This window comes from Reichenbachiella faecimaris (assembly GCF_900176375.1).
Taxonomy (GTDB): domain Bacteria; phylum Bacteroidota; class Bacteroidia; order Cytophagales; family Cyclobacteriaceae; genus Reichenbachiella; species Reichenbachiella faecimaris.
On record NZ_FWYF01000005.1, the window covers coordinates 114,672 to 299,094 of the forward strand.

General features: G+C 39.1%; 158 protein-coding genes, 1 tRNA gene and 1 other RNA gene (1 of these 160 running past the window's edge). 84 read left to right on the plus strand and 76 right to left on the minus strand.

Annotated elements, in window-relative coordinates; all coding sequences use genetic code 11:
* The 3 genes from B9A58_RS19350 to B9A58_RS19360 all read right to left on the minus strand — a co-directional run.
* Window positions 1-888 carry the 5' portion of a polyprenyl-phosphate transporter gene (locus tag B9A58_RS19350; RefSeq protein ID WP_084374537.1) on the minus strand. It extends 66 nt beyond the left edge of the window, so 888 of the gene's 954 nt are visible here — the first part of the coding sequence; its start codon is at window positions 886-888; its stop codon lies off the left edge, out of view.
* 17 nt (window positions 889-905) lie between these two features.
* Entirely contained in the window at window positions 906-1,679 is a 774-nt protein-coding gene (locus B9A58_RS19355) for a phosphosulfolactate synthase (protein WP_084374538.1), read from the minus strand.
* A gap of 116 nt (window positions 1,680-1,795) precedes the next feature.
* Window positions 1,796-3,190: a tetratricopeptide repeat protein gene (locus B9A58_RS19360; protein WP_084374539.1), complete on the minus strand. Its 1,395-nt coding sequence runs from the start codon at window positions 3,188-3,190 to the stop codon at window positions 1,796-1,798.
* Window positions 3,191-3,498: 308 nt separating this feature from the next.
* Here B9A58_RS19360 and B9A58_RS19365 point away from each other — a divergent pair, with 308 nt between their 5' ends.
* The gene (locus tag B9A58_RS19365; RefSeq protein ID WP_084374540.1) at window positions 3,499-4,392 is read left to right on the plus strand and encodes a sterol desaturase family protein; all 894 of its coding nucleotides are present in this window, start codon (window positions 3,499-3,501) and stop codon (window positions 4,390-4,392) included.
* Window positions 4,393-4,431: 39 nt separating this feature from the next.
* On the opposite strand, the gene B9A58_RS19370 is transcribed toward B9A58_RS19365, so the two are convergent.
* The 6 genes from B9A58_RS19370 to secG form a co-directional block, all read right to left on the minus strand.
* Window positions 4,432-4,827 carry a DUF3127 domain-containing protein gene (locus B9A58_RS19370; protein WP_084374541.1) on the minus strand — a complete coding sequence of 132 codons (396 nt, stop codon included), beginning with the start codon at window positions 4,825-4,827 and terminating at the stop codon, window positions 4,432-4,434.
* Window positions 4,828-4,919: 92 nt separating this feature from the next.
* Window positions 4,920-5,456 carry a hypothetical protein gene (locus B9A58_RS19375; RefSeq protein ID WP_084374542.1) on the minus strand — a complete coding sequence of 179 codons (537 nt, stop codon included), beginning with the start codon at window positions 5,454-5,456 and terminating at the stop codon, window positions 4,920-4,922.
* 158 nt (window positions 5,457-5,614) lie between these two features.
* Window positions 5,615-6,958: a WD40 repeat domain-containing protein gene (locus B9A58_RS19380; protein WP_084374543.1), complete on the minus strand. Its 1,344-nt coding sequence runs from the start codon at window positions 6,956-6,958 to the stop codon at window positions 5,615-5,617.
* A 130-nt stretch (window positions 6,959-7,088) separates the two neighbouring features.
* Window positions 7,089-8,720: a chaperonin GroEL gene (gene groL, locus B9A58_RS19385; RefSeq protein WP_084374544.1), complete on the minus strand. Its 1,632-nt coding sequence runs from the start codon at window positions 8,718-8,720 to the stop codon at window positions 7,089-7,091.
* A 45-nt stretch (window positions 8,721-8,765) separates the two neighbouring features.
* Complete coding sequence (locus tag B9A58_RS19390; protein WP_084374545.1) at window positions 8,766-9,044, minus strand: co-chaperone GroES; 279 nt, start codon at window positions 9,042-9,044, stop codon at window positions 8,766-8,768.
* 229 nt (window positions 9,045-9,273) lie between these two features.
* Window positions 9,274-9,657, minus strand: coding sequence for a preprotein translocase subunit SecG (gene secG / locus B9A58_RS19395; protein ID WP_084374546.1), 384 nt, complete (start codon window positions 9,655-9,657; stop codon window positions 9,274-9,276).
* 386 nt (window positions 9,658-10,043) lie between these two features.
* Here secG and B9A58_RS19400 point away from each other — a divergent pair, with 386 nt between their 5' ends.
* From B9A58_RS19400 to B9A58_RS19410, 3 genes are read left to right on the plus strand one after another with little or no spacing between them, the layout of a single operon-like run.
* Window positions 10,044-10,412 (plus strand): hypothetical protein, encoded by a 369-nt coding sequence (locus B9A58_RS19400; RefSeq protein ID WP_084374547.1) that lies wholly within the window; start codon window positions 10,044-10,046, stop codon window positions 10,410-10,412.
* Complete coding sequence (locus B9A58_RS19405; RefSeq protein ID WP_084374548.1) at window positions 10,405-11,541, plus strand: PP2C family protein-serine/threonine phosphatase; 1,137 nt, start codon at window positions 10,405-10,407, stop codon at window positions 11,539-11,541. Before B9A58_RS19400 ends, B9A58_RS19405 begins: the two co-directional genes overlap by 8 nt.
* A 46-nt stretch (window positions 11,542-11,587) precedes the next feature.
* Window positions 11,588-11,953: a hypothetical protein gene (locus B9A58_RS19410; RefSeq protein ID WP_084374549.1), complete on the plus strand. Its 366-nt coding sequence runs from the start codon at window positions 11,588-11,590 to the stop codon at window positions 11,951-11,953.
* Between the two features lie 69 nt (window positions 11,954-12,022).
* Here B9A58_RS19410 and B9A58_RS19415 read toward each other — a convergent pair whose 3' ends face one another.
* The 4 genes from B9A58_RS19415 to miaB are packed head-to-tail and all read right to left on the minus strand — an operon-like array spanning window position 12,023 to window position 17,633.
* Window positions 12,023-14,332 carry an MICOS complex subunit MIC60 gene (locus B9A58_RS19415; RefSeq protein ID WP_139793989.1) on the minus strand — a complete coding sequence of 770 codons (2,310 nt, stop codon included), beginning with the start codon at window positions 14,330-14,332 and terminating at the stop codon, window positions 12,023-12,025.
* Window positions 14,333-14,374: 42 nt separating this feature from the next.
* On the minus strand, window positions 14,375-14,902 hold the full coding sequence (gene lptE, locus B9A58_RS19420) for an LPS assembly lipoprotein LptE (protein WP_084374551.1): 528 nt from the start codon (window positions 14,900-14,902) through the stop codon (window positions 14,375-14,377).
* On the minus strand, window positions 14,886-16,163 hold the full coding sequence (locus B9A58_RS19425; RefSeq protein WP_084374552.1) for a sigma-54-dependent transcriptional regulator: 1,278 nt from the start codon (window positions 16,161-16,163) through the stop codon (window positions 14,886-14,888). The genes lptE and B9A58_RS19425 overlap by 17 nt, the downstream gene beginning before the upstream one ends.
* A 12-nt stretch (window positions 16,164-16,175) precedes the next feature.
* Window positions 16,176-17,633 carry a tRNA (N6-isopentenyl adenosine(37)-C2)-methylthiotransferase MiaB gene (gene miaB / locus B9A58_RS19430; RefSeq protein WP_084374553.1) on the minus strand — a complete coding sequence of 486 codons (1,458 nt, stop codon included), beginning with the start codon at window positions 17,631-17,633 and terminating at the stop codon, window positions 16,176-16,178.
* Between the two features lie 181 nt (window positions 17,634-17,814).
* Here miaB and B9A58_RS19435 point away from each other — a divergent pair, with 181 nt between their 5' ends.
* Both B9A58_RS19435 and B9A58_RS19440 read left to right on the plus strand, forming a co-directional pair.
* A complete protein-coding gene (locus B9A58_RS19435; RefSeq protein ID WP_084374554.1) occupies window positions 17,815-18,300 on the plus strand; it encodes a hypothetical protein in 486 nt (161 codons plus the stop codon).
* Window positions 18,301-18,418: 118 nt separating this feature from the next.
* Entirely contained in the window at window positions 18,419-20,854 is a 2,436-nt protein-coding gene (locus B9A58_RS19440) for an ABC transporter permease (RefSeq protein ID WP_084374555.1), read from the plus strand.
* Between the two features lie 51 nt (window positions 20,855-20,905).
* Here the strand turns inward: B9A58_RS19440 and B9A58_RS19445 are convergent, their stop codons facing one another.
* From B9A58_RS19445 to B9A58_RS19455, 3 genes are read right to left on the minus strand one after another with little or no spacing between them, the layout of a single operon-like run.
* On the minus strand, window positions 20,906-21,859 hold the full coding sequence (locus B9A58_RS19445; RefSeq protein WP_084374556.1) for a succinylglutamate desuccinylase/aspartoacylase family protein: 954 nt from the start codon (window positions 21,857-21,859) through the stop codon (window positions 20,906-20,908).
* 3 nt (window positions 21,860-21,862) lie between these two features.
* Complete coding sequence (gene rimK / locus B9A58_RS19450) at window positions 21,863-22,762, minus strand: 30S ribosomal protein S6--L-glutamate ligase (protein WP_084374557.1); 900 nt, start codon at window positions 22,760-22,762, stop codon at window positions 21,863-21,865.
* The gene (locus B9A58_RS19455) at window positions 22,759-23,196 is read right to left on the minus strand and encodes an ATP-dependent zinc protease family protein (RefSeq protein ID WP_084374559.1); all 438 of its coding nucleotides are present in this window, start codon (window positions 23,194-23,196) and stop codon (window positions 22,759-22,761) included. The genes rimK and B9A58_RS19455 overlap by 4 nt, the downstream gene beginning before the upstream one ends.
* Window positions 23,197-23,427: 231 nt before the next feature.
* On the opposite strand from B9A58_RS19455, the gene B9A58_RS19460 reads away from it, so the two are divergent.
* The 5 genes from B9A58_RS19460 (at window position 23,428) to B9A58_RS19480 (ending at window position 29,779) form a co-directional block, all read left to right on the plus strand.
* Window positions 23,428-24,636, plus strand: coding sequence for a cation:proton antiporter domain-containing protein (locus tag B9A58_RS19460; protein ID WP_084374561.1), 1,209 nt, complete (start codon window positions 23,428-23,430; stop codon window positions 24,634-24,636).
* 37 nt (window positions 24,637-24,673) lie between these two features.
* Window positions 24,674-25,729 carry a formylglycine-generating enzyme family protein gene (locus B9A58_RS19465; RefSeq protein ID WP_221407886.1) on the plus strand — a complete coding sequence of 352 codons (1,056 nt, stop codon included), beginning with the start codon at window positions 24,674-24,676 and terminating at the stop codon, window positions 25,727-25,729.
* Window positions 25,730-25,935: 206 nt separating this feature from the next.
* Complete coding sequence (locus B9A58_RS19470) at window positions 25,936-26,544, plus strand: fumarylacetoacetate hydrolase family protein (protein WP_084374564.1); 609 nt, start codon at window positions 25,936-25,938, stop codon at window positions 26,542-26,544.
* The gene (locus B9A58_RS19475) at window positions 26,531-28,414 is read left to right on the plus strand and encodes a M23 family metallopeptidase (RefSeq protein WP_084374566.1); all 1,884 of its coding nucleotides are present in this window, start codon (window positions 26,531-26,533) and stop codon (window positions 28,412-28,414) included. Before B9A58_RS19470 ends, B9A58_RS19475 begins: the two co-directional genes overlap by 14 nt.
* Before the next feature lie 195 nt (window positions 28,415-28,609).
* On the plus strand, window positions 28,610-29,779 hold the full coding sequence (locus B9A58_RS19480) for an aspartyl protease family protein (RefSeq protein WP_084374567.1): 1,170 nt from the start codon (window positions 28,610-28,612) through the stop codon (window positions 29,777-29,779).
* A 9-nt stretch (window positions 29,780-29,788) separates the two neighbouring features.
* On the opposite strand, the gene B9A58_RS19485 is transcribed toward B9A58_RS19480, so the two are convergent.
* The 3 genes from B9A58_RS19485 to B9A58_RS19495 all read right to left on the minus strand — a co-directional run bounded on the left by B9A58_RS19485 (window position 29,789) and on the right by B9A58_RS19495 (window position 32,862).
* Complete coding sequence (locus B9A58_RS19485; RefSeq protein WP_084374568.1) at window positions 29,789-30,973, minus strand: aspartate aminotransferase family protein; 1,185 nt, start codon at window positions 30,971-30,973, stop codon at window positions 29,789-29,791.
* A gap of 64 nt (window positions 30,974-31,037) precedes the next feature.
* A complete protein-coding gene (locus tag B9A58_RS19490) occupies window positions 31,038-31,997 on the minus strand; it encodes a transketolase family protein (RefSeq protein ID WP_084374569.1) in 960 nt (319 codons plus the stop codon).
* A gap of 13 nt (window positions 31,998-32,010) precedes the next feature.
* Window positions 32,011-32,862: a transketolase gene (locus B9A58_RS19495; protein WP_084374571.1), complete on the minus strand. Its 852-nt coding sequence runs from the start codon at window positions 32,860-32,862 to the stop codon at window positions 32,011-32,013.
* A gap of 200 nt (window positions 32,863-33,062) precedes the next feature.
* On the opposite strand from B9A58_RS19495, the gene B9A58_RS19500 reads away from it, so the two are divergent.
* The 7 genes from B9A58_RS19500 to B9A58_RS19530 all read left to right on the plus strand — a co-directional run bounded on the left by B9A58_RS19500 (window position 33,063) and on the right by B9A58_RS19530 (window position 42,876).
* On the plus strand, window positions 33,063-35,105 hold the full coding sequence (locus B9A58_RS19500) for a carboxy terminal-processing peptidase (protein WP_245827121.1): 2,043 nt from the start codon (window positions 33,063-33,065) through the stop codon (window positions 35,103-35,105).
* An 11-nt stretch (window positions 35,106-35,116) separates the two neighbouring features.
* On the plus strand, window positions 35,117-35,920 hold the full coding sequence (locus B9A58_RS19505; protein ID WP_176214853.1) for an alpha/beta hydrolase: 804 nt from the start codon (window positions 35,117-35,119) through the stop codon (window positions 35,918-35,920).
* Between the two features lie 31 nt (window positions 35,921-35,951).
* Complete coding sequence (locus B9A58_RS19510) at window positions 35,952-36,401, plus strand: DUF302 domain-containing protein (RefSeq protein WP_084374573.1); 450 nt, start codon at window positions 35,952-35,954, stop codon at window positions 36,399-36,401.
* A gap of 110 nt (window positions 36,402-36,511) precedes the next feature.
* Window positions 36,512-37,534, plus strand: a complete 1,023-nt coding sequence (gene holA / locus B9A58_RS19515) for a DNA polymerase III subunit delta (RefSeq protein WP_084374574.1) — start codon at window positions 36,512-36,514, stop codon at window positions 37,532-37,534.
* Window positions 37,535-37,616: 82 nt separating this feature from the next.
* On the plus strand, window positions 37,617-40,589 hold the full coding sequence (locus tag B9A58_RS19520) for a tetratricopeptide repeat protein (protein WP_139793990.1): 2,973 nt from the start codon (window positions 37,617-37,619) through the stop codon (window positions 40,587-40,589).
* Complete coding sequence (locus tag B9A58_RS19525; protein ID WP_084374577.1) at window positions 40,582-42,252, plus strand: TonB-dependent receptor; 1,671 nt, start codon at window positions 40,582-40,584, stop codon at window positions 42,250-42,252. The genes B9A58_RS19520 and B9A58_RS19525 overlap by 8 nt, the downstream gene beginning before the upstream one ends.
* A gap of 84 nt (window positions 42,253-42,336) precedes the next feature.
* A complete protein-coding gene (locus tag B9A58_RS19530) occupies window positions 42,337-42,876 on the plus strand; it encodes a hypothetical protein (protein WP_084374578.1) in 540 nt (179 codons plus the stop codon).
* Between the two features lies 1 nt (window position 42,877).
* Here the strand turns inward: B9A58_RS19530 and B9A58_RS19535 are convergent, their stop codons facing one another.
* From B9A58_RS19535 to B9A58_RS19555, 5 genes are all read right to left on the minus strand, one after another.
* The gene (locus B9A58_RS19535; RefSeq protein WP_084374579.1) at window positions 42,878-44,614 is read right to left on the minus strand and encodes an ABC transporter ATP-binding protein; all 1,737 of its coding nucleotides are present in this window, start codon (window positions 44,612-44,614) and stop codon (window positions 42,878-42,880) included.
* A gap of 191 nt (window positions 44,615-44,805) precedes the next feature.
* Entirely contained in the window at window positions 44,806-45,678 is an 873-nt protein-coding gene (locus B9A58_RS19540; RefSeq protein ID WP_084374580.1) for a TolB-like translocation protein, read from the minus strand.
* A 36-nt stretch (window positions 45,679-45,714) separates the two neighbouring features.
* The gene (locus tag B9A58_RS19545) at window positions 45,715-46,623 is read right to left on the minus strand and encodes a DMT family transporter (protein ID WP_084374582.1); all 909 of its coding nucleotides are present in this window, start codon (window positions 46,621-46,623) and stop codon (window positions 45,715-45,717) included.
* Window positions 46,624-46,650: 27 nt separating this feature from the next.
* Window positions 46,651-47,601 carry a bifunctional helix-turn-helix transcriptional regulator/GNAT family N-acetyltransferase gene (locus B9A58_RS19550; protein WP_084374583.1) on the minus strand — a complete coding sequence of 317 codons (951 nt, stop codon included), beginning with the start codon at window positions 47,599-47,601 and terminating at the stop codon, window positions 46,651-46,653.
* Between the two features lie 80 nt (window positions 47,602-47,681).
* Window positions 47,682-48,191 carry a GNAT family N-acetyltransferase gene (locus B9A58_RS19555; RefSeq protein ID WP_084374585.1) on the minus strand — a complete coding sequence of 170 codons (510 nt, stop codon included), beginning with the start codon at window positions 48,189-48,191 and terminating at the stop codon, window positions 47,682-47,684.
* Window positions 48,192-48,230: 39 nt separating this feature from the next.
* Here B9A58_RS19555 and B9A58_RS19560 point away from each other — a divergent pair, with 39 nt between their 5' ends.
* Window positions 48,231-48,611 (plus strand): rhodanese-like domain-containing protein, encoded by a 381-nt coding sequence (locus tag B9A58_RS19560; RefSeq protein ID WP_084374587.1) that lies wholly within the window; start codon window positions 48,231-48,233, stop codon window positions 48,609-48,611.
* A gap of 8 nt (window positions 48,612-48,619) precedes the next feature.
* Here B9A58_RS19560 and B9A58_RS19565 read toward each other — a convergent pair whose 3' ends face one another.
* Window positions 48,620-49,795, minus strand: coding sequence for an exo-beta-N-acetylmuramidase NamZ family protein (locus tag B9A58_RS19565; RefSeq protein ID WP_139793991.1), 1,176 nt, complete (start codon window positions 49,793-49,795; stop codon window positions 48,620-48,622).
* Between the two features lie 67 nt (window positions 49,796-49,862).
* Here B9A58_RS19565 and B9A58_RS19570 point away from each other — a divergent pair, with 67 nt between their 5' ends.
* The 4 genes from B9A58_RS19570 to B9A58_RS19580 all read left to right on the plus strand — a co-directional run bounded on the left by B9A58_RS19570 (window position 49,863) and on the right by B9A58_RS19580 (window position 52,939).
* Window positions 49,863-51,080, plus strand: coding sequence for an ABC transporter permease (locus B9A58_RS19570; protein ID WP_084374589.1), 1,218 nt, complete (start codon window positions 49,863-49,865; stop codon window positions 51,078-51,080).
* Between the two features lie 101 nt (window positions 51,081-51,181).
* A complete protein-coding gene (locus B9A58_RS19575) occupies window positions 51,182-51,703 on the plus strand; it encodes a flavodoxin family protein (protein ID WP_084374591.1) in 522 nt (173 codons plus the stop codon).
* Between the two features lie 69 nt (window positions 51,704-51,772).
* Complete coding sequence (locus tag B9A58_RS20835) at window positions 51,773-51,901, plus strand: CHAT domain-containing protein (RefSeq protein ID WP_139794003.1); 129 nt, start codon at window positions 51,773-51,775, stop codon at window positions 51,899-51,901.
* 123 nt (window positions 51,902-52,024) lie between these two features.
* The gene (locus tag B9A58_RS19580) at window positions 52,025-52,939 is read left to right on the plus strand and encodes a glutaminase (RefSeq protein WP_084374592.1); all 915 of its coding nucleotides are present in this window, start codon (window positions 52,025-52,027) and stop codon (window positions 52,937-52,939) included.
* A 457-nt stretch (window positions 52,940-53,396) separates the two neighbouring features.
* Here B9A58_RS19580 and B9A58_RS19585 read toward each other — a convergent pair whose 3' ends face one another.
* The 6 genes from B9A58_RS19585 to B9A58_RS19610 all read right to left on the minus strand — a co-directional run bounded on the left by B9A58_RS19585 (window position 53,397) and on the right by B9A58_RS19610 (window position 58,483).
* Window positions 53,397-54,518 carry a C1 family peptidase gene (locus B9A58_RS19585; RefSeq protein WP_084374594.1) on the minus strand — a complete coding sequence of 374 codons (1,122 nt, stop codon included), beginning with the start codon at window positions 54,516-54,518 and terminating at the stop codon, window positions 53,397-53,399.
* Between the two features lie 102 nt (window positions 54,519-54,620).
* Entirely contained in the window at window positions 54,621-55,286 is a 666-nt protein-coding gene (locus B9A58_RS19590; protein ID WP_084374596.1) for a uracil-DNA glycosylase family protein, read from the minus strand.
* A gap of 30 nt (window positions 55,287-55,316) precedes the next feature.
* Entirely contained in the window at window positions 55,317-55,916 is a 600-nt protein-coding gene (locus B9A58_RS19595; protein WP_084374597.1) for a bifunctional nuclease family protein, read from the minus strand.
* A gap of 7 nt (window positions 55,917-55,923) precedes the next feature.
* Window positions 55,924-56,880 carry an electron transfer flavoprotein subunit alpha/FixB family protein gene (locus B9A58_RS19600; RefSeq protein WP_084374599.1) on the minus strand — a complete coding sequence of 319 codons (957 nt, stop codon included), beginning with the start codon at window positions 56,878-56,880 and terminating at the stop codon, window positions 55,924-55,926.
* Between the two features lie 25 nt (window positions 56,881-56,905).
* Window positions 56,906-57,643, minus strand: coding sequence for an electron transfer flavoprotein subunit beta/FixA family protein (locus tag B9A58_RS19605; RefSeq protein WP_084374600.1), 738 nt, complete (start codon window positions 57,641-57,643; stop codon window positions 56,906-56,908).
* A 306-nt stretch (window positions 57,644-57,949) separates the two neighbouring features.
* A complete protein-coding gene (locus B9A58_RS19610; RefSeq protein ID WP_084374602.1) occupies window positions 57,950-58,483 on the minus strand; it encodes a DUF3347 domain-containing protein in 534 nt (177 codons plus the stop codon).
* Between the two features lie 165 nt (window positions 58,484-58,648).
* Here B9A58_RS19610 and B9A58_RS19615 point away from each other — a divergent pair, with 165 nt between their 5' ends.
* The 3 genes from B9A58_RS19615 (at window position 58,649) to B9A58_RS19625 (ending at window position 59,825) form a co-directional block, all read left to right on the plus strand.
* The gene (locus tag B9A58_RS19615) at window positions 58,649-58,885 is read left to right on the plus strand and encodes a hypothetical protein (RefSeq protein ID WP_084374603.1); all 237 of its coding nucleotides are present in this window, start codon (window positions 58,649-58,651) and stop codon (window positions 58,883-58,885) included.
* 361 nt (window positions 58,886-59,246) lie between these two features.
* The gene (locus B9A58_RS19620) at window positions 59,247-59,438 is read left to right on the plus strand and encodes a type II toxin-antitoxin system HicA family toxin (protein ID WP_084374605.1); all 192 of its coding nucleotides are present in this window, start codon (window positions 59,247-59,249) and stop codon (window positions 59,436-59,438) included.
* 3 nt (window positions 59,439-59,441) lie between these two features.
* Entirely contained in the window at window positions 59,442-59,825 is a 384-nt protein-coding gene (locus B9A58_RS19625) for a helix-turn-helix domain-containing protein (protein ID WP_084374606.1), read from the plus strand.
* A gap of 89 nt (window positions 59,826-59,914) precedes the next feature.
* Here B9A58_RS19625 and B9A58_RS19630 read toward each other — a convergent pair whose 3' ends face one another.
* The 8 genes from B9A58_RS19630 to miaE form a co-directional block, all read right to left on the minus strand.
* Window positions 59,915-60,574 carry a hypothetical protein gene (locus B9A58_RS19630; protein ID WP_139793992.1) on the minus strand — a complete coding sequence of 220 codons (660 nt, stop codon included), beginning with the start codon at window positions 60,572-60,574 and terminating at the stop codon, window positions 59,915-59,917.
* A 63-nt stretch (window positions 60,575-60,637) separates the two neighbouring features.
* Window positions 60,638-61,360: a DUF3307 domain-containing protein gene (locus B9A58_RS19635; protein WP_084374610.1), complete on the minus strand. Its 723-nt coding sequence runs from the start codon at window positions 61,358-61,360 to the stop codon at window positions 60,638-60,640.
* Window positions 61,357-61,959, minus strand: coding sequence for a transcriptional regulator (locus tag B9A58_RS19640; RefSeq protein ID WP_084374815.1), 603 nt, complete (start codon window positions 61,957-61,959; stop codon window positions 61,357-61,359). The genes B9A58_RS19635 and B9A58_RS19640 overlap by 4 nt, the downstream gene beginning before the upstream one ends.
* 93 nt (window positions 61,960-62,052) lie before the next feature.
* On the minus strand, window positions 62,053-64,218 hold the full coding sequence (recQ, locus tag B9A58_RS19645; RefSeq protein ID WP_084374611.1) for a DNA helicase RecQ: 2,166 nt from the start codon (window positions 64,216-64,218) through the stop codon (window positions 62,053-62,055).
* A gap of 59 nt (window positions 64,219-64,277) precedes the next feature.
* Window positions 64,278-64,351: transfer RNA gene (locus B9A58_RS19650), tRNA-Thr, on the minus strand.
* Window positions 64,352-64,560: 209 nt separating this feature from the next.
* On the minus strand, window positions 64,561-66,738 hold the full coding sequence (locus tag B9A58_RS19655) for a DUF349 domain-containing protein (protein WP_084374613.1): 2,178 nt from the start codon (window positions 66,736-66,738) through the stop codon (window positions 64,561-64,563).
* A gap of 43 nt (window positions 66,739-66,781) precedes the next feature.
* Window positions 66,782-67,360, minus strand: coding sequence for a YqgE/AlgH family protein (locus tag B9A58_RS19660; protein ID WP_084374614.1), 579 nt, complete (start codon window positions 67,358-67,360; stop codon window positions 66,782-66,784).
* Window positions 67,361-67,370: 10 nt separating this feature from the next.
* Entirely contained in the window at window positions 67,371-67,955 is a 585-nt protein-coding gene (gene miaE / locus B9A58_RS19665) for a MiaE family protein (protein WP_084374616.1), read from the minus strand.
* Window positions 67,956-68,083: 128 nt separating this feature from the next.
* Between miaE and pdxH the strand changes: the two genes are divergently transcribed.
* Together pdxH and B9A58_RS19675 are read left to right on the plus strand one after the other, a co-directional pair.
* The gene (gene pdxH, locus B9A58_RS19670) at window positions 68,084-68,731 is read left to right on the plus strand and encodes a pyridoxamine 5'-phosphate oxidase (protein ID WP_084374618.1); all 648 of its coding nucleotides are present in this window, start codon (window positions 68,084-68,086) and stop codon (window positions 68,729-68,731) included.
* Between the two features lie 3 nt (window positions 68,732-68,734).
* Window positions 68,735-69,979: a glycosyltransferase family 2 protein gene (locus B9A58_RS19675; protein WP_084374621.1), complete on the plus strand. Its 1,245-nt coding sequence runs from the start codon at window positions 68,735-68,737 to the stop codon at window positions 69,977-69,979.
* 109 nt (window positions 69,980-70,088) lie between these two features.
* Here B9A58_RS19675 and B9A58_RS19680 read toward each other — a convergent pair whose 3' ends face one another.
* Entirely contained in the window at window positions 70,089-71,744 is a 1,656-nt protein-coding gene (locus B9A58_RS19680; RefSeq protein ID WP_084374623.1) for a M1 family metallopeptidase, read from the minus strand.
* 219 nt (window positions 71,745-71,963) lie between these two features.
* Between B9A58_RS19680 and B9A58_RS19685 the strand changes: the two genes are divergently transcribed.
* Window positions 71,964-72,758: an alpha/beta fold hydrolase gene (locus B9A58_RS19685; RefSeq protein WP_084374625.1), complete on the plus strand. Its 795-nt coding sequence runs from the start codon at window positions 71,964-71,966 to the stop codon at window positions 72,756-72,758.
* A gap of 115 nt (window positions 72,759-72,873) precedes the next feature.
* Here the strand turns inward: B9A58_RS19685 and B9A58_RS19690 are convergent, their stop codons facing one another.
* Window positions 72,874-73,458 carry a hypothetical protein gene (locus B9A58_RS19690; RefSeq protein ID WP_084374627.1) on the minus strand — a complete coding sequence of 195 codons (585 nt, stop codon included), beginning with the start codon at window positions 73,456-73,458 and terminating at the stop codon, window positions 72,874-72,876.
* A gap of 111 nt (window positions 73,459-73,569) precedes the next feature.
* On the opposite strand from B9A58_RS19690, the gene B9A58_RS19695 reads away from it, so the two are divergent.
* Window positions 73,570-73,761, plus strand: a complete 192-nt coding sequence (locus tag B9A58_RS19695) for a cold-shock protein (RefSeq protein ID WP_084374630.1) — start codon at window positions 73,570-73,572, stop codon at window positions 73,759-73,761.
* A gap of 76 nt (window positions 73,762-73,837) precedes the next feature.
* Here B9A58_RS19695 and B9A58_RS19700 read toward each other — a convergent pair whose 3' ends face one another.
* Window positions 73,838-74,599 (minus strand): ferritin-like domain-containing protein, encoded by a 762-nt coding sequence (locus tag B9A58_RS19700; RefSeq protein ID WP_176214854.1) that lies wholly within the window; start codon window positions 74,597-74,599, stop codon window positions 73,838-73,840.
* Window positions 74,600-74,970: 371 nt separating this feature from the next.
* Here B9A58_RS19700 and B9A58_RS19705 point away from each other — a divergent pair, with 371 nt between their 5' ends.
* From B9A58_RS19705 to B9A58_RS19720, 5 genes are all read left to right on the plus strand, one after another.
* Window positions 74,971-76,110, plus strand: coding sequence for a saccharopine dehydrogenase family protein (locus B9A58_RS19705; RefSeq protein ID WP_084374633.1), 1,140 nt, complete (start codon window positions 74,971-74,973; stop codon window positions 76,108-76,110).
* An 87-nt stretch (window positions 76,111-76,197) separates the two neighbouring features.
* Entirely contained in the window at window positions 76,198-77,931 is a 1,734-nt protein-coding gene (locus tag B9A58_RS19710) for a DEAD/DEAH box helicase (protein WP_176214855.1), read from the plus strand.
* 206 nt (window positions 77,932-78,137) lie between these two features.
* On the plus strand, window positions 78,138-79,946 hold the full coding sequence (locus B9A58_RS19715; RefSeq protein WP_084374639.1) for a tetratricopeptide repeat-containing sensor histidine kinase: 1,809 nt from the start codon (window positions 78,138-78,140) through the stop codon (window positions 79,944-79,946).
* A 43-nt stretch (window positions 79,947-79,989) separates the two neighbouring features.
* A complete protein-coding gene (locus B9A58_RS20445) occupies window positions 79,990-80,163 on the plus strand; it encodes a hypothetical protein (protein WP_176214856.1) in 174 nt (57 codons plus the stop codon).
* Window positions 80,164-80,202: 39 nt separating this feature from the next.
* Window positions 80,203-82,452 (plus strand): ATP-binding protein, encoded by a 2,250-nt coding sequence (locus B9A58_RS19720; protein WP_084374641.1) that lies wholly within the window; start codon window positions 80,203-80,205, stop codon window positions 82,450-82,452.
* 4 nt (window positions 82,453-82,456) lie between these two features.
* On the opposite strand, the gene B9A58_RS19725 is transcribed toward B9A58_RS19720, so the two are convergent.
* The 4 genes from B9A58_RS19725 to B9A58_RS19740 form a co-directional block, all read right to left on the minus strand.
* The gene (locus B9A58_RS19725; RefSeq protein WP_084374643.1) at window positions 82,457-83,290 is read right to left on the minus strand and encodes a hypothetical protein; all 834 of its coding nucleotides are present in this window, start codon (window positions 83,288-83,290) and stop codon (window positions 82,457-82,459) included.
* A 61-nt stretch (window positions 83,291-83,351) separates the two neighbouring features.
* Window positions 83,352-84,209 carry a hypothetical protein gene (locus B9A58_RS19730; protein WP_084374646.1) on the minus strand — a complete coding sequence of 286 codons (858 nt, stop codon included), beginning with the start codon at window positions 84,207-84,209 and terminating at the stop codon, window positions 83,352-83,354.
* Between the two features lie 301 nt (window positions 84,210-84,510).
* Window positions 84,511-86,748: a DUF5916 domain-containing protein gene (locus B9A58_RS19735; protein ID WP_221407887.1), complete on the minus strand. Its 2,238-nt coding sequence runs from the start codon at window positions 86,746-86,748 to the stop codon at window positions 84,511-84,513.
* Between the two features lie 113 nt (window positions 86,749-86,861).
* Complete coding sequence (locus B9A58_RS19740; RefSeq protein ID WP_084374648.1) at window positions 86,862-88,457, minus strand: ABC-F family ATP-binding cassette domain-containing protein; 1,596 nt, start codon at window positions 88,455-88,457, stop codon at window positions 86,862-86,864.
* Between the two features lie 100 nt (window positions 88,458-88,557).
* Here B9A58_RS19740 and B9A58_RS19745 point away from each other — a divergent pair, with 100 nt between their 5' ends.
* Window positions 88,558-89,775 (plus strand): BaiN/RdsA family NAD(P)/FAD-dependent oxidoreductase, encoded by a 1,218-nt coding sequence (locus tag B9A58_RS19745; RefSeq protein WP_084374651.1) that lies wholly within the window; start codon window positions 88,558-88,560, stop codon window positions 89,773-89,775.
* On the opposite strand, the gene B9A58_RS19750 is transcribed toward B9A58_RS19745, so the two are convergent.
* A complete protein-coding gene (locus tag B9A58_RS19750) occupies window positions 89,740-90,519 on the minus strand; it encodes a pseudouridine synthase (RefSeq protein WP_084374653.1) in 780 nt (259 codons plus the stop codon). The two genes, B9A58_RS19745 and B9A58_RS19750, sit on opposite strands and share 36 nt — an antisense overlap.
* 249 nt (window positions 90,520-90,768) lie before the next feature.
* On the opposite strand from B9A58_RS19750, the gene B9A58_RS19755 reads away from it, so the two are divergent.
* Both B9A58_RS19755 and bglX read left to right on the plus strand, forming a co-directional pair.
* Window positions 90,769-91,458 (plus strand): head GIN domain-containing protein, encoded by a 690-nt coding sequence (locus B9A58_RS19755; protein ID WP_084374656.1) that lies wholly within the window; start codon window positions 90,769-90,771, stop codon window positions 91,456-91,458.
* 122 nt (window positions 91,459-91,580) lie between these two features.
* A complete protein-coding gene (bglX, locus tag B9A58_RS19760) occupies window positions 91,581-93,824 on the plus strand; it encodes a beta-glucosidase BglX (RefSeq protein ID WP_139793993.1) in 2,244 nt (747 codons plus the stop codon).
* Between the two features lie 28 nt (window positions 93,825-93,852).
* Here bglX and B9A58_RS19765 read toward each other — a convergent pair whose 3' ends face one another.
* A complete protein-coding gene (locus tag B9A58_RS19765; RefSeq protein ID WP_084374659.1) occupies window positions 93,853-94,212 on the minus strand; it encodes a LytR/AlgR family response regulator transcription factor in 360 nt (119 codons plus the stop codon).
* Window positions 94,213-94,456: 244 nt separating this feature from the next.
* Here B9A58_RS19765 and B9A58_RS19770 point away from each other — a divergent pair, with 244 nt between their 5' ends.
* Window positions 94,457-97,222, plus strand: coding sequence for a phosphoenolpyruvate carboxylase (locus tag B9A58_RS19770; protein ID WP_084374662.1), 2,766 nt, complete (start codon window positions 94,457-94,459; stop codon window positions 97,220-97,222).
* A 164-nt stretch (window positions 97,223-97,386) separates the two neighbouring features.
* On the opposite strand, the gene B9A58_RS20450 is transcribed toward B9A58_RS19770, so the two are convergent.
* Window positions 97,387-97,545 (minus strand): hypothetical protein, encoded by a 159-nt coding sequence (locus B9A58_RS20450; protein WP_176214857.1) that lies wholly within the window; start codon window positions 97,543-97,545, stop codon window positions 97,387-97,389.
* A 461-nt stretch (window positions 97,546-98,006) separates the two neighbouring features.
* Window positions 98,007-98,810, minus strand: coding sequence for a hypothetical protein (locus B9A58_RS19775; RefSeq protein ID WP_139793994.1), 804 nt, complete (start codon window positions 98,808-98,810; stop codon window positions 98,007-98,009).
* Between the two features lie 469 nt (window positions 98,811-99,279).
* On the opposite strand from B9A58_RS19775, the gene B9A58_RS19780 reads away from it, so the two are divergent.
* The 4 genes from B9A58_RS19780 (at window position 99,280) to B9A58_RS19795 (ending at window position 104,401) form a co-directional block, all read left to right on the plus strand.
* Window positions 99,280-99,741 (plus strand): MarR family winged helix-turn-helix transcriptional regulator, encoded by a 462-nt coding sequence (locus B9A58_RS19780; RefSeq protein ID WP_084374668.1) that lies wholly within the window; start codon window positions 99,280-99,282, stop codon window positions 99,739-99,741.
* Between the two features lie 134 nt (window positions 99,742-99,875).
* Window positions 99,876-102,272 carry an efflux RND transporter permease subunit gene (locus B9A58_RS19785; protein WP_084374671.1) on the plus strand — a complete coding sequence of 799 codons (2,397 nt, stop codon included), beginning with the start codon at window positions 99,876-99,878 and terminating at the stop codon, window positions 102,270-102,272.
* Window positions 102,273-102,386: 114 nt separating this feature from the next.
* Window positions 102,387-103,172, plus strand: a complete 786-nt coding sequence (locus B9A58_RS19790; RefSeq protein ID WP_084374674.1) for an outer membrane lipoprotein-sorting protein — start codon at window positions 102,387-102,389, stop codon at window positions 103,170-103,172.
* Between the two features lie 2 nt (window positions 103,173-103,174).
* The gene (locus B9A58_RS19795; RefSeq protein WP_084374677.1) at window positions 103,175-104,401 is read left to right on the plus strand and encodes a hypothetical protein; all 1,227 of its coding nucleotides are present in this window, start codon (window positions 103,175-103,177) and stop codon (window positions 104,399-104,401) included.
* 51 nt (window positions 104,402-104,452) lie between these two features.
* Here the strand turns inward: B9A58_RS19795 and B9A58_RS19800 are convergent, their stop codons facing one another.
* Window positions 104,453-105,157 (minus strand): tetratricopeptide repeat protein, encoded by a 705-nt coding sequence (locus tag B9A58_RS19800; protein WP_084374679.1) that lies wholly within the window; start codon window positions 105,155-105,157, stop codon window positions 104,453-104,455.
* Window positions 105,158-105,195: 38 nt separating this feature from the next.
* A complete protein-coding gene (locus B9A58_RS19805) occupies window positions 105,196-106,605 on the minus strand; it encodes a CCA tRNA nucleotidyltransferase (RefSeq protein ID WP_084374682.1) in 1,410 nt (469 codons plus the stop codon).
* A 113-nt stretch (window positions 106,606-106,718) separates the two neighbouring features.
* Between B9A58_RS19805 and pafA the strand changes: the two genes are divergently transcribed.
* Window positions 106,719-108,353 carry an alkaline phosphatase PafA gene (pafA, locus tag B9A58_RS19810; RefSeq protein WP_084374685.1) on the plus strand — a complete coding sequence of 545 codons (1,635 nt, stop codon included), beginning with the start codon at window positions 106,719-106,721 and terminating at the stop codon, window positions 108,351-108,353.
* 30 nt (window positions 108,354-108,383) lie between these two features.
* Here the strand turns inward: pafA and idi are convergent, their stop codons facing one another.
* A complete protein-coding gene (idi, locus tag B9A58_RS19815) occupies window positions 108,384-108,896 on the minus strand; it encodes an isopentenyl-diphosphate Delta-isomerase (protein ID WP_084374687.1) in 513 nt (170 codons plus the stop codon).
* A 164-nt stretch (window positions 108,897-109,060) separates the two neighbouring features.
* Between idi and B9A58_RS19820 the strand changes: the two genes are divergently transcribed.
* Window positions 109,061-111,484, plus strand: coding sequence for a penicillin acylase family protein (locus B9A58_RS19820; RefSeq protein WP_084374689.1), 2,424 nt, complete (start codon window positions 109,061-109,063; stop codon window positions 111,482-111,484).
* On the plus strand, window positions 111,484-111,855 hold the full coding sequence (locus tag B9A58_RS19825) for a hypothetical protein (protein ID WP_084374691.1): 372 nt from the start codon (window positions 111,484-111,486) through the stop codon (window positions 111,853-111,855). The genes B9A58_RS19820 and B9A58_RS19825 overlap by 1 nt, the downstream gene beginning before the upstream one ends.
* 2 nt (window positions 111,856-111,857) lie before the next feature.
* Here the strand turns inward: B9A58_RS19825 and B9A58_RS19830 are convergent, their stop codons facing one another.
* Window positions 111,858-112,382 (minus strand): hypothetical protein, encoded by a 525-nt coding sequence (locus B9A58_RS19830; protein WP_139793995.1) that lies wholly within the window; start codon window positions 112,380-112,382, stop codon window positions 111,858-111,860.
* 404 nt (window positions 112,383-112,786) lie between these two features.
* On the opposite strand from B9A58_RS19830, the gene B9A58_RS19835 reads away from it, so the two are divergent.
* The 11 genes from B9A58_RS19835 (at window position 112,787) to moeB (ending at window position 123,939) form a co-directional block, all read left to right on the plus strand.
* Window positions 112,787-115,486, plus strand: coding sequence for an ATP-binding protein (locus tag B9A58_RS19835; RefSeq protein ID WP_084374695.1), 2,700 nt, complete (start codon window positions 112,787-112,789; stop codon window positions 115,484-115,486).
* A gap of 1 nt (window position 115,487) precedes the next feature.
* Entirely contained in the window at window positions 115,488-116,624 is a 1,137-nt protein-coding gene (locus B9A58_RS19840) for a response regulator (RefSeq protein ID WP_084374697.1), read from the plus strand.
* 163 nt (window positions 116,625-116,787) lie between these two features.
* Window positions 116,788-117,582 carry a BAR domain-containing protein gene (locus B9A58_RS19845; protein ID WP_084374699.1) on the plus strand — a complete coding sequence of 265 codons (795 nt, stop codon included), beginning with the start codon at window positions 116,788-116,790 and terminating at the stop codon, window positions 117,580-117,582.
* 45 nt (window positions 117,583-117,627) lie between these two features.
* Window positions 117,628-118,308 carry an Ig-like domain-containing protein gene (locus tag B9A58_RS19850; RefSeq protein WP_084374700.1) on the plus strand — a complete coding sequence of 227 codons (681 nt, stop codon included), beginning with the start codon at window positions 117,628-117,630 and terminating at the stop codon, window positions 118,306-118,308.
* Between the two features lie 7 nt (window positions 118,309-118,315).
* Complete coding sequence (locus B9A58_RS19855; protein ID WP_084374702.1) at window positions 118,316-119,191, plus strand: hypothetical protein; 876 nt, start codon at window positions 118,316-118,318, stop codon at window positions 119,189-119,191.
* 2 nt (window positions 119,192-119,193) lie between these two features.
* Window positions 119,194-119,577, plus strand: coding sequence for a peptide-methionine (R)-S-oxide reductase MsrB (gene msrB, locus B9A58_RS19860; RefSeq protein ID WP_084374704.1), 384 nt, complete (start codon window positions 119,194-119,196; stop codon window positions 119,575-119,577).
* 59 nt (window positions 119,578-119,636) lie between these two features.
* Entirely contained in the window at window positions 119,637-120,830 is a 1,194-nt protein-coding gene (lhgO, locus tag B9A58_RS19865) for an L-2-hydroxyglutarate oxidase (RefSeq protein ID WP_084374706.1), read from the plus strand.
* Window positions 120,831-121,145: 315 nt separating this feature from the next.
* On the plus strand, window positions 121,146-122,075 hold the full coding sequence (locus B9A58_RS19870; protein WP_084374707.1) for a PLP-dependent cysteine synthase family protein: 930 nt from the start codon (window positions 121,146-121,148) through the stop codon (window positions 122,073-122,075).
* A gap of 1 nt (window position 122,076) precedes the next feature.
* Entirely contained in the window at window positions 122,077-122,502 is a 426-nt protein-coding gene (locus tag B9A58_RS19875; protein ID WP_084374709.1) for a M67 family metallopeptidase, read from the plus strand.
* A gap of 7 nt (window positions 122,503-122,509) precedes the next feature.
* Complete coding sequence (locus tag B9A58_RS19880; RefSeq protein ID WP_084374711.1) at window positions 122,510-122,788, plus strand: MoaD/ThiS family protein; 279 nt, start codon at window positions 122,510-122,512, stop codon at window positions 122,786-122,788.
* 11 nt (window positions 122,789-122,799) lie between these two features.
* Window positions 122,800-123,939 carry a molybdopterin-synthase adenylyltransferase MoeB gene (gene moeB, locus B9A58_RS19885; protein ID WP_084374712.1) on the plus strand — a complete coding sequence of 380 codons (1,140 nt, stop codon included), beginning with the start codon at window positions 122,800-122,802 and terminating at the stop codon, window positions 123,937-123,939.
* 43 nt (window positions 123,940-123,982) lie between these two features.
* Here moeB and hrpB read toward each other — a convergent pair whose 3' ends face one another.
* Window positions 123,983-126,481, minus strand: a complete 2,499-nt coding sequence (hrpB, locus tag B9A58_RS19890) for an ATP-dependent helicase HrpB (RefSeq protein WP_084374714.1) — start codon at window positions 126,479-126,481, stop codon at window positions 123,983-123,985.
* A gap of 261 nt (window positions 126,482-126,742) precedes the next feature.
* Between hrpB and B9A58_RS19895 the strand changes: the two genes are divergently transcribed.
* The 5 genes from B9A58_RS19895 (at window position 126,743) to B9A58_RS19915 (ending at window position 131,148) form a co-directional block, all read left to right on the plus strand.
* Window positions 126,743-128,167 (plus strand): histidine kinase, encoded by a 1,425-nt coding sequence (locus B9A58_RS19895; protein WP_139793996.1) that lies wholly within the window; start codon window positions 126,743-126,745, stop codon window positions 128,165-128,167.
* A gap of 2 nt (window positions 128,168-128,169) precedes the next feature.
* Window positions 128,170-128,811 carry a response regulator gene (locus tag B9A58_RS19900; protein ID WP_084374718.1) on the plus strand — a complete coding sequence of 214 codons (642 nt, stop codon included), beginning with the start codon at window positions 128,170-128,172 and terminating at the stop codon, window positions 128,809-128,811.
* Window positions 128,812-128,959: 148 nt separating this feature from the next.
* Complete coding sequence (locus tag B9A58_RS19905; protein ID WP_084374720.1) at window positions 128,960-129,424, plus strand: DUF1987 domain-containing protein; 465 nt, start codon at window positions 128,960-128,962, stop codon at window positions 129,422-129,424.
* A gap of 190 nt (window positions 129,425-129,614) precedes the next feature.
* The gene (locus B9A58_RS20455) at window positions 129,615-129,773 is read left to right on the plus strand and encodes a hypothetical protein (protein ID WP_176214858.1); all 159 of its coding nucleotides are present in this window, start codon (window positions 129,615-129,617) and stop codon (window positions 129,771-129,773) included.
* A 64-nt stretch (window positions 129,774-129,837) separates the two neighbouring features.
* Entirely contained in the window at window positions 129,838-131,148 is a 1,311-nt protein-coding gene (locus B9A58_RS19915) for a tetratricopeptide repeat protein (protein ID WP_176214859.1), read from the plus strand.
* Between the two features lie 9 nt (window positions 131,149-131,157).
* Here B9A58_RS19915 and B9A58_RS19920 read toward each other — a convergent pair whose 3' ends face one another.
* From B9A58_RS19920 to B9A58_RS19930, 3 genes are all read right to left on the minus strand, one after another.
* Complete coding sequence (locus B9A58_RS19920) at window positions 131,158-131,544, minus strand: hypothetical protein (protein ID WP_084374726.1); 387 nt, start codon at window positions 131,542-131,544, stop codon at window positions 131,158-131,160.
* A gap of 358 nt (window positions 131,545-131,902) precedes the next feature.
* On the minus strand, window positions 131,903-133,975 hold the full coding sequence (locus B9A58_RS19925; protein ID WP_084374727.1) for a ComEA family DNA-binding protein: 2,073 nt from the start codon (window positions 133,973-133,975) through the stop codon (window positions 131,903-131,905).
* Window positions 133,972-134,787 (minus strand): PorV/PorQ family protein, encoded by an 816-nt coding sequence (locus B9A58_RS19930; RefSeq protein WP_084374728.1) that lies wholly within the window; start codon window positions 134,785-134,787, stop codon window positions 133,972-133,974. The genes B9A58_RS19925 and B9A58_RS19930 overlap by 4 nt, the downstream gene beginning before the upstream one ends.
* 77 nt (window positions 134,788-134,864) lie before the next feature.
* Between B9A58_RS19930 and B9A58_RS19935 the strand changes: the two genes are divergently transcribed.
* The 15 genes from B9A58_RS19935 (at window position 134,865) to B9A58_RS20010 (ending at window position 154,949) form a co-directional block, all read left to right on the plus strand.
* Entirely contained in the window at window positions 134,865-135,065 is a 201-nt protein-coding gene (locus B9A58_RS19935; protein ID WP_084374730.1) for a hypothetical protein, read from the plus strand.
* A gap of 87 nt (window positions 135,066-135,152) precedes the next feature.
* Window positions 135,153-136,145 carry an SMP-30/gluconolactonase/LRE family protein gene (locus B9A58_RS19940; protein ID WP_084374732.1) on the plus strand — a complete coding sequence of 331 codons (993 nt, stop codon included), beginning with the start codon at window positions 135,153-135,155 and terminating at the stop codon, window positions 136,143-136,145.
* Between the two features lie 142 nt (window positions 136,146-136,287).
* Window positions 136,288-137,082 carry a thymidylate synthase gene (locus tag B9A58_RS19945; protein WP_084374734.1) on the plus strand — a complete coding sequence of 265 codons (795 nt, stop codon included), beginning with the start codon at window positions 136,288-136,290 and terminating at the stop codon, window positions 137,080-137,082.
* 168 nt (window positions 137,083-137,250) lie between these two features.
* The gene (gene sdaAB / locus B9A58_RS19950) at window positions 137,251-137,925 is read left to right on the plus strand and encodes an L-serine ammonia-lyase, iron-sulfur-dependent subunit beta (protein ID WP_084374736.1); all 675 of its coding nucleotides are present in this window, start codon (window positions 137,251-137,253) and stop codon (window positions 137,923-137,925) included.
* Window positions 137,926-137,932: 7 nt separating this feature from the next.
* Window positions 137,933-139,381, plus strand: a complete 1,449-nt coding sequence (locus B9A58_RS19955; protein ID WP_084374737.1) for a TolC family protein — start codon at window positions 137,933-137,935, stop codon at window positions 139,379-139,381.
* Window positions 139,382-139,385: 4 nt separating this feature from the next.
* Window positions 139,386-140,726 carry an efflux RND transporter periplasmic adaptor subunit gene (locus B9A58_RS19960; protein WP_084374739.1) on the plus strand — a complete coding sequence of 447 codons (1,341 nt, stop codon included), beginning with the start codon at window positions 139,386-139,388 and terminating at the stop codon, window positions 140,724-140,726.
* Between the two features lie 566 nt (window positions 140,727-141,292).
* Window positions 141,293-143,143, plus strand: a complete 1,851-nt coding sequence (locus B9A58_RS19965) for a tetratricopeptide repeat protein (RefSeq protein WP_084374741.1) — start codon at window positions 141,293-141,295, stop codon at window positions 143,141-143,143.
* A 271-nt stretch (window positions 143,144-143,414) separates the two neighbouring features.
* Complete coding sequence (locus B9A58_RS19970) at window positions 143,415-143,849, plus strand: globin domain-containing protein (RefSeq protein WP_084374743.1); 435 nt, start codon at window positions 143,415-143,417, stop codon at window positions 143,847-143,849.
* 39 nt (window positions 143,850-143,888) lie between these two features.
* Window positions 143,889-144,335: a globin family protein gene (locus B9A58_RS19975; protein WP_084374745.1), complete on the plus strand. Its 447-nt coding sequence runs from the start codon at window positions 143,889-143,891 to the stop codon at window positions 144,333-144,335.
* 711 nt (window positions 144,336-145,046) lie between these two features.
* The gene (locus B9A58_RS19985) at window positions 145,047-145,469 is read left to right on the plus strand and encodes a hypothetical protein (RefSeq protein ID WP_084374749.1); all 423 of its coding nucleotides are present in this window, start codon (window positions 145,047-145,049) and stop codon (window positions 145,467-145,469) included.
* A gap of 14 nt (window positions 145,470-145,483) precedes the next feature.
* Entirely contained in the window at window positions 145,484-147,271 is a 1,788-nt protein-coding gene (locus B9A58_RS19990) for an ATP-binding protein (protein WP_084374751.1), read from the plus strand.
* 113 nt (window positions 147,272-147,384) lie between these two features.
* Window positions 147,385-150,486, plus strand: a complete 3,102-nt coding sequence (locus B9A58_RS19995) for a UvrD-helicase domain-containing protein (RefSeq protein ID WP_262502059.1) — start codon at window positions 147,385-147,387, stop codon at window positions 150,484-150,486.
* 16 nt (window positions 150,487-150,502) lie between these two features.
* Window positions 150,503-151,480, plus strand: a complete 978-nt coding sequence (locus tag B9A58_RS20000; protein ID WP_317042082.1) for an NADPH:quinone oxidoreductase family protein — start codon at window positions 150,503-150,505, stop codon at window positions 151,478-151,480.
* A 416-nt stretch (window positions 151,481-151,896) separates the two neighbouring features.
* Window positions 151,897-153,495 (plus strand): hypothetical protein, encoded by a 1,599-nt coding sequence (locus B9A58_RS20005; protein WP_139793997.1) that lies wholly within the window; start codon window positions 151,897-151,899, stop codon window positions 153,493-153,495.
* Entirely contained in the window at window positions 153,492-154,949 is a 1,458-nt protein-coding gene (locus B9A58_RS20010) for a DUF5723 family protein (protein ID WP_084374757.1), read from the plus strand. Before B9A58_RS20005 ends, B9A58_RS20010 begins: the two co-directional genes overlap by 4 nt.
* On the opposite strand, the gene B9A58_RS20015 is transcribed toward B9A58_RS20010, so the two are convergent.
* The 5 genes from B9A58_RS20015 to hisS are packed head-to-tail and all read right to left on the minus strand — an operon-like array spanning window position 154,946 to window position 160,634.
* On the minus strand, window positions 154,946-155,959 hold the full coding sequence (locus tag B9A58_RS20015) for a metallophosphoesterase family protein (RefSeq protein ID WP_176214860.1): 1,014 nt from the start codon (window positions 155,957-155,959) through the stop codon (window positions 154,946-154,948). The two genes, B9A58_RS20010 and B9A58_RS20015, sit on opposite strands and share 4 nt — an antisense overlap.
* Before the next feature lie 5 nt (window positions 155,960-155,964).
* Window positions 155,965-156,975 (minus strand): glycosyltransferase family 2 protein, encoded by a 1,011-nt coding sequence (locus B9A58_RS20020; protein ID WP_084374760.1) that lies wholly within the window; start codon window positions 156,973-156,975, stop codon window positions 155,965-155,967.
* Window positions 156,968-157,306: a YbaB/EbfC family nucleoid-associated protein gene (locus B9A58_RS20025; RefSeq protein ID WP_084374762.1), complete on the minus strand. Its 339-nt coding sequence runs from the start codon at window positions 157,304-157,306 to the stop codon at window positions 156,968-156,970. The genes B9A58_RS20020 and B9A58_RS20025 overlap by 8 nt, the downstream gene beginning before the upstream one ends.
* Window positions 157,307-157,310: 4 nt before the next feature.
* Window positions 157,311-159,206 (minus strand): T9SS type B sorting domain-containing protein, encoded by a 1,896-nt coding sequence (locus B9A58_RS20030; protein WP_139793998.1) that lies wholly within the window; start codon window positions 159,204-159,206, stop codon window positions 157,311-157,313.
* Between the two features lie 51 nt (window positions 159,207-159,257).
* Window positions 159,258-160,634, minus strand: coding sequence for a histidine--tRNA ligase (hisS, locus tag B9A58_RS20035; protein ID WP_084374823.1), 1,377 nt, complete (start codon window positions 160,632-160,634; stop codon window positions 159,258-159,260).
* Between the two features lie 222 nt (window positions 160,635-160,856).
* Between hisS and B9A58_RS20040 the strand changes: the two genes are divergently transcribed.
* Window positions 160,857-161,942 (plus strand): C40 family peptidase, encoded by a 1,086-nt coding sequence (locus B9A58_RS20040; RefSeq protein WP_139793999.1) that lies wholly within the window; start codon window positions 160,857-160,859, stop codon window positions 161,940-161,942.
* Here the strand turns inward: B9A58_RS20040 and B9A58_RS20045 are convergent.
* From B9A58_RS20045 to B9A58_RS20065, 5 genes are read right to left on the minus strand one after another with little or no spacing between them, the layout of a single operon-like run.
* A complete protein-coding gene (locus tag B9A58_RS20045; protein ID WP_084374768.1) occupies window positions 161,926-162,465 on the minus strand; it encodes a DUF4136 domain-containing protein in 540 nt (179 codons plus the stop codon). The genes B9A58_RS20040 and B9A58_RS20045 overlap by 17 nt on opposite strands.
* Before the next feature lie 3 nt (window positions 162,466-162,468).
* Window positions 162,469-163,293 (minus strand): 1,4-dihydroxy-2-naphthoyl-CoA synthase, encoded by an 825-nt coding sequence (gene menB / locus B9A58_RS20050; protein ID WP_084374770.1) that lies wholly within the window; start codon window positions 163,291-163,293, stop codon window positions 162,469-162,471.
* 39 nt (window positions 163,294-163,332) lie between these two features.
* Window positions 163,333-165,006, minus strand: coding sequence for a 2-succinyl-5-enolpyruvyl-6-hydroxy-3-cyclohexene-1-carboxylic-acid synthase (menD, locus tag B9A58_RS20055; RefSeq protein WP_084374772.1), 1,674 nt, complete (start codon window positions 165,004-165,006; stop codon window positions 163,333-163,335).
* Window positions 165,007-166,227, minus strand: coding sequence for a chorismate-binding protein (locus B9A58_RS20060; protein WP_084374774.1), 1,221 nt, complete (start codon window positions 166,225-166,227; stop codon window positions 165,007-165,009).
* Window positions 166,227-166,592 carry a hotdog fold thioesterase gene (locus B9A58_RS20065; RefSeq protein ID WP_245827122.1) on the minus strand — a complete coding sequence of 122 codons (366 nt, stop codon included), beginning with the start codon at window positions 166,590-166,592 and terminating at the stop codon, window positions 166,227-166,229. The genes B9A58_RS20060 and B9A58_RS20065 overlap by 1 nt, the downstream gene beginning before the upstream one ends.
* Window positions 166,593-166,702: 110 nt before the next feature.
* On the opposite strand from B9A58_RS20065, the gene B9A58_RS20070 reads away from it, so the two are divergent.
* A complete protein-coding gene (locus B9A58_RS20070) occupies window positions 166,703-167,320 on the plus strand; it encodes a histidine phosphatase family protein (RefSeq protein ID WP_084374778.1) in 618 nt (205 codons plus the stop codon).
* A 206-nt stretch (window positions 167,321-167,526) separates the two neighbouring features.
* Here the strand turns inward: B9A58_RS20070 and B9A58_RS20075 are convergent, their stop codons facing one another.
* Entirely contained in the window at window positions 167,527-169,728 is a 2,202-nt protein-coding gene (locus tag B9A58_RS20075) for a B12-binding domain-containing radical SAM protein (RefSeq protein ID WP_084374780.1), read from the minus strand.
* Between the two features lie 103 nt (window positions 169,729-169,831).
* Entirely contained in the window at window positions 169,832-170,281 is a 450-nt protein-coding gene (locus B9A58_RS20080) for a hypothetical protein (RefSeq protein ID WP_084374782.1), read from the minus strand.
* 317 nt (window positions 170,282-170,598) lie between these two features.
* On the opposite strand from B9A58_RS20080, the gene B9A58_RS20085 reads away from it, so the two are divergent.
* The 3 genes from B9A58_RS20085 (at window position 170,599) to B9A58_RS20095 (ending at window position 174,676) form a co-directional block, all read left to right on the plus strand.
* Window positions 170,599-171,591, plus strand: coding sequence for an SDR family oxidoreductase (locus B9A58_RS20085; protein WP_084374784.1), 993 nt, complete (start codon window positions 170,599-170,601; stop codon window positions 171,589-171,591).
* 76 nt (window positions 171,592-171,667) lie between these two features.
* A complete protein-coding gene (locus tag B9A58_RS20090; RefSeq protein WP_084374785.1) occupies window positions 171,668-172,741 on the plus strand; it encodes a hypothetical protein in 1,074 nt (357 codons plus the stop codon).
* Window positions 172,742-172,879: 138 nt separating this feature from the next.
* A complete protein-coding gene (locus B9A58_RS20095; protein ID WP_084374787.1) occupies window positions 172,880-174,676 on the plus strand; it encodes a M2 family metallopeptidase in 1,797 nt (598 codons plus the stop codon).
* Between the two features lie 48 nt (window positions 174,677-174,724).
* Here the strand turns inward: B9A58_RS20095 and ssrA are convergent.
* Window positions 174,725-175,120: a transfer-messenger RNA gene (gene ssrA / locus B9A58_RS20100) on the minus strand.
* Between the two features lie 167 nt (window positions 175,121-175,287).
* Here ssrA and B9A58_RS20105 point away from each other — a divergent pair.
* On the plus strand, window positions 175,288-175,875 hold the full coding sequence (locus B9A58_RS20105) for an RNA polymerase sigma factor (RefSeq protein ID WP_084374789.1): 588 nt from the start codon (window positions 175,288-175,290) through the stop codon (window positions 175,873-175,875).
* Window positions 175,859-176,230 carry a DUF6768 family protein gene (locus B9A58_RS20110; RefSeq protein ID WP_084374791.1) on the plus strand — a complete coding sequence of 124 codons (372 nt, stop codon included), beginning with the start codon at window positions 175,859-175,861 and terminating at the stop codon, window positions 176,228-176,230. The genes B9A58_RS20105 and B9A58_RS20110 overlap by 17 nt, the downstream gene beginning before the upstream one ends.
* 1 nt (window position 176,231) lies before the next feature.
* Here the strand turns inward: B9A58_RS20110 and B9A58_RS20115 are convergent, their stop codons facing one another.
* The 5 genes from B9A58_RS20115 to B9A58_RS20135 form a co-directional block, all read right to left on the minus strand.
* The gene (locus B9A58_RS20115; protein WP_084374793.1) at window positions 176,232-177,302 is read right to left on the minus strand and encodes an SO2930 family diheme c-type cytochrome; all 1,071 of its coding nucleotides are present in this window, start codon (window positions 177,300-177,302) and stop codon (window positions 176,232-176,234) included.
* Window position 177,303: 1 nt separating this feature from the next.
* Entirely contained in the window at window positions 177,304-178,551 is a 1,248-nt protein-coding gene (locus tag B9A58_RS20120) for a parallel beta-helix domain-containing protein (RefSeq protein ID WP_084374795.1), read from the minus strand.
* A gap of 127 nt (window positions 178,552-178,678) precedes the next feature.
* Window positions 178,679-179,935 carry a M24 family metallopeptidase gene (locus B9A58_RS20125; RefSeq protein WP_245827123.1) on the minus strand — a complete coding sequence of 419 codons (1,257 nt, stop codon included), beginning with the start codon at window positions 179,933-179,935 and terminating at the stop codon, window positions 178,679-178,681.
* 113 nt (window positions 179,936-180,048) lie between these two features.
* The gene (locus tag B9A58_RS20130) at window positions 180,049-180,978 is read right to left on the minus strand and encodes a PorP/SprF family type IX secretion system membrane protein (RefSeq protein WP_084374797.1); all 930 of its coding nucleotides are present in this window, start codon (window positions 180,976-180,978) and stop codon (window positions 180,049-180,051) included.
* Window positions 180,979-180,984: 6 nt separating this feature from the next.
* The coding region (locus tag B9A58_RS20135) for a T9SS type B sorting domain-containing protein (RefSeq protein WP_139794000.1) at window positions 180,985-184,423 on the minus strand (3,439 nt) is incomplete at its 5' end.

The window sequence follows — 184,423 nt, forward strand, 5'->3', positions numbered from 1 at the left end:
CATAAAGCCGAGCGCCATGAAAAGAATGGCCTGAATGATCATAGGAGATTGACCAGTTTCAGTCATATAATCTGTTGGGAGCAGGTTTCTTTCAAAGATCGGGACTTGCTCGCCTTGTGAGTTGAACCGGAAAAGCTCAGCTTTTTTCCAAGGCCATATTTTATTGAGAGAACCAATCATAAACCCAGCCAATAAGGCAATGGCATAATTGTGGAATTTTTTTAGAAACCAGGCAATCAACCTGGAAAAGGTGAAAAGCCCAATCACGCAGCCTGTGCCAAAAACAGCAATAGGTAGGATCTCAAAATTCTTTAAAATTGACATCACATAGGCATATTTCCCTAAAATCAGCAAAATAAAACTTCCTGATATGCCTGGTAATATCATAGCGCAGATGGCTATGGCACCACAGATAAATACAAACCAAAGTTCATTTGGAGTGGTAGATGGAGTTACTATCGTAATTACGTAGGCTATGGCCACTCCAAAAAGACATGACAATACCGTGTAGATATTCCACTTAGAGATCTCTTTCGCTACTGAAATGGATGATATAATTATCAATCCAAAGAAAAAGGACCAAATCTGAATGGGGTGTTTGTCTAGCAGAAATGTAATGATCTTAGCCAGGGTGAGTGCGCTGAGCAAAATCCCAGTAACAAGCGGAAATAGGAATGCTCCGTTGATTTTGGACCAAAACTCCTTGATCTTAAATGAAAACAATAGCTTGAAAGCTTCTGCATCAAAGGAATTGATCGAATTCAGTAGCTCTTCATAAATTCCAGTAATAAAGGCAATGGTTCCTCCGGAAACTCCAGGCACCACATCAGCACTTCCCATGCCCATGCCTTTGAGAAACAGTAGGAAATAATCTTTAAATGTGCGCATAAGGTGGTTTGGGTCGCTTATAGTTTCGCGTCACCGTTTAGAAAGTAGTCAAAAGTGTCACCTCTCAAGCCAAGTCTAAGTGTTTCTAGAGGGATTACTTCTGCAGGAGCTATATTTCCCAGGTTCACATTTGAACCCAGTAGCTTGATAAAGTACACCTGTTGGGATTTTTGTGGTGCTTCCCAGATGACTTTTTCCATTGGGATTTTGGTCAAAATTTCCTGAACAAGGCCAGATCTTACTTCACCATCAGATCTAAACAAACCAACGTTCCCACCTTCGCGAGCTTCTCCAATTACTTTCCATGCACCAGCATCAAGCTCTTTTTGCATAAGTTCAATCCACTGATAGGGCGGAATGATTTCAGCTGCATCCTTTGATCCTACTTCGGAAAGAACAGTAACTTCCTTGGCCAATGTGCTAATGTATTCGCATTTTTTGGAATGGTCGAGTGTGATAGAACCATCTGATACTTCTGCGTGTTGAATGTCATATTTTTCAAGCACTCTTCTATAGTCGTCAAATTGATCCCTAATGATAAAGGCTTCAAAAAGAGTGCCTCCTAAATAAACAGGAATCCCAACAGATTTATAAAAGTCTAATTTTTTTTGCAGGTTGTTAGTGGCATAGGAAGTAGCCCAACCCAACTTTATGATGTCTATATAATCTCCACAGGTCTCAACCAAGTCTTCTGCCTGACGGACACTTAATCCTTTGTCCATCACCATCGTGAATCCTTTGTCACGTGGTTTTACCGTTCTTTCAGGTATATTCTTAAGGGTATAATTCATTCTAAGTATTCAATACGAAAATCTAGCTGGTCGATTTTTTCAACCTGCAAATAAATTGATAATAGCCCTATTTGCAAAGGGTTTTGATGATTGATTTGGGGTAAGTGACGAATGTCTTATTTGTACTGCTGAATGATTTTGTACAGGGCCTTTTGAGTTTCCAATTTAGGAAAATGATCATATAGGATGGTGTGTCCATCATAGTTTAGAAACAACCCTTTTTCTAAATAGGTAAAAGCCAATTTGTAGTGGCCTTTTTCTATCAAATAAATAACGGCTTGGTAAAATAGTTCGGCTTCGTCTGGCAATTCCTCTAGGCCGTCATGAATGATATTCATTGCTTGTTCATGATCACCTTGCTCATGATAAATGAAAGACCACTTTTTCCAAACATCCACATTTCCAGGATCCAATTGGCTTACTTCGTCGTAGGCATCTACACTTGATATCACATTACCTACTTTGTATTCTGCCTCTGCCAAGGCCATCCAGTATTCGGCATTTTCTACACTCAATTTGAGTGCTTTATTAAAGAAATGAACCGCTTCATACCATTTGTTTTGATGTCCGAGACACACGCCTGTGCAGTACCAGGCCTCATCATAAAACTGATCGAGTTTAGTGGATTTTCTGTAGTATCTAATGGCTAAATCATATTGCTCCATTTGTTCATACACAGATCCAATGCTGAAATAGATTTCTGGCGTAGGGCCTTCAAGTTCTAAAGTGGTTTTGAATGCGTTCAAACCTTGCTCATACTTCTTTAGCATCATGAGTGAATTGCCCATGTTGAAGTAGGCTGAACTATACTTTTCATCTATGGCTAGACAGTACTCGTACGCATTGATTGAGTCTTCGTATTTTTCTAGTTTGTTGTAGACGATACCCAAGTTGAACCAGGCGTATTCAGAGTAGGGGTCTTTATCTATAAATTCTTTGTAATAAGAAATGCTGGTTTCCAATTCACCAGTTACGTCCAAGCAATAAGCCAGCTCATAGAGGGCATTTTCATTGTTTAGATTTTCTTCCAATGATTTTTTGAAGAAAGTAATGGCTTCTTTGTAATCCCCTCTGTTCTGATAGGCCAATCCAATACTATAAAAAATTTCATCTTTGTCTTCAGATGATTCCAAAGCTTTTTCAAAACTGGTTAAAGCTTCATCAATGTCACCGTTCAGGATTTGAATATTACCCTTAATGAGAAATATATCTGAGTCTCCAGGGTGTAAATTGCCTGCCTTTTCCAGTATGTTTATGGCTATGCCATATTCTTGCAAATTAGAATAGGTTTGAGCCTTGAGTACCATAAATTCAACCGCAAAAGGATACTGCTCGATGGCCGAGTTGATAGCTTTAAGTGCTTTACGGTGTTTGTTTTGGTCTATGTAATTTTGGATGATAGATTCATATTCATCCGACGTAAAATAAAAGGCCTCTTTATTTTCCCGAAACGACTCATACTTTTTTAAAAGCTCCTTCTCCTCGTTTCGTTTCTTAAAATTCTCCTCCATTGTCCAATAGCATTTGGTTGTAAAGATACTGAATGCTTCATCTGTCACACCAATATCATTAATGAAATATACTAATTATGATTTAACTAAAGAGTCGTTAAGTTTGATTTTTGTTTGGCCAATGTAAGCTATAAGGCTAGGGAATTATTAATATAATAGAATTTATAGATTTGATTATCAGTTAGATATCTAATAGTAGATGCATTTATTAATCAATGTATATTTTTCTTGTGGCTATCGACTGATTTGAATATTGAGTATTTAAACCTGATATTATTTATTAAAACTTAGCAAGTGAAGAAGCACTTATGACTGATTATTTTGAATTGTTTTGGCAGGCCACTACGGGCTATTTCAACTGGTTTGTGGGGCAGATCACTTTTAGTACTAGTGACGGACTCTGGGGTAATTACTTTTATTTTTTGATGATAATCTCACTCACTTTTTTTGGATTGGAGCTCATCAACCCATGGAGAAAGGAGCAGCCGAAATTCAGACAAGACTTTTGGCTGGATGCTTTCTATATGTTTTTCAATTTCTTCCTTTTTTCTATTGTTGCATTTGCAGGGCTGTCACATTTGGCCGTAGAGATGCTGAATGATTTTTTGGCGTTGATTGGTATCGCCAACCTGATGGCTATTCAGGTGGGGAACCTTCCAGCATGGGTTCAGCTTTTATTACTTTTTGTAGTTAAGGATTTTATCGAGTGGACGATTCATAGGCTACTGCACTGGTCACCTTGGTTGTGGGAGTTTCATAAGGTACATCATAGTGTAAAGCAAATGGGATTTGCAGCTCACTTGAGGTATCATTGGATGGAAAATGTGGTGTATAAGTCTCTCGAATATATCCCGCTGGCATTGATTGGTTTCAGTCTTTCTGATTTCTTTTTGGTTCATGCTGTTGCCATCGCAATTGGGCACTGGAACCATGCCAATTTCAACGTCAATATTGGCCCGCTCAAATACATTTTCAACAATCCAGCCATGCACATTTGGCACCATGCCAAGGACTTGCCAGGTGATAGAAAATTTGGAGTCAATTTTGGATTGTCCCTAAGTGTCTGGGACTACCTATTCGGAACCAATTACATCCCTAAAGACGGGAAGGATATTGAGTTGGGATTTCCGAATGATGAGAATTTCCCGTCTGATTTTGTTCGCCAAAATTTGAAAGGCTTTGGTATAAAAAAAGAGAACTGATCAATCAATTCTCTTCTGCGCCTTTTTTTTTAAAATTTTTTAAAACGGTAAGTCATCCGCTTCGCCACTATTATCAGCATTGAGCCATTCAGGTTCTGTAAGATTCGAGCTGGATTCGTCAGATTGACCTGGCGCAGGAGCTACACTTACATCATTAGCTGCACTGATTCTCCATGCTTGCAAGGAATTAAAATAAACAACCTCCCCCTTTGGGTTAGTCCATTTCCGGCCCTTAAGGTTAAAAGCAACATTTAATTCTTGGCCAATATTGAAGCCATCTAGTTGCTCACATTTATCTTGGATCAATTCGAACTTGATGAACTCTGGATACTGCGGATTTTCAGCATATTCGACAACAAATTCTCTTTTTTTAAAGCCACTGGCACCGAAGGATGCAGTCTCATATTTTTCTAGCAATTTTGCTTTGATTTCCATGGTGTATATTTTCTAAATGAACGGGGCACAAAGATGTGAATTCAAAAGGGAAACTTCAATGATGTACTGAAAATTTTGAAGTCAAGATTGGATCAATCATAAGACATTCTCTCATTTTCAGCTGTTCGTTTTACTACTTGCTGAAAAATCATTTCCTCATCAAAAACATATACTGAATCTTTAGAAATGGCTCGATAGCTTGTAGGGGAGTCAGTGGGAACATATTTGGACAAATAATCCAATTCAATGTCCTTTGTTTTTTCTTGAAGAGCCATAATCAAATCCAATGGCGCTGATGCCAAAATTTCTTCCGCATAATATTTGTATCTCTTTTCTATCACCTGGCCATCTTTGAAAAAGATAATAGTTTCTAATCCTTCTAAAGCTGTAATGTCTACACCCTGTCTTAGAAAGGTAATAGCGAATTGTTCTTGCATATTTACCTTGTAAAAATTGAATCTGAATTCTTGCAAGCTCATCTTTTCGATTTCATCGCCCAACGAGACCTTTACTGGATCAGGCAGACTCTCGTAGTTGATTTGAGTCATACCATCTGTTTCTTGTGCAAACGAACTGTTGAGTATAGAAACGAATAATAAGAGTAAGAAAAGGGACACCTTGATTTTCATTGTATTGTATTTGAATCTGATTAATAATAGAACCAGTAGGTTGACTTAAATACAGGTGGGATAGGATAGGTGTGGAATTCTGATCCTAAGATATCATACAATATTGAAATTACAATTCATTAGGCATCCAAAGATCAAATAAATAGACAGAGGTATGTCTAACGATTGGGTTTAAGTGGACTGGGACAGGTTTCTTCGTATGGGAAATTGTGGCCCACGTAATCCTGCCATTCCTCTGGAGTCATATTTCGGGTGATATATTTACATAGTCTGTCAGCCATCCACTCAAAATCTAAATTGAAAATTCTAATGGTTTTGTCTTTCGAACCAGTAATAATTTTTTCACCAGATTGATCAAAGCAAGCAGTCATTACCCAGTCGTTGTGATCATCAAGGACTATGGGGAATTTCTTGGAATCAAATATGTCCCAAACTCTAACTGTTCCGTCTCGACTGGCTGTCAGTATTCTTTCGTTATCAGGACTGAAGTCAATGGCTGTAATGGCAGACTGATGACCTGAAATGATTCGTACGATTCTTTTTTCTTCTAGGTGCCAAATGATGGCGTCTCCCTTTTCTCTACCAATGGCTAGCAGTTTGTGATCTGCACTCACGGCGAGCACGTTGACGGCGAAAGTCTCAGGTATGTCTAAATATGAATTTTCAAACCTTTCGTTCCATACCTGAACCACCCCTTTGATTGTGCCAGCATAGATTTCGCTTTTTTCAACATCTACAGCAAGTGCTCTGACCTCATATTCTGTTTTTCCTTTGACAGAGTCCAGTTCATAGCCTTTAATTTTGATATGGCCTTGTTTGTTTACCGTCAGGTAATTCAGCTCATTAGGTAGAAAAATGGCAGCTTGAGCATTTTCTGTGTCTTGACTCACGTGTGAGAATTTGACTTCATTTTTGTTTAGATTTTGGTCTTGCGTACTGATGATTAGGACTCCATTTTCTTTGGTCAATGCCAGGAGCCATTGTCCGTCTGAACTTAGGTCAATTGAGCGATAGAGGTATCGATCTCTAAACAACAGTATGGGCTGCTGGTCAATTTTAGTTTCATCCCACTTTAAAATTTTACCATCAGAAGAGGCAGAGTAAAAAATATTTGATTCGGTACCATATACAATGGAGGTGACCATTTCATCGTGCTCAAGAATGTGATTGTAGAAGGTATTTTCAGCACTATCATATTCGTAATACTTGTTGGCATCGTACAATGCTGAATAAACATTGAGGTGGGAGATGAATTTACTGGCACTATTTTTTATCCAGAAATTATAGGCTTGTCTGGCGGTCAAAGATTTTCGATCCTTGAAATACAGTGGCGTAAGAATCGAGCGCTGAGACATGGACTGAATGAGTTCAGTGGTCTCAAGAGAAACAACCAATTCGTTTAGAGAATCGATTTTTAGCTGCAATTGCCTCTCGTTATCAGGTTGTGCAATGGCTACTAAAAAAATGAATTGAGTCAAGAGTAAGGTTAAAGTAAATTTCATAGTTAAAGATATGAAATTAATAACGTGATTCAGTTTGATTTATTCCAGGTCTGGGTAATAAAAAAGCCATTCCAATTTATCGGAATGGCTTTCATATAGGCTAAATAATCTTTCGATTATGGTTTCATGATTACATCATGCCACCCATGCCGCCACCCATTGGAGGCATAGCAGGAGCGCCTTCTGGCTCTGGCTGGTCTACTACGGCAGCATCACTAGTCAATAGCAATGAAGCAATAGAAGCAGCATTTTCGAGTGCCAGTCTAGTCACTTTAGTAGGATCAATGATCCCTGCTTTGAACATAGACTCGTATGTGTCATTCGCCGCGTTGTATCCGAAGTCACCTTTGCCGTCTTTCACAGCATTGACGACTACAGACCCTTCACCACCAGCGTTAGCTACGATAGTTCTCAAAGGAGATTCAATGGCCATTCTTACGATGTTCACACCAGTGTTTTGATCTTCGTTTTCTAGAGTCAAATTGTCTAATGAGGCAATTGCTCTAATCAAGGCAACACCACCACCAGCTACGATACCTTCTTGTACAGCAGCTCTAGTTGCGTGCAACGCATCATCTACTCTGTCTTTCTTCTCTTTCATTTCTACCTCAGTAGCTGCTCCAATATAAAGGATAGCCACCCCACCAGACAATTTTGCTAATCTCTCTTGTAGCTTCTCTTTGTCATAGTCAGAAGTAGTATTTTCTACTTGCTGCTTGATTTGGTTTACTCTGGCATCAATGTCTTCTTTTTTGCCAGCACCGTTTACAATAATTGTATTGTCTTTGTCTATGTTAACTTTCTCAGCAGTACCTAAGTACTCCAAAGTAGCGTTCTCTAGTTTGTATCCTCTTTCTTCAGAGATCACAGTTCCGCCAGTTAAGATCGCGATGTCTTCCAGCATAGCTTTTCTTCTGTCGCCAAAGCCTGGAGCTTTCACAGCAGCGATTTTCAAAGAGCCTCTGATCTTGTTTACTACCAAAGTAGCTAATGCCTCGCCATCTACATCTTCTGAGATGATGACCAATGGCTTGCCAGTCTGAGCAGTTGCTTCCAAAACTGGAAGTAATTCCTTCATGGTAGAGATCTTCTTGTCGTAGATCAAGATGTAAGGATTTTCCATCTCAGCTTCCATTTTGTCTGTGTTGGTCACGAAGTATGGAGAAAGGTAACCTCTATCGAACTGCATACCTTCTACAGTTTTTACTTCGGTTTCAGTACCCTTGGCTTCTTCTACAGTGATTACACCGTCTTTGCCCACTTTGTCCATCGCGTCAGCAATCATTTTGCCGATTTCTGCGTCATTGTTGGCAGATACTGTAGCTACCTGAGCCACTTCACTGTTGTCTTTGATCTCCTTTGATTGCTTCTTCAAGTCAGCTACTACAGTAGCTACTGCTTTATCAATACCTCTTTTGAGATCCATTGGGTTGGCACCTGCAGCTACGTTTTTGAAACCGTTTCCGAATAATGCTTGAGTCAGTACAGTGGCAGTAGTTGTACCGTCACCAGCATCATCAGCAGTTTTAGAAGCAACTTCTTTCACCAACTGAGCACCCATGTTTTCCAGGGCATCACTCAATTCAATTTCTTTAGCTACAGAAACACCATCTTTGGTTACGGTAGGAGCACCGAATTTTTTGTCCAAGATTACGTTTCTACCTTTTGGTCCTAAGGTAACTTTTACTGCGTCAGCAAGCATGTCAACGCCTCTTTTAAGGCCGTCTCTTGCGTCTGAATTAAAAAATATGTCTTTAGCCATTTTAAATGATCTTTAATATTCTAAATGAAAATTGTTTATTGAAAATTAGAGCGTTCCGAATACGTCAGAGTTGCGCATGATAAGGTACTCAGTACCATCTAAAGACAACTCAGTACCAGAGTATTTGCCGTAAAGCACTTTGTCTCCAACCTTTACAGTCACTGGCTTATCAGTAGTGCCTTCGCCAACAGCAACAACTACTCCTTCTTGAGGTTTTTCTTTGGCAGTGTCAGGAATGATAATACCGGAAGCTGTTTTTTCTTCTGCAGCAGCAGGTTCAACCAAAATTCTATCTTCGTTTGGTTTAAAGCTTACTTTTGACATGTTCTTATATATTTTATTTGATTCTATAAATAAAGAAATTTCTGTCTGCCTATTAGCATTTCTTATGCCAATCCAAAGACCTGTCAAAAAGTCGGTCAAACTTGCAGGAAAGATGACAGGAGTAAGGTAGAGGGTAAGTTTTTCTGACAGGATTGCACTTGCTGTAGCCCATAAAAAAAGTCCTGAACATTTCTGATCAGGACTTCAATATTTTTAAAGTAATTCGAGATTACTCTTCGTTGTCAGTATCTGCTGCCTCAACTTCTAGCACTTCATCAAGCACCTCGGCATCGCCTTCCTCTGCACCTAAATCAAGGTTAGGAGCGATTGTTTTATCCTGAGCGCTTTCGATGTTAGGACTTGCAAATTCATCTCCGGCTCTAGACTGGGTGATTAAAAATTTAGTAGAAAGCGTCAAGCCGATCAAAGCAATAGCCAATCCCCAAGTCAATTTTTCTAGCAAGTCACCAGTTTTTTTAACACCCATAAGCTGAGAAGTACCTGATCCACCAAACTGGCTAGTCAATCCACCACCCTTTGAGTTTTGAGCCAATACGACCAATACAAGCACTACAGCTACAAAAACAATTAATACAACAATCGTAGTAAACATCTATTTCTTATTTAATTTTTCAATTTGAGACGCAAAGTAAAGCTATTTTTCAGAATATTAAAAACTAATAAAAGACGTCATGCTAGATATGATAAATCATTCGACGAATATTTTGAATATGTAATCGAGAAAACTGCCATTTTCATCCAACAAACTTCGTAAAATTGGACAATTAGTTTAAATTGATTGCTAAAGAGAAGCAAAATAGAACACGTTCTTAGCAGTATTAGTGTTCATGAGATAAATTAATGAAGCAAACCCATGTCTGTTCAGAGTTCAATTCTGAGCATTACGGAGTCTATACTCATAGGTAGGCTTGCGCATAATTCGTTTCAAATAACCTTCTTGCAAGTATTGTAAATGCATTTAAGCAATAGGTAGTGACTATGGATAAAATCGAACTTCAAAACGGACTCAAGGAATTTGAACGAGATAATAAGAGTTCAGGTATTTGTTACGTTAACACCAAGTCTGGTCGTGTAGAAATGAAATTTGGTTCATCTCAGATCATGAAAAAAATGGAGAAGGTGATACTGAGGAACCAAGGTTATAAAAATATTAATTCGCAATTCAATTCTCTGTTCTATAAGAGAGAAATTCCAGAGCTAATCCATGTAAAGACTAGGAGTGAAAGTAGATTCATAAAATTCATGGATTCCCATCATATAATTTTGGCAATAAGTGAAGCAGAGGAAATTAATTATGCTAAAATAAAAATTCAGTTATCTCAAATCTTATTTAACAAGGATGATTGAATCGTTAGTCAAAATATCTCAAATCGGACCATATTTAGCAAGCTCATTTGAACGAATTGGTTTTGTGTCTGCCTATTCTAGCGGGAAGAGAGTTGCTGTGTATGAGAATAAAATCAATGAAGAACTAAACCTAAAAGCTTTTGAAATCTATTGCATCAATTCGTTAGGGGAAGAAAGTATAGAAAAGGAAGATATAATCGTCGATTACGGCAGTAAGGGTTTTTTATCTTTTCATCAGATTAGCCCAGAGAATTGGCTAATAATTGTAGCAGATAAACAGCTATTCCCCACAGTGAAATCAGTAGTCAAAAAAATAAATAAAGAAAAAATTTTATTCGACTTGGAAGACGCTGAAATACAAACACCGCCTGAAACAAAGGTGGAAAGGATAGTAGAGTCTAAGGAGGGTATAGAAGAGAAGCTAATGTCAACGCAGCGACTACAGCAGAGTATTTTACCAGACTTGTCAGTACTGGGAGTTTATTTTAATAAGTACTTTTCATATTACAGCCCTGAGGATGTATTGAGTGGTGATATTTATTGGTTGAAGGAAACTGAAGAATCCATATTTGTTGTAGTAGCGGATTGCAAAGGAAATAGTATGGAAGGTGCGTTGGCTACAATGACTGTCCATCTCATTTTGGATCAAATTACTGTTGCCGATCCAGTATCTTCTTTGAGATCTATATATGAGGATCTAGCAAAATCAAATAGTTTAAATGATGCTAGTTATTCGGTGAGTGTTGAAATGGCTATGTGCAAGTTTGATAAAAAAACTGGAAGGATCGAGATTGCTACATCTGGCGTACCTGTGTTGTATATTGAAGGAGATGACAATTCCAATCTGTTGAAAATTAAAGGAGCTCAAAATACTGATGCATCTAATGCCAAGCTAGAAAGTATAAAACTATATGCCAACAAAGGGGATAAGTTGATTTTGTACACAGATGGATTAACCAATCAATCTGACAAAGAAGGCAAAAGTAAACTTGGTAATACAGGAATTAGAAAAATGTTTATGTCCATGAATGGGAGTTTTTCTGGGACATTGTTTGAGAATAAGTTTTCCGAATGGAAAGGAAACACAAAACAGAGAGGTGATATTACTGTATTAGCTCTCGAAATTTAATCAGCCTAGCAGAGAATTATTATTAATTAATTTAAAGAAGAATGTAATGGCAAAAAACAATGCAGTAAATGATTTTATCGAGTCAGTGAAATCAGGAACAGACGGATTAGTGGCAGTTTCTGTGGTAGAAGTTGCTTCGGGTATGACTTTAGGAGCATACTCTGATGGGTCGTTGGATCCTGATGTAGCAAGTGCTTACAATGTAGAGGTGGTTAAGGCTAAGCTCAAGGCAATAAAAGCACTTGGGCTCAAGGAATCAATTGATGATATTTTGATTACGCTTTCTAGTCAGTATCATTTGATCAATTTAAACGAAGATGGATCATATATGATTTACCTTGCAGCACATAAAGATAAGGCTAATTTGGCCATATTGAGAAATACCTTGAAGCAAGGGATGTCTACATTGTAGTACGACGACGGTCGTTTGTATTATATTGAGAGTACATATTAATAACAAAAAAATGGACACTGTAAGTGTCTATTTTTTTGTTATTTTCTTTATTTGGGCGGTATAATCAGCTTTTTTTGCTGGAACGATTAATATAAGCCTCTCAAGTATAGATATAGCTTTTTCATTGTTGCTGAGATATAGGTGGATATTAGCCATACTCTCCGTAATTAACTCATCAGCCATAGTGCTGACATCCTTGCTAAACTCTTCAACAACTTCAACTAACTCTTTCCAATTGGATACAAGAATCGTAGGGTTTTCTTCTATGAAATCTGAAAGTAAAGCATTTTGCTTGTCATTGTCCTCTTGTTTTTCATTACTTTTTTGAGACTTGATTCTATCGATTTCTTTCTGAAACTCTTTTTCTTTCTCAGGGTGTTTTAAAATAAGTTTATCGTAGACAGAGATGGCCAAATCAAATTTTCCCTGTTTTTCTAATATGTGAGTTAAATTTTCAGTAGCTGTATTACCTGGGAAGGTGTCAGATTCAGATGAGAGATCTGTCTCAGGGTCAGTATTTTTTTTGTTTACATTAATAGTTGGGTTTTCTTTTAAGAAAGTGTCAATAATTTTTGATTGACTTGATTTGCTTTTACTCTCAGATGCTGATTTTTCAGGGGCATCTAAATCTTTTGTTTTCTTTTTGGTTTTAGCACCTAATGTAGCTGACATCCTAAACTTAGGAGATGCCTTTTTGGCCGGTTCTTTTTTGGTGGATTCCTTTTTTGCTTTTGGATCTGCTTTAGTTCCAGTGGCCTTCTTAGTTGTTTTTGAAGTTGCAGACTTGGCTGTGGTTTTCTTTTCTGAATCAGTTGTTTTTGAAGGAGTGGCCTTTTTTGCAGCAGTAGATTTTTTAGCTGGAGTCTCCTTTTTAGTAGTGGTGACTTTGGTCTCTTTGGTACTGGTTTTTTTGCTGGTAGTCTCCTTTTTAGCTTCTGTCTTGGTGGGTGTTTCTTTTTTAACTGACTTCTTGGTGGCCGTTTTTTCTGTAGACTCAGCAGTAGGTTCTTCTTTTTTCTTGGCAGCTATTTTTTTAGTAGAGAGGCCTTTAGTAGATTTTTTTACTTTTTCTTTAGTGAATTTTGTACCTCTTTTTAATACGCCAAGTCTGAATTTCTTGCCTGTTGCAGAGCTTCCTGGTGTCAGTTTGAGCTCTTGTATTTCTTTGCCTATTTGGTCAAGTTCTTGCTCTGTCTCTTCAGTTGATTTGTCAGATGATGTGTCAATAGAAATAGCAAGGTCTATATCTACTTCCTGAGTTTCTTTATCTGCAGATTTTTCACTTACTTCTGCTTCTTTAGATTTTTCTTCCTGCTCACTGTTAGTTTCAACAGCCTCTGGTTCCTGAACTATTTCTTCTGCTTCATCAGCAACTTCCTGTATCTCATCCTTTGATACTATTGCCGACTCTGTAGTACTGGTCTCTGTTGTTATGGATTCTTCAATGTCTTCTACAGCGCTGTTGTCGTCACTAGTAGATTCATCATCTTCCATTGACGATTCGGCATCCACAATCGCCGTTAATTCATCAGATGAAATTCCAGAAGTGTCAGATTTAGGTTTTACTTTAAGGTCTTCTTCTTTGTTCTCTTCAATTTTTGGCTTTTCCTCTGTTTTCTTTTCGGCAATTTCAGAAAGAGCCTTTGAAATCGTTTTTTCTTCCGCCTCGATTTCTTCCGCTACTTGATTTTTTAATTTCTGTACTTCATCTATTTCGCTTTGCTCATCTGAAGATTCAGCTTCTTTCACTTTAGTTTCTTCCGATACTTCTGGATCAGAAACTACATTTGCTTCTGGCGGCTTTTCAGAAGATATTTTTGGTGCTTCTTCAGTTGTGGTAGGTACTTCTTTGGACGCATGAGGGTCTTCTATTACAATCTCCTCAGGATGCTTTTTGTCATAATCCAGGTAATGCTCTCTGCTGGCTTTCCATTTTTCAAGATTCTCATAAATCTCTTTTACCAAAGCACTTTGTTCTTCATCTGTATTGTGAGATGGTGCTTTTCTGGGCGCACTGACTGGTGAGGGAGTGGTTTTCGGTTTTTCAACTGTTTTAGGAACAACTTCCTTTGTCGCAGATACTGATTGGGTTTTTGTGAACTTGACCTGTCCCAGAATATATTGTTTGAAGATGTTCCTATTTGTGGAATAGATGGCAGCTGTGCTCATTTTCTTTGACGAAGATGGCTTTTTTAATCCTCTGCTGGCATGGGCTAAAATGCAATGCCCGTTTTGGAAATAAGGATTTGCTTTGACTAGGGTCTCCAGTTCTACAAAATCTGCCTCTGAAATCTTTTCAGGGGCCTTCATCAACTCTAGAAATGTTTGCTTATTCAAGGATGGCTCTTAGTTTTGCGTAAGCGTTAAAGATAACAAAATTTACCAATTGGCAACAGAAGAGTTGAAAATATCAAGAATGATTTGGTCGAAGATTTCATTTACAAATTCCTCTTCATTTGCGGATAAATCCTCTCTGTTTTGGTCAAAATCTTTGAAGAACGAGAACCTTTGATCAAAATCAAATTGATCGTCTTCTAGATTGGTATATGTGGCAGAAACGTAAATGGTAATGCGAGTTAAGCTAGTAAGGTCAACTTGGCTTGCGCTTTCTGATGCCGAAACAGCCACTGGCGTTAAGGTATAGTTGTCTATACTTCCTTCTAATTGGAGGTCACCTTCTCCATCTACCAAAGTTAAACTTGTGTTTCTCAAGTAATAATCTTTGATCTTTTCAGTGAAAAGAGGGCTCATATTGGATGGTCCTAAAGGAGAGTTGTTGTAGAAGGTCTGAATAGAAATAGTCTCAATATTAGGTGAAATGGACGCTCCAGTAAAGGAATACACTCCACATGATGTATTCATTAGGGCAAAAGACATCAATACTAAAAGGCTAGTCTTCCAATTCATAGTGCTTAATTTTTCTATACAATGTTCGTTCAGAAATGCCTAAATCCTGTGCCGCGTACTTTCTTTTATTTCTGTTTTTTCTCAATGCTCGGATTATCAGCTCTTTTTCTTTTTTCTCGATTGATAAAGAATCGTCTTGTTCGGTCTCATGGGCTATATCCTCAACCTTATCTGCGTCAAAATCCTGATAATCATCCTGACTCAGAATTACGGGTGAGTTGATAGGATCCTCACTGAATTCTGCAAATTGCTCATCTTTCAATTCCATATTGCTGAACAATTTTTTATGTTCTTTCATAATTTCAGCTCGATCCGAACTGTCACCTGCGTTTTGAAGAACTAATTTTTTGAGATCATTCATATCCTGCTTCATGTCGAAAAGGATTTTGTAGAGAATATCTCTTTCTGTAAACCCATCATTTGAGTTGCCTCCCTGAGCTTTTTTGTCTAGGAGGGCAGGTAGGTTGCTGGTGTTTTGGGGGAGATATTTTTTGAGCGTCTCTTCATCCAGTGTCCTGTTCATTTCCAGAACAGAAATTTGCTCTGCCAGATTTTTTAGCTGTCGAATGTTTCCAGGGAAACGGAACCTCATCAACGACTCTTTTGCCCCATCAGTCAGTTTGATTGGATCTACATGGTATTGCTCACCAAAATCGTATGCAAATTTCCTAAAGAGGAGTTCAACATCAGCCCCTCTTTCTCTAAGCGCAGGCACGTAGATAGGTACAGTGTTTAGCCTATAGTATAAGTCTTCTCTAAACTTATTGTTTTCAACTGCTGTGATGAGGTTGACATTAGTTGCAGCCAATACGCGAACATTAGTCTTTTGAGTCTTGGAAGAACCTACTTTAATAAATTCTCCATTCTCAAGTACTCTTAGAAGTCTAGCTTGCGTGCTCATTGGCATCTCACCAATTTCATCCAAGAAGATGGTGCCACCATCAGTGACCTCGAAGTATCCTTTTCGAGCCTCGTGTGCCCCTGTAAAGGAGCCTTTTTCATGTCCAAATAATTCGGAATCTATGGTGCCTTCAGGAATTGCCCCACAGTTGATTGCAATGAATTGCCCATGTTTTCTCTTACTGAGTGAATGGATTATTTTGGAAAAGGACTCTTTACCACTACCACTTTCACCAGTAATAAGAACGCTCATATCAGTAGGGGCAACTTGTGCGGCTACATTGATGGCCTGATTTAGCAATTGTGAATTGCCAATAATACCAAAGCGTTGTTTGATGGTTTGAATTTCCGATTCTTTCACTAGGGATTAGGTTTAGTTATCAACTGCAGATGCTAGCAAGGTTCCAGTTGTCACGTCATTCACTACCACATTTACATATTCACCTTTTTTGTGGTTGCCTGCATCAAATACTGCTACACGGTTGCAAGTGGTTCTGCCCTGTAGTTGGCTTTTTGATCTTTTCGAGAATCCTTCAATCAAGACTTTGTATGTCTTACCTATTGTCCTTTGGTTTCTTGCTATAGAAAGTTCTCTTTGAAGATTAATGACTTCAGTCAATCTTCTTTTTTTGACCTCCATTGGGATATCATCTTCATATTTCTTTTCTGCCAAAGTCCCTGGGCGTTCAGAATAAAAGAACATGTATGAATAGTCGTACTTTACATACTCCATCAAAGACAAGGTATCTTTATGCTCTTCCTCTGTTTCGCCGCAGAAACCCGAGATCATATCACTAGAGATTGCGCATTCGTCACCCAAAATTTCCTTGATACGATCAATCTTGCTGATGTACCATTCTCTGTCATAGGTGCGGTTCATTCTTTCCAATATTCTGGAATTGCCACTCTGGGCAGGGAAGTGGATGTATTTGCAGAGGTTGTCGTATTTTTTCATGGTGTACAGTACATCATCCGTAATGTCTTTGGGATGTGAAGTAGCAAAACGAACTCTCAACAATGGGCTTACTTTGGCCACCATTTCTAATAGATTGGCAAAGTTGACAATCTCAGTTGATTCAATTTTTTCTAATCGCGCCTTGTTGTTTTGTTCGGCAGACCATTTGTAGGAGTCTACATTTTGCCCCAAAAGCGTAACTTCCCTATAACCTTTGTCAAAAAGATCTTGTGCTTCTTTTACTACAGAAAATGGGTCTCTACTTCTTTCACGACCACGCGTAAATGGTACCACACAGAAAGAACACATATTATCACACCCCCTCATAATAGAGATAAATGCTGTCACACCATTGGAGTTCAACCTTACTGGAGTAATGTCGTCATAGGTTTCTTCTCTAGAAAGAAAGGTGTTGACTGCCTTTTGCCCAGTACTTACCTCATCCAGCATGTTGGGTAATTCTCTGTAAGCATCAGGGCCTACGACCAGGTCAACAATTTTTTCTTCTTCCAGCAGTTTAGATTTTAGTCTTTCTGCCATGCAGCCTAGCACGCCTATTACCAACTCAGGATTCTTCTTTTTGTATTGATTGATTTCGCTTAGACGATTTCTTACTGTGGTTTCTGCTTTTTCACGAATGGAGCAGGTATTGAGAAAAGTTACATCTGCTTCTTCTATAGAAGAGGTAGTGGTATATCCTTCTTTCTTCAAAATAGAAGACACAATTTCACTGTCTGAAAAATTCATTTGACAGCCGTAACTTTCAATGTACAGTTTCTTCTGACCAATGTTGTTTTCCTCTTTTGTAATATTTACAACCTCACAACTTTCTTGTGTGTTGTCAATAATATCAATGTCGCCAATAATCTCTTTCACCTGTAGTACTTTTTTAAAGATTGCAAAGATAGAATAAACGCGACAAAATGTCAGGTCTTATTAATTCATAAATCAAATTTCTTTTGTGACAACCATTTTGGCTCAAGAGACATTGATAATGAGGATCATTCCAACCTAATGAGAAAATTCAGGGTCTTAGAAAAGAATAAAAACATATATCATGAAACATCTTCAAATTATCTTACTTACCCTCGTTGTTTTATCCACTTCTTGTGACGAATCAGACACTGCTAAAGTCGTAGATGAGGAAGTTGGCCACCATGTAGTGACTGTGGATCAGGTTAGTTTTGATCAGGCTTGGGCGCAGCTGCAAACCGATAATCCTTATTCTGACATGTTTCAGCTAAATGGACTAAGTAATGATAGTACCACGCTGATTATAGATGTAGCCTACAGTGGAGGCTGTGAGGAACATACTTTCGAGTTGATCTGGCCAGAGGTGATGACTATGATATATCCTCCTAGATATACGGTAATCTTAAATCATGATGCCAATGACGATACATGTGAGGCATATCTGTCGACAACCTTGTATTTTGACTTAAGTCAATATGATTTAGGACTAACACCTGAATTAATGGATGTGGTTGACTTAACCATTATCAATGGAAGTAATGGAGAAGAATTATTGAAGTTGAATAATTAGTGTAAATGTTGTAACAGCTTGGGGTGTGGCGTAGTCTTATGAAAAATAATTAACTGGATGCAACCCTTTTTCAGGGAATTGCATCTTGGGAGTATTGTGAACTCAAAACTCAAAGACTATGCTTAAAAATTTTATCAACATTGCATTTAGAAACTTATTGAAACATAAGTTTTATTCCTTTCTCAACATCCTAGGTTTATCCATTGGCTTGTCCTGTTTTATGGTTATTTCACTTTTTGTGACAGATGAACTTTCATTTGATGCGTTTCATAAGGATTCTGAGAATATTTATCGAGTGGATTTTGCGGCAAAGTTAAATGGCTCGGATCATATTGCTGGTAAAGTAGGTGCTCCTGCGGCTCAAGCCTTATTGAATGATTATCCCATTGTAAAAGATGCTATTCGAGTTTCTGCCACTGGCAATTGGTTCATAAAAGAAAAAGGCTTTGAAAAAACCTTTAAAGAAGAGCATGTACTCATGGCAGACTCTAATTTCTTTTCATTTTTCACAGTGCCAATGATTCATGGTAATCCAGAAACTGTTCTAGTAAGACCTAATACACTTGTAATGGATCAGACTACTGCAAGGAAAATGTTTGGCCAGGACAATCCAGTAGGAAAAACATTGGTACTGGACAATACCACTGATTATGAGGTTACTGGCGTATATGAGGACTTGCCTAAAAATTCTCATTTTCGACAGAACATCATTCTTTCAGTGGCTAGTTTTCCTAGAAGGGCTAAAAGTACGAATTGGGTCAATACCAGTTTTAACACTTATATAAAATTTCAAGATGGAATTGATTCGAAACAGTTAGAGGAAAATTTCCCTGAATTGATTGAAAAATATATTGGCCCATTGATTCAAAAATTTTTCGGCCAGTCCTTGGCTGAATTCAAAGAAGCTGGAAATAATGTAGGTTTTTCATTATTTCCTATGGAAATGATTCACCTTCATTCTGATAAAGATGGCGAATTGGCTCCAAATAGTGACATCAGCTATATCTATATTTTTTCCGCGGTTGCTATATTTATTCTGCTACTGGCTTGCATCAATTTTATGAATCTGGCTACAGCAAGATCCGCAAGTAGAGCTAAAGAAGTGGGTGTAAGAAAGGTGATGGGCGCACTCAAAAATCAGCTGATTTATCAGTTTATTTCTGAAGCTCTGGTCATTAGTTTTTTCTCTTTTTTGATCGCTTATTTATTAACTATAGTTTTCTTGCCGTCCTTCAATGAACTGGCGTCCAAGGAGCTTACAGTTGCTCAACTATTCAATGGTACCTATGTATTACTCATGGTTGTGATCATGCTCGTGGTGGGATTGTTTGCAGGGAGTTATCCCGCATTTTATCTGTCCAGATTTCAGCCTGCTGAAGTACTGAAAGGAAAAGTGAAATTGGGAATGAAAAGCGGAGCCTTGAGAAGTCTGCTTGTGATATTTCAGTTTAGCATTTCTATCGTGCTGATGATCGGAACAGCAGTAGTATTTGATCAACTCTCATTTATTCAGAACAAAAAACTGGGTTTTAATAAGGATCAAATTCTAATGGTGGAGGATGCTTGGATATTGGATAAAAAAGTAGAAACATTCAAGACCGAAGTTAAGAGAAATATAAATGTAGAAAATGCGACTGTAGCTAGTTTCACTCCTGTTGGTGGAAATAATAACAGCGATCTCTTTTTCAAAAGTCCATCAGGGGAGGCTGATCAAAGTATGGTGATTGATCTAGCAGAAGTAGATCATGACTTTATAGAAACACTCGGCATTGAGATGGCCAAAGGGAGATTTTTCTCTAAGGAATTTTTATCTGATAGTAATTCCGTGGTGATCAACAAAGCTGCAGTTAAAATGTTTGGCTATGAAAATCCTATTGGTGATAAAATATATACTTATGGTGGAAGTCAGGAGGAACCAGAGGTTTTAGACTTTAAAATTATAGGAGTGATGGAGGACTTTCATTTCAAATCATTGCGAGATAATATTACCCCGTTGGTTTTCTTTCTTGGTAAGAGCACAGGCTTTGCAATGTTTAAAATCAATACTGGAAATATTCAACAGACCATTGCTGACATAGAGCAAACATGGGCAGATATTGCACCAGGTCAACCATTTACCTATAGCTTCATGGATCAGAAGTTTGATAGCATGTATGAAGCAGAACAGAAAATTGGAAAGATTTTCACTGTTTTTGCTATTCTGGGAATTTTGATCGCATGTCTTGGGTTGTTTGGATTGGCTTCATTTACGGCTGAACAGAAAACCAAAGAAATTGGTATTAGAAAGGCACTGGGAGCATCCAGCTCTGGCATTGTTTTTATGCTCTCCAAAAATTTCATCAAGCTAGTGGCAGTTGCTTTCGTTTTGGCGGTTCCGGCAGCCTATTTTGCCATGGGATATTGGTTAGAAGATTTTGCCTATAGAACAGAGATTAAACCAGTAACATTTATAGGAATAGGAATTTTGGCTTTTGCTATAGCCTGGTTGACAATGGGATTCCAATCATGGAAAGCTGCAAGGTTAAATCCAGTTCAATCCTTGAGAGAAGAATAAGCATTGATTTCAAGTTGAGTTTAGGCCGTGCCCTCAGGCACGGCTTTCTTTTTAGTTTGTTACGCCTATATGTATCAACGCGTCGCCTCTGTTGATCACTGGATTGTTGTTGATAGCAATGGCATAGCCAGAAATGGGTGCTTTCATTTTATGTTCGAAATCTCCATAAGGCCCAGTGATTAGGCCAACTACTGTTCCTTTTTCAACAAATTCCCCTGTCCTAAAAAATGAGTGGTAAATTCCCGCTGATTTCGCTCTAACCCATGATGATTTTTTAATAAAAAAAGAATCTTCTTTGGAATCAGGTGCTTCATTTCTCATTTTCAGATGTTTCATCACGCGTAGCAATCCATCAACACCCACATCAATCGCATGTTTTCTCAGACGGAGTGATTCCCCACCTTCAAAAACCAAGATTGATTTACCAGATTTGGCGGCTTCCTTTCTGAACGATTTTTCCCTAAAGGGTGAATGAATCATAAACTTGGGTGAAAAAGCTTTTGCTAATTCTAAGTTTTTTGGGTCATCAAGCTGCGCTCTGATTTGAGGGTAGTTATTGATTCGTGCACCTCCTGTGTGAAAATCTATACCATAATCTATTAGGGGCAATATGTCTTGAGTCAGACGATGGGCGAGCTGGCTGGCCAATGAGCCATTCCTTGTGCCAGGAAAGCTCCTATTCATGTCTTTGCCACCATCAGCAGTTTGTCTGGAAAATTGTATAAATCCATAAACATTAAGGATAGGAATACAAATCATACTGCCAATGAGTGGCCTATGATATTTTTTGGCAATTATTCTACGTACGATTTCAATGCCATTGATTTCGTCACCATGCATACCGCCAGTGATGAGCAGGGTAGGGCCTGGTTTTTTGGAGCGACTGACAATGATTGGGATATCAATGGGGGTTCGGCTAGGCAATTTGGCAATTTGAGCATCAATTTGCTTCTCCTCACCAGGTGCTATTGTAATACCTGCGATATTTATGTCCTGTAGCTCCATTAATCAGGCATCTACTTTTTTTCTTTTTTTCGACATTCCATTTTCAATATACTCAACTATTTTGCTGGCAATGTCAACCCCTGTGGCCTTCTCTATGCCTTCCAATCCTGGAGAAGAATTGACCTCAAGGATTAATGGCCCCCTTTTGGACTGTAGCATGTCTACGCCAGCTATTTTTAGTCCCATGGCTTCTGCAGCTTTCAATGCAGCAGTTTTCTCCGCTCTTTTGAGTTTGATTATATTGGCACTGCCGCCTCTGTGAAGATTAGACCGGAATTCACCTTCTTTTCCTTGTCTCTTCATAGCGCCCACAACCTCGCCATTTACAATAAAGGCTCGAATATCAGCTCCACCAGACTCTTCAATAAATTCCTGAAGTATTACTCTGGCTTTTAAACCTTCAAAGGCTTCTACTACAGATTTGGCCGCCTTTTTGGATTCTGCGAGTACTACACCCAATCCTTGTGTCCCTTCTAATAGTTTAATGACCAAAGGTGCGTTACCCACATGATCTATGGTATTGTTTTCTTCTTTGGAAAAATTGGTGAATGCTGTCTTGGGCATACCTATGCCAGATCTGGATAGTATCTGAAGACTTCTCAATTTGTCTCTCGATCTTGTAATGGCCAGGGAACTGACAGCAGAGAATACTTTCATCATTTCAAATTGTCTCACTACAGCAGTCCCATAGAATGTGACTGATGCGCCTATCCTAGGAATGATGGCATCCACATCCTCCAGTTTTTTACCTTGATAGTAAATGGACGGACCACTTTCTTCGACAATGATGTCGCATTTGAGGTGATCAATGATTACACCTTCATGACCTCTATTTGTTATAGCTTCAAGTAATCTGCGAGTAGAGTATAGCTTAGGATTTCTTGATAGAATGCCTATTTTCATTTTTGTGTGTTTTTTAATTTGAATGATAAATCTTTTAGTTGAACATCTACTTTAAAGTGTCCGACAAGTAATTTTCTGCCTAATAGAATGGGGTACTTCATTTCAGTCCGATCTGTTAGGGAAAAAGTTGTTTTGAAGCGTTTGTTGAAAAGTACCACGGTCGTTTTTATAATATAGCGTTCTTCTACGTGACCTGACGAGCTTTTAATTTTTTTCTTGAAAAAATCGGCACTGTGGAATGAGTTTTCTTCGCCACTTCCATCCAAAGGGATACTAAAAACAATGCTGTCTACCCCTTCAAAATCTTTGTGCTCTATTTTAGAACAATGGATGGAAGATCTATTGGCTCCTGTATCGATTTTAGCCTCTATGTTTTCTAATCCAAATTCTGGTAAATCAATTTTATCTATTCGTCCAATTGTAATTTTCTCCATGGTCAAAAGCCAAGTTTAATAATCAACGTTCAGTTCTTTTTTTTTGGGACAAGTTAGTTTGCCTAAACGATTTGCAGCTCATACCCAAGGTTTTATTTTGATGAAATATTTAGTCGCAAAAAGTCGTCTTAAGGAAGAGTTTTAATTATTCGTCAATGGAAATAAAAATGCTATTTTGCATAAAACGATTGCGCACTAAAATAAGGAACCAACACGTCTAAGCATAAAAAAATGACCACAGCCATTATAATCACATTTTGTTCTCTATTGTTAATTGCCTACTTGTTTAACCTGACCTCAGCTCGTACTAAAATTCCGTCTGTGATTTTATTACTGGCACTGGGCTGGGCTCTTAAGCAAGGGACTGAATTTTTGGAGGTAAAAGTGCCTAATCTATCAGCTATTTTACCAGTACTTGCCACAGCTGGCTTGATTTTGATCGTTTTGGAAGGGTCGTTGGAATTGAGGTTGAACAAATCAAAGTTGCCATTGATAAAGCAGTCATTTTTAGGTGCCTTGCTTTCTATGGTGATCTTGTCTGTGATTCTGGCTTATGCATTTTCATTGTTGGGTGACTACTCTTTTTTGAGGTGTTTGACTAATGCAATTCCACTGTGTATCATCAGCAGTGCCATTGCTGTACCAAGTGTCTCCAACCTTTCCGAATTTGACCGTGAGTTTGTGATTTATGAAAGTAGCCTTTCGGACATTTTGGGGGTTTTGTTTTTCAATTTTGTGCTGTTGTACGAAAGTATAGGTGTTTCCTCGTTTGGTCATTTTAGTATTCAATTGGTAGCCATTATCGTTATTTCCTTTGTTGCTACTATAGGCCTTTCTATGCTCATTAGCCGCATTGATCATCATATCAAATTCATACCTATCATTTTGTTGGTTATTTTGATTTATACAGTACTAAAGATTTATCACCTGCCTGCACTTATATTTATTCTGATTTTTGGCCTATTTATAGGGAATATTGATAGGCTCAGATGGTTTGCCTGGATAGATAAATTCAAACTCGAAGTATTGGAAGTGGAAAGTGAAAAATTTAAAGATCTAACCATAGAACTGGCTTTTTTAGTTCGAGCACTGTTTTTCATTCTTTTTGGTTTCCTTTTAGAAACTTCAGATATCTTGAATTTACAAACACTGATTTGGTCCATTGGAATAGTTGCTTTTTTCGTTCTCGCACGAAGTTTGCAGTTGCGCATATCCAGACTAGCCTTTAAACCTTTGTTGTTTGTGGCTCCGCGAGGTTTGATTACTATTCTTCTTTTTTTGAGTATTGAGCCTGCTCAGCAAATTCCATTTGTAAACAATTCATTGATTATTCAAATCATATTATTAACGGCTGTGGTAATGGCAATTGGAATTATGATTACCTCTACAGAAGAGGTGAGTGAAATCGAAGCAGTTGATGGGCAAGAATGGGATAAATAGTATAATTTAGAAATTTGAAATGCAGTCAAAAAACGGAATGAAAAATTTCAATAGCATAGTAGTCATGTTGCTAAGTCTATGGGCTTGTACTTCAAAGCAATCAGCAACTGATCATCAGGCGAAAGCAAGTACTAAACAACCACCGCCTCCTGAAGGAATGGTTTATATTCCTGAAGGGGCTTTTGTGATGGGCAATGAAGGAGAGGAGGCCAGTACGGTAGAAGGACCTGAATTTGCAGTGGAGCTTTCTGGGTTTTATATGGACGTGACTGAGGTGACAAATGCGCAGTTTAGAGATTTTGTAAATGCTACTGGATACCAAACTATTGCAGAACGTCCTGTAGACTGGGAAGAACTGAAAAAACAACTACCTGAAGGAGTGGAGAGGCCTGCGGACTCACTTTTGATGCCAGGTTCTCTCATATTTGCTCCAATGCCTGAAGTAGCCAATTTGTATGATATTTCTCAATGGTGGGCTTGGCAGACCGGGTCAGACTGGTTGCATCCTTATGGTTCTCAGAGCAATATAGAAGGGAAAGAGAATCATCCAGTGGTTCATATTGCTTATGAGGATGCTGAAGCCTATGCTAAGTGGGCTGGTAAAAGATTGCCAACGGAAGCAGAGTGGGAATATGCGGCACGTGGTGGTTCTCAACAGTCCTTTGCTTGGGGGGAAGAGCTGACGCCTGATGGACAGTATTTAGCCAATTTTTTCCAAGGGATCTTCCCAGGTGGTAACACCGTTCTGGATGGATTCGATAAAACAGCTCCAGTGAAAAGTTATCCTCCTAATGGCTATGGTCTCTATGATATGATTGGTAATGTATGGGAGTGGACAGCTAATTGGTATCGACCAGACAGTCATCTGTTAACTAAAAATAAGTCCATAACAGTTTGCCGCAATCCAACAGGTCCAGAATCCAGCTTTGATCCTCAAGAGCCACAAGTCCCTAAACGAGTAATCAAGGGAGGATCATTTTTATGCAGTGATCAATATTGTAGTAACTATAGACCCAGTGCCAGAATGGCCACAGCCATAGATTCAGGGCAAGAGCATCTTGGATTTAGATGTGTACGGGATGTGATTAATTGAGCCTTTGGGGTATTGGTTTTCAGTTATTAACTCTATCAATTATTGGTAGAATTTATGATAACCTAGTTCAAGACAAGACATTGATTAGAATAGTCAAGTCTCTGGTCTTCAGGGATTTTTTTTGACTCGCCTATTAGTTTATGATTGGCAATATTTTATCTTCACGATTTAATAATTGATTAAAATTAAAGTTTAGCCACAATAAAATGAAGATACTCGCCATAGGAAGAAATTATGCAAAGCATATAGAGGAGCTAAACAATGAAAGACCAGACGAGCCACTAGTTTTTAGCAAGCCAGAGACTGCCATATTGAAAAATAATGCGGCGTTCTATTATCCGGATTTTTCTAAGGACATCCACCATGAAGTAGAGATTTTAGTCAAAATTTGCAAAGTAGGAAAAAACATTGATGAGAAATTTGCTCATAAGTATTACGAAGAGATTGGTATAGGAGTAGATTTTACAGCAAGAGACTTGCAAGCCAAGGCTAAGGCCAAAGGATTGCCCTGGGATTTGGCCAAAGGGTTTAACGGATCGGCTCCAATTTCTGAGTTTGTACCAAAATCTAAATTTGATTTATCCAATCTGAACTTCAGTCTAAAAAAGGAGGGTGAAAATGTGCAAGTAGGCAATACTTTCATGATGCTATTCAGTATAGATTATATCATTTCTTATGTGTCTAAATTTTTTATGTTGAAGAAAGGAGACATCATTTTCACAGGTACTCCAGAAGGGGTAGGGCCTGTGAAAATAGGACAAAGGCTAGAAGCATTTATTGAGGACGAAAAGATGATGGATTTTGAAATTAAGTAAAATCCTTTTCCTTTTAATTATTTTAAGCTTTGAGGCTTTCACTCAAGTGGCTCCTCAGCGTGGTGATTTTATGTTTCCGGTTCGGCCGAAGCAAGAAAACTATCTGGCAGGTACCATGTCAGAACTTCGTTCCTCACATTTTCATAGTGGTTTGGATATTAAAACAAGTGGGATCACAGGCCTACCTATCTATGCTGCAGCAGATGGTTATATCCAGAGAATCAGAGTGGCTACAGGAGGGTATGGCAATGCCCTCTATTTGGTTCATCCACAAAATGGTACCGTCACGGTATACGCTCATCTTAAATCATTCAATAATGACATAGCTGACTATGTGAGAACTCAGCAGTATGCTGAAGAATCTTTTCAAGTTGATCTCTATCCAACTAAAAATCAATTTGTGTTCGAAAAGGGAGATCTAATTGCTCTTTCGGGTAATTCAGGATCTTCTTCAGGCCCTCATCTTCATTTTGAAGTAAGAAATCTTAGGCACCGTGCGTTGGATCCATTGGACTATGGATTTGACGAAATTGTTGACAGAACCCCACCAGTATTGGCATCAGTTGCCTTTATAACTATGGATGAACATGCTCGAGTAAACGGCATGTGGGGACGGGTTGAGTTTGACGTAGTAACTGATGAAAGTGGAAATGCTTCTATCGAGGAGGGTGTCTCCTTGTTTGGCAATATTGGAGTTGAGATTTATGCCTATGATAAATTTGATGGTGCCAGAAATCGTAATGGTATACGATACCAAACAATGCTGTTTGACGGTAAGCCAACTTTTACCCAAAAAATTGATCAGTTGAACTTCAGTACTCAAAGAAATATTCTGGTGCATACCAATTACAAACGATCGAGAGAAGGGGGTAGAAGGTTTAATAAGCTATATCTGGATGATGGCAACAAACTCAAATTCTACGCTACCAATGATCGTTCAGGAATACTACGAATATTTGATCCCATGGAGCATCAGATTGATATCAGACTTGAAGATGCATATGGTAATATTAATCAGGTAAATATCAAGATTAATGACAATGGCTTTGAAAGGAGCCGTGAAGCCAAACATACGTATGGTTTGGATACAAAAGGATTTGATGTTTGGGGCAATTGGCTTGAAATCGAAAGTAAAGAAGGGTACTGTGATGCAGTTTTCTATGTTTCTGGAAAACCGAAAAAGGTAGATATGGCCTACTACACAAACACAACTCATCACTTCTTATGGGATCTCCGTCACGGACTACCTGACTCAGCACAACTCTGTGAGGCAGCTTATAAATTCAATCTGGCAGGTATGGTTCCTTCTGATCAAAAGATAAAATGGGAAGGAGAGGATATTCGAGTTTCATTCCCTACTTATGCATTGTTTGATACGGCTTATATTCACTATCAAAGGCTACAAAAGCCAAATGGTCTTGAAGTATTTGAACTGGATAACCCAACGACTCCTTTGCGTCAGTTTGTCACCGTTTACCTTAAGCCCCAAGGCGTTTATGATTTTGTACAATCGGGCGTGTATGCAATAAATGGTAGAGACGAACTGAGTTATGTAGGAGGTGAGTGGGAAGGTGATGAAATGGTATTCAAAACAAGGGATTTAGTTCCTTTTACTATTGCAACTGATTCCGTTCCACCAGTCATTGTTGAAAAGTCTTCTCGTATGGGCAGAGTCAAGTTCAAGATTGAGGATGAAATGTCGGGCATTCACTCTGTACGTGCTACGCTGAACGGCCGCTGGTTGTTAATGAATCATGATGCCAAAAGTGGCTATGTTTGGTCAGACGAGACGGTTGTGGTTAAGGGGCAGTTTTCTTTAGCTGTCAAGGATAATGCGAATAATATCACACGATTTGAAGTCACCTATTAAATTTTTGGCATAATCTCTGATATGTAAGCGTGAATCATAGCTAATTAAATTGTTGAGCGTGTTTTGATATTCGATGAATAGAGATTAATTTCATGCACTTATGACAAATCATAGGTTGATGAAAAATTCTCGATTCTATTCGGGAATAGAAAACATCAAAATTTTGATTTGATCACTTCTAAAAACTATTAAATAATGAAAAGAAAAATTGGAATAGCAATAGCGGCAGTACTATATACTGGTGTAGCATTGGCCCAAAAGCCAGTGGCAAGTTTTCCTTTTGAACAATATGGCGATCATTCGTTCATAAAGGTGAAAGTCAATAATTCAGAAGAATTGGATTTTATTTTTGATACAGGAGATGGACTGACTGTTTTGAATATTGATAGAGCAAAAGAGTTAGGAATGACTTCTGGTTCGAATGCGACCACTACCAGTGCTGAAGGTACAATTAGTGGTAAGTTGGTCAAGCACAATGAACTGACAGTAGGAGGTGCTCCAGTACACAATATCAAGGTGTACGAAACATCTTTGAGTCATTTGGAGATCAGTATAGGAAGAAACATAGACGGAATTATCGGATACGATATTTTGAATAACTATGTGGTTTCCATGAACTTCGATACCAAAACAATTGAACTCTACAATCCGAAAAATTACAAATACAAAGGAACAGGGAAGTTGATGAGTATCAACCTCACTTCCTTTATTCCTCATATTGCTGGTCAGGTTACTTTGAGTAACGGAGAACAAGTGAAAGGGGAGTTTTTCATTGATACAGGAGCAAAAGCCACTGTTGATTTTAACACACCTTTTGTAGAAACTAATGGACTGGCATCAAAGGTAGGTGATAGCTACATCTATTTGGTAGCAGGTCTTGGTGATACCGAATATGAGCATCACAGAGGTAGAGTAAAATCATTTCAGTTTGAAGGGTTTTCATTTGACAATATGCCAGTTGGATTGAGTCATGCCAAACATGGAATTCAGAATCACAAGAAGATATCTGGCATCATTGGTGGCGGTTTATTGAGCAAATTCAACATTGTTTATAACTATGGTGAAAAGAAAATGTACTGGGAAGCAGCTAAGTCTTATGATGAACCGTTTCCTGTAAACGCTTCAGGTGTGGAGTTACAGCTAAGTAAGGATAAGTCTAAGGTTTTAGTGCATAAGGTATTTGATAACAGTCCTGCCTATGAGGCTGGCATCGAGGTTGACGCAAACATTGAGGCTGTAGATGGAGAAGATGCTGTAGGCCTTGGGTTAGCCAAATTGAGAGAGATATTTTCTCAAGACGGCGAAACAGTAATTGTCACTATAGACGGAGAAGAAATAGAAATGGAATTGAAAGCAATGCTATAAGTAATCGATTCAATCCAAGTGATCAATGGCTTGTAATATTTTATTACAAGCCATTTTTATTTCTTCAAATGTAATCGTAAGAGGTGGAGCAATTCGCATAGAGTTGTCACAAAATAAAAACCAATCTGTCAGTATGCCCTCTTTTAGTAATTTGTGAATAAGCTGATCCAGATATTCAAATGACTCGAATTCGACAGCCATCATCAGTCCCATACTTCGAACCTCTTTTATCTTTTTATGTTTTAAAAGTGTCAGAAAGAGTTTTTCTTTTTCTTCTACAGTCTCTATAAGCTTTTCTTCTAGAAGTACTTTCACAGTAGCTAAAGATGCGGCAGCACTTACTGGATGACCTCCAAACGTAGTAATATGTCCTAAAACAGGATCGTGCGTTAAATCATGCATGATAGACTTGGAGGAGACGAAACCACCAATGGGCATACCACCTCCCATGCCTTTGGCACAAAGTAATATGTCAGGAGATACTCCATAATGCTCGAAAGCCCAGAATTTACCTGTTCGACCAAAACCACATTGAATTTCGTCCATGATCAACAAGGCTCCTGTTTCCGTACATTTAGCTCTTAAGGACTCAAAATACTCAGAACTAGCGTGCCTGACGCCAGCTTCTCCTTGCACGGTCTCAATAATAACTGCAGCTGTATCCCTGTCAATGCAATCAATATCACTGGATTCACCAAATCGAATTTGGTGAATATCAGGCAATAGTGGTCGGAAGGGCTCCTTTAGTTTTTCGTCGCCAGCAATAGATAAAGCACCAGAAGTAGAACCATGATAGGCATTTTCAAATGAAACGATTTTACTCCTACCAGTATGTCTTTTGGCAAGTTTTAAGGCACCTTCAGTAGCCTCACTTCCTGAATTGACCAAGAAGATATTGTCAAGATGGTCAGGTAGCGTCTCAGATATGGCGTGTGCCAATTGTACCTGGGATGCGGTAACAAACTCCCCATAGACCATCACGTGCAGATGCTTGTCTAGTTGCTCCTTGATTGCTTCAATAACCTTAGGATGTCTATGGCCAATTGAGCTTACGCCAATGCCTGAAATGAGGTCGAGATAGGCCTTGTTGTCTTTATCGTACATGTACAATCCTTCCGCCTTTTCAATTTCTAGCGAAAGTGGGAATTCTGACGTTTGACCAAGGTGTTTGAGGAATAGTTGTCTGTTGTTCATAAATAAAAAAGCTGCCTAAATTTAGTATAATTCAGGCAGCTCAGCGATGTTGTTATTGTTTGTCTTATGCGTTCTTTCTTGCGATGGCTTTTTTAGCAGAGTCTACAATATTTTCTACACTTAAACCATATTTCGCCAAAAGTTCTACAGGCTTACCACTTTCACCAAATGAATCATTGACGCCAACAATCTCTAATGGTTTAGGATTAGTTCTGGCAAGGAGGGAAGCAATGCTTTCTCCAAGTCCACCTGCAATTTGGTGTTCTTCAGCTGAGACCGCACAACCCGTTTTTTCAACTGATTTTAGTATTGCCTCAGCATCTAAAGGTTTGATTGTGTGGATATTGATGATTTCTGCAGAAATGCCCTGTTCAGCCAATACTTCTTCAGCTTCTATCGCTAACCACAGCATGTGACCTGTCGCGAATATGGATACATCTGAACCTTCTACAAAATTGATGGCTTTACCAATCTCAAATTTCTGTTTGGGATCAGTGAAGATTGGCCATGCCGGACGTCCAAATCTCAAGTAGGCGGGGCCTACATGATCGACAAGCGCCAAGGTAGCAGCTTTAGTTTGATTGTAATCACATGGGTTGATTACCGTCATGTTGGGCAACATTTTCATCATGCCAATGTCTTCTAGCACCTGATGGGTAGCGCCATCTTCTCCAAGAGTTAGCCCAGCATGAGATGCACATATTTTCACATTCTTTTCAGAATAAGCAATGGATTGTCTGATCTGGTCATAAACTCTACTGGTAGAGAAGTTGGCGAATGTTCCTGTAAATGGAATTTTACCACCAATGGTCATGCCGGCAGCAATGCCCATCATATTAGCTTCTGCAATCCCTACCTGGACAAATCTTTCTGGAAATTCCTTAATGAAATCACCCATTTTCAATGAACCAATCAAGTCTGCACAAAGCGCGACTACATTTGGATTGTTTTTTCCTGCTTCTACTAGTCCAGCACCAAATCCTGATCTTGTGTCTTTTTTTTCTGTGTATGTATATTTAGTCATCTTCAGTCAAGATTTAGTAATCACCCAAGGTTTCTTCCAATTGTCCCAAGGCATTTTGTAAGTCTTCGTCATTAGGAGCAATACCGTGCCATTTATGCGTGCCTTCCATAAAGTCTACACCAGCGCCCATTTCTGTTTTCATAAGGATCAGAATGGGCTTCTCTTTTTTAGAAAGTGACTTGGCTAATTTTAGGTTAGAAACAATGTCTTCCATTTCGTTGCCATTGGCCTCGATTACTGTCCATCCAAACGCTTCCCATTTGGCTTTCAAATCACCCATGTCATTTACTTCCGAAGTAGGGCCGTCGATCTGCTGACCATTAAAGTCCACTGCAGCTATTAGGTTGTCCACCTTATTACTTGCAGCAAACATGGCTGCTTCCCAGATTTGACCCTCTTGCAATTCACCATCTCCCATGAGTGTGAATACTGTGGATTTATCTCCGTTGATTTTCTTGGTCAGTGCAGCGCCAATAGATACAGATAAGCCTTGTCCCAAAGACCCAGAAGCGATTCTGATTCCTGGAAGACCTTCTTCTGTTGCAGGATGTCCTTGAAGGCGAGCGTTAAGCTTTCTGAATGTTGCCAATTCTTTTACATCAAAGTATCCACTACGTGCCAATACACTGTAAAATACAGGTGATATATGGCCATTCGACAAGAAGAACAAATCTTCATCTTGAGCATCTGGATTGAACCCTTTGTCATGATTCATGATGTGAAAATACAAGGCGACCAGATAATCAGTACAGCCTAAAGAACCACCCGGATGACCGGATTGTGCGCCATGGACCATACGTACGATATCACGTCGGACTTGGCTTGCGATTGATTTTAATTTTTCTATGTCTGGATACTTATCCATGAGGAAAGAGATTTTTGACGCGAAGATATAATAGAAAGCAGTGACATGCCAGATGAAATGAAAAGATATCCCTAAGTTTCTGATAATCTTGACTGACCGCCTAAATAAAATGATGACAAAACACACCTCTATGTCAGTTTATATCGTTGATATAGCCCATATTTACCTTCTATTGGAGGTTAAGAAAAATTGAATTTAATATGAATTTGAAGGAATTGAAGAAGTTAGTTATTGTTGGTTTGTTGGGACTGGTTGCCTTTTCGTCGCAGGCATTTATACTCAAGGATTCAGTCACTGTATTGCAACCCGCTCAAAAGCACGCGATGGAAATTGGGTTGACCATGGATATTTTGAATAGATATCATTATCTCAAAATCGACATGAACGATTCCTTGTCGGCTGTCATTTTTGAGAATTTCTTGGCTTCCCTAGATGATAATAAAGCTTACTTTACCAAAGCTGATATAGACTATTTCACTAAATATAAATATCAGTTGGACGATGATCTTAAGGCTCGAAATGTAGATGTTGCTTTTCAGATTTTTAGAATATTTAGAGAAAGAGCTGATGCACGAATCACATACATTCAAACCTTGATAGACGAAGGTTTCGACTTTACAAAAGAAGAGTCTATAGCACTTGATAATGAAAATTTGGCCTGGGCCACATCAGATACAGAAATCAACGAACGATGGAGAAAGATCATAAAAAGCCAGGCACTGAGTTTGAAGTTGTCAGGAAAGGATGATGATGGAGTCAAAGAAACTTTAACCAAAAGGTATCAACGCTATCAAAAAGGCATCAATCAATACAATTCTGATGATGTATTTCAATTTTTCATGAATGCAGTTGCGGAGACTTATGATCCGCATACCAATTATTTTTCGCCCATTTCATCAGAAAACTTTAATATCAATATGAACCTTTCTTTAGAAGGAATAGGCGCGCGATTGACACAAAGTATGGATTATACAGTAATCAATGAAGTGATTGCAGGTGGGCCAGCTTACAAATCCAAGCAATTACAAAAGGATGATAAAATTATAGGCGTAGCCCAGGGCGATGAAGATTATGTAGATGTGATAGGGTGGAGACTTCAAGACGTCGTTCAGCTTATTCGTGGACCCAAAGGAAGTACAGTAAGGCTCCAATACTTAAAAAGAGGAGAGGAAGCTTTGATCAATGAAGTGATCTTGATTAGAGAAAAGATTAATCTGGAAGACGAATCTGCCAAAGCTGAGATGATTCCAATATCTAAAGGAAATAGAGTGTACAACTTGGGTGTGATCACCATTCCTAATTTTTATATGAACTTTGAAGATGCAAGAAATGGCGTGCCCGATTATCGTAGTGTATCTCGTGATGTGGAAAAATTGATCAAAGACCTGCAATCCCAAAATGTAGATGGTATCATGATTGATCTCAGATATAATGGTGGAGGGGCATTGCCTGAAGCTATAAATCTAACGGGTTTGTTTATCGACCAGGGCCCTGTAGTACAGGTAAAACATAGCAACAATCAAATTGAAGTTCAAAAGAACAGCAATGGTGGTGTTGTTTATGATGGCCCTTTGGCGGTATTGGTTAATCGTTTCTCAGCATCTGCTTCAGAGATTTTCAGTGCTGCTATTCAGGATTATGAACGAGGTGTGATTATTGGCGAAACTACCTTTGGTAAGGGGACTGTGCAGCAGATGGCTGGGTTCAACAGGTATTACCCGAATTACCCGGAAAAAATGGGCAACCTGAAATTCACTTTATCAAAGTACTACAGAGTATCTGGTAGCAGTACGCAAAATATAGGTGTAACCCCTGATATAGAATTTCCTTCGGCATTTGATGCTGAGGAGTTTGGCGAGAGCTCAAGACCCAATGCCTTGAAATGGGATCAGATTCCAACTTCGTACTACAAACCGACTCATTCGATTTCAGCACAAATCATTGACAATCTCAGGACGCTATACAATGAGGATTTGAAGACAGATATAGATTTGAAAAACCTGACAGAGGATATTGCTAAAATGAAAGCTAATCAAGAACGAAATGAACTTTCTTTAAATCTAGATGAGAGACAAAACGAGCAAAATAAAAACGAGGAGGAAAGCGACATACAGAAAAAACTTTCTGAGTCTGCGGGTAAAATCTATCAGGAATACTCCACATCTGAGGAGGATCAAAAGAAGCTTCGTGAAGACCCCTATCTGAAAGAAGGTCTTCGTTTGTTAGCAGAGTTGATTAAATAATATCTAAATCAGTGAGTTCTACGTCTCTTTGGATTGGATTGGCCGCTTTGCTTGGCCTGTATTTATTGTACAATATCTTCTTCGTCCTCCTACATGAAAAAATACTTTTTCAAAGTGACGAGGTGTCGGATGATTACGAGTTTTCCTTTACTTTTCAGCATGAAGAAATTTTATTAAGCCCAAGTGAAAACGTTCGCCTTCATGGTCTGCTTCTGAAAAGTGATTCGTCTAATGGCTTGGTACTTTATTTTCATGGCAACAGAGGCCATTTGGGAAGATGGGGACGAATTGCTGATGAAATCAGAACACGTCATGGATATGACGTGCTGGCCATGGACTATCGTGGATATGGTAAAAGTAGAGGAGAACGAAGTGAACCACTACTATATCAGGATGCTGAATTGGTCTATGACTATGCTCAAGAACTTGGTTACGACCATATAATAATCTATGGAAGATCCCTAGGAACAGCTATTGCTACTCACTTGGCTGCAAAACGTAAGGCCTCTCACTTGATTTTGGAAACACCAATGACGACTCTTCGAGAAGTAATACCAACGCTAAATTTCCTTTTGTTATACAAATCAGGGCTGAAGTATGAATTCAATTCACTCTCACGAATAGATCGAATTTCTTGTCCAATAACCATATTTCATGGCATGGAGGATGCCGTGGTGCCTTACGAATTGGGACATAAGCTATATGTCGAAGCGAGTCATTCAGATAAAAAAATAATCACCATAAAAGAAGGTAAACACAATAATTTGGATACTTTTGACATTTATCAGCAAGCTATGGAACGAATTTTGAATTAATGCCAAAAGGTTTCATTGGCTCTTGCTTAGAATGAATATACGAATAGTAGTGCTTCTTTTTTTGATGACAGTGAGCTTTAGACTAAAAGCTCAGGATGTTACAGTTTACAACAGCCCACACAATTTAGACAATACCATTTCAAAACTTTATTTCAGTATTGATAAGAACGGGTTCTCCTATGTCAATACCCAAGAATACAAATCCAATCCCAGAGGTTTGGAAGATGGATTTAAAGGTCGAATTCAGGTCATCAGCTTTGAGACAGATGATGTGGTGAGGTTAGCTGCTTGCGAACCCGCAGCACTGCTTGATGTTCCATTCAAAATTTTAGTTTGGGAAGAGGGAGATGATACCTTTATCGCCTTTACAAATGCAATGAACCTGAAACACAGGTATGTGATTCGCAATTGTGACGAGGTGATTCATGAGATCAACAAGGCACTCATTCGAATTGTGAATGATGCGATTCGCACACATTGATCAACCCTTTGTGTTTCCCAATCTATTTTCTCAAACTGAAGTCGAAATGCTGCACATTGTCTGATTAATTTCATTTATTTGCCAAGTCAGTATTTAATCAAAAAAGAAGCGTGGCCGTTACCTATCAGGACATCCTCAATAATCTCAAGAACAACCAATATGCTCCTGTTTACTTTTTGCAGGGTGAGGAGTCTTTTTTTATAGATGAGGTGATCAAACATATCGAAAAACACGCCATGGAAGAGAGCTTACGTAGCTTTAATCAGGTAGTCGTGTATGGTAAAGATGCAGATATTCCAAACATACTAAATCATGCCAAAGGCTTCCCAATGATGGCCGAAAGAAAGGTTGTGATTGTGAAGGAAGCTCAAGAGATCGCCGGGTTTAGTAAAGAGGAGAATGAAAAGATGCTGCTCCACTATATGGAAAACCCTCAGCCTTCTACTGTATTGGTATTTGGCTACAAGTACAAAACACTTGATAAGAGAAAAAAACTAGGCAAGACCATAGATCAGAAAGCAGTTTTAATGACCGCTACTAAGTTCTATGATAATCAAATTCCTTCCTGGGTAGAATCATTTGTCAAATCCAGAAACAGACAGATCGACCAGAAGGCACTACAGCTTATCGTAGAGCATATTGGTAACAACTTGACTAGAATTGCCAATGAAATAGACAAAATGTTGATCAACATTGGGGAAGAGCCAAAAATTATGGCTGAGCATGTCTATAAAAACATTGGCATCAGCAAAGAGTACAATGTTTTTGAATTACAAAAAGCATTGTCATTCAGAAATGTAATGAAGGCTAATGAGATCATTACTTACTTCAAGTCTGACCCAAAGTCAAATCCTATCATTCCGATAGTCGCCAATTTGTTTTCCTTTTTCAATAAATTATTGTTGCTGCATCATGCGAAAGACAAGTCTGAAAAGCATTTGGCGTCGTTGTTGGGAGTGCATCCTTTTTTTGTCAAAGAATATATAATGGCAGCCAAGAATTACCCGTTAGCTAAAGTAGTTTCTAATGTAAGACATCTGAAAATTGCTGATATGAAATCTAAAGGGATTGATTATCCAAGTCAGCCTGAAGGAGAGATCCTGAAGGAATTGATTTTTAATCTGATCCATTGAAGACATTGAATTAATTTTAATACTTCCATCTTTTAGACGTTATACCTAAATCCACCTGTTAAAAGAACTAAAAAATTCCATTTTGAATTCATCTAATCTTCAGCGACTCCATTTCGGTTTTTTCTTCGCATGTACAATATTTTTGTTAGGGGCAGTTGAATCAGTAGCTCAGCCCGTTTTGAATCTACAGGCTCGATTTAATCACGCCAGAGACCTCTATGAAAGAGGTGCTTACAAGGCCGCCAGAGCTGAATTTTCAAATACATTAGAGGATCCCTACTTGGCTGAGTCCAATTATTTCATGGCATCTTGTGCTATTCGTGCCGAACAGACGGATGGTGAGCAGTTGATGACCCAATTTGTGGATGCTTATCCTTATCATGTTTATGCACAAAGTGCCTATCTGGATATGGCTGATTTCTATTTTGGCAAAGGAAGATATAAGGAAGCACTTGATAACTATAATAAATCTGATGGCTACCTGAGTCCAGCAATCATTTTCAACAAGGGCTATTGCCAGTTTCATTTGGATCAAAATGAAAAAGCGCTGGAGACTTTTAAAAAACTGGATGGGAGTTTTTCCCCTTATCAAAATGATGCGGCCTACTTCAGGGGATATATCTACCATAGTCGTGAGGATTTCGAGACTTCATATACTTATTTGAAAGAGGCATTTGAATCTGAAAGGTATCGCAAACCTGCTATGGAACTGTTTGTCAGCACACTTTATCAAAATGGTGAATATCAGGAGGTGATCAACTTAGTTGAGACCGAATTGACTCCAGTAGACAATGGAGTGGTGTTGAATTTTTTGGCTGATTCACAGTATGCATTAGAAAAGTATAGATCTGCTGCTAGTAGCTACAAGGATTTATTCAAATCGTATGGTAAGCACAGGAATGAAAGAAATTATTTTAGAGCAGGCTATAGCAGTTTCAAAATTGAAAACAAGGATGATGCGATTGAGTATCTGAAAAGGTCTGCTGTAGCTGACGATAGCGTGGGGGCCTATGCCTCGTATTACCTAGGGGTGATTTACACTGAGCATAAGAATTGGCCATTTGCCATTACATCATTTGAGAATACGGCCAAGTATCCTACAGTCATTAGAGAAGATGCTTTATATCATCAGGCTCGTAGCCAAATGGAAGTGCCTAATTATCAGCGATCGATCGAAATATTGAATGAATACATGACGAGTTATAAAGCAGGTAGATTTTATACTGAAGTAAAGGAAATGTTGGGTGCCGCTTATGCACAGACCAACAACTATGATTTAGCGATCAGACATATAGAAGAGCTTGATCGATTGACTCCTCAGCTGAAGGAAACCTATCAAAGAGTGTCCTTTCTCAAAGGAGTGGCCTTGTTTAATGATAAGAAGTTCAATTTGGCGTCGGAGGTTTTTCAAAAGTCATTGATTCATGACGTAGATGCCGGAATCACTCAACAAACATATTATTGGGTTGGAGAAGCCAAATCATTGCTTGACCAGCATGATGAAGCCCTATTTTATTACAAAAGTGTAAACCGTGTGCCTAGCATTGAGGTTTATCTAAAAGCTATTTATGGTAAAGCCTATGCACAGTACAATCTCAAAGATTACGTGAATGCAGCACAGTCTTTCAAGCAATTTGAATCCCAGTATTCGTCTGATTTGAATAAAAAGTACCTGGCGGATGCTTTGCTAAGAATGGGAGATTGCCAGTTTGCATTGAAAGAATACCAGAAAGGAATTGATTATTATGCGAAAGCAGAAAAAGCAGGGAATAAAAACAAAGACCACATCTACTTTCAAATAGGCTTGCTCAACAGATATTTGGATAAGGATGCCATGGCTAAGCAATATTTCAATCGATTGATCAAAGAATTGCCAGAATCACAAAAGGCGGATCACGCTTATTTTCAAATCGCTCAAATCGATTTTGAAGAAGGAAAAAGCAAGCAGTCAATGGAGGCTTATCGAATGTTTATAATCAAATACCCATCTAGTAGCTTCATTCCATTTGCTTTGCTGAATCAGGCAGTTGCCTTTGACAATGAGGGGCAATCTGAGTCAAGCATTTCAAACTACAAGGAAATTTTAGATCGATTCCCAAGACATCAAACGGCCAATAGCGCACTGTTGGGTCTGCAGGATAAGAATGCGAATGGACAATTTGATGAGTTTGACGAATACTTGCGTAAATACAAGCAAGCCAATCCGAATAGTGAAGCATTGGAAAATATAGAATTCGAATCTGCAAGAGCAAATTATTATAGCCAAAAGTATGAATTGGCCATTCGCGCCTTGGAAGATTTTGTTCTGTCCTATCCTAAGAGTAGTTTGATCCAGGAATCTCAGTATTTAATAGCAGATGCCTATTTTAGGCAAGGTCATTTAGATAAATCATTGCAGTATTTTAGAAAAGTAGAAAATGATCAGGATTTTTCGAAGTACTCGAAAGTTCTGTATCGACTGGCTGATATAGAGAGTATGGAAGGTAATCTGGAGAAAAGTAATGCTTATTACTATCAACTGGCTCAGGTGTCACGTTCATCCAGAAATGTGATCAATGTCCATACAGGACTAATGGAAAATTACTTTAAGGACGCTCAATACGACTCTGCCATTCATCATGGTAATGCATTGTTGGATAACCCTCGGACAGGTGTACTGGCAAGTGCTCAGGCCAATTTGATTATAGGCAAATCGCTATACGAAAACGATAAGTTGGAATCTGCACTACAGAACTTACTGCCATTGGTGAGTAACTCACCAGATGAAAGAGGAGCAGAGGCTTATTATTACATCAGTAAAATTTATTATGATCAGGCCAAATATGACCGTGCGCTAGAAAGTCTTTTTGTGTTGACAAATAATTTTCAGAATTATGACCTTTGGTTGAATCAGGCATATCTACTCATGGCGGATATTTATATAGAAACCAACGAGTTGTTTCAGGCCAAGGCAACACTCAACTCACTGATTGATAATTCTTCTTTGGATGAAGTAGTGGCAGTGGCCAAAATGAAACTGAAGCAAATAGAAGAGACCGTTGACTCAAATGAATAAGAAAAGAAAAATGAAAATTGGACTTCGAAATGTGGTAGTTGTTTGGGGAATGCTTTTGCTTGGTTTTTCAGCACTGGCACAAACAGACTATAATGTAGACGGTGAGGTACAAGACGCTGAGATTATTATCGAAAAGGAACGAAAGATAGAACTCAATAAAGAGTACAAATTGTATGAGTTTATAAAATGGAAACCAGAACGAACCACACCAGCAAGCAAGCCCAGTGAGTTTAAGTGGTATGTTTATGATGTCGCCAATGAACCCATGCAATTCGAGCCTGCAAAAGCCACAATTAAGCAAAAGGACAGGAGCTATCAGCACTATGGGAAGGCTGGGTTCGGTAATTATGCTTCACCCATCTTAGACGTGAGTTTGACATCAGTTGATGATCCCAATCAAATGGTAGGGATAAACATCAAGCATGAATCATTTGAGACAGGAGCTGTGGATGATGATAATAGTGGAGCAGCTGCTACAGAAGTGAATTTATATGGTGTCCTGCTACGTGAAACAATCAAACTAGAGTCAGCTCTGAACTATAGTTTGGAGAAGAATTATTATTACGGTTATCCTGCTGGCACTGCTGTGAATAAAGGAGACATCAAGCATAGTGGGAATTTTTTGAATTTCAATCTTGAAGGTTCTGACAGTAGGCTTGATGATGTATGGGGAGTCAAAGCAGGCTTCAATTTCCGTCATTACAGTGATAACTTTAATGCCAATGAAAATACTTTCTCTTTTGATATAAGCGGAAGCTATACCGAAAACATTTTTTTGGAAACAGAAGTAAGACTCTCGCAATACAAGGATACAGGAATTGACGAGTCCAGATCTTACTTCAGACTCAATCCATACTATAGATTGCGCATTGATGAGTTGAAGTTAGATGTCGGGTTGTCTTTTAGTATTCAGAATGATGACTTGCCTGATCTAAGCTCTAACAAAATATTCCCTTACGCAAGAGCAAGTTATCCACTCACGCCAGATTATACAGTTTTTGCCCAGCTGGACGGAGGGTATACTTTCAATTCGCTGTATGACTTTGCTTCAGAAGTTGGTGTGCTGAATCAATCTGTAGGTGTGGCTAATTCAGAACGGTTATTTGATCTGTCAGGAGGAATTGCTGGTAATCCAATGGAAAAACTCAGTTTAGAAGCTTGTGTTAGTTTTCAGTCCGTAAAATATTTGCCAATTATGGTGAATAGCATTGCAGATCTATCAAGAATAGACATGTCATTTGAGCAGGAAGTATCTAATATTCTCACATTTGGTGCAACTGGCCAGTATGAAATCAATGAATCTCACGAGGTTTCTGTAGGATTAAATCTATACAGTTATCATTCTAAGGGATATGATCAAATATATCATCGTCCAACATCAGTAATCCAGATTTCGGGTGATCATCAATTTGTCCCAAAACTAAACGTAAATTGGAATTTTACTTTTATGCGTGGAATTGTAGGATTGGATCAAAATTTGACTGATTTTGATGTGAAATTGGATGCTATTTCAAAATTAGATGTATCACTGCATTATCAACTGAAGGAAGCTTGGGGGATATTCTTATCTGGTGAGAATCTGATCAACAAAAACTATTCGAGATATCTCTACTATCCTCAGCGTGGGATTCAGATCAAAGCAGGGGTAACTTTCAGACTCTGATTTTTAGCAGGTTCTTAGCTGCTCTTTTGCTTGACTTTTGCTAGCTTTTTTAGTTAATTGTGTCATCAGCAATTAGGGAAAGTTATGAAAAAAGGGTTATTCACTATAGTGAACTGTTTCATTGGGCTTGTACTTTTTGCCCAAGACTTCACTGATAACGGTAAAAATCTTAGTACCGTTTGTCCTGCAGAATCTTGTATTCACATTTCATTTAATTCTACTATCTATTTTCCTTTTGAAGAAGACAGAGTATGGGAAATCAGGAATATGGAAGTAGCCACTAAATTCAATGGGAATTTCTTGGCTACAGGTGATTTGTATGTTTATGGTAAAGATACAGCTGCTATTCTTAGTTTAGATTTAGTTTTCTATGCTGATGACGATTCAGAAGTGTATCGCATGTCCAAATCGGATTTTGAATTTTATAATGAACCCGCATCTGCAGAGCCCATCATTTTTGTTGGCAAGATGAGCCAAGAAGAGGCAGAGCTCGTAAGGTATGTAGATTTGGAAATCAAGGATAGTAAAAGATTGCCATATTATGAGATAGATTCAGATTGCTACCATGCCTGTAAGGAGCATAAACTGAAAGAAGCCATTAAGGATTTTAAAAAATCTAAATAAGTTAGATTCTAGCCTGATAGGTATAGAGATCATAGTATCTGCCTTCTTTTGCAATCAATTTATCATGGGTTCCAGATTCGGCAATCTGACCTTGCTCTATTACTAAGATTTGATCTGCTTGTTTGATCGTACTCAATCTGTGAGCGATTACAAATGTGGTTCTTCCTTTCATTAATGTTTTTAAACTTTCTTGAATGAAGGACTCGCTTTCAGTATCCAAATTGGAAGTGGCTTCATCCAGTATCAATACCCTTGGGTCAGCAAGTACTGCTCTGGCTATCGCAATTCTTTGACGCTGACCACCTGATAACTTGACTCCGCGCTCACCAATCAAAGTATCTAACCCATCTTCAAATCGATCAGTAAATTCCTGTACATGTGCGGCTTTGACGGCTTGTAGCAATTGTTCTTCTGTGGCGTCAGGGCGAGGGAATAATATATTCTGACGAATGGTTCCTTCAAACAAAAAATCATCTTGAAGTACAACACCGAGTTGGTTTCTATAGCTGTTGAGTGTGACTGTAGATAAGTCTACATCATCGACCAGGATTTTTCCAGACTGTGGACTGATGAAGGAGGCCACTAGCCCGGCAATAGTCGATTTTCCAGACCCAGATGTGCCAACTAGCGCTGTCACCGAGCCTGGCTCAGCTTTGAAGGATATTTCTTTGATTACATTTTTTTCTTCATCATAAGCGAAACTTACTTGGTCAAAAGTAACAGAACCATTAATTCTTTCCATTTCACTCACGCGATTTGGGTTTTCGGATTCAGTCGCCATGGACATGATTTCCTCTGTACGGTCTAGTCCGGCAAATGCCTCTGTCATTTGACTGCCTATGTTACTCATCTGCACAATTGGAGCGATCATAAATCCCAGGTATAGAGTGAAAGATAAAAATTCTCCAAAAGTCAAATCATCATTGATAATCATGTATCCACCAATACCCATAATACCCGCAGTTGCCAATCCTAAAAGGAAGGTGGCCGAACTTGTCACTAAGGCAGTAGATGTCAAGCTCTTTTTTACATTTTCGTATAAACGAAGCGCACCTGATTCAAAGGTCTCTATTTCCTGCTCTTCTGCATTGAAGCCTTTGATGACTCTAATACCGTTCAGTGTCTCAGTGAGACGGCCTGTTACTTCAGCATTGATTTTACCTCGGTTTCTGAATATGGGTCGGATATAGCCAAACGCCTTCAGGGAGATCACACCAAAAATGATCACAGGTACTAAAACATAGAGTGTCATCAATGGACTAATTCTTATTAATAGTATTAAAGACAAAATAGCTGCCAGAGAGCCACCAAACAATTGTACCAGACCAGTACCAACCAAATTCCGAACACCTTCCACATCACTCATGATTCGAGAGACCAGCGATCCGCTCTTGTTTTCATCAAAGAAGTTGATCGGAAGCTGAATGATTTGTTTTTGGACCTTTACCCGTAATTGAGCAATCAAGTGCTGAGCTTCTACACTGAGAAGTCTGGTCAAAGCAAAACTGGTAGTAGCTTGTATGACAATGGCTCCAACAACTACGGCGAGCAAGGTTTTGAGCATTTCAAAATCCTTGTTGCTGATGACATCATCTATAAGAATCTGACTGGCCCAAGGTAATACCAAACTAGCCAGTCTGCTTACAATGATTAATACCAGACCAATTAGTAATAAATTTTTCCTTGGAAGAACAATGGTTTTGAAAACGTGGCCTAAAGAGGCTTTAGATTTACTCATAAGATGGGGCAATAAAAATATTCTAATCTATTACGGCAATTTGCCAAAATAGATTAGAATATCTGAGTAAGTCTGTTAGAAAATTTAATTCATGAGCATGAGTCCAACTGAAGCATTGATCGTTTGACTGATAAGTTTTCGCCTCATAAAATTAGTCATGGATACTAGTAGGAGGTAAGTATCAGTGTTCTTTATTCTTCTATGACCACAGCCATCCATTTTGAGTCTGGACTGATGGAAAGGCGCGAAGCTTCCGATAAGTTGAACGAATCCATGTTTGCAACTAGTTTCCAGCTTTGATCTGTCGTAGGGTTGAACTTGTAGATTTTTTGTTTGTTGCTTATAAATGCAGTACCATCTGGTGACCAGGTCATATCTTCAGCTTCCTTTATGCATTCAGTAATGTAGGTCACTTTGTCCGTAGAGGGATCGTAGCTGTTTACATACCAAATGTCATCTGACTCCTTATGGATAAAACTGATCGTTTTTTGGTTTGGTATTCGACTGAGTGATCTGCCTGGGTTCATCATGATGATTTTAAACTGAGCATTTCGTGTATTCCATTCCTGTAGGGAAGGGGGTGAGCCTAAAACGAATGAGAACACGGTTTTCTTATCATACCAGCAGTAGTAGCCAATTTTTTGTTTAGAAGGGATGATTTTGGGTTCGCCACCTTTTAGTGGGTATTTAGCTAATACCTGACTTCCATCTTTAGCCAGAATTATAGCGGAAATATACTTGCCATCTGGTGTTGGTTTTGGAGAGAATTCACTGCCTGGAGTATTAGTTAGTCTTACTTTTTCTTTGGTAACAAAATTGAACTTCACTATATCTGTTTGATTGTCAAACGTAGCGGCATACACCATCTCTTCACTATTTAGAAATGCAGGTTGATTGTCATAGCCTGGATTACTGGATATATTCGTTGGATTGGCTAGTTTGTATAAGCCATTTTCTTGTGAGAGTTCAAACAAATAGACCTCAGATGCTGACTGTGCTGATCCAGCTGAAAATTTGGCTAAAAGCATGATTACCAATAGTCTGGTGGCAATAATTCTACTCATAGATTAAAAGTACAAATATTATTTTGTTTTCAAATGCTATTTGGATTTAACTGCTAAAATTGCGCCCGTTAGGACAGCAAATGCGCTTATAAATCCAGGGATAGAAAGCACATCCGCCGCTATCCAGCCAACCTCCAAATAGGCTAATGCAGTCATTACAAAAATTGTAATCAGAGGATTCAACGTAATTATAATTCCCACTTTGTTTGCATCAGCATACTTAAATGCCTCACCCAAAAAGCTATAGGCTAAGAGCGTATTCAGACCTAAAAACAACATCAGACACCACATCCCTATACTCATTTGAAAAATACTTTGGTAATCAACCAAAGGAGCCAAAGCAAATGCGGAAAAAAGGAAAAGAATAAAATTAATTGCTCTCACAGGATACGAGCGAACAAGTACTTTTTGGCAGACCGCATAAACTACCCAGCAAAGTGCAGCAAGCAAGACGTAGAACGAACCGCTGTTATACATAGATTTCCCACTGGCAGAAGTATGGTCTAATTGATTGAGATAGAAAAAATAAAAACCAATAAGTGCGACGACAATACCGACCAGCTGGCGTTTGGTAATCTTTTCTTTAAAAAACACAATACCAATAATCCCTAATAGAAGGGGAGCCGACTGAATGATGATCTGAGCATTGTTAGGTCCAGTGAGTTGGATGCCAGTGATATAGCCAATGTAATTGAGAGAGAGACCAGTTGCAGCTACTAGAGCCAGCCAGGGAAACTTTTTGAGCGTGGAAAATTCCTCTGGTTTTTTCATTTTGATGAAACCAAATATTATGATACTGGCGAACGAAAATCTAAACCAAGATACTGTGATAGGATCGATTTGGGTAACTGCTACCTTGAGAGCTATGGCCAAAAAACCCCACAACAAGGCTGTAAGGCAGGCGAAAATAAGTCCCCTTTTCTGATTATTGGATGAATCTGACATGTAAATAATTGATTGGGCAAGATACGATTATATCATGATTTCCATTTCTATATCACATCTTTCATAAACAGATTTTTCGCCAAAATGTTGACCAGATTTAAAACCCAGACTTTTATACAAATTGATAGCTGGCGATAGTTTTTTATTGGACTCCAAAATAACCTTTGCAGCACCCAGTTCTTTTGCTTTTTCTAAAACCGAAAGGCCTAATTTTTTCCCGATTTGTAATCCTTGACATTTCTCTGTGACAGCCATTTTGACCAATTCATACACCTCTTCGCTAATTTTCATCAATGCACTTGTGCCAACAATTTCGTCTTTGTATTTCGCTAATTTGATGGCTCCACCCGATTTTATAATATACTTATCTGGGTCTTCTAGTGTTCTTCTGTCTTCATCTTCCAGCTTAAAGTATTTTTCAATCCACTCCACATTAAGCCTAAGAAAATCTTTGGCGTACTTGGGCTCATAATCTATGATTTCAATCTGACTCATCAGTCGTGCCTTGCGATGTGCTTGTACTCTTTCAAGCATAGGTGTTTGTTCAAAATCATCCTCGCACTGTTCTAGTGCGCAGAGGATGTTGTGAGTGTGTTGGTTGATCATTTCGTTTAATGCATTGGATATATCAGACCAAATAGATTCTATTCCAGGAAGCAAATTCCTACCTTTTTTTGAAAGTTTTAGATTTCTTTTCCGAGCATCCTTGGTGCTGGCGATACTTTCTATCAAACCATTCTTTTCAAGCTCTTTCACCAGTTGACTTACTGATGGGTGTTTGAATCCAATGGCGTCAGCTATGTCCGTGACTGTGATCGAGGTGGCTTGAGAGATGGTGTAGTACACTGGAAACCACTTGGGTTCGAAATCTATTTTGTTGGCGGCATATATCTTTTTGCCATCCTTCATGATTTCATCACTGAGCCTTTTCAGACGACTGCCTAGGGCTAATTCTCCAAGTTGCTTAACTGTATCCATAATTAAAAGTAAATAAAAACGTAGTTAACTACGTAAAATAAAATATTTAAGTTTTAAAACGAGGGATTTTTAAAAGGACTTTAGAAATTTAATTCAAAATAATCGACGTCTGTATTATAGTAAAAGGCTTGATTTAGGAATTTGAACCCACTTTTAAGTAAAACTTTTTTTGAGGCTTCGTTTTCTAAATCAGTCACAGCAACTAATTGTTGAATACCAAGTTTTTCGCGAGCGTAACTAACGACTGCTTTAGTAATTTCCGTTGCAAGTCCCATTCCCCAATAGGGTTTGTCAAAGCGGTAACCCACTTCGATTTTTGAAGTTTCGTCTAGAAATTTAAGTCCTGCCCAGCCAATGAATTCATCACTTTCTTTAAGGTAAACTGGCATCAGGCCAAATCCGTTCTTTTTATACTCAACACGTCTCTTTGTTATCCATTCTTCAGATTCTTGAGCAGACCGCGGTTTCCCTTTTGTAATGTATCGCATGATTTCTGGATCGGAGTCCAACTTCCTTATTTGATGAAATTCAAGCGTATCAGGCGTACTTAGATAAGTTCTTTCAGTTGTAATTATTGAGTTATGAATCATAATGAGATATAATTATCTTAGTCGGAAAAATAGACCAAAATGAGAAACGTTTTTATGCTTTCGTTGTTACTTTTTCTTAGTGTGTCCTGTACAGCGCAGCGTGTGGATCAATTGACTCCTGAGCAGTTTAAAGCTCAAATAAACAATGAAACCAGCCCTTTCAAAATACTTGATTTAAGAACAGATGATGAAGTGGCTCAAGGCAAAATCCCAGGCGCTGAACCGCTCGATTTTTATGGAGAGAAATTTGAAGAGAAATTAGGAGAACTTAATAAGGAGACGACCTATTATATCTACTGTAGATCTGGTGGAAGGAGCGGGAAAACACTTGCTAAAATGAAAGCACTCAATTTCGAGCGAATATATGAAATGGATGGGGGTATGAATGCCTGGAAAGCAGCTGGGTTAGAAATAGAATAAGTGCCTATTTATTCATAAATCAGATATTGCTGTCTTTTTTCTTTAAAATGATTCAAGTCATCCTGCCAGGAAGTTCTAATCTCCTCTTCTGACCATCCTTCCTCTATTTGTTTTCTAAGTTTTTTGGTGCCTGATAGGTTTGTAAAAAAGGCATTGAAATAATTCGCTTTGTTTTTTGATAATTGATAGTATTTGATCAAATAGGAAAGATCTATTCGATTGGGTGGATTCACTGTTCTGAGGTCATCACCATAGCAAGTTTTGTTTTTGTGTGGAGGGTACTTAGATACGCCTTCAATTCGCCTAGGGGTGAATTGAAATTCGCCGAAGACTGAATCAGGATATCCGACCGCCTGAAAAGGAAAATCAGTGCCTCTGCCCATACTAATGTCAGTGCCTTCAAAGAGGCACAGAGATGGATAGAGTGCAATGGATTGGCGGTTAGGGAGGTTTGGAGAAGGGGAAATGGGTAGCTCGTAAGTGCTGGTATGTGTCCAATTCTTTAATTCTACTATGGTCAAATCAAGAGCTTCTGATTCATTGATCCAACTTTCTCCTTTGACCATTTGGGCCAATTCGCCAGTAGTCATGCCGTAGACGATTGGGATAGGGTGAACCCCAACAAAGGAAGCATGAGCCTTTTCAAGTACAGGACCGTCTATATAATGTGCATTGGGATTGGGACGATCTAACAGCATAAAAGTAATGCCATTTTTAGCACAGGCCTCCATCATGTGATGCATGGAACTGATATAAGTGTAGAATCTGGCACCTACATCCTGAATATCATAAATCACCACATCTATTCCGTTGAGCTGCTCTGATGATGGTTTTTTGTTTTTACCATATAAAGACACCAAGGGCAATCCAGTCTTTTGATCACGATCATCGTGCACCTGCTCACCATTTGCCAAGTTGCCCCTAAAGCCGTGCTCTGGAGCAAATATCTTGACTACATCAACGCCACTTGAGAGCAGGGTGTCCAATAAATGTACACCACCAATTAGGGATGTGTGGTTAACAAGTAGTGCCACAGATTTACCCTCTAGTTTTGGTATGTATAGATTTACTTGTTCGGCTCCTGTTAATATGACTGGGTCTTCAGCTTTGTCCGCCTGGCAACTGAACACCACAAAGCAAATCAAAACCGATAAAACGAGATTAAAGTATTTGACTAGGATCAAAAGAATTGTTCTGATTTAATTATTTTACACCCCATTTTGGAGTCCACAACGAATGTAATTGTAAAATTTGAATTTTCCTTATTTCATATCTAAACGTATTACGACCGAAGCCAATTCGTCCTTTTCATCTATCATTTCTAAATTGGCTATTATTAGCATCAGTGTAGGGTTGGCAGCTATGATTTTGGCTTTTTTTATTTTGGGTGGCTTTCAGCAGACCATCAAGGAAAAGATATACAATTTCAAAGGACATCTGGAAATCACAAAGTATAACATGGGTAACGCCCTGGATGAAAAATCCATCAGTTTTGATTCAGATTTTTATAAGCAAAAAAATCAATTTGATTTTATTGATCATGTGCAAGCATTTGCTTTCAAGCCAGGACTAATCAAAACAAAAGAAGAGGTAGAAGGTGTGGTATTCAAAGGGGTGGACAAGCAATTTGATTCAATCCGTTTTGATGTAAATATGGTAGAAGGCCATTTTATTCAATATCCTGAAGAGGGTTATTCTAATGAAGTGGTGCTTAGTAAGCACATCACGAATAAACTAAGAATGCAGTTAGGTGATCAGTTTATGATCCATTTTGTACAAAACCCACCTCGATTTAGGCTTTTGAAATTAGTAGGTATCTACGAGACAGGATTAGAAGAATTTGACAAAAGTGTGATTATTGGTGATTTAGGAATGATCCAGAGACTCAATGAATGGAATGAAGATCAGGTGGGTGGGTTTGAGGTTTTTGTCAAGGATAAATCTCAGATAGATGAGGCTGAGAATGTGTTGTTCCATGCCATAGATGCAGATTTGTATGTCGACAAGGTAAGTGATAAGTACAATCAGATTTTTGACTGGTTGGGACTGTTGAATCAAAACGTCACTGTTTTTCTAGGTTTGATTTTGATAGTTGCTTGCTTCAATATGATCTCCATTTTACTGATACTCATTTTGGAACGCACCTATATGATTGGCGTGTTACAGGCCCTGGGCGCGAGCAAAGGACAAGTCAAACGAATCTTTCTTTTCAAAGGCATGTTATTGGTTTCAAAGGGATTGATTTATGGGAATTTGATAGCATTAGTTATCGCCTTTTTGCAAGACCAATTTCAAATCGTACCTCTTGATGCTGCTAATTACTACATGTACTACGTGCCCATTTCCTGGGACTATGAATCCCTGATAGGGCTCAATCTTTTAACTTTTTTAGTGGTGTCTCTGGCGCTTGGCATACCCATGACTGTAGTGTCCCGAATCAAACCTATAGCGGCCATTCGCTTCAATTAACCTTATCATTACTATCGATTTCAAGATCGAATCTTCCTATCATTTGCGTTGTAGGTAAGTGCATATTTCCCGTTTCTTGCCATATATAAAACCTAAGTCAAATGGCAATAAAAGAAATGCGCATACTATCCTTGATTGGTAGCTCACATCAGAATGGAAATACAAGTCTAGTAACCAAACGGTTTGCCGAAATTTCAGGTAGTCACGTAGTAGATCTTGGTCAGAAGGATATTTCATATTATGATTATGGGCATAAAAACTTTGAGGACGACTTTCTGCCTTTGATCAAAGATTTTCTACAAAACTATGACACCCTTGTGCTGGTGACACCCATCTACTGGTATACCATGAGCGCTGAAGTGAAGACTTTTTTGGATAGAATTTCTGATTTGCTAACTATCGAAAAGGATTTGGGTAGGCAATTAAGGGGCAAGTCTATGGCTTTGATTAGTCAGACTGAAGGGGATTTTTATCACGAGTGGTTTGCTGAACCCATTCGATTGACTGCAAAGTATTTAGGGATGGAATTCAAGGGACATGTTCATGTCTCGATCGAGAAGAAGGGGATAAGCAAAAGTTATAAAAAGAAATTGGAAGCGTTCGCTAAACTATTAGCTCTATAGGACTTGTCAGTTTGAAGTAAGAGGTTTAGAAGATGTTTTTTCCTTGATATAGGTGGAGCTTAGCATCTACTGACGGGTTTATGGAAGGTAGATGACCGGACAACTACAAAACTGATGCGTAATTTTTATAAGAATGGGTTGGTTGGAGAGGAAATCAAAACTGTCTTCAATCAGGTTCAAAAAGCTGTTAAACAATAATATGAAGACTCTTATTATTGGGCTATATTCCTAATGGTCAGTAATGAATGAAATCTTATAATATAATGGCAAAAAAACCATGCTGTAATTTCATGGAGTCAATTAATCCTGACAATTTTGACTATGGATTATCAGAAAATACTTCAAGAAATAGAGGTAGAAATTAATGCTTTGCCTGACGATGGTACAGTGGCCAACTACATTCCTGAATTGGCTAAGGTTAGCCCTGATCGTTTTGGTATGCATCTTACAACTGTAAGGAACGAACATTATGCTGTAGGAGATAGTGAGGTGAAGTTTTCCATTCAAAGTATCTCTAAAGTTTTTAGTTTGGCTATGGCCTTTTCTCTGTTGGGCGAAAAGCTTTGGAAACGTGTAGGTGTGGAGCCATCAGGAAATCCATTCAACTCCATTGTTCAACTGGAATACGAAAATGGTATTCCAAGAAACCCTTTTGTGAATGCTGGAGCCCTCGTAGTGGTTGATGTTCTGCTTTCTGAACTGAAAGATCCAGAAGCAGACCTATTTGCATTTGTTCGATCTTCGACGGGATCAAATGATGTATCATACAATTCAGTAGTCGCGCAGTCTGAAAAGGAAACTGGCCATCTCAACACTGCTTTTGTTCATATGATGAAGGCAAAGGGTAATATCGTAAATGAAGCAGATGAAATTTTGGATTTCTATTATAAGCAGTGTTCTATAGAAATGACTTGTAGAGAGTTGGCAGAGGCTTTTCTGCACTTTGGAGATAATGGTCTAGCTTATAATCATGCTGGCTTTAGCTTAACTACCAGTCAGGTCAAACGTTTGAATGCTTTAATGCTTTCTTGCGGGTTTTACGACGAATCAGGTCAGTTTGCGTTCAAGGTAGGGCTGGCAGGAAAGAGTGGAGTAGGGGGCGGGATAGCTGCTGTCTATCCAGAAGAATTTGCAGTGGCAGTTTGGAGCCCTAAATTAAATGAGAAGGGCAATTCGGTTCGTGGTTTTCATAGCCTCGAATTATTGACGACCAAAACTGAGTCGTCAATATTCTGACTATCTCTCTCTATAGCTAATAAAAAAGACCTTGCGGTCTTCAATTTCTTATGCTCAAACTAGGATCAAGTACAACGCTAGTGGAATCGCTTTCATCAAGAGTGTACCTACAATAATTGATCTTCTGACTAAGTTCATGACTGTTCTTATTTAAGTATCTGTTACAAATATGGGATATTAGTTGCATAATAGTAATTCGTATATTTACCTAAATAATTTATTAGGTAAAATTCCTAATTTGTATTATACTAAGAAATGGTTGTGATAAATGATATTAAATTGTATAATACTAATATAAATTTTCAGAATCAGTCCGTAATGTGTTGTAGAATTTAGTGGTTTAAATTGTACTATAACAAGTTTGGGTATAATGTCAATAAGCAATTGCACTATATTTATAATTGCTAATTTTATTAAATACTTAATATGCAAAAACGCCAAGAATTATTTTATAGACTTATTTCAATCCTAGTTTTTTAGCAATGTCTTTTGGGATAGCATCCTTATGTACTGTGATGCTTATAGTTTTCAATCTCATATAGGATTCACTCATATTGATGAATCCATCATTGCCAATTCTATCTGAATTATTGCCCCAGCTGTTTTTTACTTTGTAATATTTGTTGCCCTTCTGATCATTAACCAATCCCATAATGTGCATCAGGTGATCATCAGTGGTAGTGAAATTTTCAAACTCATCCTGACGAAATTGTTGGCTTACAGCTAGTTCAGGATATAGCCCCTCCAAAGCTACTTTGTTGTTTTGAGCATCTTCTGGGATTATCGCCAATCCATGTTTAGCTGAAAAAGTAGGTTCGCTCACATCACAGTCGAACTCCACAGAGTAGCCATTCTCCAAAGAGTTGTCTAGCGTTCTGATAAACTCATCAAGTGGGAGGTTGTAAAAACTGCCATTGCTAAAGTTGTCAGGGATATTCAGGATAAATGATGAATAAAAATCAGCGTGATTAAATGAAGTGATTGAGACGTAATCATCTGGGTTGATTTGTGTCATTTTCAAAAAGGACTGGGGTGTGTAGGTCTTTCCTTCGTAAGCAAATGTTTCTGGCGCTTTACCTAGATATACATCCAAAACAGCACTTACAGCTGGCCTCCATTTCTTACTCAATTTTTCACCTGGATTGTCTGCGTAGGTTTTGACCATAGACTCCAATACAGCTACCATTTCTGCGTGATTGTGATAATTGCTTCCTTCGTCCAATCCATTATAGGCTTCGTTAGGTACTAATCCATTGGCCTTGATGGAATTGAGTACATCATGTGCCAAACCACCTTCGCTAAAGTTGGCTAACCCCTGACGCATGACGTAATTTTCTGCTTTGTCCATATAGGTCTGGCGCACCGTGTACATTTCTGAGAGGTTAATCATTTTACCTGTAAGACGAATGATCTCAGATTCAATAAATGACGAAGCCGAAAAACTCCAGCATGTACCTGTTCTGCCTTGGCTGATGATAGGAGTGGCTTCTAAGTCAATGACGGTAGTAAATTGATAAGAGTCCTGTGCATGTAAGGACAGGGTTGTCAATAATGCGACCAGAGTAGCTAATTTTCTCATGTTGGAGTGAATTTATGAATTGCTGATTATTTCAAATTCGAAGATATAAAATTTAAGAAAGATCAAATCTGAAATTGACGCGAGTTTGATAAGCGGCAAATATTAGCTAAGCTTCAGTAAATATTCGTCTATAAATTCCTGTTTTCTTTTGAGACGATATTGCATGACCCAACGAGGGTGAGGTACAGGGATAATTTCTTCGAAGAAATCATATTTGTCATTTAATTGCTTCAGGAATTTCAGGTTTTGGCCTTGTCCAATACTATAAGCAATTGAAGTATCAATGTTAAACGTTAATTGTTCTTTGATCCAATTGATCATATCCTTCTCAAAGATCTTTTTCCAATCTTTTAGATCGTAATAGTTCAGATTCTTCCCATCCATGACAAATCCCAAAGGCGACATTCCAGTAATGTAGAATTTACTATAAAAAGCCTTTGGCCCTCCATAGTTTTCTATCATTTCATATATAAACCTAGAACTCAGTTCTGCTCTTTTGTTGAAAGTGTTCTTGATCTCACAAACTTCTTCTAGAAGCAAAGGGTCTGTAAAAGGAACGCCTGTGATACCACCACCAAACCTTCCAGGGTTGATGCCAAAAAGCATTCTTCGCGAGTTGTTGTCTGCGTAATACTTCTGGTAGAATTGTGCAGTAGCCTCCCAGCCAGCATCAGACTGATAGGGATTAAGTGTTTCTACTTTTTTAGGAAGTTTGCTAGGAGGTGTTAGTGATTGATAAAACTCTAGAATACGATCTGATACCAGCATTTAATGCCAATTTTAAACTTTTTGCTCTAGTTAATTTCTGCGATTCAACTCATCACGCAGTTGAGCTGCCTTCTCATAATCTTCTTCTGCCAATGCTTTGTCCAATAGACGATTGAGTTCTTCAACCGAGTGCTTTTTTATGCCTTTGCTCTTTTTAGACTCTTCTTTTGATTCTTCTTCAGGCGATGAAAGCGTATCCAGTTCCTCTTCAAACTCATCTGTAACCACAATCCCAGCTTCTTCCATCACGGCGGGGTTGGTGTAGATTTCAGCATCGAATCGAATACCAATAGCTATGGCATCTGAAGGACGTGCATCAATCTCCACTTTTTTGCCATTGCTGTCCACACATACGATTTTGGCAAAGAAAACACCTTCCTTGAGGTCGGAAATAATGATTTCTTTGATGTCAATCTCGAAATGGCCAGCAAATGATTTGAACAAATCATGAGTCATAGGCCGGTTAGGCGTAATCTTCTCAATCTCTATGGCAATGGCTTGCGCCTCGAACATGCCAATGATAATAGGTAGCCTTCGACCACCTTCCGATTCGCCTAACACAAGCGCAAATGAGCCCGACTGTGCATGACTGGAGGATAATCCTATAATGTCTAGTTTTATTTTCTCCAACTGTCTATTAATTGTTTAGTGCCTTGATAGCTTCTGTTAATTTTGGAACTACTTCAAATGCGTCGCCTACGATCCCGTAATCTGCCGCTTTGAAAAAAGGTGCTTCCGGATCTTTGTTGATGACGACGATAAATTTGGAAGAGTTGACCCCAGCCAAATGCTGAATGGCACCAGAGATACCTACAGCAATATAAAGCGTAGGGGCTACTTTAATTCCAGTTTGTCCTACGTGTTCATGATGGGGTCTCCAATCCATGTCAGATACTGGCTTACTACATCCTGTTGCGGCTCCAAGTGCCTTGGCCAAATCCTCAATCATTCCCCAGTTTTCAGGTCCTTTCAAGCCTCTTCCTCCAGATACTACCAAATCAGCTTCTGGAAGTAAAATCTCACCAGTCGCTTTCTCCTGAGAAGTAACCGTTACTTTGAAATCCGCATCGTCTGCGCTTACGCTAAATGCTTCTACAGCTGCGTCACCTCCATCTTCTTTGATGATTGCTGCATTCTTTTTGATACCTATGATTCTTTTGCCTTCTGTCAGATCAACATTGGCGAAAGCCTTACCTGTGTAGATACTTCTCTTTACAGTGAATCCGTTCGAAGTGTCAGGCAACTCAGTCACGTTAGTGGCTAAGGAAGCGCCTATCTTGATTGCCAATCTTGCAGAAACAGGGTCGCCTAAAGATGATTTGGCTAATACCACAGTTTCAGCACCTGTGCTTTCTACAGCTGCAGCCAAGGCTGAAGCGTACGCTTGAATATTTCCTTGTTTGTATTTCTCGTCTGCTATATGCAGTACTTTGGTTGCGCCAGCTTTTCCAGCAGATGCTAGCGCTTCATTGCTGGCTTCGCCAAAGGCAATGGCAGTGACATCACCTCCTATGCCAGCTGCATAGCTTACTGCTTCCAATGACGATTTTTTGATCTCGCCTTCTGATATTTCTATGAATACTAATATGGATATTTCTATAATTTTTTGGGCTTGATAATTAGAGTACTTTGGCTTCGTTTTTCAACAAATCAACCAATTCAGATACGTTGTCCGCATCAATCATTTTTACTGCTCCTTTAGCAGGAGGCATTTCGTAAGTACTCAGTTGAGTTCTCACCGTGTCATCTGCAGGTTCTACTACATTCAAAGGTTTGGTTCTTGCTGTCATGATGCCTCTCATGTTTGGAATTTTCCATTCAGCAATTGGCTCCTGACAACCCAATACCAATGGTAAGTCAGCCTCTAAGTACTCTTTGCCGCCTTCAATCTCTCTGGTCATTTTGGCTTTGTTGCCCTCAATATCCAAAGTCATCACTGGTGAAAGGGAAGGCATGCCTAGCAATTCGCCCACCATACTGTGTACTACGCCGCTATTAAAGTCAATAGATTCTCTACCCATCAAGATCAGGTCATATCCGCCTTCTTTGGCTGCATTAGCTATTTGATTGGCCACAAAAAACGAATCCTTAGGGAATGCATTCACTCGTATGGCGTCATCTGCGCCAATGGCTAGTGCTTTTCTCAAAGTGGGTTCAGTTTCGGCTTCTCCTACGTTCAATACAGTGATACTTCCACCAGATTGCTCCTTCAGCTCTACGGCTCTAGCCAAAGCATAATCATCATAGGGGCCAATGATATATTGAACACCCGTCTGATCAAACTTGGTATTGCCGTCAGTAAAGGCAATTTTGGAAGTCGTGTCTGGAACATGCGTAATACAAACAAGAATCTTCATGTGCTTATTTATTAATTAATGTTGCTATTTAATCTATTAAATTTTGAACCCAATTGCGAATTATTAGCTGACTAAAATCCAAGGCTCAACGAGCCACGAATATAGCAAAAACAGGTTCAAGATCACGGTAGACCCGAAATATTAATTGAGGAATTGAAAAGGAGGGGAGAATTTACAGAAGGTTAATGTCGAATTGATAAAAACAAAACGTCATTCCCCTATTTATTCGGGGAAACTGTATGGGATACAGTCTGTACCTTTCGAACAGAGGCCCTGGAAGCCGCCGGGGCATGACGTTCAATAATATTACTTTATCGTCTTTTTCACCACACCACATTTCAGCATCTTATCGCCAAAGTACGGGTTTTTGATTTCCTTGGTGGTGCTAAACCAGGAAGCGCCTTCATTGTCAAGAGCCATTGGACAGAAGCATTTGTTGATTTCACCTGATTCTATAGCTCCTTCAAATACACTTTCCATGGAGTTGTTTAATTCTGAGAACACGGCACGGGCAGTTTCGATTTCTCCAGCATTCATGATGCCATCCGCCATGCTGGCTTGCTGCCAGGTGCTTTCGTCTGCTTTTAGAGCTTCACTTAAGTCTTTGGCAAACGTTTTGGCTGTTTCGTAGTCTGTGGCTACCAAAGCATCTCTTAGTTTCTCATAGGCACTGTAGATGGTTTGGATGCCTTTGCTTTTGAACTTGACACCTTCCATAGAGTCAGCTGTTTCGACAATGGCTTCTTCAGTTGGTTCTGAAGTGGCCTCTGGCGCAGACTTAGGATTGCTGTTGCAGGCAGATATAAATAGACCTGCTATGATTAGATAAGAATATTTCATTTGTGCTGATTTAGTTATGGTCTTAATGTGAAGCTAAAATTAGATCATATCCATTCAATTTTATAATCAGAAATAAATAATTTGCGAGTTGCAAGAAAGGACGACAATAACGCGTCCCAGTCAGAGTTACTCAAAGGGAACTCTGAGGACTACTTATGAGATTTCATGTTTGGATTATTCAAAAAGAAGAAAAAAGAAAAGCAAGCCCCACAGCTATTGGATATCAATGGTGAACTCCTGACAGAAGGAGACAAGGTGGAAGCGCTCAGGTATGATCTAGGAGAGTGTAGACTTACCCTAGAAGGTTTGCACTATTATTATGAATCAGCTTCTGGCAAAAAAGTCAGCTACGCCAAGATGATTGATGCCAGCACGGAGCAGCAGAAGGTGAGGAAGGTTTGATAAATAGCATGTTTCAATAAGTTTAATGTTTCAGTTTTTTTTATCAGGTGAGTAAATAATTATTGACAAAAGCCTTGTTAAAAAGTAAATAATAATTTACCTTTGAGCTGGCTTTGTAATTTTCTGAATCTATAAAATAAATCATAAGCCTATGTCTAACATTTAAAGGACTAAGTGTTAGGTTTAATTTAGATAATTCAAGAAAGACTCGAACCTTTTTTGAACTATCGCTGGGAATAAATATTAGGATTGGAACTTTTCCAGAACATTTACTGTGATTCTACTCTGAGCACTTTTTGCTTAATATTTTAATTGACACAATTTAATGTTCCATTCCTTTGGTTGATTAAAATTTAATAAAATGGCAAAATGTAGCGAAATCCTTAGGGTGTTAGAAAAGGCAGGATGGTATGTTAAATCTCAAAAAGGTTCTCATAAAAAAATGATTCACAAAGACTTTGGTTATTCAATTATTTTTCCAGATCATGGGTCAAAAGAAATGGCGACAGGAACAATGAATAATATACTAAAGGCTGCAGGATTGAAGAAGTAAAAGATGAAAAAGAAGTTTACTGCTAATGTTGAGAAAACCGACACTGGATTTTCTGCTTATGTTGATGGATTGAATGTGTTTTCAACTGGGTCAACTATGACTGAATTGGCTATGAATTTAGTCGAAGCCTTAGAGTTGAATTTTGATGACTCTAAGGATGTAATTAATGAAAACGATATTGATCTCGTTATTGACCTTCAGCAATTTTTTAAATATTATCGTGTTTTGAATGCAAAATATTTAGCAGATAGAATCGGTATGAATCCTACATTGCTTTCACAATATGTTCAAGGAAAAAAGAAAGTCTCTAGGAAACAAACAGATAAAATATTGACTGGAGTTCAGGAGATTGGTAAAGAATTGGCTGAATTAAATTTCACTTCATAGTTTACCTCTACTAGCGCGGAAGTTACTTCCGTGTGTTTGCAGTTCCATAGCCTATCACGAAACTAAGTTTCGCGCCAGCTATTTTACTATTACTTCTCCAAAATCACCTGATCTTCAAACAAGGCATTCACTACTACGAGGGCGTAATTGTCGATTTCCATGGCTTCTTTGATTTTGAGTTCGAGGTCGTATTTGAAGTGAGAGATCCAGACCAGGCCACTGCCGTCATATTCATTGTAGTCTTGCAGATAATAAAAGTTGGCTTCCAGTACAGAGTACTTGTGATGACTGTGATCAATGTCAGTTTGCAGATGATCATATCGGGCTTCAAAGTATTGCCCAAACTTGTACAAACCTTCAGCGTGGTCGGCCAGTTCTTTATCAGAAATGTCTTCGTCATCTTTAGAGATATTTTCTATCGTAGAGGCTGTCAGTACACCATCAAACCCTTGAGCAAACAATTCTTGTTTGATGTCTGATCTATTGACTTGGTCAGCATCAGGCTCGTGCTCGTATAGGGTGTAACCAGCTACAGCAGGAACTCCTTTGCTCTTGAGGTATTTCACAGCATCGTTTTCAAATTCCTTTTTTTCTTTGAAATTTTTGGTCAGCCCAAATACAGCTACTTTTTTATAAGTCCGAGGTTCGTAGGTGGTGTTTTCCCAGGCTGCATCCAGCATCAAAGGATGGGTGGCAGCACAGGCTGAAAGTATGAATAGTAGAAGAATAAAAAAAGAAGGTTGACGCATAGGTAAAATGGTTTTTTGTATAGCTAAACTAATCAAATTCAGGTAAGAGAATGCCTTTGTCATTTAATGATCAATGACTTGTTTGAAATGGCTGTATCCTAATCCATACAGGATGGCAAAACCAAAACTTAACAAAGTGCCAATCAGGATATATTCTGTCAGCTTTCTGTCTTTGGCTTTTGATAAATCACCAAATCTGAAAACGGATTTTGCTGCGAGTAGAAACCCAATGGCTTGCCATTGATCAAGGACGATAAATCCAAAAACAAAAAGACGCTCTAGCATGCCAATGTATTTGCCAGCGTGCTCCAGTGAAGCACTGTTGATGTCTTCTTCCAGTTCCCACTTGGTGATGATCACTTTCATGAAAATAGAAGAGACAACAGTTGTGGTGAGTAGAGCTATGACAAACAATAGTATTTGATTGTCCATCAGATTTGAAAAGGCAAGGGTGTAGGGTTCATATAAGTACACTACCCATGCGATCACAAGGAGATGAGCCAATTGATCTGCAAAAAAGAGGAGCCGTTTGTTTAATCTATGTTGTAGATTGATTTTGACCAGATCAATAATAAAGTGAGAGACCATAATAACAAGCACACCCTTCCAATAACTCAGGTCAAATTGTAAAAGCAGGAGAGTAGCTAGTGCATGAATAAGCAGATGAGCCCACAGATACTTTGATTTATGTTTCTTCTCTTCTTTGTCTTTGATCCAGTGGTCGGGTTGGATCAGAAAGTCTCCAATGAGGTGTGCCAAAAGAAGTTGTAGTGTCAGAGTAATCATAGGTTGGCTATTAATTCACGGTATCTTTTTTCGAGTCGCATGATGTCGTCAAACCCCGCGCGGTTGAGGCTTTGACTGATCGTGCCCTGGCTTTTGCCGAGATGGTTGGCTAACTGTTGCTGCTTCCAGTCTATGTGTTCCAGGGAAGCCTGAATGTACTGAGAAGCATTTACTGGCCAGTTGTTCATCGTGAGCAGTGCGAGATCCAGTGCCAGTTCCATTTGCTCATTGATGCTGGCCCAGGGAGTAACAAGCGCTATGGTTCTTTTATTGTTCAGTTGGTCGAAGGCCTGACCAGAATTGACAAAGGCTTCTCCGTTAGCCTCGGTAATTTTAGATGTGGCCTGATCTTTATTGCCAATACCAATTCCCAATCGAATATCCAATAATGACATTTGTTTGATGGTCGCTTTGAGATGGATGACAGCTTTTAGAGCGTGTGCTGGTTCTACCTCCAGCTGAAAACTGTCTCCGCGATAGATCTCCCAAACTTTGGGGGTGGTGCCGTATGTCTTGAGCGTACCTTTGAGTATGGGAAGCCAAATCTTGCTGTCTACTTGTCTTGAATTGATAATATCGCCTGTGATGATGCTTGTCATGATTGTGTAAATATCGGCTTTATTGCCAATAATTGCAAATATTGGCTTTATTACCAATAATCATTCATATTGATATCATTGCCAATATGAATATCACTTCGTTTCAATTTTTGTTTGCCTTTTATACACAGCCATGGCGAGCCTGAGTTGATCGTATGGAATTTGCTCCTCGAAAAACTCAAACAGTGGCTTGAGTTGCTCGGTTTGTCCTATTTGTCTGATGCCTGTGATGATCTTTTTCAAACTCTCATCAGTAATGAATTGAGACAGATCAACATCTCGCCCTTGCTCATAGAGTGTGGCCAAATGTGAAAAAATGGTGACCTTATTGAGATTACGCTTGGTAGCAATTTCTTCAGGGGTTAGCCCCTCCTTCAGCAGCTCGTAGGTCACTAGATGAGTAGCACCTTTTATTTTCTCTCCTTCCATTGTTTTTTCTTTGATGAAAGTCACAATTTCATGAATGAATTCACGGCCATACTGATCAGCTTTGCGCTGACCAATTCCAGAAATGTTAAGCAGCTCATCATCTGTGGTAGGTCTGTGCATGGACAACTCTTGAAGTGTAGAGTCACTAAATACGACGTATGCGGGTACACCTTGCGATTCAGCTATTTGCTTTCTTAATACTCTTAGACGTTCGAATAGTGCATTGGTCTGCTGCACTTTTTTGGTGGGTTGTGGAGGAGTCAGTCTTTGTTTTCTTTCTTCCTGCGATTCGGGTTTGCTGATTTTGACTTCTATTTCGCTATAAAGCGCCTTTTTACCTAGTTCTGTGATCCTTAATGCATTATGCTGATCAAAGGCTATTTCTAGTAAACCTAGGTTAAGAAACTGTCCGATATAATGTTGCCAATCCACATAGCTATGATCTTTGCCTACGCCATAGGTTTTAATATTTTGATAGCCTAACTGGAACAGGTCGTTTCTCCCAGATCCACGAAGTACATCTATGAGCATCCGTGTACCAATTTTTTGTTGTGTGCGTGCTACTGCTGATAGTGCCATTTGGGCCAGTTTGAGGCCATCCATAAATGCTGGTGGATTGCGACAGATGTCACAGTTGCCACAATCCTTTTCTAGTTGCTCACCAAAATAACTGAGTAGAAGTTTGCGGCGGCAAGAAGTAGCTTCAGCAAATTGTTGCATGCGCTGAAGTTTTGCTTCCAACAGCTCTTTTTGTTCTCCTGTCTCAATGAACTGTTTGAGTTGCATCACATCACTATAACTATAGAAAAGCAAAGTTTTGGAGGCTAGGCCATCGCGCCCAGCACGGCCGATCTCCTGATAGTAGCTTTCCAGATTTTTAGGCAGATTATGATGAATCACCCAGCGGACATTGGATTTGTCTATACCCATGCCAAAGGCGATCGTGGCGCAAACGATTTTTAAATCATCTCTGATGAACCTTTCTTGTACCTTGTCCTTAACCTGAGGATCCATGCCCGCATGATAAAAATCAGCGTCTATTCCCTGTTTTTGTAATTTTATGGCTAGAGTTTCTGTGCTTTTTCTGGATAAGCAATAGATGATACCTGATTCCTCAGGTTGATTTTTGACCCAATCAATAATGGCTTCCACTCTTTTTTGGGCTGGCCTTACTGCCAAGCTGAGATTGGGACGGTCGAATGAGGAAAGAAAGGTTTTGGCTTGAGTTATATTCAGTTGACTCAAAATGTCATTTCTCGTGGCCTTGTCTGCAGTAGCAGTCAGCGCCATAATAGGCGTAGAGGGAAATTGCTCTTTGAGAAATTTCAGCTTGGTATATTCTGGTCTGAAGTCATGTCCCCACTGAGAGATGCAGTGAGCTTCATCCACTGCAATCAAGTTCAGGGTGCTAGCTTTCATGACATTGAAAAAGTCACGTGTCATAAGTTTCTCAGGAGAGACATAAAGCAGTTTGATCTGTCCTGCCATGAAATCTTCCTCCACTTGTTGCTGCTGTACAGCAGTAATGGAGCTATTCAAAAACGCGGCAGAAACCCCATTTTGTTTTAATGCCTCCACTTGGTCCTTCATCAAAGAGATCAGTGGGGAGATGACCAAACAAGCACCACCTTGGACAAGTGCTGGAATTTGAAAACACAGGGACTTTCCACCTCCCGTGGGCATGATCACCAAGGCATCCTTACCATCCAGAGCAGAAGATATGACCTGCTCTTGCTGAAGTCTGAACTGGTCGTAGCCAAAGGTGTTTTTTAACGTGGAATAGGCTTCTGCAAAGGGGGAGGGGGTGTTGGAGGTTGGGTTTGTCATCATTTTCAAAAAAAATAAAACATAAAAAAAGCAGCAACTTTTTCAAGTGCTGCTTCACTAAGAGCCCCCAGTCGGATTCGAACCAACGACCTACTGATTACAAGTCAGTTGCTCTGGCCAACTGAGCTATGGAGGCAAAATATTTTGCGGCCACTCTTCTTTAGAAGAGATTCCAAATCAGTTGCTCTGGTCGAATCGTCGAACCGCAACTAAGCGATGGAAGGCAATAATTTCTAAAATTTGCTGACCCTTTTGGTCATTTGCGTGTGCAAAAGTAAGGTAGAATTTTTCTTCTGCAAGCTTCTCTATAATTTAATTTTAAAGTTTTTTTTAAGACACTGATTATCAATGTTCCGCATAGGTAATCAGCTTTAACTCCTCCTTAAGCTCCTCCAATTCTGCTTCTGCTTTTTTGATTTTCTCTTCAAAATCTTTTAGCATTTCATTGGCAGTTTTTGAATTGGCAAAGAAGCTCAAATTGTTTTTCCATGTGGATACATCCTTCTCTAGCGTTTGAATTTTTCTTTTGATAGAATGCTCCTTGCGTTGCAACTTATGATCGCCATGAGGGCCAGACTTGATTTTATTGATTCTTACCAAAGATTTTAATTCTGTAAGTTCTTCCTCGTCAAAATCTTTTGCTTGTGCAATGATTTTGTTCAACGCCTCTTGATATCTGTTTTGTATGGCTTTGATCGTTTTCTTAGGTACGAATCCGATGGCATTGAAGGCATCTTGCAATTCATAGACTTGTTCTGGATGTAAATCTTCTGCTCCTGCCAGTGCTTCCAAAGACGAACAGATATCTTCCTTCTTTTTCAGATTGTCGTCGTAGGAAGATTCCATTTCTTTATTGTGACCGCGCTTTTTATTAAAAAATTCGTCACAAGCGGCTTTAAATTTTTTGTAAATCTTCTCACGTTCTTTGCCAGGTACAGGGCCTACTTCTTTCCATTCTCGCTGCAATGCTTTGTAGGTATTGGCCGTTTCTTCCCAGTCTTCATTGGCTTGCAAGGAGATGGCTTTGTCAACTAATTCTTGCTTTTTCTTTAGGTTTTCTTCGCGCTGGGAATCGAGCGTTTTGAAAAAGGCCGATTTGTTGTGGAAGAAGGACTTGAAGTCTCCCCAGAATTTTTTGTTAACGGCCTTCGCCTGATCCTTTGGCATGGCACCAATGGCCTCCCATTCTTTTTGGATGGCTAAGAGTTCTTTGGTTTTGGTATTCCATTCTCCAATGTTGTCAGAGGTGAATTTGGCATATTCCGAGATTTTTTCCGCTACTTTAATCTTCTTTTCATAGTTTTCTCCTAATTCTTCTTTGAGGTGAGAAACGTAGTCCTTGCGCTTCGCATAGACCAAATCGGAGGCAGCTTTAAATCTTTGCCAGGTCTCTTCTTGTACTTCTTTTGGGATAGGGCCAATGTGCTTATATTCTTCATGAAGCTCATTCAATCTTTTGATGGCTTCATTCAGATTTTCTAAGGCATCTAATGCTTCAGCTTGTTTACACAAGTCCAGCTTAGCTTCTAGGTTTTTCTTTCTGTCTAATTCCTTTAGCTCAAAGTAAATACTTCTATGATCGTAATAACGATCCATGAGTGCATTGTAATTGGCCCAAAGGGTTCTGTTGTGCTGATGATGAACAGGGCCAATGGCTTTCCATTCTTCCTGCATTTTTTTCAAAGCATTTATACTGGAAGTATTTTCATCATCATCAACAAAAATTCTAAGTCTTTCTAATAAAGCATTCTTTAGCTCAAGATTTTTCTCCTTTTGCTTTTCCTGCTCCTTGGCATTTTTTGATTTCTTCTCTCTGAGAATTTTATGGTAGGCTTCAAACTTGATAGAAAATTCGTCCAGTTTGTATTGGAAGTCATCCTTAGATCCACCTTCAGCTTCAAATTTTTCTAATGCTTCACTTCTTTCGCCTTGAAAGATAACGTCGTATGCCTTTTTGATATGGCTAATCTTTTTGCCTTTTTTGAACCCATCTTCTTGGTTGGACAAGTCAGCCAGTGCAGTAGTCAACTCTTCCTTACTAAAGGCAGTATAGTCAATTTCTTCTTCTACCTCTTCTTCGTCTTCATCCTTGTTTGCGTCCTTAGGTTCACTGTCACTAGACTTCTCTGCATCAGCCTCCACTGTAGGTGCGGTTTCCTCAGTTATTGATTCCTCTTTTTGAGGAGTGGCTTCTGTAGTATCCTTACTATCAGGGGTGGCCTCTTGAGCTTCTTCCGCAGATGTCTCTACTACAGGAGAAGTCTCTTGCACTTTGGGTAGTTCTTTTTGAGGCGTCTCAGCAATTGGTGCCTGCTCTACTGCTACTTCCTCTGACGGCTCTTCATTTGTTTGTAGCCCCTCAGTCTCAGTAGTTATTTCTTGTGGTACTTCACTTTCAGTAGAATCGGAGGTGGAATTCGTAGTATTGTCATTCTCGTTTGTTAATTCAGGGTTTTCCTGAACAGCCCCCGGATTCTTTGATTTGTCATCAGTTGATCCAGTCATTTCATTCTCGTTAATCATAATTCTTTTTCTCTACCATGCAATTTATGTAATTTTTATGGCATTAGTTCATATTGGGATCAGCAGGGTAGTTGGCAAACATTTTGAACTTTCCACCCAGACTCTCCAGTATGTCTTTCCACAATAAGCTTTCGTCCACATCAAAAACACGACTGGCAGAGATGCCTTTGCAGACAATCCAGGATTTGGCTTCTAATTCTTCTTCCAACTGTCCAGCCGCCCAGCCAGAATAGCCAAGTATAAATCTATAATTGCTAGGATTGATTTGTTTGAGGTCGATCATGGATAACAGCTGATCATAGTCGCCACCCCAGTAAATGCCGCCGCCCACTGGTTTGCCAGTAGGCATAGACTCAGGATCGCGATGGATAAAGTGCAGCGTGTCTTGCTGCACTGGCCCACCAATGAACAACTTTTCTTTAAAATCTGAGATTTGTTCAACCACCTCTTCAACTAGCGCATTGGATGGTTTATTCAAAACATAGCCAAAAGTCCCATTTTCGTCGTGCTCGCATATAAGCACAACGGTACGTTCAAAATTCGGGTCTGGCAGATAAGGTTCGGAGATCAGTACATCTCCTTTTTCAGGGTTGAATTTCTGTTTTGAATGAAAGTAATCCATAGGCTCATTTTTAATGTAATCGTGGAGACAGTGGCATGGCTTCCATAATTTTGCCCTCTATCTCGTTCATTTCTTTTACTCTTTTATATACATCATCTTCGTCAAAATAGATCAAGGCCATTTTCACAAACACCTCGCCATGCTTGGCTTCAGAAGCCCATAGGTCTTGATAAAATTCTTTGAGCTTACCTGATGGTAAATTTTCATATACCAATCGAAAACGCTCAGCTCCTCTGTTTTCCACAATGGAAGCCAGGAGCAAACGATCCATAAACCTTTCTTCACGCCCACTTCTACACGACTGAATTAATTGCTTGACGTATTTGTCTTCGCGGATTTCGTGATTCAGTTTGATGCCTTTTTCTTGCATAATTTGATAGACTGAGCGAAAATGCTCCAGTTCTTCCACTGCTGTATCAATGAGTTCAGGGATAATCTCCAAACGGTCAGGAAATTTGGCAACAAAGCTCATGGCCATAGAAGAGGCTTTGCGTTCGCAGTCGGCATGGTCTTGCAAAAAAGAATCGAAATCGTTCATCACAGTTTCAACCCATTCGGGTGAACTGTCGTAGCAAAGGGGAACTCGTAGCTGCATATTTTAAGTTAATGAATTAAGTTTAAAGTCGAAAGTTTCAAGTTTAACATCTAAAGTCTAAAATCTATCATCTAAAGTCGAACATTTAGTCATATTTGTAACACATACGATAAATATTAACTGTAAGAATGGCGAAAGAATTTTTACCCGGGATGAGAAAGGATTATGGAAAGGACTCTTTGACGAAGGAGAGTGTGCACCCAGACCCCATGATGCAATTTGAAGAGTGGTTTAAAGCTGCGATGAAGTCTGATGGTGACGAAGCCAATGTGCTGACACTATCCACCTTAGGTGAAGACCAAATCCCGGAAGGACGAATTGTTTTGCTCAAATTCTATGCTGAGGATGGCTTTACTTTCTATACCAATTATAGTAGCAACAAAGCCAGGCAACTCGAAAGACACCCTTATGCTTCAATGACCTTTCATTGGAAATCGCAAGAGCGCCAGGTCAGAATCAAAGGCAGTATTTCTAAAGTACCTACAGAAATATCTGACGCCTATTTCAACGAAAGACCACTTGGTAGCCGAATAGGTGCTTGGGCGTCACCCCAAAGTCAGGAAATCCCAGATCGTGAATTTTTGGATGATCGGGTAGAAGAGATTCAGGAGAAGTTTGAAAACCAAAATAACATTCCTCGCCCAGATTTTTGGGGAGGCTATTTACTCACACCTGTGAAAATAGAATTTTGGCAAGGGCGCCCCAGCCGCTTGCATGATCGAATTGTGTATGATTTGGTGGATGGTCAATGGGCGACTAAAAGATTGGCACCTTAAGTTTTGTCCAATATTTACCTTGAACGATACGCTTATCAACAGACCTATGTCAATCCTGTTGAGTATGGTCAGCCAGACGTGATTGTAGTACTGCCGTGCCACAATGAGCCAGATTTGCTAACTTCGCTAAACGCTCTTGAAACTTGTGATTCACCAAATGGACGAGTATCCATATTGGTGGTGATCAATGCCTCAGCCGTTAGCCTGACAGAGATCAAAGCCCATAATCAACAGACGCTAAAAGACTGCCAAACCTGGTTGTCCAAATCCCCTAAGAAATACAACTATCATTTCATATTACAAAACGAACTGCCTAAGAAACACGCAGGAGTAGGGCTGGCGCGTAAGATCGGAATGGACGAAGCGGTTCGAATGTTTGAAGTGCAGCAGAAGGATGGAGTGATTCTATGTTTTGATGCCGACAGTATATGTGAGCCTAATCTATTGGTGGAAGTAGAAAAGCTTTTCAACAATCACCCCAAAGCCCCTGGCTGCTCCATCCATTTTGAGCATCCATTGGAAGGTGATCTGACACCAGAGGTCTATGAAGGCATACTCAATTACGAACTGCATCTTCGTTACTATGTCGACGGACTGAAATATGCTGGTTTTCCCCATGCCTTCCAAACTATTGGCTCAAGCATGGCCGTGCGATCATCCGCTTATCAGAAACAAGGCGGAATGAATCGCAGGAAAGCAGGAGAGGACTTTTACTTCTTGCATAAGATTATCCCTTTGGGAAACTTCAAAGAACTGAACACAACCAAAGTCATCCCGTCCCCACGACGATCAGATCGCGTGCCATTCGGTACAGGACGCGCTATAGGTACTTGGCTGGATGAATCCAAATCTGAGTTACTGAGCTACGATTCACGGATCTTCGAGGAACTCAAAGTATTTTTTTCAGGAGTAGATCAGTTATATCAAACGACAGCGCCAGAAATCCAATGGAGTAATTTTCCCCAATCCATCCAGCAGTTTGTTTTACAAGAAGAATTCATCGCTCAAATCAACGAATTTAATTCTCAAGCCAATTCGTTAACCACCTTCCAAAAACGCTTTTATCAATGGTTTGATGGCTTCAAAGCCTTAAAATTTGTTCATTTCGCAAGAGATACGTTTTATCCAAACGTGCCTATTGCTGACGGGGTGGACTGGTTGTTCGCCACCTTTGGAATAGATTCCAAGTCCTGGCATTTGAGAAGGAAGTTGGAGGAGTTGAGAAGGGTTAATCAAAGGGAGTCTTAAACAGGATGCTAGGACTAAGTGGAGGAAATGTTCTGCTATTTCACCATGGTATTATCGTCTCATTTATTCCGCATGCCATTATACCAAGTTTAGTTTATCAAAACATAATTTAAGACCCCATCACATCCAGAACAGTCACATAAAAGTTTGGATCCACTTTGATTGTGGTAACGTCAGACGCATCAAGGAACTGCCAATCTGTTTTGGGTTCTAGCCATTTTTCTTCTTTGCCTATTAATACTTTTAGTGGCAGATCAAAGCCTTCAACAACACCAGACCAGCGATAACCAATCTGATTTTCTCGGATTACATATTCAAAAGTTGGCAAACTGCTATTTCTCAAGTATTGATTAAATACAAATTGAAAATCCCGTCCCGCTTGTTCACTGATGTAGTTTTCAATTTGTTGAGTAGTCACCGTTTGATGATAGAAGGTTTTATTTAGCCCTCGTAATATACCTCTCCATTTTTCGTCGTCATTGATTGCTTGCCTCAAGGTGTGCAAAATATTACTCCCTTTTGAATACACATTTCCATGATCATCTGAATTCACACCATAGTCACCAATGATGGGTTTAATATTTTTAATACCCGCTCTTTGTCCTTTGATATAGGCTGCACCAGCTTCTTTGCCAAAGAAATATTCAGTATACAATCCTTCAGAATAGCAGGTAAAACTTTCGTGAATCCACATATCTGCCATGTCTTTATAGGTGATATTGTTGGCAAACCATTCATGTCCTGTTTCATGAGTGATGATATAATCCCATTTCAATCCCCAGCCTGTGCCAGACAAGTCCGTGCCACGATAGCCATACTGGTAGCCATTACCATAGGTGACAGAACTTTGATGTTCCATTCCTAAATAAGGTGCTTCCACGAGCTTATAACCATCCTCATAGAAAGGGTATGGTCCGAACCAGTGCTCTAAGGCTTCCAATGTTTTAGGTGCTAGCTTAAAATGCTTTTTGGCTTTTTTGAGATTATCTCTAAGTACATAGTAGTCCATATCTAGTTCGCCATTTTCGCCATCATATTTTTCACTGAAAGACACATAATCACCAATATTGATATTCACTCCATAGTTGTTAATGGGATTGTTCACGAACCAGTGATAAGTTTTGGTTCCATCCTTGTTGTCTTCCACTCCGCGAGAGCTGCCGTTAGATACATTTATCAGATGTTTGGGAACTGTAATGCTCATGAGCATGCTGTCCACCTCGTCGTACATGTGATCTTTGCAGGGCCACCACAAGCTGGCGCCAATGCCCTGACAGGAGGAAGCCACAAAGTCATTGCCATTGTCATCTTTTACCCAAGTAATTCCACCATCCCATGGGGCATTTTCGGCTTCTAATGGCTGACCACTATAGGAAAGCATCAGACTATAAATACTCCCAATCTTTTGTCTATCTCTGAGTGTGATGAAGTGTGCTGGACCTTCTTTGATGAATTCAAGGGTTTGACCGTTTTGCGTAGCACTGTTGAGCACCATGGGTTCTTGCAGGTCAATTTGGATGACTTGATTTTCAGTCAAAACTTTATAATCCACTCTGTTCGTTCCAGAGATTGTTTTAGTTGCAGGGTCTACACCAATATCTAAATGATAATAAGTCAAATCCCACCATTCACGTTCGGGTGTGATGGATCCTCTCAAGCTGTCCAGTCTTGTGTATTTAGGGTCATGAGATATATCTTCTTTCGAAGAATGTAAAATCACGAATGATGACAACGTGGTGAAGAGAATGATAGCCGCTCGTTTCATAAAGTAATTCTTATTTCGAAAGTAAAACTAGATAGAATTGTTTGGGGGAAAGTCATATATATGATGAATGATTTCAATGAACATTTTTTCTGTTTAGGTGGAACAATGAATGGATAATTGGTTTGAAAAAACATCGTTTCTCATTCGTAAATTTTGATAACTTTGGATTCAATTATATCTAATAAAATCAAGCCTAACATTATAAAGTAACCAGATCACATGCCAGCTATTAAAATCAATGGTGCAGAAATTTACTACGAAATTTATGGAATAGGTCCAGAGACCATTGTCTTCAGTCATGGCCTGCTCATGAGTGGTAAGATGTTCAAGGCACAAGTGGATTATTTTAAAGCGCGCTATCGTTGTGTGATTTATGATCATAGAGGGCAAGGCAGGAGCGAGGTGACTGAGGACGGCTATGACATAGAGGGTCTGACCTCAGATGCGATTGGACTGATCAAAGAACTTAACCTTGGGCCTTGTCATATGGTTGGACTTTCAATGGGCGGATTTGTGACTATGCGATTGGCGGCTCGTCATCGTGAGCTGCTCAAATCCATTATTTTGATCGAGACTTCTGCTGAAGTAGAGCCCAACAAGTTTAAGTATAACGTACTCAATACAATTGTCAAATTGTTTGGCGTAAAGGCTGTTATCAACAAAGTCATGCCGATTATGTTTGGTCAAACTTTCTTGAACGATCCCAATCGTCAGGACGAAGTGAACTATTGGAGAGGGGAGATTCTGAACAATCAAAAGACCATTACTAAATCGGTCACTGGAGTAATCCAAAGAGACGCCGTAAGTAAGGAATTAGGAAAAGTTTCAGTGCCAACATTAGTAATAGCAGGAGATGAAGATGTAGCCACTACTTTAGAGAAAGCTAGAAATATCAAACTCAAAATTCCCCAAGCACATCTAGCTGTCATCAAACGAGCGGGTCATTCATCCACCATAGAAGAGCCCCGTCAAGTCATTGAAGCCATAGAGGTATTCTTGAATGGTGTGCATTGATCGTTTACCATAAATATTTGTCCTTTCAAACGTATGTGAGAAATCTTGTTATCCACAGGAAGAAAAGTTTAGATTTCTCCACGTGTAGAAATTGACCAAAAAGGACGATTGTTCTCTACTTCCCTGGTGGCGTAATCATAATATGTGCGGCATGTGTCCCTGGAAACATCAACCAGGGTCCACCTGGTACCATGGGTTTCAAAGGTAAGCCACTAGTCTCCTGAGTGGCCCATGGCGTATAAACCACATATCTGAGATTGGCATTTTCGACTAGGCCTGTTTCTGTATTGTAGACGGCTTCTTTTCCGTACAATACATGTAGTGTTGCTGGCTTCTTTGGCATTAGGAGTGTACCAGCTTTGGCTTCAGCCTCGCGGATGTCAGATATTTCTTGTCTGGACTTACCTTCCGCCTTCAAAGCTCTTCCTCTGGCCATAAAGTCTGCCAGGCTCGAATGATAGCAGGCAGCGTTAAAACCAGCTTTGTTGGGATCGTCAGCCAGACATATCAATTGATTGGTGCCTTTTCTAAGCTCAACCAATTGTCCGCCCATGTTGTAGCCAAGAACTGTGGCTTCTGCTCTTTGTTCTTCTGGGCCAGCTTGTACTGCAGCTGCGATTTGATCTTCTGCTGAAGGAACTTGAGCAAAACCTGGGAGCGCAAGAAATAGAAGGAGTGAAAGTGGAGATAGAGTTTTCATGATTAGAATCGTTGTTTAATTACAGGAAATGTAGATAAAAATAATTTGTCATATTTTGTATTATCATAGAACCTACATACTTTACAGTATAATTTATTCTAATATAGTACAATGAAACAAGGTAAAATTAAGTTCTTCAACGAGTCCAAAGGATATGGGTTTGTCGTTGACGATGAAGATTCAAAAGAGTATTTCTTACACATTTCTGGTTTAGTAGACCAAGTGAAAGAGGGAGATGCGGTGACGTTTGATTTAAAAGAAGGTAAAAAAGGCTTGAATGCGGTTGACGTAAAACAAGCTTAAATTATATCTCATTTTTATTAAAGGTATTGAGTCCCGTCCTGATACAATCAGGCGGGATTTTTTGTTAATCACTATTCTATATTGGTTGATAATCAGCAGGTTTTGAAAGAATTCTATTTCTATTTATCGCGTGACTAAACTTCATTGAATTAAAGAATTTGTAATACATCATGCGCATGAATTCCTTTTTATCTACTCCTCCAGCCCTAAAGGCTCTTCCATGACCCAGCCAAATGGCATGAATTGTCCCAAAGAACAGTATACTATAGCCTGCAATGCTAAAGGCCCTGCTGTAAAAAGACTTTTTTTCAAAAATTTGGTGTAACCTTTCATTTTGAAACTTAATATGGTGGGCTTCATCAATAAGTATATCTCTACAAATGGATTTAAGTAATTTGCAATTGGTTGCGTCATGAAGTGCCTGGTAAAAAATTTGAGCTGCGCTTTCAACAATTATTACTGAAATTGTCCAAAGCTCCATGCTCGTGTTGAAATATCTTATTTTTCGAAATAGCGTATCGCCCCAATCCTTTTTCAGTTTCTTTTCTCCTATCAACTCGATGTAATTCCCCAAGTTTCGACCATGTTTTTGCTCTTCCTTAATGAAGAGCTTCACTGCGTAAGGATAGTCTTTGTCCTTAATGTTTTTTGAGTATTTATTTGCCGCTGCCAGTAAATGTTTGCCATCACTTGTTTCACCTAATTGCCAGGCTTTCAACGAATAAATGATTTTGTCTTTTTCTTGACTACTCAGTGTAGGGTTTTGACTCCAATCTACTCGATTCAAGGTGAGGTTATGCTTGAAATGGTTTCGCCAGAATTTTGAGCTATGTATCATAATTAATTAAAGAGTTGATTTGGAATTGCGAACGGAATGAAAATCATTGAGATGGGTTTGTTAACAAAAATTAAGAACAAACTTTGACGTTCCTTTTATGCAGTCTTGTTAGATAATATCTGCTTTAATGGAGTTTAATATATTTATCACTAGTTTAGCCACACTGAAAGTTAAATGAGAATATACATCTCCATACCTTCTTCTAATCAAATGCCCTGGGTGCTCATTCCAGGGTTGTAGCTATTTATATCCGTCATTCGCCGATTTGTCCGGCGAATCTGTAGGCCAAGGCCTCAGTTGCTAATCGAAAGGATGCTCTGGATACACCAGAGCATGACGATTCCTATTATTTTAAATAAAAACATCAAAGAATGAATAATATCATCGTATTAGGTGGTGGCATGGTGGGAAGCGCCATGGCCATTGACCTGGCTAAAAACCATAAAGTCACTGTTGCAGATTTCAACCCATCAGCATTGGACAAACTTAAAACCAAAGCACTCAAGATCGAAGTCACTCAGCTGGACGTTACCAAGGAAAACGAACTCAAAAACCTGCTCTCACCATTTGATTTGGTAGTCTGTGCTGTGCCTGGTTTTCTGGGTTATCAAACGCTCAAATGGATCATTGAAACTAAAAAGGATGTAGTAGATATCTCTTTCTTTCCCGAAGATGCACTGGCACTCAAAGAATTGGCGCAAGCCATGGGTGTAACGGCTATTGTAGACTGTGGAGTGGCACCTGGTATGAGCAATCTCGTGTTGGGTTATCACAATGAGACCATGAAAATCGAAAACTTCGAATGCCTGGTAGGTGGATTGCCCAAGGTGAAAAAGTGGCCGTTTGCCTACAAAGCACCCTTCTCACCCATAGACGTCATAGAAGAATACACACGTCCAGCAAGATATGTAGAGAACAGTCATATCCTAACAAAGCCAGCTTTGTCAGATGTAGCGCAGGAAGAATTTGAGGGAGTAGGCACGTTAGAGTCTTTCAATTCTGATGGTCTTCGTTCTTTACTTTTCACCATGGGGCATATTCCCAATATGATTGAAAAGACCTTGCGGTATCCGGGACACGTGGAGTATATACAAGTCCTGAAGTCGAGTGGCTTTTTTGATGAGCAACCAATTGACATAAAAGGCACTGCTGTGAGTCCTTTGGATTTTACCTGCAAGGTGTTGTTTGACGAATGGAAACTTGGGGAAACTGAAGAGGAGATCACAGTGATGCGGATAACTGTGTCTGGTAAAAATGAGTCAGGTGATCAGGAAACAATTATTTATCACTTGCATGATGCCTATGATCCTGCAACACAAACTTCGTCTATGGCCAGAACCACAGGCTATACAGCTACAGCTGCAGTGAATCTATTGTTAGAAAATAGATTCAGTGAAAAGGGAGTCTTTCCACCAGAGTTGGTGAGTAATCATGAAGGCTGCTTCGATTTTGTTTTACAATACTTGAGTGAACGAGGAGTGGTCTATCGAAAGGAGACTATATTGGGATAATTTTCTTGAATGTGAGAATCTTATAGGCAATTGATAGCGCAGGGCTATTTATTGCCTACCTTTGCGTCTTATCATAAGATTTTCAGATTGAATACTTTTTCAGAACTCGGGCTCGAACCACGTTTGGTAGACGCGCTCACCGATTTAGGCATTGTTAAACCCACACAGATTCAGCAAGAAGCCATTCCTATTTTACTAGAATCTATGCAGGATTTTATTGGTTTGGCACAAACGGGAACTGGAAAGACCGCGGCCTTTGGATTGCCATTGCTGCAAGCAGTAAATGAAGATTCCAATACTTGTCAGGCAGTTGTACTTGCACCTACAAGAGAATTGGCTCAGCAGATTGCAGAGCAACTCAAGAATTTTTCTAAAAACAAGCCCAAACTTAAAGTAGAGGTTGTTTTTGGAGGAGCAGCTATTACCAATCAGATAAAGGCCTTGAAAGCGAAACCACAAGTGGTGGTGGCTACACCTGGTCGATTGGTAGATTTGATTAACCGAAAGGTGATTAGTATGAAGGCACTTGATTATGTGGTGCTGGATGAGGCAGATGAGATGCTAAACATGGGGTTCAAAGAAGAGCTCAATAAGATATTGGCAGACACTCCAGCAGAAAAAACAACTTGGTTGTTTTCAGCTACCATGCCATCGGCAATCAAAAGTATTGTTAATGCCTATATGAACAATCCGAAAGAAGTTTCGGTAAAGAGTGGGGTAGAGGTAAATAAGGACATTTCTCACCAATATTTAGTGGTGAAAATGAGTGACAAACTTGAAGCCATCAAGAGAGTATTGGATGTGAATCCAAATTTTTATGGTGTTATGTTTTGTAGAACCAAGATTGATACGCAGAACTTGGCGGATGACATCAGTAGAGCGGGTTATAGAGCAGAAGCCTTACATGGTGATCTAACACAGAAACAACGAGATTCTGTGATGAAAAAATTCAAGGACGGTACGTTATCAATGCTTGTGGCTACGGACGTGGCAGCTCGTGGTATTGATGTCAATGACGTCACCCATGTGATTCATCACAGATTGCCAGACGAATTAGAATTCTACACGCACAGAAGTGGTAGAACAGCTAGAGCGGGCAAAAAAGGAATTTCTATTGCTTTGGTGAGCAAAGGAGAAGTTCGTCGAATTGGTGAAATCGAAAGAAGGCTCAAAATCAAATTTGAAAAGGAATTGATACCTACAGCTGATGAAGTGATGTCTTCTCGTATGGACAATTCACTGAAGTTGATTGCTGATTACGAAATCAAGAAGGAATTGCCAGCTGATCTAAAACAGCAGGCACAAGAAATGTTTGCCACTTTATCCAAAGAGGAATTGGTTGACAAATTATTAGCACTGGAGCTATCCAAAGTAAGCATTTCTAATAGTGGCGACTTGAATCAAACCGAAAACAGTCGATCCAAAGAGGGAAGGGATCGCGAACGTAGTTCGGGTTCTCATGAACGGCTTTTCATCAATATTGGTAAAATCGATGACATCTCAAATGCTGAATTGTTGCACATGATATGTGACATATCAGGCGCTAAAAAGGAGCAGGTAGGCAAAATAGAACTTCAACAGAAGAGAGCCTATTTCGAAGTAGTAAAAGATATCGCCAGTGACGTGATGGGCAAATTCAAAGGTTTTGAGTTTGAAGGACGAGAGCTCAGGGTGAATATTGATGATAGTGAACCAAAATCTGGACGATCAAGTCAAAGAGGCTACCAAGATAGAAAGCGTCGTAGTGGCCGGAAGCCTTCCAGTTCGGGTAGGTCAGGTAGTGGACGACAGGGTAGATCAGGTGGTGGTCGCAGACGATAGCTCCAATATTCAGGTCAGAATTTGCTAACTTGTTGCATGCAACGGTTTAATTAGTCGTTAATTGAACAATTAGGACATTGACTTGAAATATTTCAATATTTATTTCAGTTTCTGTTTGATAGGACGGGTTTTAACATGTATATTTAAAGTCCATCTGTATTATTTTATTATAACGTGTTGAAGATTATCTTCAAAATTTTAAAATAATGCAACCCAACATCCAAAAAGAGCCATCCCTCGACCATGAGGCTCAATTAAAAAGTGTGGATTCCATGCTCAAATATGCTATGGACTCACGCGTGAGCAGTGTCAAAGATTCTATTGATTTGACCATCCAGGCTCAAGCGAAGTGTCAAGCTTTGGATTACTCAGAAGGTTTGGCACAATGCGCTTGCCAGTTGGGGCTTTTTTATATGATTATGGGAGATCATATAGCTGCACTTGAGTATTCTGAAGAAGCACTTACCGCATACACTGAGCAGGGAGATAAGCAGGGAATGGCAGATGCACTGTACAACATTGGCAGCATTGAGTACAAATCCACACAATATCATAAAGGACTTGAGCACTTATACGAGTGCCTGCGATTACAAAATGAAATTGACGATATCATTGGTCAATCTAAGTCTCTAAAGGCGATAGGTTACATCTATGAGGCTTTCAATGAATATGAAAAGGCACTGGAGACTTATGTGAAATGCAGGGAGCTGAGTCACCTCATAGATGACAAAAACGGAGAGTCTAATGCATGTAATCCTCTTTCTGGCCTTTATTTGAAAGTTGGTGATTATAAAAATGCACTTGAAGCCATCAACACAAGTATCAATTTAAAAAAAGAAACTGGGGATAAAAGAGGTTTGGCATTTGCCTGGTATGGAAAAGGTAAAATTCATTTGCATTTAAAGGAGTATGAGGAATCCAAAGAGCTATTTAGCAAGAGCTTGAAGATTCATACTGAAGTTGGTGAGAAAATGGGTTGTGGAATGAGCTTGAGCAAGCTAGGCCACGTGTGTTTAGCAAATAATAATTATAAAGAAGCCAAGGACTATTTTAATCAAGCAATAGCTGTAGGGGAAGAAATTGATAATAAGCAGATTATGTATAAAGCTTATTTCGAGCTTTTTAATATGGCTATGATTGAAAATAACGAATCCGAAGCATTAGCCTATCATATTAAATACCACAATTACAAAGAACAAGTCATTAACTCTGAGACCAAGAGTAAAATAAAAAGCCTTGAGTCTATGTGGAAAATGGAGTCTCTTGAATCTGAAGCCAGAATCCAGAGAGAAAACAATTTGATAGTAGAAAAAAAGAATGAAGAACTTGATAAATTTTCATCAAGAGTTTCTCACGATCTTCGGGGACCTATTTCTTCCTTGATGGGATTGTATGACGTGGTTAAGTCTGAAATTGAGGATGAGGCAGCGCTGAAATACTTTGAGCTTTACCATCACAGAATCACACGAATTAATCAGACCATTATCGACCTGTTGGAGCTATCTAAAGTCAAAGATTGGCAACTGTCCAAAACAAATATTGATTTTGATGAAATGGTGGCTGACTGTATAGAGTCATTCAGCTATTTGCCAGGTTTTGATAAAATAGTCTTTGAAATAGAGATTGAAAAAGAGCTGAAAATCGAATCTGACAGAAGCTTGATGAATACAATTATTCAAAATTTAATTGAAAATAGTATTAAGTATTCTCGTCAGGATATAGATAATCCGTTTGTGAAAATATATATCAAGCAAACAGCTGAGGATTACATGTGTGTAATTGTTGAAGACAATGGGATTGGAATTGATTCAAAATATCAAGAAAAAGTATTTGACATGTTCTACAGAGCCAATGATGAAGTGCAGGGCTCTGGTCTGGGCATGTTTATTTTAAAATCAGCAGTTGAAAAACTGGATGGAGAAGTAAGTCTGGTCAGTGAGGTGAATAAGGGGACTAAATTTGTTATCTTACTACCTATCATAGAAAACATGAAAAAGGAATATCTCGGTATTTAGATATGAGATATTCAAGTTAGCATTTTGGATAAAAATTATTATCATGAGCAAAAAAGTAGATAAAATAGACAATCCGCTCGAAAACCTAGATGATAACAACATCACCAATGTAGACCCGACCAAAATTGGTGGGCTCGACAGAAATGTGGCTGAGGAGTTTGATGAAGGGGCACTTGAATGGACCAAAAGTAGAGGCAAGAAGAAAGATAAAAAATAGCTTTTGATTGTTTCCGCGTTAGAAACCAATATTGAGTAAATGACAACAGCGAATCGACCAGTGAGTTTTTTTGTGCTTTTTTGGGCACTCTTTAGTTTTTCGGGTATTTGCCAGACAAAAGTAGATAGCCTGCTTGTTGAATTGAATGAAGCAAGCGAGCGTGAAGGTAGAATAGAAATTTATCTGAGATTATCTTTGGAGGTGGAAGAGGCTGAAGAGTCACTCCAATATGCTAAATCAGCTTTCAGTTTGCTTCAAGATAGCGATGAGACGCTTTTGAAAGGTAAGACTTATCAATGCCTGGGGCGCGGTTATGTTAATCAACAGCAGCCAGATTCGGCAAACTATTACCTCAATCAATCACTTGCTATTTTCGATAATTTAGAAGAGGCTCAGTATAAGGCAAAATCTCTTTATTATCAGGCCATTCTATTTGAACAAAAGCACCACTTTGATTCGGCACGCTATTCCTATGTTCAGGCCATTTTACTTTCTGATTCTATCAATGACCATTCAAAATCTGCGCTATACAACCTGTATTTGGGAGGTTTGCTAAATACAAAAGGGGATAATGTAGCGGCATTAAGACATCTAAAATCTGCACATGAATATTACATTGCACCACAGAGAGTTGATAGTGCATGGATTTCCTATAACAGTTTAGCCATTGTATATGATGAAATGGGTTTGTACCCAGAAGCGCTCGGATATTACCTAAAGGCTTATGAACTCATTGAAAAAACAGATGATAAAGAGGCAAAATTGATTCTAACTAATAATCTGGGTACCATATATCATGAACTTGGAAAAATGGAAGAATCAAAAGATTTTTTCGCTCAGGCCATGGAAATGGCCAGGGCCAGCAGTCAGGGGTTAGATGAAGCCATGATACTTAATAATTTGTCAATATTATATACAGAAGAGAGAGACACACTCGGCGCATTGAAACTTATTAGAAGGGCACATTCTATTCTGATGCGAGAAGAATCGAATTGTGATTTGGCCTACTCTTACGAAGGATTGGGAGAGGTGATGACTTGGCAAAAAAAATATGATTCGGCTGATTACTATTACAATCAAGCCATGAATTGGGCCACTACTTGTGAGATGACTGGTTGCCAAACTAGTATTTATCGGAACATGGGTCTTCTGGCTCTACAGCAAAAGAATTTATCAATGGGTGTGACACTTCTGAATAAATCACTAAATCTGGGAAGAAAGGCTGGTTATTTGTCTGAAATGCAGGAAACTACCAGGGAACTTTATGAATTTTACAATTCAATTAATGATCACAAAAATGCCCTTAAATATCATTTACTGTATAGTAATTTGAAAGACTCACTGTTCAATGCTCAGTCTACTGAGAAAATTGCGAGAATGACGGCCGAGTATGACTTCAGAAGAGAGGTGGAATCTTTAGAGTATGAGAAAATGGCTGATGAGATGCGACTAAATGATGAGCTTAGGCAAAAGGAAAGTTATCAAAACAGCATTTTGATTGTGTTGGTGTTGACACTCTTACTGGCGGCTACGCTAGGGCGTTCTTATTATTTAGTTCAAAACCACAACAAAAAATTGACCGCACTCAATGAGGAGAAAAACACCCTTATGGGCGTAGTAGCCCATGATTTACGCAGTCCACTGAATAACATAAAAGGATTGATGTCATTGGTTAAAATGGAAAAATCCAGCCTTACACCAGAGCAAAGCCATTATTTTCAGCTGGTGGATGATACCATGGAGCGCATGCGCGATATGATTGATCGTGTTCTGGATGTAAGCGTAGTAGAAGACATGAAGGTCAATCTTAACCTTAAAAAAGTAGATTTAGGGCAAACAATGAATTTCGTTGCAGGTAATTTTGAACTGCTAGCTAGTAAAAAATCAATCAATATTCATAGTAGTTTGGATATTGAAACACATTTCGTTTTTGCGGACTACAATTACCTCCTGCAGGTAATCGAAAATCTTGTTTCTAATGCGATCAAATTCTCTAAGCCTCAAAAAAACATTTTTATGAACGTCTTTCAAGAAGAAGGAAATGAAACTATGATCATCAGAGATGAAGGGCCAGGTATTAGTGAGGAGGATCAGAAAAAATTGTTTACTAAGTTTCAGAAGTTGAGTGCAAAGCCCACAGACAACGAACAGTCGACTGGACTTGGACTCTCAATCGTTAAGAAATTTGTAGATGCAATGGATGCAGAGATAAGATGCGAGAGTGAAGTTGGGAAGGGAACCAGCTTCATTATTAGGTTTAAGACTGCAGTTGAGCAGGAGTTGGTTTAATCAACTATTCCTTCAGTAATTTGATTTGAAACTCAAGTGCTTCCAGTTTGGCATCTAAAGCACTTGCTTCTTCATTGCCATCAAAATGATCACTGACAAATTTTCGGGCTTTTTTTACGTCTACCAACGCTTGATCAAAGTCGTGTAATTTCGAATAATTGATCAGTACACTATAATAGTAGTTGTACACATGATTGTAATCTGCAGAGGCTGGCGGGCTTTGTTGGTATATTTTCTCTGATTCTTTGAAGTAGGTGGTAGCTTCCTCAATATTGCCATGCTTAAACTGTAATAAACCCAGTAGGTCATTGATTTCATAAGATGCTCCTATTAAATCTTTCAAAATGAGTAGTTCATCAATAACCAAAACCACCAAACTGTCAGTTTTTGGGTCGTTGGATCCTCGATCTACTCTTAATGAATCAGCTATGGTTTTTCCGAATTGAAAAGTTACATTCAATAAGTCTCCCTTAGTTTCAGCAATCAAATCTGAGCATTTCCCATCATCAAATCTGATCGCCTGATCCAGATCCTCAAACGCATTAACCAAAATGTTTGGGTTGTTGGAGATGAATTCTGAATTGTTGTTGCTGAGCATCACACCAAAATATTCTGCAACAGTTTTAGCTCTATAGTTGTATGCGCGCGGGACATCTTTACCCTTCATCAAATATTTGTTGTCCAAGGCTTGGGTGAAGCTTAATAATGCCGTTTCGTAATCTTTTTTATTATAAGCAGCCATTCCATTTTCATAGGATTGATCTTGAGCGTGAAGCGTTTGCATAGAGTAGATGCCAATAAATGAAATTAAAAAGTACAGTTTGTTGAGAATTTTCATCCTAGAATGATACGATTTGAGTTTTAAATAAGTTGTTTTGGGAAATGATGAAAGCCAGCACTTATTTGCCCGAGTCATCTATACGGGACATGTATTGTCGGAAGCGGTTTTCTATTTTATTGAGACGAAGAATCTCTTTCATCTGATCATCTCCTAATCCATTGATGAGGATGGATGTATACGCGCTACCATCCTTTGATACTTTATACGCTTCCTTAGATTTCGTTTCTTCAGTGAAATAGTATTGGCCACTCAAGATGTAATTTTTTAGATGTAATTGGCTGGTGGGCTGATCTCCAAGTGCTGAAAACTGTGCCCGCCCCTGATCAAATTCAGCCATGGCTTTATTCTTATCACCAAGGTAATAGTGTGCAAGACCTAATATGTCGTGTATTTGCCAATTGTCGACCGCAATGTTTTCTAACTCCCCAAACTGCCCAATGGCAAAATTAGCCAGATAGGTAGTAGTAGAATTAGGCTGAGTTTCATCATAAGTAAGTAATGAATCACCAATGACTTGCAGCGCGCTGGTAGATAACTCTATCAGAGTTTCTTTTGGGCCTGTAATCATTGATTTAGAGCTATTGGTTTGAAATTGTACTGCACGAACCATTTCGTGAATAGTCGTTTGAATATGTCCTTGTTTGGTAATGATATTATTAAAATCGCTATCCTCTAAATCCTTTTTTAGATAGGCTGTGCGCATCATTGCCAAATATGCATAAGCGATGGATAAATCTTTGCCAGAAACCTCATATTTTTCACCCTCCACCACTTTGGTGAAGCAAATCATGGCTTCGTGAAGGCGGTTGGCCTCAATAGCTTCAAGGCCTTTTTCAAAATTGGCAGTTTGAGCAAAACTCAGAGCGAACTGAAATAAAAGGAACAAAGTCAAAATAGCAGAGGTGGTCTTTTTCATAGCCGAAGTTGTTTTATTGAGAGGCGGCCATAGCCGATAGCTCTAATATTACAGCCGCAAAGTTCCAAATTTTATATTCCTATAGCAATGTATATTCGGATAAATGGCTGAAAATTACGGATTTACACGGATGCGGAGTAGGGGAAATTCCTATGATTATGGTGCAAAAGGAAGTTTTTTAATGTGTTCTTCGCCATAATCCGTTTCGACTGTCAATACCCCATTTTCCATTACTTTAATTTCACTTATGAGTATCTGATCATTTTTCATGAAAATAGTGTCCTGATTCTGGCCATGCCGTTTACAAGTTTAACCAGTAGGTCAGCTTTACCACAAGTGCCCGATTCTTCTCTTGAAGAACAAAGTCCTGATTGTCATCCATGGTGGCGTAGTTGTCTGTATAAACAATGAATAGATCAGACACTGGTTTGAAACGCCATTGCAACCTGGTATTGATATTGAAGTTTTCTGCCTGTGTATTGTATTGTAAAAAGGAAGTGAGAAATAGCTTCTTGGTCATAGTCAAATCAATCCTGGATCCGATCAGTACAAGATCGGCACTGTTGTAGGGTTCGGGCATGACAAGTTTGTTGTAATTGAAATTGACATTGAAAGCAGCAAAAGGTTGTAATCTATAATTCAGGCCTCCTCCCAGTCGATATCTATTTCCGTTGAAATACTCACCTGCTTGACCCACCAGACTATAGGATAGCGTACGCCTTTGGTCGGACGTGTATTCAGTCCAAATAAATCTGTAGGAATATTCACTGTCTGCTAAGAGTTGTTGGCCGTCCGTATTTGTAGGGTCGAAAGGAATGAATAAGTAAGTGTACCGTTTTCCCACTGAAACGCTGAGCTGAGATGTATTCTGAAACTGCAAATATTCATCTATAGACATTACCTGATCAGATTTTACAGTTTCACCAGAAGATGCTGTATCACCCCAGAGTGTTTCCAGGTAAAGTTGTGTTTGATGAAAATTGACAATCCCTTTTTTGGGGTAAAAGTTACGAGCAAGGATGTTTTCTATTCTGAAAAGTCCATTTCTAGGAACAAATCCAACCTCCGCATTGAAATTTTCACCAACTATTGTATGTGCCCATTCCACGCGCCATTTTCTACCCTGGTAGGCAAGCCAAAAAGCATGAGCATATTCTTCTGAATCCAGGCTGTCACTGTCCCAAGATTGCTGGTACATGGTCTTGCCAATCCATTTATTGTCAGCAGAGGCCAGGTTATAGTCAAATCCAAGCACACGATTGTAATGATCAGGATCAAAGTCAGGGTTGCCATTTGGTTCATCAAAGCTTTGCTTGTTTACAAAAATGGCACCTACGTTAGAGCGGGCGAATACCTTTCTCTGAAGGGCAGCTACAGAGTAGTTGAATCCGGGTAAATTAATATCCTCTATGGATTCTGTCTGCATGTTGAGTAGCCCAAGCCGCCAGTTGTTGTCAAGCTTTCCACTCAGTCTGGCCCCATAAAGTATTTTGTTTGGTCTCAAAACACGGTTAATTGTATCATTTACAATCCCGATTCTTCTAGAAAAGAATGTTTTGGCATAATAGGGATGGCCGAAGTCGGCAAAGAGGTCTGCGTTCTCTAAAAAGAACTGCCGTTTTTCTGGAAAGAAAAGCTCAAACCTGTCAAGATTGGTTACTTGTTGATCTACTTCTACCTGAGAGAAATCTGGATTTACAGTCAAGTCCAGGTTTAGACCTGAGCCTATAGCCACCTTTGCGTCTCCTCCAAAATTGATTTTGGAGTCAGGCTCACTTTGTTCATTGTTTTGATAATCTCTACTGACTTCTGCGGCAGTATATGGGATAATGGAAATGTTGGAGCCAGGTTTTTTAAGTGGCTGATCCCATTGCAAAATTCCTGTGAAGGCAAGAGAGTTGATGCTATAGTTTCTGGGGATCTTGTTCCAGGTTGATTGCTCACCTGCCTCACTGTCTTGTCGATAGAAATTAATATTCCATTGATCCTTGCCTTCCTTGAAGCGCAGCGACTTGAAAGGTATGGCACCTTCTGCTATCCAAAATCCAGGATACTGTTTGGCTTCTGCATACCATTTGTTATCCCATGACCAGGACGTACCCCCAAATCCACCAGCCATTAGACCTTCACGCTGAGCGCCATAGGAGTTTACTCCAAACTGAAAGGCATTTGTTTTATCTTGGAAAGTGTCAAACAGAAATGATATACCATCTATTTGATCGCCTTCATAGTCTCTGCGAAGTGAAGAAACCACATAGTTCCTATCTTCAGACTGATTATACATTTTGGCAGAAAAGTATAGAAACTGATCGTCGTAAGTGAGCCTGATTTCAGTCTTAGAATCAGCCATTGAGCTATCATTGGGGAAGTATTGATTGAAATTTTGAGCGATCTCTAATTCGTCCCAAATGGGTTCGTCTAATATTCCATCTATCCTAACTGGTGAAGATGTTTTTTGAATATGATAGATCAAATGCTGTCCATAACTCGTCAGAACAGCTGATCCCATCAGCAGTGTGAATAGTAGTTTTTTGGTCAATGTTTTGCGTTTATTCAATCTTAATGCAAAGAAAACCTACTTAGCGGCTTTTGATGCGACAATCTGGTAAACGGCAGTTTACGGGTTTTAGTCAGCTAAATTGATGATAAATACTAATTTGATGCATCAATGCTGCTCATATACTCATCGAAAGTACTTAGCTTATCTACATAGCCATCTGGCTTCAATTCAATGATTCTATCTGCTACAGTTTGAACAAACTCGTGGTCATGTGAAGTAAAGAGTACTGTGCCAGGGAAATCCTTAAGCGCGTTGTTGAAGGCCTGAATAGATTCAAGATCCAAGTGATTGGTAGGTTCATCCAATATCAACACATTCCCGCCTGCAAGCATCATTTTAGATACCATACAGCGAACCTTTTCCCCTCCAGAAAGTACGTTGCACATTTTGAAGGTTTCCTCTCCAGAGAAGAGCATTTTGCCCAAAAAACCACGGATGTACACTTCATCCTTTTCTCCGTCAGAGTATTGTCTTAGCCAGTCAATAAGGTTCATCTTTTCTTTGAAATACTCCTCATTTTCGTTAGGCAAATAGGCTTTGGTGATGGTTTGACCAAATTTGTACTCGCCACTGTCGGCTTTAAGTTCTTCGTTCAAAATTTTGAATAGGGCAGTGGTCGCCATCCCATCTTTAGCTAAGAACGCAATCTTGTCGCCCTTGTTTACGAAAAAATCCAAGTTGCTGAAGAGCGTTTTGCCATCTACTGATTTGGAGAGCCCCTTTACTTCTAATATCTGATCACCAGCCTCTCTGTTTTGATTGAAAATGATCGCTGGGTATCTTCGAGAAGAAGGCTTGATGTCTTCAATATTTATTTTCTCCAAGAGCTTCTTTCTGGATGTAGCTTGTTTAGACTTGGCCGCATTCGCGCTAAACCTTGCAATAAAATCTTGTAGTTCTTTCTTCTTTTCTTCAGCTTTTTTATTAGCCGAGCTTCTTTGACTTAAAGCCAACTGGCTAGACTCATACCAGAAACTATAGTTGCCAGTGAATACATTGATGGCACTAAAGTCTATATCTGCCGTATGTGTACAAACTGTGTCCAGAAAGTGTCTATCATGAGAAACCACTATAACAGTGTTCTTAAATTCTAACAAGAAGTCTTCTAGCCAGGAAATGGTATTGATATCCAAGTCGTTGGTAGGCTCATCCAGTATGAGTACATCCGGGTTTCCAAATAATGCCTGAGCCAAAAGTACTCTTACTTTTAAACTGCCATTAAGATCTTTCATCAGTCGAAAATGATCTTCTTCAACAATTCCCAAACCACTTAATAGTGCAGCAGCATCTGGTTCTGCATTCCAGCCATCCATCTCTGCAAATTTTTCCTCAAGCTCAGATGTCTTGATGCCATCTTCTTCAGAAAAATCAGGTTTAGCATAAAGTGCATCTTTTTCCTGCATGATGGACCAAAGCGCTGTATGGCCTTGCATTACAGTATGGATTACAGTTTCTTCATCAAAGGCAAAGTGATTCTGAGAGAGGACAGCCATTCTTTTCCCTGGGTCAAGAACAACTTGGCCAGAATTGGCAGCTATCTCACCAGAAAGGATTTTCAGAAACGTTGACTTACCAGCTCCATTAGCACCAATTACTCCATAGCAGTTGCCTTGGGTGAACTTGATATTTACTTCGTCGAAGAGAATTCGCTTGCCGTACTGTAAAGAAATATTGTTTACTGAAATCATATCTACTGAAATTTTGAAGGCGCAAAGTTATTGCTTTTAATGGGCAAAAGAAAAATTAGTTCTAATATTGGCTTTACACCAAAATAGATACGTTCAGATTATGAAAGTAGCGGTAATAGGAGGAGGCGCAGCAGGATACTTTGCGGCTATATCATGTAAGACTCATCATCCTGAGGCCCATGTTTCAATTTTTGAAAAGTCATCAAAGACACTGGCAAAAGTGAAAGTATCTGGAGGTGGGAGATGCAATGTCACAAATGTTTGCGAGCCGCAATCCGACTTCTTGCGTCACTATCCAAGAGGACAAAAGCAGCTCAAGAAGACGTTTAATTATTTCAATAAAAAAAATACGCTCGAATGGTTTGAAAGTAGAGGTGTGAAGATCAAAGCTGAAGCTGACGGGCGGATGTTCCCAGTGACGGACGATTCACAAACCATCATTGACTGTTTGAGAAACGAAGTGGAACGTTTAGGCATTTCAGCTTTAAACAAAAAAGGTATTATTGGTTTGAACCCTCAGGCTACTGGAGGATTTAAGATAAAATATGATACAGAAGAAACGGACTATTTTGATTGTATCATTGTAGCTACTGGTGGTAGCCCTAAGAGTGCTAGTTATGATTGGTTGAGGTCGTTAGGGCATACGATCATAGCGCCTGTACCTTCACTATTTACATTCAATATCCCAGAAGAAAGGAAATTAAAATCCCTAATGGGACTAGCTGTGCCAAACGCAGTGGTGAAAATTCAGGGAACCAAAATGGTTCAGAATGGGCCTGTGCTAGTGACACACTGGGGGCTTAGTGGGCCAGCCGTGCTAAAGCTTTCTGCTTGGGGAGCTCGCCAGTTATTTGATATGAATTACAACTTCAAATCTCAAGTCAACTGGACAGGAGGAATGAATGAGGAGGATTTGAGACAGCAGGTGACCAAGATTTCTGAAACAGAATCCAAAAAGAAAATCTCGAATGCCAAACCTATTAACATACCTAATCGACTATGGGAATATATACTGGATAGGATTGATTTGGATGGAAATACGATTTGGGTAGAATTGAAGAAAAAAGACAAGAATCGCCTGATCAATATTTTGCTAAACGACGAATATGCAGTGGTAGGCAAGACTACATTCAAAGAGGAATTTGTTACCTGTGGTGGTGTGGATTTGTCTGAAGTCGATTTTAATACCATGCAAAGCAAAAAACTGTCAGGATTGTTTTTTGCTGGAGAGGTATTAGATATTGACGGAATTACAGGAGGGTTCAATTTTCAGGCCGCCTGGTCAACTGGTTTTGTAGCTGGTAAATTGGCTCAATAGTTTTTTGTCAAAATTCAAAGTATCTATCATTCTAATAAATTCTGCCTGCGGACTGGCCTTGATGGTGATCTGCTGATTTGTAATTGGGTGAACAAAACCCAACTCAACAGCATGAAGGAGCATGGTTCCCATTTTCCATTTTTCAAGAAAAAGTTTATTCTGTTTGTTGCAGCCATGTGGACGGTCGCCAATGATGGGATGAAAAATATGCGCAAAATGTTTTCTTAACTGATGCATGCGACCCGTTTTTGGCTTAGCTTCTACCCATGAATATCTGGAAGTTGGATGTTTTCCAAAAGGAATTTTGACTTCAGATTGATCTAGCCTGGTGTAGGCAGTTTGAGCTTCCTGAGATTTCCCCTTGTCATTAGTAAGTGGATAGTCGATAAATCCTGCTGGGTCTGTAAAACCTCTTAGAATTGCCCAATAAGTTTTGTCCATCTCTTCATTTTCAAATACCTCTCGTATGGCAGATAATGCAGGTTTGTTTAATGAAAAAAGCAAAATTCCGCTCGTCTTACGGTCTAGTCGATGCGCTGGATATACATATTGCTCTAGTTGATTTCGAAGTTGTTGAACTGCAAATTGATCCGTATTAGTAGCGATTTTGGAACGGTGGACTAGTAGTCCATGAGGCTTGTTGATGGCCACATAGTGCTCATCATGAAATAGTATTTCTAAGTCTTGAGGTTCGTTTTCTGTCTCGCACCACGGTTCATCCATTTGCAAAAATAAAGTTTTCATGAGCTATTACATTAATTTTTTGTGGGGTTCGTCTCTCAGTTTTTAATTTCAATTAGTTTGGAATACCTCAACCCAGTTCGCATTCATTATTGAAGGGAGTATTCACTGTGAAAATATGTCAGTGATCTGGATCAATAACTCTATATATCCCTTGCAAAATGGATTGAAGTATCATTCTGACGTTGCCTTGCAACCCTTTTATATTTATAGGGTCTTTCTACTATATTTTTAAACTCAAAGTATACACAAATGAAAAAAATAATCATGCTCATGGCATTTCTGTCAATCACAATGGTGGGAATGGCTCAGGAAAAGGAAACAAGGAAACTCGAAAATTTCAATTCAATTGAAGTCGCAGAGGCAATAGAACTCATTATCACGCAGGGAGATAAAAATGAGGTAGTAATTGAAGTAGACGATATTGATCTAGATGAGGTAATTACTGAAATAAGAGGATCTGAATTGAATATTGAAAGAGATTCAAGAGGTCGGAATAACAACAATAGCAGAGGTGAAGTAGTGGTCAGATTGACCTATAAAAGTATAGATGAAATTTCCGTAAACTCGGCAGCATCTGTCTTCTCCAAATCCAAAATCAAGGCCAGTGACTTTGAAGTGAATGCAAGCAGTGCTGGACGGATAGAATTGGAACTGGATGTAACTGATTTGGAAGTAAATGTTAGTAGCGCAGGAAGTATTGAGCTTTCTGGTACTTGTGCTTCTATGGATTTGGATGCCAGCTCTGCTGGTAAATTTGAAGGATATGATTTGATCTGTGGTGCCATCAAAGCAGATGTGAGCTCTGGAGGATCAGGGGAAGTGTCAGTGAGTGATAGGTTAGAGGTTGATGCTGGAACTGGTGGATCATTATACTATAAGGGAGATCCTGATAAAGTATTAGCAGACAGTAATCTAGGAGGAAGAATCCAAAAGAGATAGAAACAAATTAATGTTTAATGTTGGAAGGGGGTAGTTCTAAAGAATTACCCCCTTTTTATGTTATAAATCTCATGGTCTATTTGATGTTAAAAGTTGGAGTTTTGATTAAACAAATTATGATTATGAGAATTCCTCTTTTATTATTTCTAGCGGCTAGTCTTTCTTATTGTACTTCTGAGCAACAATCAATAGACCCAATAGAACAAAAGGTTGACGAACTGATGTCCAAAATGACCTTGGTTGAAAAAATTGGACAAACTGCTCAGCGTGGCACATCCAGTCGGGTAAAAGGGGAGCTTTCTGAGGATTTAAAAAATGCAGTAAGAGAAGGCAGAATAGGTTCTTTGATCAATGTAATGAACAAAGAATTTGTAGACGAACTTCAGCGAATTGCTGTTGAAGAAAGCCCCAATGGTATTCCTTTGATTTTCGCCAGAGATGTCATTCACGGGTTCAAAACTATATTCCCTATCCCTCTGGGACAGGCAGCCACTTGGAACCCTGCCCTTGTGGAAGAGGGTGCTAGGATAGCGGCTGTGGAAGCAAGTACTTATGGTGTGCGCTGGACTTTTGCTCCCATGTTGGATATTGCCCGTGATCCGAGATGGGGTAGAATAGCAGAGTCACCTGGGGAGGATCCTTATTTGGCGTCTGAACTGTCAGCTGCGTATGTCAGAGGGTTTCAGGGCAATAATTTGACAGATCCTACTAGTATGATTGCTTGCGCCAAACACTTTGTAGGTTATGGTGCAGCAGAAGGAGGGCGCGATTATAATACGGCAGTTATCCACGAATCTCTTTTGAGAAATATTTATTTACCACCATTTGAAAAAGCAGTTGATGCTGGTGTCCAAACTTTTATGTCTGGCTTCAATGAGTTGAATGGTGTGCCAGTTTCAGGAAATCAATTTTTGCTTGATCAAGTGTTAAGACAAGAATGGGGATTTGATGGTTTTGTGGTGAGTGACTGGAATTCTGTCACTGAGATGATCGCGCATGGCTATTGCGTAGATGAGAAAGATGCAGCCTTCAAAGCTGCACGTGCTGGAGTAGATATGGAGATGACCAGTCAATCTTATGACAATTACCTTCAGGAATTGATAGATGAAGGCCAATTGGATATTCAGCAACTGGATAGAATGGTGCGAGCTATTCTTAGGGTGAAACTTAGAATGGGCTTGTTTGATCAGCCTTATCGAGTCGATAATGAAGAACTGATACTTTCAGAAAGTCATTTGAAAAAGGCAAAAACTGCAGCTGCCCAAAGCATGGTTTTACTTAAAAATGAGAAGAAGCTATTGCCTTTGAAACCCAAACAAAAAATAGCTGTAATCGGGCCAATGGCCAACGCACCCCTGGATCAATTGGGGACTTGGATTTTTGACGGAGATAAGGATGATTCAATGACACCAATAGCATCACTTCAAGAACGACTGGGTGCTAATATTCAATATGTTCAAGGACTTACATATAGCAGAGATCAATCCAAGGCTCAATTTGCAAGAGCAATCAAAGCCGCCCAACAAAGTGATTTAGTTCTGTTTTTTGGGGGAGAAGAAGCCATATTATCAGGGGAGGCACATAGTCGCGCACATATCAATTTGCCAGGTGCCCAAGAAGAATTGATCAAGGAAATCAAAAAGAAAACAGGAAAGCCAATTGTGTTGATCATTCAGGCAGGTAGACCAATTGTGTTAGAAAATATTATTGGTGATGTGGATGCCATACTCATGGCTTGGCATCTTGGAACTATGGCTGGCCCAGCTATCACAGAAGTGCTAGTTGGTGATATCAATCCTTCAGGAAGATTGCCGATTTCCTGGCCAAAATCTGTAGGACAGATTCCTATTTATTATAATCATAAAAATACTGGACGTCCAGCAAGAGCAGAATCATTTGTTGGGATAGAAGATATTCCAATTGGTGCATGGCAAAGCTCCTTGGGCAATGATTCACACTATTTGGATGATGGTTTTGAGCCATTATATCCATTTGGTTATGGATTGTCCTATACCCGTTTTGAATATGCTGGCTTGACGATTTCAGCTGACACCCTAAACGAACGAGAAGAATTGAAAGTGAATTTTGAATTGAGTAATACGGGTGAGACAGACGGAGTGGAAGTAGTACAATTATATATCCGTGACTATTTTGGCTCCATTACGCGACCCATCAAAGAATTAAAGAAGTTTGAGCGAATTAGCCTAAAAGCTAAGGAGAAGAAAACCCTGGAATTTACCATAGACAAATCAGACCTGCAATTCTACAATGCTAACAATGAACTTGTACTCGAATCTGGACTGTTTTCTGTATTTGTAGGTGGAGATGCCCAGACAACTATGAAGCAGGATTTTTGGATTGAATAATGAGAGGATATAAATAGAAATGATGGATTTAAGCCTCCATCACTTCTTTTACAATTTCTTCAAGTTGTTCAGGGCCTTCGAATGGCTTACGAACATACTTCTTGACATCAATTTTCAACTCGTCAGTCTCGTACTCCAAATGAGAGGATACAATGACAATCTTTGGTTTTTCTTCAAGTGTTGAAATAGTCTCATATCCATCCAGATATGGCATTTCAATATCAAGAAATAAAATTTGGGGTTTTAACTTGGATACGCCTACGGCTCCATCTATTGCGCTGCTAAACGTGCCAACTAAGTCTATGCATTCTACTTTTTCAGCCAATTTTTTAAATATCTCAAGATAGACCAAGTCATCATCTATCGCAACGCATCTATATTTCTCCATGAATTATTGTGGTGGTGTAGTGTTAATTAAAAACGCAATTCAATCTTAACCAATTTATTTAACTATTCGAAATTTACTTTCACAAATTAGTTGTACATCTTGAATATTTTCAATGTCATCTTGATATGTTCAATATTTAACAAATTCAAATTATTTTATGAGCTCTTGCAATATTTCTTTAAATTGCAATAACATTTAACAACAATAAGCCCAATTTTATAGAATATTCATAATTTAATTGGGAATGAATTCAATATTAGCAGAAGTAAAGGAGAGACTTGGAAAACCATACGAGGATTTTGAGTTCTTACTAGAGTGTTTGAAAGAAGTTTTGATAGAGAATGGCGAGGAGACCATTGCTAATGAAATTCCATTTATCAACAAATATCCCTTCGAAAATGGCGTGCAAATGTCTGACAAGCATATACAGATGTATTCGCTTGTTTTTCAACTGGTCAATATGGCAGAGGTCAATGGTGCTGTTCAGCATCGTCGTGCTGTAGAAAATGAACAGGAATTTTCCTCAGTCAGTGGTTTGTTTGCCAACAACATAAAAAATTTATTGGATGCAGGGGTTACGGAAGAGGTCATTTTAGACAAAATGCCTCAAATGCAGATAGAGCCTGTGCTTACTGCACATCCTACAGAAGCCAAACGAGCTACAGTACTTGATCATCACAGGGATTTGTATTTATTGCTTGTCAGTTTGGAGAACAAGATGTATTCAGACAAGGAGTTGATGAATATTCGCCACAACATAAAATTGACTTTATACAGATTGTGGAAGACGGGGGAAATCTATATGGAGAAGCCCGACCTGAGTTCTGAACTTCGAAACATCATCCATTATCTGGTAAACGTATTTCCAGAAGTAATTCCTGTCTTAGATAGAAGGTTAATACAGGCGTGGAAAGCTTGCGGTTTGTCCAAGCAAAATTTGCTAGACCATCACAGTTTTCCGAAAATCAGTTTCGGTAATTGGGTCGGAGGAGACAGGGACGGTCATCCTTTGGTTACTGATTCAGTTACTGCTGAAACGTTACAAATGCTTCGTTTGAATGCCTTTGTTGTTATCAGAAGGAAGTTAACTGCCTTAGTAAAGCAATTAAGTTTCGCATGCGAAATGCACGAGTGTAACCCAGAATTGAAAACCAGAATAGAAGAAATTGTAGTAGAACTAGGAGACTTGGGTACTGAGGCACTGGAGAGAAATAAAGGCGAGGTATTCAGACAATTTACTAATCTGATATTGGCCAAATTGCCAGTAGATACGCAACGCGGACATGCCACTCAACTATCAGAACATCAAGGTAGCTATAGGTTTGCCTATCAGATGTTGGAGGATTTGGATTTGCTTAAGAAAAGTCTGTTAACTTATGGTGCAAAAGCCATTGCCTTTGATGATGTAAATATTACCATCAGAAATGTGCAGACATTTGGCTTCCACTTGGCTAAGTTGGACATTCGTCAGAATAGTGCTTTTCATGATAAGGCGATTGAGCAATTGCTGCAAGCTGCTCAGTTTGAAGAGACCAATTTCTCCGAGTGGAGTGAGAAGAAAAGATTGGACTTCTTGAATAAGGAGTTGAAGTCCAATCGGCCATTTACACATCAAAGTGCTGAATTAGGAGAAAATGCCACAGCAGTTCTTTCATGCTATAGAGTAGTGGAATCCCATGTATCCAAATATGGAGGTGAGGGAATTGGTTCTTTCATAGTGAGTATGACTCGTTCGGTTTCTGATCTGCTGGCTGTCTATCTACTGGCCAGAGAAGCTGGTTTGACTAAACAAATCCCAGAAGGGTTAATTTGTGAAATTCCTGTGGTTCCTTTATTGGAAACCATAGAAGATTTGGAAAATGGCCCCGAAATTTTAGAAGGTTTCTTGAATCATGACTTCACCAAAAGGAGCCTTGAGCATTTCAGAAAGGTGAGAAATTATAAAAACCTACGTCAACAAGTGATGGTTGGCTATAGTGATAGCAACAAAGATGGCGGTATTATAGCCAGTCAGTGGAACCTGTATAAAGCGCAATTTAAGCTGAGTGAGATTGGCGAAAAGCAGGGAGTGAAAATTACATTCTTCCACGGCAAAGGAGGCTCAATCAGCAGAGGATCAGGCCCTACTCATTACTTCATCAAAGCCCTGCCATATCAGGCTATTCAAGGCAATGTTCGCTTGACAGAGCAAGGAGAAACCATAGCTCAGAAGTATGAAAATAAAGTAAATGCAGAATATAACCTAGAACTGCTAGTGGCCAACTCTTTGTCTAAAACAATTTTAGATGAAAGGAGTGAGCGGGTCTATCACCCATTGGCAGACGTGCTTGACCACTTGGCAAAACAAAGTAAGGAGCACTACGAAGCGCTTACTCACCACAACGGATTTATTCAGTTCTTTCGTCAGGCCACACCTATTGATGCTATTGAAACCAGTAAGATAGGGTCTAGACCTGCCAAAAGAACAGGCGCAAATTCACTGGATGATCTAAGAGCTATTCCATGGGTGTTTTCATGGAGTCAGTCCAGGTATCACATGACGAGCTGGTATGGCGTAGGAACTTCTCTCAATAATTTAAAACGCTCAAATCCAGAGGACTACAAAAAATTCAAAGAGGCTACCAAAAAGGACTCCTTTATCAGATATGTACTCACCAATGTGGATACAAGTTTGGCAGCTACAGATGAAAGCATCATTATGGCGTATGCACAGTTGGTAGAGGATGATCATGTTAAAAAAGAATTTCTTGAATTGTTCCTTTCTGAATTACAACTGACGCGCGAGTTATTGCTAGACCTGTTGGGTGAGGAAATAGAAGTGAGAAGGGTAAATCATCACTATTCAAATCATCTTAGAGCTCCATTGATGGTTCATTTACACGAAAAGCAAATAGACCTACTCAAGCATTGGAGACAAGAAAAGGCGAATGGGGAAAACGTAGATGAATTGCAGAGAGAACTGATGCTGACCATCAATGCCATTGCAAGTGCCATGAGAAATACAGGTTGATTATTTGGATATAAAAAAACACATTCAAATGAAATGTGTCTTAAGTCAGGTAATAGGATAGGTGGAGCAGGGGTAGTCTATTTTGAGCTAGTGAGCAACTCAAAATAGACAGTTTGAAGCAAATAATATCAAGGGATCATTTGATCCCTTTTTTTATGTCTTTCTTAGGAAAAATTATTCATGTAGGTCTTGCACTGATCTTCTCCACCAATAAACATGATGCTGTGACCTTTTAGTACAACCCAAGATTTTTCTTCTTTGTTGAATTTCAATTTGAGCGTTTTGCCAGTGTCTTTAGTTCGAGAAAATAGTGCTTGTAACATGGGTAATTGGTTTAAATATTTCGGTAACTATAAATTATTATAAAACAAATGTAAATAATCATATTGAATAAAGAAAATAAAATGTTGAAAAAGTACAATAAGTGACAAAAATTGTCTGAATATTTCTCTTATTAATCGAAAAAGTACAATTACTGGTCTAAATAGAGGTTTTTCTGGTTTGATATTTTTGAATCTCTGACCCCGTTGGTTTATTAATTGCCCATATTTATCTGATTTTTAGGTGTTGCGTAATACATTATTTATGTGAGTAACAACACAGTACAAAATTGGGGTTGGCATTCTATCATATAAGCTTACCTGAATATTATTTTTGGAATGCATTAGAGCTAACTCAATCATTGGGATATATTATTTAGGAGTTATGTTTATTTAAAGGATGTGGCTTTAAGTACTTTTGGTTGCCAACTTTGATAGGCGAAAAACAGAATAAAGTAAGGTTTTTAAAACGACCAGATAAACAACACACCATTTTTACGAATAACTCTATCTCGAAAAAGAGTATCATTGTTCAAATCTATTTCAGTAACGATTTGACCATTTAAATCCAATAATTGAGTCTTGTTTTGGTTAAAGTCTGAGCGCAATTGCCGTACTTTTTGCCAATCCCATGTATAGGCAACAAAAAAATTTTTCCCTAATCGATAACCGAGGCCTATGGCTCCATCCACACTTTCAAGAAATTCAAAAGAGCTTTCATCATCGGAGATACGAGCAACATCAATTGTGACTACAAAGCTCAGATTGCGCAACGCCTGATAACCTATTGTTTTTAAAAAATTTTTGTTACGCCATTTTTCAATTCTATGATTAATCATGTCACTATGCAAAAATGGGGTAAAGGCAATATTTGTAGCAAAGTTCAAGGCTGTTTTTTCAAGTTCATCAGATATAAGTGTACTGTCAATTGGGTTGATAGCATAATCATATATTTGATCTTCCCACCACTTGGCACCAAAAGATACACCAAAAGTGATAGTCTTCAGATCACTTTTTTCAAGTTCCTTGTTTAACTCAGAGACTTGTTCTATGTAAGACTTAATTGCTGCTTTTGCCTCTTTGGATAGATTGGTTGAAGTAGCGGTCGTATCCAGAGAAAACTGCTGCACAGTTTCTTCAAATGTTGTTTGCTGAAGTTCTTTTTCCTTCGCCTTTACAAGTTCTCCTGCATCGGTTTGGCGATAGTTTTTAGTGATTTTCTCGTTGTCCTTCTCAATTTCACTCTTCTCTATCTTATGAAGTTCCAACAATATCACTTTCTCACGAATAAGTGAGACTAATGAATCTTGGTTAGATGTTAGTGAATCTGATTCAAATGAGTTTAGTCTATCAAGTATATCAAATAATTCGGATTCGGAATTCTTTGAGGTGGATTTAAATAGAGAGTTGGTTGATGCGCAGCCAGATAGAAGACAAATGGACAACGTCAAGAAGATTAGGTATTTCATGAGAATAGTTTATTATTAATTATTTTCTAGTCTCAAGATGCTGCTACATTAAGTTAATTAATTGCGAATTGTTTCAAGACTCTTATTTGGAGGTTTTGATAGTGTGATAAAAATTTCTTTATTAAGGAATAGGAAAACTTTACTTAATGCAAAATACGCTCTTTGGGAATTACCATCTTGGAAAGAATCAGATGAGAAAAGAATCATTTTCAATTCTATTATCTTTGTAAATTGTTAAGAGAAATTAGAATAGGAGTCCAAAGTAAAAATGAAGGAAGAATTGATAGACGATAAGATTTGCAAATTTACAGATTGCCTAGAGGCATTAATGATGAAAATGCAAGAAGCAGACAATACTTGCGTCGAACTTTCTAAAGATATCAGTAAAAGAGACTTTGCTGTTTTGATTTTTGTAGGCAAAAATCATGATGTCATTATGCGCGATATTGCCATGTATTTAGGCATTCCCGTGAGTACTACTACAGGCGTAATTGACAAATTGGTGGAAAAGGGTTATCTCAAAAGGTATCATTCAAAAGAAGATAGGCGAACCATAAAGATTGGCTTAAGCAAATTTGGCTTGGATTCCTACAACTTATTACAAAGCACGCTACATCATATGGGAGGGGCGATGTTAGCTGGTCTCTCGGAAAAAGAACAAACAGAACTCATTCACCTGATGGAGAGAGTAGCGGCCAACCTGGTAAACTACGTGCCCACTGCAAAATAACATTTCCAAAAGTATTATTACGAAAATCGTAATATATTGAAACCATAGTATTTGGTAGTCGTAATACTCATCCAAACAGGGTGATCTACGACTTTTATTGATTAGACGCCCACTCATTCAATAACCAGATACTAATGACAAAAGCAATCAATGAGTTCCAGCAGATGGGACAACAAAAAGTGATCAGCTTCGCTAAATGGATAATTAAGTGGAGATGGTTAGTGCTAGTAGTGAGTTTAGGAATCACTGCATTAATAGGAAGTGGAGGCCGCCATGTAGGCTTCAATAGCGATTATCATGTGTTCTTTAGTGATGATAATCCTCAGATGTTGGCGTTTGATGCGCTACAGAATAAGTACACCAAAGACGACAATGTTTTCATAGTAATAGAACCTAAAGATGGGAAAGTCTTTACGAAAGAAACATTGGCAGCCGTAGAAAAACTCACGGCAGATTCTTGGCAGACACCTTACTCTACCAGAGTTGATGCCATTACGAATTTTCAGTACACCAAGGCCGTGGCTGATGATTTGTATGTGGACGATTTGATCCAAAATTCAGCTGAGTATGCCCCAGATCAAATAGATGCTGTGAAGCAAATTGCTATTGATGAAATTTTGCTTAAGGATCGTTTGATCAATGAGGAGTCAGATTTAACTGCTGTGAATATCACTGTTCAACTGCCAGGTGAGAACATGACAGAAGGTTCTGAAATCATCGCACATGTTAGAGATCTTACAACAAAATTTGAGGAAGAAAATCCAAATCTGAAAACCTATCTGTCTGGTATGATTATGCTGTCAGGTGCATTTGAGGAATCTGCATTCAATGATATGCAATCTTTGGTGCCATTGATGTTCTTGGTTGTTATTTTAACCATTTACCTAACCACCAGAACGCTTAGTGGGACAATAGCTACACTTTTGGTGATTGTAATGTCCATTATGACAGGGATGGGATTTGCAGGTTGGTTTGGTATCATGCTAACACCCCCATCTTCTGCAGCCACAACTATTATTATGACGTTGGCTGTTGCAGATAGTATCCATTTGCTCATCACCTTCATGCAAGGCATGAGAAAGGGACTGGGTAAACATGAAGCACTGGTAGAAAGTATCAGAGTCAATTTTGTGCCTGTCATGATTACAAGTCTAACCACAGTTATAGGTTTTTTATCAATGAATTTTAGTGACTCTCCACCATTTCATGATTTGGGGAATATTACATCTGTAGGGATGTTGGGCGCCTTTGTTTATTCAATTTTCACCCTACCTGCTTTGATGGCTATTTTACCTGTGAGAGTGAAGGTGAAAGAAACAAGTGGTACGGATGGTCAAATCAACTCTTTCTTTGGACGATTGGCTGAATTTGTCATTAGAAACGATAAGAAGGTATTGTGGGGGTCAGTAGCAGCTTCATTGCTGATCACTTTGTTGATTACTAAGAATGAATTCAATGAAGAGTTTATCAAATACTTTGATCAGGAGGTGCAGTTCAGACAGGATACAGATTTTATTTCAGAAAACTTGACTGGTATATACACCTTAGAATTTTCACTGGGCTCTGGCGAAGAAGGCGGAATAAACGACCCTGATTACCTTAAAAAATTAGAAGAGTTTGAATATTGGCTGGAAGCCAAGCCAGAAGTAGTGCATGTAAGTGCTTTTTCTGAAATTGCCAGGCGTATCAATAAGAGTATGCATGGGGATAGTTTGAGCTATTATCGAGTGCCTGACAGCAGGGAAGAGGCTGCTCAGTTCTTATTACTGTATGAGATGTCTTTGCCATTTGGTTTGGATCTGAATAATCAAATCAATGTAGATAAATCCGAAACCAGACTGATCGCCACGACTACGAATTTATCATCCAAGGAATTTATCGCACTGGGGGGTGAGGCAGAAGCCTGGCTCAAAGCCAATGCGCCAGCAACAATGTATTCTGATGCTACAAGCACAGCCACCATGTTTTCTCACTTAACTAAAAGGCAAGTAGATAGTATGATGAATGGTAGTATTGCTGCTTTGATTTTGATATCTGTTATCCTCATGTTTGTATTGAGAAGTTTCAGACATGGGCTCATCAGTTTGATTCCTAATCTATTGCCAGTGGCAGTAGGGTTTGGCGTCTGGGGTGTTACCAATGGAATTATCAATGTAGGAATCTCTATTGTGTTTGGTATGACGCTGGGCATCATTGTGGATGATTCTGTACACTTTCTATCAAAGTATTTGCGCGCCAGACGTGAATTGAACAAGAGCAAAGAGGAAGCTGTTCGATTCGCTTTCGACACGGTAGGCAAGGCATTAGTGGTGACTACCATTGTGTTGGTAGCAGGTTTCGCGATTCTCGCTCAGTCTAGTTTTGGGATGAACAGTGGCATGGCTAAGGTGACAGTACTGATCATCACGTTTGCACTGGCTTTAGACTTCTTATTGCTACCTGCACTGCTGCTCAACGTGGGGAAAAGCACTAAAACCAAAACAGATGCACAATCAACTTCTGTGGATACAGGACAATTGAGTCCTGCTTAATTGTATCAATTTTTAAATCATGAGGCTTTTTCAAAGTTGAATAAACGGTCAGACTCAATACGACTGTTTTTAGCAGAATAGACTTTTGAAAAAGCTTCAAAAAATCACATAATTATGAAAAGAACAATCAAAACAATAGCCCTGCTGCTGATAGGAGTATCTACGGCCTGGGCACAGACACCAGAACAAAAAGGATTGAAAATTGCAGAAGATGCCTCCAAATATGACGAGGGTTTCGAAAGCTCAGAAGTGAATCTGACCATGACCTTGAAAAACAAGCATGGCCAGGAAAGCACAAGATTTCTTTCAACCCAAACGCTAGAATTAATTGAAGATGGAGATAAATCACTGATAGTGTTCAACAGCCCAAGAGATGTAAAAGGGACAGCTACCCTGACTTATACGCATAAGGAAATATCAGATGATCAATGGCTGTATTTACCATCCATAAAGAGGGTGAAAAGAATATCCTCTGATAACAAGTCAGGACCATTTATGGGAAGTGAATTTGCCTATGAAGACTTGTCTTCTCAGGAAGTCGAAAAGTACACCTATAAGTATATCAAAGATGATAACGTAAATGGCGAGAATACTTATGTAATAGAAAGAGACCCAGTAGATCCAAAATCAGGCTACACGCGTCAGCTGGTTTGGTTGAACAAAACCAATTATAGACCAGAGAAAATTGAGTTTTATGATCGTAAAGATGACTTGCTCAAGACCTTGACTTATTCTAACTACAAAGTCTATATGGGCAAGCACTGGAGGGCAGGAGAGTTTTTGATGGTCAATCATCAGACAGGAAAAGAGACCACACTGAAGTTTGAGGATTATCAATTCAAAGTAGGGTTGGCGGAAGCAGACTTCTCACAAAACAGTCTGATTAGGGCTGGGAGATAGCAATGAAAAATACGAGTAGTTTGAGTTGGTTTTTTACTATACAGCGAGCGATTGTGCTCGCTGTATTAGTATTTGCAGTTGGTCGTGCAAGTGCGCAGTCAGAGGAAGTTTATACAGAGTTCTCAGGAAATCTTGGTTTTGAGTATAGGTACTTTACGCAAGATGGATTGTATCCAGGCCAGAATGATCACTTTCCCGCCTTCAGTATTCAACCAGAATATTACGTGGAATGGCAGGGAGGAACGCATATTCTTAATTTCACTGGCTTTGCAAGGGTTGATTTGACAGATTCTGAACGAAATCATTTGGACATACGAGAACTGTATTGGCAGATCGTGAATAACAATTGGGAATTTAGTGTTGGATTAAAGAAGATTTATTGGGGAGTTACAGAAGCAGCTCATTTGGTAGATATCATCAATCAGACTGATAATTTGGAGTCATTTGATGGAGAGCAGAAATTGGGACAATTCATGGCGCATTATTCCTATAATACCAATATTGGTACATTCGACTTATTTGCCATGTCCTTCTTTCGCAAGAGACAATTTCCTGGCGTGGATGGGAGACTGCGCACACCTGACCCCATCACTGAAAATCAGTTAGATTTTGAGAGTAGCATGGATGAAACCAGGCCTGAAGGAGCCATTCGCTGGTCGCATTATTTTGGGCCAGTTGATATAGGCTTGTCCTATTTTTATGGAAATGGCAGAGAGCCCATTGTTGGTATCAATAATGATGGCAGCCTATTTGGAATTTATCCGGTGATCAAACAGACGGGTATTGATATTCAGACCACAACAGGCCCGGTTTTGTGGAAATTTGAATCTATTATCAGACGAAGTGATATTCAAGATATGAAGGCGCTGGATGTAGGTCTTGAATATACTTTTGGAAACATTGGCGGAAGTGGTATAGATCTAGGGCTCTTGGGAGAATACTTATATGATGATCGTGGGGACAGGGCATTAAGTAGTTTGCAGAGTGATGCATTCGTAGGTGGTCGATTGGCATTCAATGATGTACAAAGCACTGAATTCTTGTTCGGAACTATCCTTGACGTAAATAGAAGTACGCGTTTAATAAGCCTGGAAGGTAATCGCCGATTTGGGGAATCTCTGAAAGCCAGCGTAGAGATGAGACTTTTTCAGAACGTGAGTGAAGAAGAGTTCATCTATCTATTTAGGGATGATGACTTTCTGAAGTTTGAATTGGGATGGTATTTTTAAAAAAAAAGGAAACAAAATCTAATCCAATAGATTAGATTTTGTTTCCTTTTTTTATTTCCCTGCCTTGCTCAGGTTGACCTGCGCTAATTCAAATCCTGGTGCAACTTTAAGTGCTTCCAGAAAAAGCTCTTTGGCTTTTTGTATATCTCCATTTGCTTGAGCCAATAAACCATTCAAATTGAAAATAGCAGCTCGCATAGTTACTTCTTGTTGCGTCTGATCCAGTTTTGAAAACACCATTTTTAATTCATCAATATCTGCTCGTTTGAGCAGCAGTTCAACAGAGGTTTTGGTTTCTGTATATCTTTTTAATTCAAACTGCATCTGGGCTATTTGATATAGCGTACGCGAGTCATTATTCTTTAAGAATAGACTTTCATAATTGCTTAAAGCCTGATCCTTAGCGCCAAGCTGAGTGAAGGCAATGGCTCCTAACTCAAGCGCCATTTGGTTGTCTGGATTGATTTTAAGGTTTTCTCTAGTTACTAAGGCCACTGACGGCATTTGATTCAGATCGTAATACATATAAGCCAGTGAATCTAAAACCGCAGATTGATTATTGCTATAAAACAATAAGTTATACAGAGCCATGCGTGCGACAGGGGGATCATTGAATTGTGTAGCTAATTGATAAATTGCAATGTTTTTTTGAACATCTACATCAATGAAATTGAGTGAATCTGCTGACTGAGCAGTGGTGACGTTGCTTTGAAGAATTCCTCCCCATACAACCAATACAAATAATATCTTCTTCATAATCATATTTTGAAAGTGCGCAAGCTACAGGCTAATGCTTAATTATCCAATCCCTTGGCTTTGGCAATTTCGTGCATGAGGGTTTCTGCTTGTTCTCTGTTGTTGTCTATTTTTCCTTCTAGAATGGCTTCACGAATCTCATTTTTGATGTCCCCAACAATTTTTGAGGGCTCCAGATGGTAGCGTTCCATGATTTCTTCGCCCGAAATAGGCGGCTGGAAGTTGCGCAGCTTATCTCGTTCTTCAAGCTCTATAAGCTTCTTTTTTACCTTTTTGAAATTAGTCAGGTACCGTTTTACTTTTGTAGGGTTTTTGGTCGTGATATCAGCATTGCACAAGGTCATCAGATCATCTACGTCATCTCCTGCTTCGAAAAGCAATCTTCTGATGGCAGAGTCTGTGATTTCGTCTCTTACCAGCGCTATAGGTCTCAAGTGAAGTTTAACTAACTTCTGAACGTATTTCATTTTGTCGTTCATAGGAAGTTTCATTCTCTTGAAAATACCAGGAACCATTCTTGCTCCTTTGTCCTCGTGACCATGGAATGTCCAACCTGCTTTTTTGTGAAACCGCTTAGTAGGTGGTTTGGCAATATCGTGCAAGATCGCTGCCCATCGCAAGTATAAATAGTTGGTATTTTTAGAAATATTATCAAGCACTTGAAGCGTATGGTAGAAATTGTCCTTGTGAGATTTTCCTTCCTTAGTCTCTACGCCATACAGTGCGATCATTTCAGGAAAAATATGGTGTAGCAATCCACTTTGAAATAACAATTTGAATCCGTAGCTCGGAGTAGGTGACAAGATGATTTTGTTCAGTTCATCTATGATTCTTTCTTTAGATACAATTTTTATCCTGTCCGCTTGTTTGATGATCGAATCGAAAGTGTCGGCTTCTATATCAAAACTGAGCTGGCTGGCAAAGCGAATAGCCCGCATCATTCTTAGGGGATCATCTGAAAAAGTGATTGATGGATCTAGTGGCGTCCGGATAATTTTCTTTTTTAGATCATTCACACCATCAAATGGGTCTACCAATTCTCCATATTCTTTATCATTGAGTTTGATGGCCAGGGCATTGATCGTGAAATCACGCCGGTTTTGATCATCTTCAAGGGAACCGTCCTCTACAATTGGTTTTCTGGAATCCCTTTGGTAAGACTCTTTTCTAGCGCCTACAAACTCAAGCTCATGGGCTCCATGTTTTACCATGGCGGTCCCAAAATTTTTGAAAACTGAAAGATTATTACTTTTTAATTCTTGTGCTACTCGTTTTGCCAATTGAATTCCGCTACCAACACAAACAAAATCTATATCTTTGGAGGGTCTATTGAGAATGATGTCTCGTACGAACCCACCTATTACATAGGCATCAAGGTTGATTTTAGTGGCGCACTTGGCTACTGTGGAGAAGAGTTCTTCTGGTAAGAGGTGTGATTTTAAATTCAATGGTAAAGCTTTGCTTCAAAATTAATTTTAATTTCTTAATAATGAGATAATACGATTTGTCATTGTTGAATTAATTTCGAGTCCACAAGGCAATACCTAAATAGATATACATAATGAACAAATTTTTTCTCTCTATTCTACTGGCCCTATCTGCTTTTTTTGTTTCAGCTCAAAATATCAAAAAACCTAAGTTGGTGGTTGGGGTCATCGTAGATCAAATGCGATATGAGTATCTCTATCGTTTTGAGAATCATTATGGTGATCATGGGTTCAAGCGGTTGCTGTCTGATGGCTTTTCGTTCAAAAACGCACATTACAATTACATTCCTACTTATACTGGGCCAGGACATGCTTCAGTCTACACAGGTACCACGCCACGAGTGCATGGCATCATTGCCAATGATTGGTATGATAAATTTGAAAAAAGATCTAGATACTGCGTAGAGGATTCAGACGTCAAAGGAGTGGATGGAGATGGAAAGGTAGGGCAGCGCTCACCTAAGAATATGAAATCCACGACTGTTACAGACGAATTACGACTGTTTTATCAGAACCGTTCGAAAGTCGTAGGTATAGCTTTAAAGGATAGAGGAGCTATTTTGCCTGCAGGACATCAGCCTAATGGTGCTTATTGGTTTGACGCACAGTCGGGTAATTTCATTACCAGCACGTTTTATAGGAATTCGTTGCCTAAGTGGTTGGTGAAATTCAACAAACGCAAATTAGCTGAAGCTTATATGAGCAAAGGTTGGGATACATACAAACCCATAGAAACGTACGTAGAAAGTGCACGTGATGACAGATCCTATGAAGGCAAAGAGTTAGGAGGTATTCCTCCAGTATTCCCTTATGATTTCAAACAACTGGATGCATCTATCAAGTTGTTTGAGCTACTGAAGGTCACCCCTCATGGGAATACCATTACAACCGAAATGTCTTTGGCGGCTCTGGACGGAGAAGACTTGGGGAAAGATGAAGTAACTGATTTTTTGGCAATCAGCTATTCCAGTCCTGACTACGTTGGGCATGCATTTGGGCCATATTCTAAAGAAATCCAGGACGTATATATTAGATTGGATCTAGAGTTGGAAAGGCTCATGAAAGCATTAGATGAGAAGGTGGGGAAAGGAAATTGGACGATTTTCTTAACTGCTGATCACGCAGTGGCTGATATTCCTGCTTACTTAAAAGAGCTGGGGCACGGTACAGATTATATGAAGTCAGGTGAGCAGAAAAAAGCAATTTCACAAAAGCTTGAGGAGCGGTTTGGCACATCAGACCTTATAGAGAATATCAGCAATCATCAAATTTTCCTCAATAAGAAATTGATTGCTGAAAGAGAACTAGACTTGAATGAGGTAAAGACATTTCTGATTGCAGAAATGAATCAACATGCAGGTATGAGTGCTGTGTTTGATGCTGCCACCATTTCGAATTATGCTGGACATGACTTGGACGTCAAGTTGATCGCTGCAGGCCACAATGCCCGTATGTCTGGAGATATAGTTTACACTTATCAAGCAGGTTGGTTGGGACAGTGGCACTTGGAAAATGGAGGTACTACTCATGGTTCTGGCTATTCTTATGACACTCATGTGCCAATGCTATTTTATGGTTGGGGGATAAAGCAAGGAAGTACTGTCAACTATCACCCAATTACGGATATTGCTCCAACGATTTCGACCTTGCTCAATATCAAATTACCTTCTGGCTGCACAGGTCAACCTGCTGCAGAATTATTGGACTAGGGCTAATTTGGAAAAACTGTATCCGATCAATCAATTGCCATATTTGTCTATGGCTTTCTGTACTATTTCTTTGAACCAGAAAGTGTATTTGTCAGGATGTAAGTGAATGTCTTCGAGTATTTTTTTGGGTGAAATGTATTTGTAGTCTTTAGCCTCAGCAGGATTTAGTTTGGGTAGAACATCCGAAGTGCCGACAAATACATGGTCGAGTTCATGTTCAATCAATCCATTTTCAAAGTCCGTTTTATACTGAAACGTAAAAAGAAAAGAGAGGGTAGTAACCATGCCTAGTTCCTCTTTCAGTCTGCGGTTGGCCGCATCCAAAGTAGCCTCATCTGGTCTAGGGTGGCTGCAGCAGGCATTGGTCCATAGGCCACCAGAATGATATTTATCCAGTGCACGTTGCTGAATCAGCATTTCTCCCTTTGAGTTAAATATAAAAATTGAAAAGGCGCGATGAAGCTCTCCAGACTGATGTACTTTAAGCTTATCAGCTGTCCCAATTGCGTTGTCATGTTCATCAACCAGCACCACATGCTCCATTTTCTATTGATTTAATGTGATATATACTGCAAGTTAATTGATAGGGCTGAGTCAGCATCAAATCATGCTCATTTTCATTTCACTAATTGTTTTTTGTTGCTTGCTTCTTCATTCTGTCCTATATTAGTCACTTTTTCAACCCAGCATTTTGGTATTTAGATAGCATGAAACTGATCAGATTCATTTTTGCCTTAGGGCTCACACTTACTTTCTTTTTTTACCTCAATTTTAGCCAAGGAAAAATCCCTGCATTAGGGAGTTTCTTAAGTCCATTTACAGGTTTCTGGCAGAATGGAGAAGTAGACGGACTAAGCCTTCCTTCTACCTTGGAGTCAGATCAATTGGGCGCTCCAGTGATTATTAAATTCGATGATCACTTCGTTCCCCATATTTTTGCCGAGAACGATTATGACCTATATTTTGCTCAGGGTTTTGTCACGGCCTACCACAGATTATGGCAAATGGAATTTCAAGTCTTGGCTGCAGCTGGTCGTACAGCCGAAGTCATTGGAGAAAGTCAATTGAAATTCGACAGGATTCAACGAAGAAAGGGGCTTGTTTATGGTGCCAAACGATCATTAGAAGTAGCCCAAAAAGACCCTGAAGTAAAACAAATGATTCAGGCATATACTGATGGCATCAATTTTTGGATAGATCAACTAGACTATGCAGACTATCCAATTGAGTACAAGCTGCTGAATTATGCTCCCGAGCCCTGGACTAATTTAAAAGCTATGTTGTTATTGAAAAATATGGCAGATATGCTTTCAAGGGGAGAGAACGATTTAGAAAACACGAATGCATTGCAGGTATTTGGTTTAGAAAATTTCAATAAGTTGTTTCCAGAAACTTATGACAATATTGATCCAGTTATTCCTTCTGGAACTGACTGGGACTTTCAGGCAAAAACCGTTGAACAACCCGAGGTCGAATTTCCGCAAATATTCACCAATGATATAATTGAAAAACCTGATCCCAGGAATGGTTCAAACAATTTTGTAGTGTCTGCCGAACGAACTGCCAATGGCAAGGTACTACTGGCTAATGAACCTGATTTGAGCTTAAATCTGCCTTCTATATGGTATGTGGTTCAACTCAATGCACCTGGGATTAATACTATGGGAGCTTCTCTTCCAGGCGCGCCAAATGTAATCATAGGATTCAATGATTCAATTGCCTGGGGATTAACCAACGCCAAGCGTGATGTTGTGGATTGGTATAATATTAAATTTCGCAATGAAAAAAGGGAGGAATACCAGTATGATGATAAATGGTTGAAAACAGAAAAAGTAGTAGAACATTTCCAAGTCAAAAATGGTGAAGATTTTGCTGACACAATTGTGTATACGCACTATGGACCTGTGACTTATGACAAGAGCTTTCTTGGGGATAGCAACCAAGTGAATCTTGCAATGAAATGGACTGCTCATGAGGCCTCAAAAGAATTAAGAACGCTGTATGAGGTAAACAGAGCAAAGAACTATGATGAATTTATTCAGGCATTTCAATTTTATACTGGGCCACCACAGAATTTTGCTTTCGCCAGTGCCAGTGGAGATATCGCACTTACCATTCAAGGAAAATTCCCAGCAAAGTGGAGGGGGCAAGGTAAGTTTCTATTGGATGGCAGGGATTCTCGAAATGAATGGGAGTCTATCATTCCTTACGAACAAAATGCTACCGTAAAAAACCCTGAAAGAGGATTCGTCAGTTCAGCAAATCAGCATCCTGTAGATTCAACCTATCCCTACTATGTATATGACTATAATTATGAATTTTACCGAAACAGAAGAATCAATGATCGACTAAAGCTTCTGAATCAAGTGACAGTAAAGGATATGATTCGTTTGCAAAACGATAACTATAACTATAGAGCCTCTGAAAGCTTGCCGCTTATGTTAGCAAGTTTGGATACGACTGGTTTCACTAACGAAAAAAGAAAAGCTTTTCATTTACTTAAGCAATGGGATTATTTTGCTGAAGCTGAATGGATCGCACCTACCATATATCAAGTTTGGTGGGATGAGCTATATGGATTGATTTGGGATGAATTTGATAATCAACAGCTGGCTATGACGAAACCACATGTATTCAACACTATTTATTTAATGTCTAACGACTCATTAAGTAAGTACTTTGACCTCCAGGCAACATCAAAGAAAGAGACACTTGAAGATCTCATCAATTTGTCGTTTGATTCATCTCTGGAGAAACTTGAAAATTGGAAAGACGCGAATGACTCTGAGTATATTTGGTACAAGTACAAAAACACACGAGTTAAGCATCTGCTAGGCTTGGATCCATTTTCATTTGAGCAGGTAAAAATAGGAGGGTACAAGAATATTGTAAATGCTGCAAGCGGCCGTCATGGCCCGAGTTGGCGTATGGTGGTTGAATTGGATGAGGCTGGGCCTAAAGCTTGGGGTGTCTATCCAGGTAGTCAAACAGGCAATCCAGGTAATCCTAACTACGGACATATGATTGAAGACTGGGCAAGTGGAAATTATGCTCCATTGCTGTTCTTGGGATCATCTAGAGAGAATAATGAAAGAGTAATTTTCACACAAACCCTTCAACAAGATAACTAATGCTTTTTATTTTCAGACTTATACTCATAGCAGTATTGACCTACCTTATAGCCATGATGGCTCCTTGGTGGTCAGCAATTTTGTGTGCTGCAATTGTTGCGTTTTTCCTTCCTGGAAATAACTTCAATGCTTTTCTCAGTGGTTTTATGGGAGTAGGGTTGATTTGGATGGTTATGGCATGGAAGCTCGATGTTGAAACGAACTCAATAATGTCTCAGAAAATGGTAGAACTCTTCCCAGTTGATGAGGTGAACATGCTGATAATCGCTTCTGCTATTATAGGAGGCTTGGCTGGAGCACTAGGCGCATTTAGCGGGAATAGCTTCCGCCAAATGTTCGTAAGAAAAAAAGAGAAAAGTTTCTACAACTGAGCCTAAAGGTCTGATAGATGATGTACGTGTTCGTCTATGAGGTCAATTCTTTGTGTAATTACCTCAATATATTTTCCTGCTTCCTTTTCAAGTGACTCAGTTTCTTTGATGTATTTACTACCTCCTTTTTTGCCGTAATTTTTTTCAACGTCATTGAACTTGTTGCACTCTTTGTGTAGAAAATCAAGGAAGCTTTTAGTCGTATATTTTTCTTCCACATGCTCGATATCATCCAATGTTGCTTTGGCTTCCTGATCACTACTCTCGTCGTACTTTGCCTTTACAGTTTGGTATAGTACCGTGTCGTAGTGATGAATTTTATTGAGTAACCTTACCATTTCAACCCTATAAGTTCTATTTTGGCAATACTCAGAAAGCCCTTCGTATTTCCCCAAATTAACGGCTTCTCCATCCCATTTAGATGTCAGTTCGTCTATTATTTCCGTGATGTTTTCTGATTCACTCTGAGCCATAATGACTGATGATATACTTAGCATGGTCAGGGTGAAAATTAGGAGACGTTTCATAGTTTGTAGTTAGTTCTGAAAATTAAACATAGTTCGAATATGCAAGAAATCAAAAATGTTTAATCGTTGACTTGAACATCCCAATAATATCATATAGGCCATTTGGGGTTTTATTTTCTGAGCGACAGTGTGGCAGATATTGGAATAATACAAGTTAATATATCTAAGTAAATATTTGCATAGTTCCTATCTTTCACGAATCCAATTTATTCGTAGAAGTTTTTGTTATGTTGGTCGAATATTGGTCATATATTGTCTATAATCTTTTTGAAATGTCATTAAAAAGATCATACTTGTATAGTCAATGGAAACCTAACTAATATTAGAAAATTGATATTCAGTTAGATTTTATTTGATCTATGAGGTTGGCTCACTATGAAAGGGTTTAGAAGCAAAATGAAGTTATGAGAATTTCAGCAGTCATTATTACGTTGCTGGTCATGTCTTTGAATATGACTGCAATAGCGCAGCAAGCCAGCTACAACGAGGCTGTGTCACTTCTTGAAAAGACAAAATACAACCAAAAAAGAGGAAATTTAGAAGGAGCAATTGGACATGCACTTTTAGGGCTAGATCAGGCCGAAACACTTGGGAATCAAGAATTGATCATTCAATTCAAAGAAGTTATTGGGGGAATATACCTTGCCAAGAAAGATTACAAAAATGCCGTCTCTTCTTACTTCGCTATAGTATTGGCTGCTGAGCGTCAAGATGATCAAGAAGGATTAGGTATGGGGAATTTGGCATTGGCCAATACTTTTTCAGATATGGGAGCCTACGACAAGGCCAGTGATTACTATCAAAGAACCATTGATAATTTTGAAACTTTAGGAAAAAAGAGAGAAAAAGCCAATGCTATTCAAGCCTTGGGCTATAATTATAGTAACTCTAATCAATTTAGCAAGTCAATTTTAACCTTTGAGTCTCTTTTGAAATTAGCCATTTCTGAAAGTTTATACTCGTATATCAGTTCGGCTCAAAAACAATTATTTCTTGATAATATCAAAACCAACAATGCAACAGAAGCAGCCAAGTATGGTCTATCTTATTATGAAAGAATAAAAGATAAAGGCAATAGCGCGACTCTTTCTGATGCTACAAGAAACTTGGCGCTTCAATTCATTAAAATTGGAGATAACAAGAACGCTTTGAAATTTGCCAATATCTCTGTCAACATAGATGGACAAAATACGATGTCGCTTGAAACTCTGGCCAAAGCGTATGCAGCGAATGAAAACTATAATAAAGCCATTGAAAATTTTGAAAAGGCGCTTGAGTCTAATGACAGAAAAAGAAATTCCGAAGGTATGGCTCGCAACTACAATCAGATGGCCGAATTGGCAATTGATCGGGGAGACTTAAGAGTGGCTAGCAATAATTTGGGAAAAGCGGAAGAAATTGGAATAGAACGAAACACAAGAATCACCTTGCTTGATACCTACAGAATGCTTGCCTTGGTCAATCAGGAGAAAGGAAATGAGGATCAGGAGGCAAAGTATAGATCCATGCACGAAGCTGTGAAACTGCAGATTGGAGATCCTGATAAAATTGTGTCTAAGCTTTCTCGAGCCAAAGAGAATTTAGCCGAAAGTTATGAGCAAGAGGCCAGAGCAACAATATCTACTGTAGAGAACAAGAAATTAGCTCAGGAAAGGGAGAAACTAAGAGCGCAACAAAAACTTAAAGACATTGAAATCATTGAACAGCAGGCAAGATTACAGGCTCAAGAGTTGCAGAAAAAGAAACTAGAGGCCGAGCGAGCTAAGCAAGAACTTCTAATTACTGAAAAGACTAATGAAGCAAGTACGAGAGAAGCCGAGCTTGAGAGGCTTCAATTGGATGCCGAATTGCAAAAACTGAGTGAAGAAGAACGAGATAAACGATTGGAGTTGATCGAAAAGGAGCGTGAAATCCTTAGGCAGCAAACTGAGCTTCAAGCTCAGAAAATTGAAAGTGACCGTCAGGCGCGCATGCTTTATTTTATGGCAATTGGAGCAACTGTAATCATTCTAGCCATTTTAATGGTGGCCTTTTATCGAACCTATAATAATAGCAAAACGATCAGAGAGCAAAATCAAAATCTAGCAGAACAGCAAAAAACAATTCTTAATAGAAACATACAACTAAAGAAAAGTTCGGAGGCCATGCTTGCCATGAACAACAAGTTGAAAAAGGCGCATGTCAACTTGAAAGTACTTCTTAAAAAGGAGCAAGCCACGAAAGAGCAATTGGAAAAAACCAATCTAGACTTAAAAAACACTCAAGTACATTTGGTTCAAGCTGAAAAAATGTCTTCCCTTGGCCTGTTGACAGCAGGTATTGCTCATGAAATAAATAATCCCATCAACTTCGTTTCAAGTGGGGTACAATCACTCACCAAAAATTTTGGTGAAATAGAAAGCTTTCTGGAAAATTATCAAAAAGTCTTGGCGTTAGACAATCTGGAGGAGATCAAAAAGTACGCAACAGTATTGCAAGAAGATGAAGATTTTTTGAACGAGCTTCAGGATTCTAGCAAGGAGTTACTTGAGGATGTGAGATATGGTATTTTGAGAATTACAGAAATTGTGAATGGTTTAAGAAGCTTCTCAAGACACGATGAGGCAGAGGTGAAAGAAACAGATCTCAACGAAAGTTTTGATTCAGCACTTTTGATTCTTAAAAACAAGTACAAAAACAAAACTGAAATCATCAAAGAAATGGATGAGACCTTACCACAAATTCAGTGCTTTCCAGGTCAATTGAATCAGGTCTTTGTTAATTTGATAAATAATGCGATTGATGCCATTGATGAAAATGGTGAGATAAAAATCAGAACAATCAATTTAGACGACTCGTCAATTGAAATAAGAATATCTGACAATGGAACAGGTATGCCAGAAGATGTTAAAGCCAAAATTTTTGACCCTTTCTTTACCACTAAGGAAATTGGAAAAGGCACGGGCTTAGGATTATCAATTTCTCATGGTATTATTGAGAAACATAGAGGAACTATCAGGGTAGAGAGTAAAATGGGTGTGGGAACCACTTTTATCATTAATCTACCCAAAAAGCTAGAATTAGACGATAAAATTTTAGAAGAACAAAACTTGAAATTAGGTTAGTATGGAATTAGTATTACAACGTCCGCAACGTAAAGAAAGCGTTAAAAAGTACAGTATACTGTATGTGGACGATGAGCCGGTAAATCTTAGAATTTTTCAGCATGCATTCAAACGAGACTACAACGTTTTTACAGCACTCAATGGCTTTGATGCCTTAGAAATTCTGAATGATAAAAAAGTTGATTTGATCATTACAGATCAGCAAATGCCTCGTATGTCTGGGGTAGATCTATTGGCTAAAATAGTTCCTAAACATCCAAGTATTGTTAGAATGATAATGACTGGTTTCAGTGATATTGGAGCTATCATCAGAGCTGTAAACGAGTTTGGCTTGGATAAGTATTTAGTTAAACCTTGGGACAGGGATCAACTAAAAGTAGAATTCGACAAAGCACTTGAAAAGAAACATTTAGAAAATAAATCTAAGGCTGGCAAAGAAGGATTGGATGCAGCAGATTTGGCCTTTTCTTTTTTGCCCAATGAAAGCGACCTCAAAAAAATATTCACAGATGGTTTTGTGATCTATGATAAGAATAAAGCCAATAAGCATGGCTATTGGTTTGGAAACTCTGGAGATAAGTCAATTGCTGCTTTTTACAATGGAGCTAATTGTCAAATGAACGCTATTGCACTCAATTCATATATTAATATGAGTTTGACAGAAATTGTCTATAAAGAAGGTTTGACAAAAAGTACAGATATTATCAAACAACTGGCTGAGAATATCAAGGCTCGCTTTGGAGCACATGGAGATATTGGTTCATTCGATATTGCAGTAGTAGTAGTAGATAAAAAATCTAATAGAGTATCTTATGCTGGCGCAAATCAAGATATATACTGTGCTCAGGGAGAGGGTGAACTCAAGTCTGTGAAAGGAGCAAGTGAAGCCATTGATTTGAATGATTTCGAAGGGAATATTGAGCAAAAGACCTTTGAGAAGGTGTCAACACTCTATATGGTTTCCAAAGATATGATCAATCAAATCATTCCATCTGATGATGCAAAAGTTGAAGGAAAAAATTTCCTTCAAGTGCTCAAGAGTCATTCAACAAAACCATTGGAGGAACAGTCAACTCAAATCGGAGAGAAGCTAAGCGGAGACAATACCAAGTGTATGCTGGCCTTGAAGCTCTCATAGTTTAGTAGTCTAGATTTACTCATCGACCTATTATTAGTAGATATTCGTCTAAAGCTTTGGTCTTGAAGATGATTATTTGTGTAATTTCACGAAGTCAATTTCCAAAACTTAGGAATTCGATTTTCTGTTGTTGAATCGTGAATGAATGCAAATAATATGACCGATGACCTATCAGTACATTAAAACTCTAATCATCTTATTAGTGGGTTGTGCCAGCGCTCAAGCACAGCACGCCTATGAAGAAGTGGGTGAGTCCATGGAGGCCTACATCAAGGAAAACCATCTTGAACAGGTTGAAAATATTGTTCACAAATTGGCTTATTCAAAAGAATTTCTAAATCAGTTTTTAGAAAAAGAAAGACACCTTCATGCAGAAGTAGAGGGATTGAAAAAAGGTGATATCAGCATAGGTGGTGATGTGGATATCTATGTTAAACATTTTACAGAGCATCAAAATTTTACTATGATTTTGGTGCCCATAAGTATCTACAGCTTAGCAGTTTATGATACCATTTTGTTCTCAGTCTTGGAAGTAAGTGATATTTGGCTCGAGAGAGAATTCCCTTATGATAATTTCAAAAATGATTCTATCAAGTCAAGTTTACTTTCAATTAAAAACCATGCGCTTTTAGCCGAACATATTTATGATCAGGCACTAAGTGAATCCAATACAACCATGGGTGAGGTGCAGCTGGAATTGGATGAAACATTTATTTCTACCAATACGATCCATGAAAATGTAGGAAAAATGACCCATAGAGAAAAGAATGAATTTAAGAGTCATTGGGGGCTGCTGAAAAAAGCATTCACACATAATGTAGACCTCAATGTGGAAATGAATGTCTATGTCTTTGGATTTGATGATCTGGAAGTGAAGTGCAAAAACGTGCGTGGGATTTCGAGTTTTAGGGTCACTCCTGGTAATATTTTCAGAAGGCATCATTTTGTCGAAGAATAAACCACTAGCTAGGAACTTTTCAATTGGTATTTTGTTTCAATCGATATGAAAGTTAGTTTATATCTTATTGCGATTTTATATCTCGCTCAGGGATGTGTTGGGACAGATACCATTGATGATCTGGTTCCAGAGAAAATAGAAATTACTAATCCATTAATAAGCCTCAAGGTAGGGGAGTCTTATAATCTGATGTACAGGTACCTAAACAATGTGGCAGAACCAGAAACAAAAGAAGTGAGGTGGGAAACCAACAATGCATCAGTATTGACCATAAATGAGCATGGGGAGCTTACAGCTCTGGATTATGGACAAGCCGAAATTTCAGTGATCCTAGAAGAAAACAATCAAGTAATGGAAGGAATTACTGTTGTAGCCTCAGACCAAACCGTTCTACTGGTTTCAGGAGGTAAATTTGGTACGATTGCTTCTACGAGTAGTTACGAGCTAAAAGGTGATTTTGAAATGAGCAATATAGACGGAGGCGTTGAAATTTCAATTGCCGACAATTATGTTGCCTCTGAAGCATTGCCTGGTTTGTATGTCTATCTATCAAATAACCCGACGACAGTCAGTGGAGCTCTTGAAATTGGAGAAGTAAAGGTTTTTTTAGGAACGCATTCCTACAATGTAACAGCAGATGATCTTACCGTAGACACTTACGCTTATCTCTTGTATTTTTGTAAGCCATTCAATGTAAAAGTTGGTCATGGCGAAATCCTAGACTAATCTTTTTATGAAGTTTTTGAATGTGTTATTGACATGCGCTTTGGTAGGTATATTTGCAAATTCTGTATTGGCAGGAGGCGGTTGGGTTCATGCCAAAGGAAAGGGCTACTTTAAGCTCAGCCAATGGTGGGTGATTGCTGATAAGCATTATACGGATACAGGTGAGACAGATCCCAATGTAACTATGGGAACGTTCAATACCAGTTTCTATGGAGAATATGGAATCACGGATCGCCTAAACGGTCAAATCTACTTCCCTTTCTTTAGCCGATCTTTTCACAATGAAGTAGTTTCTGGAACCACAGGATCCGTGAATATACCTGGGCGAGCAGTCAACTCCATTGGTGATACCAACATAGGACTGAAATATGGATTGATCGTAGGCAAACCTGTGGTGCTAAGTGCTCACCTTTGGCTTGGGCTTCCCTTAGGCAAAAGTGACTTTGACGCCAATGATACGAATACCGTGCCACTGCTTACTGGAGATGGTGAATTCAATCAGATTATAGGGTTAACAGCCAGTACATCCAAGTCTTTTGGCAATGTCAATGCTTTTACGAGTTTAGGCGCTGAATTCAATAACAGAACCAATGGGTTTTCTGATGAGACTCGGGTCAATTTCGAAGTAGGTGCTGTCATAAAGGAAAAGTTGATATTGGTGTACAAATTACGTTGGCTCAATTCCTTGCAAAATGGAGATTCAAATGTCGAGAATGGCGCCAGTATATTTTCAAACAATGCCGAGTATGTAGGCTATACTTATGAGGTAGCTTATAATATCACGAATAAAATTGGAGCTACAATTAATTATGGAGCAGTATATTCAGCCAAATTGATTTTTGCTAACCCTTCTTATGAAGTAGGTGTATATTTTAATTTATAATCATGGAAAAGTCAGACAAGGAATGGAAAAAAAGTCTTTCAGAAGAACAATACTACATTCTCAGGCAGAAAGGAACTGAAAGACCATTTACTGGCCAGTACAATGACCACAAAGAAGAAGGCAGGTATCTTTGTGCAGGTTGCCAGCAGGAGCTTTTCGAATCAGATGCTAAGTTTGATTCAGGCTGTGGGTGGCCAAGTTTTGACCAATCAATTGATAAAACTGCAGTAAAGGAATCTTTCGACAAATCTCATGGGATGATGCGTACAGAAATTACCTGCTCAAGCTGTGGTGGACACTTGGGACATGTATTCAATGATGGCCCCACAGAAACAGGTCAACGATATTGTATCAATTCTGTAGCCCTGAATTTCACCAAAAAATAGGCACCTACTAAGAATTCCATCTTTCATTAATTATTTTCGCCACTCACAAGCGAGCTACTATGAAAGACGTCATTGTAATAGGAGGAGGGATTGTTGGATTGGCAACTGCTTGGCAAATCAAACAGCAATCTCCAGATCTTACCCTTACTATACTAGAAAAAGAAGACGGTCCAGCACGGCACCAGACTGGAAACAACAGTGGTGTCATTCACTCCGGACTATATTATAAACCTGGCAGTCTCAAGGCCACCAATTGTATCAAAGGGTATGATTTGATGCTGGATTTTTGCAGAAAAGAAGAGGTTGATTTTGATCTCTGTGGAAAAGTGGTGGTGGCCACAGATGATCATGAAATCCCGTATTTGGAAACTTTGTTTGCAAGAGGAGAGCAAAATGGATTGACCAATATGAAATGGTTGACGCCTGAAGAAATAAAAGAGCACGAACCTTATGTGTCTGGAGTCAAAGGTATTTATGTGCCACAAACTGGAATTATAGATTACAAGGAGGTATGCAAGAAGCTAGAAAGCAAACTGCTCGAAGCAGGTGTAGCGATCTTCTACAATGAAAAAGTGACCAGAGTCAATCATCAGGGTTCGGCTAGTGAGGTAATAACTACCAACAACGAATACAAGGGCAAATTGATTGTAAACTGTGCAGGTCTATACTCGGACAAAGTATCAAAAATGACCCCACTAAAGCCAGATCTTAAAATTGTTCCGTTTCGAGGAGAATATTATCAACTCAAAGAATCAAGCAAGCATCTGGTCAAGAACTTAATATACCCAGTACCTGATCCTAATTTTCCATTCTTAGGTGTTCACTTTACCAGAATGATCAATGGTGGAGTAGAGGCAGGTCCAAATGCGGTATTGGCCTTTGCTCGTGAGGGCTATACCAAATCAGATATAAATATTCCCGAGCTATTCGAAACACTGACCTGGCCAGGCTTTCAGAAAGTAGCCATGAAATATTGGAAAACAGGATTTGGTGAGATGTACAGATCTTTTTCAAAAGCGGCATTTACAAAGGCATTACAAAAACTGATTCCAGATATTAGAGCATCTGATTTGGAAACTGGAGGGGCAGGAGTTCGTGCACAAGCGTGTGATCGATCAGGTGGATTACTTGATGACTTTCATATCCTGGAGAATGATCATTTTGTGAATGTGTGCAATGCGCCATCACCAGCTGCTACGTCGTCATTGGCGATAGGCGAAGAGATTGCCAGTAGAGTAATAAAAAGATTCTGAAATTGTTAATAACTGCAGCGTTTGATTACCAAAACGTTAAATAATTAGCAGTTGCATAATTTTTTTAATTAAAAATTATGAATTCATAAACTAATCTAAGAAACTTGCGTTGAAGAATTCAAAATTCAGACATTGAAAACAAAAAGTACCATAAACACAATTCAAAACGCGATGATGGCATGTTGTTGCTGTTGTGCACCTAATTGGTGTTTATGGGAAAGTTATAATTTATAGAAATATCATACGATAAAAATATAAAAAGGGCCTTTCTCAAATCGAGTAAGGCCTTTTTCGTTATAAAACTCAGTATCTACAATGGTAATCAGTCAAGAATCAGAAATTATTGAAAGTGTATTAGCTCTCGGAAATCACATCGGCCATACGCCTCTGTATGAGCTACAGCACATTTCGCCAAAGAAGTCGGTACGCATATTTGCCAAGCTGGAATGGATGCAGTTTGGAGGAAGCGTAAAGGCAAGGCCAGCTTATAACATTATCAAGCAGGCGGTATTAAATGGCGAGTTAGGCAACGGAAAAATACTCTTAGATGCGTCTAGTGGCAACACGGCTATTGCTTATGCCACCATTGGTGCAAGACTAGGTATCCCTGTTACTATTTGTTTGCCAGAGAATGCTTCATGGGAACGTAAAATGCTTTTGAAAGGACTTGGCGTATCAATTGTGTATACCTCCAAATTTGGATCAACAGACGAAGCGCAAGAGAAGGCTTTGGAGCTTTATCAAAATGAACCAGACAAATATTTTCTGGCAGATCAATATGGCAACGAAAATAATTGGAAGGCACACTACGATACTACGAGTGAAGAAATCATATCTAAGGTGAATGGAAGTTTGACCCACTTTGTTACAGGCCTGGGAACGACAGGATCTTTTACTGGAATAAGTAAAAGATTGAAAGAAGTGAATGAGGGAATTACCACCATTGCCCTTCAGCCAGATGGTGCTTTGCACGGATTAGAAGGATGGAAAGACATGGAAACGGCTAAGGTACCAGGCATTTATGATCCGTCATTGGCTGATCGATTTATGAATGTAGATACGTTTGATGCCTACGAAACACTGAAGCTAGCGGCAAAGAAAGAAGGTTTGATGATCAGTCCATCTGCTGCGGCTAACCTGAAGGGGGCTTTGCAACTGGCTGAAGAAATAGATGAGGGAGTTATTGTAACACTCTTTCCTGATAATGCAGAAAAGTATAGTGAAGTGATTAAGTCTTTGTTTTAAAATGAAGAAACAAATTCAAGTATCAGGAGACATTCTAGAAGAAATGCATCGTCATGCGTTGTCAGATTTTCCTAACGAATGCGTGGGATTTTTCTATGGGAAATCTGAAGGAGATATTAAAACAGTCACTGAGTATGGCCCGTTAGAAAACAGTAAAGAAGGAGATCAACGCAGACGTTTTGAAGTCAATCCATTGGATTATATGAAGGCGGAGAAATATGCGTTGTCCAATCAGTTGGAACTTTTAGGAATTTATCATTCTCATCCTTTGCATCCAGCTATCCCTTCAGAACACGACTTGAAGCAGGCAGTACCTTTTTTTTCGTACATTATTGCTTCAGTAAACGATACCAAAGTTGACAAGACCACGTCTTGGCAACTGAATGAAGAAAATCAATTTGAAGAAGAATTATTAAAGAGCAATTAATAGCATCATGGCAAATATTATTATACCTACACCACTAAGAAAATTCACTAACAATCAAGCTTCAGTAGAATCTAATGGGGCTACTGTTCAGCAATCAGTTGAGGACTTGGCTAAACAATTTCCAGATTTGAACAAACACATTTTTGATGCTGAGGGTAAGATTCGTCAGTTCATCAGAATCTATGTGGGAGACGAGGATATCAATGCCTTGGAAAATGAAAACACAAAGGTAGATGGTAGTTCAGTGATTAGCATCATACCTGCAATAGCAGGAGGCATCCAATAAAAAAAGGAACCATGTCAGAAGTAAATTTTTCAAAAGAAGAGCTCGAACGATATAGTCGTCATTTGATTATTCCAGAGTTCAATATAGAAGGTCAAAGAAGACTTAAAGAAGCCAAAGTACTCGTGGTTGGCACAGGTGGTTTGGGAAGCCCACTACTCCTATATCTAACAGCCGCTGGTGTGGGCAATATTGGCATCCTTGATTTTGACGTGGTAGATGATAGCAATTTGCAGCGTCAGGTGTTGTTTACAGTAGATGATGTAGGAAAACCAAAATCTGTGGCGGCAAAAGCTCGATTGGAAAAATTGAATCCACATGTGAATTTCACTGTTCACAACACGATGCTGACCTCTGAGAATGCATTGGATATAGTGAAGGACTACGACGTAGTAGCTGATGGTACAGACAATTTCCCGACAAGGTATCTGGTAAATGATGCCTGTGTAATTCTTGATAAAGTAAATGTATACGCGTCCATTTTTAGATTTGAAGGACAGGTTTCGGTATTTAACTATAAAAATCAAGAGGGAGAATATGGACCACATTATCGTGACCTATTTCCTACACCACCACCTCCAGGGTTAGTACCTAGTTGTGCTGAAGGAGGGGTAATTGGTGTGCTTCCTGGAATCATTGGATCCTTGCAGGCCAATGAAGTACTCAAGGTGGTAAGTGGAGTTGGAGACCCATTGGCTGGTAGATTGTTTTTGTTTGACGCTTTGTCTTTCGAGACTCGTGTGATGAAAATTCACAAAAACAAAAATACTCCTGCTGTAACTGAATTAATAGATTATGAAATATTCTGTGGATTAGGCGAAAAGGAAGAGGAGCAAGTAGTCAATGAGATTACAGTAGATGAATTGAGTCAATGGAAGGCCACTAAGAAAGATTTTCAACTCATTGATGTACGTGAAGCCTATGAATATGAAATCGCTAATCTAGAAGGAGAGCTGATTTCTTTAGGGGAAATAGCGGATCATGTAAATGACATTCGTTCTGATGTAGATGTGGTTGTGCATTGCCGAAGTGGCAAACGAAGTGCAGACGCGATCGTTCAATTGGAAAAGCTGGGTTTTAAAAACCTATACAATCTAAAAGGTGGAATTCTAGCCTGGGCAGATGAGTTAGACCCTGAAATGGCAAAATACTAAGATATTCCTGGTAAATATTAAACAAGTGAAACCCTGACATCTGTCAGGGTTTTTTCTTTTTAGAGCGATCCACACCTCTAATGGCTTGCGCTTCCAATGGGTCTTCGGGCCAAGCATGTTTAGGGTATCGTCGTTTCAATTCTTTGCGAACCTCAAAATAGGCATCCGACCAAAAGCTCTTCAAATCAGAGGTCACCTGAACAGGCTTAAATCCAGGTGATAACAAATGCATTAATAATGAAGTGGCTCCGTTATTTATTTTTGGGGTTTCAAGCAGACCAAACAACTCCTGTAGTCGAACTGCCAGTACAGGTGGCGCCCCATCATAGAAGTATTGGATTTTAATGTTTGATCCACTGGGTACTTCTATTTTTTCTGGAGCTAATTGATCCAATTGACTTTGTTGGTCAATAGGTAGGTGATAGTGAAGCACCTCTCTGAGGTTGATTTTTTTTAAGTCCTCTGGCTTTTTGATATTGTTTAGGTAAGGTTTCAGCCAATCTTCATTAGAACTTAATAAGTAAGCTTGACTTACATCTGGCCAGTTTTCTTTCGGATTCCAGCGCCCAAGGCTTAGTATTCTATTTTGCCATTGTATCACTTCTTCATCCCAATTGAGCAAATGCTGACCTTCGGATTTTACGGCATCACATATAGCCTGTTCCAAATGCTCCGTGTCAGGATCAGGCAGTGGTACTGATTGAAGCACAATACTGCCAATTCTTAATTCTTTGTTGGCGATTAGGCCACCATACTTGGTGTCCCACTTGATGACCTCTAGGCTTTTGACCATAGGAGCCAAATCTTTGGGGTTTAGGGGAGAGGCCATAAAAATTTTACCCATGTCATCTCTTGCATCCATGTGGGCAATGGCCAACCAAGATTCATGTGCCAGGTCATCTCTATGTCCAGCCATTGCGATTTTCCCATTAGATAATTTGAATTGGGCATTGTTGCCAGGTCGAGCAAAAGCTATGCGTTCAGGATAGGCTTGAGCAAGCAAGAGCCCGGTTTCATAAGGATCAACTGGTGAATTATCCACTTCTTCCAGTTGAAACATTTTCCGATAGGACTCAGCAATTTTTTCTATGCGACTGAACTTTCTACTCAGTCTATTTTCACTTCTTAATCTACGCAGTACTATTATGCGCTCGTTGATGTCAATCCCAGACTCTGGGCCTAGTGGGTCTCGTTCTTCTATCAGGGCAGCTACGTCTGAGGCTAAAGGTAAAAGTTCCTGATCTTCTGCCTCAATAAGCATGTGGGCTATTCTGGGATGACACGGAAGTGCGTGCATACGTTCCCCATGAGGTGTGATTCTACCATTATTTAAGGCATGCAATTCGTGAAGAGCAGCCAAGGCCCTCTGCATGGTGCTTGATGGAGGAGGAGTCAACCAGGTCAATTGGTTGGCGTCTAATATTCCCCATTTGGCCAGATCCAAAGCCAAGGTTGAAAGATCTACCTCTAAAATTTCAGGTGAAGCGTGAAGCTCAAGTCTATCTTGTGTTGCTTTTGACCACATGCGATAGCATGCCCCTGCACTTAACCGTCCTGCCCTTCCAGCACGTTGGTCAGCAGAATCTTTTGATATTTGAATGGTGTGTAATCTTGAGAGGCCTGATTTTGGGTCGAACTTAGAGGTTCTGCCATATCCTGTATCCACGACAATTTTGATGCCTTCAATGGTCAAACTGGTTTCTGCAATTGATGTAGCCAGCACTACTTTTCGTTTACCTTTTTTGTCTGGCATGATGGCAGCCATTTGTTTGCCGTGTGGCAATTGCCCGTAGAGGGGATGGATGGCAAAGCCTTTCAGTCTTGTTCTTAGGATTTCTTCACATTTTTTGATTTCCCCTTGTCCAGGAAAAAATGCAAGTACATCACCTTCATTTTCTTTGACTGCTTGAGTGATGATTCTAGCTGTCAATTCGGGAAGTAAGGTTATATCTGTATCACCTGTGTATTTGATATCTACTGGGTACTGTCGGCCTTCACTTTTCACCACAGGACATTGAAGCATACTGCTCAGTTGTGGCATATCCAGTGTCGCAGACATGATGAGTATTTTGAGGTCTGGCCGAAGCACTTGTTGAGCTTCTCTACACAATGCTAGTGCTACATCCGCATGAATACTGCGTTCGTGAAATTCATCAAATATTACCACGCCAACACCCTTCAGCGAGTTGTCACTGTGAATCATTCTTGTGAGTATACCCTCTGTTAGCACTTCTATCTGAGTGTGCTCAGAAACCTTGTTTTCAAATCTTATTCTATATCCTACGCTGTGCCCTACTTTTTCGTCAAGTAATTCAGCCATTCTGATAGCCACTGTTCTTGCGGCTAGTCGTCTGGGTTCGAGCATAAGTATTTTTTGGCCTTTGAGCCAATCTTGCTCCAGAAAAGTCAGAGGTAGAAGTGTACTCTTACCTGCACCAGGTGGTGCATTTACAATTTGAGTATTATGTTCTGAAAAATTGTAGCGAATCTCTTCTACAGATTCGATGATTGGTAAGTCTATGTTTTTATATACGAATGACAAACTTTGTAATTTTATGAATCACTGCGAAATTAGAAGAATCAGGATTGATTCTATAGCATTTTTAAAAACTAAAGCGGTAAGGAAGAGGAAATAAATACTGATGATAAGTGAAATAATATTTTTGTTTTTGCTAATTTCTGCTCCAAAACCAGAATCACACATTCAACCAGAATGACCAGCTTACAATCATTTCATACTTATTGTCACTTCCAAAATTCTAGCATTTCTAATCATGCGATTGTTTCTGTAAACTAAGGTAAAGTGAGCGGTAGCATAGATTTGATATACGACAAAACGCTAAAAATCATCATGGATTTACTCCATGTGAAGAGTGCGGCTATTTTGAGTGTGGGAGACTCAGGATTACAAATTGAACGTTTTTTGTTGAAAGGAAAAGTGAAGTCTAGGGACGGAGTTGGTCAATTAATACATACCTCTTTTGAAATGAAAGAACCTTCCCTTATTGCATCCAGTGTTTTTGAGGGAACGGATGTCACTGCTGTTGTAGATGGGGCCAACTATTATGCTTTTCCCTGTTTGGATAGCCATGCCAGAATGATTGCTCTAATCTTATTGCCCGTGATAGACCTAAAGGAATTTAAGGCTGAAAATTATTCATTGGTGCATGTAGTAGGGCAAAGGTTATCCGTGGAGTTGGAAAAAAGCAGAGTGATCAAGGAGCGCGAAAGTTTAAGCGAATTCAATGCTTCTATTTTGGAATCTCTGGATGAAGTGACTTGGGATTATTCGATCACAAAAAAGAAAATACAATGGTTTGGGGCCATTTATAAGGTTTTTGGTTTTCAGAAAGAAGAACTGGGCAATACAATCGATTTTTTCCTGAGCAAAGTTCATCCATCAGACAGGGTCATTCTTGAGGATAAATTGATCATGAATAAACAGTCAGATGAGAAATTTCTTGTTGATTTTCAGTTTGAAAATTTAAAAGGGGGATTCAACTGGTTGCGCATAGAAGGAGTGATGCACTTAGATAAGAGCGGAAATGCGGAAAGAGTAATAGGAGTGGTGAAAAATGTCCACAATGAAAAAATGGCTGAGATGCTAAGAATAAGGGCCATGATAAAGGCTAAGGACTCGGAGAGAAAAAGGATAGCTTCTGAAATTCATGATAGTCTAGGACAAACACTTTCAGTTGCTCGCTTGGAACTGGATTCTTTATCAGAAATTTACAAAGACAACGTTTTTCTGGAAAAAGTAAAAAGCGTATCAGGGCTCATTGCAGGTGCTATACAAGAAAGCAGAGCAATTTCTCATGATTTAATGCCACCTGCATTGGTAGATTATGGACTTATTCCAGCATTAGAAACCATGATTAGTCAGTTAGATAGATCTTCGTCAGTCAATTTTTCTTTCTTTCACAATGAAATTGAAGAGAGGTTCGAAGAGGATTTTGAAACCAACGTATATAGAATATGCCAAGAAGGAGTAAACAATATATTGAAGCATGCCCAAGCAAAAAATGCGACAGTACAAGTCATCAGACACCCAAATTATGTTTACGTTAGTATAGAAGATGATGGATTAGGGTTTGCGCAAAAGGGAGATAGCGAAAATGCATCAGGTTTGGGTTTAAAGAACATGGCAAACAGAGTGGCTTATCTGGGAGGGAAAATAGACTTTGAAACAAATAACGGATCAATCATAACCATAGAAATATCAATTTAATCATGAGTGTTAAAATTTTACTTGTAGATGATCATAAGATCATGAGAGATGGTATTAAAGCAATTATTACCGAATCTCCAGAATATAGTGTAGTGGCAGAGGCTTCAGACGGGGTAGAGGCCTTGGACTATTTGGCTGATCATGAAGTGGATATTGTGGTCATTGATATCAATATGCCAAATCTGGATGGAGTAGAATGTACAAAAGCCATCAAAAACAAAAATGCAAATACCAAAGTGTTGGCCATGAGCATGTATGTGGACGAACAGCACATTGTAAATATGCTAAAAGCTGGAGCCAATGGATATATCTCTAAGGACGCTGGGAGACTGGTACTCCTTGAGGCATTGGATACCATCAGAAAAGGAGAGGCCTATCATGGTAAGGAAATCACCACGGTCATCATGTCAGAATTCTCCAAGACAAAAGAAGAGAAAATGAGAGAGAACCCATTAAGTTTTTTAACGAGTCGAGAAATTGACGTTTTGAAGCTTATAGTGGAAGAAAGATCCAACTACGAAATCGCAGAGACATTGCATATAAGTATCCGCACTGTAGACGCACATCGCCGAAATCTACTTCAAAAGACCGGAGTTAAAAATGCAGTAGGCTTGACCAAGTTTGCTCTAAAAAATGGGATATAGGTATATGGAGGCACTTTTTGTGTGTCTGGCTAAGTGAATTGCCTAGAATAAATTTGGGTATCAGTACCTATTGCAACCATTCTCGCATCATTCTACTTTTGGGATGTAATAAACTTAAAAAGTTATAAATACTTAACTAGTAGAATTTATGAGTTTAGCTATGGATGGTATAATTGCAATTCCAAGAAATGAGAACCTGAATACTTCGATTGACCAAAGAAGGTTTAGGAATTATATCATCAAAGCTACTGCATCTACACCTTTTGTTGCCTTAGAAATGGCCAACCGTTCATTGCTTATCAAAGGAAATTCTAGTCCTGAAAATCCAGTTGAGTTTTACGAAAAGGTAGATAAACTTTTAGCTTATTATATGGCTGAAGGTCGAAATTCACTGACGGTCAATTTTAGTTTGGATTATTTCAACACTGGTTCGGCTCGCAGCCTGTACGTTCTGATGACTCAATTAAAAGAGCATGGAGAGAACGGGATGGAAGTAAGTGTGAATTGGTACTATAAAATAAATGATGAGGATATGTTGTTGTCAGGCAAGAATTTTAGCAGCTATACGCAGCTAGATTTGAAACTGATCCCAACATCACCTATGAAATATTGAAAAAAAAAGAATATGAGAAAATAACCAAAGTCAAGACGAAATATTGAAAGAAGAAATTCAAGATAAACCAACCTAACCTTATTTCTAACCTACCTATCAGGATTTTTTCAACCACTATTTCAATTATTTCAGATTGGCTTTGGCTTATAATCGAATCGCAAATAAATCAGTTGTACCAAAAATCACAGTCATGAGAAAGTTAGTTTCACTTTTATTAGTTGTTTTGTTTTTAAGTTCTATAGCTACAAGTTGTGTAGATGCCCAAGCGGATGAAGTATACGACAACGTAGTGCCAGAAAAATCTCAAGATGGAGATGCAACGAATCATGAAACTTCGGGGCCATTGTAGAAAATAAATATTTTCCTGAACCCCTAAACCAAACTAACCCATTGTATATTTTTGACTTATGAACTTGAAAAGTCTAATATATTTCATTCTAGGTATCCTAATCTCTTCTTGTAGTGACGTATATGTATTAGAGACCCAAAATCTCTACGATCAAGCATCAAATCTGTATCGAACTCAAGAGTATGACAAGGCTAAAAGTAAATTGGACCTTTTATTAAGTAAAGAAGATAAGGGTAATCCTGACCTGGTTGCGAAAGCGTATTATTTGAGAGGATTTATTGCTTATTTAGATAATGAGTCTAAAAATGCCTATTCAGATTACTTAGATGCTTTAGAGATCGCCAAGGAAATTGGTGATGGTAAAACAGAATCTAGATTATTTAATGAAATAGGTCAAATATTCTACGAAAGAGAATTGTACACTCAGGCATTGCAAAATTTTAAAGCGGCCTTGTCATTAGCAGATCAGGCAACATATCAGGATAAGGCTTATTATCATTTTGGAGTCGGAAAAACTTTGTTGTGTCTGGGAGAGTTTGATTCTGCCATGGAACATCTACTGGATGCTGTGGATATCAATAAAAAATTAAGAAATGATAATTCTCTTGCAGTTGATTTGCTTGAATTGGGAAAGCTACAGTCTAGAGCTGGTAACCTCGATTTAGCATATAAGCATTATAACGAAGTTGTAGATTTAGCACCACTCACAAATAATCCAAATAAGTATTTGTGGATGGCGTATACCAACTTAGGGAATTTGGCTCAAAAATCTGATGAATTAGACAAAGCGGAAAATTTTCTAACTCAAGCTCTCAAATATAAGGGGAGTGAAAATCAACTTTGGATTACCTACAATAATTTAGGAAAAATCTACAATTCGAAAGGCGAATACGAAAAAGCCTGGAATTGTTTCAAACGGAGCTTGGCGTACAATAGTGAAAAGGGAGAAATGAATGAATTGGCCATTACCAATACTGCGCTAAAGAAAACTTTCGAAAAACTCAATCAGCCTGATAGTTTATTGCATTACACCATGCTCATCAATGATATGGCTTTACCCATGATGCAAGAGAAATCTTGGTTAAAGGACGAGGAAGAAAAAATAGCTTTGTTGACCAAATATCAGGATTATGAGAGAGAAAAGGCTGAAAAGGAACAGTATGCCAAGACCTCGTGGTTGATGGCTTTTATTATGACTTTCATTTTTGTATCAGGTGTGCTTTCTATGCGCCTCTGGAAAATTTACAATTACAAGTCAGCACAAAAAGGTCATGCACTGATCAAAAATTCCAACGAAATGGTTTATCTCCTTGATATGTTTAAGAAAGAAAAAGAGGAGATGAAGAAGGTCATGGATCAAAAAATAGGTGCTTAATTAATTCAATTAAGCGTTCTTATATTCTTCAATCAATTTATTTTTCACCCTTATCAATTCATTGAGACCCTCTATATGCTCTTTTAGGAGTTGTATTTCAATATCCTTTCCTGCGATTACATTATAGATGCCATCTTGAGATTCTACATTTTCAATGGCTTTGCCAACCTCGTGATAATCATCAATGAGCATTTCTCCTTTTCCAGTGATGAGCCAGATGGGGTTGAGTTGAGGGTAGCGTGCACAAATTTTTTCCAATACATCAGTACTTACAGATCCATCATTAGCTACTTCTAGCTGAAGGTCTTCCCGTCCAACCCCAATAGCGTGATCTAGTTGGGCAGAACTAATAGACTCTTTCTGAATAAATTTTAATATTCTATGGATGATTTTCATTTTCTCATAGGCTGTAGTTGGAAGAGTGAAATTACCCAAAAACCTTAGATAAACGTCCTTATGCTAGTAAAATATTGATTTTTAAAACTTCAAAAATCAACATCTTGGCATCAGGTTTTGTTTATAGGTATTTCACCCAATTTTCTTAATTAAGAAAAAAATCCACAAGAAATGCACTTCAGTGGTTTAATCAGATAGACGCTGAGGAGGAGTTAATCCAAATAGACAAGCCGTCAGAATGATTAGCATTGATGATAGATACCAAAGGCGATAATTTGAGCAAAAATGAGTTATCTGTGGTGAGAGAAATGTGGAAGTCTGATATACTTTAACTTCCCGTTTCGAGAAAAGTGAGGAGTTAGAATTTATACCTAATTTGGAATTTTACATCACTTCTTGTATGCCCTTCTATTTCATTCAGTCCAGAACCTACACTGTTGCGATTTCTTAAATCATATCTTCCATACCTAGCCCAGAGCGTTAGTTTTTTAGTTGGTTTATATTGGAGCATAACGTAATTCCTAGTGCCTTGATGGGCGTAGGCATGTATTGAAAAGACGTACAGGAGGTCTTTTTCAAATACATATTGACGATTTTCATAATCTTCAGTATCAAATAATGCAAAACGTGTACTAATAGAGAATTTATTGATTTTGATATTGAAATCTTGTACTACAGCTACACCCTTTGTTTGTTCATTAGCCAAGTCATAAGTACTGAATTGTACTCTTGATTTAATAAGAAAGATATCATTAGCCGTAAAATCAACATTCCCTACATAATTGCGTTTGACGCCATTTTCAAGTATGTGCAAGTTGCCACCTTCTGTAGATACAGATACTTCCTTGGCTTGTTCTCGCAGCTGTGCATAGAGTTTAATTTTTTTCGTAGGCTTGTATTCAGCTCTCAGCAAATATTCATAACCTTGAGATGGAGAATTAACGCCAAATCGAAGCCATGGAAACTTAAACCTGTCATAATAAGCAGAAAAGGATGTTTTCTTGCTAGGCGTTACTTTGAGTCCCCAGTACAAACCTTCTTCATTGATGTTTCTTGACCCTTCACCAAAGGAATTGCCATAAAAAGAGTGATAATCCTTTGCATAGTTTCTGTAGAGAAAACTCATGGAAACAATAGGAGAAAGGCTGCCCATGAAGCCGCCTACTATTGCCATACCACCAGATTTGGATCTGGCTACTTCAGAAAAAAGAAGGAAATTGTGCCAGTTGTAATTAGCAAAAAAACTTGCGTTATAGTTGTTGTCACCCTTGAATTCGAACTGGTTGTAGTTATTAGGTGTCTTTTGTATAGGTACAGAAAAACTATTGTGCAAGAATGTGGTGCCGAATTGTAGATTGCTATTGTTAAGGTCGTTATAGGTAATATTGATACCTGCAGATTCTTCCTGAATACCTTTACGAGAGGAAAGTTCATTGTAAGTTCTGTGCATACCAACGTCCTGAATTCCAGTGATGTATTCTTCATAGTTACCATCATAATTTTCTGACCGAATAATGCCATCTTGTTTTAATCGTGAGTAGAATGGTGTGATTTCAACGTTCTGGATCGTATATGTAAAGGCTGCTCCTCGCATGAAACTAGTTTCTAGTGCAGAGGTATAAGGTCTTAATCCAGAGTTTCCACGTTTCACAGTGGTAATGGTCTCAGCTCCTTTACCAGGATTGAATCCAGAACCAAGTACAAGTCCCTGACCGAACTGCATTTGAAAATCACCCAAGGCAATGCTTTTGAAAGCTCCTTTGTTGTAAAGAAAAAGATGAAACGAGTAGTAATCAAAGCCGTATTGTTTGGCATCATGATCAAACAGAAACTGCTCGCCAGGGTCTTTTTCAAAAGTGAGACCCACACTGAAGTCTTTTGAGTGACTAGAACGGAATCGTCCATAGATTTTGTGAGGAGAACCCAAATATCTTGACGAATCTGATCTGGTATAGCCTTCTTGATCCTCCAACACTCTTTCTGTTCTCAGAATCAGATAGTTGTTTTTTTCTGAGGCAATTCGTTTGAGTAAGTGTCCTCTGGTAGAATGGTCTCCAGGCGAACGAACTTCTACGAATGGCATGAGGTTGTTAATGGTCGTACGATCAAAGCCATCAATCACCTGAAGTTCATATATGGATAATAACGGACCATTGGAGTGAAGATAATCCATCAAGTTATTGATCTGAGTAATATTAAGCTGATAGAGACTGTTCAGTTCGTTTGTGGTGGTTTCGTTTAGATTGATCGGATTTGAATATAATTGGTACAAAGTCTCGTAGAGATCGTCATAGTTGATGTCCTCATCTGGTACTTGAAACAAATCCTCAATAAAATCTTGGATATCTATATCATGTCGATCGTAGCGTTGAGCTAAAAGATCAAAAGAATGCAAGCAAACTAGTAGCGCTATGGTGATTAATTTTTTCAATCACTGAATATATAACCAATTGAAATTTCGTGTATTCCTCCAAGATCTGGATTGTTGTTGTAGCTGTAATCTGCTTTGAGTTTGCCAGGATAAAAACCAATACCAAAGCTGCTTTCAAAAGGTTTGGTTTTGAAGCCAGTTCTGAGACTTAGATTTTCAAGTATTTTGTACTCAAGGCCCAGCCTGACTACAGCATCTTGATCCACTTCTTTTTCCACTTCAGCATTGAGCATCAGGTCTCGACTAGGTCTATAGCTCAGGCCTGTTTTCATTATGGTTGGGATTCGCTCGTCAGTAAGAGTAGACAGTTTGGCTTGATTGAGATTAGAAACATGTGCACCAAAATAGAGCTGTTCAGTCAGTTCTGCTCTACCTCCAAAGTCAATCATTATTGTTTTTCTACTGCCCGCACCCTCTATGTTCAATTGGTAATAACTTACATTCAAGCCCAGACTCACAATACCTAATTGGTTGCTAAACCCAAGGTTCAAGCGTTGTTCATTGTACAAATCATCACCAAATCTGAACATGCCCATGCCTGCTGTGCCACCTAAAATTGGATAGGTGCCACCAAGTGCCAAACTGGTAAACTCTGATATGCCGTATTTGTTTTTGAAGGAAGTGAAAATGGCCTTCTCTTGAAAATGTGCTAACCCACCTACATTGTTGAACAGCGCCCATTCATCTCCAAGCGTGATGGAAGTGCCACCAATGGCTGCAGATCTAGCACCCATGGCATAGTTGCCGTTTTGAGCTTGAGTACTCACATTCACGGTCAGCCAAATAAGTCCAGTCAGGAAGTATTTTTTCATCTATTGCAAACTAATAATTCTTATTTTCAATTCATCCCATTTAACAAAATTGTAATATTGTCTTCAGAAATTCACGCATGAGCATTGCCCTAGATAATATCCGAACCAATAAGAAGTATGTGCTAACCAACTATGGAGAGCAATTTGAGTTTACTGTCGTAGAAATTAAATCAGACCAGGAATTTCTACTCAAAGATTTAAACACTCTTGAATTTTACAATATGTCTGAATTGATAGGTAGAGGAAGAGGGAAAGACTTCAGTATTTGGGAAAAGTAACCTTTGACCTACCTATTTGTGATAAATGCCCGTCTCAGATAAAGCGAGAATTAATCAATTTAGCTTTAAGAAAATAAAATAAAACCAATGAAAGTATTGAATGTCTTGAGCATGGTTGGCTTAGGCTGTGCACTTTTAGCATGCCAGGCGAAAAGCGAATCTGCTGATTCAACAATTCCAGTAGAGTCCATTCAGGAATGGGATGCAACTTTGTATGTTGAAATGCAAAATCAATTAGGAGAAGGTGCCATTTGGAACCATGAGACTAGTGAATTTTGGCATATTGATATAGAAGGCAGGCAATTCTTTATTACAAATATTCAAACTCAGAAACAAAATACGTTTGACGTAGATCACAGAATAGGTACCATAGTTCCGAATGATTTGGGTCAAGCTGTGGTTGCCTTGCAAAGCGGCATATTCACGTATGATTTTGAATCAAATACACAAGTATTGATTTCAAATCCATTGGATACGATTTCCAATATTCGTTTTAATGATGGTAAATGTGATCCTGCAGGCCGGCTATGGGTAGGATCCATGGGGTTGGATCAAAAATCAAATAGAGCTTCTCTTTACAGTTTGGATCAGGGGCTGGCTAAAGTGCAACTAGATAGCATTACCATTTCCAATGGCATCGTTTGGTCAAAAGATCAAAAGACGATGTATTACATTGATACACCTGATGAAAATGTAAAAGCGTTTGATTATGACACAACAACCGGAAACATTTCTAATGGCAGGGTAGTGATTGAAATTGGAGGGATTGGATTTCCTGATGGTATGGCTATAGATTCAGAAGGGATGCTTTGGATTGCACTGTGGAATGGTAATGCTGTGGGCAGATGGAATCCTCGGACGGGTGAAATGATCGGAAAGGTCAATGTCCCCGCGCATAATATTACTTCTTGTGCCTTTGTAGGAGAGGATTTGGATTCTTTGATCATTACTTCAGCGAGAGTGGATATGAGTGAAGAGGAGCTGGTGAAATACCCTTTGGCAGGTAGTCTATTTGTAGTAGTGCCAGGCATAAGAGGAGTTAAAAGTACTTTTTACCAAACGGCACCAATCACCCAATAAAAATACAATTGTATGCTAAGTACAAGGCCTGCTTTAGGAGTAGGTCTTTTTTGTGTAGAAGAAGCGCTGGAAATTCGTCCAATTCGAGCGTATCAATTACCTTTATCGCTTCAAGTATAATCCATTAATTTCATAGTCACTCATGAAGCAATATCACGAACTCATGCAAAGAATTCTGGACGAAGGTGTTCAGAAAGGAGACCGTACAGGTACGGGTACCAAAAGTGTGTTTGGACACCAAATGCGTTTTGACCTCTCAGAAGGCTTTCCAGTAGTTACTACCAAAAAAGTACACCTGAGATCTATTATACATGAACTCTTGTGGTTTCTCAAGGGTGATAGCAACATCAAGTACCTGAAAGACAATGGAGTCTCTATCTGGGATGAGTGGGCGGATGAGAATGGAGAATTGGGCCCTGTGTATGGCGTGCAGTGGAGAAGCTGGCCCACTCAGCATGGAGAAACTATTGATCAAATTAGCCAGTTGATTCATGACATCAAAAACAATCCGAACTCAAGGAGGTTGATCGTGAATGCATGGAACGTGGCTGAAGTGGCTAACATGGCCTTGCCGCCTTGTCATGCATTTTTCCAATTTTATGTGGCAGATGGCAAGTTGAGTTGCCAACTTTATCAGCGTAGTGCGGATGTCTTTTTGGGCGTGCCGTTCAACATTGCTTCGTACGCTCTACTGACGATGATGGTTGCTCAAGTATGCGATTTAGAACCAGGAGACTTTGTTCATACACTTGGAGATGCGCACCTGTATTCCAATCATATAGAGCAAACAGAATTGCAGCTAAGTAGAGCATGTAGACCCCTTCCCCAGATGAAAATAAATCCAGCAGTGAAAGATATTTTTGGATTCACCTACGAGGACTTTACACTGGAAAACTATGACCCGCACCCACACATCAAAGGCGCTGTTGCAGTGTAAAGCAATCATGGCCAAAGGTTTATAAATTTTCAGTGCATAAATTCTAACTTGCTGTAATAAATTTTTTATTCAGACAACTAATCATCTGATGTAACGATTATCTCATGGACTCAGTCTAATGAGTGTTTCTGTGAAGCTCTTAATTCGGATGATACAACCCAAAATCTAGTGGAAAAAAGTAGTGTATTCGATATGATAGGTCCAGTGATGATAGGACCTTCCAGTTCACACACGGCAGGTGTGGTGAGGATTGCCAGAGTTGGTGTCAGGTTGCTTGGTGGCATTCCTGATGAGGCAGAAGTGATTTTCTACAATTCATTCGCTCGTACTTACGAGGGACATGGTAGTGATCGTGCTATTGTTGCGGGTTTGTTAGATTACAAAACGGATGACAAACGCATCAAAACATCATTTGATGAGGCAAAAAAAGCTGGTTTGAAGTTTAGTTTTAAGTCAGTAGGCAATGCTTCTACCAAACACCCAAATACCATTCACTTGAAGTTGAAAAAAGGTAATCAATCTGTAACCATGGAAGGTGAGAGCAGAGGTGGTGGTGTTGTGAAAATTGTAGAGGTGAATGGCTTTACGGCTGGATTTTCAGCTAATCTGCATACGATTATAATAGAAGCAGATGATGTGCCAGGCAGCATCACTTTCATTACCAGTGTGATTGCTCATGATGATTGCAATATTGCAACTATGACAGTTTCAAGAAAAGGAAAGCATGATTTGGCATGTCAGATTCTGGAAATGGACTCTGGACTCAATGATATCACGCTTGAGTATTTAAGAAATTTAAAATGGATAAAAAATGTCATTTACATACCTGACATTGATAAGTAAAGTATAAATGAAAAACCTAACAAACTTGATACTGAGCTCATTGCTTTGCCTTTCCGTAGGCAATGGTTGGGCACAAGACTACCAATATTCTCTTGAAGAATGTATTAAAATAGCATACGAAAAGAATCTAACCATTCAGCGAAGCCAGTTAGATTTAAGAGTGAGTGAGGTTACCAAAAACCAGTCAAAACTGGAACGCTTACCAGACTTCAATATGGGTGCCAACTACGGCATCAATTGGGGGCGAACCATCGATCCAACGACTAACAATTTTGTCACAGAGCAACTCAATTCTTCCAATATCAATGGACGGAGTAATTTGACCGTGTTTAATGGCATGCAAATTCACAACAGCATCAAACAGGCCAATATCAATTATGCAGCTTCTCAAGCAGAATTAGAAAAAGCCAAGAATGATGTGGGACTGAATGTAGCTACGCTCTATCTCAACGTTATTTTCAATCAAGAACTGTTAGCGAATGCTCAGTATCAGCTAAATAGCACCAATCAGCAACTGGACAGAACTAAGAAGCTCGTGGATGCTGGGGCTTTGCCTGTAACCAATTTATTAGACCTCCAGGCTCAATCAGCTAGCAACGAGGTAAATGTGATCAACTCAGAAAATAGTTATAATCTAGCTGTTTTGAATTTGAAACAGGCCTTGTTGATTCCTGCTGGAGACCGATTTGAAATTGAAATTCCAGAATTAGTATTGAAGCCTGATGAAACGGCATTGATGACTCCAGGAGAAATTTACAAAACTGCTGAAGCCACTATGCCAGAGATTAGAAGTGCTCAGTTGAGAATAGAGGAAGCAGATTTGAATTATAAAATTTCAAAAGGAGCTTACTCTCCAACTTTCACTGTTTCGGCAGGCTTCAATACCAACTATTCTAGCTTTGCAGATCGAGAACGAGAAATTTATGATGGCACAGTTCCAGCCACGGTTCCTATAGGTTATGTGCCTTCTTCAGGTGAAACTGTAGTGTCTGATGTAAGTCTACCAAATGTGGTAGATACGCAGTCTAGCTTTCCATTGGGAGAGCAGTTCCAAGAAAATATCAGCAAGAACATTGCTTTCAATTTAAGTATTCCCGTTTTCAACAAGTTAAGAACTAGGGCAGAGGTGCAGCGTTCTATGTTGAGCAAATACAGAGCAGAGGTCTCTTCTCAAGAAGTACGCAATCAGCTTCGCCAAAATATTGAAACTTCCTACAATGATATGATCGCAGCAGCCAAGACTCATACTGCCAATCAGAGGCAAGTAGAAGCACTTGAAGAGGCTTTCCGGGTCACAGAGAACCAGTTCAATTTAGGAGCAGTGAACTTTGTAGACTATCAGGTAGCTACTAACAATCTATACATGGCGAGGTCAGATTTAGTTAGGGCCAAATTCGATTTTATTTTCAAACAAAAAGTGCTGGATTTCTATTTAGGCAAACCAATTACTTTCTAAACTCATGGCTAAGAAAAAAAATAACAACAAGCTAATCTATGGACTGATTGGCGGAGCAGTAGTATTGATCATCTTCCTAATCGTGGGGAAAAAGAAGGGCTGGATAGGAGAACGCGAAAAAACTGAGGTCACATTTGGTGAAGTAAGGAAGGTGGATATTACTGAAAAGGTGAGTGCATCAGGCATGATCCAGCCTATTGTAGAAGTAAAAATTAGCCCAGAAGTGTCGGCTGAAATCATAGAGTTAAATGTAGAGGAAGGTGATTCGGTCACTCTAGGTGATGTGCTGATTAAACTGAAGCCCGATAACCTCAAGTCAGTGTTGGATAGAACCAGAGCATCACTGAATCAACAAAGAGCAAATTTGGCTGATGCTGAAGCCAGACTGGCATCTGCAGAAGCTTCTTTCAAGCGTTCTGAATTGGAATACAAACGACAGTCCCAACTGCATGAGTCAAAAGCTATTTCTAATGCAGATATGGAATTGGCTGAGGCTAATTTTAAGATAGCCGAGCAGGACTTGAAGTCGGCAGAGAAGAATGTAGAAGCTGCTGGATACGTGGTAAAAAGCGCATCAGCCACAGTAAAAGAGGCCAACGAAAATCTAATGTTTACTACCATTACTGCGCCCATGGCCGGTATTGTGTCTAAACTGGATGTAGAGAAAGGCGAACGTGTAGTGGGTACTTCTCAAATGGCTGGTACTGAGATGATGCGAATTGCCGATTTAGGTAATATGGAGGTCCGTGTAGATGTCAATGAGAATGACATTGTACGCGTAGCCGTAGGCAATGAAGTAGAAATAGATGTGGATGCTTATTCTTACTTGGATAAGAAATTTAAGGGACGAGTGACGGCTATTGCCAATACGGCCAATGCTAAAGCTTCGCCAGATGCAGTCACTGAATTTGAAGTGAAAATCAGAATTTTGAATAGCTCATATAAAGATTTAGTGGCTGACAACAAGGTGCCATTTCGTCCAGGTATGACAGCTAGTGTTGATATAGTGACTAATACCAAAAGAGATATTCTATCAGTGCCATTAGGTGCAGTAACAACCAGGATTCCAAAAAGCGAAAATAAAGAAGAGGATGATAAGTCCTCCAAGCGTAATCGAGAAGAAGACTTAAAGGAAGTGGTTTTCGTCAATGTAGATGGCAAGGCAGAACTGAGAGTAGTCAAAACGGGAATCAGTGATTTCGACAATATTGAGATTGTGGAAGGCGTATCAGAATCAGAACAAGTAATCACTGGACCTTATCTGGCCGTATCTAAAAAACTGGAAGAAGGTGATTTAGTGAAAGCACAGGAAGAAAAGGAGGATAAAAAAGAAAAGAAAGAATAATTTTACGAGGTATGCTACTCAATCAACTTTATGCTATCATCATTGGCTAGCTCCATCCATTATATTAATCCTTGCTAGGATAACATCAGTTAAAATTCATCTACAAAGCGTCTACAAGATCCTATTTGGACTAAATACATGTATACTTTTGACCAACAATTCTTTTTTTTGGATGCAGAAAAATTAAAACTATTATATGAAAATAAAATTTTCAATCCTCGGCATAGCATGCTCATCCAAAATATTGGTTAACTGGCACATAAAGTATCTGAAATTGCTAGAAAATTGATCCGCTTGACGCAGTCAATTATTTAGTCTAACTTTCTAGTTCCGCCTATCCAGTTCTGCTTTTACCCATTTGAATGTGATAATAATGAGATCTACCTAACCTGTCAGTATTGCTATGTGCTAAAAGGTAAGTGTAGGTTGAAACTTGCAGGTTTTAGTCAACTGACAAGTTTGATAGTAATCCCCTTCTTCTCAATAGGCAATTTTGCCCATTGAATTTGAATGGTAATTCTATTTTTATGGACCTATACCATTACTTTATTCTTAACAAATAAAAAATGCAGCCATCTTTAAAAATAAGTTATCATAGGATTGTCTTTCTGTTTCTTTTCTTAAATCTTTATTTACAAAACCTTCATAAACTATGGGCTCAAGAGATTTCAACATCTCAAATTGACTCCGTCATTTTGGTGGCATCTGAATTGATTCAAGACAATAATAACGACAGCACACTTATATTGACAAGCTTTGCGCTCGATAAGAGTATAGAGCTTGACTATTACTTAGGGCAAGCTCGCGCGCAGGTCGTTGAGTCCAGCTACTATTTGAATAAGGCTCAGCTTGATTCTTCGGAAATTCTTTTTACAAGAGCTGAAGAAATTTATACTGAAAATGGTCTAATTGGTGATACTATACAATCCAAGTATCACTATTTGTTTTTAACCAGGGGAGCTTGGAATATATATAAAAGAAATTTTGCTGAAGCAGAACGCCTTTTAACGATGGGGGCGAAGCTTTTTCTAAAAGAAGGGGATAATCGTCGTTACAATAATTGTCTCAATAGTTTAGGTCGGATCAATGGAATGAAAGGGAATTATGCCCAAGCCTTAGACTATTTTTTAAAAGCTTATGATCTGAACGAAGGTAAAGAGTCATTAAATGCCTCGGTGATTTTAGGGAATATTGCCTTGTGCTATAAGTATCTTGGCCATGTAGAAAAGGCGACTCAATATTTTAAAGAAGGGTTGGAAATGGATATAAAGAATGGCTGGCGTAGTCAAATGAATAAGTACAATGGGTTGGCAACGATTTATAAGCAACTTGACAACCTTGATAGTGCCATTTATTATGATAAGAAGGCTTTTGAGGCAGCACAAGAATTTGGGAATTACAGCACGGCGGTTATTTCGTTGGGAAACTTGGCGCAGTATTATGTGCTAAAGCAGGAGTTTGATCTTGCCAATACAATGATGAATGAGGCCTTGCAATTGGCCGATAGTGTAGGAATCAAAAGTGTAGAAGAGCAATTTGACATTATAAAAGCGGAAGTTTTTTATGATGAACAGCAATACGACAGTACCTTGTATTACGCTCGGAGAGCGTTAGCCTCTACTTCGCAATATTCACATCGAAAATTCTCCTCTATCATAACCCACCTGATGTCTAATACTTTTGAACAACTGGGTGTATTGGACTCTTCCTTGTACTATTTGAAAACGCATCATGCTTATGAAGATTCGCTATTCAATAAAGAGAGTCAGAAAAAAGTCACTGAGCTATATACAAAAATGGAGACGCTGGAAAAGGAGAAGGAAATCAATCTACTGCAAAAGAACAAAGAACTGGAGGCAGTGAAGAAACAGCGTCTGCTTGTTCTAATATTTGCTATTTTGATGGTGGCTGGTTTACTGGTTGTAACCTTGATCTATCGGTACAAGGGTAAACTGAGAAAAGAGGAATTGAAACAGATTAAGCTGCAGAATGATCTGGAGCAAGGACAGGCCGATTTGTATAAGCAAACACTAAATATGATCCATATGAACAACCTGATGGATAGTTTAGAAAGCCAGGTAAAGGAAATTATTACCAAAAAGAGTGATCCCGAGTATCGGAAGATTTTGCATACGATCAAGATGAACAAATCCTTAAAGAAGGATTGGGAAAATTTCAATAATTATTTTTCTAACTCACATTCTGAGTTTTATGAGAAGCTTACGAGTCTCAATGATAAGCTATCAAATCATGAAAAAAGAGTTTGTGCTTTGATCAAACTGAACCTGAGCAACAGAGAAATAGCTACGATCTTGAATATTGAGAATAGAAGTGCTGTAATGATCAAATACAGAATCAAGAAAAAGATTGGTCTAGAAGAACACAACGATCTCAATAAATATGTACAACAGCTCTAATTTCTATAACTCTGGTAGATAAAATCTTGACGTTGTAGATCCTCCATTTGATTTGAGCTTGTTTTATGGCAAACCATTGTTAATAAACATATAGACTCAAAAAAGACGTCTTTCTTTTCTTCTAAGGGCATTTTTTAATTTTCATATATACCATTTGTAAACCTCAATCTTGATTCGTAAAAATCCATGAATACCATTTGTATACTGAGAGAATAGGTGATCCAAATAAAGCTATTATAGATTTACTCAGAACTTTTAAAACAAAAGAAATATGAATGAAAGAGAGTTAATGCTGGTAAAATCTTGCTGGCAAACCGTAGCTCCAAATGCCATCCCTTTGGCGATGAAATTTTACGATGATCTGTTCGAGGCAAAGCCTGAGTACAGAAGACTATTTAGCGGTGATATGAATAAGCAAGCTGAGAAGCTCATGATGACACTGGGTTTTTTGATGGCTAATGTGGACAGAGTAGACAAAATCAAAGATGCAATCCATAAACTCGGTGCGTTACATGTGAAATTTAAGGTTTTACCTGAATATTATCCACCTGTTCAAAAAGCCCTTGTAGGTGCCATTGCGCAGTTTATGGACAATCAGTGGAGTTATGAGCACGAAGATGCATGGAACAAACTTATTTCTGCAGTTGGAGACATGATGATTGAAGGAACGACAAAGAAAAGGTTTTCTTGGAAATTCTGGAGTTAAGTCGATTGTTGCTTGGTTTTCATAGAAATGATTTAACAAATGAAAGATCTGAATATTAGAGAGCGAAAAAATATTAGAGATACATGGAAAGTACTGGCTCCAAATATTCATGAATTTGCTTTTTCTTTTTATTCCAATCTGCATTCATTGGATTCTTCTCTCGTGCCGTTATTCGAAAATGAATTTGGAATAATCAAACAGGGAGATAAAGCATTGTATGTATTAGGTTTTGTAGTTGCCTCACTCGATAATTTGATGGTGGCGAGAGAAGGTATAAAAAAGGCTTTAGAGGGCGTTTTTATGGAGCATCAGCACATCAAAAGGGCTGATGAACAAAAAGTGATGAAAGCTTTCTTGCAGGCCATGAAATCTACTCTGAGAGGCGTATGGACAAATGAAATTGCCATATCCTGGTATAGACTTTTGTCACTTATTTCAGCTGTTTCTATTGGGACTAAAATTGAATTTGAAATTCCGGTAATATGATCAATAATTTCCCCAAAAATAGAGAACCTAATGCACTAAAAATTAAAAATTGGTGTATCGAAACATTTTCGTCAGCCAGTTGGCTTATAATCGTTTCAAGGTGTTACCCTGAATTGCTCGAGTGTGATAGAAAAGTATCCATAGTCAATATTCATGAACGAACAGTGTTTGACGAAGATCATATTAATATTTTGAATAGATGTATAATGGAACTTTATGATTGCGTAATACCAGAAGCTATAAGTTCCTATAGTAGCAATTTTGATGTGAAAAAGGGATTCAAGATAGAATGGTTGGATAGAGTAACTGGTAGAATGAAAATATCATATACATTGAAACGACCACTCAACTGGTTCACTGATTTATTTAATGAATAGTAAGAAATAGTGCTGTTGCTTTTTTTGTACCGATCAAGCCTAAAACAATTAAAATTTGAAGATTATCGAATAAAAAATGGTCTAAGAAAAGCTTATCACCTTTGACTGAGAGTAGTACTTGCTATATATCTGAGGGTGGAGAGCTTTAACTCATAAGAACTATGAAATTCTGACTTTGGGTCTTAGTTTTCTGCAAAAGAAACTGAGACTCGTACATGATACGATTAAAAAAATGCATGGAATCAGTTTTCTTAAACCTACACAGAAGTTGTCCTCCTAAGTTTAAAGACTGTGCCATTATTTATTTGTAGATCGGTTAAAAACAAAAAATGCTATGGTAAGAAATGAAAACACTGTTTGCGATATCAATTTCATTGATGAGTATGAATTTGAAAGTAGAATCAAAACGGTAAGTGATAATATTTTGATTTGGATTGAGACTGAACAAACTTTTGAGAAAAAGATACCAGGACTATATAAGAAGTTTGATAAGCTGGTTTCTGAATTCGACAAGGTTGATATCATTTTTGATATCAAAAAGATTTCAGAATTTAGACTTAATCCTATTCAAAGAAAGCTATGCCGAAGATTTTTTGACGTAAATCAAAATAAGCTTCGACATGCTTACATAGTCACAAAAGATCAGACCTTTTTGAGGCTAACGTCAAAACTTCTAATGAGAAATTACTTTGAGTTAATCACCTTTCACAGCAGTAGAGAAGAAGCACTAGATATTATCAACCTAGCCAGAATTTAAAATTTTCAGGTAATATGAGAAACGATTTTCAAAATTTGGTATTAGACGAACTCCTGCATATCGCAAATGGAGAAAGCCGAGTTACTGAGCAAATAATAGAAAAGGAGAAAGATGATAAGTACAAAGAGGTACTTGTCGCTTTACTTGAACTCAGTGAGGATATCAAATACAAAAAAAAAGAATCCGAATTAATAATAGAAGAACTAAATAAGGAAAAGCAAAAAGCCGAGATGGCAACAAAAGCAAAAGCAGAGTTCTTGTCAATGATTAGTCATGAGATTCGAACTCCTCTTAATGCTATCATTGGTATAGGTCATATTTTGATGCATGAATCACCACGAACTGATCAGTTGACCTATATCCAAAATCTTCGATGGTCAGGAGATAATCTACTTGCTATTATAAACAACGTTCTTGATTTTAATAAAATAGAAGCAGGAAAGGTAAATTTCGAATCTACTCCTTTTAATGTTATCAGCACCATAAGTGGAGTGCTGGAATCTATGAGAATGAAGGCCAACGAACAAAATTGCAAGTTGATTAAATCTATTGATGAGAATTTGCCTGAGTTTTTGGTTGGTGACCCTACAAGGTTCATTCAGATATTGAACAACTTGGTAAGCAATGCAGTCAAATTCACCATGAATGGTACTGTTAGAGTAGATGCGCAATTTCAAACCATTGATGAAAAAGTAATTGCACTAGAGATCAGTGTGTCAGATAGCGGGATTGGAATATCAGAGGATAAAATCAAACAAATCTTTGAACAATTTAATCAAGCGGATTCAAAGATTAATCGAAAATTTGGTGGTACTGGCTTAGGATTGACCATTACTAAGCAGTTGATCGAATTACAGGGAGGTAAGATAAATGTCGAAAGTGAACCTAGTGTGGGCTCCAATTTTAAGATTACTATACCCTTCGAATTGCCAAATGAAATGGTAATCAAAGAAAGTCACAGAGGGAATACCAACTATCTTGACTTAAGTCTTAAAGGATCTAAAATATTGATAGTCGAAGATATTGCAGTAAATAGATTAGTGGTTGAAAAATTCCTTACCGAATGGGAGGTTATAACCGCCTATGCAGAAAATGGGATGGAAGCCATAAATAGTATAATATCAGAGCAGTTTGATTTGGTTTTGATGGATCTTCAAATGCCAGTAATGGATGGGTTTATTGCCACCTCCGAGATTAGAAAACTCCCTAGAAATAAATACAGAAACCTCCCAATTGTTGCACTGACAGCAGCTTCAATAAGTGAGGTTTCTTCTGAAGTATTCGATTCAGGAATGAATGATATTGTATCAAAACCTATCAATCCTGCAGAACTTTACAAGACCATATCGAAATACGTAAAACCTAGCACCAAAAAGAATTCAAATATTAAGGAAATGAAAGATGTGCGTGGTTCACGTATAAGCGATCATTCTTTGGATTTGAAATTTGACTATATGAGAAACCTCGCAAAAGGAGATATGCAATTTTTGAAGAAAGTTCTTAGTATGTCTGTCAAAGCTTTTCAAAATTTTATTACTGAATATTCTTCTAGTTTAATGAATGACGATTTGAACGAACTAAGCAATATCAGGCATAAAATTTATGCAAGCATCAACAACTTTGAGATTATAAGGCTCATGGATTTGATGCAAGAGAGTAAAAAACTCTTTGTAAGTCATAACAAAAAACAACTTTCAAATGAAGTTAAATTTGAGCACATGAGGCAAGTAGAACAAACAACAATTGAGATAATAGAAGAAATAGAAGCAGAAATATTAAACATTGACCTTATTGCAGTTTAGATTTAATACAGTTGTAAAGGCGAAGAAATTATTCTTCGCCTTTTTTGTTTGAGACCTTCGTATATACTTACTTAGAATAACCGTAATTTACTACAGCAATCAAAAACTTCAGCATATATCGCGCCTCTGCTGGGTCAGGCAAAACTTATATCCTCACCTACAACTATATACGTCTGGCCTTGCAGTATCCCGACTATTTCAAAACAGTACTGGCAGTTACCTTCACCAATAAGGCGACAGAGGAAATGAAATCCAGAATTTTGGATACCCTGGAGCAATTGGCCAAAGGTCAGCATGCTATGTCATCTGATTTGATGAGGGAGTTGAGGATTGATGAAAAACAACTATCGGCTCGCTCAGATGCGTTGCTCAGAAGTATCCTGCACAACTATTCCTTTTTTGCCGTTACCACCATTGATGCTTTTTTTCAGAAGATCGTACGATCTTTCGCACGTGAAATTGGCATTCAGACTGGTTTTAAAATTGAGTTGGATCAGCCTAAAGTAATTTCCGAGGTGATTGATCAAATGCTGATGGATATGGCTGATGATCCACAGTTGATTAAGTGGTTGACGGATTTTGCTATTTATCAAATCAATCAGGGCAAGTCATGGGATACCAGAAATGATATCAAGAACCTGTCAGGAGAGCTGTTCAATGAATTTTTGGTGCTGAACAAACACAAAGTCTTTGATCAATTGAATCAGCCCAATTTTATTCATGATTTCATCCTAAGTCTTAATCAAAGAAGAGAGGAACTGGTGCAAGACATGAGAAAAATTGGGGCCAACCTAAAATCCGTTCTTGAGAATCATCATTTGACAAGAGATGATTTTACCTATAAGGCGGCAGGGGTAGGTGGTTATATAGATAAAGTGGTCGATGGAGACTTTGCCGAGCCAGGCAAGCGAGTCTACGATGCGCTAGAGCAAGGTAAGTGGTATAGCAAGGGTTCGGATACTGGTATCGCCATTGAGAATGCCCTGACAGATGGACTGGCTGATTATTTGTCAGCAGCCATAGATTATTATTTCAAGTATAATAAAGAGTACCAATCACTCCAACAGGTCATAAAGTACATCTATACTTTTGGTTTATTGTCCAGAATCTCAGAGGAGATTAATGATTATCGGGAAATTAATGACCTTTTACTTATTTCTGATTTCCCTGTTTTCCTTAATGAAATCATCATTGATAGTGACGCGCCATACATATATGAAAAAGTGGGTACAAGGTATAAACACTACCTAATTGATGAGTTCCAAGATACCAGTGGTTTGCAGTGGAACAACTTCAAACCTTTAATTCAAGACACGCTGAGTGCTGGCAATTTCTCTATGGTGGTTGGGGATATCAAGCAGTCGATCTATAGATGGCGTGGAGGCAATTGGAAAATTCTTTTGGAGCAGATCAGAAAGGATATAGGAGAAGATTTTATTCAGGATGAAGGCCTAAGTACCAATAGAAGAAGTAAGCAAAATATTGTAGAGTTCAATAATGATTTGTTTAATCAGGCACCTGAAATGCTTGAAAGCCATTTGGGCACCAATCTAGGTGACGCCATACAGGCCAATTTGAATATGAATGCCGCTTATGCTGGAAGCACACAGCAGCTTTTTGATGAATCAGGAGAAGGATTGATAAATATTCAATTCTATGAAAAGAGTGACGAGATAGAGGAGCCAGATGAGTTTGTTATTGCTGAATTGGTGAAGAACATTCAACGACTTCAGGACGCAAACTATCAATTGAATGATATTGCAATTCTTGTACGGACCAATCCACAAGGGAGAAAGATTGCGCAAGGCTTGATGGCTCATGCCATGCAAGCTGGTGATGATGGCTATAGGTATGATATTATCTCTAATGAGTCATTGTTCATTAAAAATAATCCCGCCGTTCATTTGATTTTACAAAGCCTCGCTTGGGTGGCTAATCCTAATCAGGCTTTGACCATGGCTCAACTCAACTATGCCTGTCAGCAATATGGTCAACGAGCGAAAGTCATCACATCAGCCGAAGAAATCCTCAGTCAGATGGATGAACTCCAAAAGATGAATATGTCTCAAATGGTTGAGACTATTATCCATCATTATAAGTTATTCAATCATGTGGCTGACCATGCCTATCTGCTTGCTTTTCAGGACTTGATTCTGGATTACCTAAAGTATGAAAAAGATAGCTTGACGGACTTCTTGATCTGGTGGAGTGATCACGATACCAGATCCATACAAGTTTCTGAAGATCAGGAATCTATGCGCTTGATGACCGTGCATAAGTCTAAGGGGCTCCAATTTAAGGTAGTTATCATACCATATTGCCAATGGAAGCTCGATCATTCGGGTACCAACGAGCAATTGCTCTGGTGCAAAACAAACGGTTCGTCTGTTTTGGAACAAGTGCCCTATGTGCCTGTTCGTTACAAAAATGATTTGTCACAAACCGTTTTTGCCAAGGACTTTTATCTTGAAAAGTCAGACATCTATTTGGATAATTTGAATCTACTCTATGTCGCACTCACGAGAGCTGAGGAAGCATTATTTATTCTATCTCAGGTAAATACCAACTCTAGAGGAATAACTCAAGTTGGAGATATTCTATTTAATTATGCCAAGAATAAGTCTCTGATTCATGAAGAGTTGGAGGTGATTGAGATGGGTAAGTTGCCAGCTTATAGTGAATACAAAGGCGACTCATCTGATCAAGTGTCTTTATCTGCAGTAGATGACTCTCCACCAGCAGATAGGGTGAAGCTGAGACAGAAGGCTAGTATTCTAGAAGAGACAGTGATAGAATCGATCAATTATGGTGAGATCATTCATTGGATCTTTTCCATGATTCATTCACGCAAAGACTTCGCCATGGCATTGGACAAGGCTCAGATCAAATTTGGATTGTCTGATCATGAAATGGCTGATATCAAATTGAAATTGAGGGAGATATGGGATAAACCTCAGATTGCAGGTTGGTTTGATGAACGCTGGGAAGTTAAGAATGAATCTTCTATTCTGTTGACCAATGGAAAACTTAAAAGACCGGATCGTGTCATTGTTAGTGATAACAAAGCCATTGTGATCGATTACAAAACGGGAGCACGATCAGAAAGTCATTTGCGACAGGTGACTGAGTACAAAAATATTTTAGGAGAAATGGGATATGATCATGTGGATGGTTATCTCATTTATCTCTCAGAGCCAGATGTGCTGGGCGTATAATTTTTAAAAAACTAATATGATGAAAGCAGTACTGTGTGAGTCTTATGGTCCACCTGAAAATTTGGTAATTAAGGAAATAGAATCATTAGTTCCAGATCATGGAGAGGTCATTATTGAAGTGAAGGCCAGTGGCTTAAATTTCCCAGATACATTGATCATTGAAGGAAAATATCAATTTCAGCCTGAGATGCCGTTTTCTCCAGGAGGAGAAGTAGCTGGAATTGTAAAAGAAATAGGAGATGGAGTTACTCATCTAAAGGCGGGTGATTGTGTGATGGCAGGTACTGGCTGGGGAGGTTTTGCCCAGGAAGTGAGGGGCAAGGTCTCAAATGTGTTTCCATTGCCAGATCGCATCAGCTTCGAACAAGCCGCCTCCACAATGATGACTTTTGGCACTTCTTACCATGCTTTGGTCAATCGAGCAGAACTGAAGACAGGTGAGACTTTGATGGTGTTGGGCGCAGCAGGAGGCGTAGGTACCGCAGCTATTCAAATTGGAAAGGCCTTAGGCGCTCAAGTGATTGCCGCTGCGAGCACTGATGAAAAGTTAGACTATTGTAAATCCATAGGGGCAGACTTAACAATTAATTATAGCAAAGAAGATCTTAAGAATCAGGCTAAGGCTCTGACGAACGGGAAGGGTGTAGATGTGATTTATGACCCCATTGGAGATCGATTTACTGAGCCAGCATTAAGAGCTATAGCATGGAAGGGCAGATACCTAGTGGTGGGTTTTGCTGCAGGCGAAATTCCTAAAATTCCTTTGAACCTGCCTTTACTCAAAGGGTGTTCTATCATGGGGGTCTTTTGGGGTGGTTTCTTTAGAAATGAACCTCAAGTGAATGCTGAGAATTTCATGACGATTGTGGAGTGGCTGAAAGAGGGAAAGGTGAAGGCTCAGATTCACAAGAAGTATCCTCTTGAAGAGGTGGCAGCGGCTATGGAGGAATTAACAAGCAAAAAAGTAAAAGGCAAGATCATTTTCGAGCCTTGATAAATGCAATTACTTTGATGAAAAAGCAAAAGGGCCACTCAACGAGTGACCCTTTTTTTCTTTTTCCACCTTCTTGGATAGATGCTCCAAAGCTAATTATGCATCGTCTTTGAAAGTAGAAGGGAAATTGAAAAACGGATTAATATGATTGGCTATAGGTTGATTTAATTTTAGCTAACTAAAATAATCAATTCAAAAGGCAATATCAAAAAGCTGAAATAAAAATCACACAATTTTAACATCCAATCTTCCAATGTTTAAACTTGAAATTCTGTAATTAATCCAATAAAATCTATTGTTTATCAATATTTGATGGGTCACTCATCGAAAAAATTCAATTAAATCAAATTTTAGAATACTAATTAGATGTTCTTAATGCAGTGTAGGGTAATATTGCATTTGATCTTTTTAAGACTATGAGAAAGAATTTTGCAAGGACGTCCGTCTTGTCCTGTCTATTGCTAGCATCCTCCTGTCATATAGACGAATTGGGAAAGGAAAAGCTAGGCACGTATTCCCCACACATTGTATTGAATCTAGGTGCTGCCGAGTATACTGTATTGGAGCTGCTGGAAGACTTGGATCAGGAATCCTTGGAAGTAAACGATGAGGATCAGACCATGTCCATCCTATTCAGGGACAGTACACTCTTTAGTGACAATGAATCCTTGATTGCCATCAGCTCAGTGAGTAATGTAGAAGAATTTGCTCCAGGCGAAGATGTTCCGTCTACACCTGTTGATTACGAAATTGAAATAGAGGAAACTTTTGTGTTTTCTTTCCCTGCCAATAATGGTGAGGAAATAGATTCAGTTTTTTATAATTCTGGCACCCTCGACTTTTTTATGGAATCCTCTTTCGAAGGAGATATAGACTATACCTGGGTGATAGAAGGGACAAGAATTACGGAGACCAATTTGGATTTGACGCAGTCCAAAGAATTGACCTATACAGGCAGTACTGTGACAGATACCTATTCCAGGTCTTTGAATGGACTAAAGTCTTTGTTTTATAAAAATGCACTGGATGAAAACGAATTTGCCGTGCATGTGACAGGTACCATCAGTTTTGAAACCGGATCACAAATTTTATCTACTGATAAGATGATATTCAATTTGGCCTTTAACAACCCAGCATTTTCAAAGGTGTATGGTTTTTTCGGAAATGATCCTTTAGACCTACAAAGCCAAACGATTGATATATCAGCTTTTGATGAATTTTCTGGTGATGGTTTGAAGCTAGAAGACCCACGAGTATTACTAATTACTAAAAATTCTTTCGGACTTGATTTTGAACTATCGTTTGATGAGATCAAGGCAGTCGCAGCAGATAACAGTGAAGTGTTATTTGTCGAAAATCCATCTTCGGGAATTGACGGATTTGTATCCTCTCCAGAAGTAGAAGGAGAAATAAAAAGAGATACGATAGAACTGAATAAGGAAAATAGCAACATCAACGAGTTGTTGAACTCGACACCTGTGTTGATGGACTTTTCTATTTCAGGAATACCTAATCCAGCAAGTAGTACGCTTGATAATAATTTCATGCTTGAGGAAAGTGAAATAGAAGTAGTCAGTGTCATCGACATTCCGCTACAATTTCAGATGGATGGATTTTCAGTTGATTTTGATTTTGAAATGGACTTGTCTGACATTGAAAAAGCCGATCGTATTGCATTCAGCATTGTGGCGACTAATGAGATACCATTTGCAGGCACCATTGACCTTCATTTCGTAGATGAAGAGGAAAATACTTTGTACACTTTGCTTGATGCTGTTGGAATAGACTCCCCTGACGTAGGATCTGGCGGCAGAAGTATTGAACCAGAAGTATCTAGTTCAGAAATCGACTTGGATACTGAAGGCATTGACGCACTGCTTCATGCACATAAAATTTTAGCTACTGTAAACCTATCTACATTCGAGGCGGAAGTTGATCGCTATGTTACATTATATGCGGACTATGTATTGAAAATTGAATTATCACTTGCTGGTGAAGTAACTATAGAGCTATGATCAGAAATACAAGACTTACCTTTTTAGTTATTATGTTGCTACTTGGGCTAGCGAACTCAGGGCAGGCACAAAGCGACCTAACTTTTTATCACTTAGGAGAATTAACACCACAGAACAGTATATATAATCCAGTATTTTTTCCAGATGCTGATTTCTATATTTCGTTTCCAGTGATTTCTGGAGTGAGTGTAAATGTTAATAATAGTTTTACATACAATGATATTTTTGACCCTATTGAGGGTTCTGATTCTGTACAATTTGTTCCTGAAAAATTGCTATCCACTTTGAAAAATGGGGATCGCCTGAGTTTTGATGGAGCCGTGTCTTTGTTTCAAGTTGGTTTTCATATTGGGCGCTCTAGTGCAGTGCAAATATTCGCAAATGAAAGAGCTAAATCGAGTTTATATTATCCAAAAGAAGTTTTGGGATATTTACTCAATGGTAATGGTGATTTTGTAGGGGAGGAGGTCGCTGAGCGAAACCTCAATGTATCTGGTACATACTACCGAGAATATGGCATTGGATATTCTCATCAACTTACCATTTTAGGTAATAAGCAGTTGAGAGTGGGGCTCAAGGTGAAATACCTGCAAGGATTTGCACAGGCGCAGGTAGATGAAGGTGCACAGGTGAGCTTCTTTACAGATGAAGACAATCACATTCATGTGGGTACCAATCAGCCCATTATTTATACAGCAGGTTTTGATTCAATGAGCGAAAGTGATTACCTGATCAGTAATGACAATACTGGGGTGGGTTTTGATTTTGGGGCTGATTTGCAGATTTCACCCAAGTTGAAAGTAGCTTTAGCTGTCAATGATATTGGTAGTATCAACTGGACTGAAGGAGTAAAGAATTATGAGTTGCTCGAATCTGAAGCAACATTTGGAGGCCTGGACTTAAAGAATCTTGATGATATTGGGGAAGTCTTGACTGACACACTTGAGCAACTGTTTGGTTATAGGGAAGTCACTGGAGGTAGTTTTAAAACAAAGCTGAACACCCGTTTCTTGGTTTCAGGTGCATATAAGGTAATCCCTAAAGGAACAGTTACAGCTACCATATTGGCAAGAAATGATCTTGGCAACTTGGGTTTCACCTATGGTGCAGGCTACACGCATCGCGTGGGACGTATGCTGACTGTATCTACCACTGTGTCCCGAAAGCCAAAACAAGGATTTGCTGTGGGTGCTGGATTTGGTGCTAGACTAGGGATTGTTCAACTCTATACTTCTGTCGATAATTTTGTCGGTTTTACGGACGTTCGGAAAATGCAAAATATGAATGTTCGTGTAGGAATGAATTTTCTATTTGGTCGCCGTTCGGAAAAGAAAAAGCAAAAAGGCAACGATGGAGATCTCCTTGAGGTGCAACCAAAAGAAAAGAAGATTAAGGATAAACTAAGCCCTTTTCCTGAAGAATATAATTTAGATCATTTAGAAGAAATTGATTAATCTCCTTTACGCTTATACAAGGTCGAAAACCCAGAGATCATGACATTCATTGAACTGGAGAAAAACCCGTCAGTTCGCAGGCTGGATAGTTCAAATAGAATGTCTTCGCTTTTGGCAATAATCTGAACAATCGCATCTTTTTCAAAGTCTTTCATTCTCTCTGCTAGAAAGCCTGGTAGACTGTCAACAGTTAGTGATTCTGTCTTTAGATCAATGCTGTACATAGGACGTGTTTCAATGGGGTGAAATTGATGATCAAAGGACTTGTCTTTGATATTCAATGTATGATAGCCCTTGATTTCGTTTATTTCGTCGAACATGGTTCGCTCAGTAGAGCCACTGTACACAATTGGTATGGTTTGTCCCGACTTTGACTGCGTTTGCAAAATCTGATATTTGTGGATGTGTCCAGATAAGATCATGTCAAACGATCCAGGCAAGTCCTTGATGTTTAGGGTGTCCTTTCTGTTTTTGAATTCAAAAAAATTAAAGCCTGCTTTTACGCCATCAATCGCGTGATGTACACAAAGAATATTGAAATCGTCCTTATTGATGTTGTTTTCAAAAGTGTTTTTTAATGTAGGGAATAGTGTCCGCACGTCTCCTTTGAAATATGGGAAACCTGAAATGGAAAGCCCTGGAAGAGTATAAGTTTTGGGATTGTCAAAGAGGTGAATATTTGGATGATTGAGAAATAGAGAAGGCGGTAACACAGACCTTTCGTGATTCCCAGGCACGATGAAAACTTGAATGTCATCATTAGCCAACCTAAGGAATTGGGCATAAGTCTGATCTACTAGGAAGGCTGGGACGTTGTGCTTCTCAAAGACATCACCACAATGAATAACATAGTCCACCTTTAAGGCTATGGCCTGATCAATGACTAATTTGAAATTGTGGAAAAAGTCGAATCCGCGTCTTCTATTTTTGGTTGGCTTATTAGTAGGTGGATGATCAAACCCAATATGGGTGTCAGAAAATAGTAAAATGCTGATATTGTCAGCTGTCACGTCTATTATTTTTGATGGAGTTCAAAGAAGGTCTTTCGACTCTTGATGAAGTATTGATACGGCAAAAGAAAGGGAGAGTTTTGAACACTATGGTTCGTTTTAGAGATCAATCTTCTTTTCTTAATGTTTTTAGGTGTTAGCAGTATAAAATCTAAATGTGCACGAATGACTGCCCAGCTATGTGCCCAAGATTGGTCGAAGCCAAATTTCAAGGCTGCTGCCCAATCTAGCATGAACTTGAAGGGAAGTTTCCATATCAAACTCAGTGCATTTTCATTTTTAAATAGAAGAGATAGGTTGTTTCTAAAATTGAGGTAGGTCTTTCTCGGATTTAGTTTGTTAAGGGTGCCGCCACCTACATGGTGGACTACACTTTCTGGAATGCAATAGAGCGATTTGCCCAAGGCACGCATGCGCCAACACAAGTCAATTTCCTCCATGTGCGCAAAAAAATCTGTGTCAAAACCTCCAGCTGACATAAAATCTGCAGTTCTTACAAACATGCAGGCACCAGTAGCCCAATGTAAGGGAATAATCTCATCAAATTGACCTTGATCGTTCTCAAGTGTATCAAAAACTCGGCCGCGACAATAGGGGAAACCCATGAAGTCCAAATAGCCACCTGCAGCACCTGCATATTCAAATTTTTCCTTTTGATTGAAGTCGAGAATCTTTGGCTGACATGCGGCTACTTCAGGGTGATCGTTCATAAAATCGGTTACAGGAATTATCCAATTGGGAGTTACTTCTATGTCGGAATTGAGAAGGACACAGTACTCATAGTTGAGTTGTTTGAGGGCTTCATTATAACCACCTGTATATCCCAGGTTTTCCTCAAACACGATGAGTTTCAAGTTTGGGTAATTCTCCTTCAAAAAAGACAGGGAATTGTCCTTGGAAGCATTGTCCGCTACAATAACTTCAGCACTTGTGCTGTGTTGAATGACCGAGGGTAAGAACTGCTCTAGAAACTGAGCACCATTATAGTTTAATATGACAACGGCTGTATTAGCCATTAAACATATTGCCTAAGTCGAATCCTGGAATATTAGGCATCATACCTTCCGTTTGTTTTTGGATATGCTCTTTGGCCAGGATGTCAGCTTCATCCATGGCTTTGTTGATGGCTGCAACAATCAAATCTTGTACAATGTCCTTGTCTGCAGTATTGACTAAAGAATCGTCAATAGAGACTTTGATTACTTTTTTTTGACCGTTCACCGTGGCCTTAACCAGCCCAGCACCAGATTCACCTTCTATTTCTATTTGAGCAAGGGTGGCTTGGGCTTCTTTCATTTTTTCCTGAACCTCCTTCACTTTGCCCATCATTTTCATCATATCAAACATATCGCTATCCTTTTCTCATGAGTAACATTGACCCAGACTGGTCATATTTTCTACCTTCTGCATCTTCAAAATATATTTTAAAGATATAGGTGCCTTCAGGTGCATCTTTATCATTGATGGTGCCATCCCAGCCATTAAAATTATCAGAAGTAGAAAAAATAAGTACGCCCCATCTGCTGTACACTTCCATTTCAAAATTAAAAACTTTTGGCCCTTTTGCCACAAACCTATCATTCAATCCATCATTGTCAGGCGTGAAGACATTAGGCAGAAACATAGTTGTATTTAGTTCTGTTAGTATAATGTTGGAATAGCTGAATTGTGGTGTGACGTCCAAAGACTCGGCACGTACCCGAATATACTTGTTTTCGGAATCATTGGGGGAGAATGTGACCGCCTTCTCACGACCACTAAATACGGAATATTCTTCCAATACATTACCTGTATCGTCTAGCCTTTCAATGGTATAATTTCGAATACCATTGAGCCATGTCTCATATTTGTTCCAGCTGAAAATGACTTCTTTACCTCGCACCCCACCTTGTTGAATAATGATGGGTATGGTAGAAGGTGAGGGCGTGGCCAGATTCCCACAATCATCATCATATCTGATTCGATAAGCATGCTGACCCAAGAAATTGGCTTCTGTATCCACGAAAGTAGTGTCATCAGAATAGTCATAGAATCGCCACGAACGATCTCTAATATTTCGTTCTATTATGTATCTTCTGAATGGAATTTCTCCTGTATCTGGTGGTCCCCAAGTGAGCTCCACATCGTTTTCAAGATTAACCGTGGAAGAGGGATAACTAACTGCTGGAAGTTCCTCTGATTTGTTGGCAATCACAGCCGTATCTACAGAAACTGATGAACCACTGGCAAAAATGGGTTGTACATTGTACACATATTCTTTATTGCAAATGACCTGACTATCATCATAGCTTACTGTTGATGAATTTGTAATATTCAATAATAGATCACCATCCCTGATGATATTGTATGATTCCGCCTCTATGGTGTCTGTTTGCCAGGTGATGGTGTTGGCTTGATCTGTGCCTTCTACGTCGAAATAAACAGAACAAATAATGTCTGATAGAAAAGTCACCTCGTTGCATGCGTCGTAGGTATTGATTCGGAAGCAGTGAAAATCATCTTGCGTGCTAATATCTGACAATACTGCTGTAGCGCCTGTAATAATTGATCCAAATTCGAAGTTTTCAGTGCCGTTCGTGGAGCTCTCTAAGTTATATATAATATCATCACCAAGAGTGAAGCCCAACTGAATTTCACCACTGATTGCCTCATCCGTGGTCTCTACGGATGTCAAAACAGGACTGGTAATTGAGTTGATACTATTAAAGGCTTGATTATCTGTACCACACGTAGAATTATTGGCATCGTTGAATCTACCAGAAACATCAATTCTGTAAGTGCCTTGTGTGCCAAAGTTGACCTGTGAGGTAAATGACAATGGGGGCAGCTCTTCGTTGGAAAGTCCGTCAAAATCTACAAAGTAAGAGTCGTAATAGTCATCTTCAATTTCAACTCTTACATTATGAGAGGCGCAATTGTGAATGGTGAAATCTGGTAAAAGAGGCTCTTTTACTTCTACTAATATAGAGTCGAATCCATCGTGTTCATTTGAGCCCATGGAGACATAAAAATCACCTGCCGTGGTATAGGTGTAATTGAAATCTGTAAAGTCACCACCACTGCCGTCAAACCCTTCATAATAGAATTGAACCCCTGTACCTTCATTCACGGTTACATTGATGGTCATTCCAGTACATCCCTTGATATAATCTATATCAAACCTTCCTAAAATACTTGTGTGCTGGGCAGAAGCCCATGGGCTAAAAAAGCACAAAGTGAGGAGTAATGTGTATTGGAGATGCTTCAATTTGATTGTCTACTCAATGGTTTGACGAACTGTCAATTAAAAGTTATCAATCTAGCGACTATTCTTGATTTTAGAAATAAGATCATTGATTTTGTAAGCGGCTTGCTCACCATCAATCATATTTTTCAAAGTATAGTTGCCAGTTGCGATTTCATCTTCGCCTATGAGGACAACGAATGGAATATTAAGATTATTAGCATAAGACATCTGTTTCTTCATCTTAGCTGTATCAGGATACATTTCAGCTCGAATTCCTTCTTTTCTCAAACCCTGCAGTAAGGCTATTCCTTTATTCATCATTTCCTCTCCAAAGTTGACAATCATTACCTGTACTTGAGTAGCCGTGGATTCAGGGTACAAGTCAAGTTCTTCGAGCACATCATAAATTCTATCTACACCAAAGGATATGCCCACGCCAGAAATATCTTTGAGTCCAAATACACCTGTAAGATTGTCGTACCGTCCGCCCCCTGTAATACTGCCAATTTGCACGCCATTAGCTTTTACTTCGAAAATTGTCCCTGTGTAGTAGGAGAGACCGCGCGCAAGTGTAAGGTCGAGTTCCAAATGATTATCCTCCAGTTCATAAGATTGAAGATGGCTCAGGATTTCCTCAGTTTCTTTTACGCCCTGGAGTCCAGTTTCGCTTGCACTAAAGTAGTCTTTAAGGAATGCCAGTTTGTCATTGATAGTTCCTTCAAATTCAAAGACTGGTTTCAGCAATTTGATACTTTCTTGGCTGAAACCTCTTTGTATCAATTCTTCATTGACTTTATCCAAACCAATTTTATCCAATTTGTCAATGGCCACACAGAAATCTGCTTCTTTGCCTTCGGCACCAATGACCTCAGTGATGCCTACTAATATTTTTCTATTATTAAGCTTAATGGTAAAGTCTGAAAGTTTCAGTCCATTAAATACCTCATTGATCATAGCTATGATTTCAGCTTCACAAAGAAGAGAATTTGTACCTACTACATCTGCATCACATTGATAAAATTCTCTGTATCTACCTCTCTGTGGACGATCTGCTCGCCAGACTGGTTGGATCTGATATCTTTTGAATGGGAATGAAATTTCATTCCTGTGCATAACTACATAGCGCGCGAATGGAACAGTGAGGTCATACCTGAGACCCTTCTCTGATATTTTTGTCAGCATAGTTTTGCTGCCAGCCGAATAATCCTGTGCTTGAGTTTTGGAAAGGAAATCCCCAGAATTTAATACCTTAAAAAGTAATTGATCGCCTTCATCACCATATTTCCCTGTAAGCACAGAAAGATTCTCCATGGTGGGAGTTTCTAACTGAGCAAACCCATATTGTTCGTATACTTCACGAATGGTATTGAAAATATAGTTTCTCTTGGCCATTTGTAATGGCCCAAAATCACGTGTTCCTCTTGGGATGGAAGGCTTCTGCATTGAAATATTATTGTTTGCAGCAAAACTATGAATCGACCTGCACCAAAACAATGTAATTATTCATTATAAATGAATTTTATCAATGTTGAGATAATAGTTTAATAGATTAGCAGATTTCCAACATTCAAAATAACTATGGTTCGGCAATTCCTTTTATTCATCTTTCTGATTTTTATCGTATTTGCTTGCCAGCAAAATAAACTAACCTGTGTGCCGACAGAGGTTGTAATGCTAATTGATAGTCTCAAAGCGCAATATGTGCCAGATGGACGAGTAGCAATTTTTAAAGTAGAAGCAGCATTTGATAATGGGCGATTGGTTCTAAAAGGAGAAACTGATCAGCCTGAGGCTTTGGAAATCTTGGTTGATCAACTTTCTGAACATGAACTTGAGAGTCAAATCAATTTGCTACCAGACGAATCTACCTATGCCTATAAACACGCTATTGTGAATAACTCAGTGGCTAATTTGAGGTCTAACCCAAAACATTCTGCTGAACTCGCTACACAGGCCATTCTTGGAACAGTAATGAAAGTACTAAAAATTACAGGCGAGTGGTATTTGGTTCAAACGCCGGATGATTATATCGCTTGGGTAGATCATGGAGGTGTTTCTTTGAAATCTGAGGAGGATTTTGCTGTTTGGGAAAATGTCGAAAAGGTGATTATTACTTCTAACCATGCCATAGTAGCAGATGATCAGGAAAACATAGTTTCTGACGTGATTTTGGGGAATATTTTAGAGAAAATAAGCGAAACAAAAGAGGCTTGGCTTGTACGATTTCCAGATGGTAGAACAGGAAAGGTGAGTAAAGACAGTGCTTTGGATTACCAAGTTTGGTTGACTGCACTGGAGCCAACTGGTGATTTGATTGAGTCCTATGCGCGATCACTAATGGGTACGCCCTATTTGTGGGGAGGCACTTCCTCTAAAGGAATGGATTGTAGTGGATTCACCAAAACGGTTTATTGGATGAATGGACTGATTATTCCAAGAGATGCCTCTCAGCAGGTGAATGCTGGCGTGGTAGTGGATGCTGATTTGAAATTTGAGAATTTGGAAAAAGGCGATTTACTATTTTTTGGTAAGCCAGCCACAGATTCAACCAAACAAAGAACCACCCACGTTGGTATTTGGTTAGATAATAGCGAATTTATCCATGCTTCCAAACAAGTGAGAATAAGTTCGATTGACGAGAATTCGCCAAATTATGATGAGTTTAATAAGAATCGTTACCTAGGAAGTAGAAGGTATTTGAAAAACGGAGAGGGGAATATTGTTGATTTAAAAACAGAGCTTACTTTTCAGAAGTAATCCTCTCATTAGACCCCGCTTGATAGGGATAGCTTTCGAATATTATATTGATTGATTCTAGCATGGTCAGCTGGACTTCTTTTTTCATTTTGTACTTCAGATCCAGACTGCCTTGCCATACGAGTTTCTTTTGTTTACGATCCCTTAACTCTATGAGTATAATCCCTTCAGTATGTTTTCTAGCATCTTGGGGAAAGTAATAATTGTTATACCCATACGGGTCATAATTTCTTGTATTGCTTTCTGTGACAGTGGTAGATACTATTTCGTATCTGGCAATGAGGTCTGGTTTGTCTGCTTGTTCATAGCCCTTAGCAGCCATATTCTGAGAAATAGCCATTTCTATTTCGCCGAAAAAAGCCATCCCCTCTGGTGAATAGGACTTGTCGTCACTTTTATAATGAATCAGACGATAGGTATAGTATTTACTATAGTCCAATTCATCATTCAAAAACTTAATCACCTTGGGCGTTGCGCAAGTTTGACAAAGTAAAAGAATGATGAACCAAACTGATAATTTCATAGATTAAGGAAACTTAGGGAACTTGTCGAAATCAGGGTCTCTCTTTTCCAGAAATGCATTTTTACCTTCCTGTGCTTCTTCCATCAGGTAATACATCAAAGTAGCATCACCTGCCATTTCCATCAAGCCATGCTGACCGTCCAGTTCTGCATTCAGGCTGCGCTTGATCATTCTTATGGCTAATGGACTTCTTTTCATAATGGTCTTGCACCATTTCACAGTAGTGGCTTCCAACTCTTCTAGAGAAACCACTTTATTCACCATGCCCATTTTTTCTGCTTCATCTGCCGTATACTGTTCACACAAGAACCAAATTTCTCTGGCTTTCTTTTGACCCACGTGTCTGGCCAGATAAGAAGAGCCAAACCCACCATCAAAGCTTCCCACTTTAGGTCCTGTCTGTCCGAATTTTGCGTTGTCTGAAGCAATAGTCAAATCACACACGACGTGAAGCACATGTCCTCCACCAATCGCATATCCATTTACCATTGCAATCACTGGTTTAGGCAATGATCTGATCCTTTTGTGTAGATCTAGTACGTTGAGACGTGGTACGCCATCTTCTCCTACATAGCCACCTACTCCTTTTACATTTTGGTCTCCACCAGAGCAAAACGCTTTGTCTCCAGTACCGGTCAAGATCACCACGTTGATATCTGTGCGCTCGCGGCAGATGTCCATGGCTTCTATCATCTGGTTGTTCGTTTCAGGTCGAAAGGCGTTGTATACCTCAGGACGATTGATGGTTATTTTAGCGATACCTTCAAAAAACTCGAATTTGATATCGGAATATTCTTTGATTGATTTCCAGTCGAACGTTGTACTCATATTTCTAAATTTTGAGGCCAAAAATAATTGGCTAATTGGTCATTTGGGTAAATTCCTAAATAATTCTTTGTATGCCTGCTTGCTTTCTTCGGCATCTGTAAATATTTCTAATATTTTTCTTTTTCCAGATTTGACAAAAGTCTTTAAGTTTTGGTCTAGCTCTTTTTCGGAAAGACAAGGAAGATATTCAAAGCCATACTCTTGAGCCAATAGTTTGGCATCGTTAAGTTGGCGAGTTTCGAAAAATTCTTCAAGTTCTGGTTGTCTTGAAGGCCCATCAATCATCCTGAAAATGCCACCTCCATGATTGTTGAAAACTACAATGCTAAGATTATCTGGTAGATGATTGTGCCAAAATGCATTGCGATCATAGAGAAATGCCATGTCGCCAGTCAAGAGGAATGTGGATTTATCCGTCATGAGTGCAGTGCCTACGGCCGTACTGTTGGATCCATCAATACCACTGGTTCCTCTGTTGCCATACACCTCTATATCTTGGGCTGCCGTCAGGCCAATGACGTTGGCGTATCTTACAGCCATGCTGTTGGCCAAATGCAAATCTGAGCCAGAGGGAAGAGCAGCCATCACTTTTTTGTAACAGCCGAAGTCTGAAAACGCAGAGGTGCTAAATTGCTTTATATGAACTTTGGTTTTGGCGTTGATTTCCTGCCATGCAGAAAAGAAACCCAACTGCAAGTCACGTTGAGCAAGCAGCTGTATTGCTTCAGTAAGAAACTCAGCAGCATCTGTTTTGAAGTGCTTGGTAAGTGAAAGGTAAGTGTCGGGTGCGTTTTCTTCATCTCTAACATGCCAATGCACTTTAGGCCTGTACTTTCTTAAATAGAGCTTTAGGTTTTTGCTGATCACTGACAGGCCTATGGTAATCAATAAATCAGGCTGGAGATTTTGATTTTCAAGCCCTTTAAGAAATACATCTTGACTTGAAATTACACCTTCCACTTCATGAGCATTCGAGATAATGTCAGCTACAACTGGAATCTGATATTCAGTAGAAATCTGGCTCAGCATCTTATTGAGCTCCATGTTTTTTTGCTCTTGGCCAACTACTATCAAAATCTTTTTGAATTGGCTCAGTTCACCTAGATTCTGTTTCCGTTCTACCGAAATGTCAGGAGTTCTGCCAGGTATGGCTAAGCTCATATTGTAGTCAAAATTGTCGCTAGACGTAGGGTAGAAGGGTTCCCTAAATGGGATATTGATATGTACTGGCCCTTGCCCATCAGCTAGGCACGTATCTATTGCGTCATTGATCATTTGATACCCTTGTTTTATGGATTCTTCTCCTTCCAGAAGCGAAGGGAAGTCAAATGATTGTTTGGCATGCTTGCCGAAAAGGTTCTTTTGATAGATGGTCTGACCATCACGCTGACCAATCCATTCTGGTGGCCGGTCAGCTGATAGAATCAGTAGAGGTACTTGATTGAAGTAAGCTTCAGCAACAGCAGGAGCATAATTCAGTGCAGCAGAGCCAGAGGTACAAATCAATACGGTAGGTGTCTTGCTTTTTAAGCTCAAGCCTAAAGCAATAAAAGCAGCTGAGCGCTCATCAGGAACACTAAAGCATTTGATTTCAGGGTGTCTGGCAAAGGCGATTGTCAGTGCTGCGTTGCGAGAGCCAGGAGAAATCACGGCGTGTTTTATACCCTTTAAATGGCAAATCTGAACTAGATCAAATACGGGCTGAAGATTCATCTATTGGGCTTGAATAACATTGAGTAGCGTTTGAAACTTAATTTCTGTTTCTACCCATTCTTTCTCAGGGTCACTGTCTTCTGTCACGCCTGCTCCTGCGAACAAGATCATGTCATTTTTATAGATTTTGGCACAACGAAGATTCACGTAGAGTGCTGTTTGACCGTCATACTTTACCGGCCCTAAATAGCCACTATAGTATTCCCTGTCATAGGCTTCATTTTCTTGTAAAAACTTGGCGGCTGGTATCATGGGCATGCCACAGACTGCAGAAGTAGGGTGGAGCAAATCGAGCATGACACTGCCTAATTGAGGGAAATTCACTTCTTGCATATTGACTTTAAATGTGGTCTTCAAGTGGATTAAATTGCCCGCCTTGACTGTCTTTGGGCCATATTCGTCGAACTCACGTAGCCTTATTTTCTTAAAACAGTTGACGATATATCTACTCACAAGAGCTTGCTCCTCAATTTCTTTTTGTGTCCAACTCACTTGTGCCAATTCAAACCCAGGTCTGATTTCTTGGGTGCCTGCTAAAGAGATAGTTTCGAAATTGTAAGCTTCGTCTACTGAAATCAAAAGCTCGGGTGTAGCACCTAGCCATAACCCTTGACTAGGAAGGTAAACCAATGACACAAAAGCATTTTCATAAGCTTCACACAGCTTAATTAATTCTTTGACAGGATGGAAGTTCTTCTCCGTTCTGAACTTTTCACGTCGAGAGGGTACAATTTTTTGATAATAGCCTTCTGATATGGATTCTTTGCATTTTTGAACCAGTGTAAGGTAAGAGTCCTTGGTGGATTTGAATGGGGTAGGAGCTTCTAGAAAGTCCTTGTAGTCAAACCGCTTATCTTCATTGACAATGGCGTATTGCTTAAGAAAATTCTCGTACCGTCCTTCCTTATCATTGAAGCCGGGTGCAAGTAAAATTTCATTAAGATCACTATCAAGGAGTACATCTGATTTTATGAATTGGCTTTCATGGCGTTCAGATGCCTCAAAAGGGCTGACCATAAAACCAGTAGGTGCATTTTCAATTTCATCAGGGACTTCACTTTCCTGATCGAGTTGTAGAGTAGAATGAATGATGGTCTCTCTTGGATTTCTCCAAATAGCAAATGGCAAATCCATTTTTATACCTGTACTAAAGAAATTCTCCAGCTTTTCAAGAAAAACAGTGTCAGGGATAGGATGAGTAGTTTGTTTACTTAATTCCATTATTTTTTATCAATCACAGCCATGGTTATTCTACTTACACATACGAGTTGTTTTTCTTCGTTGGTGATTTTTATCTCCCAAACTTGTGTTTTTTTTCCTACATGCAAGGGTCTGGCAATTCCTTCTACTATGCCGTTCTTTACGGCTTTGATATGGTTGGCATTGATATCGAGCCCAACACAATATTTCTCGTTAGGATCAACTGTCATGGTAGCTGCCACACTGCCAAGTGATTCTGCTAAGACTACTGATGCTCCACCATGTAGCATTCTAAATGGTTGGACCGTTCGGCTGTCTACTGGCATGGTGGCTTTTACGAAATCCTCTCCGATTTCGGTAAATTCTATACCTATGTGCTCAGTCATGGTGTTTTTTGAGAAGGCATTTATACCTTCGAGGGTAAACGTGGGAAGGAACATTCTTTCTTTCAATTCGTGGGTTATATTCGCCTGTTACAAACAAAAAGACAATTCGCTTGAAAACCAAAAATATATACATCATCCGACATGGCCAGACCGATTACAATCTAGAAAATAAAGTGCAAGGCAGAGGGATAGATTCGTCTATAAATGCTACGGGAAGACAACAAGCGAATGAATTCTACCAAGCTTTTAAGCACGTGCCTTTTGATAAGATCTATACATCCGATTTAAAAAGGACCAAAGAATCAGTGCAACAATTCATTGATTTAGGGATTCCTTATGAAAGCCATGGTGGATTGGATGAAATCAGCTGGGGAAAACATGAGGGTCAACCTTATGATCCAGTCATGCATAAAATCTATTTAGATACGATTGCAGGTTGGGCTCAGGGAAATTTGGAGTTGGCTGTGGGAGAAGGAGAAACGCCACTAGAAGTGATGAAAAGGCAAAAGGAAGCCATGAAGCATATTATGAACAACGAGTCAGAGCAAAATGTATTGATTGCTACACATGGAAGAGCTATGCGAATGTTGGTTTGTTGGTTGCTGAACTATCCGCTTCAAAAGATGGATGTCTTCGAGCATGCCAATCTTTGCCTATATCAGATGCAATACGTCAAAGGGCAGTACAAAGTCGTTCAGCACGCAAGTACAAAATATTTAAACCTTTGAGAATTTATTCTGTTCATCTCCATTGTTCTTGATCTGAATATTGATTAACTTAAATACCCGAAGCCGTCCTTGAACGGTTGGCACGGCATAGTAAGCGAGATTTAATCCATCTTTAAAAATGCTAACTCAGCCCAAAACCCGGTGAAGCCGGGTTTTGGTTTTTTACAATTTCCTATCTAAATGCCTCTAAATTAACAATTTCTGACTCAAACGAATAGTAATCCTGTTTTTCGTATAGTTTGCCAACCTTGACTTTTTATTAGTTTATCAAATTTTTCTGATCCAGCTGAGTCATAGGATTTTCGAAATTCATCCAAGGTTGGTGTATTTGAATTTGGCATGAGCCTCTCAAACAATGCATCTAATGTTTTACCCTGAGCTTCTGTAAATACTGCAATTTCTGTGCTTTGATTCGTGTGTATTTCGAACTTACACTTGCTCTCTTGGGTTCCTTTTTGCTTCTTGGTATAGAAGGAGACTAAAGGTCTGGCATGAATCCAGATCAGTTTTGTACCCTTGCTCACTGGCGTACCTGGATTATTTTGAATAGCCATTTCTATATCGAATTCAGAAACAGTAGTGTCAGGAATTTCAAAATCAAACCATTCTTGAAGTGGGAAATCAAAACAAGCACCATGCATATAGTTGAACAGTGATTTCTTCAATCCATTACTGAAAAGTGAGTGGTCACCACCTTCTGGATCCTCATGAGGTAAGTCATTATGAGCAAAGCTCCCAGCCTCTGCCAATAGAGACTTCGCGCCAAAAGCTTCAGGCGTCATACCCACGGGGCTATGTGCAGTCATGGCAAACTGATGCCAGAAGCCAGATTGGATCACGCCCAGTTCGAATAGCTGACGTACCATTTCCAACGAGTCAATGGTTTCTTGTTCAGTTTGTGTAGGAAATCCATACATCAGGTAGGCATGTACCATGATTCCACTTGCCGTGAAATTGTCAGCAACTTGAGCCACTTGAGCTACAGTAACTCCTTTCTGTATTTTTTCTAAGAGCCTATCTGAAGCCACTTCTAGTCCACCTGACACGGCAATACATCCAGATGCTTTGAGCAGTCTGCAAAGGTCAGGAGTGAAACGTTTTTCAAACCTGATATTTGTCCACCAAGTTACTTTCAGCTTTCTCTTTAGGATTTCAATAGCTACTTCCCTCATCAAAGCAGGTGGAGCGGCTTCATCTACAAAATGAAAACCTGTCTCACCCGTCTGACTGATTTGATCCTCCATTCTATCACAGATGATAGCTGCACTTATGGGTTCGTAATTCTTGATATAATCAAGAGAGATATCACAGAAGGTGCACTTCTTCCAGTAGCAGCCATGTGCCATGGTGAGTTTGTTCCAGCGTCCATCACTCCAGAGTCTGTGCATGGGGTTTGTGATTTCAATTACGGAAAGGTATCTGCTCAACTCAAGCCCTTCGTAGTCTGGTGTCCCTGTATGACTAAAAGGAACGTCTGGGCTTGTCGAGTCATTGATGTATTTGACAGCTCCGTTTTGGAGTAATAGTGTTCTTTTCAGGTTGGTCGTTTCGCATGCGCCTTCTAGGTGATCTAATAATAGTTGAAGGGGTCTTTCGCCATCATCCAGCGTGATATAGTCAACAAATTCAAATATTCGAATATCTTTTAAGGTGCGTAGCTCTGTGTTGGGATACCCACCACCCATGGCCAGTTTTACTTCTGGGTAATGGGCTTTGATATATTGACCGCAGCGCAATGCGCCATATAAATTACCAGGGAAAGGCACAGACAGACAAACTAATCCAGGTTTTTCTGATTCCATTCTTGGTTGAATGCATTCAAAAAGGATCTCATCTGTAAATGATGGTGCAAGGTTCAAAGAGGTGTATAAAGGGTCGAAAGATTGTACAGATAGGCTCAGTCGTTCGGCGTACCTGCTAAAACCAAAATACGGATCAATGGTGTTTTTGATGAAATCAGCTAAATCTTCTAAATAGAGCGTGGCCAGATGTCGAGCCTTGTCTTGAATACCTAAATGACCAAAGGCCCATTCCAAATCATCCAGTTGCTCAAACCGTGAGGCCTCAGGTAGATAATCTCTTTCTGCTATGGAGTAGGCCAGGGTTGGATTTTTGTTTTGTAGAAACGTAATTACAGGTTCAATGGTAGATAAATATTCATCACGTAAACTGAGGATTCTTCGCTCATTGGATGTTTTGGATAAGGTGGAATTGGAGGCTGCTTCGAAAAGTTTTATGAGTCCCTTCCGGGTGAATAGAGCGAGAATGACATCCATACCTAAATCTGCCTGACTTGCGTGACCATCAATGGTGTTCAAAAAACCTTTGAGATAAGCCGTGGCTGGATACGGTGTATTGAGCTGGGTGAAAGGTGGTGTGAGTAGTAGGGTTTTGATCGAAGACGCCATGTACCTGTAAAGTTCGTAATTGTCTTCTAAATACCACGGTCAAAAAAACAAAAAGAGGGAAACTCAATAGAGTCACCCTCTTTATTACCTGTTTAATTTTCTTTTACTTCATGCTGAATGTAGGCTCACAATTGATCTTAGCAATGCTGACGGCTCTAGGAGTATCTACCTGTACTTCAATGTTGTTTTTTACCACCACTATTTTGTCAAACTTTTCATTGACGTATGGAGAATGAAGATCAACATAATGATATTCTTCATCAGAATTTTTCGGCACTTTAAAATCGTGAATCTCAACAGTCCCCACTTCACGATCATGCTTGTCAACCAAATACAGAGTAAGGTCTAATTTGAATAAGTCAAAGTCTGTGTTGTTTTTCAGGCGATAGACAACTTCGAAGTTGTCCCACCCATATTGCTCCACACGTTTTAATTTTTTTACTTCAACGCTCACACCTTCGTTGATTTTATACTGAGAATAGGATGAGATTTCCTGGGCGGTCGCGGTTGCTCCTAGAGCACTGACCAATAGCACGGCTACTAATTTTTTCATCTGCTTAACATTTTTTATTTCAAAGATCCGACCCACCGATCGAACCAATAGATCTCAAGAGATCAATTCATAACACACTTTTAAAACTCGATAATGTTTTCCATTATTATGTTTCGAGCAGGATATTTTATAAACAACAATTCAAAGGTTTACCCTCATTTATTTTGATAATTATTCAAAACGTAAATGATTGTTTTGCTAATAGACGAAATTTCAGGCCATTCCTCATATTTTTTCGATAAACCATGGAATTTATCCTATGATTAGAATGTGAGTGGATTCAGTTTATCTGAGAATATTCTTTTTAATTTGCGCCTATGGAGTTAGTGAGTGGAAAAAAAATTTTGGTTACTGGTGGTGCTGGTTTTATTGGCTCTAATCTTTGTGAAAAGCTGTTAACACTTGATAATACCGTTGTTTGTTTGGATAATTTTTCCACTGGCAAAAGGGAGAATATAGAACATTCGCTAAAAGATCCCGGATTTTCTCTGATAGAGGGTGATATCCGTGATATAGCGGTTTGTCATGCTGCAGTGATGGATGTAGATTTTATTTTACATCAAGCAGCTCTTGGTTCTGTGCCTCGTTCTATCAACGATCCAATAACAACCAATGAGGTCAATGTCTCTGGTTTTTTGAATATGCTTGTAGCAGCTAAGGACGCCAAAGTTGATCGATTTATTTATGCTGCCAGTTCATCTACTTATGGTGATTCTGAAGCCTTACCTAAAATTGAAGAAAGGATTGGCAGACCATTGTCCCCTTATGCGATTACTAAATATGTCAATGAACTATATGCTGATATATTCAACAAAACTTACGGATTGAACACGATTGGTTTAAGGTACTTTAATGTGTTCGGCCGACGCCAAGATCCTGACGGGGGATATGCTGCAGTGATACCCAGATTTATCAAATCTTTGATCAATCATGAGCCTCCAGTGATCAATGGAGATGGTTCTTATTCTCGTGATTTCACTTACATTGACAATGTGATTCAGCTGAATTTGTTGGCATTGAGTACCACAAAAGAGACGGCATTAAATGAAGTCTATAATACGGCTCACGGTGAGAGAAACACACTCAATGATCTAACTCATTGGCTACAGAAATATTTAAGCGAGTTTGACCCAGAGATCAATAATATAGAGATTGCTTACGGCCCAGAGCGTCAAGGAGATATTCCACATTCATTAGCCAGTATTGAGAAAGCCAAACGTTTGTTGGGTTATGATCCAAAATTTAATTTCCAGAATGGATTGAAAGAAACAGTAAAATGGTTTTGGGACACGCATCAATCCAATAAATAAATGTAAAAATCGTTTTAGGGGTTTAGAGAAAATTGTTGTCTTGAATTTGATAAAATCCTATAACCTATTTGAAAAGATGAAAACAATAAAATCAACCCTATTATTTGCGATAGCTCTTGTAATATTTTCTTGTACTGATGACAAAAAAGAAGATGTGGCAACTCCTGAAGAAGCGAAAGCTAGTATGGATAAAGTGGCCGATGAAATGGAAGCAGATCTGGTTCAGATGGTCAATACTCAAGGTGTAGATGCCTTGACTCAATTGCTGGATTTGGTTTCTGAATCAGACCCCTTTAGTGGTAGAATTAATACAGATAAGAACTCTAAAAAGATCATTGCTCAAAGAATTAAGAAATTGAATACCATTTTCATTCCCGCTTCTGCAGGAATAAGAGAAGAAGATGATCGATTTATTTTCGAGAATGAAGTGGGTGTTTATGATTACAATTTTGATCAACAAAAATTCATTCAGACCGAACAGGGTGGTGATAAAGTCCAATTGAATTTCCCAACGGCTGAGTCTACTACCAACAATGCAACTTTGAATCTAACGGCCTATGCAGATGTAGCTGTTGAAGACAGTTATGCTGGTTGGGTGAGTTATGAACCTGCTACTATTAATGCAGACCTTTCTGTTGATGGAGAGACTTTGGTTATCCTGGATTTCAATGCAGCATATAATGAAGATGGTATGCCTAGCTCAGCCGAGATTAGCTTGACTTTAACTCCATTTGAATTCTCCGTGAGTTTTTCAGATGATGCAGCTACTAGTTCTTCAGTTGCTTACAGCATGAGAAACTCAGGAGATAAGATTATGGGAGCGACAATCGATGTATCTTTTGCATCCCCAGACAAGGAAATAGTCCAAATAATTAATGGCGAGTTATATTATCGAGATATATCCCTGAAGGGTAAATTAGATATTTCAAAAATAGATGGAGAAAGTGAATCCTTTGATATCAACGACTTTGTTGACCTAGCTATATATGATGGAGGTACAAAAATTGGAGATATCGTATTCGAAGAAACTGATTGGGAAACAGTGGCATACGTTAAATATAGTGATGGTTCAAAAGAACTTTTAGAAGAATTGCTAGCACCAGTGATTTCCGAACTTGAAGATTTTATCCTTGAGTTAGAAGGGGAGTAGTATCGCGATATGTAGCATGCTATGGAAATAAAGGGGAAACAATAGTCTATTGTTTCCCCTTTACTTTTTGTAGGTTTTCTCCATTAGGAACTTCCAATGGGCTTCAGTATTTTAGCTTTTAATTGATCCAAAAAACGTATGAAAAAAATAGCTTTCTTGTTACTTATGGCCACAGTTGGCTGTAAAACAAATACAGAAACGAAGGTCTCACAAGTAGACCAATTTCTCAACACTTATACCGAACGATATCTTAAACTTTATGCTGAATATAGTGAAGCAGAGTGGGAAGCAAATACCAAAATTATAGATGGTGATACCTTGGCTTCGCACAAAGTATCTCAAGCAGGTGGTGCCTATGCAGCATTTACGGGTAGTGCAGAAAATATCGAACAGGCAACTAAGTTCCTGCAGGATAAAGAAGTACTTACAGCTATTCAAATCAAACAGCTGGAGGCTATTTTGTATGGCGCAGCATCCAATCCAGGTACTGTATCTGACTTGGTAAAAGAAAAAATTAAAGCTGATGCAGCTCAGAATGCAGCATTATTTGGGTATGATTTTCAGATTGATGGAGAATCTGTAAGTACAAATGAAATTGATGAGATACTCAAAACAAGTGACAACCTTGATGAAAGGCTAATAGCCTGGAATACAAGTAAGGAGGTAGGCATAGGTCTGAAGGATGGTCTGGAAAATTTGGTGGGTCTAAGAAATCAGACAGTACAAGCTTTGGAGTACGAAGACTATTTTACTTATCAAGTATCAGATTACGGAATGACAAGAGCTGAAATGCTAGAGTTATGCGAGCAGCTGGTAAAGGACATCTGGCCTTTGTATCGTGAATTGCATACCTATGCGAGATATGAATTAGCGAGTAAGTATGGGCAAAGTGTTCCTGACATGCTACCTGCACATTGGCTGCCTAATAGATGGGGGCAAAGTTGGTCCGCCATGGTAGAAGTAGAAGGTATAGATTTGGATGCTATTTTGGAAGAAAAAGGTTCAGAGTGGCTGGTAAAACAAGCTGAGCAGTTTTATGTAAGCATGGGTTTTGAACCACTTCCTCAAAGTTTTTACGATAAGTCAAGTTTATACCCTTTGCCTGAAGGAGCGGACTATAAAAAGAACAACCATGCTTCGGCTTGGCACATGGATTTACAACAGGATGTAAGAAGCTTGATGAGTGTCACGCCAAATGCCAGATGGTATGAAACCACGCATCATGAATTAGGACATATCTACTACTATATGGAATATACCAATCCAAATGTTCCACCTTTATTAAGAGGAGGTGCCAATAGAGCATTTCACGAGGGAGTGGGCTCTCAAATGGGGCTGGCTGCTATGCAGAAACCATTTTTGGAAGGACTAGGATTGATCGAGGAAGGGGTCGAGACAGACGAAATGCAAGCATTGCTTAAAGAAGCTTTGGATATGGTAGTAGTTATGCCCTGGGGCTCGGGCGTGATGACCCAATTTGAGAATAGCCTATATGCAGAAGCACTGCCGAGAGACCTATACAATCAAAAGTGGTGGGAGTTGAAGAAGAAGTATCAAGGTATTGTCCCTCCGTCAGAAAGAGGAGAAGAATATTGCGATGCGGCATCAAAAACTCATATCAACAATGATCCAGCTCAGTATTACGACTATAGCTTGTCTACCGTGATATTATTTCAATTGCATAATCATATAGCAGGAAATATATTGAAGCAAGATCCACGAGCTACCAACTACTATGGCTCGAAGAAAGCAGGTGCCTTTTTGCGAAACATCCTGTCTAAAGGTGCTACAGAGGACTGGAGAAAACTTATGAAAGACAATACAGGTGAAGAAATTAGTGCCAAAGCCATGTTAAAGTATTTCGAGCCTTTAATGGGCTACTTGCAGCAACAAAATCAAGGCAGAGAGCATACGCTTGGGGAAATGCCAATATAAGTCCTTGGACAACAAACAAAAAAGCTATGAATTTCATAGCTTTTTTGTTTGTGGAGTCGGAGGGAATCGAACCCTCGTCCAGATAAGGTCATATTGGACCGTCTACATGCATAGTTGAAACTTAGGATCTCGTAGGAGAGCTGGCGTTCAACAACCCACTTTTCCTACCAGTTACTTTAGCTTCGCCATTGGTTAGCAACTTCGCCTCAGGCTAGTCTTACTGGGTGACACCCCTTGATCCTGCTCATAAGACAAAAGCATGGAGGGATGTGTCTGTCCCGATTCTTAATCGGGATTAATAATTTTTGCTATCAGCAAAAATTAAGCAGCCATGGCGTAATTAGATTCGCCAAATAGAATATGAGTAAATTGATCACGTGTGCTTACTCAACACCCGACATGCAAGTACAATATCCACACTTACTGTCAAAACCGGTCGACCCCATACATCAATGAACGACAAGAAGTTCTTCACTTTTTGCGGTTGCAAACTTAGTGGATTATACGAGAATATGATCAGGTGAGATGTTAGATTTTATAAATTGATGGAGGTATAGAAAACTTTCCAATGAATTGAACCTTTTGGTAAAGCATACGACTTCCTATTGACCATGCGTGAAAAATCAAATATACTGGACGAATGGCTGGTGCTAAAAGCACAACAGGGAGATCATGTAGCTTTTCAACAACTGGTGACGAAATGGCATAAAAAACTGCTGTATCAATCCTTTATCAGGACTAATGATTGGACACAGTCCGAAGATATTGTACAGGATGTTTGGCAATGGTTGGTTGTCAATCTGGCTAAGTTGAAGGATGTAAATAAATTCAGTGCCTGGATACGGACTATAGTAGATCGTAGATCTATTGATTGGGTACGCAAACATCAAAAAGAAAGAGTCAACCAAAAAGAATACATCAATGGAGTTGATCAAACTGATGATATTAGTTCTGCTGCTTATTCTGATGCTGCTTCAGGTTTTGATGAGGGTGCTATAAGCGCTCTAGAAAAGACACTGGAGGAGCTAAATGCAGATAGTAAATTGATCTTAGTTCTCTACTATTTAGAATCTAATTCTATTGAGTCCATAGCTGGTATTTTGTGCATTCCAAAAGGAACTGTAAAATCAAGACTGTTTCACGCACGTGAAAAATTAAAGAAATTATTAAAACCAAAGAATCATGAAAAATCAGAATGAAGAAATCGATGAAATGATAAAAACAGCGCTTTCTAATGAAGAAGCTGCCTTTTATGAGGATTTAAAAGAACAATCGCCATTTGAAATGATTGGAGGATTATTTGAAGGGAAAATGAAGTGGTGGACGATTGGCAATGTATTTATTTCACTCGTATTCATAGCCTTGTCTGTTGTTTGCCTTTTGAAGGTGATAGAAGTAGAAAATACCAATGCTTTGATACGCTGGAGTCTGGGTCTGATTGGTTCTATGTTGATCCCTAGTATGCTGAAACTCTGGAATTGGAATCAGATGCAGCGCAATGCTATCCTTAGAGAAATCAAAAGGTTGCAGCTGTTGGTAGCTCACAAAGAGTAGATCACATATTTTCTATCCACTCTTTGATAAGTGCAATCCCTTCCTCATGAGGGATGGTACGTCCCAGTTCGGGCATCATGGTACCCGGTTCAGTAGTTTGCATGCGATGGACTAAGATGGACGATTCTGGCTCTCCAGGTACTATGCCGTACTTGAAATTAGCAGAGCCTCTCCCTGCTGCTACAGGCTTTTTGTTTACTCCCAGGCGATAGGGATCCGATTCAAATATGGTAAGGTTCAATCCGCTATTCTTGGCTGGACCCTGGTCATTGTGGCAATGTGCACAATTGATATCTAAATAAGCTCTGGCACGATTATTCAAAGATCCTGTTTCAGGATTATTCCACTCGGCAAGTTTGGGCGTTTCACTTTTGGGCAAATTTAACCAGCCTTTGTCGACCATTTTGGTAAGTTGATTCAGGCTCGTTGAATCCATTTCATATATTCGATTGAGCTGACGGGCAGTTGGGCCTATGGGTGTCATTTTCCCTCCTTTGTCATGACAGCTTTTGCACTGATTCATGTCTGGAATGTTATAATCAATCCTTCCTTTATTGGTCAAATTGACAGGTATTTTGCCTCCAGTAATTTCCAAATAAGCTTCTGTTTGATCTGTATTCCAGATATAAGGTAGAGCGGTCCATCCACTCTTGTTGTGAATCAATAATCGCGTTTCTAGTATTTTGTCAGAAGCTGAATTGAGTTGTGTGGCTCCATAGTAGAAATTTTTGATAAGGATTGTGCCAACTGGGAAGTCCAGCACCTCATTTTCGCGATAGCCTATTTTTTCACCTTTTGGTAAATAAATGAAACGTCTCTTCTTGGCATAATCTGAAAACAAAGGTGTATTCAAATCATAGGGCAGCACATTTTCTGTTGGAGTCAAGTCGGATAACTTCCCTAGGAAAAACTTGTAATCTGAAAGTTTGGTGAGTCCCAATGATGCATACTGTACTTGCTCTGAAATCGTTTGGTCGCTACCTTTTGGTACAGGTATTTCTACTTTTTGTTTCCTGTTTTCTTGGCAAGAAACAAAGGCTAAAAAAAACAGCCCAGTAATGAATGTTTTCATATCAGTTGCAATTGAATATGGCTGGATTTTCTTCTAACCCTTCAAATTCGTTGGCGGCATCAAGATTGACTGATTTGATTCCTTCTGCTTCCTGCACGCAAATGGCATAATTAGGATTAATACTCCCATCTGCCAAAAAATAATTAGGTGATTGCAAACCGTCCCAAGCCACATGTGGCAAGTTCGTGCCAAATTTTAGAAGAAACAGTTTGCCAAAATCATTGCCCAAATAGGGAAGGAGATAGGTGTTTTCATAGGTGTTATTATAGACTTTTATGTCACCAACAAATGGATCGTAATTGATGTCTAGTTCATTTTGCCTTTCAAGCTCTTCACGACTACCACCACCACCTGTGTTTTCCTCACCACCCATGGCTTCTAATAGGGCATAACTAACCATACCCACACCTATCGTCTTATTGTTTCGAATGATATTGTCATGAATTTGAACGCCTGTAGTGGCCAATACCAAAATTCCTGTTCCTGGAGGGGTTACGCCAACCATATTACCTGGTGGAGCAAAATTGGGTGTATTATTTTCATAGACATTGTTGTTGTATACATCTATGTTTCTTCCATATTGAGTAAGTCCAGGTAAGTCAAAAACTAGAATACCACCCGTATTTTCATAAGAGGTGTTATTTCTAATAATAACTTCCTTTGAATTTTCGCTCTCAATTCCAGCCACGTTCCAATAAGTGGTGTTGTTTTCAATTAGCACAGTGTCTGATTGCCCAACATAAATACCTGCATCACTTGCGCCAAATACAGTACAACTTCGAATGGTGACATTTTTACAGAGCACAGGATAAAGGCCGTATGCTCCATTGGTAGAGTCTACCTTTCCCGTCCATCCAATAATCAAATCTTCTAATAAAATACCCTCAGTGTCAGTTACTTTGATGTTGTCGCCAGCTGCATCTTCAATTGTGAAATCACGAAGCGTAATATTTTCACAATTGGCCACACGAATTCCTTCAGCACCTTGCGATTGATCTTTGAAAGAAAGTATGGTTTTGTCCTTACCTTGTCCCTTGATAGTAACATGGATCCTACCTTCTAATATGAGGCTCTTGTCAAATTTGAAATGACCTTCTGGAAGGTCAATGGTAGAACTGTCTTTTGCCAGAATGAAGGAGGTAAGAATAGATTTTTGTTGATCCGAAAAGTTCCTTTCAGGATTGTATTCCAAAGTTTCTGAGCAAGAAGCAAATAGAAGCAGGAGGGCACAATAACCAATGAATTTCATAACTTGAGTTGATGTTAGTTTACTTCTAATTAAACAATTAATTGCCTGAATATGAAATGAATACACTAGTATTTGAACAAATAATCATTTCGTTCAAATACTAGTGATGACACTTATGAAGCAGTTGCTAAATTGGATTGGCTATAGACGGGCTTTGTGGAGTGAACGCTTCGTAGCCATTTTCAGTAATGTAAAAGCAGTCTTCCAATCTAACGCCAAATTCTCCATAGATATATATCCCAGGTTCATTTGAGAAGCACATGCCAGGTTGCATAGGGGTGGAGTTCCCTTTTACTAAGTATTCCCATTCATGAAAGTCCATGCCTATACCATGTCCTACCCGATGAAAGAAATTTTCATACCCATAACCAAAGCCATGCTTGTTTACCACTGCTCTAGCTGTAGCGTCTAATTGTTCACATGGAACGCCGGCTTTGGCTTGTTCATATACAGCTGTCTGTGCTTCTTTTACAATGTCCCAAATATCTCGCTGACGCTGCGTAGGCTTCCCAAAAATGGTTGTTCTAGTTATGTCAGCCTGATAGCCACCCAGTTTGCACCCACCATCAATAAGTACCAAATCACCTTCTTTGAGCTGCTGTGCTGTTTTGCTTCCATGAGGGAAAGCTGTATATTCTCCAAACATAGCACCTGCCCATCCAGCTTCTGTAGCACCAAGAGCCGTACTGGCCTCAGCCACTATAGCACTCAGATCATATTGAGATATCCCTTCCTTCATTTGTGAAAACCCAATTCGATAGGCTTCAAGTGTAATTGCATTGGCTTTTTTCATCAGAGCCAATTCCTTGGGGGTCTTGATCATTCTGCACCCTGCAGTTATGGGTTTGGCATTTATGATGGTTGCCTGTGTTAAATAGGAGGATATGCCGTCTGATTGAAAAAATCTGACATTTTCTTCCATACCTAATGTACCAGTGGCACCATGTTTACTTTTAAAGAGTTTGGCAACTAATTCATAAGGACTTTCATGCTCGTCCCAACTGGCCACCTCACCATCGAGCGAAATCATTTCTTCCAAACGTTCTTTTTCAAAGGTTGGCCCAACATATTGGAGTACGCCATCAGAAAAAATTAAAACACCTGTTAGCCGTTCGCTTGGCCACCATTTGATCCCTGTAAAATAATCTAAGGAAGTCCCTGACTCAATAAAAATGGCATCAATACCATTTTGCTGCATCAGTAGAGAAGCCTTCTCAACGCGCTGAGTTCTATCCTCTGCATTAATAAAATCAATTCCAGCCGTGAATGGTTGGATATTCATTTTGTTGGCATCCAGGTTTTCAGTGGTACAAGATGACGCACCCATAATTGCCAATCCTGATCCAGCCAAAGCACTGTTTTCAATAAATTTTCTTCTATTCACTCTGTTATAGTCAATGGTTAAACTACTTTCAATTTAGTAATTTTAAGAGTGAAGTTGATTGGAATCTTGATGAATGGTCATAAAAAATCCCGCTAAAAGCGGGATCAATTTCATTAGAAATAAACTGGGCAAAGCCCGTCCTTCTTGCTGAATTTGAGTGGTATTCGATAGTTAAGAAATATCTCATGCGAACCAGCTGTATAGGTACCCAGACTTCCAATTGGAATATCATAAGCATATCCAATTCTAAAATTTTCATTTAGTACCAATTGAGTCATCAGAGAGAATGAATCCTGATATCGATAGGAGACTCCTGCATAGATGATTTCATTGATGATAAAATTTAAGTTAATATCAAAAGCAACTGGTGCATCATCTTGAAGTCTCAATAAAATTGAGGGGCTTATTTTTAAGTTTCTGCTCATGTCTTTCACAAAACCAGCATTGATATAATAATATCTAGATGCCTTTCCTTCTGATGCAATAGCTCCATCTCCAGACCCTTCTATCACATCTGGTGTTAAAAAGTATGGAATAGAGGCTCCAATGAAATAATCTCTGTTCGCAAAATAAATTCCCATTCCAAAGTTCGGATTGAACGTCTTTGAAAATACAAATAAGGGATCGTCCTGACTGATGACATTTACTCGATCCAGATTAGAGGTTCTTTGATCAAATCCTCCCTGAAGACCCATGGCGAGTATGCCTTTGCTCATTCTAATTTTATAAGCAAAGCTACCATACACACTATATTGCTCATGTACGCCTACTGCATCGCGAACTACATTCAACCCAACTCCTACATTTTTTTCTCTCAGCGTAGTGTGTGCAGTAAGCGATTGATAGACAGGTGCTCCATCTATATTTACCCATTGATTTCTGTTAGTCAGAATAGCTGAAAACATATTCAAACTACCAGCATACGCAGGGTTAAGTGCTAGACCGTTGTAGGGATAGGTAGAAAATACTGGGCGTTGCTGAGCTGAAACCAGCTGACACACACACACCAATACACCTATCAAAATTCCTTTTATCAGTTTCATTTATTATTATCTGACCAATTCTAAATATCCTTGGTAAACATCTCCATCTTTTCCGTCTCCCTTGTCAAAAATATAGAAATAAGTTCCAGATGGCAAACCATTATTTCCACCACCTAGGCCTGTATTTCTCTTACCTGTGAATACATTGCCATTAGAATCGTCTTCATAACCTGATGTTTCATATACCAAGGTACCAGATCTAGTGTAGATTTTGAGACTATTGTTTTCAAATCTAGTTGCACAAGAGATTCTAAAGTAGTCATTCTTGCCATCACCATTGTCGGATACGCCATTAAATATTTCAATATCGGCATCTATTGAGAAGGCAGCTTGGTATGAACAATCCTGATCATCAATAACCAGAACCTTGTAGTCTCCAGGACTCAAACCGCTCATTTGCTCATTGGTACTAATAACGCTGCTCTCATCATCTGGGTCGATTGGATCATTTTCGCCAATTCCTGTGGCATTGGCCCAGTACTGTTTTTCTATACTAAATGATCCAGTGAAATTGAGTACTGCTTCTCCATTGCCGACATATTCTGATTCAGAGCCAAATTCTAATTCAGAACAATTGGATTCGGTAGTCCCAACAGTAAATACAGGATTGTTCTTGTCTTCTTGAACTGCAATACTGGCTGCTTCAGATACACATTCTGAAGTGAGGTCAGTAGCTCTTACCGAATAAGTACCTGCTACCAGTCCAGATGCACTAAAACTCGAACTTATAGTGACCCCTTGATCGTCTTGCCATTCAAATGTATAGCCAGCAACACTTTCATTGATAGAAGCTGTAATCGCTCCATTTGGAGTGATACAGTTGGTTTCATCATTAATAAGTTCAACTAAAGGCTCAGGTACAATTTCTATATCAGTGCTAATAGTAATCTGATCTTCAATGGTACAGCCAGTAATTCGATCTATCATTTCAATGGTATAGGTGTCAGCCATAAGGTTATCTACTGTATAGGCAGAATCAATCACCACATCAGCTAAACTTGGACCATCATGCCAGTAGACAGTATATCTCGAAGCACTTTGAGGTGCAGGAACTATTGTGGCCTGACCATCAGGAAGAACATTCACAAAGTCACATTTCGTAAGTGCATGATCTTCAATCAATGTCATTTGCATATCATCTCTATCAGAAAGTACTTCCACGAAATGAGGGTCTGAATCACAGCCGGTGTCTGTGTTCCTAACTAAGATAGTATAATCGCCTTCCTCTAGTGTATTACCTGTATTGCTAGTGAGTTGATTACTAGGATTTGGAGTAGCACCTGATTGCTCGCCTTCAAACAAGTAGTACTCGAAAGTACCTGTTTCAGGAATGATTACATCAATGGTAATCGAGCCATTTGCTGCTACTGGGTCACAGTTTTCATTGGCTGATAAGGTATTGTTGAGTATCATAATATTTGTAGGGTCATCAACCATACCATACTCTTCAGTAGATATACACAAGGTGTTTAGATCTTGAACTTCTACAGTGTATGTGCCCGCGGCCAGTCCTGAATAAGTTGGATCTGTACCTGGTCCAGGTGTACCTGAAGCACTGGTCCAATCAAAGCTATAATCCGTTAAACTAGACGACCCATCTGCTGTTACAGTTAATGAACCATTAGGTATGGTAGGATCACAGTTTCCTTGTAAAGAGAAAGCTGTGAGTGCTACCACTGGAGGAGTGCTCTCATCTTCTACGATGAATTCGAAGACTTTAGAGGTACAACCAGAGAGTGTACTTGTAGCCTCCACATAGTAGGTATCTGCAGCCAGATTTTCGAACAAGCCAGTAGAACCAGCAGCTGCTCCACCACCAGATACATAAGTGCCTGTATGTAAAGTATAGTTGTAATCAGTTACATTATCTGGAGAAATGGCAGTGATCTCAATACTACCATTTACGTTAGTGCTACACTCAGTTGTAGGTGTTATGACTACATCATTTGTGACATCTATTAATATATCTATTGGATCAAAAGGTACTACATAACTGTCTGTAGTAGAGCAGCCAGTTACAGCATCAGTGACCGTGACAGTATATGTATCTTGTTCGAGACCGGTAATTTGAGCAGTCGTTTCTCCATCACCCCAGAGGTAGGTTACACCATTAGCAATACTGGTTGCATCTGTTGCTGCTATGGTCAATTCACCATTTCCACCAGTACAATACTGATCAGCTTGATCCAAAGTAAATGAGATTGTAGGCGTACTCGAATCATCTTCAATTTCAAAATCAATAGTTGCACCCTCACATTGTGTTGCAGTATGGGTAAAGGTCACTTCATACACACCAGGCTCTAAGTCCTCGATTAGCGGATCAGTTCCCGTTTGTGTTCCGTTGTGAGCACTTCCATCTGCTTTTGTATAGCTGAAATCGAAGCCAGCTACACCAGAAGAAACTCCATCAATTTCAATATCCGTCACCTCAAAAGAACCGCTTCCACTTCCGCAGAACGTATTGGCAACAATAGTTGAAGCTACAATTTCATATTCAGCAATATCTTCATCTAATAGATCAGCTTCACCTCCATTCAATAGAGTAGCTTCAGTGCTACATGTATTACTCGGGTTGCTTTCATCAGTTACAACAATAATGTATGCTCCTCCATCTATTCCAGATAGAGTGCCGCTAGTTGTAGTACTTGCAGCACCTGAAGATCCAGTAATACTACCTGCATCTGTAAGCATGGTTCCGGTAGCAACAGTTGTTCCCGCGTACCACTGATATGAATAGTTTCCACCATCATCATTGGTGATTTCCCAATCTAAAGCACCATTGCCTTCATTCGCATCTGAGTCACAACTTGTATCCACTGTATTCACAGTAACTGTAACTTCAGGAGCTTCAGATTGATCTTCCACTTCAAATGCTACTTGACCAGTATTACAACCTGTACTTTGGTCAGTTGCTTTCACATAATACAAACCTGGCTCAAGACCAGTCAATGAAGCAGTTGTCGTTGCTACACCGAGGTCTGTTAATGGATTATTAGAATACCAGGTAAAGTCATAATCATTGACGTCGCCAGAAGTTACGTCAGCGTCAGTAATAGTGATTGATCCATTAGCTCCACCACAATCATCGACGTGTACAATATTAGTACCAATATTAGCTTCATCAAGTGTTGGTGAAGCTGGCACATTAGTGATGGTGAAAGTGGTGGTAGAGAAACAACCATCATCGGTGTCATCTGCATCATTGTCGGTGACCAGTACGGTGTACTGTCCAGGAGACAGGTCAGAGATGGTTTCATCGTCCCCACCAGTGATCACGGCCGATCCCTGATCGGTGTTGGTGAACGCAGTACCAGTGATTTCGCTGTCGGTATCGGTTACGTCAGTACCCCTGAACCATCTGAAGGTATAATTGCCTACAGCGGCACCACCAGAGATTTGAACGGTCAAGTCACCGTTACCAATGTTAGTACCCGGCGACACACAA

Coding starts and splice junctions, on each gene's coding strand:
- B9A58_RS19355 (WP_084374538.1), bottom strand. CDS start 1,679: ATGAATTATACCCTTAAGAATATACCTGAAAGAACGGTAAAACCACGT.
- B9A58_RS19360 (WP_084374539.1), bottom strand. CDS start 3,190: ATGGAGGAGAATTTTAAGAAACGAAACGAGGAGAAGGAGCTTTTAAAA.
- B9A58_RS19365 (WP_084374540.1), top strand. CDS start 3,499: ATGACTGATTATTTTGAATTGTTTTGGCAGGCCACTACGGGCTATTTC.
- B9A58_RS19370 (WP_084374541.1), bottom strand. CDS start 4,827: ATGGAAATCAAAGCAAAATTGCTAGAAAAATATGAGACTGCATCCTTC.
- B9A58_RS19375 (WP_084374542.1), bottom strand. CDS start 5,456: ATGAAAATCAAGGTGTCCCTTTTCTTACTCTTATTATTCGTTTCTATA.
- B9A58_RS19380 (WP_084374543.1), bottom strand. CDS start 6,958: ATGAAATTTACTTTAACCTTACTCTTGACTCAATTCATTTTTTTAGTA.
- groL (WP_084374544.1), bottom strand. CDS start 8,720: ATGGCTAAAGACATATTTTTTAATTCAGACGCAAGAGACGGCCTTAAA.
- B9A58_RS19390 (WP_084374545.1), bottom strand. CDS start 9,044: ATGTCAAAAGTAAGCTTTAAACCAAACGAAGATAGAATTTTGGTTGAA.
- secG (WP_084374546.1), bottom strand. CDS start 9,657: ATGTTTACTACGATTGTTGTATTAATTGTTTTTGTAGCTGTAGTGCTT.
- B9A58_RS19400 (WP_084374547.1), top strand. CDS start 10,044: ATGGATAAAATCGAACTTCAAAACGGACTCAAGGAATTTGAACGAGAT.
- B9A58_RS19405 (WP_084374548.1), top strand. CDS start 10,405: ATGATTGAATCGTTAGTCAAAATATCTCAAATCGGACCATATTTAGCA.
- B9A58_RS19410 (WP_084374549.1), top strand. CDS start 11,588: ATGGCAAAAAACAATGCAGTAAATGATTTTATCGAGTCAGTGAAATCA.
- lptE (WP_084374551.1), bottom strand. CDS start 14,902: ATGAATTGGAAGACTAGCCTTTTAGTATTGATGTCTTTTGCCCTAATG.
- B9A58_RS19435 (WP_084374554.1), top strand. CDS start 17,815: ATGAAACATCTTCAAATTATCTTACTTACCCTCGTTGTTTTATCCACT.
- B9A58_RS19440 (WP_084374555.1), top strand. CDS start 18,419: ATGCTTAAAAATTTTATCAACATTGCATTTAGAAACTTATTGAAACAT.
- B9A58_RS19445 (WP_084374556.1), bottom strand. CDS start 21,859: ATGGAGCTACAGGACATAAATATCGCAGGTATTACAATAGCACCTGGT.
- rimK (WP_084374557.1), bottom strand. CDS start 22,762: ATGAAAATAGGCATTCTATCAAGAAATCCTAAGCTATACTCTACTCGC.
- B9A58_RS19455 (WP_084374559.1), bottom strand. CDS start 23,196: ATGGAGAAAATTACAATTGGACGAATAGATAAAATTGATTTACCAGAA.
- B9A58_RS19460 (WP_084374561.1), top strand. CDS start 23,428: ATGACCACAGCCATTATAATCACATTTTGTTCTCTATTGTTAATTGCC.
- B9A58_RS19465 (WP_221407886.1), top strand. CDS start 24,674: ATGAAAAATTTCAATAGCATAGTAGTCATGTTGCTAAGTCTATGGGCT.
- B9A58_RS19470 (WP_084374564.1), top strand. CDS start 25,936: ATGAAGATACTCGCCATAGGAAGAAATTATGCAAAGCATATAGAGGAG.
- B9A58_RS19480 (WP_084374567.1), top strand. CDS start 28,610: ATGAAAAGAAAAATTGGAATAGCAATAGCGGCAGTACTATATACTGGT.
- B9A58_RS19485 (WP_084374568.1), bottom strand. CDS start 30,973: ATGAACAACAGACAACTATTCCTCAAACACCTTGGTCAAACGTCAGAA.
- B9A58_RS19490 (WP_084374569.1), bottom strand. CDS start 31,997: ATGACTAAATATACATACACAGAAAAAAAAGACACAAGATCAGGATTT.
- B9A58_RS19495 (WP_084374571.1), bottom strand. CDS start 32,862: ATGGATAAGTATCCAGACATAGAAAAATTAAAATCAATCGCAAGCCAA.
- B9A58_RS19500 (WP_245827121.1), top strand. CDS start 33,063: ATGAATTTGAAGGAATTGAAGAAGTTAGTTATTGTTGGTTTGTTGGGA.
- B9A58_RS19510 (WP_084374573.1), top strand. CDS start 35,952: ATGAATATACGAATAGTAGTGCTTCTTTTTTTGATGACAGTGAGCTTT.
- B9A58_RS19525 (WP_084374577.1), top strand. CDS start 40,582: ATGAATAAGAAAAGAAAAATGAAAATTGGACTTCGAAATGTGGTAGTT.
- B9A58_RS19530 (WP_084374578.1), top strand. CDS start 42,337: ATGAAAAAAGGGTTATTCACTATAGTGAACTGTTTCATTGGGCTTGTA.
- B9A58_RS19535 (WP_084374579.1), bottom strand. CDS start 44,614: ATGAGTAAATCTAAAGCCTCTTTAGGCCACGTTTTCAAAACCATTGTT.
- B9A58_RS19540 (WP_084374580.1), bottom strand. CDS start 45,678: ATGAGTAGAATTATTGCCACCAGACTATTGGTAATCATGCTTTTAGCC.
- B9A58_RS19545 (WP_084374582.1), bottom strand. CDS start 46,623: ATGTCAGATTCATCCAATAATCAGAAAAGGGGACTTATTTTCGCCTGC.
- B9A58_RS19550 (WP_084374583.1), bottom strand. CDS start 47,601: ATGGATACAGTTAAGCAACTTGGAGAATTAGCCCTAGGCAGTCGTCTG.
- B9A58_RS19555 (WP_084374585.1), bottom strand. CDS start 48,191: ATGATTCATAACTCAATAATTACAACTGAAAGAACTTATCTAAGTACG.
- B9A58_RS19560 (WP_084374587.1), top strand. CDS start 48,231: ATGAGAAACGTTTTTATGCTTTCGTTGTTACTTTTTCTTAGTGTGTCC.
- B9A58_RS19575 (WP_084374591.1), top strand. CDS start 51,182: ATGGCAATAAAAGAAATGCGCATACTATCCTTGATTGGTAGCTCACAT.
- B9A58_RS19580 (WP_084374592.1), top strand. CDS start 52,025: ATGGATTATCAGAAAATACTTCAAGAAATAGAGGTAGAAATTAATGCT.
- B9A58_RS19585 (WP_084374594.1), bottom strand. CDS start 54,518: ATGAGAAAATTAGCTACTCTGGTCGCATTATTGACAACCCTGTCCTTA.
- B9A58_RS19590 (WP_084374596.1), bottom strand. CDS start 55,286: ATGCTGGTATCAGATCGTATTCTAGAGTTTTATCAATCACTAACACCT.
- B9A58_RS19605 (WP_084374600.1), bottom strand. CDS start 57,643: ATGAAGATTCTTGTTTGTATTACGCATGTTCCAGACACGACTTCCAAA.
- B9A58_RS19610 (WP_084374602.1), bottom strand. CDS start 58,483: ATGAAATATTCTTATCTAATCATAGCAGGTCTATTTATATCTGCCTGC.
- B9A58_RS19615 (WP_084374603.1), top strand. CDS start 58,649: ATGTTTGGATTATTCAAAAAGAAGAAAAAAGAAAAGCAAGCCCCACAG.
- B9A58_RS19620 (WP_084374605.1), top strand. CDS start 59,247: ATGGCAAAATGTAGCGAAATCCTTAGGGTGTTAGAAAAGGCAGGATGG.
- B9A58_RS19625 (WP_084374606.1), top strand. CDS start 59,442: ATGAAAAAGAAGTTTACTGCTAATGTTGAGAAAACCGACACTGGATTT.
- B9A58_RS19630 (WP_139793992.1), bottom strand. CDS start 60,574: ATGCGTCAACCTTCTTTTTTTATTCTTCTACTATTCATACTTTCAGCC.
- B9A58_RS19635 (WP_084374610.1), bottom strand. CDS start 61,360: ATGATTACTCTGACACTACAACTTCTTTTGGCACACCTCATTGGAGAC.
- B9A58_RS19640 (WP_084374815.1), bottom strand. CDS start 61,959: ATGACAAGCATCATCACAGGCGATATTATCAATTCAAGACAAGTAGAC.
- recQ (WP_084374611.1), bottom strand. CDS start 64,218: ATGATGACAAACCCAACCTCCAACACCCCCTCCCCCTTTGCAGAAGCC.
- B9A58_RS19655 (WP_084374613.1), bottom strand. CDS start 66,738: ATGATTAACGAGAATGAAATGACTGGATCAACTGATGACAAATCAAAG.
- B9A58_RS19660 (WP_084374614.1), bottom strand. CDS start 67,360: ATGGATTACTTTCATTCAAAACAGAAATTCAACCCTGAAAAAGGAGAT.
- miaE (WP_084374616.1), bottom strand. CDS start 67,955: ATGCAGCTACGAGTTCCCCTTTGCTACGACAGTTCACCCGAATGGGTT.
- pdxH (WP_084374618.1), top strand. CDS start 68,084: ATGGCGAAAGAATTTTTACCCGGGATGAGAAAGGATTATGGAAAGGAC.
- B9A58_RS19680 (WP_084374623.1), bottom strand. CDS start 71,744: ATGAAACGAGCGGCTATCATTCTCTTCACCACGTTGTCATCATTCGTG.
- B9A58_RS19685 (WP_084374625.1), top strand. CDS start 71,964: ATGCCAGCTATTAAAATCAATGGTGCAGAAATTTACTACGAAATTTAT.
- B9A58_RS19690 (WP_084374627.1), bottom strand. CDS start 73,458: ATGAAAACTCTATCTCCACTTTCACTCCTTCTATTTCTTGCGCTCCCA.
- B9A58_RS19695 (WP_084374630.1), top strand. CDS start 73,570: ATGAAACAAGGTAAAATTAAGTTCTTCAACGAGTCCAAAGGATATGGG.
- B9A58_RS19700 (WP_176214854.1), bottom strand. CDS start 74,599: ATGATACATAGCTCAAAATTCTGGCGAAACCATTTCAAGCATAACCTC.
- B9A58_RS19705 (WP_084374633.1), top strand. CDS start 74,971: ATGAATAATATCATCGTATTAGGTGGTGGCATGGTGGGAAGCGCCATG.
- B9A58_RS19715 (WP_084374639.1), top strand. CDS start 78,138: ATGCAACCCAACATCCAAAAAGAGCCATCCCTCGACCATGAGGCTCAA.
- B9A58_RS20445 (WP_176214856.1), top strand. CDS start 79,990: ATGAGCAAAAAAGTAGATAAAATAGACAATCCGCTCGAAAACCTAGAT.
- B9A58_RS19720 (WP_084374641.1), top strand. CDS start 80,203: ATGACAACAGCGAATCGACCAGTGAGTTTTTTTGTGCTTTTTTGGGCA.
- B9A58_RS19725 (WP_084374643.1), bottom strand. CDS start 83,290: ATGAAAATTCTCAACAAACTGTACTTTTTAATTTCATTTATTGGCATC.
- B9A58_RS19730 (WP_084374646.1), bottom strand. CDS start 84,209: ATGAAAAAGACCACCTCTGCTATTTTGACTTTGTTCCTTTTATTTCAG.
- B9A58_RS19740 (WP_084374648.1), bottom strand. CDS start 88,457: ATGATTTCAGTAAACAATATTTCTTTACAGTACGGCAAGCGAATTCTC.
- B9A58_RS19745 (WP_084374651.1), top strand. CDS start 88,558: ATGAAAGTAGCGGTAATAGGAGGAGGCGCAGCAGGATACTTTGCGGCT.
- B9A58_RS19750 (WP_084374653.1), bottom strand. CDS start 90,519: ATGAAAACTTTATTTTTGCAAATGGATGAACCGTGGTGCGAGACAGAA.
- B9A58_RS19755 (WP_084374656.1), top strand. CDS start 90,769: ATGAAAAAAATAATCATGCTCATGGCATTTCTGTCAATCACAATGGTG.
- bglX (WP_139793993.1), top strand. CDS start 91,581: ATGAGAATTCCTCTTTTATTATTTCTAGCGGCTAGTCTTTCTTATTGT.
- B9A58_RS19765 (WP_084374659.1), bottom strand. CDS start 94,212: ATGGAGAAATATAGATGCGTTGCGATAGATGATGACTTGGTCTATCTT.
- B9A58_RS19770 (WP_084374662.1), top strand. CDS start 94,457: ATGAATTCAATATTAGCAGAAGTAAAGGAGAGACTTGGAAAACCATAC.
- B9A58_RS20450 (WP_176214857.1), bottom strand. CDS start 97,545: ATGTTACAAGCACTATTTTCTCGAACTAAAGACACTGGCAAAACGCTC.
- B9A58_RS19780 (WP_084374668.1), top strand. CDS start 99,280: ATGAAGGAAGAATTGATAGACGATAAGATTTGCAAATTTACAGATTGC.
- B9A58_RS19785 (WP_084374671.1), top strand. CDS start 99,876: ATGACAAAAGCAATCAATGAGTTCCAGCAGATGGGACAACAAAAAGTG.
- B9A58_RS19790 (WP_084374674.1), top strand. CDS start 102,387: ATGAAAAGAACAATCAAAACAATAGCCCTGCTGCTGATAGGAGTATCT.
- B9A58_RS19795 (WP_084374677.1), top strand. CDS start 103,175: ATGAAAAATACGAGTAGTTTGAGTTGGTTTTTTACTATACAGCGAGCG.
- B9A58_RS19800 (WP_084374679.1), bottom strand. CDS start 105,157: ATGAAGAAGATATTATTTGTATTGGTTGTATGGGGAGGAATTCTTCAA.
- pafA (WP_084374685.1), top strand. CDS start 106,719: ATGAACAAATTTTTTCTCTCTATTCTACTGGCCCTATCTGCTTTTTTT.
- idi (WP_084374687.1), bottom strand. CDS start 108,896: ATGGAGCATGTGGTGCTGGTTGATGAACATGACAACGCAATTGGGACA.
- B9A58_RS19820 (WP_084374689.1), top strand. CDS start 109,061: ATGAAACTGATCAGATTCATTTTTGCCTTAGGGCTCACACTTACTTTC.
- B9A58_RS19825 (WP_084374691.1), top strand. CDS start 111,484: ATGCTTTTTATTTTCAGACTTATACTCATAGCAGTATTGACCTACCTT.
- B9A58_RS19830 (WP_139793995.1), bottom strand. CDS start 112,382: ATGAAACGTCTCCTAATTTTCACCCTGACCATGCTAAGTATATCATCA.
- B9A58_RS19835 (WP_084374695.1), top strand. CDS start 112,787: ATGAGAATTTCAGCAGTCATTATTACGTTGCTGGTCATGTCTTTGAAT.
- B9A58_RS19840 (WP_084374697.1), top strand. CDS start 115,488: ATGGAATTAGTATTACAACGTCCGCAACGTAAAGAAAGCGTTAAAAAG.
- B9A58_RS19845 (WP_084374699.1), top strand. CDS start 116,788: ATGACCTATCAGTACATTAAAACTCTAATCATCTTATTAGTGGGTTGT.
- B9A58_RS19850 (WP_084374700.1), top strand. CDS start 117,628: ATGAAAGTTAGTTTATATCTTATTGCGATTTTATATCTCGCTCAGGGA.
- B9A58_RS19855 (WP_084374702.1), top strand. CDS start 118,316: ATGAAGTTTTTGAATGTGTTATTGACATGCGCTTTGGTAGGTATATTT.
- msrB (WP_084374704.1), top strand. CDS start 119,194: ATGGAAAAGTCAGACAAGGAATGGAAAAAAAGTCTTTCAGAAGAACAA.
- lhgO (WP_084374706.1), top strand. CDS start 119,637: ATGAAAGACGTCATTGTAATAGGAGGAGGGATTGTTGGATTGGCAACT.
- B9A58_RS19870 (WP_084374707.1), top strand. CDS start 121,146: ATGGTAATCAGTCAAGAATCAGAAATTATTGAAAGTGTATTAGCTCTC.
- B9A58_RS19875 (WP_084374709.1), top strand. CDS start 122,077: ATGAAGAAACAAATTCAAGTATCAGGAGACATTCTAGAAGAAATGCAT.
- B9A58_RS19880 (WP_084374711.1), top strand. CDS start 122,510: ATGGCAAATATTATTATACCTACACCACTAAGAAAATTCACTAACAAT.
- moeB (WP_084374712.1), top strand. CDS start 122,800: ATGTCAGAAGTAAATTTTTCAAAAGAAGAGCTCGAACGATATAGTCGT.
- B9A58_RS19900 (WP_084374718.1), top strand. CDS start 128,170: ATGAGTGTTAAAATTTTACTTGTAGATGATCATAAGATCATGAGAGAT.
- B9A58_RS19905 (WP_084374720.1), top strand. CDS start 128,960: ATGAGTTTAGCTATGGATGGTATAATTGCAATTCCAAGAAATGAGAAC.
- B9A58_RS20455 (WP_176214858.1), top strand. CDS start 129,615: ATGAGAAAGTTAGTTTCACTTTTATTAGTTGTTTTGTTTTTAAGTTCT.
- B9A58_RS19920 (WP_084374726.1), bottom strand. CDS start 131,544: ATGAAAATCATCCATAGAATATTAAAATTTATTCAGAAAGAGTCTATT.
- B9A58_RS19930 (WP_084374728.1), bottom strand. CDS start 134,787: ATGAAAAAATACTTCCTGACTGGACTTATTTGGCTGACCGTGAATGTG.
- B9A58_RS19935 (WP_084374730.1), top strand. CDS start 134,865: ATGAGCATTGCCCTAGATAATATCCGAACCAATAAGAAGTATGTGCTA.
- B9A58_RS19940 (WP_084374732.1), top strand. CDS start 135,153: ATGAAAGTATTGAATGTCTTGAGCATGGTTGGCTTAGGCTGTGCACTT.
- B9A58_RS19945 (WP_084374734.1), top strand. CDS start 136,288: ATGAAGCAATATCACGAACTCATGCAAAGAATTCTGGACGAAGGTGTT.
- B9A58_RS19955 (WP_084374737.1), top strand. CDS start 137,933: ATGAAAAACCTAACAAACTTGATACTGAGCTCATTGCTTTGCCTTTCC.
- B9A58_RS19960 (WP_084374739.1), top strand. CDS start 139,386: ATGGCTAAGAAAAAAAATAACAACAAGCTAATCTATGGACTGATTGGC.
- B9A58_RS19965 (WP_084374741.1), top strand. CDS start 141,293: ATGCAGCCATCTTTAAAAATAAGTTATCATAGGATTGTCTTTCTGTTT.
- B9A58_RS19970 (WP_084374743.1), top strand. CDS start 143,415: ATGAATGAAAGAGAGTTAATGCTGGTAAAATCTTGCTGGCAAACCGTA.
- B9A58_RS19975 (WP_084374745.1), top strand. CDS start 143,889: ATGAAAGATCTGAATATTAGAGAGCGAAAAAATATTAGAGATACATGG.
- B9A58_RS19985 (WP_084374749.1), top strand. CDS start 145,047: ATGGTAAGAAATGAAAACACTGTTTGCGATATCAATTTCATTGATGAG.
- B9A58_RS19990 (WP_084374751.1), top strand. CDS start 145,484: ATGAGAAACGATTTTCAAAATTTGGTATTAGACGAACTCCTGCATATC.
- B9A58_RS20000 (WP_317042082.1), top strand. CDS start 150,503: ATGATGAAAGCAGTACTGTGTGAGTCTTATGGTCCACCTGAAAATTTG.
- B9A58_RS20005 (WP_139793997.1), top strand. CDS start 151,897: ATGAGAAAGAATTTTGCAAGGACGTCCGTCTTGTCCTGTCTATTGCTA.
- B9A58_RS20010 (WP_084374757.1), top strand. CDS start 153,492: ATGATCAGAAATACAAGACTTACCTTTTTAGTTATTATGTTGCTACTT.
- B9A58_RS20020 (WP_084374760.1), bottom strand. CDS start 156,975: ATGGCTAATACAGCCGTTGTCATATTAAACTATAATGGTGCTCAGTTT.
- B9A58_RS20025 (WP_084374762.1), bottom strand. CDS start 157,306: ATGTTTGATATGATGAAAATGATGGGCAAAGTGAAGGAGGTTCAGGAA.
- B9A58_RS20040 (WP_139793999.1), top strand. CDS start 160,857: ATGCTAATTGATAGTCTCAAAGCGCAATATGTGCCAGATGGACGAGTA.
- B9A58_RS20045 (WP_084374768.1), bottom strand. CDS start 162,465: ATGAAATTATCAGTTTGGTTCATCATTCTTTTACTTTGTCAAACTTGC.
- menB (WP_084374770.1), bottom strand. CDS start 163,293: ATGAGTACAACGTTCGACTGGAAATCAATCAAAGAATATTCCGATATC.
- menD (WP_084374772.1), bottom strand. CDS start 165,006: ATGAATCTTCAGCCCGTATTTGATCTAGTTCAGATTTGCCATTTAAAG.
- B9A58_RS20060 (WP_084374774.1), bottom strand. CDS start 166,227: ATGGAATTAAGTAAACAAACTACTCATCCTATCCCTGACACTGTTTTT.
- B9A58_RS20065 (WP_245827122.1), bottom strand. CDS start 166,592: ATGACTGAGCACATAGGTATAGAATTTACCGAAATCGGAGAGGATTTC.
- B9A58_RS20075 (WP_084374780.1), bottom strand. CDS start 169,728: ATGGCGTCTTCGATCAAAACCCTACTACTCACACCACCTTTCACCCAG.
- B9A58_RS20080 (WP_084374782.1), bottom strand. CDS start 170,281: ATGAAAAAATTAGTAGCCGTGCTATTGGTCAGTGCTCTAGGAGCAACC.
- B9A58_RS20085 (WP_084374784.1), top strand. CDS start 170,599: ATGGAGTTAGTGAGTGGAAAAAAAATTTTGGTTACTGGTGGTGCTGGT.
- B9A58_RS20090 (WP_084374785.1), top strand. CDS start 171,668: ATGAAAACAATAAAATCAACCCTATTATTTGCGATAGCTCTTGTAATA.
- B9A58_RS20095 (WP_084374787.1), top strand. CDS start 172,880: ATGAAAAAAATAGCTTTCTTGTTACTTATGGCCACAGTTGGCTGTAAA.
- B9A58_RS20105 (WP_084374789.1), top strand. CDS start 175,288: ATGCGTGAAAAATCAAATATACTGGACGAATGGCTGGTGCTAAAAGCA.
- B9A58_RS20110 (WP_084374791.1), top strand. CDS start 175,859: ATGAAAAATCAGAATGAAGAAATCGATGAAATGATAAAAACAGCGCTT.
- B9A58_RS20115 (WP_084374793.1), bottom strand. CDS start 177,302: ATGAAAACATTCATTACTGGGCTGTTTTTTTTAGCCTTTGTTTCTTGC.
- B9A58_RS20120 (WP_084374795.1), bottom strand. CDS start 178,551: ATGAAATTCATTGGTTATTGTGCCCTCCTGCTTCTATTTGCTTCTTGC.
- B9A58_RS20130 (WP_084374797.1), bottom strand. CDS start 180,978: ATGAAACTGATAAAAGGAATTTTGATAGGTGTATTGGTGTGTGTGTGT.